The 216,458-nt window shown below is 65.6% G+C and carries 187 protein-coding genes and 1 tRNA gene (1 of these 188 running past the window's edge); 112 read left to right on the forward strand and 76 right to left on the reverse strand.

The features are described from left to right. A protein-coding gene (locus ACQR1H_RS24090; protein WP_315803375.1) for a DUF302 domain-containing protein crosses the window boundary here: on the forward strand, positions 1 to 298 show its 3' portion. The gene continues 116 nt to the left of window position 1, outside the view; 298 of the gene's 414 nt are visible here — the last part of the coding sequence; its start codon lies off the left edge, out of view; the stop codon is at positions 296 to 298. Between the two features lie 11 nt (positions 299 to 309). Further along, the gene (locus ACQR1H_RS24095; RefSeq protein WP_315803376.1) at positions 310 to 639 is read left to right on the forward strand and encodes a hypothetical protein; all 330 of its coding nucleotides are present in this window, start codon (positions 310 to 312) and stop codon (positions 637 to 639) included. 350 nt (positions 640 to 989) lie between these two features. On the opposite strand, the gene ACQR1H_RS24100 is transcribed toward ACQR1H_RS24095, so the two are convergent. Next, positions 990 to 1,688, reverse strand: a complete 699-nt coding sequence (locus tag ACQR1H_RS24100) for a helix-turn-helix domain-containing protein (protein ID WP_316217453.1) — start codon at positions 1,686 to 1,688, stop codon at positions 990 to 992. A gap of 197 nt (positions 1,689 to 1,885) precedes the next feature. Between ACQR1H_RS24100 and ACQR1H_RS24105 the strand changes: the two genes are divergently transcribed. The 11 genes from ACQR1H_RS24105 (at position 1,886) to ACQR1H_RS24155 (ending at position 15,654) form a co-directional block, all read left to right on the forward strand. Beyond that, complete coding sequence (locus ACQR1H_RS24105; protein ID WP_316217452.1) at positions 1,886 to 4,627, forward strand: nitrate/nitrite transporter; 2,742 nt, start codon at positions 1,886 to 1,888, stop codon at positions 4,625 to 4,627. Between the two features lie 11 nt (positions 4,628 to 4,638). Next, positions 4,639 to 8,391 carry a nitrate reductase subunit alpha gene (locus ACQR1H_RS24110; RefSeq protein WP_434908290.1) on the forward strand — a complete coding sequence of 1,251 codons (3,753 nt, stop codon included), beginning with the start codon at positions 4,639 to 4,641 and terminating at the stop codon, positions 8,389 to 8,391. After that, a complete protein-coding gene (narH, locus tag ACQR1H_RS24115) occupies positions 8,388 to 9,908 on the forward strand; it encodes a nitrate reductase subunit beta (RefSeq protein WP_316237557.1) in 1,521 nt (506 codons plus the stop codon). The genes ACQR1H_RS24110 and narH overlap by 4 nt, the downstream gene beginning before the upstream one ends. Next, the gene (narJ, locus tag ACQR1H_RS24120) at positions 9,908 to 10,618 is read left to right on the forward strand and encodes a nitrate reductase molybdenum cofactor assembly chaperone (RefSeq protein ID WP_316182414.1); all 711 of its coding nucleotides are present in this window, start codon (positions 9,908 to 9,910) and stop codon (positions 10,616 to 10,618) included. The genes narH and narJ overlap by 1 nt, the downstream gene beginning before the upstream one ends. An 11-nt stretch (positions 10,619 to 10,629) precedes the next feature. Beyond that, positions 10,630 to 11,352, forward strand: a complete 723-nt coding sequence (gene narI, locus ACQR1H_RS24125) for a respiratory nitrate reductase subunit gamma (RefSeq protein WP_316217448.1) — start codon at positions 10,630 to 10,632, stop codon at positions 11,350 to 11,352. Between the two features lie 15 nt (positions 11,353 to 11,367). Continuing rightward, positions 11,368 to 12,180: a peptidylprolyl isomerase gene (locus ACQR1H_RS24130; RefSeq protein ID WP_434881297.1), complete on the forward strand. Its 813-nt coding sequence runs from the start codon at positions 11,368 to 11,370 to the stop codon at positions 12,178 to 12,180. A gap of 11 nt (positions 12,181 to 12,191) precedes the next feature. Continuing rightward, positions 12,192 to 12,485, forward strand: coding sequence for a hypothetical protein (locus ACQR1H_RS24135; RefSeq protein ID WP_316237555.1), 294 nt, complete (start codon positions 12,192 to 12,194; stop codon positions 12,483 to 12,485). A gap of 45 nt (positions 12,486 to 12,530) precedes the next feature. Next, entirely contained in the window at positions 12,531 to 13,136 is a 606-nt protein-coding gene (locus ACQR1H_RS24140) for a DUF2478 domain-containing protein (protein ID WP_316217446.1), read from the forward strand. A gap of 295 nt (positions 13,137 to 13,431) precedes the next feature. Then, on the forward strand, positions 13,432 to 14,823 hold the full coding sequence (locus ACQR1H_RS24145; RefSeq protein WP_434908291.1) for a hypothetical protein: 1,392 nt from the start codon (positions 13,432 to 13,434) through the stop codon (positions 14,821 to 14,823). A 10-nt stretch (positions 14,824 to 14,833) separates the two neighbouring features. After that, complete coding sequence (locus ACQR1H_RS24150) at positions 14,834 to 15,343, forward strand: DUF2249 domain-containing protein (protein ID WP_434900105.1); 510 nt, start codon at positions 14,834 to 14,836, stop codon at positions 15,341 to 15,343. Further along, on the forward strand, positions 15,340 to 15,654 hold the full coding sequence (locus ACQR1H_RS24155) for a metal-sulfur cluster assembly factor (RefSeq protein ID WP_316182424.1): 315 nt from the start codon (positions 15,340 to 15,342) through the stop codon (positions 15,652 to 15,654). The genes ACQR1H_RS24150 and ACQR1H_RS24155 overlap by 4 nt, the downstream gene beginning before the upstream one ends. A gap of 168 nt (positions 15,655 to 15,822) precedes the next feature. Here ACQR1H_RS24155 and ACQR1H_RS24160 read toward each other — a convergent pair whose 3' ends face one another. Together ACQR1H_RS24160 and ACQR1H_RS24165 are read right to left on the reverse strand one after the other, a co-directional pair. Further along, positions 15,823 to 16,455 (reverse strand): UbiX family flavin prenyltransferase, encoded by a 633-nt coding sequence (locus ACQR1H_RS24160; protein WP_434908292.1) that lies wholly within the window; start codon positions 16,453 to 16,455, stop codon positions 15,823 to 15,825. Beyond that, positions 16,452 to 17,978, reverse strand: coding sequence for a UbiD family decarboxylase (locus ACQR1H_RS24165; protein ID WP_315803389.1), 1,527 nt, complete (start codon positions 17,976 to 17,978; stop codon positions 16,452 to 16,454). Before ACQR1H_RS24165 ends, ACQR1H_RS24160 begins: the two co-directional genes overlap by 4 nt. A gap of 143 nt (positions 17,979 to 18,121) precedes the next feature. Here ACQR1H_RS24165 and ubiT point away from each other — a divergent pair, with 143 nt between their 5' ends. From ubiT to ubiV, 3 genes are read left to right on the forward strand one after another with little or no spacing between them, the layout of a single operon-like run. Beyond that, on the forward strand, positions 18,122 to 18,640 hold the full coding sequence (gene ubiT / locus ACQR1H_RS24170) for a ubiquinone anaerobic biosynthesis accessory factor UbiT (RefSeq protein WP_316217443.1): 519 nt from the start codon (positions 18,122 to 18,124) through the stop codon (positions 18,638 to 18,640). After that, positions 18,631 to 19,608, forward strand: coding sequence for a ubiquinone anaerobic biosynthesis protein UbiU (ubiU, locus tag ACQR1H_RS24175; RefSeq protein WP_316237553.1), 978 nt, complete (start codon positions 18,631 to 18,633; stop codon positions 19,606 to 19,608). The genes ubiT and ubiU overlap by 10 nt, the downstream gene beginning before the upstream one ends. Before the next feature lie 35 nt (positions 19,609 to 19,643). Then, entirely contained in the window at positions 19,644 to 20,534 is an 891-nt protein-coding gene (ubiV, locus tag ACQR1H_RS24180; protein ID WP_316237552.1) for a ubiquinone anaerobic biosynthesis protein UbiV, read from the forward strand. Between the two features lie 240 nt (positions 20,535 to 20,774). Here ubiV and ACQR1H_RS24185 read toward each other — a convergent pair whose 3' ends face one another. Further along, on the reverse strand, positions 20,775 to 21,710 hold the full coding sequence (locus tag ACQR1H_RS24185; protein WP_316237551.1) for a LysR family transcriptional regulator: 936 nt from the start codon (positions 21,708 to 21,710) through the stop codon (positions 20,775 to 20,777). Positions 21,711 to 21,818: 108 nt separating this feature from the next. On the opposite strand from ACQR1H_RS24185, the gene ACQR1H_RS24190 reads away from it, so the two are divergent. Together ACQR1H_RS24190 and ACQR1H_RS24195 are read left to right on the forward strand one after the other, a co-directional pair. Beyond that, the gene (locus ACQR1H_RS24190) at positions 21,819 to 22,232 is read left to right on the forward strand and encodes a hypothetical protein (RefSeq protein WP_316237550.1); all 414 of its coding nucleotides are present in this window, start codon (positions 21,819 to 21,821) and stop codon (positions 22,230 to 22,232) included. A gap of 274 nt (positions 22,233 to 22,506) precedes the next feature. Further along, on the forward strand, positions 22,507 to 22,752 hold the full coding sequence (locus ACQR1H_RS24195) for a hypothetical protein (protein ID WP_316217440.1): 246 nt from the start codon (positions 22,507 to 22,509) through the stop codon (positions 22,750 to 22,752). 138 nt (positions 22,753 to 22,890) lie between these two features. On the opposite strand, the gene ACQR1H_RS24200 is transcribed toward ACQR1H_RS24195, so the two are convergent. Further along, positions 22,891 to 24,228: an MFS transporter gene (locus ACQR1H_RS24200; protein ID WP_315803397.1), complete on the reverse strand. Its 1,338-nt coding sequence runs from the start codon at positions 24,226 to 24,228 to the stop codon at positions 22,891 to 22,893. Positions 24,229 to 24,665: 437 nt separating this feature from the next. Between ACQR1H_RS24200 and ACQR1H_RS24205 the strand changes: the two genes are divergently transcribed. Together ACQR1H_RS24205 and ACQR1H_RS24210 are read left to right on the forward strand one after the other, a co-directional pair. Then, positions 24,666 to 25,691: a histone deacetylase family protein gene (locus ACQR1H_RS24205; protein ID WP_315803398.1), complete on the forward strand. Its 1,026-nt coding sequence runs from the start codon at positions 24,666 to 24,668 to the stop codon at positions 25,689 to 25,691. Positions 25,692 to 25,914: 223 nt separating this feature from the next. Beyond that, a complete protein-coding gene (locus ACQR1H_RS24210) occupies positions 25,915 to 27,348 on the forward strand; it encodes a lysophospholipase (RefSeq protein ID WP_434873867.1) in 1,434 nt (477 codons plus the stop codon). A 13-nt stretch (positions 27,349 to 27,361) separates the two neighbouring features. On the opposite strand, the gene ppsA is transcribed toward ACQR1H_RS24210, so the two are convergent. Further along, a complete protein-coding gene (gene ppsA / locus ACQR1H_RS24215) occupies positions 27,362 to 29,815 on the reverse strand; it encodes a phosphoenolpyruvate synthase (RefSeq protein WP_316217437.1) in 2,454 nt (817 codons plus the stop codon). 174 nt (positions 29,816 to 29,989) lie between these two features. Here ppsA and ACQR1H_RS24220 point away from each other — a divergent pair, with 174 nt between their 5' ends. After that, positions 29,990 to 31,117, forward strand: a complete 1,128-nt coding sequence (locus ACQR1H_RS24220; protein ID WP_315803401.1) for an SbmA/BacA-like family transporter — start codon at positions 29,990 to 29,992, stop codon at positions 31,115 to 31,117. Here the strand turns inward: ACQR1H_RS24220 and ACQR1H_RS24225 are convergent. From ACQR1H_RS24225 to ACQR1H_RS24235, 3 genes are read right to left on the reverse strand one after another with little or no spacing between them, the layout of a single operon-like run. After that, a complete protein-coding gene (locus ACQR1H_RS24225; protein ID WP_315803402.1) occupies positions 31,077 to 32,015 on the reverse strand; it encodes a 1-phosphofructokinase family hexose kinase in 939 nt (312 codons plus the stop codon). The two genes, ACQR1H_RS24220 and ACQR1H_RS24225, sit on opposite strands and share 41 nt — an antisense overlap. Before the next feature lie 6 nt (positions 32,016 to 32,021). Then, positions 32,022 to 33,002: a glucokinase gene (glk, locus tag ACQR1H_RS24230; RefSeq protein ID WP_316217435.1), complete on the reverse strand. Its 981-nt coding sequence runs from the start codon at positions 33,000 to 33,002 to the stop codon at positions 32,022 to 32,024. 2 nt (positions 33,003 to 33,004) lie between these two features. Then, positions 33,005 to 34,357, reverse strand: coding sequence for a GH1 family beta-glucosidase (locus ACQR1H_RS24235; RefSeq protein ID WP_315803500.1), 1,353 nt, complete (start codon positions 34,355 to 34,357; stop codon positions 33,005 to 33,007). Between the two features lie 212 nt (positions 34,358 to 34,569). On the opposite strand from ACQR1H_RS24235, the gene ACQR1H_RS24240 reads away from it, so the two are divergent. From ACQR1H_RS24240 to ACQR1H_RS24260, 5 genes are read left to right on the forward strand one after another with little or no spacing between them, the layout of a single operon-like run. Next, complete coding sequence (locus tag ACQR1H_RS24240; protein ID WP_315803404.1) at positions 34,570 to 35,520, forward strand: ABC transporter permease; 951 nt, start codon at positions 34,570 to 34,572, stop codon at positions 35,518 to 35,520. An 8-nt stretch (positions 35,521 to 35,528) separates the two neighbouring features. Next, positions 35,529 to 36,395 carry an ABC transporter permease gene (locus ACQR1H_RS24245; protein ID WP_315803405.1) on the forward strand — a complete coding sequence of 289 codons (867 nt, stop codon included), beginning with the start codon at positions 35,529 to 35,531 and terminating at the stop codon, positions 36,393 to 36,395. Further along, positions 36,392 to 37,402, forward strand: coding sequence for an ABC transporter ATP-binding protein (locus tag ACQR1H_RS24250; protein WP_316237547.1), 1,011 nt, complete (start codon positions 36,392 to 36,394; stop codon positions 37,400 to 37,402). Before ACQR1H_RS24245 ends, ACQR1H_RS24250 begins: the two co-directional genes overlap by 4 nt. A 14-nt stretch (positions 37,403 to 37,416) precedes the next feature. Next, positions 37,417 to 38,451 (forward strand): ABC transporter ATP-binding protein, encoded by a 1,035-nt coding sequence (locus ACQR1H_RS24255; RefSeq protein WP_434908349.1) that lies wholly within the window; start codon positions 37,417 to 37,419, stop codon positions 38,449 to 38,451. 34 nt (positions 38,452 to 38,485) lie between these two features. Beyond that, positions 38,486 to 39,973, forward strand: coding sequence for an ABC transporter substrate-binding protein (locus ACQR1H_RS24260; protein ID WP_316237546.1), 1,488 nt, complete (start codon positions 38,486 to 38,488; stop codon positions 39,971 to 39,973). A 288-nt stretch (positions 39,974 to 40,261) separates the two neighbouring features. On the opposite strand, the gene ACQR1H_RS24265 is transcribed toward ACQR1H_RS24260, so the two are convergent. Then, positions 40,262 to 40,423, reverse strand: coding sequence for a hypothetical protein (locus tag ACQR1H_RS24265; protein ID WP_315714266.1), 162 nt, complete (start codon positions 40,421 to 40,423; stop codon positions 40,262 to 40,264). Between the two features lie 225 nt (positions 40,424 to 40,648). On the opposite strand from ACQR1H_RS24265, the gene ACQR1H_RS24270 reads away from it, so the two are divergent. Together ACQR1H_RS24270 and ACQR1H_RS24275 are read left to right on the forward strand one after the other, a co-directional pair. Continuing rightward, on the forward strand, positions 40,649 to 41,542 hold the full coding sequence (locus tag ACQR1H_RS24270; protein ID WP_316237545.1) for an NAD(P)/FAD-dependent oxidoreductase: 894 nt from the start codon (positions 40,649 to 40,651) through the stop codon (positions 41,540 to 41,542). Positions 41,543 to 41,651: 109 nt separating this feature from the next. Next, a complete protein-coding gene (locus ACQR1H_RS24275; RefSeq protein ID WP_315803409.1) occupies positions 41,652 to 41,819 on the forward strand; it encodes a hypothetical protein in 168 nt (55 codons plus the stop codon). Between the two features lie 6 nt (positions 41,820 to 41,825). On the opposite strand, the gene ACQR1H_RS24280 is transcribed toward ACQR1H_RS24275, so the two are convergent. Genes ACQR1H_RS24280 through ACQR1H_RS24305 form a run of 6 tightly spaced genes read right to left on the reverse strand, consistent with a single transcriptional unit; the run spans position 41,826 to position 48,085 of the window. Beyond that, on the reverse strand, positions 41,826 to 42,683 hold the full coding sequence (locus ACQR1H_RS24280; RefSeq protein WP_315803410.1) for an ABC transporter permease: 858 nt from the start codon (positions 42,681 to 42,683) through the stop codon (positions 41,826 to 41,828). Beyond that, complete coding sequence (locus ACQR1H_RS24285) at positions 42,680 to 43,609, reverse strand: ABC transporter permease (protein ID WP_316217428.1); 930 nt, start codon at positions 43,607 to 43,609, stop codon at positions 42,680 to 42,682. Before ACQR1H_RS24285 ends, ACQR1H_RS24280 begins: the two co-directional genes overlap by 4 nt. Continuing rightward, positions 43,609 to 44,601 carry an ABC transporter ATP-binding protein gene (locus ACQR1H_RS24290; RefSeq protein ID WP_316237544.1) on the reverse strand — a complete coding sequence of 331 codons (993 nt, stop codon included), beginning with the start codon at positions 44,599 to 44,601 and terminating at the stop codon, positions 43,609 to 43,611. The genes ACQR1H_RS24285 and ACQR1H_RS24290 overlap by 1 nt, the downstream gene beginning before the upstream one ends. Continuing rightward, entirely contained in the window at positions 44,598 to 45,572 is a 975-nt protein-coding gene (locus ACQR1H_RS24295) for an ABC transporter ATP-binding protein (protein ID WP_434908293.1), read from the reverse strand. The genes ACQR1H_RS24290 and ACQR1H_RS24295 overlap by 4 nt, the downstream gene beginning before the upstream one ends. Before the next feature lie 4 nt (positions 45,573 to 45,576). Next, positions 45,577 to 47,214 (reverse strand): ABC transporter substrate-binding protein, encoded by a 1,638-nt coding sequence (locus tag ACQR1H_RS24300; protein ID WP_434908294.1) that lies wholly within the window; start codon positions 47,212 to 47,214, stop codon positions 45,577 to 45,579. Positions 47,215 to 47,263: 49 nt separating this feature from the next. Further along, positions 47,264 to 48,085 (reverse strand): sugar phosphate isomerase/epimerase family protein, encoded by an 822-nt coding sequence (locus ACQR1H_RS24305; RefSeq protein ID WP_434908295.1) that lies wholly within the window; start codon positions 48,083 to 48,085, stop codon positions 47,264 to 47,266. A 215-nt stretch (positions 48,086 to 48,300) separates the two neighbouring features. Between ACQR1H_RS24305 and ACQR1H_RS24310 the strand changes: the two genes are divergently transcribed. Next, positions 48,301 to 49,440, forward strand: a complete 1,140-nt coding sequence (locus ACQR1H_RS24310; protein WP_316237543.1) for a hypothetical protein — start codon at positions 48,301 to 48,303, stop codon at positions 49,438 to 49,440. Positions 49,441 to 49,470: 30 nt separating this feature from the next. Here ACQR1H_RS24310 and ACQR1H_RS24315 read toward each other — a convergent pair whose 3' ends face one another. Together ACQR1H_RS24315 and ACQR1H_RS24320 are read right to left on the reverse strand one after the other, a co-directional pair. Further along, entirely contained in the window at positions 49,471 to 50,115 is a 645-nt protein-coding gene (locus tag ACQR1H_RS24315; RefSeq protein ID WP_434908296.1) for a Vgb family protein, read from the reverse strand. 32 nt (positions 50,116 to 50,147) lie between these two features. Next, a complete protein-coding gene (locus tag ACQR1H_RS24320) occupies positions 50,148 to 51,368 on the reverse strand; it encodes a helix-turn-helix domain-containing protein (protein ID WP_434908297.1) in 1,221 nt (406 codons plus the stop codon). A gap of 87 nt (positions 51,369 to 51,455) precedes the next feature. On the opposite strand from ACQR1H_RS24320, the gene ACQR1H_RS24325 reads away from it, so the two are divergent. Next, complete coding sequence (locus ACQR1H_RS24325; protein WP_434908298.1) at positions 51,456 to 52,217, forward strand: DUF899 domain-containing protein; 762 nt, start codon at positions 51,456 to 51,458, stop codon at positions 52,215 to 52,217. Positions 52,218 to 52,228: 11 nt separating this feature from the next. Next, complete coding sequence (locus ACQR1H_RS24330) at positions 52,229 to 52,495, forward strand: hypothetical protein (RefSeq protein WP_315803420.1); 267 nt, start codon at positions 52,229 to 52,231, stop codon at positions 52,493 to 52,495. A gap of 316 nt (positions 52,496 to 52,811) precedes the next feature. Here the strand turns inward: ACQR1H_RS24330 and ACQR1H_RS24335 are convergent, their stop codons facing one another. The 5 genes from ACQR1H_RS24335 to ACQR1H_RS24355 all read right to left on the reverse strand — a co-directional run bounded on the left by ACQR1H_RS24335 (position 52,812) and on the right by ACQR1H_RS24355 (position 57,783). Beyond that, positions 52,812 to 53,597 (reverse strand): ABC transporter ATP-binding protein, encoded by a 786-nt coding sequence (locus tag ACQR1H_RS24335; protein ID WP_434887207.1) that lies wholly within the window; start codon positions 53,595 to 53,597, stop codon positions 52,812 to 52,814. Beyond that, positions 53,594 to 54,367 (reverse strand): ABC transporter permease, encoded by a 774-nt coding sequence (locus tag ACQR1H_RS24340; protein ID WP_315803502.1) that lies wholly within the window; start codon positions 54,365 to 54,367, stop codon positions 53,594 to 53,596. Before ACQR1H_RS24340 ends, ACQR1H_RS24335 begins: the two co-directional genes overlap by 4 nt. A gap of 251 nt (positions 54,368 to 54,618) precedes the next feature. Beyond that, entirely contained in the window at positions 54,619 to 55,563 is a 945-nt protein-coding gene (locus tag ACQR1H_RS24345) for an ABC transporter substrate-binding protein (RefSeq protein WP_315803422.1), read from the reverse strand. A 127-nt stretch (positions 55,564 to 55,690) separates the two neighbouring features. Then, the gene (gene hutC, locus ACQR1H_RS24350) at positions 55,691 to 56,428 is read right to left on the reverse strand and encodes a histidine utilization repressor (protein WP_315803423.1); all 738 of its coding nucleotides are present in this window, start codon (positions 56,426 to 56,428) and stop codon (positions 55,691 to 55,693) included. Next, positions 56,425 to 57,783, reverse strand: a complete 1,359-nt coding sequence (locus tag ACQR1H_RS24355; RefSeq protein ID WP_434908299.1) for a formimidoylglutamate deiminase — start codon at positions 57,781 to 57,783, stop codon at positions 56,425 to 56,427. The genes hutC and ACQR1H_RS24355 overlap by 4 nt, the downstream gene beginning before the upstream one ends. Before the next feature lie 88 nt (positions 57,784 to 57,871). On the opposite strand from ACQR1H_RS24355, the gene hutI reads away from it, so the two are divergent. From hutI to ACQR1H_RS24405, 10 genes are all read left to right on the forward strand, one after another. Continuing rightward, a complete protein-coding gene (hutI, locus tag ACQR1H_RS24360) occupies positions 57,872 to 59,086 on the forward strand; it encodes an imidazolonepropionase (protein WP_434908300.1) in 1,215 nt (404 codons plus the stop codon). Continuing rightward, positions 59,083 to 60,630 (forward strand): histidine ammonia-lyase, encoded by a 1,548-nt coding sequence (hutH, locus tag ACQR1H_RS24365; protein ID WP_434908301.1) that lies wholly within the window; start codon positions 59,083 to 59,085, stop codon positions 60,628 to 60,630. The genes hutI and hutH overlap by 4 nt, the downstream gene beginning before the upstream one ends. Before the next feature lie 9 nt (positions 60,631 to 60,639). Further along, on the forward strand, positions 60,640 to 62,310 hold the full coding sequence (hutU, locus tag ACQR1H_RS24370; protein WP_434908302.1) for a urocanate hydratase: 1,671 nt from the start codon (positions 60,640 to 60,642) through the stop codon (positions 62,308 to 62,310). Between the two features lie 85 nt (positions 62,311 to 62,395). Further along, a complete protein-coding gene (gene bchI / locus ACQR1H_RS24375; RefSeq protein ID WP_434845583.1) occupies positions 62,396 to 63,442 on the forward strand; it encodes a magnesium chelatase ATPase subunit I in 1,047 nt (348 codons plus the stop codon). Continuing rightward, the gene (locus ACQR1H_RS24380) at positions 63,439 to 65,181 is read left to right on the forward strand and encodes a magnesium chelatase subunit D (protein WP_434908303.1); all 1,743 of its coding nucleotides are present in this window, start codon (positions 63,439 to 63,441) and stop codon (positions 65,179 to 65,181) included. The genes bchI and ACQR1H_RS24380 overlap by 4 nt, the downstream gene beginning before the upstream one ends. A 136-nt stretch (positions 65,182 to 65,317) precedes the next feature. Next, complete coding sequence (locus ACQR1H_RS24385; RefSeq protein WP_434908304.1) at positions 65,318 to 66,286, forward strand: alpha/beta fold hydrolase; 969 nt, start codon at positions 65,318 to 65,320, stop codon at positions 66,284 to 66,286. Positions 66,287 to 66,319: 33 nt separating this feature from the next. Next, positions 66,320 to 67,225, forward strand: coding sequence for an alpha/beta fold hydrolase BchO (bchO, locus tag ACQR1H_RS24390; protein ID WP_434900121.1), 906 nt, complete (start codon positions 66,320 to 66,322; stop codon positions 67,223 to 67,225). Positions 67,226 to 67,277: 52 nt separating this feature from the next. Then, positions 67,278 to 68,816, forward strand: coding sequence for a phytoene desaturase (locus ACQR1H_RS24395; RefSeq protein WP_434908305.1), 1,539 nt, complete (start codon positions 67,278 to 67,280; stop codon positions 68,814 to 68,816). Next, the gene (locus tag ACQR1H_RS24400) at positions 68,813 to 69,853 is read left to right on the forward strand and encodes a phytoene/squalene synthase family protein (RefSeq protein WP_434908306.1); all 1,041 of its coding nucleotides are present in this window, start codon (positions 68,813 to 68,815) and stop codon (positions 69,851 to 69,853) included. The genes ACQR1H_RS24395 and ACQR1H_RS24400 overlap by 4 nt, the downstream gene beginning before the upstream one ends. 117 nt (positions 69,854 to 69,970) lie before the next feature. Beyond that, entirely contained in the window at positions 69,971 to 70,114 is a 144-nt protein-coding gene (locus ACQR1H_RS24405; protein ID WP_315803434.1) for a hypothetical protein, read from the forward strand. Between the two features lie 782 nt (positions 70,115 to 70,896). Here ACQR1H_RS24405 and ACQR1H_RS24410 read toward each other — a convergent pair. Beyond that, the gene (locus tag ACQR1H_RS24410; RefSeq protein WP_434908307.1) at positions 70,897 to 71,736 is read right to left on the reverse strand and encodes a hydratase; all 840 of its coding nucleotides are present in this window, start codon (positions 71,734 to 71,736) and stop codon (positions 70,897 to 70,899) included. Between the two features lie 20 nt (positions 71,737 to 71,756). Then, a complete protein-coding gene (gene crtD / locus ACQR1H_RS24415) occupies positions 71,757 to 73,286 on the reverse strand; it encodes a 1-hydroxycarotenoid 3,4-desaturase CrtD (RefSeq protein WP_434908308.1) in 1,530 nt (509 codons plus the stop codon). Positions 73,287 to 73,408: 122 nt separating this feature from the next. Between crtD and ACQR1H_RS24420 the strand changes: the two genes are divergently transcribed. The 12 genes from ACQR1H_RS24420 (at position 73,409) to ACQR1H_RS24475 (ending at position 84,484) form a co-directional block, all read left to right on the forward strand. Further along, a complete protein-coding gene (locus tag ACQR1H_RS24420) occupies positions 73,409 to 74,278 on the forward strand; it encodes a polyprenyl synthetase family protein (protein ID WP_315803437.1) in 870 nt (289 codons plus the stop codon). A 527-nt stretch (positions 74,279 to 74,805) separates the two neighbouring features. Then, complete coding sequence (locus ACQR1H_RS24425) at positions 74,806 to 75,948, forward strand: methyltransferase (protein ID WP_316183300.1); 1,143 nt, start codon at positions 74,806 to 74,808, stop codon at positions 75,946 to 75,948. 89 nt (positions 75,949 to 76,037) lie between these two features. After that, the gene (bchC, locus tag ACQR1H_RS24430) at positions 76,038 to 76,979 is read left to right on the forward strand and encodes a chlorophyll synthesis pathway protein BchC (protein ID WP_315803439.1); all 942 of its coding nucleotides are present in this window, start codon (positions 76,038 to 76,040) and stop codon (positions 76,977 to 76,979) included. Next, positions 76,976 to 77,986, forward strand: coding sequence for a chlorophyllide a reductase iron protein subunit X (locus ACQR1H_RS24435; RefSeq protein ID WP_315803440.1), 1,011 nt, complete (start codon positions 76,976 to 76,978; stop codon positions 77,984 to 77,986). Before bchC ends, ACQR1H_RS24435 begins: the two co-directional genes overlap by 4 nt. Positions 77,987 to 78,017: 31 nt before the next feature. After that, positions 78,018 to 79,568, forward strand: a complete 1,551-nt coding sequence (bchY, locus tag ACQR1H_RS24440) for a chlorophyllide a reductase subunit Y (RefSeq protein ID WP_434908309.1) — start codon at positions 78,018 to 78,020, stop codon at positions 79,566 to 79,568. After that, positions 79,568 to 81,019 carry a chlorophyllide a reductase subunit Z gene (bchZ, locus tag ACQR1H_RS24445; protein WP_434908310.1) on the forward strand — a complete coding sequence of 484 codons (1,452 nt, stop codon included), beginning with the start codon at positions 79,568 to 79,570 and terminating at the stop codon, positions 81,017 to 81,019. The genes bchY and bchZ overlap by 1 nt, the downstream gene beginning before the upstream one ends. 29 nt (positions 81,020 to 81,048) lie before the next feature. After that, on the forward strand, positions 81,049 to 81,276 hold the full coding sequence (locus ACQR1H_RS24450; RefSeq protein ID WP_315803443.1) for a hypothetical protein: 228 nt from the start codon (positions 81,049 to 81,051) through the stop codon (positions 81,274 to 81,276). 150 nt (positions 81,277 to 81,426) lie between these two features. Then, positions 81,427 to 81,657, forward strand: a complete 231-nt coding sequence (pufB, locus tag ACQR1H_RS24455) for a light-harvesting antenna LH1, beta subunit (RefSeq protein ID WP_315803444.1) — start codon at positions 81,427 to 81,429, stop codon at positions 81,655 to 81,657. 16 nt (positions 81,658 to 81,673) lie between these two features. After that, positions 81,674 to 81,862, forward strand: a complete 189-nt coding sequence (gene pufA, locus ACQR1H_RS24460) for a light-harvesting antenna LH1, alpha subunit (RefSeq protein WP_315803445.1) — start codon at positions 81,674 to 81,676, stop codon at positions 81,860 to 81,862. Positions 81,863 to 81,991: 129 nt separating this feature from the next. Beyond that, positions 81,992 to 82,837 (forward strand): photosynthetic reaction center subunit L, encoded by an 846-nt coding sequence (gene pufL, locus ACQR1H_RS24465; RefSeq protein WP_315803446.1) that lies wholly within the window; start codon positions 81,992 to 81,994, stop codon positions 82,835 to 82,837. A gap of 18 nt (positions 82,838 to 82,855) precedes the next feature. Further along, a complete protein-coding gene (pufM, locus tag ACQR1H_RS24470; RefSeq protein WP_315803447.1) occupies positions 82,856 to 83,782 on the forward strand; it encodes a photosynthetic reaction center subunit M in 927 nt (308 codons plus the stop codon). Between the two features lie 18 nt (positions 83,783 to 83,800). Next, on the forward strand, positions 83,801 to 84,484 hold the full coding sequence (locus tag ACQR1H_RS24475; RefSeq protein ID WP_434887201.1) for a heme oxygenase (biliverdin-producing): 684 nt from the start codon (positions 83,801 to 83,803) through the stop codon (positions 84,482 to 84,484). 434 nt (positions 84,485 to 84,918) lie between these two features. Here the strand turns inward: ACQR1H_RS24475 and ACQR1H_RS24480 are convergent, their stop codons facing one another. After that, entirely contained in the window at positions 84,919 to 87,093 is a 2,175-nt protein-coding gene (locus ACQR1H_RS24480) for a GAF domain-containing protein (protein WP_434908311.1), read from the reverse strand. Continuing rightward, positions 87,094 to 88,464 carry a transcriptional regulator PpsR gene (gene ppsR, locus ACQR1H_RS24485; RefSeq protein WP_434908312.1) on the reverse strand — a complete coding sequence of 457 codons (1,371 nt, stop codon included), beginning with the start codon at positions 88,462 to 88,464 and terminating at the stop codon, positions 87,094 to 87,096. A gap of 331 nt (positions 88,465 to 88,795) precedes the next feature. Here ppsR (ACQR1H_RS24485) and ACQR1H_RS24490 point away from each other — a divergent pair, with 331 nt between their 5' ends. Continuing rightward, positions 88,796 to 89,230 carry a c-type cytochrome gene (locus tag ACQR1H_RS24490; protein ID WP_434908313.1) on the forward strand — a complete coding sequence of 145 codons (435 nt, stop codon included), beginning with the start codon at positions 88,796 to 88,798 and terminating at the stop codon, positions 89,228 to 89,230. Between the two features lie 269 nt (positions 89,231 to 89,499). On the opposite strand, the gene ACQR1H_RS24495 is transcribed toward ACQR1H_RS24490, so the two are convergent. The 6 genes from ACQR1H_RS24495 to ACQR1H_RS24520 all read right to left on the reverse strand — a co-directional run bounded on the left by ACQR1H_RS24495 (position 89,500) and on the right by ACQR1H_RS24520 (position 95,652). Beyond that, positions 89,500 to 89,763 (reverse strand): hypothetical protein, encoded by a 264-nt coding sequence (locus ACQR1H_RS24495; protein ID WP_315803452.1) that lies wholly within the window; start codon positions 89,761 to 89,763, stop codon positions 89,500 to 89,502. A gap of 11 nt (positions 89,764 to 89,774) precedes the next feature. Beyond that, entirely contained in the window at positions 89,775 to 90,986 is a 1,212-nt protein-coding gene (locus tag ACQR1H_RS24500; protein ID WP_434908314.1) for a geranylgeranyl diphosphate reductase, read from the reverse strand. 3 nt (positions 90,987 to 90,989) lie between these two features. Beyond that, positions 90,990 to 92,324 carry a BCD family MFS transporter gene (locus tag ACQR1H_RS24505; protein WP_434908315.1) on the reverse strand — a complete coding sequence of 445 codons (1,335 nt, stop codon included), beginning with the start codon at positions 92,322 to 92,324 and terminating at the stop codon, positions 90,990 to 90,992. Then, a complete protein-coding gene (chlG, locus tag ACQR1H_RS24510; protein ID WP_315803455.1) occupies positions 92,321 to 93,235 on the reverse strand; it encodes a chlorophyll synthase ChlG in 915 nt (304 codons plus the stop codon). The genes ACQR1H_RS24505 and chlG overlap by 4 nt, the downstream gene beginning before the upstream one ends. A gap of 14 nt (positions 93,236 to 93,249) precedes the next feature. Further along, positions 93,250 to 94,677, reverse strand: coding sequence for a transcriptional regulator PpsR (gene ppsR / locus ACQR1H_RS24515; RefSeq protein ID WP_434845567.1), 1,428 nt, complete (start codon positions 94,675 to 94,677; stop codon positions 93,250 to 93,252). Positions 94,678 to 94,755: 78 nt separating this feature from the next. Continuing rightward, positions 94,756 to 95,652 (reverse strand): cobalamin B12-binding domain-containing protein, encoded by an 897-nt coding sequence (locus tag ACQR1H_RS24520; protein WP_434908316.1) that lies wholly within the window; start codon positions 95,650 to 95,652, stop codon positions 94,756 to 94,758. Positions 95,653 to 95,881: 229 nt separating this feature from the next. Between ACQR1H_RS24520 and bchF the strand changes: the two genes are divergently transcribed. From bchF to bchJ, 16 genes are all read left to right on the forward strand, one after another. Further along, the gene (gene bchF / locus ACQR1H_RS24525; RefSeq protein ID WP_316183310.1) at positions 95,882 to 96,475 is read left to right on the forward strand and encodes a 2-vinyl bacteriochlorophyllide hydratase; all 594 of its coding nucleotides are present in this window, start codon (positions 95,882 to 95,884) and stop codon (positions 96,473 to 96,475) included. Next, a complete protein-coding gene (locus ACQR1H_RS24530) occupies positions 96,472 to 97,758 on the forward strand; it encodes a ferredoxin:protochlorophyllide reductase (ATP-dependent) subunit N (RefSeq protein WP_434908317.1) in 1,287 nt (428 codons plus the stop codon). Before bchF ends, ACQR1H_RS24530 begins: the two co-directional genes overlap by 4 nt. Position 97,759: 1 nt before the next feature. Then, on the forward strand, positions 97,760 to 99,316 hold the full coding sequence (bchB, locus tag ACQR1H_RS24535; RefSeq protein WP_434908318.1) for a ferredoxin:protochlorophyllide reductase (ATP-dependent) subunit B: 1,557 nt from the start codon (positions 97,760 to 97,762) through the stop codon (positions 99,314 to 99,316). Beyond that, positions 99,291 to 102,881: a magnesium chelatase subunit H gene (locus ACQR1H_RS24540; RefSeq protein ID WP_434908319.1), complete on the forward strand. Its 3,591-nt coding sequence runs from the start codon at positions 99,291 to 99,293 to the stop codon at positions 102,879 to 102,881. Before bchB ends, ACQR1H_RS24540 begins: the two co-directional genes overlap by 26 nt. Then, the gene (bchL, locus tag ACQR1H_RS24545; protein WP_434908320.1) at positions 102,878 to 103,783 is read left to right on the forward strand and encodes a ferredoxin:protochlorophyllide reductase (ATP-dependent) iron-sulfur ATP-binding protein; all 906 of its coding nucleotides are present in this window, start codon (positions 102,878 to 102,880) and stop codon (positions 103,781 to 103,783) included. Before ACQR1H_RS24540 ends, bchL begins: the two co-directional genes overlap by 4 nt. Before the next feature lie 13 nt (positions 103,784 to 103,796). Further along, positions 103,797 to 104,498, forward strand: a complete 702-nt coding sequence (bchM, locus tag ACQR1H_RS24550) for a magnesium protoporphyrin IX methyltransferase (protein WP_434908321.1) — start codon at positions 103,797 to 103,799, stop codon at positions 104,496 to 104,498. Continuing rightward, positions 104,495 to 105,925 (forward strand): BCD family MFS transporter, encoded by a 1,431-nt coding sequence (locus ACQR1H_RS24555; protein ID WP_434894723.1) that lies wholly within the window; start codon positions 104,495 to 104,497, stop codon positions 105,923 to 105,925. Before bchM ends, ACQR1H_RS24555 begins: the two co-directional genes overlap by 4 nt. 19 nt (positions 105,926 to 105,944) lie before the next feature. After that, positions 105,945 to 106,724, forward strand: coding sequence for a photosynthetic reaction center subunit H (gene puhA, locus ACQR1H_RS24560; RefSeq protein ID WP_434873833.1), 780 nt, complete (start codon positions 105,945 to 105,947; stop codon positions 106,722 to 106,724). Further along, positions 106,721 to 107,374 (forward strand): photosynthetic complex putative assembly protein PuhB, encoded by a 654-nt coding sequence (gene puhB, locus ACQR1H_RS24565; RefSeq protein WP_434908322.1) that lies wholly within the window; start codon positions 106,721 to 106,723, stop codon positions 107,372 to 107,374. Before puhA ends, puhB begins: the two co-directional genes overlap by 4 nt. A 13-nt stretch (positions 107,375 to 107,387) precedes the next feature. Then, entirely contained in the window at positions 107,388 to 107,867 is a 480-nt protein-coding gene (gene puhC / locus ACQR1H_RS24570; protein ID WP_316183318.1) for a photosynthetic complex assembly protein PuhC, read from the forward strand. Next, on the forward strand, positions 107,864 to 108,169 hold the full coding sequence (locus tag ACQR1H_RS24575; RefSeq protein WP_315803468.1) for a hypothetical protein: 306 nt from the start codon (positions 107,864 to 107,866) through the stop codon (positions 108,167 to 108,169). The genes puhC and ACQR1H_RS24575 overlap by 4 nt, the downstream gene beginning before the upstream one ends. Continuing rightward, complete coding sequence (gene acsF, locus ACQR1H_RS24580) at positions 108,166 to 109,227, forward strand: magnesium-protoporphyrin IX monomethyl ester (oxidative) cyclase (RefSeq protein WP_434908323.1); 1,062 nt, start codon at positions 108,166 to 108,168, stop codon at positions 109,225 to 109,227. The genes ACQR1H_RS24575 and acsF overlap by 4 nt, the downstream gene beginning before the upstream one ends. A 13-nt stretch (positions 109,228 to 109,240) precedes the next feature. Beyond that, entirely contained in the window at positions 109,241 to 110,293 is a 1,053-nt protein-coding gene (gene puhE / locus ACQR1H_RS24585) for a putative photosynthetic complex assembly protein PuhE (protein ID WP_434894726.1), read from the forward strand. After that, positions 110,290 to 111,501, forward strand: coding sequence for a 5-aminolevulinate synthase (gene hemA / locus ACQR1H_RS24590; protein ID WP_316183322.1), 1,212 nt, complete (start codon positions 110,290 to 110,292; stop codon positions 111,499 to 111,501). The genes puhE and hemA overlap by 4 nt, the downstream gene beginning before the upstream one ends. A 95-nt stretch (positions 111,502 to 111,596) precedes the next feature. Further along, positions 111,597 to 113,201 carry a magnesium-protoporphyrin IX monomethyl ester anaerobic oxidative cyclase gene (bchE, locus tag ACQR1H_RS24595; protein WP_434840098.1) on the forward strand — a complete coding sequence of 535 codons (1,605 nt, stop codon included), beginning with the start codon at positions 111,597 to 111,599 and terminating at the stop codon, positions 113,199 to 113,201. A 1-nt stretch (position 113,202) separates the two neighbouring features. Then, the gene (bchJ, locus tag ACQR1H_RS24600; protein ID WP_434894727.1) at positions 113,203 to 113,844 is read left to right on the forward strand and encodes a bacteriochlorophyll 4-vinyl reductase; all 642 of its coding nucleotides are present in this window, start codon (positions 113,203 to 113,205) and stop codon (positions 113,842 to 113,844) included. A 48-nt stretch (positions 113,845 to 113,892) separates the two neighbouring features. Here the strand turns inward: bchJ and ACQR1H_RS24605 are convergent, their stop codons facing one another. Then, positions 113,893 to 114,813, reverse strand: coding sequence for a LysR family transcriptional regulator (locus ACQR1H_RS24605; RefSeq protein WP_315803474.1), 921 nt, complete (start codon positions 114,811 to 114,813; stop codon positions 113,893 to 113,895). A 146-nt stretch (positions 114,814 to 114,959) separates the two neighbouring features. Between ACQR1H_RS24605 and ACQR1H_RS24610 the strand changes: the two genes are divergently transcribed. From ACQR1H_RS24610 to ACQR1H_RS24650, 9 genes are all read left to right on the forward strand, one after another. Continuing rightward, complete coding sequence (locus tag ACQR1H_RS24610; RefSeq protein WP_434894728.1) at positions 114,960 to 116,015, forward strand: class 1 fructose-bisphosphatase; 1,056 nt, start codon at positions 114,960 to 114,962, stop codon at positions 116,013 to 116,015. A 35-nt stretch (positions 116,016 to 116,050) separates the two neighbouring features. Then, the gene (locus ACQR1H_RS24615) at positions 116,051 to 116,926 is read left to right on the forward strand and encodes a phosphoribulokinase (protein ID WP_315803476.1); all 876 of its coding nucleotides are present in this window, start codon (positions 116,051 to 116,053) and stop codon (positions 116,924 to 116,926) included. Continuing rightward, entirely contained in the window at positions 116,923 to 118,950 is a 2,028-nt protein-coding gene (gene tkt / locus ACQR1H_RS24620) for a transketolase (protein ID WP_316237516.1), read from the forward strand. The genes ACQR1H_RS24615 and tkt overlap by 4 nt, the downstream gene beginning before the upstream one ends. Positions 118,951 to 118,994: 44 nt before the next feature. Beyond that, a complete protein-coding gene (gene fba / locus ACQR1H_RS24625) occupies positions 118,995 to 120,077 on the forward strand; it encodes a class II fructose-bisphosphate aldolase (RefSeq protein ID WP_315803478.1) in 1,083 nt (360 codons plus the stop codon). Positions 120,078 to 120,112: 35 nt separating this feature from the next. Continuing rightward, positions 120,113 to 121,573: a form I ribulose bisphosphate carboxylase large subunit gene (locus tag ACQR1H_RS24630; RefSeq protein ID WP_434908324.1), complete on the forward strand. Its 1,461-nt coding sequence runs from the start codon at positions 120,113 to 120,115 to the stop codon at positions 121,571 to 121,573. A 75-nt stretch (positions 121,574 to 121,648) separates the two neighbouring features. Next, a complete protein-coding gene (locus ACQR1H_RS24635; protein ID WP_316183328.1) occupies positions 121,649 to 122,068 on the forward strand; it encodes a ribulose bisphosphate carboxylase small subunit in 420 nt (139 codons plus the stop codon). 162 nt (positions 122,069 to 122,230) lie between these two features. Then, entirely contained in the window at positions 122,231 to 123,175 is a 945-nt protein-coding gene (cbbX, locus tag ACQR1H_RS24640) for a CbbX protein (RefSeq protein ID WP_315803503.1), read from the forward strand. Continuing rightward, positions 123,172 to 123,894 carry an HAD-IA family hydrolase gene (locus ACQR1H_RS24645; RefSeq protein ID WP_315803481.1) on the forward strand — a complete coding sequence of 241 codons (723 nt, stop codon included), beginning with the start codon at positions 123,172 to 123,174 and terminating at the stop codon, positions 123,892 to 123,894. The genes cbbX and ACQR1H_RS24645 overlap by 4 nt, the downstream gene beginning before the upstream one ends. A gap of 148 nt (positions 123,895 to 124,042) precedes the next feature. After that, complete coding sequence (locus ACQR1H_RS24650) at positions 124,043 to 124,735, forward strand: TetR/AcrR family transcriptional regulator (protein ID WP_315803482.1); 693 nt, start codon at positions 124,043 to 124,045, stop codon at positions 124,733 to 124,735. Between the two features lie 9 nt (positions 124,736 to 124,744). Here ACQR1H_RS24650 and ACQR1H_RS24655 read toward each other — a convergent pair whose 3' ends face one another. Beyond that, entirely contained in the window at positions 124,745 to 125,332 is a 588-nt protein-coding gene (locus tag ACQR1H_RS24655) for a PepSY domain-containing protein (protein WP_315803483.1), read from the reverse strand. Between the two features lie 591 nt (positions 125,333 to 125,923). Here ACQR1H_RS24655 and ACQR1H_RS24660 point away from each other — a divergent pair. After that, entirely contained in the window at positions 125,924 to 126,739 is an 816-nt protein-coding gene (locus tag ACQR1H_RS24660) for a lytic murein transglycosylase (RefSeq protein ID WP_315803484.1), read from the forward strand. 100 nt (positions 126,740 to 126,839) lie between these two features. Here ACQR1H_RS24660 and katG read toward each other — a convergent pair whose 3' ends face one another. Continuing rightward, complete coding sequence (katG, locus tag ACQR1H_RS24665; RefSeq protein WP_315803485.1) at positions 126,840 to 129,017, reverse strand: catalase/peroxidase HPI; 2,178 nt, start codon at positions 129,015 to 129,017, stop codon at positions 126,840 to 126,842. 228 nt (positions 129,018 to 129,245) lie between these two features. On the opposite strand from katG, the gene ACQR1H_RS24670 reads away from it, so the two are divergent. The 7 genes from ACQR1H_RS24670 to ACQR1H_RS24700 all read left to right on the forward strand — a co-directional run bounded on the left by ACQR1H_RS24670 (position 129,246) and on the right by ACQR1H_RS24700 (position 136,396). Next, on the forward strand, positions 129,246 to 130,175 hold the full coding sequence (locus ACQR1H_RS24670) for a hydrogen peroxide-inducible genes activator (protein WP_315803486.1): 930 nt from the start codon (positions 129,246 to 129,248) through the stop codon (positions 130,173 to 130,175). Between the two features lie 390 nt (positions 130,176 to 130,565). Next, complete coding sequence (locus tag ACQR1H_RS24675; RefSeq protein WP_315803487.1) at positions 130,566 to 130,892, forward strand: hypothetical protein; 327 nt, start codon at positions 130,566 to 130,568, stop codon at positions 130,890 to 130,892. Positions 130,893 to 131,549: 657 nt separating this feature from the next. Next, on the forward strand, positions 131,550 to 132,752 hold the full coding sequence (locus tag ACQR1H_RS24680; RefSeq protein WP_315805367.1) for a C39 family peptidase: 1,203 nt from the start codon (positions 131,550 to 131,552) through the stop codon (positions 132,750 to 132,752). Between the two features lie 20 nt (positions 132,753 to 132,772). Continuing rightward, positions 132,773 to 134,221, forward strand: coding sequence for a radical SAM protein (locus ACQR1H_RS24685; protein WP_434839256.1), 1,449 nt, complete (start codon positions 132,773 to 132,775; stop codon positions 134,219 to 134,221). A gap of 23 nt (positions 134,222 to 134,244) precedes the next feature. Next, positions 134,245 to 134,493, forward strand: a complete 249-nt coding sequence (locus ACQR1H_RS24690) for a hypothetical protein (RefSeq protein WP_315805369.1) — start codon at positions 134,245 to 134,247, stop codon at positions 134,491 to 134,493. A gap of 287 nt (positions 134,494 to 134,780) precedes the next feature. Beyond that, entirely contained in the window at positions 134,781 to 135,347 is a 567-nt protein-coding gene (locus ACQR1H_RS24695) for an HPF/RaiA family ribosome-associated protein (protein ID WP_316177675.1), read from the forward strand. A gap of 56 nt (positions 135,348 to 135,403) precedes the next feature. Beyond that, the gene (locus ACQR1H_RS24700) at positions 135,404 to 136,396 is read left to right on the forward strand and encodes a ribose-phosphate diphosphokinase (protein WP_316217681.1); all 993 of its coding nucleotides are present in this window, start codon (positions 135,404 to 135,406) and stop codon (positions 136,394 to 136,396) included. Between the two features lie 10 nt (positions 136,397 to 136,406). Here ACQR1H_RS24700 and ACQR1H_RS24705 read toward each other — a convergent pair whose 3' ends face one another. Next, complete coding sequence (locus tag ACQR1H_RS24705; RefSeq protein WP_434894732.1) at positions 136,407 to 137,534, reverse strand: hypothetical protein; 1,128 nt, start codon at positions 137,532 to 137,534, stop codon at positions 136,407 to 136,409. A 52-nt stretch (positions 137,535 to 137,586) separates the two neighbouring features. On the opposite strand from ACQR1H_RS24705, the gene ACQR1H_RS24710 reads away from it, so the two are divergent. Beyond that, a complete protein-coding gene (locus tag ACQR1H_RS24710; RefSeq protein WP_316217679.1) occupies positions 137,587 to 138,249 on the forward strand; it encodes a phosphoribosyltransferase in 663 nt (220 codons plus the stop codon). Positions 138,250 to 138,261: 12 nt separating this feature from the next. Here ACQR1H_RS24710 and ACQR1H_RS24715 read toward each other — a convergent pair whose 3' ends face one another. Next, positions 138,262 to 138,624, reverse strand: coding sequence for a ChaB family protein (locus tag ACQR1H_RS24715; RefSeq protein WP_410051442.1), 363 nt, complete (start codon positions 138,622 to 138,624; stop codon positions 138,262 to 138,264). A 20-nt stretch (positions 138,625 to 138,644) separates the two neighbouring features. Between ACQR1H_RS24715 and ACQR1H_RS24720 the strand changes: the two genes are divergently transcribed. The 4 genes from ACQR1H_RS24720 (at position 138,645) to ACQR1H_RS24735 (ending at position 142,687) form a co-directional block, all read left to right on the forward strand. Further along, the gene (locus tag ACQR1H_RS24720; RefSeq protein ID WP_316217678.1) at positions 138,645 to 139,988 is read left to right on the forward strand and encodes a nicotinate phosphoribosyltransferase; all 1,344 of its coding nucleotides are present in this window, start codon (positions 138,645 to 138,647) and stop codon (positions 139,986 to 139,988) included. Between the two features lie 67 nt (positions 139,989 to 140,055). Then, on the forward strand, positions 140,056 to 141,771 hold the full coding sequence (polX, locus tag ACQR1H_RS24725) for a DNA polymerase/3'-5' exonuclease PolX (RefSeq protein WP_434908325.1): 1,716 nt from the start codon (positions 140,056 to 140,058) through the stop codon (positions 141,769 to 141,771). 75 nt (positions 141,772 to 141,846) lie between these two features. After that, on the forward strand, positions 141,847 to 142,176 hold the full coding sequence (locus ACQR1H_RS24730; protein ID WP_315805376.1) for a hypothetical protein: 330 nt from the start codon (positions 141,847 to 141,849) through the stop codon (positions 142,174 to 142,176). 163 nt (positions 142,177 to 142,339) lie between these two features. Beyond that, a complete protein-coding gene (locus tag ACQR1H_RS24735) occupies positions 142,340 to 142,687 on the forward strand; it encodes a c-type cytochrome (RefSeq protein ID WP_315805377.1) in 348 nt (115 codons plus the stop codon). A gap of 167 nt (positions 142,688 to 142,854) precedes the next feature. On the opposite strand, the gene ACQR1H_RS24740 is transcribed toward ACQR1H_RS24735, so the two are convergent. From ACQR1H_RS24740 to mobA, 8 genes are all read right to left on the reverse strand, one after another. Next, positions 142,855 to 143,280 (reverse strand): DUF2267 domain-containing protein, encoded by a 426-nt coding sequence (locus ACQR1H_RS24740; RefSeq protein ID WP_315805378.1) that lies wholly within the window; start codon positions 143,278 to 143,280, stop codon positions 142,855 to 142,857. A gap of 109 nt (positions 143,281 to 143,389) precedes the next feature. After that, a complete protein-coding gene (locus tag ACQR1H_RS24745) occupies positions 143,390 to 144,244 on the reverse strand; it encodes a universal stress protein (protein ID WP_316177687.1) in 855 nt (284 codons plus the stop codon). A gap of 152 nt (positions 144,245 to 144,396) precedes the next feature. Then, a complete protein-coding gene (gene groL / locus ACQR1H_RS24750) occupies positions 144,397 to 146,019 on the reverse strand; it encodes a chaperonin GroEL (protein ID WP_316177688.1) in 1,623 nt (540 codons plus the stop codon). Positions 146,020 to 146,736: 717 nt separating this feature from the next. After that, positions 146,737 to 146,812 (reverse strand) — tRNA-Ile (locus ACQR1H_RS24755). A 175-nt stretch (positions 146,813 to 146,987) separates the two neighbouring features. Next, positions 146,988 to 147,959: a Bug family tripartite tricarboxylate transporter substrate binding protein gene (locus ACQR1H_RS24760; RefSeq protein WP_316217674.1), complete on the reverse strand. Its 972-nt coding sequence runs from the start codon at positions 147,957 to 147,959 to the stop codon at positions 146,988 to 146,990. A gap of 83 nt (positions 147,960 to 148,042) precedes the next feature. Continuing rightward, positions 148,043 to 149,254, reverse strand: a complete 1,212-nt coding sequence (locus ACQR1H_RS24765; RefSeq protein WP_316177696.1) for an ABC transporter substrate-binding protein — start codon at positions 149,252 to 149,254, stop codon at positions 148,043 to 148,045. 186 nt (positions 149,255 to 149,440) lie between these two features. Then, positions 149,441 to 150,031: a cation transporter gene (locus tag ACQR1H_RS24770; RefSeq protein WP_316177697.1), complete on the reverse strand. Its 591-nt coding sequence runs from the start codon at positions 150,029 to 150,031 to the stop codon at positions 149,441 to 149,443. Positions 150,032 to 150,040: 9 nt separating this feature from the next. Further along, on the reverse strand, positions 150,041 to 150,670 hold the full coding sequence (gene mobA / locus ACQR1H_RS24775) for a molybdenum cofactor guanylyltransferase MobA (protein WP_315805411.1): 630 nt from the start codon (positions 150,668 to 150,670) through the stop codon (positions 150,041 to 150,043). 242 nt (positions 150,671 to 150,912) lie between these two features. Here mobA and mobB point away from each other — a divergent pair, with 242 nt between their 5' ends. From mobB to ACQR1H_RS24795, 4 genes are all read left to right on the forward strand, one after another. After that, a complete protein-coding gene (gene mobB / locus ACQR1H_RS24780; protein WP_315805412.1) occupies positions 150,913 to 151,446 on the forward strand; it encodes a molybdopterin-guanine dinucleotide biosynthesis protein B in 534 nt (177 codons plus the stop codon). Between the two features lie 116 nt (positions 151,447 to 151,562). After that, positions 151,563 to 151,802, forward strand: a complete 240-nt coding sequence (locus tag ACQR1H_RS24785; protein WP_434845642.1) for a sulfurtransferase TusA family protein — start codon at positions 151,563 to 151,565, stop codon at positions 151,800 to 151,802. 732 nt (positions 151,803 to 152,534) lie between these two features. Continuing rightward, positions 152,535 to 154,190, forward strand: a complete 1,656-nt coding sequence (locus ACQR1H_RS24790) for an OFA family MFS transporter (RefSeq protein WP_315805413.1) — start codon at positions 152,535 to 152,537, stop codon at positions 154,188 to 154,190. A 173-nt stretch (positions 154,191 to 154,363) separates the two neighbouring features. Next, entirely contained in the window at positions 154,364 to 154,609 is a 246-nt protein-coding gene (locus ACQR1H_RS24795; RefSeq protein WP_316177704.1) for a hypothetical protein, read from the forward strand. Between the two features lie 25 nt (positions 154,610 to 154,634). On the opposite strand, the gene dapA is transcribed toward ACQR1H_RS24795, so the two are convergent. The 4 genes from dapA to ACQR1H_RS24815 all read right to left on the reverse strand — a co-directional run bounded on the left by dapA (position 154,635) and on the right by ACQR1H_RS24815 (position 156,737). Then, entirely contained in the window at positions 154,635 to 155,585 is a 951-nt protein-coding gene (gene dapA / locus ACQR1H_RS24800) for a 4-hydroxy-tetrahydrodipicolinate synthase (RefSeq protein WP_316177706.1), read from the reverse strand. Further along, the gene (locus ACQR1H_RS24805; protein WP_316177708.1) at positions 155,582 to 155,857 is read right to left on the reverse strand and encodes a hypothetical protein; all 276 of its coding nucleotides are present in this window, start codon (positions 155,855 to 155,857) and stop codon (positions 155,582 to 155,584) included. The genes dapA and ACQR1H_RS24805 overlap by 4 nt, the downstream gene beginning before the upstream one ends. Before the next feature lie 136 nt (positions 155,858 to 155,993). Next, complete coding sequence (locus ACQR1H_RS24810; RefSeq protein ID WP_316177710.1) at positions 155,994 to 156,278, reverse strand: hypothetical protein; 285 nt, start codon at positions 156,276 to 156,278, stop codon at positions 155,994 to 155,996. 18 nt (positions 156,279 to 156,296) lie between these two features. Next, positions 156,297 to 156,737, reverse strand: coding sequence for a hypothetical protein (locus ACQR1H_RS24815; protein WP_316177712.1), 441 nt, complete (start codon positions 156,735 to 156,737; stop codon positions 156,297 to 156,299). Between the two features lie 424 nt (positions 156,738 to 157,161). Here ACQR1H_RS24815 and ACQR1H_RS24820 point away from each other — a divergent pair, with 424 nt between their 5' ends. The 7 genes from ACQR1H_RS24820 to ACQR1H_RS24850 all read left to right on the forward strand — a co-directional run bounded on the left by ACQR1H_RS24820 (position 157,162) and on the right by ACQR1H_RS24850 (position 165,677). After that, positions 157,162 to 157,251, forward strand: coding sequence for a K(+)-transporting ATPase subunit F (locus ACQR1H_RS24820; protein ID WP_042340291.1), 90 nt, complete (start codon positions 157,162 to 157,164; stop codon positions 157,249 to 157,251). Between the two features lie 34 nt (positions 157,252 to 157,285). Then, positions 157,286 to 158,989, forward strand: coding sequence for a potassium-transporting ATPase subunit KdpA (gene kdpA, locus ACQR1H_RS24825; RefSeq protein WP_316217673.1), 1,704 nt, complete (start codon positions 157,286 to 157,288; stop codon positions 158,987 to 158,989). 16 nt (positions 158,990 to 159,005) lie between these two features. After that, complete coding sequence (kdpB, locus tag ACQR1H_RS24830; protein ID WP_316217672.1) at positions 159,006 to 161,126, forward strand: potassium-transporting ATPase subunit KdpB; 2,121 nt, start codon at positions 159,006 to 159,008, stop codon at positions 161,124 to 161,126. Positions 161,127 to 161,240: 114 nt separating this feature from the next. Further along, positions 161,241 to 161,843, forward strand: coding sequence for a K(+)-transporting ATPase subunit C (locus ACQR1H_RS24835; RefSeq protein ID WP_315805419.1), 603 nt, complete (start codon positions 161,241 to 161,243; stop codon positions 161,841 to 161,843). Positions 161,844 to 161,898: 55 nt separating this feature from the next. Beyond that, on the forward strand, positions 161,899 to 164,616 hold the full coding sequence (locus tag ACQR1H_RS24840; RefSeq protein WP_434908326.1) for a DUF4118 domain-containing protein: 2,718 nt from the start codon (positions 161,899 to 161,901) through the stop codon (positions 164,614 to 164,616). Further along, complete coding sequence (locus ACQR1H_RS24845; protein WP_316239221.1) at positions 164,613 to 165,302, forward strand: response regulator transcription factor; 690 nt, start codon at positions 164,613 to 164,615, stop codon at positions 165,300 to 165,302. Before ACQR1H_RS24840 ends, ACQR1H_RS24845 begins: the two co-directional genes overlap by 4 nt. An 84-nt stretch (positions 165,303 to 165,386) precedes the next feature. Further along, complete coding sequence (locus tag ACQR1H_RS24850) at positions 165,387 to 165,677, forward strand: DUF6496 domain-containing protein (protein ID WP_315805422.1); 291 nt, start codon at positions 165,387 to 165,389, stop codon at positions 165,675 to 165,677. Positions 165,678 to 165,915: 238 nt separating this feature from the next. Here ACQR1H_RS24850 and ACQR1H_RS24855 read toward each other — a convergent pair whose 3' ends face one another. Further along, positions 165,916 to 166,794 carry a Ku protein gene (locus ACQR1H_RS24855; protein WP_434908327.1) on the reverse strand — a complete coding sequence of 293 codons (879 nt, stop codon included), beginning with the start codon at positions 166,792 to 166,794 and terminating at the stop codon, positions 165,916 to 165,918. 666 nt (positions 166,795 to 167,460) lie between these two features. Here ACQR1H_RS24855 and ligD point away from each other — a divergent pair. After that, positions 167,461 to 170,157 carry a DNA ligase D gene (gene ligD / locus ACQR1H_RS24860; protein ID WP_434908328.1) on the forward strand — a complete coding sequence of 899 codons (2,697 nt, stop codon included), beginning with the start codon at positions 167,461 to 167,463 and terminating at the stop codon, positions 170,155 to 170,157. Between the two features lie 48 nt (positions 170,158 to 170,205). On the opposite strand, the gene ACQR1H_RS24865 is transcribed toward ligD, so the two are convergent. Beyond that, positions 170,206 to 170,370, reverse strand: coding sequence for a DUF3309 family protein (locus ACQR1H_RS24865; protein ID WP_006614022.1), 165 nt, complete (start codon positions 170,368 to 170,370; stop codon positions 170,206 to 170,208). Positions 170,371 to 170,540: 170 nt separating this feature from the next. On the opposite strand from ACQR1H_RS24865, the gene ACQR1H_RS24870 reads away from it, so the two are divergent. Then, positions 170,541 to 170,852 carry a polyhydroxyalkanoic acid system family protein gene (locus ACQR1H_RS24870; RefSeq protein WP_315717996.1) on the forward strand — a complete coding sequence of 104 codons (312 nt, stop codon included), beginning with the start codon at positions 170,541 to 170,543 and terminating at the stop codon, positions 170,850 to 170,852. Here the strand turns inward: ACQR1H_RS24870 and treY are convergent, their stop codons facing one another. The 5 genes from treY to treS are packed head-to-tail and all read right to left on the reverse strand — an operon-like array spanning position 170,853 to position 182,940. After that, on the reverse strand, positions 170,853 to 173,654 hold the full coding sequence (gene treY, locus ACQR1H_RS24875) for a malto-oligosyltrehalose synthase (protein WP_434908329.1): 2,802 nt from the start codon (positions 173,652 to 173,654) through the stop codon (positions 170,853 to 170,855). It lies immediately after the preceding gene. A gap of 2 nt (positions 173,655 to 173,656) precedes the next feature. Further along, complete coding sequence (treZ, locus tag ACQR1H_RS24880; RefSeq protein ID WP_434908330.1) at positions 173,657 to 175,423, reverse strand: malto-oligosyltrehalose trehalohydrolase; 1,767 nt, start codon at positions 175,421 to 175,423, stop codon at positions 173,657 to 173,659. Beyond that, on the reverse strand, positions 175,420 to 177,495 hold the full coding sequence (gene glgX / locus ACQR1H_RS24885; protein WP_316177729.1) for a glycogen debranching protein GlgX: 2,076 nt from the start codon (positions 177,493 to 177,495) through the stop codon (positions 175,420 to 175,422). The genes treZ and glgX overlap by 4 nt, the downstream gene beginning before the upstream one ends. Before the next feature lie 4 nt (positions 177,496 to 177,499). Continuing rightward, a complete protein-coding gene (gene glgB / locus ACQR1H_RS24890) occupies positions 177,500 to 179,638 on the reverse strand; it encodes a 1,4-alpha-glucan branching protein GlgB (protein ID WP_434908331.1) in 2,139 nt (712 codons plus the stop codon). Further along, on the reverse strand, positions 179,635 to 182,940 hold the full coding sequence (gene treS / locus ACQR1H_RS24895; RefSeq protein ID WP_434908332.1) for a maltose alpha-D-glucosyltransferase: 3,306 nt from the start codon (positions 182,938 to 182,940) through the stop codon (positions 179,635 to 179,637). The genes glgB and treS overlap by 4 nt, the downstream gene beginning before the upstream one ends. Before the next feature lie 354 nt (positions 182,941 to 183,294). Here treS and malQ point away from each other — a divergent pair, with 354 nt between their 5' ends. Then, positions 183,295 to 185,247, forward strand: coding sequence for a 4-alpha-glucanotransferase (gene malQ, locus ACQR1H_RS24900; protein WP_434839231.1), 1,953 nt, complete (start codon positions 183,295 to 183,297; stop codon positions 185,245 to 185,247). A 39-nt stretch (positions 185,248 to 185,286) separates the two neighbouring features. Beyond that, entirely contained in the window at positions 185,287 to 187,098 is a 1,812-nt protein-coding gene (locus tag ACQR1H_RS24905; protein ID WP_315805430.1) for a glycoside hydrolase family 15 protein, read from the forward strand. Positions 187,099 to 187,121: 23 nt separating this feature from the next. Here ACQR1H_RS24905 and ACQR1H_RS24910 read toward each other — a convergent pair whose 3' ends face one another. Genes ACQR1H_RS24910 through ACQR1H_RS24935 form a run of 6 tightly spaced genes read right to left on the reverse strand, consistent with a single transcriptional unit; the run spans position 187,122 to position 194,641 of the window. Next, positions 187,122 to 187,934: an HAD family hydrolase gene (locus ACQR1H_RS24910; RefSeq protein WP_434908333.1), complete on the reverse strand. Its 813-nt coding sequence runs from the start codon at positions 187,932 to 187,934 to the stop codon at positions 187,122 to 187,124. A gap of 19 nt (positions 187,935 to 187,953) precedes the next feature. Next, the gene (locus tag ACQR1H_RS24915; protein WP_316177739.1) at positions 187,954 to 188,448 is read right to left on the reverse strand and encodes a gluconokinase; all 495 of its coding nucleotides are present in this window, start codon (positions 188,446 to 188,448) and stop codon (positions 187,954 to 187,956) included. Between the two features lie 22 nt (positions 188,449 to 188,470). Further along, positions 188,471 to 189,220: a 6-phosphogluconolactonase gene (gene pgl / locus ACQR1H_RS24920; protein ID WP_316177740.1), complete on the reverse strand. Its 750-nt coding sequence runs from the start codon at positions 189,218 to 189,220 to the stop codon at positions 188,471 to 188,473. 2 nt (positions 189,221 to 189,222) lie between these two features. Next, a complete protein-coding gene (gene zwf / locus ACQR1H_RS24925; RefSeq protein ID WP_315805434.1) occupies positions 189,223 to 190,746 on the reverse strand; it encodes a glucose-6-phosphate dehydrogenase in 1,524 nt (507 codons plus the stop codon). Beyond that, positions 190,743 to 191,780, reverse strand: coding sequence for a phosphogluconate dehydrogenase (NAD(+)-dependent, decarboxylating) (gene gnd, locus ACQR1H_RS24930; protein WP_434908334.1), 1,038 nt, complete (start codon positions 191,778 to 191,780; stop codon positions 190,743 to 190,745). The genes zwf and gnd overlap by 4 nt, the downstream gene beginning before the upstream one ends. Positions 191,781 to 191,794: 14 nt before the next feature. Beyond that, positions 191,795 to 194,641 (reverse strand): bifunctional transaldolase/phosoglucose isomerase, encoded by a 2,847-nt coding sequence (locus ACQR1H_RS24935; protein ID WP_434908335.1) that lies wholly within the window; start codon positions 194,639 to 194,641, stop codon positions 191,795 to 191,797. Positions 194,642 to 195,834: 1,193 nt separating this feature from the next. Here ACQR1H_RS24935 and ACQR1H_RS24940 point away from each other — a divergent pair. From ACQR1H_RS24940 to ACQR1H_RS24950, 3 genes are all read left to right on the forward strand, one after another. Next, on the forward strand, positions 195,835 to 197,778 hold the full coding sequence (locus tag ACQR1H_RS24940) for a PrkA family serine protein kinase (RefSeq protein WP_315805437.1): 1,944 nt from the start codon (positions 195,835 to 195,837) through the stop codon (positions 197,776 to 197,778). A gap of 224 nt (positions 197,779 to 198,002) precedes the next feature. Beyond that, a complete protein-coding gene (locus ACQR1H_RS24945) occupies positions 198,003 to 199,280 on the forward strand; it encodes a YeaH/YhbH family protein (RefSeq protein WP_315805438.1) in 1,278 nt (425 codons plus the stop codon). Further along, positions 199,277 to 200,815 (forward strand): SpoVR family protein, encoded by a 1,539-nt coding sequence (locus ACQR1H_RS24950; RefSeq protein WP_315805439.1) that lies wholly within the window; start codon positions 199,277 to 199,279, stop codon positions 200,813 to 200,815. The genes ACQR1H_RS24945 and ACQR1H_RS24950 overlap by 4 nt, the downstream gene beginning before the upstream one ends. 29 nt (positions 200,816 to 200,844) lie before the next feature. On the opposite strand, the gene ACQR1H_RS24955 is transcribed toward ACQR1H_RS24950, so the two are convergent. Next, positions 200,845 to 201,255: a VOC family protein gene (locus ACQR1H_RS24955; RefSeq protein WP_434908336.1), complete on the reverse strand. Its 411-nt coding sequence runs from the start codon at positions 201,253 to 201,255 to the stop codon at positions 200,845 to 200,847. A gap of 374 nt (positions 201,256 to 201,629) precedes the next feature. On the opposite strand from ACQR1H_RS24955, the gene ACQR1H_RS24960 reads away from it, so the two are divergent. Further along, positions 201,630 to 202,895, forward strand: coding sequence for a TMEM143 family protein (locus ACQR1H_RS24960; RefSeq protein ID WP_316178439.1), 1,266 nt, complete (start codon positions 201,630 to 201,632; stop codon positions 202,893 to 202,895). Positions 202,896 to 203,102: 207 nt separating this feature from the next. On the opposite strand, the gene ACQR1H_RS24965 is transcribed toward ACQR1H_RS24960, so the two are convergent. The 10 genes from ACQR1H_RS24965 to pqqA all read right to left on the reverse strand — a co-directional run bounded on the left by ACQR1H_RS24965 (position 203,103) and on the right by pqqA (position 213,838). Continuing rightward, positions 203,103 to 204,158 (reverse strand): 2-oxoacid:ferredoxin oxidoreductase subunit beta, encoded by a 1,056-nt coding sequence (locus ACQR1H_RS24965; RefSeq protein WP_434883971.1) that lies wholly within the window; start codon positions 204,156 to 204,158, stop codon positions 203,103 to 203,105. Beyond that, positions 204,155 to 206,005: a 2-oxoacid:acceptor oxidoreductase subunit alpha gene (locus ACQR1H_RS24970; protein ID WP_434908337.1), complete on the reverse strand. Its 1,851-nt coding sequence runs from the start codon at positions 206,003 to 206,005 to the stop codon at positions 204,155 to 204,157. The genes ACQR1H_RS24965 and ACQR1H_RS24970 overlap by 4 nt, the downstream gene beginning before the upstream one ends. Beyond that, on the reverse strand, positions 205,975 to 207,774 hold the full coding sequence (locus tag ACQR1H_RS24975) for an FAD-dependent oxidoreductase (protein ID WP_316177756.1): 1,800 nt from the start codon (positions 207,772 to 207,774) through the stop codon (positions 205,975 to 205,977). Before ACQR1H_RS24975 ends, ACQR1H_RS24970 begins: the two co-directional genes overlap by 31 nt. A 460-nt stretch (positions 207,775 to 208,234) precedes the next feature. Then, positions 208,235 to 208,903: a hypothetical protein gene (locus tag ACQR1H_RS24980; RefSeq protein ID WP_434908338.1), complete on the reverse strand. Its 669-nt coding sequence runs from the start codon at positions 208,901 to 208,903 to the stop codon at positions 208,235 to 208,237. A 151-nt stretch (positions 208,904 to 209,054) separates the two neighbouring features. Continuing rightward, positions 209,055 to 210,044 carry a prolyl aminopeptidase gene (pip, locus tag ACQR1H_RS24985; RefSeq protein WP_315805803.1) on the reverse strand — a complete coding sequence of 330 codons (990 nt, stop codon included), beginning with the start codon at positions 210,042 to 210,044 and terminating at the stop codon, positions 209,055 to 209,057. Then, positions 210,037 to 211,230 carry a pyrroloquinoline quinone biosynthesis protein PqqE gene (gene pqqE, locus ACQR1H_RS24990; protein ID WP_434839228.1) on the reverse strand — a complete coding sequence of 398 codons (1,194 nt, stop codon included), beginning with the start codon at positions 211,228 to 211,230 and terminating at the stop codon, positions 210,037 to 210,039. The genes pip and pqqE overlap by 8 nt, the downstream gene beginning before the upstream one ends. Further along, positions 211,227 to 211,535: a pyrroloquinoline quinone biosynthesis peptide chaperone PqqD gene (gene pqqD, locus ACQR1H_RS24995; protein ID WP_434845515.1), complete on the reverse strand. Its 309-nt coding sequence runs from the start codon at positions 211,533 to 211,535 to the stop codon at positions 211,227 to 211,229. The genes pqqE and pqqD overlap by 4 nt, the downstream gene beginning before the upstream one ends. Before the next feature lie 301 nt (positions 211,536 to 211,836). Continuing rightward, the gene (pqqC, locus tag ACQR1H_RS25000) at positions 211,837 to 212,592 is read right to left on the reverse strand and encodes a pyrroloquinoline-quinone synthase PqqC (protein WP_409998002.1); all 756 of its coding nucleotides are present in this window, start codon (positions 212,590 to 212,592) and stop codon (positions 211,837 to 211,839) included. 20 nt (positions 212,593 to 212,612) lie between these two features. Beyond that, positions 212,613 to 213,542 carry a pyrroloquinoline quinone biosynthesis protein PqqB gene (pqqB, locus tag ACQR1H_RS25005; protein WP_434908339.1) on the reverse strand — a complete coding sequence of 310 codons (930 nt, stop codon included), beginning with the start codon at positions 213,540 to 213,542 and terminating at the stop codon, positions 212,613 to 212,615. A 215-nt stretch (positions 213,543 to 213,757) separates the two neighbouring features. Continuing rightward, positions 213,758 to 213,838: a pyrroloquinoline quinone precursor peptide PqqA gene (gene pqqA / locus ACQR1H_RS25010; protein ID WP_012029362.1), complete on the reverse strand. Its 81-nt coding sequence runs from the start codon at positions 213,836 to 213,838 to the stop codon at positions 213,758 to 213,760. Positions 213,839 to 214,143: 305 nt separating this feature from the next. Here pqqA and ACQR1H_RS25015 point away from each other — a divergent pair, with 305 nt between their 5' ends. Then, a complete protein-coding gene (locus tag ACQR1H_RS25015) occupies positions 214,144 to 214,401 on the forward strand; it encodes a DUF6894 family protein (RefSeq protein WP_172111173.1) in 258 nt (85 codons plus the stop codon). A gap of 54 nt (positions 214,402 to 214,455) precedes the next feature. Here ACQR1H_RS25015 and ACQR1H_RS25020 read toward each other — a convergent pair whose 3' ends face one another. Both ACQR1H_RS25020 and ACQR1H_RS25025 read right to left on the reverse strand, forming a co-directional pair. Further along, positions 214,456 to 214,890, reverse strand: coding sequence for a group III truncated hemoglobin (locus ACQR1H_RS25020; RefSeq protein WP_434908340.1), 435 nt, complete (start codon positions 214,888 to 214,890; stop codon positions 214,456 to 214,458). A 218-nt stretch (positions 214,891 to 215,108) separates the two neighbouring features. After that, entirely contained in the window at positions 215,109 to 216,212 is a 1,104-nt protein-coding gene (locus tag ACQR1H_RS25025; RefSeq protein ID WP_434908341.1) for a lactonase family protein, read from the reverse strand. Positions 216,213 to 216,458: the final 246 nt, after the last annotated feature.

A 216,458-nucleotide genomic window follows, 5' to 3' on the forward strand; every position in this document is an offset into this window, starting at 1 on the left:
TCGGGCCGGCGCCGTCGAGGCGGGCATGACGCTGCGCCCGACCGACCTGCTGATCTTCGGCAGCCCCAAAGGGGGAACGCCGCTGATGCAGGCCGCACAGACCAGCGGCATCGATCTGCCCCTGAAGGTCCTCGTGTGGCAGGACGCCGAGGGCCGCACCTGGTTGTCCTACAATGACCCGGCCTGGCTGCTGGGGCGTCACGGCCGACCGGCGGCGGCCGAGCCGGCCGTGCGGGCCATGACCGGCGCGCTCGAGGCGATTGCCGGAGCCGCGGCGTCCGAAGCGTCGCCGCAATAGGGGCGCATGCCATGCCGCGCATATCCTGGCGTTCGCTGTGGGGAGAGATGGCGTCGGATGCCCGCACCATGGGGGCCGGCGCCTATCTGCTCGTCGCAGCATTGCTGTCGATGCTGGTTGCGGTGATCGTCGTCGCGGTTCTCGGCTGGTCGTCCGCAGAAGGCACCGACGTGCCGTCGTCAGGCTATGCCGCGATGGCCATCGGCGTGCTGTTCTCGCTCGTATGCGGCATCGGGCTGATGGTGCTGGTGTTCTATAGCAGCCGTGCCGGCTATGATGAGCCGCCGACGATCGTGTCGCGGGACGCCGACGATCAGCCAGGTCCGCCGGGCCTGGTCTAGGCGGATGTTGCGGCGTGGCAAGATAGAAGCGGGGCTGATTAACCTCACACTGGACAACGTCCAAGCCCTGGCAGTAGCGCCCGGCGTTGAGCCCGCCGATATGCTGAAGTGGCCTCGTCAAATCTAAAAGCAGTCACGTTTAGAGGAGGGCTGGTGAACCCCTGGCATTGGCAATGCCGATCGCGCAAAACCAGATCACCGACGCAGCGGCCGATCGGTTTCGGGCCGTCTCAGCGACTGCCACGCGGAGTGGGTGTGGCGGCGGAGAAGAACCATATCGACGGCTCCGATTCCGGACTCTGCTGATTGACCGTTCCCAACAGAGGGGCAGGACCGATCGCAAGAGGAGCCTACGAGCCGGGATCGTCGATCAGCGGCTTTGGCCGGGCAAACAGCTCCAACTTCTCCTTGCGGTCGATGACGATCTCTCGTCCGCGGATGCGAACCCCATGGCTCGTAAGTTGGGCAAGACTGCGTGACAGGTTTTCGCGCGTCGTGCCGATGTGGGAGGCCAGCGTGCCGCGGTCGAATGGAATGACGATATTCGCCTGCGCCGGTTCGCGCTGGGCTTCGGCAAGTATCCAGTTGGCGAGGCGCTCGATGCTCGACCGGGCCAGGGTGCCCTTCAGCTTCTTGACAGAAGCGCGATAGGCATACGCCAACTCCTGAGCGACAATCCGTGCGAATGCGATGTCTTCGTCGAAGAGTGCCCTTACATCGCGGGCCGGGATCAGCAGCACCCGCGACTCGGTCAGTGTGCGGGCTGAATTGAGATACGCCTGATCGACCACGACTGCAGCAAGTATGAAGGTCGACACGGGACGAAGCAGCGAGATGCCCCACTCGGCCTCATCCTGCTCGGTGTAGATTTCCACCAATCCGCCAATCAGCACATGCAGGAAGTCGGCCTGATCTCCCTCGCGAGCCAACCGCACTCCGGCCGGAAATTGCTGCAGTAGAGCCGCGCCGAGCAGCCGCTTCAAATTCTCGTCGCTGAGGTCCGCGAACAGCGGCAGCGTCTTCAACTGGGCGAGTTCGTCGGGGCGCAAGCGAAGCTCCAGCGGTTACTCATCTGCTATCGCCCCGAACTGTGACAAAAGTCAATTGCATACGTGCGGTCTGATAATCCGATCTGGAGCATTTGGCAGATTGTGGCCGACCGGGCCGTCCGGTTGATGCATCGCAAAACCTTTCCCGGGTGCCCCGAATAACTGCTGTGGCGTCGAATTCATACGTCGAGGCCACCATGGACGCCGTAGATTCTAGCCCTGAGCACCGAACGCGAGCACTCTGGCTCTCAACAATCTCGTTCACGATCTGCTTCGCGGTGTGGACGATCTTCTCGATCATCGGCATCCGGATCAAGCAAGAGCTCGATCTGAACGAAACCGAGTTCGGCCTCCTGATCGGCACCCCGATCCTGAGCGGCTCGCTGATCCGGCTGATGCTCGGCATCTGGACCGATCAGTATGGCGGACGCCGCGTCTATACCGTCGTGATGCTCGCTGCCGCGGTCGCGACCTATCTTCTGACCTGGGCGCATACCTATCCGCAATTTCTCGTCGCCGCGCTCTTCGTAGGAATCGCCGGTGGCTCGTTCGCGGTCGGTGTCGCCTACGTGTCGCGGTTCTATCCGACGGCCAAGCAGGGCACTGCGCTCGGAATCTTCGGCGCCGGCAATGTGGGCGCCGCCGTCACGAAGTTCGTGGCGCCGTTCGTGCTGGTCGCCTATGGCTGGCAGACCGTGGCCCAGGTCTGGGCGCTCGCGATCGGCGTCATGGGAATCGTCTTCTGGCTGTTCTCCGAGGAGGACCCGGTGGTCCGTTCGCGAAGACAGCGCAACCAGAAGGCCGGCAGCGCCTGGCTCGAGCTCGCGCCGCTCAAGAACATCCAGGTCTGGCGCTTCGCGCTGTACTACTTCTTCGTCTTCGGCGCCTTCGTCGCGTTGTCGCTGTGGCTGCCGCAATACCTGATCAAGGTCTACGGCGTTGGAATCCAGTCGGCCGGCATGATGGCCGCCATGTTCTCGTTTCCGGCCAGCGTATTTCGCGCCTATGGCGGACACCTGTCCGATCGGTTCGGCGCCCGTCGCGTGATGTACTGGACTTTCCTGGTGGGTGTCGCCGCGACCTTCCTCCTGTCCTATCCGCCGACGGACTATGTCGTGACGACGGTGAACGGAAAGGTCGGCTTCCATCTGGAGATGGGGCTGGTCCCGTTCGTCGTCATCGTCTTCGTGCTCGGCTTCTTCATGGCGCTCGGCAAGGCTGCGGTCTACAAGCACATTCCCGTCTACTATCCGAACAATGTCGGGGCCGTCGGCGGCCTGGTCGGCATGATCGGCGGGCTCGGCGGATTCGTGCTGCCGATTGCGTTCGGCGCGCTGGTCGATCTCACCGGTCTGCGAACCAGCTGCTTCATGCTGCTGTTCCTGCTGGTCGCGGTCGCGCTGGTCTGGATGCATCTCTCGATCCGGCAGATGGAGCGCGGCGTCGCCGGCGAAGCGCTGAAGAGGCTGCCGGAGCTGCCGGAAATGGAGGAAATTCACCGGCCCGAGCACATCGGAGCTCTGTCCGGCGCGATCCTCACCGATTGGCGGCCCGAGGACGACACGTTCTGGAGAGAGAAGGGCCGAGCCATCGCGCGACGCAACCTCTGGATCTCCATTCCGGCACTGCTGTTGTCCTTCGCGGTCTGGCAGGTCTGGTCTGTCGTGGTTGCGAAGCTGCCTTCGGTCGGCTTCAAGTTCACGACCGATGAACTGTTCTGGCTGGCGTCGCTGCCTGGGATCTCCGGTGCAGTTCTGCGCATCTTCTATTCCTTCATGGTGCCGATCTTCGGCGGCCGGCTGTGGACCACGCTGGCCACGTGGTCGCTGCTGATACCCGCGATCGGAATCGGCTATGCGGTGCAGAATCCGGCGACGCCCTATCCGGTGTTCCTGATACTGGCTCTGTTGTGCGGCTTCGGCGGCGGCAATTTCGCCTCGTCGATGGCCAACATCTCCTTCTTCTTTCCTCGCGCCGAGAAGGGCAACGCGCTCGCGCTCAATGCCGGCCTCGGCAATCTCGGCGTCAGCGTCGTCCAGTTCGTGGTGCCGATCGTGATCACGGTCGGAGTCTTCGGCTGGTTCGGCGGAGATCCGGCGATGACGAGTGGGTCGCAGCCGACGCCGATCTGGCTGCAGAATGCCGGCTTCGTCTGGGTGCCGTTCATCGTCGCCAGCGCTTTCGCCGCCTGGTTCGGGATGAACGACATCGCCTCCGCGAAAGCGTCCTTCGCCGATCAGGCCGTCATCTTCCAGCGGCGGCACAACTGGATCATGTGCTGGCTCTACACCGGCACGTTCGGCTCGTTCATCGGCTATTCTGCGGGCTTCCCGCTGCTGGCAAAGACCCAGTTCCCGGCCGTCGACGCGTTGCAGTTCGCGTTCCTCGGGCCGCTGGTGGGTGCCTTGTCGCGGTCCGCGACGGGCTGGATGGCCGACAAATGGGGCGGCGGGCGGGTGACCGTCGGGGTGTTCCTGCTGATGATGGCCGGTGTGCTCGGGGTGCTCTACTTCCTCGGCATCAAGGATCAGCCCGGTGCATTCTGGGGCTTCTTCGCGATGTTCCTGCTGCTGTTCTTCGCGACCGGCGTCGGCAATGCATCGACCTTCCAGATGATCCCCAACATCATGCGCCAGGAAATGATCCGGCTCATGCCGACTGCGGACGCGGAGACGCGGCTGCGCCAGGCCGAGAAGGAATCCGCTGCCATCACCGGCTTCACCTCCGCGATCGCCGCCTTCGGCGCATTCTTCATTCCCAAATCCTACGGCACCTCGATTGACCTCACCGGCGGCGTGCAGGCCGCCCTCTGGGGCTTCTTCGGCTTCTACGTCACCTGCGTGCTGATCACCTGGGCCGTCTACACCCGCAAGGGCGGCGTCCTGCACGACGTCGAACGGCGCCGAGCGATCGCGACCGCTGCCCAACCCGCTGAATGAGGACGTAAACGATGAGCCATTTTCTCGATAGGCTGACCTTTTTCACCCGGGCCAAGGAGGAGTTCGCAGACGGACACGGCGTGACGACGACCGAGGACCGTTCCTGGGAGGAGGGCTATCGCAAGCGCTGGCAGCACGACAAGATCGTGCGCTCGACGCATGGCGTGAACTGCACCGGCTCCTGCTCGTGGAAGGTCTACGTCAAGGGCGGCATCGTCACCTGGGAGACCCAGCAGACCGACTACCCCCGGACGCGCCCTGATCTTCCCAATCATGAGCCGCGCGGCTGCGCCCGCGGCGCGAGCTACAGCTGGTACCTCTATTCCGGAAACCGGGTGAAATATCCGCTGGTGCGCTCGCGGCTGCTCAGGCTGTGGCGCGAGGCGCGGGCGCGGATGACGCCGGTCGCGGCCTGGAAGTCGATCGTCGAGAATCCGGACAAGCGCTCGGACTACGTGCAGAAGCGCGGACTGGGCGGCTTCGTGCGGGCGAGCTGGGCCGAGGTCAACGAGCTGATCGCGGCGGCCAATGCCTATACGGTCAGGGCCTATGGTCCGGACCGGGTGTTCGGGTTTTCGCCGATCCCGGCGATGTCCATGGTGAGCTACGCGGCCGGCGCGCGCTATCTGTCGCTGCTCGGCGGCGTCTGCATGTCGTTCTACGATTGGTATTGCGACCTGCCGCCGGCCTCGCCGCAGACCTGGGGCGAGCAGACCGACGTGCCCGAAAGCGCGGACTGGTACAATTCGGGCTTCCTGATGCTGTGGGGCTCCAACGTGCCGCAGACGCGTACGCCGGACGCGCATTTCTATACGGAGGTTCGCTACAAGGGGACCAAGAGCGTCGTTGTCTGCCCGGACTATTCCGAGGCGGCGAAATTCGCCGATCTCTGGCTGTCGCCGAAGCAGGGCACCGACGCCGCGCTCGCGATGGCGATGGGTCACGTGATCCTCAAGGAGTTTCACATCGACCGGCAGACGCCATACTTCAACGACTATGCGCGCCAGTATACGGATATGCCATTTCTGGTGCGGCTGGTGAAATCCGAGGGACGGCTCGTTCCTGAGCGGTTCGTGCGCGCCTCGGATTTCGCCACATCTCTCGACGAGGCCAACAATCCCGAATGGAAGACCGTCGCCTATGACGAGATCAGCGGCGCCATTGTCGTACCCAAGGGATCGGTCGGCTTCCGCTGGGGCGAAAAAGGCAAGTGGAGCCTGGAAGAGAAGAGCTCGGCGAACACCGACACCCGGCTGCGGCTGTCCCTGGCCGGCATCGAGGACGACATCGCGCCGGTGGGATTCCCTTATTTCGGCAACCGTCAGCACGATCACGTCAGCGGCACCAATCATCCGGACGTGCTGACCCGCAACGTGCCGGTGAAGCGACTTCGTCTTGCCGATGGCGAGGCGATCGTGGCCACTGTCTTTGACTTGTTCGCCGCCAATTATGGCGTCGATCGCGGCTTCGGCGGCGACCACATCGGCAAGAGCTACGACGATCTGGAACCGTACACCCCGGCATGGGCCGAGGCGATCTGCGGCGTGCCGCGCGGCGAGATCATCGCGGTGGCCCGCGAGTTTGCCTCGAATGCGTCGAAAACCAGGGGGCGCTCGATGGTCATCGTCGGCGCCGGTCTGAACCACTGGTACCACATGGACATGAACTATCGCGGCATCATCAACATGCTGGTGATGTGCGGCTGTGTCGGCCAATCCGGCGGTGGCTGGTCGCACTATGTGGGCCAGGAAAAGCTGAGGCCGCAGTCGGGCTGGACGCCGCTCGCCTTTGCGCTCGATTGGGGACGCCCGCCCAGGCAGATGAATTCGACTTCGGCGTTCTACGCCCACACCGACCAATGGCGCTACGAGACGGTCAATGTCAGCGAGATTCTCTCACCGACCGCACCGGCCGGTTCTTGGGACGGCGCGCTGATCGACTACAATGTCCGCGCCGAGCGCATGGGATGGCTGCCGTCCGCGCCGCAACTGCAGGCCAATCCAATCGAGGTATCCAAGCGCGCAGCCGCCGCCGGCCTGGAGCCGAAGGACTACGTCGCGAAGGCCTTGAAGTCGGGCGAGCTGAAGCTCTCCTGCGAGGATCCCGATCAACCGAAGAACTGGCCCCGCAACCTGTTCGTCTGGCGCTCGAACCTGCTCGGTGCCTCAGGCAAGGGCCACGAATACTTCCTCAAGCATCTGCTCGGCACCAAGCATGGCGTGCTCGGCAAGGACCTCGGCGATCAGGGCCACAATAGGCCGGTCGAGGTCACCTGGCATGAGGAGGCTCCGGAAGGAAAGCTCGATCTGCTGGTCACGCTCGACTTCCGGATGTCGACCACCTGCATGTATTCGGACGTCGTGCTGCCGACCGCCACGTGGTACGAGAAGAACGACCTCAATACGTCCGACATGCATCCCTTCATCCATCCGCTTTCGGCGGCGATCGATCCGGTGTGGGAATCGCGCAGCGATTGGGACATCTACAAGGGGATCGCCGAGGCGTTCTCCAGGGTCGCGCCCGAAGTGCTGGGACTCGAGAAGGACGTCGTGCTGACGCCGATCATGCACGACAGTCCGGGCGAAATCGCGCAGGCGTTCGACGTCAAGGACTGGAAGCAGGGCGAGATCGATCCGATCCCCGGCAAGACCATGCCGGCGGTGACGGTGGTCGAACGTGACTATCCGAATCTCTACAAGCGCTTCACCTCGCTTGGTCCGCTGATGAACAAGCTCGGCAATGGCGGCAAGGGGATGGCCTGGAACACCGACCATGAGGTCGAGCTCCTGAAGCGCCTCAACGGCGTCGTCGCTGAGGACGGGCCGACCCAGGGGCTGGCTCGCATCGACAGTGCGGTCGACGCCTGCGAGGTGATCCTCAGCCTGGCGCCGGAAACCAATGGCGAGGTCGCGGTCAAGGCGTGGTCGTCGCTGGAGCAATTCACCGGCCGCGACCATGCTCATCTCGCCATTCCCAAGGAGGATGAGAAGATCCGGTTCCGCGACGTCGTCGCGCAGCCGCGCAAGATCATCTCGTCGCCGATCTGGTCGGGGCTCGAGTCCGAGAAGGTCTGCTACAACGCCGGCTACACCAACGTCCACGAGCTGATCCCCTGGCGGACGCTGACCGGCAGGCAGCAGCTCTATCAGGATCACCTGTGGATGAGGGCTTTCGGCGAGGGCTTCTGCGTCTACCGGCCGCCGATCGATACCAAGACCGTCAAGCCGGTGATCGATCGCAAGCCGAACGGCAATGCGTCCGTCGTCCTGAACTTCATCACGCCGCATCAGAAGTGGGGCATCCACTCCACCTATACCGACAACCTCCTGATGCTGACCTTGTCGCGCGGCGGTCCCATCGTGTGGATCAGCGAGATCGACGCAAAGGCTGCCGGCATCGCCGACAATGACTGGATCGAAGCCTACAACACCAATGGTGCGCTGGTTGCGCGCGCAGTGGTCTCGCAGCGGGTCAAGCAGGGCATGTGCATGATGTATCATGCGCAGGAGAAGATCGTGAACGTGCCGGGCTCCGAGCAGACCGGGCAGCGCGGCGGCATCCACAATTCGGTCACGCGTGTCGTTCCGAAGCCGACGCACATGATCGGGGGCTACGCTCAGCAGGCCTATGGCTTCAACTACTACGGCACGGTCGGCGCCAACCGCGACGAGTTCGTCATCGTCCGGAAGATGTCGAAGATTGATTGGCTGGACCAGCCGACTGCTGACCGGTCGGCCACGACCCCCTCGGAGGCTGCAGAATGAAGATCCGTGCTCAAATCGCCATGGTGCTCAATCTCGACAAGTGCATCGGCTGCCACACCTGCAGCGTGACCTGCAAGAACGTCTGGACGAGCCGCGAGGGGATGGAATACGCGTGGTTCAACAACGTCGAGACCAAACCGGGCGTCGGCTATCCCAAGGATTGGGAGAACCAGTCTCGCTGGAAGGGCGGCTGGTCGCGCAATCGCGACGGGTCGATCCAGCCGCGGATCGGCGGCAAGTGGCGGGTTCTGGCGAACATCTTCGCCAACCCTGATCTTCCTGAGATCGATGACTACTACGAGCCGTTCACCTTCGACTATCAGCACCTGCAGAGTGCGCCCGAGGCATCGGCGATGCCGACCGCGCGGCCGCGCTCGCTGGTGTCCGGAGAGCGGATGGAAAAGATCGAGTGGGGGCCGAACTGGGAAGAGATCCTGGGCGGCGAATTCGCCAAGCGCTCTCGGGACATCAATTTCGACGGCGTGCAGAAGGAGATCTACGGCCAGTTCGAAAACACCTTCATGATGTATCTGCCGCGGCTGTGCGAGCACTGCCTCAATCCGGCCTGCGTCGCATCCTGCCCGTCCGGCGCGATCTACAAGCGCGAGGAGGATGGCATCGTCCTGATCGATCAGGACAAGTGCCGCGGCTGGAGAATGTGCGTCTCCGGCTGCCCCTACAAGAAGATCTATTATAACTGGTCCTCGGGGAAATCGGAGAAGTGCATCTTCTGCTATCCCCGGATCGAGGCGGGGCAGCCGACCGTGTGCTCCGAGACCTGTGTCGGGCGCATTCGCTATCTCGGTGTCGTGCTGTATGACGCGGACCGCATCGCCGAGGCCGCGTCCAAGCCCGACGAGGGCGATCTCTACCAGGCCCAGCTCGACGTCTTTCTCGATCCGAACGATCCCAACGTCCTTGCAGAGGCCGAGCGCCAGGGCATTCCGCATGCCTGGCTGGAGGCAGCGATCCGGTCGCCGATCTGGAAGATGGCGATGGAATGGAAGGTCGCCTTCCCCTTGCACCCGGAATACCGGACCTTGCCGATGGTCTGGTACGTGCCGCCGCTGTCGCCGATCACGTCGGCGGCTTCGTCCGGCAAGATCGGGCACGATGGCGAGATGCCCGACGTCAAGTCCTTGCGCATTCCCATGCGGTACCTCGCCAATCTGCTGACTGCGGGCGACGAGAAGCCGGTGACGCTGGCGCTCGAGCGAATGCTGGCCATGCGTGCCTATATGCGGGCCAAGACCATCGATGGCGTGGTCGACGAGGCGATCGCGAGGCGCGTCGGCCTGAGCGGCGCGCAGATCGACGACATGTACCACATCATGGCGATCGCCAACTACGAGGACCGCTTCGTGATCCCGACCGCGCACCGCGAGCTCGGTGGCGACGCGTTTGATATCCGCGGCTCCTGCGGCTTCTCGTTCGGCAACGGCTGCTCCGGGGGCGAGAGCGAAGTCAACCTGTTCGGGTCGCCGCGCAAGACCAAGAATCCGATGGAGGTCGCCTGATGAAGACGTTCAAGGTGCTGTCGGCGTTGCTGAACTATCCGAGCGGGGAATTGATCGCGGCCATCCCGGAGCTCGCGCGGGTGCTCGACCAGGAAGGCCTCGTCCAGCCTGGCATTCGCCGGGAGCTCGACGTGCTGCTGCAGGAGATCGCCACGAGCGACGTCTACGACCTGCAGGAGCGCTACGGCCTGCTGTTCGACCGCAGCAAGACCCTGGCGCTGCATCTGTTCGAGCATGTCCATGGCGAAGGCCGCGACCGCGGCCAGGCCATGGTCGACCTGCGCGCCATGTATGACAAAGCCGACCTCGTCATCGCCGGCAACGAGCTGCCTGATTATCTGCCGCTGTTCCTCGAATTCCTCGCCATCCGGGAGCTTGCGGATGCGCGCGAGTTGCTCGGCCAGACCAGCCACATCATCGCCGCGCTCGCGGAACGATTGGGGCGGCGGCAGTCGAGCTATCGGGCGGTGTTCGACGCGCTGCTCCAGATCGCCGCGGACCAGCCCCGCGCGGAGATCGTCGATGAGCTGCTGAAGGCGGCGGACGTGGATCCGATGGACCTGCACGCGCTCGACGCGGCCTGGGAGGACGAAGAGGTCAGGTTCGGCCCGGGAGGCGGCGACCAGGCAGCCTGTGGGCACGACAATCTGATCGCAAAACTGCGCCACGCCAAACGTGCGGTCAACGCGCCGCCGTCACAGTTGCAATGAGGGGATTGGCCATGCAAACGCTCAATGCCATCGTCTTCGGCTGGTATCCCTATCTCTGCCTGACCGTCTTTCTGATCGGCAGTCTGATTCGATTCGACCGCGAGCAGTACACGTGGCGCTCGGGCTCGAGTCAGCTGCTTCGGCGGCGCCAACTGATCTGGGGCTCGAACCTTTTCCATGTCGGGATCCTTTTCATTTTTGCGGGGCATTTCGTCGGGCTGCTGACGCCGATCTGGGTGTTTGACATGCTCGGCGTGTCGCACGGCTTCAAGCAGATGCTCGCGATCGTCGCCGGTGGCGGCGCCGGACTGATGTGCCTGGTCGGCATTTCGCTCCTCGCGCATCGCAGGCTCTTCGATCCCAGGATCCGCGCGACGTCGTCTTTTGCTGACACGGGTATCCTTCTGGTGCTGTTCGTCCAGCTGCTGCTTGGCTTGGCGACCATCCCCGTGTCGCTCGGTCATCTCGATGGTCACGAGATGGTCAAGTTCATGGCCTGGGCGCAGGGCATTCTCACGTTGCAGCCTGGAATCGCCGCCAACATTGTCGACGTCCATCCGATCTTCAAGGCGCATCTGGTCCTGGGAATGACCATCTTCCTGCTCTTCCCCTTCACCCGCCTGGTCCACATCTGGAGTGCGCCGGTGTGGTATCTCGGCCGCCGCGGCTATCAGGTGGTGCGCAGCCGCGACGGACGCCGTCATCTTGTGCAACCGATTCAGCCTGCGGAGTAACCGATGGACTGTTCATTGGGCGCGGCGCTTCCAAAGCCGAAGATGGTCAGTGTGAACGGGGTCGTGATCGAACGCGACGTCATTGCCCGGGAAGTTCAGAACCATCCGTCGGACAAGCCGATCCTCGCCTGGCAAGCGGCGGCGCGCGCGCTTGCGGTGCGCGAATTGCTGAGACAGGAGGTCAGGAGGCTCGGCGTAACGGCCTCCCCTCTGCGTGATGCCGAAGGTCGCAGCGAAACCGAGGAAGAAGCGGCGATGCGGGCGCTGATCGCGCGCGAGGTTCTGATACACGAGCCGGACGAATCGACGTGCCGTCGCTTCTACGATCAGAACAGGCAACGGTTCCTTGTCGGCGAGCTCTACGAAGCGTCGCACATCCTGCTGATCGCGCCGAGCAGCGATTCGCTGGCTCGATCGGCTGCGCGAGACGAGGGGCGGACGATCATGGAGGCCGTGCGGAGAAGCCCGGAGGTGTTCGAGACCATCGCGCGCGATCGCTCCGACTGCAGGGTCTCGGCGGAGAATGGTGGCAGGCTCGGGCAGCTGTCGCGTGGGCAGACGACCGCCGAGTTCGACGCCGCGCTGGCCCGGATGTCGGTTGGAGAGGTTGGTCTGATTGAGACACGCTTTGGTATCCATGTCGTGCGCCTTGACCGGCGGGCCCCCGGACAAGTCCTGCCGTTCGACATGGCGAGGGCGCGCATTTCGCAATATCTCACCGAGCGTGTCCGGCACCAGGCGCTCGCGAAATATGTCGCCGATCTGGCAGGCCGCGCGGCGATCGTTGGCGTGACTTTGCCGGCGCCGCAATCGGCGCTGCCGCAGTAGAGGGGGCGATCATGCTGCTCGGGGATCTCATTCACGATCTCAGCGACGACGCGAAGTCGAGTGCGGTGTTGCAGGGGTGTGGCGACCTTACGCTCCTGGTGCGCGTCAGCTCTGTCGCGGATCGCCTCGGCGAGGATGTCGGTGAGTATGCGTCGGCTGCTGTCCGGCGCTTTGCAAATCTCGCCAAGAACGAGGATTGGCTCGGGTTGATGAGCGCCATCGACAGAGCCGCCGATCCCGCGATCGTCTGTCTGACGTCCATGATCAAATGGTCGCTGCAGAGGGATGAAATCGATCACTCCTAGGCCGGGTCCGCCACAGGCTATCTGTGCTGGAGGAGTGGGTTGGACATGTCGAAGCATCAAGCTGATGTTGGGATTCGCATGCACGATGAGATGGTAGAGAAGGTCGGTGTTGAGGCCGCGCCGCTCGTGGCGCTCGTCTACGACGACGGGAAATATCCCTACGAGACGTTCGATCACCTCGTGGATCACTCGCGTCGAGTGCGATTGAAGGTCGCCGGCGCACTGCAGCGAAGGCTGTTCCTCGACGAAAATCGCCGGTGCGACGTCCTGCTCGAGGAGATCGACACGGCCAATCAAACCCCGATCTTCGAGGATCGTGGATCGGGAGCGAGAGGTTGCCGGCTGGATGAATCGGCGCTGGCAGAGGTGACGGTTCGAGTCCTCGCCAGCCTGGATGCGCGTCCAAACATCCTGGTGTTGAACAAGTTTGGAAAGGCAGAGTGCGAGGGACGCGGAACGCTTGATCTGATTGCCCGCGCGCTGGACCTCGCGATACCGACGATTGTCGGCGTGCCGCGCAGCAATATCGATGCCTGGAGAGATTTCTCCGGAGATATGGGGATTGAGCTCGAAGCCCGCGGAGACGTGGAGCGGTGGCTGGAAAGTGTTCGGCAGGATCGAACTATAAACTCAGCCAGCCAGCTGCGCTGATCGCGATTGCGAGCAATCGACGGGTCGGGGGACACAGAACTGCCGAGCCGGGCCGCCGAAGATATCTGCCGGCTGACATGGATGTTCCTCGACGCGACAGGGAGTCCGCCGGTCGTGCTGGAGTCGTCATCACGACGCTGATGACGCGAAATGTTGCGCTCCGACAAAGAATGGCCGGTCGGGCCTGACTAGCATCTTTCCGATGGTCGGGAGATTGTATGGCGCAAGCTCATCGTTCGCGCTTCCTTCGGGCGTGAGGGGACTGTGTTCCTCCGGGCGCCACGGCAATTGCCGAATGGCGCAGCGTCGTCGCGAGTGCTGCGTCCGCGATCAAGAACTGGAGCCGCTCATGATTGGAGCGAAAATCTCGCGCTGGACGATGAGCTATTTCGCGGCAGCGCTGGGGTGGCTGCTCGTTGCCTTGGCAATGCTGGTCGGCGGACTCGGTTACCCCGCTGCAGACCTCGGCGCTCCCGATACGCTTGTCGTTGTGCATGCGGTCTGCATCGGTTGGCTCAGTCTCTCGGTATGCGGCGCCTTGTTCCAGTTCGTTCCCGTTCTCGTCGCAAGGCCGCTCCCCTTCGACAAATGGGCCTTGCCGGCCTTGTTCCTCATCAACGTCGGTCTGGTCTGCCTGATATCGGGTTTCCTCTCACTGGCCGGACGAATTGCTCCAGCCGCTTGGCTTCTGCCGGCCGGCAGCGTGGTGCTCGGCGCCGGTCTGGCGATGGTCGCGCTCGATCTGGGCCTGACGCTCTTCGGCCAGCCGAAGGGGTCTGCTCTATTTGTCATCGCCGGACTTGGCTCGTTATGCGCGACTGTCGCGCTCGGCGCCGCGTTCTCGTTTGCTCTCGCCGGATCGGCGGGCACCTTCGGCGCCGCGCTCCTGGCCGCGGCGATTCCGATCCATGCGATTGCCGGGCTGGGAGGCTGGCTGACCCTGACCGCCATGGGGGTGAGCTATCGCCTGCTGGCCATGTTCATGCTCTCGGCGGACCTCGGCGATCGACAGAGCACATCCGCGCTGAAATTTGGTGCGCTCGCGCTATCGGTGGCAGTCGTGGGCGGATTGTTCGCAATCGGCCTCGCAGCCGAGCTCGGAGCCGTGCTCATCCTCGCTGCTGGTCTTGGGGTGATCTCGCTTGCGCTGTATGGACGGGACATCGCGACGATCTATCGCTCCCGCAAACGGCGCCAGCTCGAGCTGAACATGCGGATGGCAACCGTGTCTTTCGCCAATCTGGCGGCGACGGTGGCGCTCGGCACCGTCATCATCGTCACCGGAAAGGTCGGCGTTCATGTCGGCGCGTTCGCGTTCTTGGCCGTGTTCGGCTGGCTGTCTGGTCTCATATTCGCGAAGCTCTACAAGATTGTCGCCTTTCTGACCTGGCTCGAAACCTACGGTCCCGTGATGGGGCGCGGCCCGACGCCACGGGTTCAGGACCTGGCGGTGGAACGCCGGTCCGAGAAGTGGTTCATCATCTATTTTCTAGGCGTCTGGGCGGCGACCATCATGTTGATGATGGGCAAGGACCAGGCGTTTCGCGGCGCCGCGGCGGTCATGGCCGTGGGCAGTATTGGAATCATACACGAGCTTGTGCGAGTCCGACGTCTTTCCGATGTTGCGGGCTCCCGGAGGCTTCCGGCCGGAGCCATCGCGCCAAGCCTGTTGTTCGCCAGAAACTAGGAGGGAAGCCATGATCGCGTACATTGACGTCGACGTCCGACCGATTCTCAGGGCCGGAGGCGAGCCGTTCTCCGTCATCATGGACGCGGTTGGCCGGCTGGCGCCAGGCCAGGGCGTGCGGCTGATCGCGAGCTTCAGGCCGGTTCCGCTGCTCTCCGTCATGGCAAAAAAGGGCTTCGCCCACACCGATCGACCGCTCGACGATGGCGACTGGGAAGTGCTGTTTTCGCCGCTGGCTGCCGAGGACGCCGGTCAGGAAGACGCAGGTGCCAGCCTCGCATTCGAGCGATGGCCAGATCCCGTGGTCACGCTCGACAACCGGGAGCTCGACCCACCCGAGCCGATGGTGCGCATCCTTGCGGCCGCGGAGGAGTTGGCCCCTGGAGAGACCTTGTCGGCACTTCTGGGCCGCGAGCCGGTGTTCCTGTTCCCTGAACTTGAGAAACGTGGCTTTCGCTGGCTCGGCGGGTTTACGCCGGATGGATCGACCTACGAACTGTCGGTGAGGGCTCCGCTATGAGCCGCGATGTCATCGACCGCATCCGCGACGCCATGCGCGTGGTCATCGATCCGGAGCTGGGAGAAAACGTGGTCGATCTCGGCTTCATCTACGACATCACGGCGACGGATGGCGTTGTGCATGTCACGATGACGGCCACGACGCCCGGGTGCCCCGCAACAGGTTTTCTCAAGGAAGGGGTCGCATGCAGCATTGCGGAGATTGCGGGCGTCGAAGCCGTGGACGTGACGATGACATTCGATCCGCCTTGGACCCCATCCAGAATTGATCCGGCCGTTCGTGCTGCGCTGGGTTTCGACAACGTCAATTGACCGAACGAAAGCGAAAAGCTGGTGGCTGCTCGGCCGGGAACAGTCCAGGTTCGCGCGGCAGCACGGAGAGGCGGCGTCTGTACTCCCGCTCGTCGAAGAACACGTCAACCGTCGCAGACGCCTTCGGCTCATCGCCCGAGTGCGTCTGTCGTGTTCTGTCTTCAAGTCCTATCGTCTGTCTTGCTTCGCTACCTCAGCAAGATCGCTTGCTTCGGTCGTCCGGTCCGGAAGCCACTCCCGCGCGTTGGCGCGGAGCCCGGGGACGTCGAGCAGGTTGATCGCGCGGCAGGCGATCTGCTCGATGACGTCATCGAGCGACTGGGGCTTCAGGTAAAACGCCGGCACTGGCGGCGCGATGATCGCGCCGATCTCGGTGGCCTGCGTCATCGCTCGGAGATGACCGAGATGCAGCGGGCTCTCCCGCACCAAGAGGATCAGCCGGCGGCGCTCCTTGAGTTGAACGTCGGCGGCGCGGACCAGGAGGTTGTCGAGCTGGCCCCAGGCGATCGCCGAGAGGGTGCGGATCGAGCAGGGCGCCACGATCATGCCGGCTGCAGAAAACGAGCCGCTGGCGATGCTCGCGCCGATGTCGGCGACATCATGAGCATGCGCCGCCAGATCACGCAGCCGCGCCAGGCTGCCCTGGCCGACCTCCGCGTGCAAGGTGCGCACGGCGGCGTCAGATACCACGAGATGGACCGTGCATTGCGGTTGCTCCGCGAGCCGTTCGACGATGCGCACACCGATCGCGGCGCCCGAGGCGCCGCTGATGCCGACGATGACGTGGTGCCGTCCGCTCATGCCGAGGCCACCCGACCGGCCCCGCCCTCGCCGAGGCCGAGGCTCGGCCACATCGCGTCGATGCGTGCCGCTACGGCGGGGTCCATCGCCAGCACCTCGCCCCAGGCGCGCTCGGTCTCGGCGCCGAGCTTGGTTGTGGCGTCGATGCCGAGCTTGCCGCCGAGGCCGGATTTTGGCGAGGCGAAGTCGAGATAGTCGATCGGCGTGTTGGCAAGCGGCACGAGATCGCGCGAGGAGTCGCTGCGCGTCGCGACGGCCCACATCACCGCGCGCCAGTCGCGGACGTCGATGTCCTGGTCGACCACGATGAGGAGCTTGGTGTAGCTGAACTGCGGCAGCATCGACCACAGGCCGAGCATGATGCGGCGGGCTTGGCCCGGATAGCGCTTCTTGATCGCTACGACGGCGATTCTGTAGGAGCAGGCCTCTGGCGGCAGATGGCAGTCGACCACCTCCGGGAATTGCTGCCGGATCAAAGGGACGAACAGCGTATTCAGCGCCTCGCCAATTCGAGACGGCTCGTCCGGCGCGCGTCCCGTGAACGTCGACAGATAGAGCGGGCTGCGACGCGTGGTGATCGCGGTGACCTGCAGCACCGGAAAGTTCTCGACGGCGTTGTAGTAGCCGGTGTGATCGCCATAGGGCCCCTCCGGCGCGGTTTCGGTGGCCGACACGACGCCCTCGATCACGATCTCGGCGGCCGCCGGCACCGTCAGGGGCACGGTGAGGCATTCGACCAGCTCGGGGCGGTCGCCGCGCAGGATGCCGGCGAAGCGCAGCTCGGAGATGGTCTCGGGCAATGGCAGCACGGCGCTGAGGATGGTGGCGGGATCGGCGCCGATCACGATCGCGATCGGCATGTCGCGCCCCAGCGCCTGCCACTGCTGGTGGTGGCGGGCGCCGCCGCGATGAGCGAGCCAGCGCATGATGGCACGATCGCGGCCGAGCACCTGCATGCGGTAGACGCCGACATTTTCCTGCTCGCCGGTGGATGCGTCCGGCGGGACGGTGATGACGAGCGGCCACGTCAACAGCGGCGCCGGCTCGCCCGGCCAGCAGATCTGGGCCGGCAAGGTGGTCAGGTCGATGTCATCGCCCATGGTGACACATTCATGCACCGGCGCGGCTGATCGCAGCCTCGGCCGGGTCGACAGCGCCGCGCGCGCCAGCGGCAGCTTCTGCAGCGCTTCCCTGATGTCGCGCGGCGGTTGCGGGGCGCGCAGCTCCGCCATCATCTTGCCGAGCTCCGCCAATCGTTCGGGCTGCACGCCCATGCCCCAGGCCACCCGCTCCACGGTGCCGAACAGATTGGTGACGAGCGGCATTGCCGAGAGTGAGCCGCACGCCTTGATCGGCCGTTCGAACAGCAGCGCGGGCCCTTCGGCGGAGATGACGCGGCGATGGATCTCGGTGATTTCGTGGACGACCGAGACGCTGTCGCGAATGCGTCGCAGCTGTCCCCGCTCGTCGAGAAAGCGCAGGAAATCCGACAGCTCGCGGAAGCGAGGGACATCACGTCGCAACGATAGGCTCCGTTCAAAAAACGCCTCGTAGCTGGAACAATCAGTATGATCTTTGTTCCGGGTCAAATACTTCCCCCGCCGATCCGGCCAGAGCTTGTGCCATGAGTTCTCTTCAGGACGCGTCTTCGACCTCACTGCCACTGTTGCCGCCGCTGCTCAGGCAGGCGCTGCGTCCGTTGCCGTTGCTGCCGCTGCAGATTGCGCTCGGCGCTTTCCTGCGCGGGCTTCTGCGCCGACATCCGCATCTGCTCGACCGGCTCGGGTCGCATCGCGGAAAGCGCTTTGGCATCAAGCCGACCGATCTGCCGTTCGCATTCGTGATTCAGGCGGGCCCGCAGCAGCCGCAACTCGTGGCGGTGCGCGAGCTGCCCACCGGCCTCGATGCCTCCATCTCCGCATCGATCGTGAGCCTGCTGGCGCTGGTCGAGGGCCGGCTCGACGGCGATGCGCTGATGTTTTCGCGTCAGCTGGTCATCGAAGGCGATATCGAGGCGGTGCTGGCGCTCCGCAATGCGATCGACGATGCCGGTCTGGATCTGGTCGCTGAGATCGCGACGCTTTCGGGGCCGTTCGGCGTGCCCGCGCAACGCCTGCTCGCGGCCGCGCGCGACTCGCTGCTGAGATTGACGACGAACGAAAGCGGGATGCGACGATGGAGCTGATCTGTCCGGCAGGGACGCCGGCGGCGCTGAAGAGCGCGGTCGAAGCCGGTGCCGATGCCGTCTATTGCGGCTTCGCCGACGAGACCAACGCCCGCAACTTTCCCGGGCTGAATTTCAGCCGCGCGCAGATGCGCGAAGGGATCACGTTCGCGCATCGGCGCGGCGCCAAGGTGCTGGTCGCGATCAACACCTTCCCGCGCGCCGGCGCCGTCGAGCTGTGGCGTCGCGCGGTCGATGATGCCGTCGAGGCCGGGGCTGACGCGCTGATCCTTGCCGATGTCGGGCTGATGGACCATGCCGCGCGGCGCCATCCCGAACAGCGACTGCATGTCTCGGTGCAGGCGGCGGCGGCGAATGTCGACGCGATCGCGTTCTACGTCGAGAATTTCGGCGCCCGCCGCGTGGTGCTGCCGCGCGTGCTGAGCGTGCCCGAGATCGCCGAGATCACCCGTGAGACGGCCTGCGAGACCGAGGTGTTCGTGTTCGGCGGACTTTGTGTGATGGCCGAGGGCCGCTGCTCGCTGTCCTCCTACGCCACCGGCAAGTCACCGAACATGCAGGGCGTGTGCTCGCCGCCCAGTCACGTCGCCTATCAGGAGACGCCACAGGGAACGACCTCGCGGCTCGGCGGCTTCACCATCAACCGCTTCGGCCGCGACGAGCCGGCCGGCTATCCGACGCTGTGCAAGGGCCGCTTCTCGACCACGCAAGGCGCCGGCTACATCTTCGAGGATCCGGTCAGTCTCGATGCCACGACCCTGCTCGAGGGTCTGCGCGAAGCCGGCGTCACCGCGCTCAAGATCGAGGGCCGCCAGCGCGGCCGCGCCTATGTCGACAGCGTGGTGCGGCATTTTCGCAGCGTGCTGGCAGCGCTCGATGCCGGCAGGTCCACCGAGGCGGCCGACCTCACGGCGTTCACCGAAGGGCAGGCCACCACGCAGGGCGCCTACCGCAAGACCTGGCGTTAGACGACATGACAATGGCGGATCAAGGCGTAGAGCGAATGCAACTCACTCTGGGGCCCGTGCTCTACAATTGGCAGCCGGAGCGCTGGCGTGATTTTTACTTTCGCATCGCCGACGAGGCCCCGCTCGACCGGGTCGTGGTCGGCGAGGTCGTCTGCTCGAAGCGCGCGCCGTTCTTCGAACCCCATTTGCCTGAAGTCATCGAGCGGCTTATGGCTGCCGGCAAGCAGGTGCTGCTGGGGTCGCTGGTCCTGGTGTCGTTGCGGCGCGAGCGCCGGCAGACGGCAAGCCTCGCCGAGTTCGGCCACGGTCTGGTGGAGGTCAACGACCTCACCTGCCTCAAATCGATCGCCGGCCGGCCGCATGCCATCGGGCCATTCGTCAACATCTACAACGAGGCCAGCGCCGCGTTTCATGCCGCCCAAGGCGCCACCCGGATCTGCCTGCCGCCGGAGCTGCCGCTGTCCTCGGTTGCCGCCATCGCCGGCGCCGTGCCGGAGGTGGCGATCGAAGTATTCGCCTTCGGCCGTGTGCCGCTCGCGATCTCCGCGCGCTGCTATCACGCCCGCCTGCACAAGCTCGCCAAGGACAATTGCCGCTTCGTGTGCGAGCAGGACCCCGACGGCCTCGTCGTAACGACGCTGGACAACCAGGCGTTCCTCACCATGAACGGCGTGCAGACGCTGTCGCATGGGTGCTCAAACCTGCTCGGCGATCTCGATCGTCTGAAGCAGAGCGGCGTGACATCGCTGCGGCTATCACCTCAGGCCTGCGACATGGTCGCGGTGTCCGAGCATTTCCAGGCGGTCCTGGCGGGGCGCGTGGAAGCCGAAGCCGCAACGGGCCGCCTGCGCGAGATCTATCCGGACGTTCCATTCGCCAACGGCTTCCTGCACGGCGCCCCCGGGGCGTCCTACGTCTCGGGATAGGTACTGCCGCGTCCTTTCGAGGTGAACTCAGATGTGCTCAGTCTGCATGTTGACTGACCACGGATGGACGACGTTGCGAGACGACGCGCAGCCCGTTCTTGCCGGCATGCTGCAGATTGCTGACCGCGCCAAGGCGGAAGCCCAGGAAGCCGGGGAAATCGTGGTCTGTCCCCGATTTCCCCTCCCAAGCCGGCTGACGTCCTACACGCCGACCGCAGAGCCCAGCTGACGGCCGGCGCCTCATCCCGACTTGTCGCTGAACGTGGCGGGAAGCGTCGCGAGGAACGCCATGACGCGCTGCGTGCGCAGGGGCGGCCGGCGGTTGGAGGTGCGCAGCATCCATAGGGGCTCCGCCGGCGCCCGCCAGGGCATAAGCACTTCGACCAGCTGGCCGGTGCGCAGGTCGTCATGGAAGAGCCACGCCGGCCCCCAGCCGATGCCGAACCCATTCGCGATCAAAGCGACCGACGCGTGCGCGTCGTCGCAAATGTGCTTGGGCTTGGGCGCGACGCGAACGAGCTTTTTGCTGCGCGGATCGGTGAAACGCCAGGTCAGGATCTGCCCGCTCGCGGGATTGCGGAAGCCGACGTGGTCATGTTCGGAAAGCTCGTATGGAGTCGCCGGCGCGCCGCGCGCGTTCAGATACGCGGGCGAGGCGCAAGCGATCCAGGAGAACGTGCAAAGCCGCCGCGCCAGATGACCGGGCGCGCGATCGAGGGGGCCTGAGCGGATGGCGATGTCGACGCCTTCCGCCGCGAGATCAAGAATCTCGTTGCGGAACTTGATCTCGATCTCGATTTCCGGCCGCTCCCGCAGGAACGCGGGAAGTCTCGGCAGGATGCAGGCACGCGCGAACGAGGCGGGGGCGGTCACTCGCACCCGTCCGCCATCGTTACGCGTGGCTTCGCCGAGCGCGGATTGGACGCGATCGAGACTTTCGGCCAGCGCGCGTCCCGCCGCCATCAGCCGCTCGCCCTCTTCGGTCAGCGCCAGCGAATGGGTGGTGCGATGCAAAAGCCGTATTCCGCGAGCCTGTTCGAGGCGGGCGACCGCCTTGGACATCGCCGAGGTGGTCGTCCCCGCCCGCCGCGCGGCTTCGGCGAAGGAGCCCGCCTCGACGACGCGGACGAAGGCGAGGAGACGCGAGAGGTCGGGAGGCAAGGCTGTTGTGGACATTCAGTCCACATAGTCATGGCGACGGGGTCGCTACAAGAGGCCGTTCCGATGGGCCAAATGGGGAGCGTCAGCGCGCATGCTGCGCCGCTAGAAACCGCGAGAAGTCCCATGAACGCCATCGAAATCACGCTGCAAGCCCTCGACGCCGCCGAGCGCGCGATTCCCCCCGGCCAGCCGGTCTACATGCTCAATCTGCTGCGCTACCGCGCGTATGCGCGTTACGAGGACGGCTTCGACGCCGCGCCCTGTTCGGGCCGCGAAGCCTTCAACGAACGCTATAGACCGGCCTTCCGGCGTCTCGCAGCCGGTAAGCCGCTGGTGCGGATGTTTTCCGTGCCGGTCCTGGCGAGCCTCGTCGGCCCGCAAGGCGAACGCTGGGACGAAGCGGCGATCAATGAATACGGCGATTTCGCCGCCTTCCGCTCGATCGTCGACACCGAGACCTACCAGCGCGAAGTCGCCCCGCATCGGCACGCGGCGCTCGAGGATTTCCGGTTGTTCGCGCTCGCCAAGGCGATGTGAACGCATCGGGGCGCCGGCCTTCATTTGGCATCTCAGGACGTGGTTGGATCGCGCGCAAATGCGGTATTGGCGGACTATCCAACCGCCGCGAGGCCAGTTGGGCCGTTCGCAGGCAAAGAAGCAGAGCTTCCAAAATAGTGGGTCTCGCGATGTAGCGGACCCCCGCTACCCGCTTTCCTCGCATTTCCCTTGCTGGCGTGATATGCCTCTGCGTCGATCAGCAGGTTGAGATGGTGAGACTGAGTCCGTTTCCACCAGGTCCGGATTGCTCCAGTTGGCTCTGAAAATCTTACTTGCCGGCTTTGCCGTGTTTCCCTTGGTGCTGCTCTGGTTCGGAGGTCCAATTGTCTGGACCGCCCTGCGAACCGGGCGGCTGCTCGCTCGTGGAGCCGTCTACGATCGCGAGGTGCAGCCTAAGATGTACTTTTTTGGGTTGGTATTCTGGTTTTGCATATTTTTCGTTATGGCAGGGATTAGCTCATCCGTGCTCGTGCATGTCGACGACTGGATTCTCAATTAGACGCTATCCTGCGATTCTTCGTTCCTTCCGCCGCGCTGCCGCGCATCGCCCCGGAATGACGGCGAGGCACCGAAAAAAAACGGCGGCCCGGGGGGGGCCGCCGTTGGAGTCGAGACCACGCGAAGCTAAGCGTGGTGCTCAGGAGGCTCGGAGCTGGACGCGCTGGATCTTGCCGACGATCAGCAAGTAGGCGCACGCCGCGACCAGGGCGTTGAGGCCGACGAACACTAGTGCGCCGTTGAAGGAGCCGGTGGCCGACAGGATGTAGCCGATCACGATCGGAGTGGTGATGCTGGAGAGGTTGCCGAAGGTGTTGAACAGGCCGCCGGAGACGCCGCCGGCTTCCTTCGGCGAGGTGTCGGAGACCACAGCCCAGCCGAGCGCGCCGATGCCCTTGCCGAAGAACGCCAGCGCCATCAGGCCGACCACCAGCGCCTGGCCGTCGACATAGTTGCAGCCGATGATTGCCATCGACAGCAGCATGCCGCCGACGATCGGGATCTTGCGGGCGAGCGTCAGCGATCCCGTCTTGCGCAGGATGGCGTCGGAGATGAAACCGCCGAGCACGCCGCCGATGAAGCCGCACAGCGCCGGCAGGGTGGCGACGAAGCCGGCCTGCAGGATCGACAGGCCGCGCTCCTTGACCAGATAGACCGGGAACCAGGTCAGGAAGAAATAGGTCAGCGTGTTGATGCAGTACTGGCCGATATAGACGCCGAGCATCATGCGGTTCGACAGCAACTGTCCGATATGCGACCAGGTCGGACCACCGGAGGTAGCCTTGGCGTCCTTCGCGCCCTCCATGTCGACCAGCGCGCCGCCGTCCTTGATGTAGTCGAGCTCGGCCTGGTTGACGCTCGCGTGCTCCTTCGGTCCGTACATGGTCCTGATCCACATCAGGCCCATGAGGATGCCGAGCGCACCCATCACTGTGAAGACGTGGCGCCAACCGAACGCATGCGCGATCCAGCCCATCAGCGGCGCGAAGATCACGGTCGCGAAATACTGGCCCGAGTTGAAGAAGGCCGACGCCGTGCCGCGCTCGTTGCTCGGAAACCAGGCGGCGACGATGCGGGCATTGGCCGGGAAGCTCGGCGCTTCGGCGAGACCGACCAGGAAGCGCAACGCGAACAGCGCGGTGACCGCGGCGGCGCCGGAAAAGAAGCCGATCCAACCCTGCATCATGGTGAAGATCGACCAGATCACGATGCTGCAGGCATAGACCCAGCGCGAACCGAAGCGGTCGAGCAGCCAGCCGCCCGGCACCTGCGCGAGCACATAGGACCAGCCGAAGGCGGAGAACACATAGCCCATCGCGACGGGATCGAGATGCAGCTCCTTGGACAGCGAAGGTCCTGCGATCGACAAGGTCGCCCGGTCGGCGTAGTTCACGGTCGTGACCAGGAACAGCATGGTCACGATAAACAGCCGCACGCGTGATCGGCGCAATTCGGCCGTGGTTACGATAGCGCTCATGCGCTCCACCTCTCTTGTACGTTCCTCGATGACTGTCCTAGAGGAGAGGGAGGGCCGGGGTCCAAACCGAAGCCTGTATCAATCGATGCAAATTTTGGATCGATCCCCGGGGTCTCCATGCCGGTTGAAGCCTGGGGCTCGTCACCAGCCGCGGCTTGCGATGCATGAGCTGGTCAGGCTTGCGCGCCGAGGTTTTGCAGATTTCGTGGCGCAGTCGACCGCCGTCGCGGCGGATCTCTCCCCACATCCACCGCGCCTCACGCGCCGGATCGCCTGGATCCCGACGCACTCGCTGCCGAGAAGATACGATGCACAGCGTACCGTTCCGCCGGTTGGAAGCTGCCGGCACGGACCGATCGACGTGCGAACCATCCGTGCTTGTATCGGTCGTGACTGCGTGCACAATCGTCGGTGCGAGCGAACAGGAGCCATTGCGCGTGAAGGCCGTCTACACCGAGCTGCATCGCAGCCATGATCCGCAATTCTATCTGGTGCGTGGCGTCGTCAAGCGCACCACCGAGCAGCCCGAGCGGGCGGATCGTTTGCTTGCGGGATTGAAGGCCGGCCATCACGAGTTGGTCGCGCCGCTTCATTTCGGCCAGGAAGCTCGCGCGCGCGTGCACAGTCCGGAATACCTCAATTTCCTGGAAGAGGCGTGGGACGCCTGGGCCGCGCTCGGCGATGCCGGTGCGGAAATGATCCCGAACATTCATCCCGTTCGCAATGCCGCCACCTATCCGACGCACATCGTCGGGCGGCTGGGCTGGCACACGACCGATACCTCAGCGCCGATCGGGCCGGGGACGTGGGAAGGCGCCTGCGCCGCGACCGACGTGGCTGCGACCGCAGCGCAACTGCTGCTCGACGGCGAGGATGCGATGTACGCACTGTGCCGGCCGCCGGGCCACCATGCGTATCGGGACATGGCCTCGGGCTTCTGCTTCATGAACAACTCCGCCATCGCGGCCGCGCATCTGCGTCAGCGCCACGAGCGCGTCGCCATCCTCGACGTCGACGTCCATCACGGCAACGGCACGCAGGGCATCTTCTACGAGCGGCCCGACGTGCTGACCATCTCGATCCACGCCGACCCCACGCATTACTATCCGTTCGTCTGGGGCTATGCGCATGAGCGCGGTGCAGGCGCCGGGCTTGGCGCCAACCTCAACATTCCGCTGCCGCTCAAGAGCGGCGACGACACCTATCTCAAGGCGTTCGAGACCGCGGCCAAGACGATCCATGCGTTCGCGCCCGGTGCGCTCGTGGTGGCGCTCGGCCTCGATGCCTCCGAGCACGATCCGCTCAAGGGGCTCTCCGTGACCACGCCAGGTTTCCGTCGCATCGGCGGCGCGATCGCGCGGCTCGGCCTTCCCACGGTGTTCGTGCAGGAGGGCGGCTATCTCTCGGACATTCTCGGGCAGAACCTGACCGCGGTGCTCGGAGGCTTCGAAGCGGCGCGGTAGGCCTTCATCTCGTCCTCGCGATCTCTTCCTGGTGTGCCTGCAGAACGCCATCGCAAATCATTCGCATGGCGGCGCTTGACGTGCGGAGGCGAGCCGCGACGCGACCACGCGAGGCTCGACAGAGCAGGTGACTGGCGAAACATCCGGCTCCAATTGCTGCACCATTTAGCAAGTGCTAGGCTTTGCGAACTACCCTCGGCTGTAGTCGGCTCGGAGGGACGTGATGAAGCGGCGAATGATCGGCCTGGATACCCTGGTCGGGGGACCCGAAGAGGCATTGGCCCAGCCGACGGCCAAGCTGACCCCGTCGGAGCTCAGCTCCGCAGCCTCGGCCGGCCGGCCATCCCGCCGAAGGCTGCTGGCCTCAGCCGGCCTCGGCCTCGGCGCTGCGGCATTTTCGTTTTCCTCCGGCCCGTCTTTCGCGCAGCCACGTGACGGCGCAAGCCTTGGCCGGCCGGTGCGCGTCAGCAAGGATCGGCTCGATGCGCTCGCAGCGAAGCTTCACGCCGTCTTCAATGAGCAGAATATCTTGCCGCCATTCTCGGCCGACAAGCACGGGGCGCGGGTCGACGTCGAACTGCGCCGGCTGACGACCTACACGCGCATCCCCAGCACCGGTGAGCGCGTCAAGGTCAGCGGCCTGCTCGCGCTGCCCGCCGATCACAAGGGCGCACTGCCGGTCGTGTCGTGGCAGCACGGCACCATCCTGTCGTTCGACCAGGTCCCGTCCAATCTCGTCAAGCTGGCCGATCCGAACTACGAGCCGCGCGACAATGTCGATTCGATCGAGACGCTGTTCAACGTCCAGCGCCTGGTCGGCAACGGCTTTGCGTTGATCGCGGCCGACTATCTCGGCAAGGGACCGTATCGCCAGGGGCGCGGCGAGGCCTATGCGGTGAAGGACGCGACCGTGCAGTGCTGCCTGGACGTGTTGAACGCGGGTCTGCTCGCGCTCGATCACCTCGGCCTGCGAAAGACCGGGCTGTTCCTGAACGGCTGGTCGCAGGGTGCCTTGAACACGCAATGGCTGCGCCAGGAGCTGCAGCGGCGGCGCGTCGCGGTGGCGGCGAGCGCCACGCAAAGTCCGTTCAACAATCTTGCGGATTCGATGCGCTATTGGGTGTCCGCCCAACCGGGCAGCGCGTCGACCGACAGCACCTATCCGAAGCAGCCGATCTGGATCACGCCGTGCGTCATCGTCCTCCTGGGCAGCTATCGCCAGTATTACCGGCTCGGCGACCTGTTCAAGACTGCGATCAAGCCGCAGCACGTCGCGCTGGCCGAGAAATACTGGGCCGAGTACAGCATGGACGAGACGTTCAGCAAGTCGGTGCCGCAGCCCTCGGATCTGCTGGTCGACGGCTTCTTCGAGCGCTTCACCCACGAGACCAACAGCCGCTTCCTCCGCCGCCTGGCCGGCAACAGCTCGACCTATTGGGACTATGACGCCCCGATGCGGTTCTACTACGGCCTTCTCGACGAGGCGCTGCCGCCGAGCCTCGTCAAGATGCCGCTGGCGGCCGACGGCCGCTTTGCGCAAGGCATCGCGGTCGCCGGCGCCAGCCATCGCGGCACGTTCCTGGCAAGCCTCTATGGCGGCGGCGACGTCATCGGCGGCGCTTCGACCGTGCTGGACTTCTTCAAGACCAGTTCCTGAATTTCGGCGATGATCAGCTTGCCAGCGCCTGCGGCCTGTGGGTCGCGAGCTCCCGCTCGGCGGTGCGGACGATCTCCATGGTGCGCACGACGCTCGCCGGATTGACGCTGATCGAATCGATGCCGAGTTCGGCCAGATAGCGCGCGACTTCCGGATAGTTGGCCGGCGCCTCGCCGCAGATGCCGACATGGCGATGGTTGCGGTGCGCGCCCTCGACCGCCATCCGCAGCATCGCCAGCAGGCCGGGATCACGCTCGTCGAAATCGAAGGCGACGATGTCGGAGTCGCGGTCGACGCCGAGCGTGAGCTGGGTGAGATCGTTGGAGCCGATCGAGAAGCCGTCGAAATGTTTGGCGAACTCGTCGATCAGGATGACGTTGTTCGGGATCTCGCACATCATGTAGATCTCGAGCCCGTTTTCGCCTCTCACGAGGCCATGCCCGGCCATCGCCGCAATCACCTTGCGTGCCTCCTCCACGCGGCGGCAGAACGGGATCATGATCTTCAGATTGGAGAGCCCCATCGTGTCGCGCACGCGCTGCAACGCCGCGCATTCCAGCGCGAAACCGGCGGCGTAGGCGGGATGCGCATAGCGCGAGGCGCCGCGGAAGCCGAGCATCGGGTTCTCTTCCTTCGGCTCGAAATCGGAGCCGCCGATCAGGCTGGCATATTCGTTGGTCTTGAAGTCCGAGAGGCGCACGATCACCGGCCGCGGGTAGAATGCCGCGGCGATGGTGCCGACGCCTTCCGACAGCCGCTCGACGAAGAAGTCGGCGGGCTTCTTGTAGCGCGCGGTCAGGCGCTTGATCGTCGCGCGATCTTTTGCCGTGGTTACCTTTGCGGGCGTCGCCAGCGCCATCGGGTGGATGCCGATCGCCTGGTTGATGATGAACTCCATGCGCGCAAGGCCCACGCCATCGTTCGGCAGCAGCGCGGTCTTGAAGGCCAGTTCGGGGTTGCCGAGATTGACCATGATCCCGGTGCGCGGCTTCTCCAGTCTGTCGATCGCCAGGCGCTCGACATCGAACGGCAGTGCGCCGTCGTAGACATGGCCGGCATCGCCCTCCGCGCAGCAGACGGTGACCGTCGTTCCGGTCTTCGCGCGCTTGCTGAAATCCTCCGTGCCAACCACGGCCGGCACGCCGAGCTCCCGAGCGACGATCGCGGCATGGCAGGTGCGGCCGCCATGATCCGTGACGATCGCCGCCGCGGTCTTCATCACCGGCTCCCAGTCCGGACTGGTCGACGCGGCGACCAGCACCTCGCCGGGGCGGAACGCGTTCAGATCCTTGGGATTGCGGATCAAGCGGATCTTGCCGGTGGCGATCTTTTCGCCCACGGCGCGGCCGGTTGCCAGCGTCCTGCCGGTCTTCTTCAGAACGTAGGTCTCGATCGCCTCGGGCCGCCGCTGCGAGGCCACTGTCTCCGGCCGCGCCTGGATGATGTAGAGCGCACCGTCGCGACCGTCCTTGGCCCATTCGATGTCCATAGGTGTCGGCCTGCCGGCCTTCTGCGAGTAGTGCGCCTCCACGACGATGGTGGCCTGCGCCAGCTCCAGCACGTCGGCGTCGCTGATGCAGAATTTCGCCCTGTCGGCCGGCGGCGTCGTCTCGGTGCGCGTCGTGGGGCCGCGGCTTCGTGCGCCGGCCTTTACGCCGGCTTTGGCATAGACCATCCGCTTGTCCTTGGCGCCGAGCCGGCGCGACAGCACGCTGCGGAAGCCGGCCGCGAAGGTCGGCTTGTGGACGTAGAACTCGTCCGGATCGACCGTGCCCTGCACGATGGTCTCGCCGAGGCCATAGACCCCGGTGATGAAGGCGACGTCGCGAAAGCCGCTCTCGGTGTCCAACGAGAACATCACGCCGCTCGCGGCGCGGTCCGAGCGTACCATCTTCATCACCGCCACCGAAAGCGCGACCTTGTCGTGGTCGAAACCGTTGTCGATGCGGTAGGAGATCGCGCGGTCCGTATAGAGCGAGGCGAAGCAGCGGCGGCACGCCTCGAACAGGTCCTTGGCGCCGCGAATGTTGAGAAAGCTCTCGTGCTGGCCTGCGAAGCTCGCATTCGGCAGGTCCTCGGCGGTGGCCGAGCTGCGCACGGCAACCGCGACGCCGCGGCCATACTCCTGCTCCAGCTGCTTGTAGGCCTCTGCGACCTCGTAGCGCAGGTCGTCACGGTCGGTCGCCGCGAAAACGATCGCGCGCGCCTTCGCCGCGCGTTTGGCGAGATCGGCGATGCGGCGCTTGTCGAGGCCTGCGAGCAGCTTGCGCAGCTCGTCGTCAGCGCCGGTCGCGCGCAAGGCATCGCGATAGGCGGCGGCCGTCAGTGCGAAGCCGTTGGGTACGCGCACGCCCTGCGACGCCAGCGCCGAATACAGCTCGCCGAGCGAGGCCGTCTTGCCGCCGACCCCGGGCACGTCCTCGATACGAAGGTCCTTGAACCAGCGGATGTAGCCGGGTGCCGTCATCGGTGATCTCCCGCATCGCAGCGCGAGCTTCAGTTTGTCGCGACGGGCGGCGGCTGCCTTGCGCAAGATCAAGCAGGGCGCTCCGCGAGCCCCTTAAATCGCGAGATGACAACGGTTCCACCATAGGCAAGGATGTTTGGTAAGACGCATCAATCGCACCCATCCGGATCACCAATGATCTCCGACGACGAGAACGAGGACGGCAATCGCGAATGGTCGCGGTTCTGGCTCACGGCGCGGCAATTCTGGCTCGGATCGACGGCATGGCGGGTCTGGCTGCTCTGCGTCGCCCTGATCGTCCTCGTGGTGCTTCAGCTCTACGTGCAGTTTCGGTTCAATTACTGGAACAGGGATTTCTTCGACGCATTGGAAGGCCGCGATCCGACGCGGCTGCGGCAGCAGGCCACTCTGCTCATTCCGCTCTGCCTGGCGAGCGTCGTGCTGGCGATCGTCTCGGTGTGGGGCCGCATGGTGATGCAGCGCAACTGGCGGCAATGGTTGAGCACCAAGGTGATCAACTATTGGGTCGAGAACGATCGCTATGCGCGGCTCGCGACGGTGCAGGGCGATCTGAAGATTCCGGAGTATCGCATTGCCGAGGACATCCGCATCGCCACCGATGCACCGATCGACTTCGTGGTCAGTGTGATCTCCTCGCTGCTGACGGCGGTCGTGTTCGTCCAGGTGCTGTGGCAGGTTGGCGGATCCATCGGTTTTGCCGTAGCCGGGCACCAGTTGTGGATTCCAGGCTATCTGGTGGTCAGCGTCGTCATCTATTCCGGGCTGGTGACCGGGGCGATGCTGTGGGTCGGTTCGCCGCTCACGCGCGTCATCCAGACCAAGAACCAGGCCGAATCGGAGCTGATTACCGCAGCACATCACTTGCGCGACATCGGCGAAGGCATCGCGCCCAAGCAGGAAGAGCGCAGCGTCATTGCTGGGCTGTGGATGGCGCTCGACCGCACGATCCGGCAATGGAAGCGGCTGTGCTGGCAGCTGATGCGCAATACCCTGGTGTCTCATCTCAATTCGCTGCTCGCGCCGATCATCGGTCTCGTGCTGTGTGCGCCGAAGTTCCTCGATGATCAGATGACGCTGGGCGAACTCACCCAGGCTGCCGCCGCGTTTACGCTGGTGCAGGGGTCGTTCAATTGGATGGTGGACAATTTCAACCGCCTCGCCGAGTGGATGTCGTCGCTGGAGCGCGTCGGCGGGTTGCTGCTCTCGCTGGATCGGCTCAACGGTGATACGGCGAGCGATGTCACGCCGTCTCGAGCCGCACATCAGCCAGCAGACGGCTGACGTCGGCGGGATCGGACAGCGCGGTGCCGGTGCGCAGCAGCGCCGCCGCACCTGCGGCGACTGCAAAGCGAAACGCTTCGTCCAGCAGCTCGCCCGCGGCGAGCTTCGCGACCAGCGCGCCGAGAAAACTGTCGCCGGCGCCGACTGCGTTGACCGGCACCATCGTCAGCGGCTGAGCGCGCAGCACGCGGTGGCGGGTGACCAGCAGGGCGCCGAGATGACCCATGGTCAGCGCGACGGCGCCGGCCTTGCCGCTCGCGACCAGCGCGTGGGCGGCTTTCTCCCAGGCCGTTGCATCGGGCAGCGCGCCGCCGACCAGCTCTTGCATCTCGTGCAGCGACGGCTTGATCAGGTCGACCCCGCCGGCAACCGCCGCAGCCAAAGCTGGTCCCGAGGTGTCGAGCACGAATTGCGCGCCGTGTGATCGTGCAAGCGTCGCAACGCGCGCGTAGAAGTCGGCCGGCACGCCACGCGGCAGGCTGCCGCTGCCGACGACGAACCGGGGGAACGGATCCTGGGCCGCGAGCAGGGTAAGGCCGGCCTGCCACTCGGCCTCGGTCAGCGTCGGACCCGGCAGGATGAAGCGATAGGGCTGGCCGCTGACGCGCTCCTGGACGAAGAAATCCTCGCGCGTGTCCTCGGCCGTTGCCCAGGTGTGGCTGGCGACGCCTTCCTTCTCGACGAGTTGCTTCAGCAGCAGGCCGGTCGGGCCGCCGACCGGATAGAGCGCAGTGACGTCGCCGCCGAGTCGGGCGATGACGCGGGCGACGTTGATGCCGCCGCCTCCGGGATCTCGCTGTTGCGTCGTGCCGCGCAGCTTGGCCACCGGCACGATTTTCTCGACGGTCGTCGAGACGTCGACGGCCGGGTTCGGCGTGATCGTGACGATGTCGCTCATTCGATCTCAGTGCGTCGGGGAGCCGCCGCTCGCGGTGATGCCGGCCTCGAAGAACGATTTGAGGCCGAGAAAGCTGATGTCGGGCTTGGTGACGAGATGAACCGGGATCGGACGCAGATAGCTGTCATAGCGCCCCTTGCTCTCGAACTGCCGGCGGAAATCGGATCTGGCAAAGTAGTCCGGAAACCGCGGCGGAATGCCGCCGGCGATGTAGACGCCGCCGCGGGCGCAGAAGGTGAGTGCGAGGTTGCCGGCGACAGCGCCGAGCCAGGCGCAGAACATGTCGAGCGTCGCGCGGCTGGTGGCGCAGCTGCCGTCGAGCGCGGCGTGGGTAATCGCTGCGGCATCGCGCGGCGGCACGTCGACGCCATCCACCGCCGCGACGGCTCGATAGACATTCTCGAGGCCCATGCCGGACAATGCGCGCTCGATCGAGACATGGCCGAAGCGCTCGCGCATCTTCGCCAGCACGGTGGCCTCGCGCGCCGTCGTCGCCGGCAGCGTGGCATGACCGGCCTCGGTCACGGCAACCATGGGGTGGCCGTCGCCCGGCAGATAGCAGGCGGCGCCGAAGCCAGTGCCCGGGCCGATCACCAGCATCGGCGCGCCGTCGACCGCGGCGCTTCCGCCAAGCGAAAACAGGTCGTCGGGATGTAGCGCTGGCAGCGACCAGCCGACCGCCTCGAAATCGTTCAGGAGCTTGGCCGAGCGCAGCTTGAACCGCTCCGCCAGTTCGGCGCCGTCGATCACCCAGGTCGAGTTGGTCAGCATGCCGCGATTGCGTTCGATCGGGCCGGCGACGTCGAGCACGGCCGCGTTGGGCGCTCCGCCGGTTGCTTGGCGCGAGAGGAAGTCGGTGATCGCGTCAGCGATGGTCGGAAAATCCGCGACCTTGAGATGAGCAACCTCGCCGATGGTGCCGCCGTCAAGCAGCGCGAAGCGCGCATTGGTGCCGCCGATGTCGCCCAGAAGAACGCGTTCGCTCATCCTCACTCTTCCGCCCGGTTGTGCCGCCCGGCGGGATCGTCGGATGCCCGGTGAGCCGCAATCATGTTCGAATACCACCGCGCCGACGCCTTGGGAATGCGGCGCTGGGTGGCGCGATCGACATAGACAATGCCGAAGCGCTGCGAATAGCCTGCCCCCCATTCAAAATTATCCAGCAGCGACCAGACGAAATAGCCGCGCACGTCGGCGCCCGCCGCGATCGCCTGTTCCATCGCGGTCGTATACGCCTTGAGATAGCCGATCCTGCCGTCGTCCTGGATGCAGCCGGATGCATCGATGGTGTCATTGGCCGCCGTTCCGTTCTCCAGGACGTAGATCGGAAGCCGGAACCGGCTGTGGATGTCCAGGAGCGTATCGCGGAACGCCTCGGGCACGACAGGCCAGCCGATTGCGCTGCGCGGCACTTCCGCGGGAGGCGGTCCGAAGCTGGCGCCCATCAGGTTGCTGCCCGCCTTGACGTAATGCGGCGAATAGTGATTGAGGCCGAACCAGTCGACGGGGCGAGCGATCTGCGCCATGTCGCCGGCTGCGATATAGGGTGCGACGGCCTCCTGAAGCTCCGGCGGGTAGCAGGCAAAAGCCTGCGGAAACGGGAAGGCATCGTTCCAATAGGCGGCGAGCCGCAAGGCGGCCGCGGCGTCCTCCGCACTGTCGCTCGCAGGGTAGCAGGGCTGCCGATTGTGGATGGCGCCGATCGAGGCGCCGGCCACGTCCCTGCGCAGCACGTCGACGGCGCGGCCATGGCCGAGATTGACGTGATGAATGGCCTTGTGCAGGGCCGCGCCGTCGGCGATCCCCGGCGCGTGCCAGCCGAGGCCGTAGCCGAACAGGGTGAACACGCAGGGCTCGTTGAAGGTCGCGAAGCGCTTGACCCGGTCGCCATAGCGCCGCGCGACCAGCGCGGCATAGTCGGCGAACCAGCCGGCGATGTCGCGGTTCTGCCAGCCGCCGAGCGCCTCCAGCGCCTGCGGCAGGTCCCAGTGGTAGAGACAGAGCCACGGCTCTATCTCAGCGGCAAGCAGGGCGTCGATCAGGCGGTCGTAGAAGGCGAGACCGGCTTCGTTGGCCGCGCCGCGGCCCTGCGGTAGCAGCCGCGGCCAGGCGACCGAGAACCGATAGGCATTGAGGCCGAGATCGCGCATCAGCGCTACGTCCGCAGCGTAGCGATGATAGTGATCGCAGGCGGTCTCGGCGGTGTCGTTGTGGCTCACCCGGCCGGGGGCGCGCAGATAGACATCCCAGATGCTGTCGGCGCGGCCGTCGAGGTGCGCTGCGCCCTCGATCTGGAAGGCCGAGGTCGAGGCGCCCCAGAGAAAGCTCGGACGGATGGTCATGATCGAGATGGGCCCTTGCGTTGTTGCGATCAGCCGCATGATGGCGGTCGCCGGCGCTCCGCCGTTGACCGGGATCAAGCGGGCGATACCCCGGCCGGTGCGGTGTGCGAAGGTGCCTGCGTCGGGCAATGGCAATCATGCAGGCAACGGGCTTGCATCGGAGCCGAAAGCTGTGGAACGTGCGGCCGCCGAAAACTGGAGTCCCGGCGCGAATGAGCGTTTTTCTGCTGCGGCGCTTCCTGACCCTGCTGGCGACCCTCGTCGGCGCGTCGCTGATCATATTCCTGGTGCTCGACGCGCTCCCGGGTAACGCCGCCCAGATGCTGATGGGCGCGGATGCCTCGCCCGATGCGGTGAGGGCGCTGACCGTCAAGCTCGGGCTGGATCAGCCGCTGGCCTGGCGCTACCTGCACTGGATCGGCGGCCTGCTGACCGGCGATCTCGGCAACAGCTACGCCTATGGAACGCCGGTGGCCGAACTGATCCGCGAGCGGCTGGCGATGACCATTCCGCTCGCGATCCTGGCCATGGGACTCACGACCGTGCTGGCGCTCGCGGCCGGCATCTACACGGCCGCCAATCACAACCGCCTCGGCGACGTCGGCGTGATGTCGCTGACCCAGATCGGCATCGCCTTGCCGAACTTCTGGTTCGCGATCCTCCTCATCCTGTTGTTTGCAGTGAAGCTGCAATGGCTGTCGGCCGGCGGCTTCCCCGGCTGGGAGGACGGCATCTGGCCGGGCCTGCGCGCGCTGCTGTTGCCGGCTGTGGCGCTGGCCGTGGTGCAGGCCGCGATCCTGGCGCGGGTGACGCGCTCGGCCGTGCTCGACGTGCTGCGCGAGGATTTCGTGCGCACCGCGCGCGCCAAGGGCCTGACCAAGCGCGAGGTGCTGTGGCAGCACGTGCTGCGCAACGCGATGATCCCGGTGCTCACCGTGATGGGGCTGCAATTCGCCAATCTGCTCGCCGGCACCATCGTGATCGAGAACGTGTTCTATCTGCCCGGCCTGGGGCGCCTCATCTTCCAGTCGATCGCCAACCGCGACCTGATCGTCGTGCGCAACTGCGTGATGCTGCTGGCGGCGATGGTCATCATCGTCAACTTCGTGGTCGATGTGCTGTATGCGGTGATCGATCCGCGCATCAAGGTGCACGAGTTGTGAGTTCTGCCGTGGTCGTTCAAACGGGCGCTGCGCCTGCGTCCAATGCGTTCTGGCGCCGCGCGCTGCGCCATCGCAGCTTCACGGTCGGCGCGCTGCTCTGTCTGCTGGTGCTTGGCGCCGCACTGCTGTCGCTGGTATGGACGCCATGGTCGGCCTATGAGATCGACGTCGCATCCAAATTGCGGCCGCCATCAGCAGCGCATTGGCTGGGCACCGACGTGCTCGGCCGCGACATCGTCTCGTTGTTGCTGGTGGGTGCGCGGGCGACCATTCTGGTCGGCATCATCGCCGTCGGCATCGGTCTCACCTGCGGCGTCTGCCTTGGCCTGATCGCGGCCGCCCGGCGCGGCTGGACCGAGGAGTTGATCATGCGCTTCAGCGACTTCACCTTCGCCTTTCCCGCGGTGCTGTCGGCGATCATGCTGGCGGCGGTGATCGGGCCGGGCATGGCGACGTCGATCGCCGCGATCGGCATCTTCCAGATCCCGGTGTTCGTGCGCGTCACCCGCGGCCAGGCCGGCGCGATCTGGGCGCGCGAGTTCATCCTGGCGGCGCGCGCCGCCGGCAAGGGCCGCTTCCGCATCACCATCGAGCACGTGCTGCCGAACATCCTGTCGATCCTGATCGTGCAGGCGACGATCCAGTTCGCCCTGGCGATCCTGGCTGAGGCGGCGCTCTCCTATCTCGGCTTGGGCACCCAGCCGCCGCAGCCGTCCTGGGGACGGATGCTGAACGATGCGCAGACATTGCTGTTCCAGTCGCCGAGCCTCGCCGTGTATCCGGGCGCCGCCATCGCGCTCGCGGTGCTCGGCCTCAACCTGCTCGGCGACGGCTTGCGCGATCTGCTCGACCCACGGCTGGCGAGGCAGCGATGATGGCGAGCGATCAGCCTCTGCTCGATGTGTCGGGTCTCGGCATTCGGCTCAATACCAGCCGCGGCTCGGCGCAAGCTGTGCGCGAGGTCTCCTTCGCGCTCCGGCGCGGCGAGACGCTCGGCATCGTCGGCGAGTCCGGCTGCGGCAAGTCGATCACCGCGCTCGCTCTGCTTGGGCTTCTGCCCGACAGCGCCGTCGTTAGCGGCAGCATCAAGCTTGATGGCCGAGAGCTGGTCGGTCTCGGTGATGCCGATTATTGCACGCTGCGCGGCAACCGCATCAGCATGATCTTTCAGGAGCCGATGACCGCGCTCAACCCGATGCACACGATCGGCCATCAGGTGGCCGAGCCGCTGCTGCGGCATACCGGCTGCACGACGACCGAGGCGAAGCGCCAGGCGATCGCGCTGCTCGACCGCGTCGGTCTGCCGGACCCCGCCCGACGCTACGACGCCTATCCGCACCAGTTCTCCGGCGGCCAGCGCCAGCGCATCACGATCGCGATGGCGCTTGCCTGCAAGCCCGACGTGCTGATTGCCGACGAGCCGACCACCGCGCTCGACGTCACCATCCAGCGCCAGATCCTCGATCTCATCGCCGATCTGGTCGCCGAGCGCGGCATGGCAATGATCCTGATCTCGCATGATCTCGGCGTGATCGCCGAGAACGTGCAGCGCATGATCGTGATGTATGGCGGCACGGTGGTCGAGAGCGGCACCACGGACGCGGTGTTCTCGCGCATGGGTCATCCCTACACGCAGGGCCTGTTCAGGGCGCGGCCGCGGCTCGGGGCCCGCAAGGGCACGCGCCTCTCGACCATTGCCGGCACGGTGCCGGAGCTGGCCGATCTGCCGGCCGGTTGTCCGTTCGCAGATCGCTGTGGGCTGGTGATCGACGCCTGCCGCACCGCGCTGCCGTCTCTGGGCGAGATCGGCGCCGGGCACGGCGTCCGCTGCATCCGCGCCGATGCCGCGCTCGCGCGTGACCCGGTGGGAGTGGTCGCTTGAGCACCGCCGCGCAGATGTCGGCCGAGACGCCGCTGCTCGAGGTCACGGATCTCGTGCAGCGCTATGCGCTGCCGCGCGAGAGTCTGCTGCGGCCGCCCGGCGAGGTGCTCGCGTTGAACGGCGTGTCGCTGTTTTTGATGGCGGGCAGGAGTCTCGGCATCGTCGGTGAGTCCGGCTCCGGCAAATCGACCTTGGCGCGGCTGATCATGGCGCTGGAGAAGCCGTCATCGGGATCGGTGCTGATGGCCGGACGCGACCTCCACCGCCTTTCGGCGGATGAGTTGCGGCGCGCCCGCCGCGAATTCCAGATGGTGTTCCAAGACCCGTACGGATCGCTCGATCCGCGCCAGACCATTGCGCGCATCGTCGCCGAGCCGCTGACCGCTCTGGAGTCTCCTGATCGCGAAGTCCTGCGCACGCGCGTGGCCACGGTGCTGCGGCAGGTCGGATTGCGCGATGCCGACATGGACAAATATCCGCACGAGTTTTCCGGCGGCCAGCGCCAGCGCATCGCGATCGCGCGGGCGTTGATCACCCAGCCCAGGCTGATCGTCGCCGACGAGCCAGTCAGCGCGCTGGACGTGTCGGTGCAGGCGCAGGTGCTCAACCTGATGCAGGACCTGCAGGAGCAGTACGGCCTCAGCTACGTGCTGATCAGCCATGACCTCGCGGTCGTCGACTATCTCTGCGACGAGGTCGCGGTGATGTATCTCGGCCGCATCGTCGAGCGCGGGCGGCCGGAGGACCTGTTCGGCCAATGCGCGCATCCTTATACGCGCGCGTTGCTCGACGCCGTGCCTCGCGCGCAGGCTGGCGCTGTCAGGCGCCGGCGTACGGACGTTGCGATCGCCTCGCAGTCATCGGGAGCCGCCGGGTGTGCCTATGCGCCGCGCTGTCCGCTCGCCGATGCGCAGTGCCGCACGACGGCCCCCGCATTGCGAACGCTCACGGGAGCGCATTCGGCCGCCTGCCATAAAGCGGAAAGCGTGATGACGCTGCCGGCGCTCGTCGCAACGGAACAGCAGCCACTTGTCTCGAAGCCGCTTTGACGCGTAATTTGGTTTCCTCAGGGAGAAACAAACAATGTTGAAAAGACTATCGATCATCGTCTTGGCCGCGCTCGTTGCGGCCGCAGCGCCGGCTCTCGCGCAGAACAAGAAGGACAGCGTCGTCGTCGGCATGACCTTGGAGCCGCCGGGGCTCGATCCGACCAGCGCGGCCGCGGCGGCCATCGCCGAGGTGACGCTCTACAACGTCTATGAGACGCTGACCAAGATCAACGAGGACGGCTCGGTTTCGCCGCTGCTGGCCTCGAGCTGGCAGGCCTCGTCCGATCTGAAGAGCTACACCTTCAAGCTCGCCAAGGGTGTGAAATTCCAGAACGGCGAGGCGTTCGACTCCGCCGCGGTGAAGTTCTCGTTCGAGCGCGCCGGCGCCGCCAACAGCACCAACAAGGACAAGGCGCTGTTCCAGGCGATGGAGTCCGTGACGGCTCCCGACGCCGAGACCATCGTCGTCAAGCTGAAATATTCTGAGCCCAACCTGCCGTTCCTGCTCGGACAGGCCACCGCATCGATCGTCGAGCCGAAGAGCGCACCGACCAACGCGACGCAGCCGGTCGGCACCGGGCCTTACACGCTGGGCGCCTGGGCCAAGGGCTCATCGCTGACCTTGAACAAATGGCCCGAGTATCGCAACGCCGCAGCCGTGAAGCTGTCCAAGGTGACGATACGCTTCATCTCCGATCCGGCGGCGCAGGTCGCGGCGCTGCTGTCCGGCGACGTGGACGCCTTCCCGCGCGGCACAACGGCGCGCACCTTGCCCCAGTTCAAGTCCGACCCGCGCTTCACCGTGCTGATCGGGGGCTCCAAGGCGAAGACCATCGTCACCATCAACAACAAGAAGAAGCCGCTCGACGACGTCCGCGTCCGCCGCGCGATCCTTGCTGCGATCGATCGCAAGGCGATGATCGAAGGCGCCGTCGACGGTCTGGGGACGCCGATCGGCAGCTTCTACGTGCCGGGCTCGCTCGGCTATGTCGACACCACCGACATCAATCCTTACGACCCGGAGAAGGCCAAGAAGCTGCTCGCCGAAGCCGGCGTGACCACGCCGCTGCAATTGTCGCTGCGGCTGCCGCCGCCGGCCTATGCGCGCCAGGGCGGCGAGGTGCTTGCGGCTCAGTTGGCTAAGGTCGGCATCGTCGCCAAGATCGAGAACCTCGAATGGGCAGCGTGGCTGTCACAAGTGTTCAACGGGCCGCATGATTTCGACCTGACCATCGTCTCGCATGTCGAGCCGTTCGATCTCGTGAAGTTCACCGAGAAGAACTACTATTTCGGCTATCAGTCCGAGGCCTTCGACAAGCTCTATCAGAAGATCGTCGATACCCCTGATGAGACCGGACGTGCCAAGCTGCTCGGCGACGCCCAGCGCATGCTGGCGACCGATGCCGCTGCGGGTTTCCTGTTCCAGCCGCAGTGGATCACGATCATCAACAAGAAGCTCAAGGGGGTCTGGAAGGACGTGCCGCAGTTCGAGAATGATTTCTCGAGCTGGTCGTGGGAATGATTGCTGCCGCTCTTCGTATAACACCGCAGTGAAGCTGCACGATACAGCGCCCTCTCCCCTTGTGGGAGAGGGCATCGCCGGCCTATCCGCGTGCGCGGTGGGGTGAGGGGTATTGCTAGCGGTATTGCTCCGAGTACGGCTCTCGTGGCGAGAGACCCCTCACCCAACCGCGTTTGCCGCTCTTTCCTACTTGTCTCTCCCAAAAGGGGAGAGGGCGCAATAGCAGCCACCGTGCTTTCGCAAATGATTGTCTGGTGGCTTCGATGAGCCACACGATCCTTGTCCAAATCAGTTCGGCCAATCGATCGGCGTGAAGCGCAACTGCCGCCGCCGCATCTCGGCCTGGAGCTCCTGCGCATACTGCTTGGCCCGATCACCGATCAGGCGGTAGGGGCCCCCGATCCGGCTGTCGGCGGCCACCTGCTTTCGGACACTTTCGTAGTACGCCATCAAGCTTTCATCGGTCGAATTTACAAATCGCATCCACGCGCCCTCGCAACAAATCCCCCTCGCTGCCAAGTTTGCACGGCTTTTCCGCCGCGGCAGCGACATAAGTTAACACTCGATGGCCGTGAATGGTTCCATTCTTGTTCCGGCGTCTCCGCCAGTTGACAAGAGGATCAGGAACCGTTCCGCCTCCCGACATTTGGTTCCGTTAGTTGAACGAGAGCGACAATGCACACCGAAGTACTTATCATCGGCGGCGGTCCCGCAGGCCTGATGGCCGCGATCTACCTCGCACGGTTCCGGCGCCGGGTCGTGATCGTCGACAGCGGCGCGTCGCGGGCGGCGCTGATTCCCCGGAGCCATAACCTGCCGGGTTTTCCGAACGGCATGCCTGGAAGCGAGCTGCTCGTACGGATGCAGCGGCAGGTCGAAGAACTTCACGTTCCGATCATCCGGAGCACGGTGAGCGCTCTCGACACGCGCGATGCAGATCTCGTTGCGACTCATGAGCGCGGAACGGTCACCGCAAAGCGCGTCATCCTCGCAACGGGGATTGTCGACAAGCAGCCGCCGTTGGCCGATTGGCGAGCGGCGGTCGGTGACGGCGAGCTGCGCTATTGTCCCGTCTGCGACGGCTTCGAAACCATCGGCCACAAGATTGCGATCGTGGGCGAGCTCGCCGATGCCGCCGGCAAGGCGCTGTTCATGCGCGTCTACAGTTCGGACGTCACCTTGATCCCGATCGATGATGCGCAGGATGCGGCCAAGCGGCAGGAGCTTGCCGCCGCCGGCGTTCGGGTGACGCCGCAGCTTCATGCGTTGCAGCGCCGGGACGGTGCGCTCGAAGCGTCGTTCGTCGATGGCAGCCGCGCGCGGTTCGAGATCGTGTATCCTGCGATGGGGGCCGATGTCCGCTCCGACCTCGCCATCCGGCTCGGCGCGCGGCATACGACTGAGGGCTTTCTCGAGGTCGATGCCAAGCAGCGCTGCGGCGTCGCAGGACTCTATGGCATCGGCGACGTCGTCACCGACCTGCATCAGATCGCGGTAGCGTTCGGCCATGCCGCGGTCGCCGCCTGTCACGCGCATCATTCATTGCCGATGCGCCATGCGGAACCATAGCGGCAAGGCGGCGTGGAATTGATCACAACCTGAAATCGCGATATCCCATGTGAGTGCCGTTTGCGTTGATGTGTCGGACCATGATCTTATGGACAGAAGATCGGCATGCATGACTGCGGCATTGAGTTGTCGCGAGGAGGCCGAACGCGATCCGGCCCGCCGCGATCAGTGGTTGCAGCAGGCGTCGAAATGGATGGCGCTGGCGGGCGAGCAGGCGGGGCATGCCATGATCGTCTGCGAGCATGGTGCCGCGGCTCGTCACGACGCTAGCCGTTGACCATAGCTATTGCAGCGTCGGGTCGAGCCGGTCGCGCAGCCAGTCGCCGATGACGGACACGGCGAGCGTCGTCACAACGATCGTGACCGCTGGCGCCAGCATGATCCACGGCGCGCGCGTCAGATACTCGCGACCATAGCCGACCATGTTGCCGAGGCTCGTCATCGGCGGCTGCACGCCGAGCCCGAGAAAGGACAGGCCGGACTCCAGCAGGATGACTTCCGGAAACACCAGCGTCATCGACACGATCAGAGTCGAGGCGATGTTCGGCAGGATGTGCCTGAGATAGACCCGCTGCGGCGTCGCGCCGAGCTGGCGCACGGCGGCGGCGTAGCCTTGCGCATTGGCGGAGATGGCGAGCCCGCGCGCGATGCGTGCGTAGCGTTCCCAGCCGAACAGGCCCATCAATCCAATCAGCAACGGCAGCGAATTGCCGAAGAAGGCGAGCACGGCGAGCGCCAGGATCAGGAACGGCATGCTGGCCTGGAAGTCCGCCAGCATCAGGACCGCCTGCTCGACGAGGCCGCGGAAATGCGCGGCGAGAAAGCCGAGCGTGGTGCCGGCGATGGCGGAGATCGCGGTGGCGCCGAATGCAATCAGCAGCGAGATCCGGATCGAGACGATCAGCCGTGACAGCACGTCACGGCCGAGCTCGTCGGTGCCGAGCCAATGCGCCGGGTTGCCGGGCAAGGACAGGCGATTGCGCAGATCGAACTTGGTGAAGCCGTATGGCGCGAGCTGATCGGCGAAGATCGCCAGCAACAGCATCGCGACGATCCAGCCGACGGCGATGGTCACGGAGACGGGAATATTCGGCCAGCGCGGCCGCCGCGCGGCGGGCGATTTCAATGCAAGGTCGGTCATGCCTCTGCTCCCTTGCTGCGCAGCCGCGGATCGAGCAGGCCGTAAAGGAAATCGACGATCAGGTTCGACGTGACCATCGTCATCGCCACCAGCAGCAGGATGCATTGCACGACCGCGAGGTCGCGGTTGGCGACGGCGACGACCAGCAGACGGCCGACGCCGGGCCAGGAGAACACGCTCTCGACCACGACAGCGCCTGCGATCAGGCTGCCGACCATGAAGCCGAGAATGGTGACGGTGGGGATCGCCGCGTTGGGCAGCGCGTGATTCGTGATCACCCGGCGCCACGGCACGCCCTTGGCCGACGCCGTTCTGATGTAGGGCTGACCGAGGATTTCCAGCATGGCGCTACGCGTGAACCGCGCCAGCACCGCGGCGCCGCCGAAGCCGAGCGTCACGATCGGCAGGATGGCATGACGCCACGAGTCCTGTCCGCCCGAGGGCAGCCAGCCGAGCTGCACCGCGAAGATCAGCACGAGGATCAGCGCCAGCACGAAGCTCGGCACCGTGAAGCCCGCGACCGCCGTGATCATCACGGCGCGGTCGATCGCCGATCCCCGATGCAGCGCGGCGTAGACGCCAGCGGGAATGCCAAGCAGCACTTTCAACAGGAACGCCGGGGCGGTCAGCGCCAGGGTCGCGGGGATGCGCTCGATGACGAGCTGGATCGCGGGCCGGCCATCACGCATCGAGCGGCCGAGCTCACCCTGGCCGATCGCCCTGAAGTAGTCGAGATATTGCATCCAGATCGGATGATCGAGGCCCCAGGCCTTGCGGAACGCTTCGATGACCTCGGGCGGCGCTTCGGGCCCCATGATCATCAGCGCGGGATCGCCCGACAGCCGGAGCACGATGAAGGCAAAGGTAACGACGAGCGCGATCGTCAGCAGCGCACGCGCCAGGCGGATGGCGAAATAGCGCAGCATCACGCGGCGTCCTGGGTCTGCGATTGCTGCCCCGAGACGAGATGACAGGCCACCTGGCGCTGCTGATCCAGCGCGGTGAGCACGGGCACCTCGTGGGCGCAGCGGGCGGTCGCGTGGCTGCAGCGCGGATGGAAGGCGCAGCCGGCGGGACGCGCCGCCGGATTGGGCGGGTCGCCCGTCAGCACGATGCGGTTGGTGCTGCGGCGTCCCGGAGCAGGGGAGGCTGATACCAGCGCCTGCGTGTAGGGGTGCTGAGGCCGCGCGAACAGATCGTCGGCGTCGCCATACTCGACGATGCGGCCGAGATACATCACCGCCACCTTGCTGCTGATCTGCCTGATGACGCGCAGGTCATGGCTGATGAACAGCATCGTCAATCCGAGCTGGGCCTGCAGGTCGACCAGCAGGTTCACGACCTGCGCCTGGATCGAAACGTCGAGCGCGCTGACCGGCTCGTCGCAGACGAGGAAGTCGGGCTTGGTCGCCAGCGCGCGGGCGAGCACGATGCGCTGACGCTGACCGCCGGACAGGGCGCCGGGATAGCGGGCGCCGTGGCTGTCGTTGAGATCGACCGCCTGGAGCAACTCACGCACGCGCGCGTCGCGCTCGGCTTTGGTGCCGATGTCGTGGATATCGAGCGGCTCGCGGATCTGCAAGGCCACGGGAAGTCGTCGATCGAGCGCGCCGAGCGGATCCTGGAAGATCATCTGCATGCGCGCGCGCTGGGCGCGCCACGCCGCCGAGCCGGGGGCAGCGATCGGCGCGCCGTCGAAGCGCACGCTGCCGCGGTCAGGCGGCTCGAGCCCGAGCACCATGCGGCCGGTGGTGGACTTGCCGGAGCCGGATTCGCCGACAATGCCGAGTGTCTCGCCCTTCTGGATGGAGAAGCTCAGGCCATCGACGGCGTGGACGGATGCGGGACGCCCGAACAGGCCGGACCGCATCCGATAGGTGCGCGAGATCCCGGAGACCTCGACCAGCGGCGCTGTCATTCGGCGGCGAGCTCCACCGGCAGGCGCTGCGGCCGCAGGCAGGCCACCGCGCGGTCTGGCTCCACCGGCGCCAGCGGCGGCACGCCGGCGTGGCAGCCGTCGCCGGCAAACGTGCAGCGCGGCGCGAAGGCGCAGCCGCTCGGCAGCGCGCGCGGATCAGGCACCGTGCCGGGGATCGCCTGCAGCCGCCGCCTGATGCCATCGAGCGGCGGCAGCGCGCCGATCAGGCCCTGCGCATAGGGATGCCAGGGATCGTCGAACAGCCGCGTGGCGGGTGCGCGCTCGACGATGCGGCCGGCATACATCACGCAGACGCGGTCGCAATTCTCGGCGACGACGCCGAGGTCGTGGCTGATCAGGACCATCGCCATGTTGAACTCGCGCCGGATGGCCGACAGCAGATCGAGGATCTGCGCCTGGATGGTGGCGTCGAGCGCAGTGGTCGGCTCGTCGGCGATCAGGAGGTCGGGCTGGCCGGCGAGCGCCATCGCGATCATGATGCGCTGGACCTGGCCGCCGGAGAATTCGTGCGGATAGGCCGACAGCCGCCTGACAGCATCGGGGATGCCGACGAGATCGAGCAGCCTCAGCGCCTCGATGCGCGCGGCCTCGCCGCGCAGGCCGCGATGCAGCGCCAGGCTTTCACACAGCTGGCGCCGGATCGTGAGCACCGGATTGAGCGCGCTGACGGGATCCTGGAAGATCATCGCGATGCGGCGGCCGCGCACCTGGTCGAGCACCTTGCCGTCGGCGCCGAGCAGCTCGCGGCCTTCGAGCCTGGCCGAGCCTGATACTTGCGCTTTGCCGGGCAGGAGACCCAGCGCCGCGAGCCACGTCACCGACTTGCCGGATCCGGACTCGCCGACGAGGCCGATGGCCTCGCCCTTGCCGATGTCGAGATCGATGCCGTGCAGCACAGGCGTGCCGTCGAAGGCGACCTTCAGGCCGGAGATGCTGACCAGCGGCGCCACGGCGTCACGCTCCGTAGTTGCCGGTGCGGAAGTCCATCGCGAAGGCCGGCGAGGCCTTCCATTTGATCGACTTCGGCTTGGCGGTGAAGGTCGCGTTCTGGTGCAGCACCGTATAGGCGGGGTCCTCGCGCTCGGCGATCTCCAGCATGCGGCGGAACGCCTTCTTGCGCGCCTCGCGATCGGTCGAGGTTTCCAGGAACTCCGACAGCCGGTTGAGCTCGTCGTTGCTCCATTCGCCGACCTGCTGCTGCTGGCCGTTGGGGCCGTGCTGGGCGACCAGCGACGACACCGGATCGTTGAAGGCGGCCGAGTTCGACCAGTCGCGCACCGCGCGGGTCGGGCCGCGCTCCAGGATCTGCGACCAGTTCTCCTTGGTCTCGATCTGAACGTTGAGGCCGACCGCCTGCCACATCTCGACCAGCACCTGCGCGGTCGCGACCTGGTTGGTGTAGTAGTTGTTGAGCAGGCGATAGGGGATCGGGTCACCCTTGTAGCCGGCCTGCTTGAGCAGGTCCTGCGCCAGCTTCGGATCGAACGCCGGCACGCTCCAGTCGGCCATGAACATGTCGCCGTAGAACTCCCATTGCAGGCCCTTCGGCACCTGCGTGCGGCCGGCCCACAGGCTGTCGACGATGGCCTGGCGATCGATCGCATGGGTGAAGGCGCGGCGCACCAGGGGATTGGCGAGCTGCGGATGGTTCTTGTCGAACACGGTGAGACGGTGATTGAGGATGGTGCCGCCCTGGACCTCGAACGCCGCGTTCTTCTCGATGCCGGCGATCTGGTCCGGCGGGATGTCGCAGGCGAACTGGTATTCGCCGGACAGCAGGCCGTTGATGCGGCTCGCGACCTCCGGCACTTCCAGGAACCGGATGCGCTTCAGCGGCGGTCGGCCGCCCCAATATTCGTCATGAGCCTCGAGCGTCAGCGACACGTCGGGCTTGAACTCGACGATCTTGTAGGGACCGGTCGTGATCGGCTTGCGCGCCCAGTCGAGATAGCTCGCAGCCTCCTCCCAGCCGCGCCGGCTCATGATGTCGGAGCCGTAGCGCATCAGGCGGCCCTCGATGGTCACATCGGGCGTCGCGTTGACGAAGCGCACGGTGTATTTGTCGACGGCGTCGACGCGGACGAGGTCCGGCCACATCCGGCGCGCCACACCGATCACGTCCGGCGGCAGCTCCTTGCCGGGGCGCGGCGTCGGGATCTTCTCGAACGCCTTGATGGTGGTGCGGCTCTTGGCTTCGCTGTCGCCGAACATGCGCTCGCGGCTGAACGAGAACACGACGTCCTCGGACGTCATCTCGTCGCCATTGTGGAACTTGACGCCCTGGCGCAGCTTCAGCTCGACGGTCTGGTCGTCGATGCGCTTCCACTCGGTCGCAAGGCCGGGGACGGCTTCGAGATTGCCGCGGAAGTTCTTCGAGATCAGGCTTTCCCACAGCGACGAGTAGAACACGCGCTCGCCGACATTGGACTGCTCGCGCAGCACGTCGAGCACGTTCGAGTTGGTCACCTTCTGTACGGCGATGGTGACCGAGGGACGGTTGTCGGCTTGCGCGATCGACACGTGCGGCAGGATGAAGCTGCCGCCGATCGCGGCGCCGGCGCCGAGCAGGCCGCGGCGGGTGAGCTTGGTCATGGCAATCTCTCTGTGGTCTGAGGTCGTCTGAAAGCGCGAACGTGGTGGCTTACTGAGCCAGCTCGAGCGAGGCGAGATACGCCGCGCCGGCCTTGACATGATCGTGGTTGCGCAGCTCGAGGATCAGGCGCGGATTGGAGGTGAGGCGGGCCAGCGCGCGAAACACCGCCACCCAGCGGATGTTGCCTTCACCGGGCGCCCAGTGGCGGTCGGCATAGCCATCAGTGTCCTGGAGATGCACGTGGGTCAGCATGTCGCCGGCGGCGTCGACGTAGTAGTCGACCGGCGGTGCGCCCGTCGAATGATGCGCGTAGTTGGCATGGCCGGTGTCGAGCGAGACGCGCACCTTGCTGCTGCCCAGCGCCTTCGCCAGGCCCACGCGATCGAGCGGATCCTTGTCCTCGATGTTCTCGATCACCAGCTCGCAATTGGCCTGTTCGGCGGAAGCGATCACATCGGAGAGCGTCGCCCTGACACGCTCGATCAGCGCCTCGCGGTTGTCCGGCAGCATGTCGATGTTGTTGTAGTCCCAGGTCGTATAGGGCGAGTGGATCACCATCTGCGTGGCGCCGAGGAACTCGGCGACCTCGAGCCCCTGCAGCAGGCGCTTGGTGACGGCGCGGCGGATCATCGGATCATGGCTGTCGATCTTGAAGCCCCAGAACGGGCCGTGGATGCCGAGCCGGCCGGTGTGGCCCGACAGCATCGACTTGATCTCGTTGGCGGTGCTGCGCCAGTCGCTGTCGAGAAGATCCGCCCGGAAGAAGTCCTGGATTTCGATATCGCGCTGGCGTTCGAGCAGCCAGTCGCGATGCGCGGGAATGGACTTGACGGAGAGGGCGGCGCCGAGCACCGGCAGCGTGGTGGTCATGTCGAGGAAACCTTTGGCCTGCGTGAGACCCGGCAAGCGCTAGCGGAGTTCGATGACGCTCCCATGAAGGGCTGTGGAGGACGACCGCGACATGTTGTGCCTGCGCCTGCACGAAGCCGGTCAGCAGATCAATCCCTGGGGTAGTCGCGCATTCGTCGCTGCTACTTGACGTAGCCGCGGGAATTGCAACAATGCGGCGAAAACGGGGAATTGGGATGACGGTGCGGCGGGCGATCCTTGGAACGGTACTTTCACTTCTGGCGCTGACGGCGATATCTGCGTTGAACGAGACTGCGCATGCGAAGGGGCCCTACGGCTCCGTCTCCGTGGCCGGTTGGTCGGGCGGCGCCTACACCGACGACAACACCGGGAAGTTCTCGAGCTGCATCGCATCCGCCAGCTACAAGAGCGGCATCAATTTCGGCGTTCTCGCGCTGCCGACCTACAACTGGGCTCTCGCCTTCATCCATCCTGGCTGGTCGCTCTCGCAGGGGCAGAAGTTTCCCATCGTGCTCAGCTTCGACGGGCGCAATTCCTACAATGTCGAGGGCTCGGTGTGGTCGGCCAACATGGTCGTCGTGCCGATGCCGAACGACTCCAGCCTGATCAAATCGTTCAGGGCGGCTCGGACGATGTCGGCCTTCGCGCAGGGCAACCTGTTCCAGTTCGATCTGAACGGCACGTCGGTGCTGCTGCCGTCGCTGGCGAATTGCGTGCGCATGATCAATGCCGGCGGATTGGCGGCAGCGACGAATTTCACGGTGCAGCCCGGTGCTCACTCGGCGCAGCGTCAGGCAGCTCCTGCCGGCGCCGCGCCCGCCGCAACCGCTAGCACGCAGCCGTCACGTGCCGCGGAGGATTCTCCCGAGCTGCAGTTGGAAGCGATGCAGATCGCCTCCAACTTCATCCTCAAGGCCTCGCTGTCGCATCCGGCCATTCTGGGCGGAGGCGAGCGGCCGGTGTGGCTGACATCGGGCGGGGTCGCCTGGAAGGCGGACAACGCCACCGGCTTCGTTCGGATCGTGCCGCCACAGCGCAATGTCGACGGCCTGGAAGTCGCTGCCACGATCATCGGCAACGACGCGCGCGACTGCAAGGGCAAGTTCATCTCGGCGCGCAACAGCGAGCTGGTCGACAGCGCCGTGGTGTTCCGCGGCATGTCCTCCTGCGAGGACAGCGAGAAATCGGATATCGCCGAATACTTCATCTTCCCGCGCAAGGCCGGCGGCTTCGTGCTGTTCTCGGTGGTCACGCCCACCAGGCCGGTCGGTGGCGGCGGTGGCCAGCAGCTGCAGACGCGCGAGGAGGCCAACGCCAATTTCCGCAAGGCGGCCTACACCTCGATCGGCAAGTAGGCCACTTCCTGTCGCGGAGCCGTCAGCGGCTCACCCTCGCGCCCGCTTCGGCCGCCTGATCGCGCGCACCTTGCCGCTGTCGCCGCCGCCGCAATACAGGGTCTCTTCGCCGTCGGATTCCATGCCGGAGACGCCGGTGCCGGCGGGCATGTCGAGCTGGTCGAGCACCTCGCCGGTGGCGGGATCGATGCGCCTGATGTCGCTGACGTCGTCCTCCCAGGTGCCGTGCCAGAGCTCGCCGTCGACCCAGGTGACGCCGGTGACGAAGCGCGTGCACGGAATGCTGCGCAGGATCTTTCCGGTCGCAGGGTCGATCTGGTGGATCTTGCGATCGCGATAGGCGCCGACCCAGAGCGATCCCTCGGCCCAGGCGAGCCCGGAATCGCCGCCGCCCGAGGGCGCCGGGATGGTCGCGAGCACGCGGCCATTGTCGGGATCGACCTTGTGAATGCGATCTTCCGCAATCTGATAGAGATGCCGGCCATCGAACGCCGTGCCGGCGTGAGAGGGGAGATCGATGGACGTCCGCACCGTGCCGTCGGCGGGATCGAACGCCTTGATGCTGCTGCCGGTCGCGATCCACACCTGCCGGCCGTCATAGCTGACGCCGTTGACGCGCTCGGCGCCGTCGAAGGGGCCGTACTCGCGAGTGATCTCCGCGGCTGCTCGTGTCATGTCTGCCATCCTCTGCTTCCGATGGACCCACGCTAGTCGAGCGACGACCACGCGGGGAGTAACAACGCCGTCGCGAATTCCGGCACGACCGGACAGGTCCAGCGTTGCGCGCGGCCGCGGCCGAACGACTGCACCTTCCCAGACGATGCGAGTTCGTCGAGGGCACGCTGCACCGTTCGCTGGCTTGCGCCCAGCGCCAGCGCGAGGCCGGAGCTCGACCAGGCCTCGCCATCGGCAAGGCAGGCGAGCACGGTGGCGTTGTCGTCCTCGATCGGCTGCGCCAGCACGACGACCTCGCGATCGTCACACGGCACCAGGGCGAAGCCGTCGCGCGTGGCATGGATCTCGGCGGGGCCTTGGAGCAACTGGCGCAGCCGTCCGATCTCGACGCGCAGGCGCGCGCGGTGCGACTCGTCGGCCTCCTTGCCGCGGAACGCATGCGCGATCAGCTCGGCCCGCGGCACGTCGTCGGGCGCTCCCTGGGCCAGTCGCCGGGCGAGTGCAAACAGCACCGGGCGCCGCGCCAGCGGCACGATCTGGCTCGCCTGGCGTACCGCCAGGCGGCAGGCATCGATGATCAGCCGGTCCGACCGCAACAGCCGCTCGACGTCGTCGAGCTGCAGCAGGCGTTCCTCGCCACGCCGGATCATCCGCGCCGCCGGTGCCGACAGCGCCGACGAGGCCCGCTCGATCTCCGCCCGGAGCTCGGGAATGCGGGCCTGCTGCGCCGACCGCGCGGCGCGTTCGAGCGCCGATCGCGCGGTCTTCGTTTGCAGCCGGCGCAGGGCCAGTCCGGCCACGATCAGTTCGTAGATCGTGCGGGCCGCCGGCAGCAGTGGCGAGGGATCGAGATCGGCGAGGCCACGCTCGGCGTCATCGAGGTGCCCGACCAGGACCATGCGCCTGATCTCGAGGCTGCGCGCATAGGCAGCGTTGGCGCGGTCGCCGTGCTGCTCCAGGGTCTCGCGCGCCGCCGCGAGCGACTTCGTCGGCCAGCCGAGGTCGCGCGCTGCAAGGGCGATCTCGGCCTCGGCGACGGCGCAGCGGGCGCGGGCCAGAACCGCCTTGGGACCGAAGCTTCGCGCGGCCTGCCGGAGCAGCGCCTTCGCGCGCCCGAAATCGCCAAGCCGCGCCATCGCGATGCCGCGCAGCGCCAGCGCCGGGGGATCATCGCGCAACGCGACCCGGTTCAATGCGCCGAGCGGATCGCCCGCGGCGAGCGCCTGCGCCGCCGCCGAGATCAGCGAGTCCATGCAAATCCCGCCATACTTGTCACTCCCGGTCGCTCTCCTGCCGATCCTAGTCTGAGCTGCGGTCAACACGCAAAAAGGATGACGACCATGACCATGCATATCACCGGAACGCGCGAAGATTGGTTGAAGGCCCGGCTCGACCTGCTGCAAGCCGAGAAGGAACTCACCCGCCGCAGCGACGAGGTGGCGGAACGCCGCCAGGCCCTGCCATGGGTGCGCGTCGACAAGGCCTATCGCTTCGACACCGAGGACGGGCCGGCGACGCTGCCAGACCTATTCAAGGGCCGCTCGCAGCTGCTCGTCTATCACTTCATGTTCGGCCCCGACTTCCAGGCGGGCTGCCCGTCGTGCTCGATGATTGCCGATGGCTTCAACGGCTTCCAGGTCCATCTCGCCAATCACGACGTGATGCTGTGGGCGGTGTCGCGCGCACCATTGGCGAAACTGAAAGCCTACAGGGCGCGCATGGGCTGGAGCTTCCCCTGGGCGTCATCGGCGAGCAGCGACTTCAATTTCGACTTCAACGTCGCGATCACCGAGGAGCAGCAGCGCCAGGGCGGCAGCGAGTACAATTATCGCACCAGTCCCCCGCTCGGGGCGTCCGATGTGCCGGCGATGGTGGCGGAGATTGCCGCCGGCGCCGGGACCGACGGCGCGACCTTCATGCGCGACCGGCCGGGCATGAGCGCCTTCGTCCTCGAGGATGGTGTCGTCTATCACACCTATTCGAGCTATGCCCGCGGCCTCGACGGCCTCTGGGGCGCCTATCAATGGCTCGATCGCGCGCCCAAGGGGCGCAACGAGCAGGGCGTCTGGTGGCGGCGCCACGACGAATACGGCACACGCTAAGGAGCAGAGCCATGGCGTTCTTCCCGACCAGGATGCGCGTGATGCCCGACATCGCCAATGGTCTCCGCTACGCTGCGGCGCCGACCTTCGCGCTGATGGCGGTGCTGAACGCCATGGCCCGCGACGGCCGATCAGACGTGATCTGCTCGGCCATGCCGGCGGGTGCGCCGCTCGGCGACATGACCGTGATGTATCTCCTGATGAGCGCGTTCCATCTGGTGCCGTGGTTGAAGCGAATTGGAGGAAGCCTCCATAGGAATCGATGCGATGTGAGCTGATCGTCGACGCAGCAGTGAGCTATGCAGCTAAGAGTGTCCTTGCGGAGAGAGACCCTCACCCAAGCGAGTGTATGGATGAGCCGGCGATGCCCTCTCCCACAAGGGGCGAGGGCACTGCATTGTGCAGTCTTGCCGCGGCCCCAATTGGAACGCGTCGCTCGAGATCGCTTCAAGCGCGGTGGCCACTACTGCGCCCTCCCCTTGTGGGAGAGGGCATGTACGACAGAGCGGCAAACGCGCTTGGGTGGGGGTCTGTCTCCGCGATCCCGCTCGCAGAGGCGGCGCTGAGCGAGGCCACTTAGCTGGCGGCCACTTCTCACGCCTCCGCCGCCACCTTCAGCGCTTCCGCGCGAATTTCTTCCACCAGCCGCTCCTTGAGCGCTACGAATTCCGGCGAGGTCTTGACCTTGTAGGAGCGCGGATGCGGCAGCTCGATCTTGATGTCGGCCTTGATGCGGCCGGGCCGCGCGCTCATCACCAGCACGCGGCTGCCAAGGAAGATCGCCTCCTCGATGTCGTGGGTCACGAACAGCACCGTCTTCTGGTCGCGCTCCCAGATGCCGAGCAGCATCTCCTGCATCAGCACGCGCGTCTGGTTGTCGAGCGCACCGAACGGCTCGTCGAGCAGCAGGATCTTCGGATCATTGGCGAGCGCGCGGGCGATCGCGCAGCGCTGCTGCATGCCGCCGGAGAGCTGCTTGGGCCAGTGGTTCTCAAAACCCTTGAGGCCGATCTGCTGGATGAAGCGGTCGGCGATCGCGTTGCGTTCACTCTCCGGCACGCCGCGTTCGCGCAGGCCAAAGGCGATGTTTTCGCGCACGGTGAGCCAGGGAAACAGCGTGTAGGACTGGAACACCATGCCGCGATCGGCGCCGGGCCCTGTCACTTCACGGCCATCGAGCAGCACCTTGCCGCTGGTCGGATGATCGAGCCCGGCGACGATGCGCAGCAAGGTCGACTTGCCGCAGCCGGAGGGCCCCAGGATCGTGACGAAGTCGTTGTTGCCGATCGTGAGTTCGACCGGCTCCAGCGCGCGCGTCGGCGCATGTCTCTGGCGGGCCGGGAAGATGCGCGTGACGTTGTCGATGACGAGCGTGGTCATGCCAGCTTCCACGGGAACAGCCAGGCGTTGAACGCCTTGAATAGGAAGTCCGAGATCAGCCCGATCAGGCCGATGACGATGATGCCGAAGATGATCTGCCCGGTGTTGAGCAGCGCCTGGCTGTCGGTGATCATGTGGCCGATGCCGGAGGACGAGCCGATCAGCTCGGCGACGATGACGTAGGTCCAGGCCCAGCCCAGCACGAGCCGCAGGATCTCGGCGATCTCAGGGGCCGCTGACGGCAGCAGCACCCGGCCGATGATGCCGCGATCGCTGGCACCGAGCGTATAGGCGGCTTCGACGAGATCGCGCCGCGTGTTGCCGACGGTCACCGTGATCATCAGGATGATCTGGAACACCGAGCCGATGAAGATGATCAGCAGCTTCTGCAGTTCGCCGATGCCGGCCCACAGGATCAGCAGCGGAATGAAGGCCGATGCCGGCAGATAGCGGGCGAACGAGACGAACGGCTCCAGGAACGCCTCGACCGGCTTGTAGGCGCCCATGAGCAGGCCCAGCGGAATGGCGATCACGGCCGCTAGCACGAAGCCGCCGACGACGCGCCAGACCGTCATGCCGATATCGTAGAGGAAGCCGAACTTGACCAGCAGATCCCAGCCCTCGTGCAGCATGGTCAAGGGATCGGCCAGGAAGGTCTTCGGCACGTAGCCGCCGAACGTCGCCAACGCCCACGCCGCGACGAACACGACGAAAAAGGCGAGGCCGAGCGCTGTTCTGGACCGGGCGCTGACGGGATCGAGAGGACGGATCACGGATCGGGCTTTCGGGTTGGATGCGGCCCGCGAGGTGACGCGGGCTGCGGATGGTGACCTCGAATGAGTGGGCTCAGGGGGCGGCGCCAATGCTGCGCACGATGCATCAAGCTCGTCATTGCGAGGAGCGAAGCGACGAAGCAATCCAGGGTCTCACCCTGGGCCCAGGATTGCTTCCGCCTTCGCTCTACGAGCTTCGGCGGACACGTCGCTTCGCTCGCAATGACGAAGTCACCCAGATCGCGCTTCTACTTGATGAAGCTCGCATCATAGAGATCCTCGATCTTCGGGATCTGCTTGATGATGCCGACCTCGAGCAGGAGCTCGGCCGCGTCCTTGTTGAAGGTCTTGAACTCGGTCTCGAAGAACTTCTGGCTCGCAGCCTTGTCCTGCCAGCGCAGATATTTGGCGGAATTGCCGAACTGATCGGCCGTCTGCTTCACATCGGCGCCCATGATCTCATAGGCCTTGGTCTGGTCCTTGGCGATCATGTCGAGCGCCTCGAAATAGCTGTCGGCGAGCGCCTTGGCGGCCTTCGGGTTCTCGGACAGGAATTTCGGCGTGCAGCCGAACGTGTCCATCACCATCGGATAGTCGAGCGTGGTGGCGATGATCTTGCCCTTGTCGGGGGCGGCGCGGACCGTCGAGAGATACGGCTCGTAGGTCATCGCGGCGTCGTTCTGGCCGGCGACGAAAGCCTGCGCGGCCGGGCCCGGCTCCATGTTGACGACGGTGACGTCCTTGATGCTCAGGCCGTTCTTCTTGAGCATCCAGGCCAGCCCGAAATAGGGCGAGGTGCCCGGCGCCGATGCTGCCACCGTCTTGCCCTTCAGGTCCTTGATCGAGGCGATGTCGTTGCGTACGGCCATGCCGTCGGCGCCGTAGCTCTTGTCGAGCTGGAAGATCTGCTTGGTGGCGACCCCGTTGGCGTTCCAGGAGATCCAGGTCTCGACCGTCGTCGCCGCGCACTGCACGTCGCCGGCGGCAATGGCGAGGTGGCGATCCTTCTGCGGGATCTTCTTGATGGTGACGTCGAGCCCGTTCTTCTTGAAGATGCCGGCCTCCTTCGCCAGCGTCAGCGGCGCGAAACCGGTCCAGCCGGAAATGCCGACGCCGACCTTGACGTCGTCGGCGTAGGCGGTCGTCGAGGCCAGGAGCGCGGCCGTTACTGCGAGAAGCCCTAGTCTGCGCATCGTCATCGTCCTTTGCTGTGAGAGGAAGCTTGTCGTGCGGCTCGCAGCCGTGATGGCTGCGATCTCCGCTTGTCTTTGCATGCGTGCTTGCAAATCCCGTGCTCAGATCGGGCGCGCATGAGCCGTCTCATTCGCTGCCCCTGAATCGTGCTACCAGGCGGTGCTGCTCGCCGGGATAGATCAGCCTGACAGCCGTGAGCGGCTGCCCCTTGCGCCAGGTGTGGCGCTCGATCACGAGGCAGGGTGCGCCGGTCGCGATGTCGAGACCTTCGGCAATTGTATCGTCGGCGACGATGGCGCTGATCGCGTGCTCAGCCTCGGTCCAGGGCACGTGATGCAGCAGCCATGAGCCTGGCGGATCGATCTTGAAGTCGGCCTTGGCCGCATCGGGCACCGCGTCGAGATCGATCAGGCGATCCTCGATTGCGAACGGGACGTTGTCGGCGCTGTGCCGGCAGCGGATCGCAATCACCTTGCACGGTTTCTTGACGCCGAGCCGCTCGCGATCGGCAGCATTGGCCGTGCGGCGGGTCGAGGAGATCAACTGATAGCCGTAGGCGCGGCCGAGCGCGCCGATCTCGGCGCGGATGTCGGGGATCTTCAGCACCGCCGACAGGAATTGCGGACGCCGCACGAACGTGCCGGCGCGACGTCGTCGTTCGATCAGGTCGGCCTGGGCGAGCTCTGAGAGCGCCTTGTTCACGGTCATGCGCGAGCAGCCGTAGCGCGCCATGATCTCGTGCTCGAACGGGATACGATGTCCGGGCGGCCATTCGCCGGTGAGGATGCGGCGCTCGATGTCCTGGCGGATCGTCTTGTAGAGCGTGCCGGCGCCCGGCTTGACGCGATCCTCGGCGAGGCTCATGCGAGCAGCCTCCGCACCGCCGTGTTGAAGCCGCGCCGGGCGGCCTCGCGCGAACGATGATGGCCGCCCTGGACGACCTTGGCGCCGCTCGCCCAGACACAGTCGATGGCGTCGTGCGATGTCGCGAAGATCCAGCCGTCGAGCAGCGCATCCTGCGTCCGCCCTGCGAGCGACGGATGCGACAGATCAAACGTGACGATATCGGCACGGCCTCCGACCTGGAGCCCGGCGTTGGATTGCGCCAGCGCCTGAGCGCCGCCGGCGAGAGCGGCATCAAACAGCGTTCGGCCCGTCGACGCATGCGGGCCCGACGTCAGCACGTTGCGCTCGCGATGCGTCAGCCGCTGACCGTATTCGAGCTGGCGCAACTCGTCGCTGACGCCGACCAGCACGTTCGAGTCAGTGCCCACGCCAATGCGCCCGTGCGCGCGCAGATAGTCGCGCGCCGGGAAGATGCCGTCGCCGAGGCTGGCTTCGGTGATCGGGCAAAGGCCGGCCGTCGCGCCGCTCCGCGCGAGCGCCGCCGTTTCGTCGGCCGTCATGTGCGTGGCGTGGATCAGGCACCAGCGCGCATCGACGGTGTGGTGATCGAGCAGCCATTGCACCGGACGCCGGCTCGACCAGGCGAGGCATTCCTCGACCTCTTTGACCTGCTCGGCGGCATGGATGTGGATCGGGCCGCCGTCCGCGAGCGGCAGCAGGGCCATCAACTCATCCGGTGCGACAGCGCGCAGGCTGTGCGGCGCGATGCCGAGATTGGCGCCACGAAGCGAGCTGATGGCCTTGCGCGAGGCCGTCAGCAGCGTGGCAAACTGATCGATATTGCAGATGAAGCGCCGCTGGCCGTCATGCGGCGCCGCGCCGCCGAAGCCGCCATGCGCATAGAAGCTCGGCAGCAGCGTCAGGCCGATTCCGGATGTCTGGGCAGCCGCGGCGATGCGCACCGCCATCTCGGCGATATCGGCGTAAGGCGTGCCGTCGCGATCGTGGTGCAGATAATGGAATTCGCCGACCCGCGTGAAGCCGCGCTCAAGCATCTCGACATAGAGCAGCGTCGCGACCGCCTCGACATCCTCGGGACGCATCGACAGCGCGAAGCGGTACATCGTCTCGCGCCACGTCCAGAACGTGTCGGTGGAATGTCCGCTGACCTCGGCAAGCCCGGCCATGCCGCGCTGGAACGCGTGGCTGTGCAGACTGGCGATGCCGGGGATCGCGACCTCGTGTTGCTCGTCTTCGGAGGTCGGAGGCACGCCCGCCGAGACCTGCGCGATCGCGCCGTTGCTGATGACGACCTGCACGTCCTCGGCCCAACCCGTGGGCAGAAGCGCGGATGCGAAGTGCAGTGACGCCATGTTTGATAAGCCCGCTGGACAGAACGGCGGAAGCGAGTTTATGTATAGACATATCGCCCGTCAAGCTTTCGTGAAGGTGGGAGGCAACATGGCCGAGCGTTTCGACCGGATCTGGCGCAATGCGCGGCTGGCAACGCTGCGCGAGAGCGCGGCTGGTCTTGGCGTGATCGAGCAGGGCGTGGTCGCTGCCCGCGACGGCCGCATCGTCTTTGCTGGTCCGCAATCGGATTTCCCGGCCGACGCTGACGCGCCTGAGCTGATCGAATGCGACGGCCGCTGGATCACGCCGGGCCTCGTCGACTGCCACACGCATCTTATTTACGGCGGCGACCGTGCTCACGAGTTCGAGTTGCGTCTGGCGGGCGCAAGCTATGAGGAGATCGCGCGGGCGGGCGGCGGCATCGTGTCCACCGTGGCCGCCACGCGCGCCGCGAGCGAAGAAGCGCTCATCGCCAGCGCGATGCCGCGGCTCGATGCGCTGATCGCCGAGGGCGTCACCACGATCGAGATCAAGTCCGGCTACGGCCTGGAGACCGCGACCGAGCTGCGGCAATTGTCTGCAGCCCGCGCGCTCGGTGGCAGGCGGCCCGTCTCCGTGCGCACCAGCTTTCTCGGCGCTCATGCGCTGCCGGTCGAAGCGGATGGCGACAGGGATCGCTATATCGATCTCGTCTGCAACGAGATGCTGCCGGCAGTCGCCAAGTCCGGGCTCGCTGATGCCGTCGATGCCTTCATGGAGACCATCGCCTTCTCAGCGGCGCAGGCGACGCGTGTCTTTGCCGCGGCCAAGATGCACGGTCTGCCGGTCAAGCTACATGCCGATCAGCTTTCCAATCTCGGCGGCGCGGCGCTTGCGGCCGAGTTCGGCGCGTTGTCGGCCGATCATCTCGAGCATACCGACGAGGCTGGCGCGGCCGCGATGGCCCGGAGCGGCACTGTCGCCGTGCTGCTGCCCGGCGCGTTCTATTTCATCCGCGAGACGCAGAAGCCGCAGGTCGATCTGTTCCGCAAGCACGGCGCGAAGCTCGCGCTCGCGACCGACTGCAATCCCGGCTCGTCGCCGCTGACATCCTTGTTGCTGGCCATGAACATGGCGGCGACGCTGTTCCGGATGACCGTCGACGAATGCATCGCCGGCGTGACGCGCGAAGGCGCGCGTGCCTTGGGCGTATTGGGCGAGACCGGCACGCTCGAAGCCGGCAAGCGGTGCGATCTGGCGATATGGGACATCGGCCGTCCTGCTGAAATCGTCTATCGCATGGGCTTCAATCCCCTTCATCAGCGCGTCTGGAGAGGGCGATGAGCACGATCGTTGCGGCGCCCGGCCGCGTCAGTCTCGACGACCTCGCGCACGTCTACGCGGGCGGGCCGCTTGCGCTCGATCCATCCTATTGGCCGCGTGTTGACGCTGCCGCGGCCATCGTCGCCAAGGCGGCGCAGGGCGCCGAGCCGGTCTATGGTATCAACACCGGCTTCGGCAAACTCGCCTCGAAACGCATCCCGCCGGAGCAGACCGCACAGCTCCAGCGCAACCTGATCCTGTCGCATTGCTGTGGTGTCGGGCCCGCCACGCCAGAGCCGGTCGTGCGGCTGATGATAGCGCTTAAAATCATCTCGCTCGGCCGCGGCGCCTCTGGCGTGCGCCGCGAGATCATCGAGCAATTGCAGGCGATGCTGGCGCAGGGTGTGTGTCCGTTTGTGCCACAGCAGGGCTCGGTCGGTGCGTCAGGCGATCTCGCGCCGCTCGCGCATATGACGGCGGTCATGATCGGGGAAGGCCAGGCCTTTCTTGACGGCCGGCTGGTGCCCGGGCGCGAGGCGCTCGCGTGTGCCGGACTTGCGCCGCTCACGCTCGGACCGAAGGAAGGGCTCGCGCTCATCAACGGCACGCAGTTCTCGACGGCCTATGCGCTCGCCGGCCTTTTCCGCGCGCATGATCTGCTCGACGCGGCGCTGGTGACGGGCGCGCTGTCGGTTGACGCCGCGATGGCGTCGACCGCGCCGTTCCGTCCTGAGATCCAGGCGCTACGCGGCCATCCCGGGCAGATCGCGGCTGGCCGCGTTCTGACCGTGCTGCTCGACGGCAGCGATATCCGCTTATCGCATCTCGAAGGCGACGAGCGCGTGCAGGATCCGTGTTGCCTGCGGTGCCAGCCGCAGGTCGCCGGCGCGGCGCTCGATCTGCTCACCCAGGCGGCGCGCACGCTCGTCACGGAAGCCAACGCCGTCACCGACAATCCGCTGGTGCTGGTCGAGACCGGCGAGATCATCTCGGGCGGCAATTTCCACGCCGAGCCAGTGGCGTTTGCCGCCGATCAGATCGCGCTGGCGCTGTCCGAGCTCGGCGCGATCAGCGAGCGGCGCATCGCGACGCTGGTCGACCCCGCGCTGAATTTCGGCCTGCCGCCGTTCCTGACGCCGGAGCCCGGACTCAATTCCGGTTTCATGATCGCGGAGGTGACGGCGGCAGCGCTATTTGCCGAGAACAAGCAGCGCGCGCTGCCCTGCTCGATCGACTCCACGCCGACCAGTGCCAATCAGGAAGATCACGTCTCGATGGCCGCGCACGCGGCGCGGCGGCTGCACGACATGGCAGACAATCTCGCTGCGATCATCGGCATCGAGCTGCTCGTCGCCGCCCAAGGCATCGAGCTGCGAGCGCCGCACAGTACCAGCGCGGCGCTGTCTGCTGTCATTGCCGCGCTTCGCGCGCATGTGCCGGCGCTGGAGCACGACCGCTACATGGCCGACGATCTCGCCAAGGCCGCCGCGCTTGTCAGCGGCGGTGTGCTGGCCGGGGTTGCGACGCATGCACTCGGACGCGATCCGTTCCCCAAGCTTGGATGAGAGGGACCCATGAACCGACGCCTGGACAATGAGCGGGTGATCCGCGCGCCCCATGGCAGCGAGATCAGCGCCAAGAGCTGGCTCACCGAAGCGCCGCTGCGCATGCTGATGAACAATCTCGATCCTGACGTGGCCGAGAAGCCCAGCGAACTGATCGTCTATGGCGGCATCGGCCGCGCCGCGCGCGACTGGGACAGCTTTGATCGCATCGTTGCCTCCTTGCGCAAGCTCGAAGCCGATCAGACGCTTGTCGTGCAGTCCGGCAAGCCGGTCGGCATCTTTCGTACGCACCCGGACGCGCCGCGCGTCCTGATCGCCAACTCCAACATCGTGCCGCATTGGGCGACGCTCGATCACTTCAACGCGCTCGATAAAATGGGCCTGATGATGTACGGCCAGATGACGGCGGGGTCCTGGATCTACATCGGCAGCCAGGGCATCGTGCAGGGCACCTACGAGACCTTCGTCGAGGTCGGCCGACGCCACTACAATGGCGATCTCGCCGGCAAATGGATTCTGACCGCTGGCCTCGGGGGCATGGGCGGTGCGCAGCCATTGGCCGCGACGATGGCTGGCGCTTCGATGCTCGCGGTCGAATGCCAGCCGAGCCGCATCGAGATGCGGCTGCGCACCGGCTATCTCGATCGCCAGGCCGCCTCGCTCGACGAGGCCCTGGCGCTCATGGCCGAGGCTGCCAGCACCAAGAAGGCGGTGTCCGTCGGCCTGCTTGGCAACGCCGCCGAGATCTTTCCGGAGCTGGTGCGCCGTGGCGTCCGTCCCGACATCGTCACCGATCAGACCAGCGCGCACGATCCGATCAACGGCTATCTGCCCAAGGGTTGGACGCTCGCCGAATGGGAGGCCAAGCGAGCGTCTGATCCCAAGGCGGTGGAGCTGGCGTCCAAGACGTCGATGGTCGGCCACGTCCAGGCCATGCTGGATTTTCACGCCATGGGCATTCCGACGCTCGACTATGGCAACAACATCCGCCAGATGGCCAAGGACATGGGCCTTGCCAATGCGTTCGACTTTCCGGGCTTCGTGCCGGCCTATATCCGTCCGCTGTTCTGCCGCGGCATCGGCCCGTTCCGCTGGGCGGCTTTGTCCGGCGATCCCGAGGACATCTACAAGACGGACGCCAAGGTGAAGGAGCTGCTGCCCGACAACAAGCATCTGCACAACTGGCTCGACATGGCGAGGCAGCGCATCAAGTTCCAGGGCCTGCCGGCGCGGATCTGCTGGGTCGGGCTCGGCGACCGCCATCGCCTCGGGCTTGCCTTCAACGAGATGGTGGCCCGCGGCGAATTGAAGGCGCCGATCGTGATCGGCCGGGACCATCTCGATTCCGGCTCGGTGGCGAGTCCGAACCGCGAGACTGAGGCGATGAAGGACGGCTCCGACGCCGTGTCGGATTGGCCGCTGCTCAACGCACTGCTCAATTGTGCGAGCGGCGCCACCTGGGTGTCGCTGCATCATGGCGGCGGCGTCGGCATCGGCTATTCGCAGCATGCCGGCATGGTGATCGTCGCCGACGGCACGGCGGACGCGGCGCGGCGGCTGGAGCGCGTGCTGTGGAACGATCCGGCCACCGGCGTGATGCGCCACGCCGATGCCGGCTATGAGGACGCGATCGCCTGCGCCGACGCCAATGGTCTCGATCTGCCGAGCCTCGTCCGTTGAAGCGCTGATGGGTTGAAGAGCGGCCCCTGATTGTGGTCTCATGCTGGCAACGCGGCGGGAACGCGTCGCGGCGCAGGGGACGCTCATGGGAATCGCCTTTCCGTTCTCGGCCATCGTCGGCCAGGACGAGATGAAGCTGGCGCTGATGATCGCTGCCGTCGATCCGAAGGTTGGCGGCGTGCTGGCCTTTGGCGATCGCGGCGCCGGAAAATCCACCGCGGTGCGCGCGCTCGCCGCGCTCTTGCCGCCGATGAGCGCCGTGATCGGCTGTCCCTATCAATGCGATCCGGCCGACGTCGCCGCGCAATGCGCCGCGTGCCGCGCGCGCTCCAAGCCGAGCGGCAAGGCGAAAAAGCCGGCGGCGTTGAAGGCGCATCAGGTGCCGGTTCCGGTCATCGACCTGCCGCTCGGGGCCACCGAGGACCGCGTCGTCGGCGCGCTCGATCTGGAGCGTGCGCTGGCTCATGGCGAGAAATCGTTCGAGCCGGGGTTGCTTGCGCGCGCCAACAGAGGCTTTCTCTATATCGACGAGGTCAATCTGCTGGAGGATCATCTCGTCGATCTTCTGCTCGACGTCGCCGCCTCCGGCGAGAACGTCGTCGAGCGCGATGGCCTCAGCATCCGCCATCCGGCGCGCGTGGTGCTGGTCGGGACCGGTAATCCGGAGGAGGGCGAGCTGCGGCCGCAACTGCTCGATCGCTTCGGTCTCTCGGTCGAGGTCAAGACGCCCGCTGACCTGCCGACGCGCATCGAGGTGATCAAGCGGCGTGACGCGTTCGAGACAAATCCCACGGCGTTCGTCGGGCATTGGGAGAAGGAGGAGGCCAAGCAGCGCAAGCGCATCCTGGCCGCGCGCGAGCACATCGGCTCGGTGAAAGTCGCCGATCGCGAGCTGGAGCAGGCGGCGCGGCTGTGCATGGCGCTCGGCACCGATGGCCTGCGCGGCGAGCTCACCTTGATGCGTGCGGCGCGCGCCGCGGCGGCGCTGGACGGCGTTAAGGCGGTCGATGACGGCCATCTCAAGACGGTGGCGCCGATGGCGCTGCGGCACCGCCTCAGGCGCAATCCGCTCGACGATTCCGGCTCGTCGGTGCGCGTCGAGCGCGCGCTCAATGAGCTGTTCGCATCGTGAGCGACGGCGCCGCGATCTGGGCCGATGCGATGATCGCGGCTGCGCTGGCGGCGATCGATCCGGCGGCTGCGTCGGTGCTGTTGCGTGCGGGCGCCGGCCCGGTGCGCGATCAGTGGCTCGATCTGTTGCACGAATTGATGCCGTCGTCGACGCCTTTGCGCAAGCTGCCGCCGTCGATCTCCGACGATCGCCTGCTTGGCGGCCTCGATCTTGCCGCGACCTTGCAGGCGGGGCGGCCGGTGCTGCAACGTGGGCTGCTCGCCGATGCCGATGGCGGCGGGCTGATCGCCGTGATGGCCGAGCGCATGTCGCAGTCGACGGTCGCACATCTCTGTGTTGCCCTCGACACCGGGGCTATCAGCATCGAGCGCGATGGCATGTCGCTGCGCGCGCCGGCTCGGCTCGGACTGATTGCACTCGACGAGGGCATCGGTGATGAGCGCGTGTCGCCTGCCTTGGCCGACCGCCTGGCCTGCCATCTCGATCTCAGCAAAGTTGCGCGCGTCGATCTCGGCGAGAGCCTGTTCGACTCGTCCGACATCGCAGCAGCGCGTGCGCTGCTGCCGCAGGTCCGTTTGCCGGACGAGGCGATCGCGGCGCTGACGACGACGGCCTGTGCGCTCGGCATCGACTCGCTGCGCGCGCCGTTGCTCGCCTGTCGCGTCGCGCGCATCGCAGCGGCGCTTGATGGCAAGGTCGAAGTCGCAGACTCGCACGTCGCCTGCGCCGCGCGGCTGGTGCTGGCGCCGCGCGCCACCCGGCTGCCTGCAGCGGATGACGAGACCGAGAACAGCGAGGCGCCGGAGCCCGAGAATGAGTCGGCCGAGAGTGAGGACGACGACCGCAGCGAGAACGGTCCGCTCGAGGATCGCGTGCTCGAAGCGGCGCAGGCGGCCATTCCACTCGACCTGCTGAAGCGGCTGCAGGAGGAACGCGCCACCCGTTTCCGCAGCAGCAGCGTCAGCAAGCAGGGCACCGCTCAGAAGGCGCCGAAGCGCGGCCGTCCGATCGGCGCGCGACGCGGCGAATGGCGCGCCGGGGCGCGGCTCAACGTGCTCGAGACCTTGCGCGCGGCAGCGCCGTGGCAGCCGCTGCGGCGGCGGACGCAACGTTCCGGCAAGAGCGGCCGGCTGATCGTGCACAAGGACGACATTCGCATCACCCGCTTCAAGCAGCGCTCGGGCACCACGACGATCTTCGTCGTCGATGCCTCCGGCTCGTCGGCCTTGCAGCGCCTTGCCGAAGTCAAGGGCGCGGTCGAGCTGCTGCTCGCCGAATGCTACATCCGCCGCGACGAGGTCGCGCTGATCGCGTTTCGCGGCAAGGGCGCCGAGCTCTTGCTGCCGCCGACGCGCTCGCTGACGCGCGCCAAGCGCAGTCTCGCGGCGCTGCCCGGCGGCGGCGGCACGCCGCTGTCGGCGGCGATCTTCGCCGCGACCGAGCTCGCGCTCGCCGTGAAGGCCAAGGGCCAGGCGCCGACCATCGTGCTGATGACCGACGGCCGGGCCAATGTCGCGCGCGATGGCGGCGGCCGCAGCGAGGCCGAGGCGGAGGCGCTGGTCGCTGCGAAGCAGCTCGCGCTGACCGGCATTCCGGTCGTGCTGGTCGATTCCTCGCCTCGCCCGCAGGACAAGGCCGCGCAGCTCGCCGGTGCGATGCAAGCGCGTTACGTCGCGCTGCCTCATGCCGATGCCGCACGGTTGTCGCAGGCCGTCATGGCGCAAGCCGGCCGCGGCTGACGGCGCTGGAACCCGCGGCGTCAAGCGGCGTTCCAACGGTGACTGACAAGACGTTCGGTCATCGCTATGCTCGTCCCGGTCGGTCGGCAGTGGTGGACTCTGCTATCCGCAGGAAAAAGCCAGACAGGAGCACGCCATGCAGGTCGCTTCGACCACACAGAGTGATCATGCCTCTGCTCCGGGCGTGGTCACGATGCCCCCGCCGTTGTCCGCGCCGCGCTTCGAACTTACGGATGCGCGCGTCGGACGCATCACCTGCTATGGCGATGGCCCGGCGGCGCCGGGCGATCGACGGCCGCTGTTGCTCATTCACAGCGTCAACGCCGCGGCGACGGCCTACGAGATGAAGCCGCTGTTCGAGCACTACCGCCAGACGCGTCCCGTCTATGCGCTCGATCTGCCGGGCTTCGGCCTGTCCGACCGTGCCGATCGCATCTACACACCGCGCATCATGACCGACGCCATCCTGCTCGCGGCGAACGAGATTCGCCGCCGTCATGGCGACGCCGCGATCGACGCCATCGCGCTGTCGCTCGGCTGCGAGTTCGCCGCGCGCGCCGGCACCGAGGCGCCGAACCTGTTTCGCACCTTGGCGCTGCTCAGCCCGACCGGCTTCGATCGCCGCGCCGAGGCCGCGGCCAAGACGGCTGGCAACAAGGACACGACCCGCGCCATGCCGTGGGTGCGCAACATCCTCAACGTCTCCCTGTGGAAGCACGGATTCTTCACCCTGCTGACCTCGCGCGCCAGCATTCGTTTTTTCCTGCAGAAGACCTTTGGTCGCAAGGACATCGACGAGGGCCTTTTGGAATACGACTACATCACCACGCACCAGCCCGGCGCCGAGAACGCGCCGTATTCGTTCGTCTCCGGCTATCTGTTCAGCACCAATGCCGTGAAGCTCTACCAGGCACTGGCGATGCCGGTCTGGATGGTGCATGGCGTGCGCGGCGATTTCGTCGACTATCACGGCAAGCACGCCGTCGAGGCTCTGCCCAACTGGCGGATCGAGGTGATGCAGACCGGGGCAATGCCGCATTTCGAACAGCTTGATAAAGTCGTTGCCAGCTATGATGATTTCCTGACGCGCGCGGCCGATCGTTGACGGTGCCGGCGGCGTCCAACCGCGTGGGCCGGCATGAGCGACAAGCCGAACTGGAGCGTCGACGGCAGCGACTGGCCCAACCGCGTGGCCAGTCGCTTCGTCGAGGCCGCGGGCCTGCGCTGGCACGTTCAGATCATGGGCGAGGGGCCAGTCGCGCTGCTCGCCCACGGCACCGGTGCCGCGACCCATTCCTGGCGCGATCTCGCGCCGCTGCTCGCCAGGCACTTCACCGTCGTCGCGCCGGATCTCTCCGGCCACGGCTTCACCTCCACGCCGCATTGGCGGCGGCTGTCGCTCGACGGCATGTCGCGCGATCTCGCTGGCCTCTGCGAGAAGCTTGCGATCGCGCCTGAAATCGCGATCGGCCATTCCGCGGGCGCGGCGATCCTGACCCGCATGACGCTCGATGGCCTGATCACGCCGAAGCTGATCGTCAGCCTCAACGGCGCCTTTCTGCCGTTCGGCGGCGCGGCCGCGCAGTTCCTGTCGCCGCTCGCCAAGATGATGGCGCTCAATCCGCTGGTGCCGCGGCTGTTCGCCTGGCGGGGCCGCGATCCGGCGGCGGTGCATCGGCTGCTGAAGGGGACCGGCTCGACGATCGACGCGACAGGCGAGCGGCTGTATCGGCGGCTGGTCGGCAGCCCCGGCCATGTCGGCGCCGCGCTCGAAATGATGGCGAACTGGGACCTGCATCCGCTTGGGCGCGAGCTGCCGCGGTTGAAGACCGCGCTGCTTCTGGTCGCGGCCGCGCATGACCGTGCCATTCCGCCAGACGTCGCGCGTCGCGTCCAGCAATCGGTGCCTCAGGCGCAGCTCGAACTCATTGATGGCCTTGGTCATTTGGCCCATGAGGAGCAGCCGGCGAGGATTGCGGGCCTGATCGTCAACGCCGCCGAGCGCGCCGGCGTGCTCGCGGTGCAGCAGGAAATGTCAAACTAGATTGACATTTTTTGGCTAGCGAAAACGTCAGTTTCAATTTACGCTTTCGCCCATGCTCGACGTCTCCACCATCAAGGCCGCTGTCCCGGCTGCGCTCGGAGACCGGCCGCATGCGGTCGTGATCGGCTCCGGCTTCGGCGGCCTCGCCGCAGCGGTCCGGCTCGGTGCGCGCGGCTATCGCGTCACCGTCTACGAGCAGCTCGACGCGCCCGGCGGCCGCGCCTATGTGCATCGCCAGGACGGCTTCACCTTCGATGCCGGCCCGACCATCGTCACCGCGCCGTTCCTGTTCGAGGAGCTATGGCAGCTGTGCGGTCGGAGGATGTCCGACGACGTCACGCTCAAGCCGATCTCGCCGTTCTATCGCATCCGGTTCGACGACGGCACCGTGTTCGACTGCTCGGGCGACCCGGCCGAGATGCGCGCCGAGGTGGCGCGGCTGTCGCCCGGCGACGTCGACGGCTACGAGCGCTTCATGAAGGCGAGCGAGGCGATCTTCAGAAAGGGCTTCGAGGAGCTTGGCGACGTGCCGTTCCTGTCGTTCATGGACATGGCCAAGATCGCGCCGGCGATGATCAAGCTGCAGAGCTTTCGCTCGGTCTATGGCCTCGTCTCGCACTATGTCCGCGACGAGCGGCTGCGCATCATCCTCAGCTTCCATCCGCTGCTGATCGGCGGCAACCCGTTCACGACCACGTCGATCTACTGCCTGATCGCCTATCTCGAGCGGCGCTGGGGCGTGCACTTTGCGATGGGGGGCACCGGCGCGCTCGTCGAGGGACTCGTCGACCTGATCGAGGGGCAGGGCGGTGCGGTGCGCTGTTCGACCCCCGTCGCGGAGATCACGACCAGGAACGGCGCCGCCACCGGCGTGCGACTCGCCTCCGGCGAGACGATCGCGGCGGACGTCGTGGTGTCCAATGGCTGCGCGGCCTGGACCTACAAGCATCTGCTGCCGAGCGTGTCGCGCCGGCGCTGGACCGATGCGCGCATCGACCGTGCGCGCTATTCGATGAGCCTGTTCGTCTGGTATTTCGGCACGAAGCGCCGCTACGACGACGTTCAGCATCACACCATCCTGCTCGGCCCGCGCTATCACGACCTGCTCGACGACATCTTCCGCCGCAAGGTCCTGGCGGATGATTTCAGCCTCTATCTGCACCGGCCGACCGCGACCGATCCGTCGCTGGCGCCCGATGGCTGCGATGCCTTCTACGTGCTGTCGCCGGTGCCGCATCAGCAGAGCGGCATCGACTGGCGTGCGGCCGCCGAGCCGTTCCGCAAGCGGATCGAGGCCGCGCTGAGCGACACGCTGCTGCCGGACCTTGCCGGCCAGCTCGTCACGTCGCGGCTGCTGACGCCCGATGATTTCGAGCATCGCCTGTCGTCCTATCGCGGCGCGGCGTTCGGGCTCGAGCCGGTGCTGATGCAGAGCGCCTGGTTCCGGCCGCACAACAAGAGCGAAGAGGTCGAGCGGCTCTATCTGGTCGGCGCGGGCACCCATCCCGGCGCCGGCCTGCCGGGCGTGCTGTCCTCGGCGCGTGTGCTCGATGATCTCGTGCCCGCGCCGCATGAGCTGGAGCGGCGATGAGCTGGCAAACGGACATTGCGATCTGTCGGCGGATGTTGCGGGGCGGATCGAAGACGTTCTTTGCCGCCTCGAAAGTGCTGCCCCGCGCGGTCGGCGATCCCGCCGTCGCGCTCTACGCGTTCTGCCGCGAGGCCGATGATGCGATCGACGGGCCCGGCCGCCGCGTCGACGCCGTCGAGCTGCTGCACGAACGGCTCGACCGGATCTATGATGGCACGCCGGACGACAGTCCCGTCGATCGCGCGCTGGCCGGCGTCGTGGCGCATTTCACGATTCCGCGCGCGCTGCCGGAGGCGCTGCTCGAAGGGCTCGCCTGGGACGCCCAGGGCCGCCGCTATGAGACCCTGAGCGACGTGCTCGCCTATGCCGTGCGCGTCGCCGGCACGGTCGGCGTGATGATGTCGCTCTTGATGAACCGGCGCGAGGCCGGGACGATCGGACGCGCCTGCGACCTCGGCATCGCCATGCAGCTCACCAACATTGCCCGCGATGTCGGCGAGGACGCGCACGCTGGCCGGCTCTATCTGCCGCGGCAATGGCTGCGCGAGGCGGGCCTCGATATCGAGACCTGGCGTGCCGCGCCGTTCTTCGACGACCGCATCGGCCGGGTCACCGCGCGACTGCTCGCAGTCGCCGACGTGTTCTATGCGCGCGCTTCCGCAGGCATCGCCGATCTGCCGTGGAGTTGCCGGCCCGGCATCCATGCGGCGCGGCTGATCTATGCCGAGATCGGCCGCGAGGTCGCACGTGCCGAATTCGATTCGCTGTCGCGGCGCGCATTCGTCTCGATGCCGCGCAAGCTGCAGCTTCTCGGCAAGGCCGCGGTGATGTCGCTGCTGCAGGAGCAGCCGTCGCTGGCGCCGCCGCGGCCGGAGGCGCGCATTTTGATCGAGGCGGTCGTCGCGGCGGATGCGCAGCGCCCGCACGCGATCGCGCCGCCGCGCCGGACTGTTCACGATCGCGCGCTGTGGGTGCTCGACCTGTTCGAGCGCCTGGAGCGACGCGATCAGTTGTTGCGCTCGGGGCGGTCGTCGTAGCGAGGCGAGGTCGTCGGCATGACGGTAAGGCGGCCGGCGCGGATTGCAGCGCTCGGAAAGTCGCGCGTGAGACGCTCAGATGCGGAAGGCCAAGGTCAGACCCGCGAGTGACGCGCCATGAGCGAGATGGGGGGCCTGCTCGAATTCGTCGTCGTCGCGATGTGCATCGCCGGCTGGCTCGTGCTCGAATGGCAGGGCCGCCGCCTCGACCGCCAGCGCGCCGAGCGCGAGGCCAGGGAGCGCGAAGCGGAGAAGCGGTAGGGTGGGGGGAGGCGGATTCACGTCTCAAACAGCGATCGACATAGCTTCGCGTTCTCGCGGCAGATGTTGCCCGAGCTTTGCGATCAGGTCGTCCCTCGCGAGAGTGCAGAGGGCGCAGGGAATGCCGGGTGAAGGCCCCACCCATGGCCCGCCTGCAGAAAAAATGCAGGCGGCAGGTACCACAGGCAAAGCCGGTTCAACCGGCATTCCCTGCGCGACGGTCTTCACGCTTATACGCAGTCTCCCTGGTGCGCCGGGCTTGTTGGCCACCATCACCACGCGGCACATCAGCGCCATCGCGGCTTGATACCAGCGTCGGGGTATCAGGACGCTGCGATTTCACGTCCGCAAGCTGCCGTTCGTCCGCGCATCCGAAGACACGCTGCGGCAAAATCGCGGCCATCGCATCCCCACCTCGCGTGTCGTGACGATCGCGCGCTACGCCCCTCTGCAGTGAGGCGGGATGCGCGGAGATAATCATGATTCACGAAAAATCGCAAGAGATTTATTTTTATCGGAAGTCGGCGCCATGTTCTCAGTCGTCGTCCCAGCGAACGCCGGGACCCATACCCCCAGGGAGCGGTTTGAGGCAGGCTGGCTATTGGCATTTTGCCCATCATTAAGGCCGCGGCGTATGGATCCCGGATCGGCGCCGTGACGCGCTGGGGCGCGTCACGGCTTGTCCGGGACGACACCTGTTGGTTTGTCGCGAAAGCACACGCCCTGGGGCGAAGCGTTTGCGTTCTTATCGGCCTCTTGATCAACCTCGTCCTCTCCGGCCCTCACCACCGCGGCATCCGGAACGGCAGCATGGCCTGCACGATCGGCATCTGGAAGCGGTCGAGCGACAGGCTCTCATGCATCACCGCGACATCCTCGCCGTGCAGACGGGCGGCGAGATGGGAGCGCGCGTAGAACGGGGCGTCCTCCAGCGTGTTCACGACGCGCACCGGTGCGTCGGCGTCGGCGCGGGCGCTGCGGTCGACGCGCCACAGCGTCTTGCGCAAAGGCGCCTCCGCGAGCGGCGTGATCGATTCCAGACGGCCCGCGGGGTCGACGTGCAGCGCGAGCGACGCATCGGCGCCGTCGCGTGCGACGGTGTCATAGGAGATCACGGTGCCGGTGCGCGTCGCCGCGCGCGACCATTGCCAGCTCTGGAAGTCGCGCTCCAGCGGCGCATCGCCATGGTTGATGTCGAAATAGCCGTCGCCGCGCCAGCGCAGATCCGGATGATCGAAATCGACCGACACGCGGCAGCATGGCGCGATCGGCTGCCAGCGGTGGCGTCCCTCGGTATCGAGCGTGAACGCGATCTCGTTCAGCGCCGTCGGCACGACGCGGACGCGACCGCGCAGCGGCAGCGGCCAGGGCACGCTGACCTCGCTGATCTCGATGGTGAGCTCGCGGCCGTTCCAGGCGAGGCTGCTCGGACCGAGCCCGAGGCTCGCAGGCTCGCGCGTGATTGCGCCGCGTCCGCGCTCGGTCATGGCCCAGCGCCGCGCGCGCGCGCCATAGAGCGCAACGTTGAGCGCACAGTGATTTTCGGGATCAGCCGCTCCCCGCCGCCGCACCCACGCGTAGTACGGCGAGAACACGCTGCCGACGAAGGCGATGAGCGTCATGCCGAAGCGGCCGTCATCACTCAGCGCGTCGACATACCACCACGCATAGCCGTGGTCCGGGACAATGCGGTCGAAGCAAGGTCCGCGATCGCCCGCGCAGCGGCCATCCGGCCCGACAGCGCCGCCATCGGCACGCCCGGTCCCGGATGCGCGCTGCCCCCCGCCACGTAGAGCCCCGGCAGCCTGGTCGGCGCGCCCGGCCGCTGGAACGATGCCATCCAGCCGTGCGAGCTGCGGCCGTACAGCGCGCCCCCCGTGCCAGGAAACATCCGGTTGAAGTCCGTCGGCGTTGTCACGCGGGTCAATTCCGGCGTCGTCGCGATGCTGAGGCCGCAGCGCTGCAACAGGTCGAAGGTCTGGCGGGCACATTGGCTGATCTCCGAGGGAGCGAAGCGATGATGATCACCTGACGCGGGCGCGTTGATCAGGACGAACAGCGGCTCGTTGCCGCCGGCCTCGCGCGGCTGGTCGTCGCGATCCTGCGCGCAGACATAGACGGTGGGCTCGGCCGGCATCGCGCGGCGGTCGATCAGCTGATCGAACTCGGCGCGGTAGTCGCGCGAGAAGAACACGTTGTGCCGCACCAGCGGAAAGCCGTCGGCCCGCGCGAGGCAGCTCCAGGTCATCGCCGAGAGCGAGCGCGCGGCCTGCGGGATCGCCGGCAGCGCGCGCGCGGCGTCCGCGCCAAACAGCCCCTGCGCCAGCGCGGCGACATCGGCCGTCGCAATCACCGCGTCGGCGGTGATCTGCTCACCGGTCGCGAGCCGTACGCCCGCGGCGCGACTGGCGCTCGTAACGATGCCGGCGACCTCGGCGTCATAGCGGATGCTGACGCCGTGGCGCCGCGCCAGCGCCGCGAGGCACGCGGCGAGCTCATGCATGCCGCCGTCGATCAGCCAGACGCCGGCCTGCTCGACATGGGCGACCAGCATCAGCGTCGCCGGCGCATGGAAGGGCGACGAGCCGCAATAGGTCGCGTAGCGGCCGAACAACTGCTGCAGTCGGGCATCGCGGAAATAGCCCCCGAGCGCCTTCCACAGCGTCTGGAACGGACGGATCGCCGTGAGATCGCGGAAGCCGGCATTGCGCAGCAGATGCGTCATGCTCGGCGCCGGGGTGCGGATGAAGGGATCCCTGAGCACCTCGAAGATGCGGCGAGCATCGCGGCAGAACGCGCGATAGCCCTCGGCCTCGCTGCGCCCGGCGAAATGGCCGATGGCATCGGCCGATCGCTCCTCATCGGCGAACAGATCGAGCCGGCTGCGGTCGGTCCAGGCGTGGCGCGCGAGGATGTCGAGCGGCGTCAACGTGAGATGATCCTCGAGCGCCGTGCCGAGCTCCGCAAACAGCTCGTCGAACACCCAGCGCATCGTGAACACGGTGGGGCCGGAGTCGATCCGGGCAGGGCCGATCGCGATCTGGCGCATCTTGCCGCCAGGCGCGGCGGCGCGCTCGATCACGGTCACCTCGGCGCCACGCGCGGCGAGGGTGAGCGCGGCGCTGAGGCCGGCGATGCCGGCGCCAACCACGATCACGCGGTGATCGGCCATCGCTTGTGCTCCTGTCCGCTCGGCCTGACGCAGGAAATGTCTAGCATGATTTACAGTATGGGTGTAAGTTGAAATTTACATAGGCGAGGACCGGCATGGGCCTCGCGGCAGGGGAGGCTGGCATGGACGTGATGGCCCGGATCGAGAAATCCCTCGTCACAGCGGTCGCCCTGGCCGACCGGCCCGGATGCCCGCCGCGCCTCTCGGCCGCCATGCAGGCCGCGGTGTTTCCCAAGGGGGCGCGGGTTCGTCCGCGGCTCTGTCATGCGGTGGCCAGCGCCTGCGGCGACGACGAGCCGGCCGCGACCGATGCGGCGGGATCCGCGATCGAGCTGCTGCACTGCGCCTCGCTGGTGCATGACGATCTGCCGTGCTTCGACAACGCGGCGCTGCGACGCGGGCGGCCCTCGGTGCATGCCGCGTTCGGCGAGCCGCTCGCGGTGCTCGCGGGCGATGCGCTGATCGTGCTCGCATTCCAGACGCTCGCCAAGTCGCGCTGCTCGCCGCTGCGGCTGGCGCAGCTGATCGCGACCATCGGCGATGCCGTCGGCGTGCCGCATGGCATCTCGGCCGGGCAAGCCTGGGAGTGCGAGCCGCAGATCGACCTGTCGCGCTATCACCGCTCCAAGACGGGCGCGCTGTTTGCGGCGGCCACTGTGTCGGGCGCCGCTGCAGCGGGGCATGAGAATCCGGAGGCGTGGCGCACGCTGGGCGAGACCATCGGCGAGGCCTATCAGGTCGCCGACGACATCCGCGATGCCGCCAGCGATGAAGAGGAGGCGGGCAAGCCCGTCGGCCAGGACGCCGCGCATGGCCGGCCCAACGCTGTACTGATCTATGGGCTCACCGGCGCCGTCAGCTATCTGCACGATCTCGTCGCCGACGGCATCCGCACCATGCCGCCCTGCGCCCACGCGCACGAGCTGCGCATGCTCATGGAGCAGGAAGCCAAGCGCCTGGTGCCGCGCCGCCTGGCGGCGTCGGCGGCGTGATGTTTCGGCCGCGTTGAATGGCAACGCTCGCGCCGCGCGCACAGTGCCCACCCTCCCCTGGAGGGGGAGGGGCGCCGAGCATGCGCGCAGCGGCATGCGCGGCGGGGTGGGGTGACGGACTGTCCGCGCCTGTGGTGCTGATGGCTTCGCGGGCGCCGGTGCCGGCAAACCTGATGTTGCCTCGACCCATCCTCACCTGTTTCCGGGCTCACCCCACCCCACCGCGCGCGTTGCGCGCGGTGACCCTCCCCCTTCAGGGGAGGGCAATCGCATGTGGAAATTCCGGGCTGTCGCGACGAACGATCCTGCAAGTTAGTTACTCCGTCATGCCCGGGCTTGTCCCGGGCATCCACGTCGCTCTCAGCATGCCGGCCGACGTGGATGGCCGGGACAAGCCCGGCCATGACGACGTGGAGAGAGACGAGCACAAAACGGCGATCGCCACATGCGATTGCCCTGTCCTCCAGGGGAGGGTGGGCAGTGGTGCGCGTCGATGCGCTATTGCCCGCCGACTGGAGCATTGATCCGTGTCGACCGTCGTCCGCCACGACACTCCGCCCCCGATCAGCCTCATTGATCGCTGGCGCGGCTGGCGCGACGCGCTGCTCGCGAGTGCGGCGTTCCAGCGCTGGGCGTCGGCGTTTCCGTTGACGCGGCCGATTGCGCGCAGGCGGGCGGCGGAGCTGTTCGACCTGTGCGCAGGGTTCGTCTATTCGCAGACGCTGGCGGCTTGCGTGCAGCTCGATCTGTTCGAGACGTTGCGCGCCGGGCCGTGCGATCTCGCGGCGCTGGCGTCGCGCGCGGTGGTGCCCGAGGCCGCGATGGAGAGCTTGTGCGAGGCGGCGTCCGCGCTTCAGCTGCTCGAGCGCCGCGGTGCGTGCTACGGGCTCGGGCCGCTCGGCGCGGCGCTGCTCGGCAATCCCGGCATCGCCGCCATGGTTCGACATCACGCCGCGCTGTATGCCGATCTCACCGATCCCGTGGCGCTGCTGCGCGGACAGGACCGCGAGCGCCGGCTCGCGCAGTACTGGCCGTATGCGCTGGACAAGACCGGCGATGCGCTGACACGCGACAGCGTCGCGCCCTACACGGCGCTGATGGCGGCGTCGCAGCCGATGATCGCGGACGTCGTCCTCGCAGCCTATCCCTTGAGTGGCCACCGTTGCCTGCTCGATGTCGGCGGTGGCGACGGCAGCTTCCTGACCGCCGCCGCGCGGGCTGCGCCGCAGCTGCAGCTCAAGCTGTTCGATCTGCCGGAGGTCGCCGCGATCGCGCAGGAGCGTCTCGCCAAGGCCGGGCTGGCCGATCGTGTCACGATCACGGCCGGCAGCTTCTACGACGATGCGCTCCCGACCGGAGCGGACGTGATCTCGCTGATTCGGGTCGTGCACGATCACGACGACGAGGCCGTGGCGCGGTTGCTCGCGAAGCTGCGCGCCGCGCTGCCTGACGATGGCGTGCTGCTGCTGGGCGAGCCGATGCGCGAGGCGGCCGGCGGCAGCGATGGCGTCAGCGCCTATTTCGAGATCTATCTGCGCGCGATGGGGCAGGGGCGGCCGCGCAGCCCCGCCCGCTTGCGCGAGCTGCTCCACGCGGCGGGTTTTTCGCAGGTGCGAGTGCTTCGCACCCGGATCCCGCTGATCGCCAGCGTGATTGTCGCGAAAAGCTGACACTCAAACTGTAAATATATATTGACACTCTCCATAGTCGGACTAACCTCACATCCGTAACTAAGCGGGCGTCGCCGGGGAGTTGGGCTATGGACGCGATCGCCGTCGTACTGGGGAGGCCGAGGGAGTTGTCGCTGCAACAGCTGCAGCTGGCGGATGCCCCGGACTGCCTGACCGTCGACATCGAATGGAGCGCGATCAGCACCGGCACCGAGCGGCTGCTGTACGAGGGACGGATGCCGTCCTTCCCGGGCATGGGCTATCCGCTCGTACCGGGCTACGAGGCGGTGGGCCGCGTCGCGCGCGCCGCGCCAAACTCCGGTTTTCGCAAGGGCGAGCGCGTGTTCGTGCCGGGCGCGGCGCGCTGCTTCGGCGAGGTCAGGAGCCTGTTTGGCGCCGCCGCCTCGCGTCTCAACGTTCCCGCACAGCGCCTTGTTGCGATCGATGAGACGACGGGCCAGCGCGGCGTGCTGCTGGCACTGGCGGCCACCGCCTATCATGCATTGCAGATCGGTGGTGACGGCCAGGCCGAATGCGTCGTCGGCCATGGCGTGCTCGGCCGTCTGCTGGCGCGGCTGATCGTGGCGATGGGCGGCGATCCGCCCGTGGTGTGGGAAAGCAATCCGGAGCGCGCCGTTGGTGCGACGGGCTATCGCGTCATCGATCCCTCAGAGGACAGCAGACCCGACTATCGGCTGATCTTCGATGCCAGCGGCGATGCCGGCCTGCTCGACAGCCTCATTGCTCGCCTGGCGCCACGTGGCGAGATCATCCTCGCCGGCTTCTACAGCGCGCCGCTCTCCTTCTCCTACCCGCCGGCCTTCATGCGCGAGGCGGCGATCCGCGTCGCCGCCGAATGGACGCACGAGGATCTGCTCGCGGTGCGCAATCTCATCGACACCGGTCGGCTGTCGCTGGACGGGCTGATCACGCACCACGCCGACGCCTTGTCCGCGGAGAGTGCCTACCAGACCGCGTTCGACGATCCCTCATGTCTCAAGATGGTCCTGGACTGGAGAGCTGCCGCATGAACGCCCCGACCAAGATCACCGCCAATCTTGCCGCGATGACGGATGCCTTGCGTGCCGAGGCCGCGATCGAGCCGGATGCGCCGGTGACGGCTGCGCCGAAGAAGGCCACGCAGATCATCGCGATCTACGGCAAGGGCGGCATCGGCAAGAGCTTCACGCTCGCCAACCTGTCCTACATGATGGCGCAGCAGGGCAAGAAGGTGCTGCTGATCGGCTGCGATCCGAAGAGCGACACCACCTCGCTGCTGTTCGGCGGCCGGGCCTGCCCGACCATCCTCGAGACCTCGTCGAAGAAGAAGCTCGCCGGCGAGGAGGTCAAGATCGGCGACGTCTGCTTCAAGCGCGACGGCGTGTTCGCGATGGAGCTCGGCGGGCCCGAGGTCGGCCGCGGCTGCGGCGGACGCGGCATCATCCATGGCTTCGAGCTGATCGAGAAGCTCGGCTTCCACGATTGGGGCTTCGACTATGTGCTGCTGGACTTCCTCGGCGACGTCGTCTGCGGCGGCTTCGGCCTGCCGATCGCGCGCGACATGTGCCAGAAGGTGATCATCGTCGGCTCCAACGACCTGCAGTCGCTCTACGTCGCCAACAATGTCTGCTCGGCGGTCGAGTATTTCCGCAAGCTCGGTGGCAATGTCGGCGTCGCCGGCATCGTCATCAACAAGGACGACGGCACCGGCGAGGCTGCGGCGTTCGCGGAAGCCGCCGGCATTCCGGTGCTGGCCTCGATCCCGGCCGACGACGACATCCGCCGCAAGAGCGCGAGCTATCAGATCATCGGCCGCCCCGGCACGCCCTGGGCGGCGCTGTTTGAGCACCTCGCCCAGAACGTCGCCGAGGCGCCGCCGCGGCATCCGCATCCGCTGACGCATGACGGTCTTCTCGGGCTGTTCAAGGCCTCGGAGGTCGGGCGCGACGTGGTGCTGGAGCAGGCGACGCTCGAGGACATGTGCGGCAGCACCGCAGTGGCCAAGCCGTCGCTCGAAGTGATCTACGACAGCGTGTGATGGGATCGGTCGGCGAGCGGAATGTAATGCAATGAGCGATCCTGTGGTCCATCAGGCAATCAGCGCGCAGAGCGGCGCAGCGGCAGCTCTTCTGCCGGCGCAGCCCGAGGCGCTCGGCTGCCACGCCGGCAAGGCCGAGCTCAAGCGTGCGGCCGATGCCGCCGGCAAGAGCGAGGTGCTGGCGCGCTACGCGGCCGACTATCCGGCCGGGCCGCACGACCAGCCGCAGAGCATGTGCCCGGCGTTCGGCTCGCTGCGCGTGGGCCTGCGCATGCGGCGCACCGCGACGGTGCTGTCGGGCTCGGCCTGCTGCGTTTATGGCCTCACCTTCACATCGCACTTCTACGGCGCGCGGCGCAGCGTCGGCTACGTCCCGTTCAATTCCGAGACGCTGGTCACCGGCAAGCTGTTCGAGGACATCCGCGAGGCCGTGTTCAAGCTGGCGGACCCCGCCAACTACGACTGCGTCGTCATCATCAATCTCTGCGTGCCCACCGCGTCGGGCGTGCCGCTGCAGATTCTCCCGAAGGAGATCAACGGCGTCCGCGTCATCGGCATCGACGTGCCCGGGTTTGGCGTGCCGACCCATGCCGAGGCCAAGGACGTGCTCGCCGGCGCGATGCTGAGCTACGCGCGCCGCGAGGCGGAGCAGGGTCCGGTGCAGGCGCCACGCGTGCCGCGCGGCGATCGGCCGACCATCGCGCTGTTAGGTGAGATGTTTCCGGCCGATCCCGTCGGCATCGGCATGATGCTGGCGCCGCTTGGTCTCGCCGCGGGTCCCGCGGTGCCGACGCGCGAATGGCGCGAGCTGTATGGCGCGTTGGACTGCGCGGCCGTGGCGGCGATCCATCCGTTCTACACGGCCTCGATCCGTGAGTTCGAGGCGGCGGGCCGCCCGATCATCGGCTCGGCGCCGGTCGGCTGGGATGGCACGGCGGAGTGGCTGGAGGCCGTTGGCGCGGTCTGCGGCGTCGGGCGCGCGCAGATCGATGCGGCCAAGAACGCGGTGCTGCCGGCGATCCGCGGCGCGCTTACGGCGACTCCGATCCGCGGCCGGATCACGCTGTCGGGCTATGAGGGATCGGAGCTGCTGGTCGGGCGTCTGCTGGTCGAGAGCGGCGCCGACCTGCGCTATGCCGGCACGGCCTGTCCGCGCACGCGCTGGTCGGAGGCCGACTGTGCCTGGCTCGAGAGCCGCGGCGTGCGCGTGCAGTACCGCGCCTCGCTGGAGCAGGATCTCGCGGCGGTCGATGAGTTCGCGCCGGATCTTGCGATCGGCACCACGCCGGTCGTGCAGAAGGCCAAGGCGCGCGCGATCCCGTCGCTCTACTTCACCAATCTCATTTCGGCGCGGCCGCTGTTCGGCGTCTCCGGCGCCGGCTCGCTGGCCCAGGTCGTCAATGCGGCCATTGCCGGCAAGGCGCGTTTCGACGAAATGCGCGACTTCTTCGAAGGTGTCGGTGAGGGCGACACCGCGGGCGTGTGGCAGGGCACCCCTGTCGCGCGTCCTGCTTTCCGCGACAAGTACCGCAAGGCGGTCGCGGCGCAGGCCAAGGCGCGCAAGTCCGAGGAGATGGTGTGATGCTGATCCTCGACCACGATCGCGCCGGCGGCTATTGGGGAGCGGTCTACGCGTTCACCGCGATCAAGGGCCTGCAGGTCATCATCGACGGCCCCGTGGGCTGCGAGAACCTGCCGGTGACCTCGGTGTTGCACTACACCGACGGCCTGCCGCCGCATGAGCTGCCGATCGTCGTGACGGGGTTAGGCGAGGACGAGCTCGGCCAGAAGGGCACCGAGCAGGCGATGAAGCGCGCCCGCGCCGCGCTCGATCCCGACCTGCCGGCGGTGGTCGTCACCGGCTCGATCGCCGAGATGATTGGCGGTGGCGTCACGCCCGAAGGCTCCAACATCAAGCGCTTCCTGCCGCGCACCATCGACGAGGACCAGTGGCAGAGCGCCAACCGCGCGTTGAGCTGGCTGTGGAGCGAATACGGCCCACGCCGGATTCCTGAGCGCAAGCCGCGCGCCGACGGCGAGAAGCCCAGGGTCAACATCATCGGTCCGATCTACGGCACCTTCAACATGCCGTCGGATGTCGCCGAGATCCGCCGCCTGGTCGAAGGCATCGGCGCCGAGATCAACATGGTGTTCCCGCTCGGCAGCCACCTCGCCGACGTGCCGAAGCTGGTCAATGCCGACGTCAACATCTGCATGTACCGCGAGTTCGGTCGCCTGCTGTGCGAGACGCTGGAGCGGCCTTATCTGCAGGCGCCGATCGGGCTGCATTCGACGACGAAATTCCTGCGCTCGCTGGGCGAGATGCTCGGCCTCGATCCCGAGCCGTTCATCACCCGGGAGAAGCATACGACGATCAAGCCGCTGTGGGATCTGTGGCGCTCGGTGACGCAGGACTTCTTCGGCACCGCGAGCTTCAGCATCGTCGCCTCGGAGACCTACGCACGCGGCCTGCGCAATTTCCTCGAGACCGAGCTCGGGCTGCCTTGCCACTTCGCGATCTCGCGCTGTGCCGGCGCCAAGACCGATAATGACGCCATCCGCAAGGCCATCCACGAGCGGCCGCCGCTGGTGCTGTTCGGCAGCTATAACGAACGCATGTATGCGGCGGAAGCCGGCAACCGGTCGGTCTACATCCCGGCCTCGTTCCCGGGCACGGTGATCCGGCGCCACACCGGCACGCCGTTCATGGGCTATGCGGGGGCGACCTACGTCGTGCAGGAGGTCTGCAACGCGCTGTTCGATGCGCTGTTCAACATCCTGCCGCTCGCAACCCAGCTCGACCAGATCGCGGCGACGCCGGCGCGGCTCGAGCGTGAGCTGCCATGGGATGACGGGGCCAAGCTCGCGCTCGACCAGATCATCGAGACCCAGCCGGTGCTGGTGCGGATCTCGGCGGCCAAGCGGCTGCGCGACGCCGCCGAGCGCGGTGCGCGCCAGGCTGGACTCGACAAGGTGACGGAGGACGTTCTCGCGCATGCGCGGTCGCAGCTCGCAACGGGCCAGGCCGCGTAGGCGCGGGGATAGCGGAGAGGGAGAGGACGATGTCGTTATACGAACGCATGGATCGTGACGTCGCACCGAGATCGCGCGAGCGCATCGACTATCTCCTGGTCTACGCGATGTGCTTCGCCGTGCTGATGGTCGAGGGCGTGCTGCGCCGGATCGGCTCCATCATCACCGGCCACCGGCCGGCGCCGCTCGGCGCGATCGTCGGTGAAGCGAGGATCAAGGCCGCGAACTGCGCGACCTCGTCCTTCATGGGACTTTGAGTTCGAGAGCGGTCAGTGCGCTCTCCGGATTTGCAAGGAGTTCGTGCGGCTCGCCGCACGGATGTCATCCCGGCGACGGGATGACACTTCGACGCCGCTCATCTCGGTGAGCGGCATCCGGCCGAAAGGCCAACACCAGGAGGTACCACTATGGTGGACGTACCAAACAAGGGAGGCTCTCTGTCGGGGCTGACCGAAGCGGAGGCGAGGGAATTCCATAGCATCTTCATGACGAGCTTTGTGGTCTTCACGGCGGTTGCGATCGTCGCCCACATTCTCGCCTGGATGTGGCGTCCCTGGCTGCCCGGGCCGACTGGCTACAAGGCGGCGATGGATGGGGCAGCCCACTACGCCACTCTCGCGCTCTCCTACCTGACCTGATCGAAAGGAGAAAACTATGTGGCGCTTGTGGTTGTTGTTCGATCCCCGCAGGGTTCTCGTGGCTCTCGGCGTGTTCCTGTTCGGGCTGGCATTGGTGATTCACTTCATCCTGCTCAGCACCAACCGGTTCAACTGGCTGGAGGGGCCGCGTGCAGCGAAGACGTCGTCGATCTCCGATCCGGCAACGCCGGTGAAGCTCAGCTAGCAGCTCGACGACCAGAGGGAAGCGGACGGGCGACGGCGGCAGACCCCGTTCGCCCGCTTCCCAAATCCTCTCGTCCAACGAATTCACGACACGTAGCATATCGCGCGACGGGCAGCGGAGGCAGGACCGATGGCAATGCTCAGCTTTGAACGAAAATACCGCGTCCGCGGCGGCACGTTGATCGGCGGCGACCTCTTCGATTTCTGGGTCGGACCGTTCTACGTCGGCTTCTTCGGCGTGACGACGATCTTCTTCACCTTTGTCGGCGTGGCGCTGATCCTCTACGCCACGGCGCTCGGACCGACGTGGAATCTCTGGCAGATCAGCATCAACCCGCCCGATGCCAAATACGGGCTGTCGTTCGCGCCGCTCACCGAGGGCGGCTTCTGGCAGCTCATCACGGTGTGTGCGCTCGGCGCCTTCGTCTCATGGGCGCTGCGCGAGGTCGAGATCTGCCGCAAGCTCGCGATCGGCTATCACGTGCCGTTCGCCTTCGGCTTTGCGATCTTCGCCTATTTCACGCTGGAGGTGATCCGTCCGGTGCTGATGGGCTCGTGGAGCTACGCCTTCCCCTATGGCATCATCACCCACCTCGATTGGGTGTCGAACACCGGCTATCAGTTCGGCAACTTCCACTACAATCCTGCGCACATGATCGCGATCACGTTCTTCTTCACGACGTGTCTCGCGCTCGCGCTGCACGGCTCGCTGATCCTGTCGGCCGCCAACCCGGGCAAGGGCCAGGAGATGAAGTCGCCGGAGCATGAAAACACCATGTTCCGCGATCTCCTCGGCTACTCCATCGGCACGCTCGGCATCCATCGCCTCGGTCTGTTCCTGGCGCTGTCGGCGGTGTTCTTCAGCGCCGTCTGCATCGTCATCTCCGGTCCCGCCTGGCTGATGCCGGAAGGCAATGCCTGGTCGGACTGGTGGGACTGGTGGCGCCACGTCCCGATCTGGTCGCCGCCGCAATGAGTTCAAGGAGAGGTCGTCATGGCCCAATACCAGAACATCTTCACGCAGATCCAAGTTCGTAGTGCGATCTATCCGGGTATCCCGATCGAGCCCGGCGTCTGGGAGCGCATCGGCAAGGGCAGCTTCAACTATTGGTTCGGCAAGCTCGGCGATGCCCAGGTCGGCCCGGTCTATCTCGGCTTTCTCGGCCTCGCGTCGCTGATGTCGGGCTTCGTTGCGATCGAGATCATCGGTCTCAACATGCTGGCATCGGTGAACTGGAGCCCGCTCGAGTTCATCCGCCAGTTCCCGTGGCTGGCCCTGCAGCCGCCCGCGCCGGAATACGGCCTGCAGATCTTCCCGCCGCTGCAGGAGGGCGGCTGGTGGCTGATGGCCGGCTTCTTCCTGACGACGTCGATCCTGCTGTGGTGGGCGCGCACCTATCGCCGCGCCCGCGCGCTCGGTCTCGGCACGCATGTGTCGTGGGCGTTCGCGTCGGCAATCTGGCTCTATCTGGTGCTCGGCTTCATCCGGCCGATCTTCATGGGGAGCTGGAGCGAGGCGGTGCCGTTCGGCATCTTCCCGCACCTCGACTGGACCAACAACTTCTCCATCACCCACGGCAACCTGTTCTACAATCCGTTCCACATGCTCTCGATCGCCTTCCTGTACGGGTCGGCGCTGCTGTTCGCGATGCATGGCGCGACGGTGCTGGCGATCAGCCGCTACGGCGGCGAGCGTGAGCTCGAGCAGATCGTCGATCGCGGCACGGCCTTCGAGCGTGGTGCGCTGTTCTGGCGCTGGACCATGGGCTTCAATGCGACGGCCGAGTCGATCCATCGCTGGGCGTGGTGGTTCGCCGTGCTTTGCACCTTGACCGGCGGCATCGGTATCCTACTGTCGGGCACCGTGGTCGATAACTGGTTCGACTGGGGCGTGAAACACGGGCTGGCGCCGCCGCGCTGAAGTCCTGCAGGTCGAGGCATGTTGGACAGAGTCGAATTGGATCGGATCGAGATGGCCGGGCGCAGCATGCGTCCGGCCAGTCTTTTGCAGGCGATGCGGGAGCGTACCAAGGCGCTCCACGTCACCGCGGAGCGGACCGGCATCGTGGCCGAGCTGTTGCGGGGGCGCGGTACGCGACAGGCCTACGCGTTGTTGTTGCGCAATCTGCTGCCGGTCTACGAGACGCTCGAAGCGGAGCTGCTCCGCCATCAGGGCACGCCAGTGACGGGCCGCATCGTGCGGCTGGAGCTGCATCGCGGTGCTGCGATCAAGGCCGATCTCGCTGAGCTCGAGGCGCGCAATCTGCCGTTGCTGCCCGAGGCGATCGCCTATGTTCGTGCTATCCACGAGGCAGGCTCCGGCTCCGGCCATCCGCTGCTGGCGCACGCCTATACGCGCTATCTCGGCGATCTCAGCGGCGGCCAGATCATCAAGAAGATCCTGGCGCGCTCGCTCGAACTGGAGCCCGCGGCGCTATCGTTCTACGAGTTTACGGAGATCGCCGATATTCCGCGCTTCAAGGATCACTACAGGGACGCATTGGAGCAGGCCGGTGCGGCGATGGCCGAGCATGATGCGGTCATCGAGGAGGCCGCCACGGCCTTCCAGCTGAACATCGCGCTGTCGCAGGCGCTCCAGCAGGCGGCTGGGCTCGCTGGCTGAGGCCGCCGACGTCCAGCTCAAATCGATCTCGTCCGACAGGGCACTGCGTTGGAGCCGATGTGTTTCCGCCGGCGACGGCCGGCTCCCCTCCCCGCAAGGGCAGGGCCATCGCATATGACCCGGCCCTTGTTAGGGGCCTCATGGTTCGAGACGCGCCGAAGACGGCGCTCCTCACCATGAGGATTGAGAATCCTGCCGCGAAACTGGCCTCGTCCTGAGGAGCCCGCCGGAGGCGGGCGTCTCGAAGGACGGTAGGAGGCGTGCTGGCGGCTACGAGCTTTTCTCATATGCGATAGCCCTGCCCGCAAGGGGGAGGGGAGTAGACCGAGAGCGTGGTGAGATATCGGGCGATATCGTCAAAGTACGAGCTACGTGGTCAAAGCGGGTACGGGACGGCATCCATCAACGACGTACCGCAGACACTCTCCCTCGTCTCACTCCTCGCTCTGCGAGCGATACCACACCAGGTGCTCGAGGATCTCCAGCGTCCGCGTGGTCGAATTGCGGATGCTCTCCAGCATCTCCGGCATGCTGCCGGCCTGTGCACCGTGCGTCACCTCGAGCGCGGCGAGCTGCGCGTTCTCCACCGTAGAGGCGGCGAGCTCCTTGTAGATCAGGCTTGCGCTCTGATCGAGCCGCAGCGTGGGCCGGCGGGCGCCGTCGATTTCTTCCTGGAAGCGCGCCCGGGCCGCCTCGGCGGTCTTGCGCTCGGTCAAGTCCGAGAAGATCAGCACGAAGCCGAGCACGCGATCATACGGCGCGATCACCGGGTCGGCGCGCACCATCAACGGCCGTTGCGGCGAGGCGCCGCCCGTCAGCGTCAGCTCGCCGCGCCAGCTGCGCTTGTTGCGCATGAGGTCGTCGAGATTGGCGCGGAATTCCGCCGGCGCCGTGCAGTAGCTGCCGAGATCGCGCAGATACGGGATGTGCGGATGCGAGGCGCGCAGCTGCTGCTCGAAGGCTTCGTTCATCAGCAGGATGCGGCCCTCGACATCGGCGATGATGACCGGCTGCTCCGAGCGCAGCACCTGGGCGCTGATCGTGGCGAGCTGGTCCTGCGCGATCACCATGCGCACCGAACGCAGCTGCAGCGCCACGTCGGCGACCGTCTCGCTGACGACGCGGGCGGAGGCGAGCTCGGCGCTCGACCAGGGCTCGGACTTGCCTTCGACCAGCTGATGCCATTTCGCAAACGAGCGCCGCGGCGACAGATCCGACGGATCGTCGCCGATGATGACGGCCTTGAGCGGGTCGCCGCCCCAGGTCACCGTCCGCACCTGCTCCGGCCGGAACCACAACAGATACTCGCCCTCGCTCGCCGACAGCGGTGCGGCGATCAGGCCGCTGGCGATCGAGCGGATGTCGGCAAAGGACGGTTCGTCGAGCGTCAGCGAGCTGGTCGCCGTCAAGCCCTCGGGGGCTGCTCCCGGCGTGTTGCGCCGGCGATCGAGCCAGGCGGCGAGATCGCGGATGCGCTGCGTCGACGGGACGTCGCCGGCGGTCGTGACCTGGCCCTCGAACAGCAGCGCCGCGCCGCTCGCACCGAGCGGCTGCAGCAGCGACTGCGAGCCGTCGAACAGCGCCGCCTGCCATTCGCCGTCGCGCGACACCGCTTCGACCAGCCGCTGCTCCAGCCGGCGCACGACCAGCTCGGACTGGCTTTGGGCAAAGCTCTCCAGCGCCGCGATCCGGATCGCGCAGGTCTCGGCCAGCGCCTCGCCTGCCGCGCGAATGTCGAACGGCACGAAGCGCGGCTCATAGTGATGGCAGGCGATTAGTCCCCACAGCCGTCCGCTGACTATCAGCGAGCACACCAGCGTCGCGCCGACGCCCATGTTCTGCAGGTATTTCTGGTGGATCGGCGACATGCTGCGCAGGCAGCTCAGGGACATGTCGAGGTCGCGGCCGTTGAGCGGCGAGATGCGCGGCTGCAGCGGCACTGGCGTGTAGTTGACGTCGACCAGGAGGCGCACACGGTTGCGCTCGTAGAGCCGGCGCGCGATCTGCGGAATGTCGGATGCCGGATAGCGGTTGCCGAGAAAGGCCTCCAGATCCGGCCGCCGCCGCTCCGACAGGACCTCGCCATGGCCGTCCTCGTCGAAGCGATAGACCATGACGCGGTCGTAGCCGGCGATCTCCCTGAAGATGGTCGCCGTCTCGTCGCACAGGCCGAGCAACGATGAGGCCGAGGTGATGCGGTGGAAGGCGCTGTCGAGCGCAGGCGCGATGTTGGTCGTCTTCGTCGCCGGCTCCAGCTCGACGATCAGCCCGCCATTCGAGGGGCGGTGAAGCGTGCAGTCGACCCGGCGCGGCGGCGCCCCGGCGGTGCATCGCAGGGTCATCGGAGCCAGATGGAGCGGGCTGTTGAGATGCGGCAGGATCTGCAGCGCCAGGTCGCCGCCAAGATCGCGCAAGGGACGGCCGACCACGGAGCCGGTGTTGAGGAAGGCGGCCGCATTGGTGCTGGCCTGGATGACGATGTTGTCGGGCTCCTTGACCGCCAGGAGAATGCCGTGCGGCTGGATCGAGCCTGCGAGATGAATCTGTTCACGCTCGCAATCCGCAAGAGTAGCGTGGCCGAAGGCCGGCGTTGTCAGCGGAACGGGCAACTATCTCCCCTTTTCGGTTTCCTCGTCGCTTTCTTCGAGTTGGCTCAGATTATACCGATCGAGCTTGGCGTAAAGACTCTGGCGGCTGAGGCCGAGAATTTCGGCAGCCGACGTCCGGTTCCCGTTGGCGAGCTCGAGCGCAGCGCGGACGTAATGCTGCTCGACGACTTCGACCGTGCTCCTCACCAAGTCGCGCAACGGTGTCTTGCCGACGGATTCATTGAGCCCCGCGAGGGCGACCCGCAGATTGTCATGCTCCGCCGCGGGCGACAACCGCCTGGCGATGTTGCGCAACACCAGGCCGATCCGGCGCTGGCCGTCGAGGCCATGGGCGGCGGCCGAGATCTCGACCTCGGTCTCGGTCCCGAGCTCGCCCTGGATCGTGGTCGACAGCAGCCGGACGGCTCCATGGCGCTCGACGTTGGAGATCAGCACCGAAAGGTCGGCGCCGGGGCGGATCAGCCAGCGGCTCAGCTTCTCGCCGATCAGCGCCTCTTTCGATCCGACCTCGACCAGCTCCAGGAAGGCCCGATTGGCCCGCTTGACGGCACCGGTGCCATCGATGCTGATGACGGCATCGGGAAGATTCTCGATCAGCGCTTCGGGATCGTCGGGAAGAGGGCCGGGCTGCGCGGCCTTGCCGATCGGCGCCATCTGCAGCAGGAACATCGGCGCGGTCTCGCTGGTCATCAGCGATCCCCGGAGCATCCAGGGTGCGGTGTCCTGGCCGAGGTGAATCACGATGCCCGGCGCCTTGCCCTGGTCGCGGACGCGCCTCAGCATCAGCTCTACCAGCTCGCGATCCTTTTGCGGGATCTCCTGCAGGAACTCGCGGCCCACCAGATTGTCCCGGCGCCGGCTTGAAACGCCGAGCGCGGCCGCCGCCGTCCGATTCGCTTCGACGATGCGCAGATCTGACACCTTCGTCAGCAGCACAGCCTCGTTGGAATCCTCGATGACCAGGCGGTAGCGCGTCTCGATCTCGCGCAGCTTCCAGTAGTCGCGCTCGATGGTCTGCTGGGCCGAGATCAGCCGGGCCTGGAGCTCCGCGACCGCCTGCAGATTCTTGCCGATCGCCAGCATGCCGGCCCGGCCGCCGAGCAGCACGGTCGTGAATTCCATCGGCAGCTCGAGACCGCTCGGGAACCGCTGCGTGATCTGCCGGAACGCGGAAATGCCGGTACGCTTGGTGTCCTGCATGATGCGCTCGATCTTCTCGCTCGCATCATCGACGATCTCGGACCAGGGACGGCCGAGCCAGATGTCGACATTCTCGGCTGACATGTTCGGCGACAGCGTCGCCTCACGGATCACGCCGTCCATGTCCAGCAGCAATGTCACGTCGGGTCGTGGACCGTGAAACTCGGCCATGGTCTTTGGCACCCGTTATCTTTGGCACCCTCTTGAGACGCTCGGGGGATCGCGGCCAGTTCATTTGGCGCGCATTTTGAAGGTGTTGCGCCCCATCCCGCTAACGTATTGAGAGTCTTGAGAATGTCGTTAGCCCATGCAGGGCGCTCGCTGTCAAGGCTTATTTCGGAGCATCCCGCTTTCGTTGGTATCCCTGCGCCTATTGCATGTTCGAGCTGCGACTTATTCGCTCACTTTCGCCTGAACCAGGCATGACAAGATCACGTGACACTGTTACCTGTAAGGAGCAAATCACATGAGCTAACAAAAACGACGCATCGGGAGGTCGCATATGCTTCGATCGGGTTTGGTTGCAGCGGTCATGACTGCCATGTCGGCGGGCGCCGCGTTCGCGTTGGACGGCGGGGACGCTGCCAAGGGCGAGCAGGTCTTCAAGCAGTGCATGACGTGCCACCGGATCGGACCGGAGGCGAAGAACGCCGTCGGTCCGGTACTCACCGGCGTCGTCGGCCGGCCCACCGGGACCTATCCGGGCTTTGCCTATTCGGAGCTGAACAAGCATGCCGGCGAGGCGGGGCTCGTCTGGACCGAGGACAATATCTTCGCATACCTCCCGGATCCCAACGCCTTCCTGAAGAAGTTCCTCACCGAAAAGGGCAAGGCGGATCAGGCGACCGGCTCGACCAAGATGGTGTTCAAGCTCGCCAACGAGCAGCAGCGCAAGGACGTCATCGCGTATCTGAAGACGTTCTCTGAGAAGAAGTGAGCGGCGTCGGTACCGCGCTCAGGTTCTGAGCGGTTGCCCGCGCACCATCCGCACGCACCCGTGTCGTCCCGGCGAACGCCGGGACCCATACTGCGTGATCTCCCTTGGGGCATGCTGCGCGTTGAGCCTTCTGTGAAACCGACAGTTGCCGGTCGCTATGGGGCCCCGCTTTCGCGGGGACGACAGCTGTGGGGGCCGTTGGCAGCCGGCTTGCGTCAGCGGGGTTTGCGCGGGCCGAGCGCATGAGTCACCTGAAGAGGCGATATGCCTCAACGCCACCGCTGCCTGAGATCAGCCGCGTTGGCGAGGCCGGAGGCGGCGAGGCAGCCGGCGAGCCAGAACCACGGCGCCCCGGTCAGCGCGCAACGTACAGCCAGCAGCAGGAACACCCCGGCGAGCAGATTGGGCAGCAGCGCCAGCGGGCTGATGCCGCGGCGGTGGCGCTGCCAGATCCACGTCACGGCCGCAAGCTCCACCGCGACCACCGTTAGGATCAGGTCGACCAGATGCGGGCTGTGAAACAGCTCATCCATCGCGCGAGCCGCTACGCCGCCCTCGCGAGCCCGGTGAGGTGCGCGATGTTCTTGAAGAAGATGCGCACATGCGACAGCGGCTTGGCGCGGACCAATTCCTTGTTCATGTACGCGTCCCAGGTCAGCTGCTGGACGTCCTTGTCACGGCAGATCGCGACGAAGCGCTCGCGGCGGGCATCGCTCGTGTACCAGTAGCGCTGCATCAGACCGAGGATGAAGAACACGGCGCCGTGCCTGCGCATGAAGGATTTGCGGGCCGTCGCCAGGGCGGCTGCATCGCCGGTCTTGAGGAACAAGGCAACGGCGTCGGCGGCCGCGCGGCCGCCAGCCATCGCGTAATAGATGCCTTCACCGGAGGCCGGGGCCACCACGCCCGACGCATCGCCGGCCAGCACGACGTCGCGGCCATTGTCCCAGCGCGACAGCGGCTTCAGCGGGATCGGCGCGCCTTCGCGGCGGATGGTGTCGAGATCGTCGAGCGCGGCAGCCTTGCGGAATTCGGCGACTGAGCCCCGCAGCGAAAAGCCTTTATGCGCGCTGCCGGTGCCGATGCTGGTGGTCGGTCCGTGCGGAAACACCCAGCTGTAGAAGTCCGGCGACAGCCGGCCGCGATAGACGACATCGCACCGCGCGGCATCGAACACCGGATGGCTGCGGTCCGGCGAGCGGATGATCTCGTGATACGCGAACACGTAGCGCATCTCGCTGGCTTCGGGGATGCACTGGCGCGCCACGGCCGAGACCGCCCCGTCGGCGCCGATCACGGCGCGCGTCCGCGCGCTGTCCTCGCGCACGCTGCCGTCGTCCATGCGCCGGACGTAGTGCACCACCGACCTGCCGTCGTCGTCGCGCGCGATATGGCTGAAGGTTCCGGTGCGGCGGATCGCGCCGCCTTCCGCCGCGCGTGCGCGCAGCCACTCGTCGTAATGCTCGCGATCGACCATGCCGACGAAGCCGCCGTCGATCGGCATGTCGACGTCCCGGTTGCTCGGCGACACCATGCGGGCGGACGAGATTCGGGCCACCAGCAGATGGTCGGGAATCTCGAACTCGGCGATCAGCCGCGGTGGAATGGCGCCGCCGCACGGCTTGATGCGGCCGGCTCGGTCGAGCAGCAGCACGTGATGGCCGTGACGGGCCAGATCATTCGCGGCCGTTGCGCCGGCCGGTCCGCCGCCGATGATCACGGCGTCGAAGGTCTCCGGGCTGGAGGAGGGGCTCATCGGTCAGGCTCCCTGGTTGGCCGGCTGTGGCTGAAGCGGCGACGTCTGCTCGCGCGGGCGCTTGATCCAGATCGCGAGCCAGGCGGAGAGAACGAACAAGGCGGCTTCGGCGGCGAACACCGCCGCGTAGGCCGAGGCGGTCGACGGCATGAGGTGACGCGCAGCGTCTGCCGCCGCGGTGCCGACGAAGCCGCCGATGCCGAACGAGATCGCCTGCGAGGCGCCCCACAGGCCCATGCGCGTGCCCTCGCGATTGTCGCGGCCTTCGCTGACCATGTTCATCATCGCGCCGATCGCGGCGATGGCGTAGACACCGTTGGTGATGCCGAGCAGCAGCACGGACGCGCGTAGCGGCCAGGCCGGACCCACGGTCGCGGCGGCGACGAGGCTGAGCAGCGCCAGCGCCGAGGCAAGGCAGCCGCCGATGATCCAGGGCTGCGGCCGCGTCCGCCAGTCGGCATGCAGGCTCGCCATCGCCGGCATCAGGATCATGCCGATCAGCGCGCCCATGTGCTGCACCGAGGAGAGCTGTGTGGTCTGGCCCGGCGTCATGCCGAACACGCTGCCGGCGAACGGCTCCAGGATGAGGTCCTGCGCGCTGTAGGCCAGCATCGAGACGAAGATGAAGATCGCGAACCGTCGCGCCTGCGGCTCCCGGCAGATCTCGCGGAAATCCTCCATGAAGCCGGAGCGATTCGCGGCGCCGGAGGTCGTGTGAGGAGACGCGTCGGGCTGCTCGATCCCCCAGACGCCCAGCAAGGTCAGCACCATGGCGATCGCCGACACCGTGCCGGACACCAGCATCAGCCGCTCGCCGGAGAACGGATCGAGCGCCTTGCCGGCGACCGCGGTCGTGATGATGAAGCCGGTGATCATCATGATCCAGGCGATCGAGGCGGCGGCGCTGCGCCGCGCCGGCGCGGTGCGCTTGGCGAGCAACACCAGCAGTGAGGTGCCGGCGGCGCCGACGCCGATGCCGATCATGATGAAGGCGACCACGGCGATCGCGAGACCGAGAGCGAGATGCGTCGCCATCAGCGCGGTAGCGGCGGCGGCCAGCAGGCCGCCGGCGGCGAGCACGGCCATGCCGCCGACGATCCAGGCGAAACGACGCCCGCCGACGTCGGAGCCATGACCGAGCCAGGGCCTGAGCACCTGCATCGCGTAATGGATCGCGACCAGGAGGCCGGGGATCATGGCCGGCAGAGCGAGCTCGATCACCATCACGCGGTTCAAGGTCGAGGTAGTCAGCACCACGACCGCGCCAAGCGCGGTCTGCACCAGGCCCAACCTGACGATGCCGAACCAGGACAGAGGAGCGGGCGCAGCGTTGCTCATGCCGGCAACCCCGCCAGCGCGAAGGCCGTGACCAGCATGCCCAGCACGTAGAGCAGCACGCCGGTCCCGTTGTACCAGGGCGCGAGCTCGCGCGGATTCGTCATCAAGCGCCGCATCAGCACCAGCTGGGCCGCGATCAGCGCTGCGACGATCGTGGCATGGGCCGGTCGGCTCCAGACGATAAGCAGCACGAGCACCGCGACCTGCGCCAGCGCCATCGTGATGCAGGCGAGGCGCGCGGCGCGCTCGGGCCCGAGCAGCACCGGCAGCGAATTGACGCCGCTGACGCGATCGCCATTGATCGACTTGAAGTCGTTCAGGGTCATGATGCCGTGCGCGCCGGCGCTATACAGCAGGGCGATCGAGAGCACCGGCCAGGACGGCGCCTGCGCGCTCATGATCGCCGCCGCGGTGATCCAGGGCAGTCCTTCATAGCAGAGGCCGACGGCGCTGTTGCCCCACCAGCCGTTCTGCTTCAACCGGATCGGCGGCGCGCTGTAGGCCCAGGCGAGCGCAAGGCCGAGCGCCGCCGCGGCAAAGCCCCAGGTGCCGAGCAGGGTGGCGACGCCAAGCGACAGCACCGTCCAGATCAGCGCGATATGGAGACCCCAGCGTCCGGGAATGCGGCCCGACGGGATCGGGCGGTCCGGTTCGTTGAGCGCATCGACATGGCGGTCGAACCAGTCGTTGACGGCCTGGCTGGTGGCGCACACCATCGGCCCGGCGAGCACGAGGCCCGCGATCACGATCGGCCAGCGCGACGCCAGCGGCGCGCCTGACGACACCACACCGCAGCCGAACGCCCAGATCGGCGGAAACCACGTGATCGGCTTCAACAGCTCGAGAACGGCCGAGGGCTGAAGCCTTGATGGAATCCCTGGAGCGAGCGGGACGGGCGCGATCTCGGTCATTGCAACTGTTCCACCTATTCCAACTGACTGTCTTCTTCGCTCGGCTCGGCAAGGCCATAGCGCCGCAGCTTGACGTAGAGGCTCTGTCGGCTGAGGCCGAGCATCTCGGCAGCGGTCGCGCGGTTGTCGCCGGTCAGCTTGAGCGCGGTCTCGATGCACATCCGCTCGATCACGTCGGTGGTCTCGCGCACCAGCTCCTTGAGCGGCACGCGGCCGATCAGCTCGGCGAGCTGCTCACGGGAGCGTGGAATATAGCCGTGGTCGCCGCCGTCGCTGGAGATGCGCGGGCCGACATTGCGGATGGTGAAGCCGAGCCTGGCCTGGCCGGGCGCCCCGACCGTGCTGGCGGAGATCTCGACGTCGACCGGCGAGCCGTGCTCGCCGCGGACGACGCTGGAGAACAGCTTCACGCTGCCATGCTGGCGCAGATTGGTCAGCATGACCGAGAAATCGATCGCCGACTTGCCGATCCAGCGGTCGATCGTCTCGCCCAGGATCTGGTGCATGTTCTCGATCTGCGCGAGCTGCAGGAAGGTGGCGTTGGCGTGCAGCAGGCGGCCGTCCATGTCGGTGATGACGAATCCGTCGGGGGCCGATTCGACGAACTGCACGAGCTGGGTGTTGACGTCGGAGCTCTTCGGGAGTGCAGGCTGCGTGGCCAGCGGCGAGAACCGCAGCAGGAACAGCGACGCGTTGTCCTGCCGGAAGAAGGTGCCGTCGAGCAGATAGTCGCGGCCGCCGTCGAGCCGGATCCTGGCGCGTTCGATCTTGCCCTGCGAGCGGATCGCCAGCGACAGGGATTGCGACATCGCCATGTCGTCGAGCAGCAGCGCATCGGGGAACAGCTTGCCGATCAGATTGGCGGCGCCGTGATCGAGCAGGGCGGCTGCGGCCGGGTTGGCCTCGACGATGCGATGGCTCACCGCATCGACGATGAGGACCGGCTCCGACGTGATCTGGAACAGGATCCGGTAGCGCGATTCGGCGTTGCGCATGCGCGAATAGTCGCGCTCGATGGCAACTTGCGCCTCGATCAGCTTCTGCTGGAGCGCGGCGGTGGCGCGCACGTCGCGGCCGACCGCGATGAAGCGCGCCGCGCCCTTGATCGCCACCACCGCGAACAGGATCGGGATGTCAGGCCCGCGCGCGGCCGGATAACGCACCTCGCGCCAGCGCGACACCTTGCGCTGGGAGGCCTCCGTGAGCAGCAGCTCTGGCTTTGTCTGGCTTTCCTCGGACACTGTTGCTTGCCAGGATCGGCCGATCCACGCGTCTGTGTTTCTCAGTTCAAGCGGCAGGCCGGCTTGTTGAAAAGCCAGGTCCTGAATGTTGCCGTCGGCGTCGAGCGCGAGCGCAATGTCGGACGCTGCGGCCACCAGCATGCCCGCAACATCCGCATTGAGGTCGCCAAGCGACTCTTTCGGAGCTCTGAACGCCCTCACCAACGCCGTTGTCCTCCCAGTCAAGGAGCCTTCGCGCGGCAAGTCTCGTTCCAGCATTCATCTTCACTGCACCCTCAGCTATCGCCGTTCGGTCAGAAGACTGACGACGTGCCGGGCTTGCGAAGCCTCTCTGCTCGGATCGGAGACGACACCGTCGCCACCGACCAGGAGAACGAGTTCAGGCCGTTCAATAAAAGCAGGACCGCAGACCAGCACGCCGACGTCCTGGTTGGAGGACTCGCGCCGGACCATCCTTATGTTTGAGGCGAGATCGTCAAGCTTCCTGTCGCTGGTGGCGAAGAACTCGACGACATTGAACCACTGCGAGCGAAGCGTCTCGACGAAGCCGCGATCGGCCGTGTCGGGCTCGATCCAGGTCTCGAAGCCGTCGCGACGGAAGAACTCGCCCGCCAGCACGAGACCGAACATCATGTGGCCCAGCTCGCGCCTGTCGCCCGGCGCCGTGGTCAGCAGCACGCGCAGTCCTGCGGGCGCGACCGCGAGCTCGGCGCAGAAGGCCGGGCTGAAATGCCGCAGCAGCTGCTGCAGCCGCCACAGCGCGAGCGTGACGTCGGCGAAGTCGCGCTCGTCGTCCGCCCACAGATGGCGCAGATGGTTCGCGGTGGGGACCAGGAGATCGAGATAGATGCGCTCCAGGGTCTCGCCGTGATCGCGATGCGCCTGGATGCAGGCCACCGCGCCAACATCGTCCGCGTCCAGCACGAGTTCGGCGAAATCAGCCGCCTCCTGCGCCGAGGCCGTGATGATTGCCGGGACGCGTTCCAGCGCGGAGGCATGGGCCATCACGAGTCGCGGAATGATCTCGGCTTCGATCGCGTCGTTGAGTTGGGGATGACGTGTGTTGCGCAGCGGCGCGATGATGCGCGGCGATGCCGGCGAACGAAAACCGGGCTGCCCACGCTTCGTCCGAAAGCGGGCTCGCGGAAATCGGGCTGTCTCATTGAGCTCGGTCATAAGCGCCTCCCCTCCATATGAGCGCACGTCACTCGTTGCGTCAATATTATTTGACGTCAATTTTGATTGACACTCTTCCTGCCCAGGTCTAGCGTTTCCCCATCGGGCTCGCACTCGGGGATTTGCGATGCGCCACCTGCGAACTGCACAACGTGACGTTGATCAGACCGAGTGCGGTGCACCACCAATCCCCCTGTGGTTGTCGTCATCGCATCACTGGGCACCGATGTTGTCAAATCATCTTTACACATCGTGTGATGCCCAGTTCACATCCGCCACCGATCCGTCGCTCTGGAGCCAGCTCTGCTTCACGCCTGACCCGGCGTCGCGTGCAAAGCGGCAAGCGCTTTACACGGCTGAGGAAAAGCGCCGGCGCGACGCCACGCCATGGACTCTGGTGCAGGGCATTCTGGCGCCGCTGCAATTTCTCGTCTTCCTGATCAGCCTCGGCCTCGTGGCGCGCTATCTCGCGACCGGCGAGGGGCTGTGGCTCGCGACCGCCTCCGTCGTTCTCAAGACGGCGCTGCTCTACACCATCATGATCACCGGCTCGATCTGGGAGCGGGTCGTGTTCGGACGTTATCTGTTCGCACCGGCCTTCTTCTGGGAGGACGTGTTCTCGATGCTGGTGATCGCGCTGCATACGGCCTATCTGGCTGCGATCATCGGCCATGTCGGCAGCGCCCAGCAGCAGATGCTGCTCGTGCTCGCCGCCTACGCAGCCTACGCGATCAACGCCGCGCAATTCCTGCTCAAGCTGCGCGCGGCGCGGCTGCAGGACGAGGCGATGGCGGCGACGTCCCGTGCGGAGCGCGCGTCATGAATGCTCATGCACAAGCCTGTGCCGTGAAACCACCTGCTTCGCCGGACGGCGTGCTGCGTGAGCGCGGCCAGCGCGAGGTGTTCTGCGGCCTGACCGGCATCGTCTGGCTGCACAGAAAGATTCAGGACGCGTTCTTCCTCGTCGTCGGCTCGCGCACCTGCGCGCATCTGATCCAGTCGGCCGCCGGCGTGATGATCTTCGCGGAGCCGCGCTTCGCCACCGCGATCATGGAGGAGCGCGATCTCGCCGGGCTCGTCGACGCCAATGACGAGCTCGACCGCATCGTCGGTCAGCTGCTGGCGCGCCGTCCCGAGATCAAGCTGCTGTTCCTGGTCGGCTCCTGCCCATCGGAAGTGATCAAGCTCGACCTGTCACGCGCGGCGCTGCGGCTGTCGCAGCGCTTCTCACCTGATGTGCGCGTGCTCAACTACTCCGGCAGTGGCATCGAGACGACGTTTACGCAGGGCGAGGATGCCTGTCTCGCGTCGCTCGTGCCGGTGCTCCCGGCAGCCGATCAGGCTGCGCGGCCATCGCTGCTCGTGGTCGGCGCGCTCGCCGATGTCGTCGAGGATCAGTTCAGGCGGACTTTTGCCGCCCTCGGCATCGACCAGGTTGCGTTCCTGCCGCCGCGGCGCTCGTCGGAGCTGCCGGCGATCGGCCCGGAGACGCGGGTGCTGCTGGCGCAGCCTTTCCTCGGCGACACCGCACGTGCCCTTGAGGAGCGCGGCTGTCGCCGCATCGCTGCGTCATTTCCGCTCGGCGGAGAAGGCACGGCGCTTTGGCTCGCAGCCGCGGCCGACGCCTTCGGCGTGTCGCGCGCCCATGTCGAGCGGACCATCGCGCCGCTGAAGGCGCGGGCCGAGCGCGCGCTGGCGCGCTACCGCGCGCAGCTCGCCGGCAAGCGCGTCTTCCTGTTTCCGGATTCGCAGATCGAGATCCCGCTGGCGCGTTTCCTGGCGCGCGAGATCGGCATGGAGCTGATCGAGGTCGGCACGCCCTATCTGCACCGCGAGCATCTCGCCGCCGAGCTGGCGCTGCTGCCTGATGGCACGCAGCTCAGCGAGGGCCAGGATGTCGAGCGCCAGCTCGATCGTTGCCGCGAAGCCCGGCCCGACCTCGTCGTCTGCGGGCTCGGCCTTGCCAACCCGCTGGAGGCCGAGGGCCTGACGACGAAATGGTCGATCGAGCTGATCTTCACGCCGATCCAGGGTTTTGAGCAGGCCGGCGATCTCGCCGAGCTGTTCGCGCGGCCCTTGCTGCGGCAAACCCGACTGGCGGTGTGAGATGCAGCTGTCGGTCTGGACATATGAGGGTCCCCCGCACATCGGCGCGATGCGCATTGCGACCGCGATGCGCGACGTGCACTACGTGCTGCACGCGCCCCAGGGCGACACCTACGCCGATCTCCTGTTCACGATGATCGAGCGGCGCGACCGCCGCCCGCCGGTCACCTACACCACGTTCCAGGCGCGCGATCTCGGCGGCGATACCGCGGATCTGCTGCAGAGCGCGGCGCGCGCGGCCTATGAGCGTTTCCAGCCGCAGGCGATGCTGGTCGGCGCGTCCTGCACGGCCGAGCTGATTCAGGACGATCCCGGCGGTCTTGCGCTGGCGTTGAAGCTTCCGATTCCGGTGATCCCGCTCGAGCTGCCGGCCTATCAGCGCAAGGAGAATTGGGGCGCTTCGGAAACGTTCTACCGGATTGTACGGGCGTTGGCTGCGTCTTCTGCTGATGGCTCCCCCCGCCGTGAAAGGAAGACAGGCGCCCGTCCAGTCTGCAACCTGCTTGGTCCGACGGCTCTCGGCTTCCGTCATCGCGACGACCTCGCGGAAGTGACCAGGCAGGTTGTGGAGCTCGGCATCGAGATCAACGTGGTCGCGCCGTGGAATGCGACGCCATCAGATCTCGCTCGTCTGCCACAAGCCGATTTCAACATCGTGCTCTATCCCGAGATCGCGCTGACGGCAGCGCAATGGCTGAACCGCCAGTTCGGCCAGCCCTATACGAAGACGATCCCGATCGGCGTTGGTGCCACGCGCGACTTCATCAAAGAGGTCGCCAGTCTTGCCGGTGTCGATGCAGAGTCGGTGCTGGCGCGAGCCGAGAGCCGGCTGCCCTGGTACTCGCGCTCGGTCGACTCGACCTATCTCACTGGCAAGCGCGTCTTCATCTTCGGCGACGCCACCCATGCCGTGGCCGCGGCGCGCGTCGCGACCCAGGAGCTCGGCTTCGAGGTCATCGGCCTCGGCACCTATGCCCGCGAATTCGCCCGCGAGATACGCGAGGCCGCGGCGATCTATGGCGTCGAGCCGCTGATCACCGACGATTATCTCGAGGTCGAGGCCCGCGTCGGCGAGCTACGGCCGGAGCTCGTGCTCGGCACGCAGATGGAGCGCCACATCGCCAAGCGGCTCGGCATTGCCTGCGCTGTGATCTCGGCGCCGTGCCACGTGCAGGATTTCCCGGCGCGCTACTCGCCGCAGATGGGCTTCGAAGGCGCCAACGTGCTGTTCGACACCTGGGTTCATCCGCTGATGATGGGTCTGGAGGAGCATCTGCTCGGCATGTTCCGCGAGGATCACGAATTCGCCGATCACGCGCCGTCGCATCTCGGTGCCGCGCCGGCGGCTCCGCCACAGCAGCCGCACCTGCGAGTCGTTGAAACCGTCGCATCCGTTGAACTCGCCTGGGCCTCCGACGCCGAGCGCGAGCTGACCAAGATTCCCTTCTTCGTGCGCGGCAAGGCGCGCCGCAACACCGAACGGTTCGCGCGCGAGCGCAACGTCAACCTGATCACGCTCGAGACCTTGTACGATGCCAAAGCGCATTTCGGTCGCTGACGTCACACCCATCCGGGTGGTGATCGTGACGATGGACAGCCATCTCGCCTCGGCTGCCGTGCGTGCACGCACGACATTGCAGGCAGAGCTGCCCGGTCTCGATCTCAAGGTTCACGCGGCCGACGAGTGGGGCTGCAATCCGAACGCGCTCGCGCACTGCCTCGACGACATCGCCACCGGCGACATCGTGGTCGCCACCATGCTGTTCATGGAGGACCACATCCAGCCGGTGCTGCCCGCGCTGGCGGCGCGCCGCGACCACTGCGACGCCATGATCGGCTGCCTGTCGGCCGGCGAGGTCGTGCGCCTGACCCGTCTCGGCAAGCTGACGATGTCGGGCTCGGCCACCGGCGTGCTCGGCCTCTTGAAGCGGCTGCGCGGCAGCAACCGCTCAGGCTCTTCCAGCGGCCAGGGCCAGATGAAGATGCTGCAGCGGATGCCGCGGCTGCTGCGCTACATCCCTGGCACCGCGCAGGACCTGCGCGCCTACTTCCTGACGCTGCAATATTGGCTCGCCGGCTCCGAGCAGAATTTTGCGAACATGGTGCGCTTCCTGGTCGGCCGCTACGCCGACGGGCCGCGCGCCTCGCTGCGCGGCAGGCTGAATGCCGCCGAGCCGGTGACCTATCCGGATGTCGGTCTCTACCACCCGCGTCTGCCGCAGCGGATCGTGGAACGCGCCGACGAGCTGCCCACCACATCGAAGGCGGTCGGCCGCGTCGGCGTGATCTTGATGCGCTCCTATCTGCTCGCCGCCAACACCGGGCATTATGATGGTGTGATCGCGGCGCTGGAGGCGCGCGGGCTCGCCGTGGTGCCGGTGTTCGCCAGCGGGCTCGACTCGCGCCCCGCCATCGCGCGTTACTTCCAGAAGGACGGTGTCGCCACGGTCGACGCGGTGATCTCGCTCACCGGCTTCTCGCTGGTCGGCGGTCCCGCCTATAATGACGCGCGTGCGGCCGAGCAGGTCATGGCCGGGCTCGATGTGCCCTTGATCGCGGCGCATCCGCTGGAGTTCCAGACCGTCGAGCAGTGGCACGACGACGCGCGCGGTCTGACGCCGGTCGAAGCCACCATGATGGTCGCGATCCCCGAGCTCGACGGCGCCGTCGGCCCGACCGTGTTCGGCGGCCGGTCGGCGATGGCCGATGCCGGCCGTGACATGGCCTCACTGCCGGAGCGTGCGACGCAACTCGCCGCGCGGGTCGCGAGGCTCGTCGAGCTGCGCCGCTCGGCGCGCGCCGAGCGGAAGCTCGGCGTGGTGTTGTTCAACTTCCCGCCGAACGGCGGCAGCGCCGGCACCGCGGCCTATCTCTCGGTGTTCGAGTCGCTGCACAATGTGATGACATCGCTGCGTGCGGCAGGCTACACGATCGACGTCCCGGATACTGTGGACGCGCTGCGCAACCGTGTGCTCAAAGGCAATGCCGAGCGCTTCGGCACCGTCGCAAATGTCGCGGCGCGCATTCCGGTCGATCAGCATGTCCGGCGCGAACGTCATCTGGCCGAGATCGAGAAGCAGTGGGGCCCGGCGCCCGGCCGTCATCAGACCGATGGCGCGAGCCTCCTGGTGCTCGGCGAGCAGTTTGGCAATCTGTTCGTCGGCCTGCAGCCCGCCTTCGGCTACGAAGGCGATCCGATGCGGTTGCTGTTCGAGCGCAGCTTCGCGCCGACGCATGCGTTCGCAGCGTTCTATCGCTGGCTGCGCGAGGACTTCCGCGCGCATGCCGTGCTGCATTTCGGTACCCATGGCGCGCTCGAATTCATGCCGGGCAAGCAGGCCGGGCTGTCCGCAGAATGCTGGCCGGAGCGGCTGATCGGCGACCTGCCGAACTTCTACATCTACGCGTCCAACAATCCGTCCGAGGGCGCGCTCGCCAAGCGCCGGGGCGGCGCGACCCTGATCAGCTATCTCACGCCCTCGATCACCAGCGCCGGCCTCTACAAGGGTCTCGCCGACCTGAAGTCCTCGCTCGATGCCTGGCGCAATCTGTCGCCTGACGCCACTGATCAATTGAGGGAGGACAGTGCGGCGCTGATCCAGGCTCAGGCGGCGACCGTCGATCTCGCCGCCGCGGAGCCGGCCTGGGGCGATGAGCGCAACGCCAGGATCACCGCGCTGTCGGCCAGCGTGCTGGAGCTGGAATATTCGCTGATCCCGCACGGCCTGCACGTCGTCGGCTCGCCGCCGCCGGCGGAGCAGCGCGCCGAGCTGCTCGATCTCGCAGGGATCACCGACACAGCCAAGCGTACCGAACTCGACCGCTTGCTGGCGACTGACAACGAGACGCCCGCGATCGTGCATGCGCTCGACGGCGGCTACATCCGCCCGGTGCCGGGCGGCGATCTCTTGCGCAACACCGACGTGCTGCCCACGGGGCGCAATCTCCACGGCTTCGATCCGTTCCGCATCCCCAGCGCCTTCGCGCTCAAGGATGCCGAGCGCCAGGTGGCGCGGCTGCTGGCCCGCCATGCCGGCGAGGGTCACACGCTGCCGGAGACGATCGCGCTGGTGCTGTGGGGCACTGACAATCTCAAGACCGAGGGCGGGCCGATCGCGCAGGCAATGTGGCTGATGGGCGCCGAACCGCGCCATGACAGCTATGGCCGTCTCTGCGGCGCCAAGCTGATCCCGCTGGAGCAGCTCGGACGCCCGCGCATCGATGTCGTGATCACACTGTCCGGCATCTTCCGCGATTTGATGCCGCTACAGACCAAGCTGCTGGCCGAAGCCGCGCTGCTCGCGGCATCGGCGGATGAGTCGGCCGAATTCAATTACGTGCGCAAGCATGCGCTGGCGTTCCAGGCCGCGCATGGCGGCGAGATCGCCGATGCCGCGCTGCGCGTGTTCGGCAATGCCGAGGGCGCCTATGGCGCGAACGTCAACCATCTGATCGATTGCGGCGCCTGGACCGACGAGGACGAGCTCGCCGACGTCTATACGCGCCGCAAGGGCTTTGCCTATGGCACCGACGGCCGCCCTGTCAGGCGCGACGCGCTGCTCGGCTATGTGCTCGCCGGCGTCGATGCGGCCTATCAGAACGTCGACTCGGTCGAGCTCGGCGTCACCACCATCGATCATTATTTCGATACGCTCGGCGGCATCAGCCGCGCGGTGAAGCGCGCCAAGGGCGAGGCCGCGCCGGTCTATATCGGCGACCAGACCCGCGGCGAAGGCACGGTGCGCACGCTGTCGGAGCAGGTCGCGCTGGAGACCCGCACCCGCACGCTCAATCCGAAATGGTACGAGGCGCTGCTCGCTCACGGCTATGAGGGCGTGCGCCAGATCGAGTCGCACGTGACCAACACGGTCGGCTGGTCGGCCACCACGGGTCAGGTCGCGCCCTGGGTCTATCAGCAGATCACGACGACCTTCGTGCTCGACCCCGCGATGCGCGAGCGGCTCGCCTCGCTCAATCCGGCGGCGTCGGCGAAGATCGCCAACCGTCTGATCGAGGCGCATGAGCGCAACTACTGGACCCCGGACCCTGAAATGCTCGACGTGCTGCGCAAGGCCGGCGAAGAGCTCGAAGATCGCCTCGAAGGCGTGGGAGTGGCCGCATGAACGTGACCTTGAGACCTCCGCTGACGACGGCGCCGCGGCGCCCCGATGGGGCCGGCAGCGTCCAGGTGCAACTCGACCCGAACGTGGTCATTGACACCGCGAAGGTGTTCTCGGTGTACGGCAAAGGCGGCATCGGCAAGAGTACGACATCGTCGAACCTCTCGGTGGCGCTGTCCAAGCTCGGCAAGCGCGTGCTGCAGATCGGTTGCGATCCGAAGCACGACTCGACCTTCACCCTGACCAAGCGGCTGGTGCCGACGGTCATCGACATCCTCGAGCAGGTCAATTTCCACGCCGAGGAGTTGCGCCCCGAGGACTTCGTCTACCAGGGCTACAATGGCGTGATGTGCGTCGAGGCGGGCGGGCCGCCGGCCGGCACCGGCTGCGGCGGCTATGTCGTCGGCCAGACCGTCAAGCTGCTCAAGGAGCATCACCTGCTCGAGGACACCGACGTGGTGATCTTCGACGTGCTCGGCGACGTCGTCTGCGGCGGCTTCGCCGCGCCCTTGCAGCACGCCGATCGTGCGCTGATCGTGGCTGCGAACGATTTCGACTCGATCTTCGCGATGAACCGCATCGTCGCCGCGATCCAGGCCAAGTCGCGCAACTATCCGGTGCGGCTCGGCGGCGTGATCGCCAACCGCAGCGCCGCCACCGACCAGATCGACAAGTTCAACGAGCGCGCCGGATTGAAGACGGTGGCGCATTTTCCCGATCTCGACGTCATCCGGAAGAGCCGGCTGAAGAAGTGCACGCTGTTCGAGATGGAGCCCTCGCCGGACGTCGAGCGTGCCCAGAACGAATATCTGCGCCTCGCCGCCTCGCTGCTCGCCGGCGTCGAGCCGATGCAGGCGGTGCCGCTCAAGGACCGCGACATCTTCGATCTCCTTGGCTTCGATTGAGTGAGACCGGCACATGACCACAGCCCAATATCTCGCCCGCCGCAGTGAAGTGGAGACCTATTTCGACCGCACCGCGGTCGCCGCCTGGACGCGACTGACCTCTGACGCGCCGGTCAGCCGCATCCGCGCGACCGTCCGCGCCGGCCGTGACGAGATGCGGCGGACGCTGTTGTCATGGCTGCCGCTCGATCTGCGCGGCGCGCGGGTTCTCGACGCCGGCTGCGGCACCGGCAGCTTTTCCATCGAGGCCGCGCGGCGGGGCGCCGAGGTGGTGGCCGTCGACATCTCGCCGACCCTGATCGAGATCGCGCAGCGCCGGTTGCCCGACGACATCAGCCGCAACGCCATCCGTTTCGTCGCCGGCGACATGCTCGATCCCAGGCACGGCGGCTTCAACTTCGTCGTGGCGATGGACTCGTTCATCCACTACCGCGCCGAGGATGCGGTGCGGATCGTGGCGGGTCTCGCCGCGCGGACCTCCGAGTCGATCCTGATGACCTACGCGCCGCGGACGCCGCTGCTCGCAATCATGCATGCCGTCGGCGGCGTCTTCCCGCGTGGCAATCGCGCGCCGTCGATCGAGCCGGTCGCGGAGCAGAAGCTGTATCGTCTCATCGCCGACAATCATGATCTCGCCGACTGGCGCTGCGCGCGCAGCAGCCGCATCGCCAACGGCTTCTACATTTCGCAAGCGCTGGAGCTCCGTCCGTCATGAGCGCGCGCGCACCATCGGTCCTGCAACTGTGGACGCGGCTGTCGTCGCGCTATCTGCCGTTCGCGGATGCCGCCTCGACCGAGCTGCCGCTGTCGCGCCTGATGCGGCTGTCGCTGTTCCAGGTCTCGATCGGCATATCGGTGGTGCTGCTCAACGGCACGCTTAACCGCGTCATGATCGTCGAGCTCGGCGTGCCCAGCTGGCTGGTCGCGACCATGGTGGCGCTGCCGCTGGTGTTCGCGCCGCTTCGGGTGCTGATCGGCTTCAAGTCCGACCATCATCGCTCCGTACTGGGCTGGCGCCGGGTGCCGTACATCTGGATGGGCACCTTGCTGCAGTTCGGCGGCCTCGCCATCATGCCGTTCGCGCTGCTGCTGCTGTCGTCGGGCGACGCGCCGGGCCAGGTGATCGCCGGCCGCATCGGTGCGGGTTTGGCCTTCCTGCTGGTCGGCGCCGGCCTGCATACGACCCAGACCGCCGGCCTGTCGCTTGCCACAGACATTGCCCCTGAGCACTCGCGCCCGCGCGTCGTCGCCTTCCTCTACGTGATGCTGATGTTCGGCATGATGGCGAGCGCGCTGACCTTCGGCGGGCTGCTCGCCGAGTTCAGCGAGATGCGGCTGATCCAGGTCATCCAGGGCGCGGCGCTGACCGAGATGGTGCTCAACGTCATCGCGCTGTGGAAGCAGGAGGCGCGCGATCCCTCGCGCACGTCGGCTGCACGTGAGCGGCCGCGCTTCGGCGATTCCTGGCGGCAGTTCCGCGAGGCCGGCGGCTCGATGCGGGTGCTGGTCGCGGTCGGGCTCGGCACGGCCGGCTTCACGATGCAGGACATCCTGCTCGAGCCGTATGGCGCGGAGATCCTTCACCTCACGGTCGGCGAAACCACGGCGCTGACCGCATTGTTCGCAGCCGGCACGCTCGCAGGCTTCGGCCTGTCGGCGCGCCAGCTGGGCAAGGGCGCCGATCCCTATCGGATCGCAGCGCTCGGCGGACTCGTCGGGCTGTTCGCGTTCTCCGCGGTCATCTTCTCGGCGCCGCTCGCCTCGCCCCTGCTGTTCCGGATCGGCACGACGCTGATCGGATTCGGCGGCGGCCTGTTCGCGGTTGGCACGCTGACGGCGGCGATGGCGCTGGTGCAGAACGGCGAGAGCGGGCTCGCGCTCGGCGCCTGGGGCGCAGTGCAGGCGACGTCAGCGGGTGTAGCCATCGCCGGCGGTGGCGCCATTCGCGATGTGATGTCGCAGCTGGCATTGAATGGAAGCCTCGGCGTCGCGCTCGCCGGGCCGGCGACCGGCTACAGCATCGTCTACCACGTCGAGATCGCGCTGCTGTTCGTCACCCTTGCGGTGATCGGGCCGCTGGTGCGGCGGCGGGCGGCGGAGCCACAGCAGCTTCAGTTCGGAATCGTTGAATTTCCAGGTTAGCCCAGTCGGGGAGGAAGCCATGACGTCTTTCACGAGCTACATCGATGTCGCCCAGGTGGTGCTTTACGGGTTCTGGGTGTTCTTCGCAGGCCTGATCTTCTATCTGCGCACCGAGGACAAGCGCGAAGGCTATCCGCTGCAGTTCGAAGGCCGGGTCGGCCGGCAGACAGCTTCGAGCGGTCACGGCTTCCCGACGCCGCCGTCACCCAAGACCTATCATATGCATGGCGGGCGCACCGCGACGCTGCCGAACTGGGACAACGACCGCGCCAATGCGCCGGTCACGCCGATGTATCCCTGGCCGGGGACGCCTTATCTACCGACCGGCAATCCGATGCTCGACGGCGTCGGCCCGGGCTCCTTCGCCGCGCGCAAGGACGAGCCGGAGCTGACCATGGACAACATCCCGGCGATCGTGCCGCTGCGCGTCGACGGCAGCATCTTCATCGCCTCGGAGGACCCGGATCCGCGCGGCATGCCGGTGATCGGCTGCGACGGCAGGCTCGGCGGCAAGGTCCGCGAGGTCTGGGTCGACCGCGCAGAGATGCTGATCCGCTATCTCGAAGTGGAGGTTGACGGCATCGTCGGCCGCCACGTGCTGCTGCCGATGACCATGTGCGTGGTCGACAAGTCGCGCAAGGCGGTGCTGGTCGATGCCATCCTCGGCTCGCAATTCGCCAGCGTGCCCGGTCTCGCCAGCCCCGATCAGGTCACCAAGCTCGAGGAGGACAAGATCGTCGGCTACTATGGCGGCGGCCATCTCTATGCGACCCCTGCACGCCAGGAGCCGCTGCTGTGAGCACCCGTCGGGACCAGGATCAGCTGATGCTGCCGGCAGGCGAGCGCCTGTTGTGGCAGGGACAGCCCACGGTGAAGGCGCTGCTGCTGCGCGTCTTCCACCTGCGCCTGGTGCTCGTCTACTTCGCCGCGCTGTTCGGCGCCCGCGTGGTGACGGGCACGCTGGATCACCAGCCGCTCGCGGCCTCGCTCGCCGGCGCGTCCTCGCTGGTGACGCCTGTGGCGCTCGCGACGCTGCTGCTCACGGGCCTCGCGGTGCTCTACAGCCGCACCACGCGCTACACCATCACCAGCCGCCGCGTGCTGCTGCAGTTCGGCGCCGTGCTGCCGATGACCTTGAACGTGCCCTTCAAGCAGGTGGCGCGCGCGGACGTGAAGCTGTTCTCCGACGGCTCCGGCGATCTGCCGCTCGGCGTCACCGCCCAGCAGCGGCTGTCCTATCTGCTGCTGTGGCCGCACGCGCGTCCGTGGCGGCTGAACGAGGTCGAGCCGATGCTGCGTGGCGTGCCTGATGCCCGCGAGGCGGCCGAGATCCTCGCAAAGGCGCTGGTCGCGGCCTCGGACGGCGCGGTCGCCGCGCAGCCGATCGTCGCGGGCAACGGACAGCCGCAAGGCGCGTCGCCTGCGGGTGCGGTCGCCAGCGCGGCGTGATCAGGAGGATGTCATGAGCCAAGCCGAGAGCCATGTCGATGTTCACGCCGAACCTGAGATCGTCATTCCGAAGGGCGCGCTGCGCGCGGCCTTCGCACTGGTTGCCTTCACCCTGGTTGCGGCCGGCGTCGGCCGCTGGACGGGTGTAGGCACTGTCCACATCGATCACGCTGTCGCCGTGCAAACGGTGGCGCTGCGGTTCGAGGACCGTCCCGATGGCGGCATCTCCGTGGTGTCGCCCGACAGCGGCAAGGTGGTCGGAGTCGTCGAGGCCGGCGGCGACGGCTTCCTGCGCACGGTCCTGCGCAGCATGGCGTTCGATCGCCAGCGTCACGCGATCGGTTCGGGGCCGGCCTTCACGATCAACCGCTGGTCCGATGGACGCATGAGCCTGGACGATCCGGCGACCGGACGGCGCGTCGATCTCGGGTCGTTCGGCAACGACAACAAGCGCCGGTTCACGGAGCTGATGACGATGGGAGAAACGCGATGAGAGGATTATGGGCCAACGAGCCGCGCCGCTTCGAGATCGGCTGCAGCATCGAGGTCGAGCAGACCTCGGAAACGCTGCACGCGCATGTCACTCTGGACCGCGACGTCGGCATCCGCCCGGGTGACGAGGTCGTCATCCATGGCGAGCCGATCACGGTCAAGTTCGGCGAGCAGCTCAACCTGCGCCGCACCGCCACCGTGGTGCGGGCGGGTCCTCTGAAGCGCATGATGATGCATGTCGCGGGCTATCTCGAGCTCACGGAATTGTACGACGTCAGCTTTTCGGACGGGAGGGTCAGATGATCGCAATGGAAGGCGGATCCGGCAATATCTCCACCAAGATGGCGCTGGAGGACACGATCCTCACGCCACGCTTCTACACCACCGATTTCGCGGCGATGGACCGGCTCAATGTCGATCTGGTGCGCCGCGAATGGGATGCTGTCATGGCCGAGCTGCGCGCCGACCACAACCGCAAGCACTTCGTGCGCACGCCGGAATTCGACAAGGATCTCAACGAGCTGCCGGAGGCGCTTCGCGCCGAGTTCAAGGACTTCCTGGTGTCGTCGCTGACCGCCGAGTTCTCCGGCTGCGTGCTGTATGCCGAGATCAAGAAGCGGATCACCAATCCCGACATCCGCGAGCTGTTCCAGTTCATGAGCCGCGACGAGGCGCGCCATGCCGGCTTCATCAACGAGATCCTCAAGGATCACGGCATCGGCGTCGACCTGAGCTTCCTCACCAAGACGAAGAAGTACACCTACTTCAAGCCGAAGTTCATCTTCTACGCGACCTATCTCTCCGAGAAGATCGGCTATGCCCGCTACATCACCATCTATCGGCAGATGGAGCGGAACCCGGAGCGCCAGTTTCACCCGATCTTCAAGTGGTTCGAGAGGTGGTGCAACGACGAGTTCCGCCACGGCGAGGCGTTCGCGCTGCTGATGCGCGCCGATCCGAAGCTGCTCAGCGGCCTCAACAAGCTGTGGATCAAGTTCTTCCTGCTCGCAGTGTTCGCCACGATGCACGTCCGCGACCACATGCGTCCCGCCTTCTACGAGGCGCTCGGCATGCCCGTGGACGAGTACGACATGCGCGTGTTCCGCATCACCTCGGAGATTTCGCGGCAGGTCTTCCCGGTGATGCTCGACATCGACAATCCGCGCTTCTGGGACGGCCTGAAGCGGCTGCGCGGGATATCGGAGGCGATTGCGGATGCCAAGGCGCAGGGCGGCATCATGGGCACGCTCAAGCGCGCCGTGCTGCCGCTCAAGGCGGCGCTGACCTTCGGCCGGCTCTACATGCTGCCGGCCAAGAGCAACGCGCTGCCACGGGAGATCAGGCTGCAACCCGCCTGGTGACAAGGAGCCGGCCATGGGCGCGACCGCGATTGCCATTCCCTATGTCGTGTTCGTCTGGTGGTTCTCGACCGGCGCCGTGCTGGCGTTGGTCGGGCTCGCCGCCCGCCATCCGGCCGCGTTCAAATGGGGCACGGCCGCGGCGTTCGTCGCGGCCCTGTCGGGCGTCGCGGTGTCGAGCCAGGCCGCCGAGGACGCCAACGCCTATTGCGCCTTCACCTGCGCGATCCTGCTGTGGGGCACGGTGGAGATGTCGCTGCTCGCCGGCTGGATCACCGGCCCACGCCCCGAGCCGTGCCCGCGCGACTGCACGCCGGCCTCGCGCGTCGGCTTCGCGCTGCAGGCGATCGCCTATCACGAGCTGGCGCTGATCGCGACCGCTGGCCTCGTCTTCGCGGTGACATCGGGCGCGCCCAACCGTTTGAGCTGGTGGACCTTCGCCGCGCTGCTGGTGCTCAGGCAGAGCGCGAAGATCAATCTGTTCCTCGGCGTGCGCACCCTGAACGACGAGCTGCTGCCGCAGCAGGTCCGCTTCATGCGCAGCTATTTCGCCAAGAAGTCGACCAACCTGCTGTTCCCATTCTCGATTGCCGCGGCGACCACCGCGACCGTGCTGGTCGCTGCTGCCGCGCTCGGCGCCAAATCCTCTTTCGACGGCGTCGCGCTGTCACTGCTCGCCTCGTTGATCGCGCTCGGCCTGCTCGAGCATGGCTTCATGGCGCTGCCGATGCCGGTGATCAATCTGTGGCGCTGGAGCGCACCAGTCGAGCCGGCGATGGCGACCGTCGCTGCCATCCCGGCACCGGCGCCCGTGATGCCGACGGCGCGCCCGGTGCTGGCCGCCGTGCCGGCCCCGCCTGAGGTGGAGCGCCCCATTCCTGCGCCAAGGACGTCGATGTCGGCGCAGAAGACTGCCGCCGCCCTGGCGCGGCAGCGGCTCGAAGAGCAGTTCCGCCAGGCCTATCGCCAGGCCCGCGCTGACGCGCAGGCGCAAACCATCACGGGACTGGCCGCGGTGTCGGTCACGCCGCCGGTCGATCCGAACACAGCACAGGGGGGAGTACCATGAACTACGAAGACTATTTCCGCCGCCAGCTCGACGGTCTCAGGCGCGAAGGACGCTACCGCGTGTTCGCCGACCTCGAGCGCAAGGCCGGCGCCTTCCCGCGTGCGACCTATCGTGGTCCCCATGGCGAGCGCGATGTCGCGGTGTGGTGCTCCAACGACTATCTCGGCATGGGCCAGCACCCCAAGGTGCTGGAGGTGATGCACGAGGCGCTCGACCGCTGCGGTGCCGGCGCCGGCGGCACCCGCAACATCAGCGGCACCAACCACTATCATGTGCTGCTGGAGGAAGAGCTCGCCGATCTCCACGGCAAGCAGGCCGCGCTGCTGTTCAATTCGGGCTACGTCTCGAACTGGACCTCGCTGTCGACCCTGGCGGCGCGCATGCCCGGATGCGTGATCCTGTCCGACGAGCTCAACCACGCCTCGATGATCGAGGGCATCCGCCACAGCCGCTGCGAGACCCGGATCTGGCGCCACAACGACGTCGCCGATCTCCGCGACAAGCTGTCGGATCTCGATCCCAAGGCGCCGAAGCTGATCGCGTTCGAGAGCGTCTATTCGATGGATGGCGACATCTCGCCGATCTCCGATATCTGCGACGTCGCCGACGAATACAACGCCATGACCTATCTCGACGAGGTCCACGCCGTCGGCCTGTACGGCCCGCGCGGCGGCGGCATCTCCGAGCGCGACGGTGTCGCCGATCGCCTGACCGTGATCGAGGGCACGCTCGCCAAGGCGTTCGGCGTGATCGGCGGCTACATCACGGCGTCCAGCACCGTCTGCGATTTCGTCCGCAGCTTCGCCTCCGGATTCATCTTCTCCAGCTCGCTGCCCCCCGCGGTCGCCGCCGGCGCGCTCACCAGCATCCGGCATCTCAAGGCGAGCAATGTCGAGCGTGCAAGGCATCAAGACCGCGTCGCGCGGCTGCGCCGCCGGCTCGACGAGGCCGGCGTCAGCCATCTCGACAATCCCAGCCACATCGTGCCGGTGATGGTGCGCGACCCCGTGCTGTGCAAGCGGATCAGCGACGTCCTGCTCGACCGCTACGGCATCTATGTGCAGCCGATCAACTATCCGACGGTGCCACGCGGCACCGAGCGGCTGCGCATCACGCCGTCGCCTTATCACTCCGATGCGGACATCGAGCATCTGGTGTCGGCGCTCTCGGAGATATGGGCCGAGATGGGCCTCGCGCTGGCGGCCTGACGGAAGAGGAATCGCACGGCGTTTGAGCCACATCAATTTGTCAACCTAACTTGACGTTATGATTGTTGGACAAATTGATAATCGGGGAGAACGCCGTGCGGATCCTGTTGCTGCATCCGAATTATCACTCCGGCGGCGCCGAGATCGCCGGCAACTGGCCGCCGGCCTGGGCGGCCTACATCTCCGGCGCGCTGAAGGCCGCGGGCTTCACGGACCTTCGCTTCATCGATGCGATGACCAACGATCTCTCCGAGGATCAGGTCCGCGCCATTCTGCGCAGCGAACAGCCTGACGTGATCGGCTGCACCGCGATCACCCCCTCGATCTACAAGGCCGAGCGGCTGCTGGAGATCGCCAGGGAAGAGCATCCCGACGCGCTCACCGTGCTCGGCGGCATCCACGCCACCTTCATGTACCAGCAGGTGCTGACCGAGGCGCCGTGGATCGACGCCATCGTGCGCGGCGAGGGCGAGGAGATCATCGTCGACCTGATGCGCGCCCGCGAGGACGGCCGCTGGGACAACGACCGCCGCAGCATCAGGGGCATCGCCTATCGCGACGGCTCGGAGGTGGTGGCCACGGTGGCGGCGCCGACGGTGAAGAATCTCGATGCGATCACGCCCGACTGGAGCGTGCTCGAATGGAGCAAGTACATCTACATTCCGATGAACAAGCGGGTCGCCATCCCCAACATGGCGCGCGGCTGCCCGTTCACCTGCAGCTTCTGCTCGCAGTGGAAGTTCTGGCGCGACTATCGCATCCGAGACCCGAAGAGGGTGGTCGACGAGATCGAGACACTGATGCGCGAGCACGATGTCGGCTTCTTCATCCTCGCCGACGAGGAGCCGACCATCAACAAGAAGAAATTCGTCGCGTTCTGCGAGGAGCTGATCCGGCGCGACCTCAAGATCCTCTGGGGCATCAACACCCGCGTCACCGACATCCTGCGCGACGAGGCGCTGCTGCCGCTGTATCGCAAGGCCGGCCTGATCCACGTCTCGCTGGGGACGGAAGCCGCCGCACAGATGAAGCTCGACCGCTTCAACAAGGAGACCACGGTCGCGCAGAACAAGAAGGCGATCCAGCTCTTGCGCGACGCCGGCATCGTCGTCGAGGCGCAGTTCATCGTCGGCCTCGAGAACGAGACCCGTGAGACCCTGGAGGAGACCTACCAGATGGCGCGCGACTGGAAGCCGGACCTCGCCAACTGGGCGATGTACACGCCGTGGCCGTTCTCCGACCTGTTCCGCGACCTCGGCGACAAGGTCGAGATCTTCGACTACGAGAAGTACAATTTCGTCACGCCGATCATGAAGCCCGACGCAATGGATCGCGGCGAGCTGCTCGACGGCGTCATGAACAACTACCGCCGCTTCTACATGCACAAGGCGCTGTTCTCGTACCCGTGGGCCGGCTCGGGCGAGCGCAGGCGCTATCTGCTCGGCTGCCTCAAGGCGTTCCTGAAATCCGGCTTCGAGCGGAAATTCTACGATCTTGGCCGCGTCAATTACTGGGGGCCGCAGTCCAAGGGCAAGGTCGATTTCGGCTTCGATACGTCGCGCAAGCGCGCTGATCCCGGCAAGATCGAATGGAAGACGAGCCATAATCGCAAGCTGAGCGGACCGCAGCAGGCCCAGCTGATGGCCTGCGGCGGCGGCACCGAGCAGATGAGCGAAGAGGCCGAGACGAGGGTGCACTGACATGCACGGCACGTGCGCTCAGCCCAATCTGCTACTGCGCGCTGCCGCTGCGTCTGGTCACGCCCCGGGCCGTATCGGCCCCAACGCGATCATCCAGACCGCCGAGGCCCTACGCCTGCTGCGGGGGGAGGACAGTGCGCGCCGCGTGTTCGCGGCCGCGCGGCTCGATTTCTATCTGAGCAGTCCGCCCGCCGAGATGGTCGATGAGGCCGAGGTCATGCGGCTTCATGACGCGCTTCGCACCGTGCTCGATGACGAGACCGCGCGCGCCGTCAGCAGCAGGGCAGGGCAACTGACGGGCGCCTATCTGCTCGCGCATCGGATCCCCTCCGCGGCGCAGCGCGTGCTGCGGCTGCTGCCGGCCCGGCTCGCGAGCCGCGCGCTGACGCGGGCGATATCCGCGCATGCCTGGACGTTTGCCGGGACCGGCACCTTCACCGCACGCCCGGGCCGGCCCACCATCTACCAGATCAGCCATTGTCCGCTGTGCCGCGGCCATCACGGCGATCACGCCATCTGCGACTTCTACGCTGCTACCTTCGAGACGCTGTTCGCAACGCTCGTGCACCCCGACGCCCATGCGCGTGAGATCGCCTGCGAAGCCTGGGGTGACGAGGCCTGCCGGTTCGAGATCGATTGGTGAGACGGCGCCATGCGAGACGCGACGCCGCCTTGGCATCGGGTGCGGCGCTCAGCTCGGCAGAAATCGCGCGCCTTCCTTGCCGAGGAAGTCCAGCATCGCCTGCGCCGGCGGCAGCAGCAGCTTGTCGGCACGCCGCACCGCGTGCCACTGCCGGATGATCGGCAGGCCCGCGACCTTCAACGTGACCAGCCGTCCCTCGCTGAGCTCATGGGCGACCGTGTGCTGCGAGATGAAGGCGATGCCGAGGCCGGCGATGACGGCCTGCTTGATGGTCTCGTTGCTGTCCATCTCCATGCTGGTCTTTGGCTTCAGACCATGCTTCTCGAAGAATGCCTCCATCAGCAGACGGGTGCCTGATCCCGGCTCCCGGGTGATGAACACCTCGCCGGCGAGATCCTCGGCCGCGATCCGCTTGCGGCGCGCCAGCCGGTGGTTGGCGGGGGCGATGATGATGTGCGGGTGCTTGCCGAAGGGCCGCATATCCACGGGAACGTCGGCCGGTGGCCGGCCCATGATGGCAATGTCGAGATCATAGCCGCGCAGCGCCTCGCGCAGGCTGTCGCGGTTGCCGATCCGCAAGGTGACGTCGATCTTGGGGAAGCGCCGCGAAAATTCCGCGATCGCAAACGGCACGAAATATTTTGCGGTGCTGACCGCGCCGATCGCCACGCGGCCACCGCTGCGTCCGGCGAGAATGTCGAGCGCCTGCTCGCAATCCTGCAAGGCGGCCTCGACGCGTTCGGCCAACGCCAGCACGCTGCGCCCGGCCTCGGTCAGGATCATGCCGTCGGTGGTGCGCTGGATCAGCGGTAGCCCGGCGAGCTCCTGAAGATTGCGGATCTGCAGGGTGACGGCAGGCTGAGTGAGGTTCAAACGGCCGGCCGCTGACGTCACCGACCCCGAGTTCTGCACGGCGGCCAGCGCCCGAAGCTGGCGGATGGTGAGATCGCGCGAGAAATGCCGGCTCATGGAACCCTCGATGAGATCGTTCACATAAGGAAAACTTTGGTCTATCCAAAGATATTGAAATTTCCCTAATTAGGCAAATCGAGTGTTGATAGCAGCGCGGCACGACGCATTCGTGCGGCTTCATCAAGTTCCCGGCAGAGGATCTGATGGCGAGGGAGTGGCCCATGGATCACCAAATGGATCATCATCAGACATTGCAGGCACATCTGGCGGCGCAGGGTGCCGACGCCGATTGCGCCGCGGTCATCGCGGCTCTGGCCGGGGCGGCGCGCGAGCTCGCGCGGCAGATCGCGGTGGCGCCGCTGTCCGGCGTCGACGAAGGCGCCGCCACCGTGAACGCCGACGGCGACGTCCAGAAGGCGCTCGACATCGTCGCCGACAACCTGATGCGGGATGCGCTGCGCCGGGCTCCGGTCGCCGGCATCCTGTCCGAAGAGGGCGACCGGCCGGAAACGGTCAATGCTGCTGCCCCACTTTGCGTGGCGATCGATCCGCTCGACGGCTCGTCGAACCTGCAGAACAACATCTCCGTCGGCACCATCTTCTCGATCCGCCCGCGGGGGCGCGACGTGCTCTCCAGCTTCTTCGAGCCAGGCACGGCACAGCTTGCCGCCGGCTTCTTCGTTTATGGACCGCAGACCTGCCTGGTGCTCGCGATCGACCATCGCGTCGATCTCTACGTCCTGCACCCGACCTTGCACGAGTTCATGCTCGCCAAGTCCGGCATCCGCATCCCGCAGGATACGCCGGAGTTCGCCATCAACGCGTCGAACCGCCGGCACTGGAGCGGGGCCGTGCGCAACTATGTCGACGAATGCCTGTCGGGCGCCGCCGGCCCGCGCGGCCGCGACTTCAACATGCGCTGGATCGCCTCGCTGGTCGCCGAGGCCTATCGTATCCTGATGCGCGGCGGCGTGTTCCTCTATCCGGCCGACTCCCGCCCCGGCTATCGCGAGGGCCGGCTGCGGCTGGTCTACGAAGCGCATCCGATGGCGCTGATCATGGAATGGGCCGGCGGCTCGGCCTCGAGCGGCCGTTCGCGCATCCTCGAACTGTCGGCGCGCTCGCCGCATCAGCGCGCGCCGCTGATCATGGGCGACGTCCGCCTTGTCCGCGACGTCGACCAGCTGCATGAGGGCATCGAGCCGCTGTTCGAAACCAGCGATGCGCCCCTGTTCGCGCGGCGCGGCCTGTTCCGCTGAGCCCGCCTGCCGAACGCGCCTTCCGGAGAAAGTTCATGTCACGTCGTCATCCCATCATCTCGATCACCGGCTCGTCGGGCGCCGGCACCACGTCGGTCAAGAAGACCTTCGAGAACATCTTCCGCCGCGAGAACGTCAAGGCGGCCTATATCGAGGGCGATGCCTTCCATCGCTACAATCGCGAGGAGATGCGCCGCAAGATGGTCGAGGAGGCCGAGCTCGGCAACAAGCACTTCAGCCATTTCAGCCCCGACACCAATCTGTTCGAGGAGCTCGAGAAGACCTTCCGCGACTACTCCGAGACCGGCACCGGCATGACGCGCCACTACGTCCACGACGAGGAGGAGGCGCGGCTCTACGACACGAGGCCCGGCAACTTCACCGAGTGGAGCCGGCTGCCGGAGGACTCCGACCTGCTGTTCTACGAAGGCCTGCACGGTGCGGTCGTCACCGAGAAGGTCAACATCGCGCAGCACGCCGATCTGAAGATCGGCGTTGTTCCGGTGATGAACCTGGAGTGGATCCAGAAGCTGCACCGCGACCGCGCGTCGCGCGGCTACACCACCGAGGCGGTCACCGACACCATCCTGCGCCGCATGCCAGACTACGTGAACTACATCATCCCGCAGTTCTCGGAGACCGACATCAACTTCCAGCGCGTGCCAACGGTCGACACCTCGAACCCGTTCGTTGCCCGCTGGATCCCGACGCCCGATGAATCGATGGTCGTGATCCGGCTGAAGAACCCGCGCGGCATCGACTTTCCCTATCTGCTCTCGATGATCCCGCAGAGCTTCATGTCGCGCGCCAATTCGATCGTGATCCACGGCGCCAAGCTCGATCTCGCGATGCAGCTCATTCTCACGCCCATGATCATGCAACTGATGGACCGAAAGAGGCGCACGCTATGACCGCCAACGCCGTGCAGACGCTGGCTCCGAAAGCCGATCCCAGCCATGCCGAGATGGCGAACGCCATCCGCTTCCTCGCGATCGACGCCGTCGAAAAGGCGAAATCGGGTCATCCAGGCATGCCGATGGGCATGGCCGACGTGGCAACCGTCCTTTTCTCGCGCTTCATGAAATTCGATCCCGCCGATCCGGCCTGGCCCGATCGCGACCGCTTCGTGCTGTCGGCCGGTCACGGCTCGATGCTGCTCTATGCGCTGCTGCATCTGACCGGCTACGAGGCCGTCACGATCGATGAGCTGAAGCGGTTCCGGCAATGGGGCGCCAAGACGCCGGGCCATCCGGAGTATGGCCACACGCCCGGCGTCGAGACCACCACCGGTCCGCTCGGGCAGGGCATCGCGACGGCGGTCGGCATGGCGCTCGCCGAGCGCCTGATGAACGCGCGCTATGGCGACGATCTGGTCGATCACTACACCTACGTGATCGCCGGCGACGGCTGCCTGATGGAGGGCATCAGCCACGAGGCGATCTCGCTCGCGGGTCATCTCAAGCTGAATCGCTTGATCGTGTTGTTCGACGACAACGGCATCTCGATCGACGGCTCGACCGATCTCGCCTGCTCGGATGATCAGCTCGGACGCTTCGCCGCGTCGGGCTGGGCGACGTCCCGCATCGACGGCCATGATCCCGAAGCCATCGAGGCTGCGATCGCTGCGGCGCGGCAGAGCAACCGCCCCAGCATGATCGCGTGCCGGACCACGATCGGCTTCGGCTCACCCGGACGGCAGGGCTCGGAGAAGGCGCATGGCGCGCCGCTCGGGTCGGAAGAGGTCGAAAAGACCCGCGCGGCACTGCACTGGCCGCACCGTCCGTTCGAGGTCCCGGCCGACGTGCTGGTGAGCTGGCGCGAGATCGGCGCGCGCGGCCGCAACGTGCGCCAGGCCTGGAAGGAGCGTGCGCGCAGGCTGTGCACCGCGGACCGGTCGCCCTGCCATGACGCGCTGAACAGGAAGCTGCCGGCCGCCTATGCCGAGCGCATGGCGCAGTTCATCGCGCAGCTCACGGCCGAGCGGCCGAAGATCGCCACCCGCCAGGCGTCGCAGAACGTCATCGATGTGATCGCGACGGTGCTGCCGAACCTGCTCGGCGGCTCGGCGGACCTGACCCACTCCAACCTGACCAAAGCGAAGACGCACAAATCCGTCACACCGGCCGCGATGGATGGCAACTACATCCACTATGGTGTGCGCGAACACGCGATGGCTGCGGCCATGAACGGCATCGCGCTGCATGGCGGCTTCATTCCCTATGGCGGCACCTTCCTTGCCTTTGCCGACTACAGCCGGCCGGCGATTCGCCTGGCCGCGCTGATGGGCATCCGCGTCATTCACGTGATGACGCACGATTCCATCGGCCTCGGCGAGGACGGCCCGACGCATCAGCCGGTCGAGCATGTCGCGAGCCTGCGCGCCATTCCGAACCTCCTGGTATTCCGCCCGGCCGACGCGGTCGAGACGGCGGAAGCCTGGGACTGCGCGCTGCGTGCGGAGACCTCGCCGTCGGTGCTGTGCCTGTCGCGGCAGGGGCTGCCGGCGTTCCGTACCGAAGCATCTGATCAAAACAAGGTGGCGCTCGGCGCCTACGTGGTCGTCGAGCCCGAGGCTGGGCGCGACGTGACCTTGATTGCGACCGGCTCGGAGGTGGCGATCGCGCTGGAGGCGGCCAAGCTGCTGGCGGTCGAAGGCGTCCAGGCGGCCGTGGTGTCGGCCCCCTGCTTCGAGCTGTTCCGCAAGCAGTCCGCCGAGTATCGCGCCGAGGTGCTCGGCGCTGCGCCACGCATCGGAGTCGAAGCCGCGATCGAGGGTGACTGGGCGCGCTGGCTCGGCGATGCAGGCGAGTTCGTCGGCATGCACGGCTTCGGCGCCTCGGCGCCGGCCGAGGTGCTGTACCGCGAATTCGGCATCACGCCTGCGGCGGTCGCCGATGCGGCGATGCGCAACATCATCCGGGCGCGGGCGTCCTGAGCCGCGCCACCATACAGAACATCGAAACAGGGACGGAGACCAACATGGCGCGGATCACGCTCAGACAATTGCTGGACCATGCGGCCGAGCGCGGCTACGGCGTGCCGGCGTTCAACATCAACAACATGGAGCAGGGGCTCGCGATCATGGAGGCGGCCGCGGCGGTCGATGCCCCCGTGATCATCCAGGCCTCGCGCGGCGCGCGCACCTATGCCGGCGACATCATGCTGTCGAAGATGATCGACGCGCTGGAGGAGATGTATCCGCAGATCCCGCTCTGCCTGCATCAGGACCACGGCAACGACGAGGCGACCTGCGCCACCGCGATCAAATACGGATTCACGTCCGTGATGATGGACGGCTCGCTCAAGGCCGATGCCAAGACGGCCGCCGACTACGACTACAACGTCGACATCACCCGCCGCGTCACCGACATGGCGCATTGGGTCGGTGCCTCGGTCGAGGGTGAGCTCGGCGTGCTGGGCTCGCTCGAGCATGGCGGCGGCGAGCAGGAGGACGGCCACGGCCTCGAGGGCAAGGTCAGCCGCGACCAACTGCTGACCGATCCCGACCAGGCGGTCGATTTCGTCCGCGCCACCAAGGTCGATGCGCTGGCGATCGCGATGGGCACCTCGCATGGCGCCTACAAGTTCTCGCGCAAGCCGGATGGCGAGATCCTCGCCATGAACGTCATCGAGGAGATCCATCGCCGGCTGCCGAACACGCATCTCGTCATGCACGGCTCGTCCTCGGTGCCGCAGAGCCTGCAGGACATGTTCAACCAGTTCGGCGGCGAGATGCCGCAGACCTGGGGCGTGCCGGTCGAGGAGATCGTGCGTGGCATCCGCCACGGCGTCCGCAAGGTCAACATCGACACCGACTGCCGGCTGGCGATGACCGCGATCTTCCGCAAGGTCGGCGCGTCGTCGAAGGTCGAGTTTGATCCGCGCAAGTTCCTGAAGCCGGCGATGGACTCGATGCGTGATCTCTGCCGCGAGCGGTTCGAGCAGTTCGGCGCCGCCGGCAACGCCTCGAAGATCAAGGTGCTGCCGCTGTCGGAGATGGCCAAGCGCTACCGCTCCGGCGCGCTCGATCCGCGAATTGGGGGAATGACTGAAGCTGCCTGACATCAACGGCGATAATGAACATTCAGGAGGAACACATGAACGACCAATCGATCACCGTCCGCGGCAAGGATCGCTACAAGTCCGGCGTGATGGAATACAAGAAGATGGGCTACTGGGAGCCGTCCTACCAGCCCAAGGACACCGATGTCATCGCGCTGTTCCGCGTCACGCCGCAGGATGGCGTCGACCCGGTCGAGGCGTGCGCTGCCGTCGCCGGTGAATCCTCGACCGCGACCTGGACCGTGGTGTGGACCGACCGCCTGACCGCCGCCGAGAAGTATCGCGCCAAGTGCTACCGGGTCGAGCCGGTGCCGGGCTCGCCGGGCAGCTATTTCGCCTACATCGCCTATGATCTCGACCTGTTCGAGCCGGGCTCGATCGCCAACCTGACGGCCTCGATCATCGGCAACGTGTTCGGCTTCAAGCCGCTGAAGGCGCTGCGGCTCGAAGACATGCGGCTGCCGGTGGCCTATGTGAAGACGTTCCAGGGGCCGGCGACCGGCATCGTCGTCGAGCGCGAGCGGCTCGACAAGTTCGGCCGTCCCTTGCTCGGCGCCACCGTCAAGCCGAAGCTCGGCCTGTCCGGCCGCAACTACGGTCGCGTGGTCTACGAGGCGCTGAAGGGCGGACTCGACTTCACCAAGGACGACGAGAACATCAACTCGCAGCCCTTCATGCATTGGCGCGAGCGCTTCCTGTATTGCATGGAGGCGGTCAACAAGGCGCAGGCGGCGACCGGCGAGATCAAGGGCACCTACCTCAACGTGACAGCGGCGACGATGGAGGACATGTATGAGCGTGCCGAGTTCGCCAAGGAGCTCGGCTCGACGATCATCATGATCGACCTCGTGATCGGCTACACCGCGATCCAGTCGATGGCGAAGTGGGCGCGCCGGAACGACATGATCCTGCATCTGCATCGCGCCGGACACTCGACCTACACGCGGCAGCGCTCGCACGGCGTCTCGTTTCGCGTCATCGCCAAGTGGATGCGGCTCGCGGGCGTGGACCACATCCATGCCGGCACCGTGGTCGGCAAGCTCGAAGGCGATCCCAACACGACCCGCGGCTACTACGACATCTGCCGCGAGGACTTCAACCCGATGCGGCTGGAGCATGGCGTGTTCTTCGACCAGAACTGGGCGAGCCTGAACAAGCTGATGCCCGTGGCCTCCGGCGGCATCCATGCCGGCCAGATGCACCAGTTGCTCGACCTGCTCGGCGAGGACGTCGTGCTGCAGTTCGGCGGCGGCACCATCGGCCATCCCCGCGGCATCGCCGCCGGTGCGACTGCCAACCGCGTCGCGCTGGAGGCGATGATCCTGGCCCGCAATGAGGGCCGCGACTACGTGCATGAAGGTCCTGAGATCCTGGCCAAGGCGGCACAGACCTGCACGCCGCTGCGCGAGGCGCTGGAGATCTGGAAGGACGTCACCTTCAACTACAAATCGACGGACTCGCCGGACTTCGTGCCGACCGTGACCCCCGCCGCTTGAACCACGTTCGATGCGTCGCCGTGCTGCGGGCCGGACACCGGCTCGCCCGGCAGCACAACATCAGGAGATTTCAACATGCGCGTGACCCAGGGTTGCTTTTCTTTCCTGCCCGACCTGACCGACGAGCAGATCACGGCCCAGATCCAGTACTGCCTCGAGAAGAATTGGGCCGTGAACATCGAGTTCACCGACGATCCGCATCCCCGCAACACCTATTGGGAGATGTGGGGCCTGCCGATGTTCGACCTGCGCGACGCCGCCGGCATCATGCGCGAGCTGTCCGAATGCCGGAAGATCTATGGCGACCGCTACATCCGCATCTCGGCCTTCGACTCCAGCCATGGCTGGGAGTCGATCCGGCTGTCCTTCATCGTCAACCGGCCGCAGAACGAGCCGGGCTTCCGGCTCGACCGCCAGGAAACCGTCGGACGCAATCTGCGTTACTCGACGCGGTCCTATGCGGCCGAGCGCCCTGAAGGCGAACGCTACTCATAAGAACACGGCGCTGAAGTCCCATCCCGTCGGGGAGGGGACTTCAGCGCCGGCTCTGCCGCATTGATCAAGTCCGATTCGACGGCGTCCCCTGCTTGCCGGAGTTCGCGGGAGGATCTGCCGCCAGCGTGTGCGAACTTCGGCCAAGCGGAGCACCAGCCCATGATGCAGGCCACGCAGGCGGATGCCGACAAGGCCACGCCGGTCGACACCGTCGACCTGCGCCGCGAGTTCGAGAGCGTCGACATCGCACCCGTGCTGGAGCAGCTCGACCGCGAGCTGGTCGGGCTCACCCCGGTCAAGACGCGAATCCGCGAAATCGCCTCGCTGCTGATGATGGAGCGGATCCGCCGCAAGATGGGGCTGGCGACGACGTTTCCGACCTTGCACATGTCGTTCACCGGCAATCCCGGCACCGGCAAGACCACGGTCGCGCTGCGCATGGCCGGCATCCTGCATCGGCTGGGCTTCGTCCGCCGCGGCCACGTCATCAGCGTGACCCGCGACGATCTCGTCGGCCAATATATCGGCCACACCGCGCCGAAGACCAAGGAGGTGCTGAAGAAGGCGATGGGGGGGGTCCTCTTCATCGACGAGGCCTATTATCTCTACCGTCCCGAGAACGAGCGCGACTACGGCCAGGAGTCGATCGAGATCCTGCTGCAGATCATGGAGTCGCAGCGCGAGGACCTCGTGGTCATTCTTGCCGGCTATGCCGACCGGATGGAGAAGTTCTTCCAGAGCAATCCCGGCTTCCGCTCGCGCATCGCCCACCACATCGACTTCCCCGACTATTCGGAAGCCGAGCTGCTGACGATCTCCGAGATGATGCTGGAGGGGCAGAACTACCGCTTCACGCCGGAGGCCCGCGCCGCCTTCGAGAAGTACATCGCCGTCCGGCGCACCCAGCCCTTGTTCTCCAACGCGCGCTCGATCCGCAACGCGCTGGATCGGATCCGCCTGCGCCAGGCCAACCGGCTGGTGTCGCGGCTCGACCGCGTGCTGACGTCCGATGACGTGATGTCGATCGAAGCCAGCGACGTGCTGGCAAGCCGCGTGTTCGCCAAGGGGGCCGACGCGGGAGACGGCAGGGTGGAGGCGCAATCATGAGTCTGGCTCTGGTGAGGAACGCGCCGCTCGACGACCTCCGGCGCCGCATCGCCGACGCCGGCGCACTGATCTTCGACGTCGACGGCACGATGGCCGAGACCGAGGAGATCCATCGCGAGGCCTTCAATGAGGCGTTCGTCGCGGTGGGCATCGACTGGCACTGGGGCCGCCGCATCTACAAGGAGCTGCTGCGTGTCACCGGTGGCAAGGAGCGCGTCCGTGCGTTCGACCAGATGCGGCGCACGGGTCCGCCGCTCAGCGACGCCGTCGTTGCCCGGCTTCATCGCATCAAGACGGAGCGGTTTGCCGCGCTGATGGCCGACAAGGGCTGCCCGTTGCGCCCGGGCGTTCAAGCCTTGCTGGAGGCTGCCTCGGCCCGCGGGCAGCGGCTCGCGATCGCGACGACGACCACGCGCGGCAATATCGATGCCCTGTTGGCGCCCGTGCTGGGCGCCGATTGGGAGGCAGGATTTGCCGCCGTCGTGGCGGCCGACGATGTCGCGCGCAAGAAGCCCGCACCGGATGTCTACCTGGAGGTCTTGTCGCAGCTCGATCTACCCGCGGCCAGTTGCATCGCGATCGAGGACTCCGGTAACGGGTTGATGGCTGCGACCCGCGCCGGCGTTCCCGTGCTGATCACGCGCAGCCTCTACTTTCATGACGACACGTTCGACGGTGCGCTCGCCGTGCTCGATGACCTCGGGGAGTTTGTTGCCTGAGGTATTTTGAGGTGTTTGTGGTGATACGTTGCCGATTATGTACGCCACCATGCGCATAGCCGCGTGGCGTGGTCGTTCTATTGCCGTCTCGACAAGAACGTGTAATCCCTTGACGACATGTCTTCATGTCGAGTCGAGGTCGTTGAGTATGGCCCGCACGCAGGCCAAATTGAAACGTACGGACGTTGCCCGCACGGAAGCGTTTCGCGGGCGGGTGGGACGGCCGCCGAAGGCGCTCGCTGGAAACATCGAGGAGCGTATTCTGGACGCTGCGCGCGCGGTGTTTCTCGAGCGTGGCTTCGACGGTGCCAGCATCGACGAGATCGCTGAACGTGCTCCCGCCAGCAAGCCGACGATTTATGCCCGATACACCGGCAAGGCCGCATTGTTTGCCGCCGTCGTCGCGCGCTCCATCAACGACGTGATGAATCTGGGATCCTACACGCCGGTGGCCGGCACCGCACAGGAGAAACTGGTCGGACTTGCCATCGCCATCGTCGATCGCGCGCTGAAGGACTCGCTGGGATTGTTACGGGTCACGATCGGGGAGGCTTACCGGTTTCCCGATCTCAGTTGTCAGTTTCATGACGTCTCACGCAAACGGGCCGCCCATGCCGTGGCGGTGCTGCTCGGCGAGACGATCGGCGCCTCGGCCACGACCGCCCGCCGGACGCCGTCGAAGGCGTCGGCCGCCTCTGCCGAGATCTTCATCGATCTGATCGTCATGCCGGTGATCATGCGCTCGCTCATGGGCGAGAGCGAAAGGACGATCCGCAGGGAGCTGCCCGGCTTCGTCCGTGACCGGGTCAAGACGTTCCTGACGCTGCAGCCGAAGGCGTGAGCGGCGCGATCAGCGTCGCCGCAGCGATGACGGTTCGAGCGTCACCTGCTTGAGATCGTTGCCGCTGACGACGACCACGACGAAGGCGAGCTTGCCGTCCTTGTTCATCAGGCCGCCACTGATCGCCCGGCCGGCCGCCGAGCGCTCGGCGATCCGAATCGCATCCGACATCTTGAGCCGGACCGTGGTGAGGGCAGCCAGGCTGTTACGGTCGCTTTCGCTCAGTCCATCCACGGTGGAGAACAGCACGCTGTTGCGCACCTTTGCCGTGGTGCCGTCGATGTCGGATTCCCAGATCCGTCCGCTCTGCAGGGTTCGGACCTTGTAGACGGGGGCGTCGAGCCCACCTTCGAAGCTGATGTCCGCGGTCTTGGAGCCCGGATGAATCCTCTCGGCGATCCGCAGCGCCTGGTGCAGTGACACCTCCGTCCGCCGGAACTTGTCGAGCTCGCGATCGATCGTCTCCTGACTCAGAGCCGGATCGGTGGAGACTTGTGGATCCCTCTCGGTCTGCATGCCGCTGCCGGTCCCGCCGACGGCGTGCGCCAGGGGAGTCCACGACAGCAGGATCACGCTCAAAAGAATGATTCGTTTCATGACGGCCTGCTGTCTCCGATCTCGGTCGGTGCTTGTAGAGCATTCCCTTGGGAAACGGTTGCGATAAAACGAAACTGTATCGTTTTATAATGATGGCCGGAGGACCTGTCAAGGTTGGCTCCCCCGGGAGGTGTCTGGATCCAGAAGGAACCCATTCCTGCGCGGCTCTCAAGGCCGCGGACGAACGGAGCGGAGATCGTCGTCGAGGCCGACGATCTCGACGTTGGTGACGCACCCGTCCATGCGCGAACGCGCCCGCGCGTCTCACGCCGCTCTCGCTAAACGAAACCGTATAATAATGCCGGGCGGGCCGAACTCCGATGCGGCCGCAGCCGGCATCGCGATTTCAGAAGGTGATCGTTGGAACCCGCATGGCGATCGGTTCCGCCAGCGGTGCTGGTGCGCACACAGGCGATGGTCGACGCCCGTTCATCTGCGGCTAATTCCCGCCCGGCTATGATTTTCTTCCATTTCCGATAGGTTGTCGCCGTTGCAAACCGGGGCAGCCGATATGACCGCCGCCAGCGGCGTCCGATGTCCCGCAGGATAATGGTGCGAGCCGCATCGGCGGACGCGACCAGAGGAGTCTGAATGAGCAAACGCCGGGCCATGATCACCTTCACGTTCACCGCCGCGACGCTGCTCGCTGCCTGCGGCGGCGTTGCGCAGGCGGCGCAGTGCGGCTCGTCGCCGGCGGGGTTCGAGGCGTGGAAGCGCGAATTCAGCGAGGAGGCGAGGGCGAAGGGCGTCGGCGGCACCGCGATATCCGCGCTGATGCAGACCAACTACGCCTCGGCGACGATCGCGGCCGATCGTGGCCAGCGCAGCTTCTCGCTGTCGCTCGATCAGTTCCTCGTCAAGCGCGGCGCTGCTGCGATCGTCGCGCGCGGGCGCCAGCTCAAGCAGTCGCAGGCGGCGATGTTCGCCTCGATCGAGCAGCGCTACGGCGTGCCGCCCGGACCGCTGATCGCGATCTGGGGCATGGAGAGCGCGTTTGGCAGCCAGCGCGGCAATCAGCACATGCTGTCCTCGATCGCGACGCTCGCCTATGACTGCCGCCGTCCGGAGTTCTTCACCGACCAGCTCTATGCCGCGCTCAAGCTGGTCGACCGCGGCGTGCTGTCTGGCAACACCCGCGGCTCGATGCATGGCGAGGTCGGGCAGACCCAGTTCATGCCGAAGAACATCCTGGCCTATGGCGTCGGCAATCTCGACGTCGCCGCCAATGCGCTCGCCTCGACGGCGAACTTCCTGCGTGCCAATGGCTGGAAGGCGGGCGCCGGATATCAGCCGGGCGAGCCGAACTTCGCAGCCATCGAGGCCTGGAACGCCGCCGGCGTCTATCAGAAGGCGATCGCGCTGATGGGCCGCCAGATCGACGGCGGCGGCTCGGCCGCGGCGCGCTGACAGGCCCGCGACTGATAAGCCTGTCCTGTCCAATGAAAAAAGCGGCGCTTCATCGCTGAAGCGCCGCTTCTCTGCAAGAGCAGTCAGTCGGCGTCTCGCCTCAGGCCTTCAGCTCGAACCGGTCGAGGTTCATCACCTTGGTCCAGGCGGCGACGAAGTCCTTGACGAACTTCTGCTTGGCATCCGAGCTCGCATAGACCTCGGCCAGCGCGCGCAGTTGCGAGTGCGAGCCGAAGATGAGGTCGGCGCGGGTGGCCGTCCACTTGATCGCGCCGGTCTTGCGGTCGCGGCCCTCGAAGGTGTGCTCGCCCTGATCGACCGGACGCCAGGCCACGCTCATGTCGAGCAGGTTGGCGAAGAAGTCGTTGGAGAGCGTCTCGGTCTGCGCGGTGAACACGCCATGCTTGGAGCCGTTGGCATTGGCGCCGAGCACGCGCAGGCCGCCGACCAGCACGGTCATCTCCGGTGCGGTCAGGGTGAGCAGTTGCGCCTTGTCGACCAGCAGCTCCTCGCCGGACAGCCACTGCTTGCCGCTGAGATAGTTGCGGAAGCCGTCATGGGTCGGTTCGAGCACCGCAAACGATTCGACGTCGGTCTGCTCCTGCGAGGCGTCGGTGCGGCCCGGCGCGAACGGCACCGTCACCTCGACGCCGGCCTTCTTGGCGGCCGCTTCGACACCGGCATTGCCGGCCAGCACGATCAGGTCGGCGAGCGACACCTTCTTGCCGCCGGCCTGCGCGTTGAACTCCTTCTGGATGCCCTCGAGCGTCGAGAGCACCTTGGCAAGCTCGGCCGGGTTGTTGACCGCCCAGTCCTTCTGCGGGGCCAGACGAATGCGCGCGCCATTGGCGCCGCCGCGCTTGTCCGAGCCGCGGAAGGTCGAGGCCGAAGCCCAGGCGGTCGAGACCAGCTGAGAGACCGACAGGCCCGAGGCGAGGATCTTTGCCTTCAGCGACGCGACGTCCTTGTCATCCACGAGCGGATGATCGACGGCCGGCACCGGATCCTGCCAGATCAGGTCTTCCTTCGGCACCAGCGGGCCGAGGTAGCGCACCTTCGGGCCCATGTCGCGATGGGTCAGCTTGAACCAGGCGCGGGCGAAGGCGTCGGCGAACTGATCCGGATTCTCCATGAAGCGGCGCGAGATCTTCTCGTAGTCCGGATCGAAGCGCAGCGCGAGGTCGGTGGTCAGCATCGACGGCGCGTGGCGCTTGGACTTGTCGTGTGCGTCCGGCACCGTGTTGGCGCCGGCGCCGTGCTTCGGCTTCCACTGGTGCGCGCCGGCCGGGCTCTTGGTCAGCTCCCATTCATAGCCGAACAGATTCCAGAAGAAGTTGTTGCTCCACTTGGTCGGCGTCGTCGTCCAGATCACCTCGAGGCCGGAGGTGATGGTGTCGCCGCCCTTGCCCGAGCCGTATTTGCTGGCCCAGCCGAGACCCTGCTGCGCGATGTCGGCGCCCTCAGGCTCCGCCCCGACCAGCGACGCGTCACCCGCGCCGTGGGTCTTGCCGAAGGTATGACCGCCGGCGATCAGCGCCACCGTCTCTTCGTCGTTCATCGCCATGCGGGCGAAGGTCTCGCGGATGTCGCGCGCGGCCGCCAGCGGGTCGGGGTTGCCGTTCGGGCCTTCCGGGTTGACGTAGATGAGGCCCATCTGCACGGCAGCGAGCGAGCCTGCGAGCTGACGGTCGCCGCTGTAGCGCTCGTCGGCGAGCCACTTGCCTTCGGGACCCCAATAGATGTCCTGCTCGGGCTCCCAGGTGTCGGCGCGGCCGCCGCCGAAGCCGAAGGTCTTGAAGCCCATCGATTCCAGCGCGACGTTGCCGGTCAGCACGAACAGGTCGGCCCAGGAGATCTTCTGGCCGTACTTCTGCTTGATCGGCCACAGCAGGCGGCGGGCCTTGTCGAGGTTGGCGTTGTCGGGCCAGCTGTTGAGCGGCGCAAAGCGCTGCTGACCGGTGCCGGCGCCGCCGCGGCCATCGCCGATGCGATAGGTGCCGGCGGCATGCCAGGCCATGCGGATGAAGAGCGGACCGTAGTGACCGAAATCGGCCGGCCACCAATCCTGCGAATCGGTCATCAGCGCATGCAGGTCCTTGACCAGCGCGTCGAGATCGAGGCTCTTGAATTCCTTGGAATAATCGAACGCCTCACCGAGCGGATCGGACAGGTTCGAATGCTGGTGGAGGACGGAGAGGTTGAGCTGGTTCGGCCACCAATCCTTGTTCGAAAATCCCTTCAAGCCGCCCGAAAACGGGCACTTGCTGACGTCATCCATGTTTGCCTCCTGACGTGATCGTCATGGTTCCCCCTGGGGTGGGAGCCGGGACCCTACGCGGCTATTTCGATCAGGGGAAATTGAGATTGATGATCCTAACGATAAGATTATCTGATGAACGCGGTGTGACGCCGTCCAGACGCAGAGCGACGCCGGACCTTGGCGGCGCACCCCAGGATTGTGGTCAGGGAAAATTGACTTCGCGTCGATGAGCGATAAGATAATCTGATGATACATCTGACGATGCGGCAGCTTCGCTATTTCGACGCGCTGGCGCGTCTGGGGCATTTCGGCCGCGCCGCCGAGGCCTGTGCGATCTCGCAGCCGGCGCTGTCGATGCAGATCAAGGAGATGGAGGAGGCGCTCGGCGGCGTGCTGCTGGAGCGCAACGCCCGCCAGGTCGTGCTGACCCGGTTCGGCGAGCAGCTCGCCGAACGCGTCCGCGAGATCCTGCGCTCGGTCGACGAGCTCGGCGACTTCGCCCGCGCCTCGCGCGACAAGCTCACCGGCCGGCTGCGGCTCGGCATGATCCCGACTGTCGCGCCTTATCTGTTGCCCAAGGTGATCGGGAACTTGACGCGCAAGCATCCCGAGATCGACATCCACGTCCGCGAGTCCAAGACGCCGACCCTGATCGAGGAACTGGTCGAGGGCCGCCTCGATGCGGCGATCGTCGCGCTGCCGGTCTCGGAGCCTTCGCTGACCGAGGTCGCGCTGTTCGCGGAGAACTTCCTGCTGGTGCGGCCGCCGGAATATGAAGGCGCTGACGTGCCGAGCAGCGAGATGCTGCGCGAGATGCGGCTGCTGTTGCTGGAGGAGGGGCACTGCTTCCGCGACCAGGCGCTGTCGTTCTGCAACATGCAGGCGCCGCGCGAGATGCTCGATGCCTCCTCGCTGTCGACCCTGGTGCAGATGGTCGGCGCCGGCATGGGCGTGACGTTGATTCCGGAGATGGCGGTCGGCGTCGAGACGCGCTCGGCGTCGGTGTCGCTGGCGCGCTTCGCCGATCCGCAGCCGCAGCGCACGGTCGGCATGGTCTGGCGCAAGACCAGCCCGCTCGCCAAGCAACTGATGCAGATTTCCGAGATCGTCGGCAGCGCGGCCGAGGGTCTGCGCAAGCAGGCCGCGGCAGCGCAGGGCCGCAAGCGGCGCGGCTGAGCGCCGCGCGTGACGACGCCGGCTGACGCCATCCCTGCTGCGTCCCGCCCGCGCCGTGTAGGAACGATCCGTCGTCGTAGCCCGTCACGTCCGGTTTTCCATGGCATAAGTCTTGTATCGATCTTCGCGAGCGGTCGAACGTCCGACGCGCACGCGGGGTGGCGATGCCGCAGGATCGTGATCTCGGTCGGTTGGCTCGCCGCTCGCGCCGCTTGCTGATCGAGGCTGCGCACCTGGAGAACGGTCCATGCCTGAGCCGCTTCGACATGAGGGCCTCCGTCATTGCGGGGAGCGACGCGACGAGGCAACCCAGAGTCCCGCGATGGTTCTGGCTTGCTTCGCTGCGCTCGCAAGGAGAGAGCTCGTTCGGGGATGTGGCGAGGAGGTCGGGTGAAAATTGACGAGCGTGATGATGGCGTCCTGGCCTTTGTCGACACTGACGGCCGCATCTGGGCGCAATGTGCGCGTCCCTCTCAATATGCCGCCGACACCGATTACGTGATTGAAGGCCCGCTGAGCGGCTTTATCTACGAGGAGGGGACGTTCACGCCGGACAGCGAACAGGCGTTTCGCGCCTGGCTCGACGACCGCTTGATCAGCGACGGGATATTCCATGTCAAGGACAAGGAGACGGCGCTGTCCTTGTGTCGGCGGATCGCGGTGGCCGCGCGCGACATCCTGACCGACCGGTCGGCCTCGTCCCGTTGCCCGCGCTGATCGCTTGATCTTCCGGTAATAATAATTCTATTACGTAATTTCAGAAATTGTGCTTATCTGTGCGTACCCCGCCTCGAGCAGAGGGACGTACGCGTCGTCACGATACGTTGAGGTGGGCTGCGATGGACGTGACGGCTGCGCCAGACGAGCGCGGTTGGCACGGACGGCGAAGTCGTGTGGTCCTGGCCTCTCGACGCTGAGGTCAAGTCTGCGGTGGTTGCCTGACGGCACGCGCGGGCGATGGGGGCAAGAAAGCCGATCCCCAGGGAGAGCACGAAGGACACCGTAAAGCCATCGCGCGGGGAAGGCCGGGTCTGTCCGGCTGTACCTGTGGTACCTGCCGCCTGCATTCTTTTGAGCAGGCGGGCCACGGGCCTCAGCCGAGGTCCGGCCTTCCCCGCGCCCTCTCGTTTCAGGGCGACATGACGAATGCATCACCTGGGCGTTGCGCGCCACGGGAGCGTGAGATCGTGTCTCGCCGGAGGATCTGCGTGGCATGATGGATTGTCGACCCATCCGGTCGCGTCCGCCATGAGGCGAATCTGAAACGGCCATCGAGAGCGCAAGGAAATGACGACTCTATTTTGATTTGAATCAAATCATACATTCTACTTGTGATTTCAAATACCCGAGCGGTTGGACGGCGGGGGAGGCGAGATGGCGACCATTCCAGTTGAGCAGGCACGCTCGGTTGCGATGTTCCACGCCGCTTCGAAAAGCGCTCCGGATATCGCCGATCGACAAATGGCGCGGTTTTTCGGCTCGGACCTCGATCCAAACCCGATCATTATTTTTGATCTGACCGGCACGCCGGCATTCTATGATTTCAGCTTCTATCAACAGGCTCTACTCGTCGGCGTCATCAGGTGCACGGCGGACACGAGGCTGCAATCCGCAGCCTGGGCATTCGAGCCGCCGTCGCGGCAGCTGTCCGACACGAACGCACTCAAGATCGCGACGGAAGCGATGAACAAGATCGCGCCGGACGCAACCCTCGTCAGCCATTCCTTCGTCGCATATTCGTACGCAAAGATCGGCGTTCGCGTTTCCTACGTCAAGGATGGTCACCCCGCATCGTTCATCGTCGACTACTATGATCGATCGGTTCTCACACAGACCGATCTCGCTCCGAGTCCGCCGCCGGTCGATTTGCTGGATAGCATCGACGGGCTCATTCCCCACTCGATCTTGGACTCTCAGAAGCTCGGTTTTCTCGACGTGTCGGAGCCAGAGCCGCTACGTGGCCAGAGCGAGCGAGAAATGATTCGCAGCATCGTGTCTGGGATTCTGCCGGAAAGCGGTGATCTGCCGGACATCAAGTTTGACGATTCCGACTATAAGACGCTGCAGGCCTACTTTGCTGCGACGCCGCCGGCGATCGCATCCTCGATCCTGCCGGTTCCTCTCTTTGCGCAGATTACGCCTGTCTATTGCGCGGTCGCATCCGCGCAGATGATCCTGGCGTATTTCGGATTCACGGCGACACCCGAGCAAATTGCCGAACAGATGAAGCCTGGCCCCAAGGGCGCCACCAACAAAGCCCAAGTCTCGGCGTATCAGTTTTTTGCGGGAGGGCGATTGGCGCCGACCTTTGATCAAGCTCCGAGTTTCGATCACGCCCTCGACGCGTTGCAGAAATTCATTCCGTTCAAGAGCGGTCTCCCGGGCCATGCGCGTGTCTGCCGCGGCTGGAAGCAATATTCCTTCGTATCGTCTCTCACCGGAAATGTGACGGGAACTGAGCACTATTTTCTGATCAATGATCCATATCCCGTGGGCGAGGGCAGCATTCGCTGGGAGAACCTCAAGAATCACAACTACGCCAATGCGATCAGCTTCAGCCGAATGGGAGGCACATGATGCCGTGTCCGGATTTGCGCGTGAGCAAGTACTGCATCTGGACGCCTGTGGACGGCGCGGTATTCGGCCTGCATGGCTACACCGGGGGCATGGTCCTCGTTTCGCAGGATCTGTTCGAGTCGTTGACCGAGAGAGGCTCGCTCGACCTGATACGTCAGAGATATCAGGACGAGTTTGATGCCTTATGGCTGCGCGGCTTCATCACGAGCCTTACCCCCTTGGAGGAGCGAGAGGCGGTGGTGGAGATCTCCAGATCCCTGCAGGCACGTCGCCGGCAACTACATTTCGTTATCGCGCCAACCTTTGACTGCAATTTCCGCTGCAGTTACTGTTTTGAGCGGGAGCTGCAGAACGACATCGATCGCCGACCAAACCCGCTTTCGCAGATCGATCGTGCGACCAGCGATCGACCTGGTGCCGACTCGGGCGCTTGTTTCATGGGCCACGGCGACAAGGTGAGCATGTCGCGAGACGATGTCGATGCGGTGTTTGCCGGCATCGATGATCTGATCGAGCAGTCGGAGACCAAACAATGGTCCAGGAATATCACCTTGTTCGGCGGAGAGCCGTTGTGGGTTTCCAATCTTCCGGTCATCGAACGCGCCGTCGAGCTCGGCAGCTCGCGAGGCTTCCGCTTCTCGGCGGTTACCAACGGCTATGACGTCGATCGGTTCATGGACGTCATCGGGGTCGACGCAATCCATTCACTCAACATCTCGGTCGATGGCACGCGGGCGATCCATGACAAGCAACGATTCCTGACCAACGGCGGAGGGACCTTTGACAGGATCGTGGACAATATCGATCTGGTCCTGAGGGAGCGGCCCGGCGTTCGCGTCGTTGTGCGCTTCAATTTCAGCCGCGCCAATTTCCACGAGCTCAGACCGTTGCACGATTTGTTCGGTTCTCGCGGCTTCCTGCAGAATCCGAATTTTGATCTCAATGCAAACATCATCTACGACAAGGCCAATGGTCGGAAGACACTGCGGTCCGATCGCGAGCTATTGGATATCGTGCTGGCGCAGGCGCCGAAAACGAATGTGTCGCTGGATTGCTTCAATGCGGGCGTCGCGGGCCGGATCGTGAGCGCGATCCGGAAGCGGGAAGAATTCCGGTTCTCCGGTTCTTATTGTGCGGCCAATGCGGGAATGTACATCTTCGCACCCGACGGCGGCCTCTACAAATGTTGGGAAGACATTGGCGCAGCTCGCTCGCTGGTCGGCAGCTATCGAGAGCGGCCGGTGGTGCTCAATGGCAGAGACGATCAGTGGAAGGGGCGCCAACTTGAAGGCATGGCAAAATGCCAGTCATGCCGTTTTGCGCTCATCTGTAGCGGCGGGTGCGCCCAGCATGCTCACCAGCAGATGGGAAGCATGAACGATAAATACTGCGACAATTTCGACAAGCGATATGCCGTTTCGGTGGCCAAGGTTGGCGACGAGATTCGTAAACTGGTCGTATGTGCGTAGCAAGGTGGAGAGAGGATCAAGTCATGTCTGACATCAAGATGCCCGAAGACAAGCTGGACGTCTTCAAGCTGATGACGACCCAGCACATCAAGGTTCTGAACCAGAAGGGAGCGAACCTGAAATACGAGAAGCTGACGGTCGGCCAGCTTCTCGAGATGCTCGGCTTCAAGCGACCGGAAGCCGGGGCAGCCGATGCGATCTCGGTCGACGAGGAGCCCGAGGGTTGGCTTTGCGGAGCCGACAGCGTCTGCGGCTTGAACAAGTCCGCGTGAGGGACTCCGGCGAAGCCAATCGTCGGACCGCATGATCGGCAGCCATCACCTCGGCCAGGCGCGCGTCATTGCATCTGGCCGCGGTGTGCTGCGCGAAACACTGGCGGATCCGGAAGAAGTGCGATCGTTGGCGGAAGCTTGGACGGTGACACGGCCCTGCCAATACAGGTGGTCACGCTTGAGCGGTTCTGTGGCCGCAACATTCTTGCTTAAGGCAGGTTGATCTTGCTCAAAGCTGCTCCTCGCGCCCGTGGTCCAATAAGTTTGACACGGGAGAGGAGCCGGAAATGCAAACATCAGTTCAAATTGAATTTGAAGGGATCCGCGTGTCCGCCGAAATCCGGGCTGCCGTCGAGCAACATGTCGCGGAACTGGAGAGTCGCTTTGGCCGGATCACTGCGGCTCGCATCATGGTCAAAGGTCCGGGCGGTCATCACCAAACCGGCGGTCAATATCTGGTGAGCGTTCGGCTGGCGCTGCCTGACGGTCGGGAGGTCCACGTTGGACGTACCCCGAAGCTGGATGAACGGTACGACGACTTGACCTTCGCCGTGGACAACGCATTCAAACGCGCGCGTCGACAACTGCAGGACCGGGCGCGACTGATGCGGGGCGACGTCAAGACGCATGAGCCTCAACCCATCGGAACCGTTGCGCGTATCGATCCAAGCGGCCAGTTCGGCTTTCTGGAAGCCGCGGACGGCCACGAAGTCTATTTCAACTGCAATAGCGTCGTTGAGGGTGGATCAAGCATCGTGCCCGGCGCCCGCGTCAGCTACGTTGAGGAGATCGGAGAGAAGGGACCGCAGGCGAGCACGGTCAGAATGCTCGGGAAACATGGGCTGCGGGCTTAGCTCGGCGGCTGAGTGGGGACGCGGACGACGGGCAGGTTTGACGTTGGAGGTAACCGATGATTGGTGATCGCCTGCGCTTGTTCTGTCTTCATGGCACGGAGGTGCTTGGCGAAAAAGTTGCTCATGCGCTTGGATGCCGTCTCGCCGCTGTCGAAGAACGCAGCTTCGAGGACGGCGAACACAAGGTGCGGCCGCTGGAGGTTGTCGCCGGCTGCGACGTCTACGTTCTGCATAGCCTCCATGGCGGTCCTGACGAGAGTCCGAACGACAAGCTGTGCCGGCTGCTGTTCCTCGTCGGGGCATTGAAGGATGCCGGTGCCGCGCGGGTGACGGCGGTCACACCGTATCTGTGCTATGCGCGAAAAGATCGTCGCACCAAGGCCAATGACCCGGTCACGATCCGTTATCTTGCGACCATGTTCGAGGCGATCGGTGTTGACGCGGTGGTGACCCTCGAAGTTCACAACGAGGCCGCGTTCGAGAACGCGTTCCGTTGCCCATCGGTCGCGTTGAGCACGGCGCCGCTCTTGATCGGCAGGATCAGGGCGATCGCAGCTGATCGGCCGATTGCCGTGGTTTCGCCGGATCTCGGAGGCGGCAAGCGAGCGGACCTGCTTCGCGAGGTTCTTGGGAAGGCGCTCGGCCGTCCGATCGGCAAGGCGTTCGTGGAGAAGCATCGCAGCTCCGGTGTCGTTTCGGGCGATTTGTTCGCCGGGGAGGTGGCGAACTCGCTGTGCGTGATCGTGGACGATCTCATCAGCAGCGGTGGAACCCTGGTGCGGGCGGCGAAGGCGGCCCGTGCCCATGGAGCCGAAGAGGTAATAGCTTGCGTCGCGCACGGCCTGTTCATGCCAGGCGCGGCAACGACGCTGGCCGATCCTGCGATCGACCGCATCATTGCGACCGACAGCGTGCCGCCGTTCAGGCTTCCGCCGGGCGCGGTTCGCGACAAGCTCGAGATCGTCTCGGCGGCGCCCCTTCTCGGAGAGACCATTCGTCGGCTGCACCACAACGAGCCGCTGACGGAGCTGCTTCCGTATCAGGATTGATCCCTGCAATTCAAATTCTGGCTCTCGCCGTGAGCTGCCGCTCGAGCTGCGCTGCGTCCGCCTTGGCAAGTTTGAGATAGGTGCGCGTCAGCCGCGGCCATTTTTCCGGCGTCCGTGGATGGGCGTCGGCGAGATGAGCGATGGATAGCCTGGCGCGGAGCATGGCCCGGCCAATCCGATAGAACAAGAACAGTCCGCTGGCCGGGTCATCATTGAGCTGGACGGCCAGATGCCGCCGAAGCCTCTCAGCGACCCACAGTCCTCCCAATCGGGCGCATTCCAAGTGCAGGAAGGCAATTTCGTCCAGAGCATCCGATGTCCGCAAGCAGGCATTGAACTCCAGGCAATCGATGATGGGGAAGGGAGGGCTCAACCAGATATGTTCCGGCCGCAGATCGCCATGGCCGTCAAGGACGTGCCGGTGATGCACCCGCTGCGCCAGCAGCTCGGTCCGCTGCCGCAGGAAACGGCATTGCAGGTCGGCAATGCGCTCGATGGTGCCGCGGGGCAGGTCGAAGGCCGGCTCGAGCAAACCTCGCCGATCCGCAAGAACTGCCTTTTGCAGGGTCACCATGTAGCTCTCCGGATTGATCATGATCCGGCGCGCATGCGAATAGAAGCGGCTCAAACGACTGGCCAAGCCATCGATCTGGCCCTGGGAGACCTTGCGATCGCGAAGCCCGGCTTCGAGCGTTCGGCCTTCATCGAGCCGGCGCATGACGACGAGCCAATCAACGATGTGTCCGCCGCCTCCGATGGCGTAGCCACCCGGCGCAGCCGTCAGCGGCACCACGCCGTGATAGACATCGGGCGCCAGCCTTCGGTTCAGCGAAACCTCAGCGCGGCAGGCGTCTGCGCGGCGCTCAAGGCTGGAGAAATCGAGATATGGAAAATGAACCGGCTTCTTGAGCTTGTAGACGCGCTCGTCAACCATGAAGACCCAGGACATGTGGGTCTCCCGCGTGATCACGGCGTCGGGCGTCGGGACATAGCTGTCCGGCCGGCTGAGAAACGCCACCTTGCGAGCAAGAGCTGTCGCGCTGCTATTCTCAGCGTCATCGTCCCAGGGTTCATTCTTCCATCCGGGCATATGATGCCTATCGCCAATCGCGGCTGTCGGCAGCTTGATACGGATCAATAGCAGTGGCTGTCCGGCTCATATCCTGCGCCTCTTCCGCGTGAGGTCTGCCATGCTGTTCCAGAACCGAACCGATGCCGGCCGGCAACTCGCCGAGGCGCTGCTCAAATACAAGGGGCGGCACCCGGTCGTTCTTGCGCTGCCACGGGGCGGCGTGCCGGTTGCGGCGGAAGTCGCAGCAGCCCTCGATGCGCCACTCGATCTGCTGCTGGTCCGCAAGATCGGGCTGCCGGGGCAGCCGGAGCTCGCAATGGGTGCCATCGCGGATGGGGAGGGCATGACCACCATTCGTAACCAGGACGTGATCGAGCTGTCCGGCGTCACTTCAGAAGAGTTTGAGGTCGTCTGCAAAAAGGAACGTGCTGAGATCGAACGGCGTCGCGAGCGCTATCTGGGCGATCGGGCTCGTGCCGAAGTCAAGGGGCAGGTCGCGATCATCGTCGATGACGGCGTTGCGACAGGGGCAACCACGCTTGCTGCCATAAAGGCTGTTCGGAAGCAGGAACCGAAAGAGCTCGTGCTTGCGGTCCCGGTCGCGCCGCTGGACACCATCAGGAAATTGCATGCGGAAGTCGATGCGGTCGTCTGTCTGCATGAGCCTCAGGAGTTTGGCGCGATCGGCTATTTCTATCGCGACTTTCATCAGGTCGGCGACGACGAGGTGATTGCCACTTTGAGACAGTTTCCATCAAACAGATCCATGCCCGCTTCCTGACGAGCCGGCGGTCTAATGATCGTGGGGCAGCGGTTCCCAGCGGTCGCCGACCTTCACGTAGGATCGCTTCACCGCCGCCCAGGCTATGCGGTGAGCAATCTCCTCCTGCCGTTCGTCTTCCGCATGGGAGGCAAAGGCGTGGTTGAACGCTTCGCGATAAATGTCCTGCGCGTGCGATGGGAGGTGAGCGCGAACAGGAGGGGGAAGATCGATATTTGTGCGATAGGGCATGGCTGGTGCCTCGGACGTAAACTGCCGCGCCTTGCTCGGGACGCCGCGGCGTTTCCACCAGAAAGGATAGACGCAACTTGCTTCCGCCTCTTGACCGGCGTCAAACAGGAAATGCGTATAAATCGACAGGATGACCGACGTCATGTGAGCGCCGAGGAACATCGATGGACCCGTCACCGAGCGCGCTGCTAACCGATCTGTATCAGATGACCATGATCGAGGCGTATCTTGAATCGGGCCAGACTGATACAGCCGTGTTTGAGTTCTTTGTACGCAAGCTGCCGCCGCAGCGCAGCTTCCTGATGGCGGCCGGACTGGAGCAGGCGCTCGACTTCCTGCAAAACATGCGGTTCTCGCAAGACGAACTCGGCTGGCTTGAGCGAACTGACAGGTTCAGCAAGTCGTTGATCGACTATCTCGCCAATTTCCGCTTCACCGGCGAGGTCCACGCGATGCCGGAAGGCACCGTGTTCTTTGGCAATGAACCGATCCTTAGGGTTACAGCTCCTTTGCCGGAGGCGCAGCTTGTCGAGACGCGCCTGATCAACATCCTGCATTTTCAGACACTGATTGCCTCCAAGGCCGCGCGCATGGTCTTACTCGCGCCAGACAAGCTCCTGATCGACTTCGGCTTGCGTCGCGCCCATGGTGCCGAGGCAGGGCTGCTGGCTGCCCGCGCGAGCTATGTCGCGGGATTTTCCGGCACGGCAACCCTCCTGGCCGAGAAGTCATTCGGCATTCCGACCTATGGAACCATGGCGCATTCGTTCGTTCAATCCTTTGATGACGAAGCTGCAGCATTCGAAGCGTTTGCGCGCGCCCGGCCGAAGAATCTCGTCCTGCTGATCGACACTTATGACACCGAGGCGGCCGCGAGGAAGGTCGTCATGCTGGCGCCCCGATTGAAGGAGCTTGGAATTGCCGTCAGCGCCGTGCGGATTGACAGCGGGGATCTGTCTGCGCTCGCCAGGAACGTGCGCTGCATTCTGGATGCCGGCGGACTCCATGACACCGGCATCTTTGTCAGTGGCGGAATAGAGGAGGGCACCCTGATTGCCTTCGCTCGGGACGCGGCGCCGATCGACGGTATCGGCATCGGCACGGGCCTCGTCACGTCGTCCGATGCGCCGGCACTCGACTGTGCCTATAAGCTGCAGGAGTATGCGGGCTTGCCGCGCCGCAAGCGCTCGACGGGAAAGGCCACCTGGCCCGGCCGCAAGCAGGTTTGGCGCCGGTATGACAGCGATGGCCGTATGCTCGCCGACATTCTTTCGACCGAGGAGGACCAACAGGAGGGGGAAGCGCTGATCCAAGCTGTGATGCTCGGCGGACGCCCTGTCGGCTCTCGACCATCACTTCACGACATCCGGGCTCACGCGCGCCGGCAACTGGATCAACTGCCTCCGGAGCTGAAAGCCTCCAAATCGGTTGCGCCCTATCCGGTTCAGATTTCAAGCCGTCTTGAACAGCTGGCAGCTGTCGCCGACCGGATAGGCTCGCGTCCCTGAATTCTGATCTGCATCAAGGGAAACAGCTCGATCCGTCTCTAGCCTGTCGAGCGACGGAGGTGCATCGATGCCGGTACAGAATGCCGAAATTGCAGAGATGTTCGACCAGACCGCCGAACTTCTCGAGATCAAGGGCGGCAATCCGTTTCGTTCGCGGGCCTATCGCAATGCTGCGCGGGTGATCGAGCGCCTTCCCAAGAGCATCACCAACCTCTTGAAGGCGGGCGAGGATCTTTCCGAGCTGCCAGGTATCGGCAAGGATCTGGCAGGAAAGATCGAAACGATCGTCGCGACCCATCATTTCGATGTGCTGGACAAACTCAAGCGTGAACTGCCCGGCGATCTCGGTGAGATCGCGGCGCTCCCGGGCTTGGGTCCGAAGCGCGTCAAACTGCTCTACGACAAGCTGGGCGTGCGGTCACTCGAGGACCTCAGGCGCGCGGTGAAGTCGGGTCGGCTGAGAGAGCTTCGAGGCTTCGGTGCCAAGAGCGAGGAAAAGCTCGCCGCGGCGCTGGCCAAGCCTCGCGCCGAGAGGCGCTTCAGATTATCCGAGGCCGAAGCCGAAGCGGAAGCACTCCTCAGCCATCTGAGGCCGAACGCGAGCAACGGACGGGTGATCGTCGCCGGAAGCTACCGCCGCAGGCGCGACACCGTCGGCGATCTTGATATCCTGATGGTGGCGCGTGACGGCCACGCCGCCGGCGAGAGACTCTCTCGATATGACAATGTCGCTGATGTGCTTGCTCATGGCGATACGCGGACGGCGGTGGTGCTGCGCTCCGGGCTGCACGTCGACCTGCGCGTTGTTCCTGAGGCAAGCTACGGCGCCGCGCTGATGTATTTCACCGGATCCAAGGCGCACAACATCTCCTTGCGCGGACTCGCTAACGACCACGGCTGGAAGCTGAACGAATACGGCCTCTTCGCCGGTAAACGGCGCATCGCCGGAGCAACCGAGGAGGAGATCTACGGCAAGCTCCGGCTGCCCCTGATTCCGCCCGAGATGCGCGAGGATCGCGGCGAGATCGCGCTCGCAAAGGCAAAAAAGCTCCCGAAACTGATTACGCTGTCCGATATTCGAGGCGACCTGCACGTCCATTCCAAATGGACCGACGGCACCGCCGCGATCGCCGAGATGGCGGCTGCCGCCAAGGCAAGGGGCTATGCCTATATGGCTCTGACCGACCATAGCCAACACGTCACTGTCGCCCATGGTCTCGATGCCGGACGTCTGTCGCGTCAGATCGACGAGATCGATCGTTTGAACGACCGGCTGGATGGCTTTACGGTGCTGAAAGGTGCTGAAGTCGATATTCTGGCGGATGGACGGCTTGATCTGCCCGACAAGATCCTATCGCGGCTCGATCTGGTCGTTGCTTCCGTTCACTACAAGTTCGAGCTCTCGCGCAAGATGCAGACCGAGCGCATCATCCGGGCGATGGACAATCGCCATGTCTCGATTATCGGTCATCCGACCGGACGGTTGATCGGGGACCGCGAGCCTTACGAGATCGACATGGAAGCCGTCATTGCGGCGGCGCGCGAGCGCGACTGTCATCTCGAACTCAACGCCGACCCGGACCGGCTCGATCTCAACGATATCCATGCTCATGCCGCCAAGTCCGCGGGCGTCAAGCTGGCAATCTCGACGGACGCACATTCGACGGCTGGATTCGCCAACATGCGTTTCGGCGTCGATCAGGCGCGCCGAGGCTGGCTCGAAGCAGCGGACGTCATCAACACCCAACCCTTGTCGCGGGCGAAGAAGATGCTGAAGCGCTAGCCGCATTGTTTGATCCTTCGCAACGTTGCGCACGCGATGTTGCGTTCTGTTAGGTAACAGCGCAGGAGGAATGAAATGAGCTTCGAGAAGAAGATTGGCACGGTTGCGACCGCGGCTGTCCTGACCCTTGCGCTGCTTGCACCCACGGGGGCCGACGCTCGCAACGGGCGAGTTGCCGCAGGAATCGTCGGCGGCCTGGCTGCCGGCGCACTGTTCGGCGCGGCCCTCAGCGGCGGCTATTGGGGGCCGTATCCCTATTACGGCTATCCGGGGCCAGTCTATTACGACCCACCGGCACCGTATTGGGGGCCAGGTCCGTTTTGGGGACCGTACGGATACGGCGACTGCCATGTCCGGGCGGTCCGGCACAGGCGGCACGTGCACTACGTGCGGGTCTGCTATTGAATTCGCTTGCACTCGAGCAACGTGCAGGGCTGTCATGTTGCTGCGTCTCATGCGGACGAAGGACACGTGATTGGCTGTCGCGTGCTGGATGACGTGCAACGGGCGACGGTATGCGGATCGGTCAAGCCGGGCCGGTGCCGATCACTTGCGGAGAGTCGGACGCATGTCAGGGCGTTTCAAGGTTCGGGCTCTGGGCCTCCTGGTCGGGCTGCTCTCGTGTTGGCCGACAAACGTGGACGCCGCGAACCTCAGCAAGGCAGCGCAACGAGGCAGGGCCATCCTGCAGGAAAAATGCGGGCGCTGTCATGCGATCAGATCGGTTGGCGAAAGCCCGCTCGAGAATGCTCCGCCGATGCGCGATATCTACGCCCGGTTCAATCGGCGCGAGTTGCAGGCGGAGCTGTCGGAAGGCATGGTGTCGAGGCACAGGGATATGCCGCAAATTGAATTTTCCGACGAGGACGTTTACGCGATCATGAGCTACCTCTACGTTCTTGCAGTCAGGAAATGAATGCTCGTTGCCCAGGAAAGTGCTGATCCCTGCACATCGAAGTTCACGGGCTGCGTGGGTCCATTCGACGGTCTGACGGCATCGCCACTGGTCTGGCGGCACGCAGCTGGACCGGTATGAAGGCTTCCCGTCGGTGGGCGCTCGGCGGACGTGGCCAGATGCCCGGATTATGATTTCAATTCGCGGATCTGCGCCGGCAGATGGTGCATCAGTTTCTCAAATTCACCGGGATCGAGCTTCTCCCACGCGATCTCGAACACCCCGCGAATGACGCTCAGCGGTTCGATGGGAAATTGCTGGGGCAGCTCCATTGCGACGTGATCAGCAAAGTCGCTGGCATGTCGCTCCTTGGTCGGCGTTCCCGCCGCATGCCAGTTCTCGTAGTAAATCCCGCGCAGGAGGATCGGCAGCTGGGCGCCAAGCTTGGTCGCCACCTCCGGAGGTACGCGATCGCGCAACGCATGCAGAACAGCCCGGAGCGCGTTGTAGGCCTGTTGACGGCTACCGAGTTCCAGCTGCTCCTCGATCGCCTTGAGCCAGAGATTCGTCTCCTGAATGGTGTGATCCAGCGCGGTAACACCTGTTACGCCCATGATGCGTTCTCCTAGATTGGCACATCAGAATAGCGGCATCCCGGATCGACGGCGTCATCGAAATCACGTCCATTGTCATGATCCGGTGAGCACGGATGCCGGCCTCGATTCAATGCGACAGCAGGGTCGGGATCGTCATTGTCTTCAGCATTTCACGGGTGACGCCGCCGAAAATGCCTTCCTGCAGGCGGGAATGCCCATATGCCCCCATCACCAGCATGTCGAGACTTTCGTCGGCGGCCAGGGACAGGATGGACGGCTGAACCTCGGAATGCTCCGCCGTCAGCTCAAGCAGCGTTGTCGTAAGTCCGGCACGAGCCATGTGTTCGGTCAATTTTCGCGCTGAAGCCTCGGTGGGAGCAACCTGCGCCTCATTGATCGAAATCGTGACCAGCGCTTCTGCCCGAGAGAGAAACGGTGTTGCGTCCTTGAAAGCACGGGCGGCAAGGCGGCTTCCATCCCAGCAGATGCCGATACGGTTGGCCTTGAAAGTGCCGCGGAAAATATGCGGCACGAACAGGACGGGTCCGCCCGCCTGGAGCAGGATCTCGGTCGCAGTCCTATTGTCGTGACTGTCCTGTGTTGCGTCCGTCTGCAGGACCACCGTCAGCTCATAGAGCCTGGCCGCAGCGCCGAGCGCGGACGCGGCTTCACCGGGCAGGTCCTCGACCGAGCGGCTTGCGTGAGAGATGTTTGCATTCCGGGCTTCCGTCTCGAAAATGGCGAGTGCGGCCGCGCTGCGTTGGGCGGCGCGTTGCCGCTCCATTTCGAAGATCTCTGAAGAGACGACCGCTGCGCCCGCGCCTCCATCGACCACATACGCGCTACTGGGCGGGATGTATCCGACTGCAATCGCATCGAGATGGGCGTCGAACCGGGCAGCCAACGAGACTGCGGCAGAAACGACAGGCTGCGGTGGCTGCTCGGTCGGAATGTAGACGAGAATGTCGTTGATCTTGATCATGACGACCTCACTCCGGGACCAAATCCATACTCTCAGTCGGATGAAGCGGCATGTTGACTTGAATCAACAGTCAATGACCGGCCGTCACCCAGCGGGCCCCCGCAAAGTTGTTGCTCCGCTCGGGGGCACAGCCCCGTCTTCATGGTTCAGCGTCACGCCGGCATTTCCGATTCCGCTAGCCGTTCGCGCTTTGGCTCCGCGATTTCGGTCATCGTCGCCTCGGTGAGCAGGAGGATGCCGGCAACCGACACCGCGTTCTCGAGGGCTGTCCGAACGACCTTCGCGGGATCGACAATGCCGGCCTCGACCAGGTCGACATATTGCTTGCGCGCGGCGTCAAACCCGAAATTGCCGACGCCACTCAGCATGCGCGCGACGACCACGCCGCCATCCGTTGCCGAGTTCTCAGCAATTTGGCGAGCGGGGGCCTCGAGCGCGCGCTTCAAGATCTGTACACCGGTCCTTTCGTCGCCATCGCAGAGTGCTTCCTCCTTGCCGACGGCTTCGACGCATCGAAGCAAGGCAAGCCCGCCGCCTGGCACGATACCTTCTGCAACGGCCGCCTTTGTCGAACTGATGGCGTCGTCGAGCGCCTCTTTTCGTGATTTCATCTCGGCTTCAGTCGGCGCTCCGACACGGATAACGGCAACCCCGCCCGACAGCTTGGCGAGCCGCTCCTCAAGCTTCTCCTTGTCGTACTCGCTGGTCGTTTTCTCGATCTCGCGGCGAAGTTGTTGCGTCCGCGCATCGATCTGGCTGCGTTCGCCTTTGCTGCCGATCAGCGTGGTGTTTTCCTTGTCGGCAACCACACGGGCGACATGCCCCAGCTGCTGCAAAGTAGCGTTTTCAAGCTTCGAACCAAGATCGTCGGAGACGACCTGGGCGCCAGTGAGGATTGCAATATCCTGCAACATGGCCTTGCGTCGCTCACCAAAGCCGGGCGCCTTGACGGCGCAGCCTTTCAGCACGCCGCGAAGTTGATTAACGATGAGCGTGGCCAACGCCTCGCCTTCGATGTCTTCGGCGATGATCAGGAGCGGTTGTGCCGATTTTGCGATCTGTTCGAGCAGCGGGATAATGTCGCGCAGAGCGCTGATCTTGTGGTCGCACAACAGGATGAGCGGCTCTTCGAGAACCGCTTCCATGCGATCGGCATCGGTCACGAAGTAGGGCGACAGGAAGCCGCGGTCGAATTTCATCCCTTCGACCACGTCGAGCGACGTTTCGATGGTCTTGGATTCCTCCACCGAGATCACTCCATCGCTTCCGACTTTCTCGAGCGCATCGGCGACCAGCGCGCCAATGGACGGATCATTATGAGCCGAGATGGTGGCGACCTGAGCTCTTTCCGCCTTTGTCCTGACGGGTCGCGCCATTGCATGGAGGGCCGCTATCGTCGCGCGGGCAGCGCGGTCGAGGCCCCGTTTCAGATCGATGGCACTGGCGCCGGCGACGACGTTCCTGACGCCGTCGGCAAGAATCGCATGTGCCAGGATCGTGGAGGTGCTTGTTCCGTCGCCAACGAGATCGCCGGTCTTCTCCGCGGCCTGACGCAGCACCTGCGCTCCGAGATTCTCCTCCGGATCCTTGAGGTCGAATTCCTTGGCGATCGTGACGCCATCGTTGCATACGATCGGGGTGCCCCAGCTCTTCTGGATCAGTACTGATTTTGATTTCGGGCCGAGCGTCACCCGCACTGCGTCCGCAAGCAGCGAGGCTCCGCGCAGGATCTTCTCGCGGGCCGCGGAATGAAACAGCACCTGCTTGTGAGGCATCAATCGCTCCTCAGAAGGACGGCTTTCATCAGACCAAAATAGAAGTGACGCCGTTTTGAACGCTTGATCCTGATCAAGGAGGAGGCACTGGTACGCCGATCGATCAGGCGCTAGGGTCGCAATGCTCGATTGAAGAGCCTTCGCAGAGGCAAAGCGCTCGGAGCACGGGATTGCGCCGAGATGGCGGACGTCCCGTTGGCGTCTGTGATCATATCCGTTTCTTGCTCGGCCTGCGCCGGAGCGGCCGTTCGGCGGTTCGAGGCAATTCTTGCTTGCGCCTGCGGCATCTTGGTGTCTCAAAGAATCCGCTGCATTGCTGATCAGTCTCCCATCCAAGGAATGCACCGAGGCGTCCGACGACTGGCTCCGAGAACCGCTTCGAGACGGCTCGGCACGTCATACATGCAGCCGCCGCCGCACGATCACAGCAGGTCCGGTGCCGACACTCGGACGACTCTTGGCGCACATGTGGTGCTGGGGTCGCGGCGTCGCGCGTTCTCACTTTGCGGAATGGAACGGCCAGCCGGTCAAATCCGTGATGACCGGGCTCGCGACGGCCTGCCGGCCGTCAGGGCTCCCGCTGAAGGAGGGGAAGATCTCGCCGCACCCGCTGCGCCACATGGCGGCGACGTGCTCATACAGCGGCGCGCGATCCGTGGGAGGCCTCAGGCTTTCTCGGAATGTCGGTCAGCATACCCGCTAAGCCGTTGAGCTCATTGGTGGGCCCGGCAGGACTCGAACCTGCAACCAGACCGTTATGAGCGGTCGGCTCTAACCATTGAGCTACAGGCCCCCGCGACGCTGAGGTCTTGCCGGCGGCGGGCAGGAGCGGGCCTGTCCGGCGCGGCATCGGAACCCCAACGACGGCTCGGGCTCCGTTTACAGCCTGGCCAGCAATCCGGCAATGCCGCTGCCCGATTGTTTTGGCGCGGCTCCGTCGCACGGTCCCGTCCAGGCCCGCCGCGACGCTAGTCCACCGAAACCCCGGCGAATTCCACCACCTTGCGCCACTTCTCGGTCTCGTCGACGACCAGCTTGCCGAACTCCGCCGGTGTCATCGCGCGCGGGATGCCGCCGGTCTCGGTGAGCCGCGCCACCAGCTTGGGGTCCTTCAGCGCCTCGCCGACCGCCTTGTTGAGGATCTCGACGATCTCGGGCGGCGTGCCCTTGGGCGCCGAGATGCCGTAGAAGCCGACCGATTCGTAGCCCGGCACGGTCTCGGCGATCGCCGGCACGTCCGGCACCGTCGGCCAGCGCTGCGGCGAGGTGACGCCGAGCGCGCGGACGCTGCCGCCGCGCGACTGTTCCAGCGCCGTCGGCAGGTTGTCGAAGATCAACTGCACCTTGTTGGAGATGATGTCGGGAAAGGCCAGCGCCGAGCCGCGATAGGGCACGTGCAGCATGTCGCATTTGGTCATCGCCTTGAACAGCTCGGCCGCCATGTGCACCGAGGTGCCGTTGCCTGAGGAGGCGAAGGCGATCTTGCCCGGGTTGGCCTTGCAGTAGTCGATGAATTCCTTGACGGTCTTGGCCGGCACGTCGTTGCTCACCACCAGCATGTTGGTGAGCTGCATGATGCTGGCGACCGGCACGGTGTCGCGGATGAAGTCATAAGGCAGCTTCTTGTAGAGCGAGGTGCTGATCGCGTTGTTGGGCGCGACGAACAGCAGCGTGTAGCCGTCGGGCGGCGAGTTGATCGCGGCGGCGGCCGCGATGTTGCCGCCCGAGCCGGTGCGGTTCTCGACCACGACCTGCTGGCCCAGGTGGTCGGACAGCCACTGCGCCATGATGCGGGCGACGATGTCGACCGGCCCGCCGGGGGCAAAGCCGATCAGCCAGCGGATGGGACGGTCCGGATAGGCGGCGAGCGCCGGTCCCGGTTTGGCGGCGAGTCCCGCCGCGACGATCAGCCCGAACAGCAGCGCGCGCGCCAGCTTCATGCCCGTCTTCCCCCATTGATTGTTGTCGTTCAGCTCGCATGCGGCGGCCCGGTCGCCCCGGCCGCCGATCGTTCAGTGCGCCGTCACTTCTTGATCAGCGGGCACGCGGGATCGGGCGGGCCGAACGCGTCATCGCCTTTGATGGTCGCGAGGATCTTGTAGTAGTCCCAGGGATATTTGCTCTCCTCCGGCGATTTGACCTGCGCCAGCACGAGATCATGCACCATCAGATTGTCGGCGCGCAGCTTGCCGTTGCGGGCGAAGAAGTCTTCGACCGGCGTCTCACGCATCTTCGCGGCCACCGCGAGCGGATCGTCGCTGCCCGCCGCCTTGATGGCGTTGAGATAGTGCATGACGGCGGAATAGACGCCGGCCTGCCACATCGTCGGCATCCGGTTCATCTTGGCGAAATAGCGCTTCGACCATTCGCGCGTCTTGTCGTCCATGTCCCAGTAGAACGAGGTGGTGAGCAGGAGCCCTTGCGCGGCCGGCAGGCCGAGCGAATGGATGTCGGTGACCAGCGCGAGCAGCGCCGCCATCTGCTGTCCGCCCTTGAGCAGGCCGAACTCGGATGCGGTCTTGATCTCGTTCATGTTGTTGGGGGGACCTGCGGCAATGCCGATGATCTTGGCCTTGGAGGCCTGCGCCTGCAGGATGAAGGACGACAGATCGGGCGTCGCGAATGGCGGCCGCACCGCGCCCACGACCTTGCCGCCATTGGCGGTGACGACGCTCGAGGCGTCGCGCTCCAGCGAATGGCCGAAGGCGTAGTCGTCGGTGATGAAGAACCAGCTGTCGCCGCCGCGCTTGACGACCTCCTTCGCCGTGCCGGTGGCGAGCGCGCGGGTGTCGAACACCCACTGCATCGCGTAGGGCGAGCAGAACTTGCCGTGGAAATCGGCGGCGCCGGTCGACTGGGTGATGAACAGCTTCTTCTTCTCGGTGGCGATGGTCTGCACGGCGAGGCCCACCGCGGAGACCGGCACGTCGACGATGAGATCGACCTGCTCGGTGTCGTACCAGCGGCGCGCGATCGCGGCGCCGATGTCGGGCTTGAGCTGATGATCGCCGACGATGACGCTGATCGGCTTGTCCAGCACCTTGCCGCCGAAATCATCGACCGCCATCTGCGCCGCGGTGACGGATCCTTGTCCGGTCGGCGTCGAGGCCGGGCCGTTCATGTCGCTGAGCACGCCGATCTTGACGACGTTGTCGGAGATCTCGGCCTGCGCGGCGGTCGTGACCAGCAGCGCGGCTGCGGCCCACGCCGCCCGCTTCAAACAGCTGAGTTGCAATCAGTCCTCCACCGGTACCGGCGTGACGCCGTTGTTTGTTCCGGCTCTGCCGGCCGGTCCGCCTATCTGCAATCAATCCAGGGCGGCCGTCAATCATGCCGGACGGCGGAGCGGTGGAGCGGTCCTGTGCGCTGCAATGCCGCAAGGAGTGAGGTCGTCGCGCACGCGCGCGGGATGCTCGGCCGTTCAGGCCTTGGCGGTCTTTTGCTCCTCGTGCGCAGCCTCCCACACCTCGCGCGCGGCGTCCGCATTCATGAGCGCGATACCGACACCCACGATCAGGTCCGGCCAGATCGAGGGCCACACAAAGGCGGTCACGAGACCGACCGCGATGATCGCGATGTTGGCGAAGGCGTCGTTGCGTGCGGACAGGAAGGCGGCGCGGGTGAGGCTGCCCTGGTGGTCCCTGACCCGCGCCAGGATCAACGCGCAGCCGAGATTGACGATCAGCGCGCCGAGGCCGGTCACGGTGAGCGGCAGCGGTGCGGGTGCGATCGGCGTGAAGAACTTCTCGCCGGCGGTCCACAGTCCGGCGACCGCGGGCGCCAGCAGGATCAGCGCCAGCGCCTTGCCGAGCAGCGCCCGCTGCGGCGCGCTCCAGCGCAGCGCCAGCGCAATCAGGATGTTGACCGAGGCATCCTCCAGAAAGTCGACGCTGTCGGCAAACAGCGACACCGAGCCGATCGCCAGCGCCACGGCGAACTCGATGCCGAAATAGCCGAGATTGAGCGCGGCAACGACAAGCACGGCGCGGCGAACGATGGTTGTCGCGTCCATCAGGCGTCCTCAATCATCGAGAGCCGCGAGCCGCTCCGCCTCGGCGAGGTCGAGCGCGGTATTGGCATTGAAGAACGGATCCAGCGGAACCGACGGCCAGCTCACGGTCGCGACCTTGTAGCGCGCCGTGAAGCGGGTGACCTTCCGGATGTCCTCCGCGACCAGGGCGTGCCGGAGATCCTCGCGCAGCCCGACCGGCCACAGCCCGATCACCGGATGGGTCTGTCCGCCGGACGCCGCCACCGCCAGTTCGGCCTGCTCCGCCGCCCGCGCTGTCGCCAGCCGCGCGACCAGATCGCGCGGCAGGAAGGGGCAGTCGCCGGCGGCGCTCAGCATCCAACGTGCCTCCGGCATATGCGCCGCAACCCAGTCGAGCCCGGCGAGAATGCCGGCGAGCGGGCCCGGGAAGCCGGCGACGCCATCCGGCACGACGGCCAGGCCGTTGCCCGCGAAGCGCGCGGGGTCGCCGTTGGCATTGAGGATCAGCCGGCTGCACTGCGGCGCCAGCCGCGCGATCACGCGCTCCAGGATGGTGCGGCCGTCGACCATGCGCAACGGCTTGTCGCCGCCGCCCATCCGCTGCGCGCGACCGCCGGCGAGCAGCACGCCGGGGATCGAAGTCGAGGTCATGGCTGTCATCGCGGGCTCGTTACCACGACTGCTGCCAGGGCGTCAGCGTCGGCCCGCGCGCGATCCACCATTTGCGCCTGCGCGGCGGCCGTACCGGCATGCCCCTCGCTGACGAGCCCTTGCCTGGTCCGCGCGGCTGCTGGCATGACATCGCCAAGAGTGGACATGGCGTTCCACGGGGCCTTCGGGCCATCGATCGATCCCGCGCTCCTGGCTGTGCAAGAGCGCCGGGAGCCTTTCTGGAGACCGCGATGAAAGTCATCGGCCTCGCCGGCTGGAGCGGCGCCGGCAAGACCACGCTGCTGACGCGGCTGATTCCTCATCTCAGGGGGCAGGGACTGCGCGTCTCGGTGATCAAGCACGCCCATCACAAGTTCGACGTCGACGTCCCGGGCAAGGATTCGTGGCGGCATCGCGAGGCCGGGGCCGAGGAGGTTCTCGTCGCGTCGGGCACGCGCTGGGCGCTGATGCACGAGCTGCGCGGCGCAAGGGAGCCGGCCCTCGCGGAGCTGCTGGCGAGATTGTCTCCCGTCGATCTGGTCGTCATCGAAGGGTACAAGGCCGGCCCGCATCGCCGCATCGAGGTGCATCGCACAGCCAATGGCAAGCCGCTGCTGTTTCCCGACGATCCGGGCATTGTCGGGCTCGTCAGCGACGGCGATGCCGAGACGGCGTTGCCGCGCGCGCATCTCGACGATATCCCGGCGGTCGCGGCACTCGTCCAACATCTGGCGATGCCGCGGGCGGACGTTCTCGCGCTGGGCGACAAACCTGGTGTTCCATGATGGAACTCGCGAGTTCGCACCCGCATCTTCTGGCATTCATGGAACCCAGTTCCGGGTTCCATGGGATGATGCGGCCCCGGTTGACGTGCCGGAACCGCTTCTCCATGGTCGCGCGCATGATGATGACGAGGCTGGATCTGACGGGCCTGAAGTGCCCATTGCCGGTGCTGAAGACCCGGAAGGCGCTGCAGACGCTCAAGGCGGGAGAGCGGCTCGAAGTGTGCTGTACCGACCCGCTCGCGGTGATCGACATCCCGAACCTGGTGCGGGAGACCGGGGATCGGGTCGAGAGCGTCGATCGCACCGAGCGCGGCATTCTGTTTCGGATCGAGAAGGCCGCGGAACCGGCCGGATGATCCGCGCGGCGACGACATCCTCTGCTGCTGGTTGCTCGAACTACGTAGTTCGCGCGATGTCTCGGCGCGTCGATGTGTCAAGGGATCGTGCTGCTTCCTATCGTCGCAGGGGCGCCAACCCGAGCTCACAACAATGCCGCGTTCTCAGTCCAGGCTTGCGATGCTGTTGCCAGGCAAGGACAAGTTGTTCCTTCTTCACGTTTCCGCGAGCGCGCGCATGCGGCGTCGAGCCGTGTCCGTCGCTGATGGTCCGCACATCTCATTAGTTGATTCCATCAGGGATGGCCGTGACGCGTCGGGAAAGTAATCGAGAGCAACATGACTACAGCCGTGAGTGGCGGTCGCGTTCGTTGCACGTGAATTTGTGTGTTTGTTAGCAACACATTCGCGCTGCAGTGCGATCAATCCACCAAGATTGACCGATTATTACCATTTTACTATCGACAATTTGCCTCGGTTCTGCACCAATTGGGGCGCTTCCGCGGAGGTTGCGGGGGGCGAGTCATGCCCGCTGGGGAGCGGGCCAGGCAGAACAGCGGCACAAGCAAGAATGGTGACGGCATAACGTCTCGGGTGGGGTGTTATGCGCATCGAGGCAGTGATGAGCGTTTGTGCGTTGCAGGACTGCTCTGGTACGCGATAGCGGGCGGGGTGAGTGGGCGTATTGATTCTGATCAAGGGGACAGAACATGACGTTGTTGCGTTGGGCGAGAGTCCGTAGGGGAGGAATGCATGGCTACCATTGAAAGCGCGGGCACGCTCCCGGGCGCGCAGGCGGGAATCTTCGATCGTGAGCACACGGTCGCCAAGGCCGGGTTCAACCGCTGGCTGGTTCCTCCGGCTGCGCTGTGCATCCATCTGTGCATCGGCATGGCCTATGGCTTCTCGGTGTTCTGGCTGCCGCTGTCACGCGCGATCGGCGTGACCAAGACCCAGGCCTGTCCGGACATGTCCCTGGTGCAGGAGCTGTTCACGACGAGCTGCGACTGGAAGGTCGCGAGCCTCGGCTGGATGTACACCCTGTTCTTCGTGCTGCTCGGCGCCTCCGCGGCGATCTGGGGCGGCTGGCTCGAACGGGCCGGACCGCGCAAGGCGGGCGCCGTCGCGGCCTGCTGCTGGGGCGGCGGCCTGCTGTTCGCAGCGCTCGGCATCTACGTGCATCAGCTCTGGATGATGTGGCTCGGTGCCGGCGTCATCGGCGGCATCGGCCTCGGCCTCGGCTACATCTCGCCGGTGTCGACCCTGGTGAAATGGTTCCCGGACCGGCGCGGCATGGCGACCGGCATGGCGATCATGGGCTTCGGCGGCGGCGCGATGATCGGCGCCCCGCTCGCCAACCTGCTGATGAACTACTTCAAGACCCCGACCTCGGTCGGTGTCTGGGAGACCTTCGTCACGATGGGCGTGATCTATTTCGTGTTCATGATGATCGGCGCCTTCGCCTATCGCGTCGCTCCGGTCGGCTGGCAGCCCGAGGGCTGGACGCCGCCGGCAGTGAAGAAGGCGATGATCTCGGAGCACCATGTGCATCTCGACAACGCGCACAAGACTCCGCAGTTCTGGCTGGTCTGGTGGGTGCTCTGCTTGAACGTGTCGGCAGGCATCGGCGTGATCGGCATGGCCTCGCCGATGCTGCAGGAGATCTTCGCCGGCAAGCTGATCGGTTTGCCCGACGTCAGCTTCAACCAGCTCGACGCCACCCAGAAGGCGGCGATTGCGGGCATCGCGGCAGGCTTTGCCGGCCTGCTGTCGCTGTTCAACATTGGCGGCAGGTTCTTCTGGGCGTCGCTGTCGGACCACATCGGCCGCAAGAACACCTATTACTGCTTCTTCCTGATCGGCATCGTGCTCTATGCGCTGGCGCCGACCTTCGCAGCGATGGGTTCGAAGCTGCTGTTCGTGGCGGCCTTCGCCATCATCCTCTCGATGTATGGTGGCGGCTTCGCGACGGTCCCGGCCTATCTGGCCGACCTGTTCGGCACCCAGTTCGTGGGCGCCATCCACGGCCGTCTGCTGACGGCCTGGGCCACGGCCGGCATCATCGGTCCGGTGGTCGTCAACTACATCCGCGAGTTCCAGCTCGCCGCCGGCGTGCCGCGCGACCAGCTGTACAACACGACGATGTATATTCTCTGCGCCATGCTCCTGGCCGGCCTGATCTGCAACTTCCTGATCAAGCCCGTCGATGACAAGTGGAACATGAGCGCGGACGACGTCGCGAAGTACCAGGCGGAGCTCGCCAAGAACGAGTCGGCGATCCAGCACGGGTCGTTCGGCATCGGCAAGGGTGGCCTCGACGTCAAGGCCGGCTTGTTCTGGGCCTTCGTCGGCGTGCCGCTGGCATGGGGTGTCTGGAAGACGCTGGAAAGCGCGGTCAAGATCTTCTGATCCGAACCGGATCGGAGCGTGCGGGGCGGCCGGTTCGGCCGCCCCGTTTTTTTTGGGCGACTTATGCTTTTCCTATGAGAGATGAAGTCAGCCCGTCTCGCATTCCTACGGCGAGGGGCTCCATCTTCCGCTTTGCCGGCCGGATGTCGCGCCGGCCTTGGCGGAGAATGAACATGAGCTCGGTCGAACCGTTTCGCGACGTCCGTGGCGCTTACGTCGCCTGGGCCCTGCGGCCTTCGCGCCTGATCAAGACGCTGCGCAAGACTGTCAGGGCCATCCGTGCGGCGATTGCCGTAGCCAAGCTCCGGCGCCTGCGCAACGAGTTGCTCTTCCGGCGCGGCTCTGGAGCGACGATCGAACTCGACGCCAGGCATCGGCCGCAAGCGCCTTTGCTTCTCGGCGACAAATGGGACTTCTGAGGCCTTCGGCCTGCGGATCGCCCTCTCAAAGCTGTGCTGCGTGCTTCGGAGACGTCGCGGCAGACGAGGCGCTCAGCCGCGCCATCGCTTGTCCGATCATTGTCTTCGCCGCCCCGTCAAGCTCGGTCAACGGCAAGCGCACACCGGCCGCAACAAGGCCCTGCAGGCTCAGGGCATATTTCAATGCCGCCGGCGCATCGCGATTGAACGCCTCGATCAGCGGCAGCAACCTGCCGTGCAGCCGTCGTGCCGCGCGCCAGCGCGCGCGCTGGCAGGTGGCGAACAGCACGTTGCAGAGCTCCGGCGCGACGTTGGCCGCCAGCGAGAAGCAGCCATCGCCACCAGCGGCCGCGAACGGCACCGCCGCCATATCGTCGCCCGACAACAGGCGAAAGCCGGGTGGCGTCAGTGATCGCAGATGAACGGCGCGCGCGGTATCACCGGTGCTGTCGCGCAAGCCGACGAATTGCGCCCATCGCGACAGGCGGATCAGCGTCTCGTCCGGCAGCGCGCGCCCCGTGCGCGAGGGGCAATCATGCAGGATGACCGGCAGTGTGGTTGAGTCTCCGACCGCGCGGAAGTGCGCGTAGATGCCCTCTGCCGTAGGCCGGTTGTAGTAGGGGACCACCGACATGATCGCATCGGCGCCCGCGGCCGCCGCCTGCCGGGTGTTTTGCACGGCCTGGAGCGTCGCGTTGGAGCCCGCGCCGGCAATGACGCGAACCCGATTGCAGGCCGCGGTCACAGCCGCGCGAATGACCGCTTCGCGCTCCGCTGCCGTCAGCGTGGACGCTTCACCCGCGGTCTCGCAGACCAGGATCGCACTGGCGCCGGCTTCGATCTGCCGCTCGCACAATCGGGCGAGTGCGGCGATGTCGACTGCGCCGGTCGCATCGAACGGCGTCGGAATGTCTGCGATCGTGCCGGTCAGCCATCGTGCGGCAGGTCCACGCGGCGGCGTCGGGGCGGCACTCATGCGATCGGCCGCCGGCTGCTGCCAAACAACAGTCCGACGGGCGCGAAGCGTCCGTTGGTGTCGAGCTCGATCGTGCGCGACAGCTCGACGATCGTCTCCGGATGATGGCCATTCTCGAACAGTGCATATTTCATCGCTTCGGCGCGGCTGACGAACAGGCCGCCATAGAGGCCGTTCTGCTCCTGGGCAACCCATTGGCCGCAGCTATTCCGACCGATGAGGACGAGGGCGGCAGCAGGCTTGTGACACGACGGAGGTTCGACGAGCTTCATGGACGTGGTCCTTCTGGTTCAAGCGCGCATCTCGTGAGATGACGTTGCGTTGGTTCATCGAATATCGCGGTGTACGGATAGGAATTCGAGGCGGCCGAGCGGTCGACGTCATAGGCGCCGCGTAGGCACGCGCCGGTCAGGATTCCGAGAGCTGGTTGAGTGCCATGACGCCGCAGTAGAGCGAGAGATAGCCGACCATCTCGTCCCAATGATTGAGGCTTGCGTTGAAGACGCGCTCACGGCGCAGCGTGGCGAGCACGGCACATAGGATGACGGTCATCCAGAGCAGGGCAGCGAGGCTGCGCCCGAAGCCGATGCTGCCGAACGTCGCGAACAGAACGAGGATCGCGGTTCGCAGCCCGAAGCGAAGCAATACTCTGGCCGGGGACAGCTCCACGGGCTCGCCGGCCGGGAGGATCATCGCCGCGCTCTCGTCCTCTCAGAAATTGTCGCAGCAGAGCAGGGTTGCGAGCACGGGCTCGGCGGAGCGTTCTCCGGAGACGGGCAGCGTCGGCTCGAGGCGACGCGCCTCGGCGGCTGCGTGGAGAATGGCGAGGGCGAGATCGGTGTGTCTGGCCTCGGCGCAATGGTCGAGCCAGTCCGGCAACTCGCGTCGTTGTGAGAGCGCGCAGTGCCATTCGCCGTCATCATAGGCGAGGCGGCGAAGCGACCATCGCGGCAATTGCAGCGCGATCAGCTCCAGCGCGGCATCGATCCGGGCCTCCGCCTGCATCATCCGGCCGATCCGGATCCGGCGCCGTCCGCGCGCCGACAGCGGCGAGACGCCATCGTCCTCGCCGAGAAGGTCGGTCAGCAGCGCGGCTGTTTCCTGCGCGGCCTGCCGTGGCTCGGCGAAATCTCGGGGTGTCGTGACCGGCATGATGATGCTCCGTCGTGATTGAGCGACGGCCCGCACCGGGCCGTGCCAACAATCTGGCGGCAGCGGCCGTAGGAATGCGAGACGGGCGAGGCCAGGAAGAAATAAGCGGCGCATAAGCGTGCGGCGCCACCGTGGGCGCTCCCTATGCAGCGGCGCTCATCGTCGGCCGGCTTCGGCCGCGGAATGCCGCGATCTTTATGAGATTCCTATAACTTTGCCGGCGGCGCGGTCTCGAAAACCTATGGTTCCGAATGCCATCTGTGCCGATGCAACGGACCGCGGGGCGCAGACCCTACGCGTTGCGCGCCTCGCGCGCATGAGGAGCACACCATGCTGGACATCCTGATGCTGGCGCTGGCCGCCGGCTTATTCGCCCTGGCGATCGGCTACACCTACGCCTGCGAGCGGCTCTAGGAGACGAGCCATGATCTTCGACTATTCGCTCGCCGGCGCGGTGTCGCTCGGCCTTCTGATCTACCTCACCTACGCGCTGTTGCGGCCCGAGCGGTTCTGACCGCCACCGTCGCACCTTCAAGGACAACATCCCCATGACCGTGATCGGCTGGATCCAGATCCTGCTCTACTGCGCCGTCATCGTCGCGCTCGCCAAGCCGCTCGGCTGGTACATGACGCGCGTCTTCAATGGCGAGCGCACCTTGCTGTCGCCGGTGCTGCGGCCGGTGGAGGCCGCGATCTACTGGATCGGCGGCGTCGACGAGCGCCGCGAGCAGCATTGGCTGACCTACACGGTCGCAATGCTGCTGTTCCATGTCGGCGGCTTCCTGATCATCTACAGCGTGATGCGGCTGCAGGCCGTGCTGCCGTTCAATCCCGCCGGACAGTCCGCGGTTGCCGAGGATCTCTCCTTCAACACCGCGATCAGCTTCCTGACCAACACCAACTGGCAGAACTACGGTGGCGAGAGCACGCTCTCTTATCTCGTCCAGATGCTCGGGCTCACGCACCAGAACTTCCTGTCGGCCGCGACGGGCATCGTGCTCGCGATCGCGCTGATCCGCGGCTTTTCACGGGCCTCGGCGCGGACCGTCGGCAATTTCTGGGTGGACGTCACGCGCTGTACCCTCTACGTGCTGCTGCCGCTCTGTATCATCTACACGCTGTTCCTGGTGTCCCAGGGCATGCCGCAGACGCTCGGGCCCTATGTCGAGGCGACCACGCTGGAAGGGGCGAAGCAGACCATCGCGGTCGGCCCGGTGGCCTCGCAGGTCGCGATCAAGATGCTCGGCACCAATGGCGGCGGCTTCTTCAATGCCAACGCCGCGCATCCGTTCGAGAACCCGACCGCGCTGTCGAACTTCATCCAGATGCTCTCGATCTTCGCGCTCGGCGCCGCCCTGACCAACGTATTCGGCCGCATGGTCGGCAACCAGCGCCAGGGCTGGGCGCTCCTCGCCGTGATGGGCGCGCTGTTCATCGCCGGCGTCGCCATCACCTACTGGGCCGAGGCCAACGGTACGACCACGCTGAACGCGCTGGGACTGACCGGCGGCAACATGGAAGGCAAGGAGGTCCGCTTCGGCATCGTCGCGTCGTCACTGTTCGCGGTGATCACGACGGCCGCCTCCTGCGGCGCGGTCAATGCCATGCATGACAGCTTCACCGCGCTTGGCGGCATGATCCCGCTGGTGAACATCGAGCTTGGCGAAATCATCGTCGGCGGTGTCGGCGCAGGCATGTACGGCATGCTGCTGTTCGTCGTGCTCGCGATCTTCGTCGCGGGCCTGATGGTCGGTCGCACGCCGGAATACGTCGGCAAGAAGATCGAGGCCCGCGAGGTCAAGATGGCGATGCTGGCGATCCTGATCCTGCCGCTGATGATCCTGGGTTGGACCGCGGTCGCCGTGGTGCTGCCCTCCGCCGTGGCGTCGATGGCCAATGCCGGCCCGCACGGCTTCACCGAGGTGCTCTATGCCTACACCTCGGCCACCGGCAACAACGGCTCGGCGTTCGCAGGCCTGACCGGCAACACCTTCTTCTACAATCTGACGCTCGCCTCTTCGATGTTCGTCGGCCGCTTCTTCATGATCATCCCGGCGATGGCGATCGCCGGCTCGCTCGCGCAGAAGAAGTCGATCCCGCCCTCGGCCGGCACGTTCCCGACCACCGGCGGCCTGTTCGTCGGCCTCGTCGTCGTCGTCATCCTGATCATCGGCGGCCTCACCTTCTTCCCGGCTCTCGCCCTCGGTCCGATCGTCGAGCATCTCGCGATGACCGCCGGCACCGTGTTCTGATTTCGGAGCGACCTCCATGGACACCATCAAACTGCAGAAGCGCTCGTCGATGTCGACGATGCTCGACCCGAAGATCGTGCTGCCGGCCATCAAGGCCGCGGTGGTCAAGCTCGACCCGCGGCTGATGATCAGGAACCCCGTGATGTTCGTGGTCGAGGTCGTCGCGGCGCTCACCACGGTGATCTTCCTGCGCGACGTCGCGACCGGCGGCGCGAATCTCGGCTTCACCTTCCAGATCATTCTCTGGCTGTGGTTCACCGTGCTGTTCGCCAATTTCGCCGAAGCCGTCGCCGAAGGCCGCGGCAAGGCGCAGGCGGATTCGCTGCGTAAGACGCGCACCGAGAGCCAGGCCAAGCTGCTGACGGGCACGAACCCGGCCGACCACACCTACAAGCTCGTGCCCGGAACCAGCCTGAAGGTCGGCGACCTCGTGCTGGTCGAGGCCGGCGACACGATCCCTTCCGATGGCGAGGTGATCGAGGGCGTCGCCTCGGTCAACGAGGCTGCGATCACCGGCGAGTCGGCCCCCGTCATCCGCGAATCCGGCGGCGACCGCTCGGCGGTGACCGGCGGCACGCAGGTGCTGTCGGACTGGATCCGCGTCAGGATCACCGCGGCCCAGGGCTCGACCTTCATCGACCGCATGATCAAGCTGGTCGAGGGAGCCGAGCGACAGAAGACGCCGAACGAGATCGCGCTCAACATCCTGCTCGCCGGCCTCACCATCATCTTCGTGTTCGCGACGGTGACGATCCCGAGCTACGCGGCCTATGCCGGCGGCTCGATTTCGGTGGTGGTGCTGGTGGCGCTGTTCGTGACCTTGATCCCGACCACGATCGGCGCGCTGCTGTCGGCGATCGGCATCGCCGGCATGGACCGCCTGGTGCGCTTCAACGTGCTGGCGATGTCCGGCCGCGCGGTCGAGGCCGCCGGCGACGTCGATACGCTGCTGCTCGACAAGACCGGCACCATCACGCTTGGCAATCGCCAGGCGACTGCGTTCCGTCCCGTTCGGGGCGTCAGCGAGCAGGAGCTGGCTGACGCGGCGCAGCTCGCCTCGCTCGCCGACGAGACGCCCGAGGGACGTTCCATCGTGGTGCTGGCAAAGGAGAAGTATGGCATCCGCGGCCGCGACATGGCCGAGCTCGGCGCCACCTTCGTGCCGTTCACGGCGCAGACCCGCATGAGCGGCGTCGATGCCGGCGGTTCCTCGGTGCGCAAGGGCGCGGTCGACGCCATCCTCAACTCCATCGGCGGCGGCGGCCCGACCCAGCCCGTCTCCGGCAACACGGCGCGCGCGGTCCAGCCGGTCGAGAGCGAGCTTGTCCGCGAGATCCGTGCAATCTCCGACGACATCGCCAAATCCGGCGGCACGCCGCTCGCGGTCGCCAGGGACGGGCGCCTGCTCGGCGTCATCCAGCTCAAGGATATCGTCAAGGGCGGCATCCGCGAACGTTTCGCCGAGCTGCGCCGGATGGGCATCCGCACCATCATGATCACCGGCGACAACCCGATGACCGCGGCGGCGATCGCCGCCGAAGCCGGCGTCGACGATTTCCTGGCGCAGGCGACCCCCGAGGACAAGCTCAAGCTGATCCGCGACGAGCAGGCCAAGGGCAAGCTGGTCGCCATGTGCGGCGACGGCACCAACGACGCGCCGGCGCTGGCGCAAGCCGATGTCGGCGTCGCCATGAACACCGGCACGCAGGCCGCGCGCGAGGCCGGCAACATGGTCGATCTCGATTCCAACCCGACCAAGCTGATCGAGGTGGTGGAGATCGGCAAGCAGCTCTTGATGACGCGCGGCGCGCTGACGACGTTCTCGATCGCCAACGACGTCGCCAAATATTTCGCGATCATCCCGGCGATGTTCCTGGCGTTCTACCCGCAGCTCAACGTGCTGAACGTCATGAACCTCGCGAGCCCGCAGAGCGCGATCCTGTCGGCGATCATCTTCAACGCGCTCGTCATCATCGCGCTGATCCCGCTGGCGCTGAAGGGCGTCGCCTACCGCGCCATCGGCGCCGGCGCGCTGCTCGGCCGCAACCTGATGATCTATGGCTTGGGCGGCATCATCATCCCCTTCATCGGCATCAAGGCAATCGACCTGATCGTGACCGCCTTGCACCTGGCTTGAACCACCACCGGCGTCATTGCGAGCGAAGCGACGCAATCCAGAGTCCCGTACACAGCCCTGGATTGCTTCGTCGCTTCGCTCCTCGCAATGACGCCGCGACACAGGAGATCTCCCATGCTCAAAGAAATCCGTCCCGCCATCCTGGTCCTGCTCGCGCTGACCTTGATCACCGGGCTGCTGTATCCGCTCGCCATGACCGTCGTCGCCGGCACCATCTTCCCGGCGCAGGCCGAAGGCAGTCTGATCACGCGCAACGGCCAGGTGATCGGCTCGGCGCTGATCGGGCAGGAATTCAAGGACGACAAATATTTCCACGGCCGTCCGTCGGCGACCTCGGCCGCCGATCCGAACGATGCGACCAAGACGGTGCCGGCGCCCTATAACGCCGCCAACTCCTCCGGCTCCAATCTCGGCCCGACCAGCAAGGCGCTGGCCGACCGCGTCAAGGAGGATGTTGACAGGCTGAAGGCGGAGAATCCTGGGCAGGCCGTGCCGGTCGATCTGGTGACGACCTCGGCGAGCGGGCTCGATCCGGACATCTCGCCGGAGGCGGCGCTGTTCCAGGTGCCGCGGGTGGCCAAGGCGCGTGGCTTGCCGGAGGCCAGCGTTCAGGGCCTGATCGCCCAGCAGACTAAGGGCCGTCTGCTCGGACTGCTCGGCGAACCCCGCGTTAACGTGCTTGCGCTCAATCTGGCGCTCGACGCTGCCAAGCCGTAGTGAGGCCTTAGAGGTCCCGGCCTTGGCGCCGAAGCTCCTCCGTCTATAATGCCGCATGGCCAGTCAACGCCGCGATCCTGATCAACGTCCCTCGCCGGAAGCCCTGCTCGAAGCGGCCCGGCGGGAGGACAGTCCTGCCGGCAAGCTCAAGATCTTCGTCGGCGCCGCCCCCGGCGTCGGCAAGACCTATGAAATGCTGTCGAGCGCGCATGCCAAGCTGAAGGCCGGCGTCGATGTCGTCATCGGCTTCGTCGAGACGCATGGCCGCGCCGAGACCGAGGCGCTGGTCCGCGGCCTGGAGGTCGTCCCGCGCAAACGTATTTCCTACAAGGACCAGATCGTCGAAGAGATGGATCTGGATGCCGTGATTGCGCGCCGTCCCAAGCTCGCCATCGTCGACGAGCTCGCGCACACCAATGCTGTCGGCAGCCGCCACCCCAAGCGCTATCTCGACGTCGAGGAGCTGCTGTCGCACGGCATCGATGTCTACACGGCGGTCAACGTCCAGCACATCGAGAGCCTCAACGACGTCGTCGCCCAGATCACCCATGTGCGCGTGCGCGAGACCGTGCCGGATTCGATCCTCGACCGCGCCGACGCCATCGAGCTGATCGACCTTACGCCCGACGACCTGATCCAGCGCCTGAAGGAGGGCAAGGTCTATGTGCCCAAGCAGGCGGAGCGGGCGCTGGAGCATTATTTCTCGCCCGGCAACCTGACCGCGCTGCGCGAACTCGCGCTGCGTCGGACGGCCGAGCGCGTCGACGAGCAACTGCTCACTCACATGCAGGCCAACGCCATTGCGGGGCCCTGGGCGGCCGGCGAGCGGATCCTCGTCTGCGTGTCGGAGGATCCGCGGGCGACAGGGCTGGTGCGCTACACCAAGCGGCTCGCCGACCGTGTCCATGCGCCGTGGACCGCCGTGACCATCGAGACCCGGCGCAATCTGCAGCTCAGTGACAGGCAGCGCGACCGGCTCGCCGATACGCTGCGGTTGGCCGAGACCCTCGGCGGCGAGGCGCTGACGATTCCGGGCGTCGGCCGGCGTATCGCCGATGACCTCATCGGCTTCGCGCAGGCCAACAACGTCACCCAGATCATCATCGGCAAGTCGAGCCGCTCGCGCCTGTTCGAGATCATCAGGGGCTCGGTGGTGCATGACCTGGTCAGGCGCGCCGGCAACATCAGCATCCACGTCATCGCCGGCGAGGAGGCGCCCGACACCGCGGATAGCTCGGTGCAGACGCGGCCGCGCAGCGAGCCGCTGCAGCCGAAGCCCTATGTGATGGCGCTGCTGATCACGGCTGTCGGCCTTGGCCTCGCCGAGCTGATCCAGCCCGTCTTCGGCATCGAGAACGTCGATCTCGTGTTCCTCACGGCGGTGGTCGGCGTCGCCGCACGCTACGGCCTGGGACCGTCGCTGCTGGCGAGCCTCGCCGCCTCGCTCTGCTACAACTTCTTCTTCCTCCCGCCGCTGTATACGTTCACGATCACCGATCCGACCAACATCGGCGCGTTCTTCTTCTTCATGCTGATCGCGATCCTGGTGTCCAACGTCGCCGCGCGCGTTCGCGTTCAGGCTGACGCCGCCACCCACCGCGTCCGGACCACCGAGCAGCTCTATGCCTTCAGCCGCAAGCTTGCGGGCACCGCGACCCTCGATGACGTGCTGTGGGCCACGGCCTATCAGGCGGCGTTGATGCTGAAGGTGCGGGTCGTGCTGCTGCTGCCGCAGGACGGCAAGCTCACGGTCATGACTGGCTACCCGCCGGAGGATCAGCTCGACGACGCCGACCTCGCCGCCGCGAGCTGGGCCTGGAGCAACGACCGCGCCGCCGGCCGCGGCTCCGACACGCTGCCGGGAGCCAAGCGGCTGTTCCTGCCGATGCGCACCGGCCGCGGCCTGATCGGCGTCATCGGCATCGACGACGACCGCACCGGGCCGCTGCTGACCCCCGACCAGCGCCGGCTGCTCGACGCCCTGGTCGACCAGGGCGCGCTGGCGATCGAGCGCGTTCTGCTGGTCGAGGACATGGACAAGGTCAAGCGCACCATGGAGCAGGACCGGCTGCGTTCGGCGCTGCTCACCTCGATCTCGCATGATCTGAAGACGCCGCTCGCCTCGGTGCTCGGCGCGGCCTCGACGATGCGCGATCTCGCGGCCAGGCTGTCCGACAAGGAGAAGCTCGACCTGCTCACCACCGTGATCGACGAGTCCGAGCGGCTGAATCGATTCATCGCCAACCTCCTGGACATGACCAAGCTGGAATCCGGCGCGATCGTGCCGAACGCCGCCCTCCACGACGTCGGCGAGATCGTCGGCAGCGCGCTGCGGCGTGCCGGCAAGATCCTCGCCGGTCATCATGTCTCGCTGGTACTGGCGCCCGATCTGCCGATGGTCGAGGTCGACGCGGTGCTGTTCGAGCAGGTGCTGTTCAATCTGCTCGACAACGCCGCCAAATATGCGCCTCCCGAGACCTCGATTGCGATCCGTGCGGCCCGCGACAGCAACTGGATCGTGCTCGAGATCCGTGACGAAGGCGACGGCATTCCCGCCGCGGAGGTCGAGCACGTGTTCGACAAGTTCTATCGCGTGCAGAAGGGCGACCAGGTGCGGCCCGGCACCGGACTTGGGCTTGCGATCTCGCGTGGCTTCATCGAGGCGATGCATGGCCGCATCTTCGCCGGCAACCGTACCGATCGGCGCGGTGCGGTCCTCACCATCCGCCTGCCGGTGCCGGCGCAGGCCAGACCGCTGGATACGGCCGCATGACCGGCGCTCCGATCAAGGTGCTCGTGATCGACGACGAGCCGCCGATCCGCAAGCTGCTGCGGATGGGCCTGACCACGCAGGGCTACGACATTCTCGAGGCCTCCAACGGCAGGAACGCGCTGGAGCTGCTGAGCCAGGAGCCGGCGCTGATCATTCTCGACCTTGGCCTCCCCGACATCGACGGACTCGAGCTGCTGCGAACCATCCGTGGCCGCAACGAGGCCGTGCCGGTCGTGGTGCTGTCCAGCCGCGGCGACGAGGCGGGCAAGGTCCAGGCGCTCGATCTCGGCGCCGACGACTACATCACCAAGCCGTTCGGCATGGATGAATTGCTGGCGCGCCTGCGCGCGGCGCTGCGGCACCAGCTGCAGGTGCAGGGAGAGCGGCCGGTGTTTCGCACCGGCGATCTCTCGGTCGATCTCGTCCGCCGCATCGTCAAGGTCGGCGAGCGCGAGGTCAAGCTGTCGCCGAAGGAGTACGATCTGCTGCGCGTGCTCGTGCAGCACGCCGGCAAGGTGCTGACGCATCGCTTCCTGCTCAAGGAGCTGTGGGACGAATTGACCGACGCGCAATATCTGCGCGTCTATGTGCGCCAGCTCAGGCAGAAGATCGAGGCCGATCCTGAGCGCCCGCAATTCGTGTTGACCGAGACCGGCATCGGCTATCGCTTGCGTGCGCCGGATTAGCGCTTCTTCATGTGAGCCAGTCCCTCAAAGCGGAACCATCGCTCACCCTCGTGATTTCTGTGATATCACAGGGAGACCATGTTGATGGCACGCAAAACACGCAAATATTCCAAGGGCGCGTCCAAGGACGTCGAGCGCGCGATGAAGAAGCGCAAGGCAGGAACGTTGAAGAGCGGCGGCTCGGGCCGCAAGGTCAAGAGCCGCAAGCAGGCGATCGCGATCGGTCTGTCGGAGGCGCGCCGCGAAGGCAAGAAGGTGCCGCCGAAGAAGAGCGCCAAGTCATCGGCGAAGAAGTCCGCCAAGAAGGCGAGCAAGAAAAGCACGAAGAAGACTACCAAGAAAACGACGAAGAAGAAGTCGAAGAAGAAGAGCTGACGAGGCGATCATTCGGGCTACGATCATCGCGCACGCCATGACCCGCAGCCGTCGCAAAATTCTCCGCTGTCGTCCCGGCGAACGCCGGGACCCATAACCCCAGGGAGATGTTATTGCGCGGGATGTTGGACGAGTCTTGTCTTACAATACCCGCCGCAGAGTATGGGTCCCGGCGTTCGCCGGGACGACGGGGCGGTGGTGTGGAGGCCGCTTGCGCCACGCAGGCAGCTGCTGGCCTTCACCCCGCCTTCCTCTGCCGCGCCGCCGACCGATGCGCCTTCTTCGCGGGGCGTCGATGCGCGCTCGTCCGCCGTGACGCCGCACGCGCTGTCTTTTTTCCGCCCTTGCCCAGGCTCTGTTTCAGCGCGTCCATCAGGCTGACGACGTTGTCGGGCCGCTCCGCCGGCTCCGGCAGCTTGATCGGCTTGCCCGAGGCCTTGCGCTTGACCAGCGCCTTCAGCGCCGTCTCGTACTGGTCCTTGAACTCCGACGGCTTGAAGTGCGCGGCCTTGGTCTGCAGGATGTGGCCGGCGAGCTCCACCATGTCCTTGGTAATCTTCGGCGACTTGATGTCGTCGAAGAACTCGGCCTCGTCGCGCAGCTCGTAGGGAAAGCGCAGTGTGGTGCCGAGCATGCCCTTGCCCATCGGCTCGATGGCGATGACGTGCTCGCGGTTGGTCAGCACGATCCGCGCCAGCGCGACGCGATCCTGCTCCTTCATCGCGTCGCGAATGACCGCGAAGGCGTCGACCGCCGCCTTGCCGTCGGGAGCGATGTAATAGGGATGGTTGAGATAGCGCTGGTCGATCTCCTCGCGCGGCACGAAGCTGTCGATATCGATCGTATGGTTACTCTCGATCTGGACCGCCTCCAGCTCCTCCGGCTCCATCTCGACATACTGCCCCTTGGAGAGCTCGTAGCCGCGGCCCTTCTGCTCGCCTTCGACGATGTCGCCGGTCTCAGAGTCGACCATCTGCTGCTTGAGCCGGTTGCCGGTCTCGCGGTTGATCAGATGGAAGCGCGTCTTCTCGACCGAGGTCGACGCCGGATAGAGGACGACGGGGCAACTGACGAGCGAGAGTTTGAGCGAGCCTTTCCAGTAGGCGCGGGGGGCCATCGTGGTCTCCTTGGACAATCCGGACGAGGCTGCAACGGGCAAGCATCGGTGTGGGTTCCATGGGCCCCGGCGAGGGTCGCTTCGGGAAAAAATAATTCGCTTGACGACTTCGTAAAATCAGCATTATGGTCCGACCCATTCCGTTGCGTCGGAGGGGACGTATCGCGGTCGTCACGGACGTCGGCAGCGGAATGCGATGGGCGTGTCGGGTTGCAGCGTGATTGACGTTGCGCCGACGAACGATCTGGCACGCACGGTCAAGTCGCGCGGTCCTGGCCTCCCGACGCTGAGGTCAAGTTTGCGAGGATGCTTTGTGCATCGCGCGGATGACGGTGGCCAACAAGCCCGGCGCACCGGGGAGAACGCGAAGCAGCTGTTAAAACCGTCGCGCAGGGAGGGCCGGGATGACTCGGCTGCACCTGTGGTACCTGCCGCCTGCATTTCTTTCGCAGGCGGGCCATGGGGGCGGCGAGCTCCCGGCCTTCCCTGCGCCCTCTCATCGGCAGAGGGTGGACCATCGCAACACCCGGGCTTTCCTCAGCCGCGGGAACGCGGAACTTTGCCCGGTGTTATCAGGTGGATGCGAGCCGCGCCGGCGCCAGCGGCGGAGCCGGTTCCACGACCCTGCCGGCTTTGCTACGCTACCACTCAACACGAGGGATCACCGTGGCGCTCAGGAAGCTTTCCACCTATCGCAAGAAGCGCGATTTCGACAAGACGGCAGAGCCGTCCGGCGACGCCAAGGTCGCGCGTGCGGCGCGGCCGCGCTTCGTCATCCAGAAGCACGACGCGACGCGGCTGCACTACGATCTCAGGCTGGAGTTCGGCGGCGTGTTCAAGTCGTGGGCCGTGACCAAGGGGCCGTCGCTCGATCCGCACGACAAGCGGCTCGCGGTCGAGGTCGAGGACCACCCGCTCGACTATGGCGATTTCGAAGGTACGATCCCGGAAGGCGAGTATGGCGGCGGCACCGTCATGCTGTGGGATCGCGGCCATTGGGACAGCGAGGACCCGGAGCGCGGCTTCAAGAAGGGCGACCTCAAGTTCACCCTTGAAGGCGAGAAGCTGCATGGCAGCTGGGTGCTGGTACGGATGCGTCATGATCGCACGGGCGGCAAGCGCACCAATTGGCTGCTGATCAAGCACCGCGACGAGTTCGCCCGGGAAGGCGAGGCCAACGACATCCTGGAGGCGGACAAGTCGGTCGCCTCGGGCCGCACGATGGAGCAGATCGCGGCCGGCAAGGGCAAAGCGCCGAAGCCGTTCATGCTCGCCAAGACGCAGCGCATGAATGCCGACGCGGTGTGGCACTCCAACCGCGGCGACGGCAGTGCCTCTCCAGAGAAGGCGTCTCCCAAGAAGACGCCGAAGTCCAAGGCCGCGAAAGCGGCCGCTGCTCCGAAGACGGTCGCACCGCGAACCGTGTCGTCGCTGCCGGACTTCGTGCCGCCCGAGCTCTGTACTTCGGTCGCCCAGCCGCCGAGCGGTGAGGGCTGGGCGCATGAGATCAAGTTCGACGGCTACCGCGTGCAGATCAGGGTGGAGGACGGGAAGGCGACTTTGAAGACGCGCAAGGGCCTGGACTGGACGGCCAAGTTCGGTGCCATCGCCGAGGAAGCGGCTGAATTGCCGGACGCGATCATCGACGGCGAGATCGTCGCGCTCGACAAGGACGGCAATCCGAATTTCTCGGCGCTGCAGGCGGCGATTTCGGCGGGCGAAACCGACGAGCTGATCTTCTTTGCCTTCGACCTGATGTTCGCGGAGGAGTTCGACCTGCGCCGCCAGCCTTTGCGCGAGCGCAAGGCGCGGCTGGCGAAGCTGCTGAAGGCGCACATCAAGGGCAAGGCGCCGCGCATCCGCTATGTCGAGCACTTCGAGAGCGACGGCGAGGCCGTGCTGGAGTCGGCGCGCAAGCTGTCATTGGAGGGCATCGTCTCCAAGAAGCTGGACTCGGCCTATCATTCGGGACGGACGGAGAGCTGGACCAAAGCCAAGACCAGGCCCGGCCACGAGGTCGTCATCGGTGGCTGGAAGACCACCAACGGCAAATTCCGCTCGTTGATGGTCGGCGTCAACAAGGACGATCATCTCGCCTATGTCGGGATCGTCGGCACCGGCTTCGGCCAGGACACGGTGAAGGAGATCATGCCGGCGCTGAAGGCGGCGGCCTCCGACGAGAGCCCGTTCGGCGGCAAGAACGCGCCGCGCAAGACGCGTGAGGTGCATTGGCTCAAGCCGGAGCTAGTCGCCGAGATCGAGTTTGCCGGCTGGACCGCGGACAACAATGTCAGACAGGCCTCGTTCAAGGGACTGCGCCAGGACAAGCCGGCCGGCGAGGTCGTTGCCGAGCCGCCGGTGGTGACGACGAAGGTTGCCCGGCCGGTGGCGCGGGCCGCGGCGAGCGTCGCGACCGTCGGCACCACGCTGCACAAGACGCCGTCACGCACGAAGGGCGCGGCGACCGTGATGGGCGTTGCGATCTCCAAGCCCGACAAGGCGCTGTGGCCGGACGCCGGCGACGGCGAGCCCGTCACCAAGCTCGATCTCGCCAACTATCTGGAAGCCGTCGGCAACTGGATGATCGATCATCTGAAGGGACGGCCGTGCTCGATCGTACGTGCGCCTGATGGCATCGGTGGCGAAAAATTCTTCCAGCGGCACGGCATGCAGGGCATGTCGGACCTGCTCGAGCTGGTCAAGGTCTCGGGCGACCGCAAACCGTATCTGCAGATCGACCGCGTCGAGGGATTGATCGCGGTCGCCCAGGTCGCCGCCGTCGAGCTGCATCCATGGAATTGCGCACCCGACGCCTATGACGTTCCGGGCCGGCTGGTGTTCGATCTCGATCCGGCGCCGAACGTCGCCTTCGAGGAGGTGATCGCGGCCGCCAAGGAGATGCGCCAGCGCCTGAAGAGCCTCGGTCTCGAGAGCTTCTGCAAGACCACGGGCGGCAAGGGTCTGCACGTGGTGACGCCGTTGCTGCACGGCGCGCGCGACAGAGTGAGCTGGCCCGAAGCGAAGGCGTTTGCGCAGGGTGTGTGCCTATGGATGGCGAACGACAGCCCGGAGCAATACCTGCTCAACATGTCGAAGAAGCTGCGCGGGGGAAAGATCTTCCTCGACTATCTGCGCAACGACCGGATGTCGACGGCCGTCGCCGTGCTGTCGCCGCGCGCCCGCGAAGGCGCCACCGTGTCCATGCCGCTGACCTGGACGCAGGTGAAGAACGGGCTCGAACCCAAGCGCTACACCATCCGCACCGTACCGGCGCTGCTGGCCAAGACCAGGGCGTGGGATGGTTATGAAGATGCCGCGGGCTCGATCAAGGCGGCCATCAAGAAGCTCGCAGAGACGTCGTAGTCGCTCGGGCAGACGTGGTGTCTGCCCGAGCCGATCGCCTCAGAAGGATCAGATACGTCCGAGCAGGACGAGGATCAGCACGATGACGATGATCAGGCCGAGACCGCCGCCGCCATAATAGCCGGTGCCGTAGAACGGACCGCCGCCAATGCCGGAAAAGCCGCCGAGCAGGGCGATGATGAGAATGATCAGGATGATAGTTCCGATGGACATGTGCTTCCTCCAGTGCCCGGCAGCGGGGCGACAACGTGCTCTGCCTTCGCCGAGGAAACTGGTCGGAACTTCGAAAGTTCCGTGCGGGAAACAGGTAAAATTCGGAGCGTGTCTTTGCGGTCGTAACCAGCAATGACTACCTGAAGGCAGTTGTTAGTCAGGAGATCGCGATGTCAAGACCGCTTGTCGTTTCCATTCCGCATCGCCTCGGCAAGGACGAGGCCGTGCGCCGGCTCCAGGCCGGTCTCAGCCGCGCCGCGACCAGCGTTCCGGTCCTGAAGGTCGACGAAGAGCGCTGGGAGGGCGACAAGATGATCTTTCGCGTTCGCGCTCTGGGTCAAGCGGCGTCGGGCCATGTCGACGTCGCCGACGATCACGTGCGTGTCGAGGTCGTGCTGCCCTGGCTGTTGCAGCGCTTTGCCGAGGCGGCGCAGTCCGCGATCCGCAGCCGCGGCCAGCTGCTGTTGACGAAAAAGAGCTGATCAGCCCGGCGTCGATGCTGTCTGACGTCGACCAGCCGGGTGGGTTGCCGCATCGGTCCGTGCTGGGATCACTGCTGCAGGCAAATGTGTGAAGACGGAGGACACCGCAAGGATGCCGTCCTGTATGTCCGCAGATGTGTAGCCGCGGGCATGAACCTCGGCTTCGAAACCATCTGGGTGGGGCCACACCCGGCCACCGTCGGTGAAGGGCGCAAAGTTGCGCACAGTGACGACGACGACGGCGTCCCGCCCATGCCGCCGTGCGAAGGCAATGATGTGATCGGCATGACGTCCGCTCACCTCGAGCGGCTCATGGGAACCGTCGGTGAAGACCGAGGGCATCTCGTTGCGCAGCCGGAGCAGCCGCCGTGTCCAAGCGAGCTTGATGCGGCCATCCGGCCAGTGGTCCGCCAGGCGGGCCCAGTCGGGACGCTCGCACTCGCGCAGCGCCCGTTCGCGCGCGGCGAAGTCCACCGGGCGGCGATTGTCGGGATCGACCATCGAGAGGTCCCAGAACTCGGTGCCCTGATAGATATCCGGCACGCCGGGCATCGTCGCCTTCAGCGTGAGCTGTGTCAGCGAGTTCAGCGCGCCGAGCAAAGCGGTCCGCCTGGAAAGCGTCTCCAACGACTGCAGGAACTCGGGCGAGCGGTCGCGATCCAGGATGCGGTCGATGAAGCTGCGCAGGCCGTTCTCATAGGCCTCGTTTGGATTGAGCCAGCTGGTCTCCTCCTTGCCCTCCCGCGCCGCCTTCAGCGCATAGGCCTGCAACCGCTCCGCAAGGCTCGGGTCGGCGCCAGTTGCGGGCCAGATGCCGACGAGCGTCTGGTACAGCATGTATTCGAACGCCGCCGAGGGCGCGCGCATCTTGCCATCGGTGATGACGTGCGGCGCGTTCAAGGTCTTCCAGCGCGCCATCGCGGACGTCCAATCGTTGGGCAACTCGGTGATGGCGGCCAGCCGCGTGCGGGCATCCTCGCCGCGCTTGGTGTCGTGGGTAGCGGTGGCGGTCATGCCGTGCGGCCAGTGCCTGGCGCGATCGTGCATCAGCTTGTGGAAGTCGGCGATCGTCAGAGCATGCGCCGCCGGATCGCCGCCGACCTCGTTGAGCGCGAGCAGCCGGTGGAAGCGATAGAAGCCGGTATCCTCCAGCGACTTCGCCATCATCGGGCCGGTGAACTGCTGCACCTTCAGCGCGAAGCGGCGCACACGTGGGACGCTGTGGCTGGTGCTGCGGTCGCGCTTGATCAGATCCATGGTGAGCGTATCGCGCAGGAAGTCGAAGATCGAGCCGTCGGAGGCGAACCATTCGGCGCGGGCGCCGGCTATGGCGTGATCGATCAGCTTGCGATCGGCCTCGGTCGCCCCGGCCGCGGTGAGATAGGTGCGATAGACCGGGAAGTGAAGAACATACAGTTCGAGCGCCTGGCGCAGGCTGTCTTCCGAATAGTCGCGCGTCGAGTAGTGGCCGTTGGCGATGCGCGCCAGGAGGCGTGTCAGCACGGTGAACTCGCTGGTCAGCAGCGTTTCCAGCACGCGCCGCTTGGCCTCCTTGATGACGGGCGCCAGCTTCGGCGGCTTGTTGCTGATCTGGCGCCAGATCTCGTCCAAGGGCTCCAGGCCGTTGCCGTCGATGAGCAGCTGGGTGATGACGTTCATCCACTCGTAGCCGGTGGTGCCGTGCACGCCGGCAAAGCTCGGCAGCTTCTCGTGCTCGCAGAGAATCTTCTCGATGACGACGTAGAATGGCCCGGCTGCGGGTCCCCGAGCGTCGCGGATCAGCCGCCGCAGCCGCTGGAAATATTGTGCGGGATCGCGCAGGCCGTCGATATGGTCGAGCCGCAGACCCTGCAGCTGGCCATCCGCGATCAGCTTCTTGACCAGCCGGTGGATCGCTTCGAACGTGCCAGCATCCTCGACGCGCAGGCCGGCCAGCGTGTTGACGTCGAAGAAGCGGCGGTAGTTGATGTCGCTGGACGCAAGCCGCCAATGCCCGAGTTTGTAATTCTGCCGTTCAAGCAGATGGTGCAGGGCCAGCGTCTGCGTCGGTCGGCCCTCGCCGGCCTGATACGCCGAGAGGCCTCGCGCGATAATGTCGCCAGCCCCGGGAATGGCCTTGAGTGCAGCCTTGAACGCCGGGGCTTCCTTGCGGTTCGGATGGCGCAGGCCGCGATAGCGCGACGCCAGGTCGAGGATCGCCTTGCCGGCCTCGCTGCTTTCCTCACCGGCCTCCTTTACGATGATGCGCAGCACCTCGCCATAGCGCTCCGGCGCGATCGGCAGGCGATGCTCGAAGTACCAGCAGGAGAACGAGCCTTCGTCCGGGTCGTAGCGCAGCTCGATCTCACCATGTTCGAGCGCATGGCCGTAGGACGTCCCGATGATCGGCAGCAGCACGCCGCCCCGGGCGCGATACGGCAATTGGTCCCAGTCGATGTCGAACGAGGCTGCATGCGGCGACGCCTGGCCCCATTCGAGCACATCGAGCCACCATGGATTGTCGTCGAAATGGACGCCGACATGGTTCGGAACGAAATCGAGGATGAGCCCGAGATCGTGCGCCTTCAGCGCGGCGCTCAGCTTGGCGAAGCCGTCCTGACCGCCGAGCTCAGGATTGAGCTTGGTGTGATCCGTGATGTCGTAGCCATGCGTCGAGCCCTTGCGCGCCGTCATGAACGGCGAGGCGTAGACATGGCTGATACCGAGCGCCTTCAGATACGGCACGACGCGCGCCGCTGCTTCGAAATTGAAGTCGGCGGTGAGCTGCAGGCGGTAGGTCGCGAGCGGAATGGCAGGAGGCATGATTATCCTCCGATGCTCCAGAACACCGACCAGGGTGGCAGGCGATCGCCGGGCGTGCCGCCCCAGATCGGCGTGCCCGCCGAGCCGCTGCGCGGCGCGGGCACCTCGTTGTCCGAAACGTTGGCGAGCAACCGCAGCGTCGCGCCGTCGCCCATCGTCCAGTGCGCAGTCAGGCAGCCATCCTCCGTCGCGTCGGCCTTGCCGAAGGATGCGCCCGGCAGCCGCGGTGCCACCTCCCTGTGGCGCACGGCGAGGAGCCCGCGCACCAGCGTCAATCGCTCGCGTCCCGGCGATGCGTTGCGGGCGTCCCAATCGATGATCGCGGATCTGAACGTCTCGATGTCCAGCGGGTCCGGGACCTCGTCGCCATACTTGGCGTATGCCCACTCATATTCCTTGCGGCGCCCCTTGCGCACGGCGTGCGCGAGATCGCCCTGGAAATCGCAGAAGAACGGGAAGGGCTGCTTCGAGCCCCATTCCTCGCCCATGTACAGCATCGGCACGGTCGGTGCGAGCAAGGTGACGGCCAGCGCAGCTGCGATCCCTTCCGGCGGCGCCAGCGATTCCAGCCGGTCGCCGAACACGCGGTTGCCGATCTGGTCGTGGTTCTGCAGGAAGTTGACGAACGCCGCGGGGGCCAGATGACCGCTTGGTTCACCCCGGGCCATGCCACCCCAAAAGGCGGCCTGCTCGCCTTGATAGACAAAGCCCGAGGCGAGCGCGCGAGCAAGCCCGCGCCGCGGCGATTGTTGGTAGTCGCCGTAGTAGCCGCCGGTCTCGCCGGTCATCATCACATGCCAGACGTGGTGATAATCATCGTTCCATTGCGCGCGAAACTTGCCCCGCGGCGGATCTTCTGCCGCGTCGAGCATGCTGGCCCGGTTATCACCGTTCTCGAGCACGAGATGGATGTGACGCCCTGTCTGCTCGACAAGCCTGCCGACGGCGGCGCTGAGATCATGCAGCATCGGGATCTCACCCTCGTTGGCGAGGATGTGGTTGACGGCATCGAAACGCAGCCCGTCGAAGCGATAGTCCGTCAGCCAATGCAGCGCGTTCTCGATCGCGAAGGCGCGCACTTCGGGGTGCCGGAAGTCGATCGCGCTGCCCCACGGCGTGTGAGCGTCCGTGAAGAAGGTCGGTGCATACAGGCCGATGTAGTTTCCTTCGGGGCCGAAATGGTTGTAGACGACGTCGAGGAAGACCATCAGCCCGCGCAGATGCGCCTCGTCGATCAGCGCGCGCAGATCATCGGGACGCCCATAGACGCTGTCCGGCGCGTAGAGCAGGACGCCGTCATAGCCCCAGTTGCGGGAGCCGGCGAAGTCCGCCAGCGGCATCAGCTCGAGCGCGGTGATGCCGGTTTCGACGAGATGATCGAGCTTGTCGATCATCGCGCCGTAGGTGCCTTCCGTCGTGAAGGTGCCGACATGGCTTTCGAGAAACACGGCGTCCTGCCATGGACGGCCGCGCCATTTTTCGGAGCGCCAGGTGTAGGCGCGGTGGTCGATGATTTCGCTCGGGCCGGAGACATCCTCTGGCTGGAAATCCGAGCCGGGATCTGGAACGTCGAGCTCATCATCAATACGAAACTTGTACCGCGTGCCGGCGCCGACCCCGGCGACGTCGAGCGAATACCAACCACCATCCCCGCGCTGCATCTCATGCTTGACGTCGAGGATCAGATCGACGCGCTTGGCGGCGGGCGCCCACAGCCGGAACGTCGTGCCGTCCTGCGTGAGCCGAGGTCCGAATTGACGGCCGTTCATGACTGGCCCGCATACGCCAGCACGGAGCGGGGCGGGGCCTTGAGGTCCGTGCCCGACGCGAAGTCGATCGGCGTCTGCTGGGCTTCGGTGGTGTTCAGGACCTGTTGCCACGTCTTGTATTCGGCGAGCTTGGGCAATTTGAATCCGATCTCTTCGGGAGCCGCGTTCAGAACGATAAGGATCGGAGCCTGCTCCTGTTCCACCGGAGCGAGCACATAGGCGAGAAATCGTCCGTCAGGAAAGGTCCAGTCGGTTTGCGTCATCTCCTCCGCCGAAGGCGTCAGCCACAGCACGCCGAAGCTTCCGTCCGACCGGCGGCCGTCGAGCCAGCGGCGCGCGCGAATCTGGCCGAAGCGGCGGCGCAGCTCGGTCATGTGCGCGATGAAGTCGATGAGATCATCGCCCTCGCGGCCCATGCCGCTCCAGTCCACCCAGCCGACCTCGTTGTCCTGGCAATAGGCGTTGTTGTTGCCATGCTGCGAGTTGCCGACCTCGTCGCCTGCGAGCAGCAGCGGCAGGCCCTGCGCGAGCAACAGACAGGCGAGCTGGTTCTTGCGCGACTGCCGCCGCAGCGCTGTGATCGCCACGTCGTTGGTCGGCCCCTCATGACCGAAATTGTTGCTGAGGTTGTCGTTGGAGCCGTCGCGATTGTCCTCGCCGTTCGCCTCATTGTGCTTGCTGTTGTAGCTGAAGAGATCGGCCAGCGTGAACCCGTCATGGACGGTGACGTGATTGACGCTGGCGCGCTGGGTGCGGCCGTCATGGTTGAAGATGTCGGAAGAGCCGGTCATGCGGCTCGACACCTCACCGATCAGGCTGCCTTCGCCGCTCCAGTAGCGACGCATGGCGCTACGATAGCGGTCGTTCCATTCGGACCATTGCGAGGGGAATGCGCCGACCTGGTAGCCGCCGAGACCGACGTCCCATGGCTCTGCCACCAGTTTGACGCTCGCCAGCACCGGGTCCTGGCGGATCGCGGTCAGGAAGCCGCTGCGCCGGTCGAAGCCGTGCTTTTCGCGCGCGAGCGTGGTGGCGAGATCGAAGCGGAAGCCGTCGACGTGGCAGACTTCGACCCAGTAGCGCAGCGAGTCCATCACCATCTGCAGCACGCGCGGATGGGTCAGGTTCACCGACGAGCCGCAGCCGGTGAAGTCGTCATAGAAGCGTGGATTGTCCGGCTGCAGCCAGTAGTAGGATGCGTTGTCGATGCCGCGGTAGCACAGCGTCGGGCCGAGATGATTGCCCTCGGCGGTGTGATTGTAGACGACGTCGAGCATGACCTCGATGCCGGCATCGTGCAGCCTTGCCACCGTCGTCCGGAAGGCATCGAGCGGATTGTCCTGCGCGTAGCGCGGCTCCGGCGCGAAGAACGAGATGGTGTTGTAGCCCCAGTAGTTGACCAGCTTCTTCTCGACCAGCATGCGGTCGTCGATGAAGGCGTGGATCGGCAAGAGCTCGATTGTGGTGACGCCGAGCCGCTTCAGATGCTTGATCATCGCCGGCGACGACAGACCGCCATAGGTGCCGCGCAGGTTGGGCGGCACGTCGTCGCGCTTGTTGGTCAGGCCCTTGACGTGAGCCTCGTAGATGATCGTGTCCTCCCACGGGATCTGCGGCCGCATCTCGCGCCGGCCCCAGTTGAAGGTCTCGTCGATGACGACCGCCTTGGGCATGCCGCGGGCGTTGTCGCGCCGGTCGAACGAGAGGTCCTCGCGCGGCGAGCCGGCGCGGTAGGCGAAATGGGCATCGCTCCAGACCAGCCGGCCGGCGAGCCGCTTGGCATAGGGGTCGAGCAGCAGCTTGTTGGCATTGAAGCGGTGGCCGCGCTCCGGCTCGTACGGGCCGTAGACGCGGTAGCCATAGAGCTGCCCTGGCGAGACGTCGTTGAGATAGCCGTGCCAGACATCCTCCGTCCGCTCCGGCAATTCGATCCGCTCGATCTCGCGCCGGCCCTGGCTGTCGAACAGGCAGAGCTCGACCTTCTCGGCATTGGCGGAGAACAACGCAAAGTTGGTCCCCCGTCCGTCCCAGGTTGCTCCGAGACGGGCGTGGCTCCCAGCGGCCAGGCGCATTGCGTCAGGCTTCCGGGAGGAGAAATACCGCTGCCATGGGCGGGAGGATGAGGTTGAGCTGGTGTTCTTCAGAGGCATGGACCTGGCCGACATTGCCGACATTGCTGCCGCCATAATGCAGGGAGTCGGAATTGAAAGCTTCCCTCCATCTGCCGCCGAACGGCACGCGGACCCGATAATTGTAATACACGTTGGGCGAAAAGTTCACGACCACGACGCAGCGCGCGTGCTCATCGAAGCCCTTGCGCACCCAGGCGAAGACGTTGCGGTCGGAGTCGTCGGTGATCAGCCACTCGAAGCCGTCCGGCTCGCAGTCCCGCTCATGCAGCGCCGGCACGTTGCGGTAGAGGTGGTTGAGGTCGCGGATCAGGGCCTGGATGCCGGCATATTTGGCGTCGCCGAGCAGGTGCCAGTCGAGCGAGGTATCGTGATTCCACTCGCGCTCCTGGGCGAGCTCGCAGCCCATGAACAGGAGCTTCTTGCCGGGATGCCCGAACATGAAGCTGTAATACGCACGCAGGTTGGCAAAACGCTGCCAGTCGTCGCCGGGCATCCGGCCGAGGATGGAGCGCTTGCCGTGCACCACCTCGTCATGCGACAGCGGCAGGATGAAGTTTTCCGAAAAGGCGTAGTGCAGGCCGAACAGGATCTCGCCGTGGTGATATTTGCGGTGGATCGGGTCCTTGCTGATGTAGCGCAAGGTGTCGTGCATCCAGCCCATGTTCCACTTGTAGCCGAAACCGAGCCCGCCGATGTCGACCGGGCGGGACACCTGCGGCCACGCCGTGGATTCCTCGGCAGCCGTAGTTGCCTGCGGGAAATGGCCGAACACCTCGATATTGGTCCGGCGCAGAAACTCGATGGCCTCGAGGTTCTCGCGCCCGCCATATTTGTTCGGAATCCAGCCGCCGGAGGGACGGCTGTAGTCGAGATAGAGCATCGAGGCGACGGCATCGACGCGCAGGCCGTCGACGCCGTAGCGCTCCAGCCAGAACAGCGCGTTTGAGCGCAGGAAATTGGCGACTTCGGTGCGGCCGAAATTGTAGATCAGCGTGCCCCAGTCGAGATGCCGGCCCTGCATCGGGTTGGCGTGCTCGTAGAGCGCGGTGCCGTCGAAATGGCCGAGGCCGTGCGGATCATCCGGGAAATGGCCGGGCACCCAGTCGAGCCACACCGCGAGGCCCTCGCGGTGGCACGCATCGACGAGCGCACAGAAGTCCTCAGGACTGCCGAAGCGGCTGGTCGGCGCGAACAGGCCGGTCGGCTGATAACCCCAGGAGCCATCGAACGGATGCTCGCTCACGGGGAGGAATTCGATGTGCGTGAAGCCCATGTCGCGTGCATAGGCCGGCAGCTGCTCGGCGAGCTCGCGATAGGTCAGCCATTGATTGTTGTCCTTGCGCCGCCAGGATCCGAGGTGCACCTCATAGATCGAGACGGGCCTGTTCAGCTTGTTGATGTCATGCGGCGCTGGCCGAGGGCGCGGCAGGCTGGTCTCGTCGACCACGATCGACGCGGTCTTGGGACGCATCTCGGCCGCGAAGGCCATCGGGTCGGATTTCAGCGGCAGGTGCTCGCCCTGCGGACCGATGATGTCGAATTTGTAGTGGTCGCCGGCCCTGGCGCGGGGAATGAACAGCTCCCAATAGCCGTTGCCGCGCACGCGCATCGGGTGGCGCCGCGCATTCCAGAAGTTGAAGTCGCCGACCACGCTGACGCGGCGCGCGTTCGGCGCGAGCACGACGAAGCCGACGCCATCGACGCCGTCGATCACCATGGGATGCGCGCCGAGCTTGTCGTAGAGCCGCTCGTGGTTGCCTTCGCCGAGCAGGTGCAGGTCGAAGTCGCTCAGGATCGGCAGGAAGCGATAGGGGTCCTCGAGGTCGGTGACGTGGTCGCCGAATGTCGCCCGAAAGCGATAGCGCTGCAGCGATGGCATGGTCCCGGTGAACAGGCCGGCATCATGGATGCGCGTCAGCGGGGCGACGTCGCCGTGCTCGCCGACCACTTCGACGCGGGACGCCTCGGGCAGGAAGGCGCGCACGACAGCGCGCCCGTCGACATTGTGCTGACCGAGATAGCGAAACGGGTCGGCGTGCCGGCCCTCGATGATCGCAAACGCCTCGGGAGAAAGATGGGTCATGAGGACTCGCTGACTGATGCTGGCTCGGACAGGACGCAAAGCAGGTTGCTCAAAGCGATGCGCAACCAGTCCGGCCGGTGAGCCAGATCATATTCGAGCGCTCCGAGGGCTTTTTCCAGCATGAAAAAGTTAAGGAGCGCCTCCGCCGTATGCGGATCGTCCGGCCAGAGGCGCTGATTGGCCTTGATCTCGCGATAGCCGGCCAAAAAGGCCGTCGCGGCCTGGTCGCGCCATTCCGACAGCGCCGCGGCGATACGGCCGTGATCGTCCGGGCCCGCCCTCAGAGCGCGCTCCTGGGCGACGCGGACCGAGCAATCGATCGAGCGCAGGAAGCCTGCGATGTCGCGCGCCGGCGGCGCCTTGCGCCGACGCTCGGCGAGCGGCTGCTCCTCGTCCCCGTCGAAATCGATGATGAAGATATCGTCCTTGACGATGAGGATCTGGCCGAGATGGAAATCGCCATGCAGCCGGATGTCGCAGCCGCCGATCTGGTGCGGGATCAGGCTGCTCAGGCGCTCCGATATCTCACCACGCCTCGCGAGCACCTGATCGGCCAGCCCTCGTTCCGGGTCCTTGAGGCGATCGCGGCGCTCGCTCAGGCCCGTCAGGACTCGGCTTGCCTGGTCGCGCAGCCGGTCGATCCAGTGATCGAGATGATCTGCGGTGGTCGGCTCCGGCGCAAAATCGGCGATGTCGTTGCGTGAGGCCAGGGCCGCATGCAGCTCTCCGGCCCGCCGTCCGGCTTGCGTCATGTAGCGCAGATAGGGCGGCAGCTCCTCGCTCTGGCGCGCGTCGCCGCTCGCGGCGAACACGCGCTGATCGTCGATGTAGCGGTCGAGATAGGCGGCGGTCACGGTCCAGCCGTCACCCTGGTTCTCGACAAAGCCATGGACGCAGCCGATCGTCTGCCGCTCGCCGTCCTGGATCACCTCGACGCTGCCGAGCAGCGGCGGCACGTTGGCGAAGCCGACGGTCTCGGTCAGGAAGCGACCGACGTCGATCTCCGGATGCGATCCGGCCTCGAGCTCGCGATGGAGCTTGATGAAGAACTCGTTGTTGACGACAGCCTTGCTGCTGCAACGGTCGGTCTCGATGATGCGCACTTGTTCCGACTCGCGGATCGGCTTGTCGGGAAATCGCGACGTCGGACGGAATTCCAGTCGTATCCCGTTCTCTTCGACCACAAGTGACTGTGCAAGGTTGCGCAGCAGCAGCGCCAGAAAGATGGGATTGGTGGCGGCATCCAGCAGGGTGCCCTCGCGGGCGCCCTGGCGCACGGCGGCGAATGCCTGCGGATTATAGCGCTCGCGGTCGAAGCGGACCCACTCGATCTGCATCGGCAGCAGGTAGCGCTGCTCGTCCTTGCGCTCGGCCGACTTGAAGAAGATCAGCCACGGCCTGTTGTCGCCGATGTCACAGAACGGGATCGCGGAGGTCAACGTCGGATGGATCGCCTCAGGCGAGCGTTCGGGATACCAGCGCGTGCGCGCGAGGTGGCCGGGAAGCACGTCGCGCTCGAACAGGCTGCGGGTGCGCGCCAGCGACACCCAGGTCGAGCCGAGCGGGACGACCAGCGTCTCGAATTCCGGCACGGCGCGCTGAACGACCGGCTCGGACTTGTCGCGCTCCTTGAGCTGGAACCAGTAGAAGCCGTAGGGCGCGAGCGTGATCATGTAGGGCAGCTCGCCGATCGCGGGAAAGCGCGACCGGCCGAGCATCTCGATCGGCACGCGATCCTTGAACGGCGAGAGATCGAGCTCGGTCGCCTGTGCCGAACGCGACAGGTTGGCGACGCAGAGGATCACCTCGTCCTTGTATTGCCGCACATAGGCCAGCACCGACCGGTTGGCCGGGCGGATGAAGCTCATGGTGCCCCTGCCGAAGGCCAGCGTCGACTTGCGCACCGAGATCAGCTTCTTGGTGGCATTCAGCAGCGACGACAGGCTGCGCGACTGCGCTTCGACGTTGACCGCCTCGTAGCCGTAGACCGGGTCCATGATCATCGGTGCGTAGAGCCGTGCGGGGTCGGCACGCGAGAAGCCGCCATTGCGGTCGGGCGTCCATTGCATCGGCGTACGCACGCCGTTGCGATCGCCGAGATAGATGTTGTCGCCCATGCCGATCTCGTCGCCGTAATAGATGATCGGCGTGCCCGGGAACGACATCAGCAGCGAGTTCATCAGCTCGATCTTGCGCCGGTCATTGTCCATCAGCGGCGCGAGGCGGCGGCGAATGCCGACATTGATGCGCGCGCGCGGATCGTTGGCATAGGTCGACCACAGATAGTCGCGCTCGACATCGGTCACCATTTCGAGCGTCAGCTCGTCATGGTTGCGCAGGAACAGCGCCCATTGGCAGGTCGAGGGGATATCGGGCGTCTGGCGCAGGATGTCGGTGATCGGGAAGCGGTCTTCCTGGGCGATCGCCATGTAGAAGCGCGGCATCAGCGGGAAGTGATAGGCCATGTGGCACTCGTCGCCCTGGCCGAAATACTCCTGCACATCCTCGGGCCACTGGTTGGCCTCGGCCAGCAGCAGCTTATCCTTGGCGTAATTGTCGAGCTCGACACGCAGGCGCTTGATGATCGCATGCGTCTCCGGCAAGTTCTCGTTGTTGGTGCCGTCGCGCTCGCAGAGATAGGGAATGGCGTCGAGCCGGAAGCCGTCGACGCCGGCATCGAGCCAGCGCTTCATCACCTGGACGATCGCGTTGACCACGCGCGGATTGTCGAAGTTGAGATCCGGCTGGTGCGAGAAGAAGCGGTGCCAGTAGAACTGGCCGGCCTCGGGATCCCAGGTCCAGTTGGACTTCTCGGTATCGGTGAAGATGATTCGCGTGCCGAGATATTTCTGGTCGGTGTCGCTCCAGACGTACCAGTCGCGGGCGCTGGAGCCGGGCGGACTGCGCCGGGCGCGCTTGAACCAGTGATGCTGGTCGGAGGTGTGGTTGACCACGAGCTCGGTGATCACCCGCAAGCCGCGCCGCTTGGCCTCCTGGATGAAGCGCTTGAACTCCTTCATGGTCCCGAAATCGGGATTGATGCTGCCGTAGTCGGCGATGTCGTAGCCGTCGTCGCGGCCGGGCGAGGGGTAGAACGGCAGCAGCCACAGTGTGGTGACGCCGAGGTCCTGCAGATAATCCAGCTTGTCCGTGAGGCCGGCGAAGTCGCCGACGCCGTCATTGTTGCTGTCGGCGAACGCCTTCACGTGCAGCTGGTAGATGATCGCGTCCTTGTACCAGAGACCGTCGCCGTCGGTCTCGGTCTGCAGGCTCGGCGTATCCAGGGATGACATCAGGTTCATGAGGCCCTCACCTAGGAGAGAGGATGATGATGCGGCTGCGATCGGAGGCGTCTCGAAAGATGTCTCGGCCTCGACAGATGCGGCTCTCCTCAAAAGAGGGCAGAATAGGGGAGAAAGCGTCTTTGAGGGCGACGCTCTCGAACGTGCGCGCAAATTTGTTCACGGTGATGCCATTGACAAGAAAACGGCGTCCCGGTTCGCTAGAAACCGAGACGACCCCCTTACAAAGCTGCAAGGCTCGTTTTGTTCCCCGGGGAACGACGGCCTTGGCGCGGCGTTAGAGGCTTATCCTCTTGCTGTCCCACAACAATTTTACGACGTACGACTTGCCGTTACGTCCAGATCGCGTGCCGAATGGATCTCTACAGCGAAGCCCATAGTCTCGGAATCCTGACAGAATTCTACGATGGTCAGGGGCAGCGTCGCGTCACTGACGAAGCGGCACTCAAGATCATCGTGGAGGCCTTTCCCAGGCCCACGCCGCACCGGCTGCTGAGCGGTGCGATCGTGATTCGGTCCGGCCAGCCGGCGCGAAGCCGCCTGAACGACGCGGCGAAGCTGCCGGTCAGGTGGACCATCAGGCGTGGCGACACCGAGATCGCAAAGGGAGACGCCGGCGAGGCCCTGGTCGAGTGGCCGGGTGATCTGCCGGTCGGCAGCTACCGCCTCGAGCTGGTGGATGCGTCATCCTACCGCGAGGAGCTGCCGCTGCTGGTCGCGCCGGCGAAGGCCTTCGCCGGCGATTTCGACCGCGTCTGGCTGCTGGCGGTCCAACTCTATGGCATCCGCTCGGCCCGCAACTGGGGCATGGGCGACTTCACCGACCTTGCCAATCTCATCACGCTTTGCGCCAAGCTCGGCGCCGATGGTGTCGGGCTCAATCCGCTGCACGCGTTGTTCGACGACCGGCCGGGTGACTTCAGCCCCTATGCACCGAACAGCCGGCTGTTCCTGAATGCGCTCTATGTCGATGTGGAGCAGGCGCCGGGCTTTGCGAAGGGGCCCGGCAGCAAGGTGCTGGAGCCGCTGCGACAAGCCGAGCTGGTGGACTACAAGGGTGTGGCGGCGTTGAAATGGCCGGCCCTGCGCGCCGCCTTCGACGCCTTCATGGCCGCGCCCGACGCCGCGGCCGCTGCGGAGTTCAAGGCCTATCGGGCCGAGCGCGGCGAGCTGCTGGCGCGCTTCTCCTGCTTCGAGGTGTTGCGGCATCGCTTCCAGAAGCCCTGGTGGGACTGGCCTGAGGAGTGGCGGCGGCCCGATGCCGCGCGCTGCGCGGCGCTGCTCAGCGGCCCCGACCGGAGGGAGGCCGAGTTCATCGCCTATGTGCAGTGGCTCGCCGAGCGACAATTGCGCCATTGCCGGGATCTCGCGCATCGGCTGGGAATGAAGGTCGGCTTGTATCTCGACGTCGCAGTCGGCGTTCAATCCGACGGCTTCGATGCCTGGAACGAGCAGGGCGCCATCTCGCGCACGCTGTCGGTCGGAGCGCCGCCCGATCCGTTGAACACGGTCGGGCAGAACTGGGGATTGGCCGGCTTCAACGCGCCGGGGCTGGCGCTGAGGAATTTCGAGCCGTTCCGGGAGATGATCAGGGCGTCGATGCGCCATGCCGGCGCGATCCGGCTCGATCACGTGCTCGGTTTGAAGCGGCTCTATCTGGTGCCGCACGGATTTCCGGCCAAGCAGGGCGCGTATGTGCAGATGCCGTTCGATGCGCTGCTCGCCGCGACCGTCATCGAGAGCGTGGCCAACGACTGCATCGTCATCGGCGAGGATCTCGGCACCGTGCCGGAAGGCTTTCGCGAGCAGATGGCCGATTGGGGACTGTGGTCCTACAAGGTGATGATCTTCGAACGCGACGACAACGGCCGCTTTCGCGACGTTGACTTCTATCCGCCGAATGCGCTGGTGACGCTGAACACCCACGACCTCTCGACCTATGCCGGCTGGCGCTCGTTCGGCGATCTCAAGACCAAACGCGGGCTGGGCATCGATCCCGGCGAAAGCGACCAGGATCGCTGGGACGCCTTGGGGCTGTGGGACGAGGTGCTGCGCCACAACGGCATTCAGGCCAACGACGTCCACTCGGCGATCGCCTTCCTGTCGCGGACGCGGTCGCGGCTGCTGGTGATTTCCCTGGAGGATCTGCTGCAGGTGGTCGATCAGCCCAATATTCCCGGCACGATCGACGAGCATCCGAACTGGCGCCGCAAGATGCCGGTCAAGCTCGAGGACATCACGGGTGCGACCAGCGTCGCGGCGTTGAAGGCGGCGACCGCCGAACGGATCAGCCCGGCCGGCGTTTAGAATGCGGGGATCGAGGGGGCAATTGCACGCGGATGCCGAATGTCCTGCAGGATCGAAGATTACGCGCTGATCGGTGATTGTGAGACGGCTGCCCTCGTAAGCCGAAACGGTTCGATCGACTGGCTGTGCTGGCCGGCGTTCGATTCCGACGCCTGTTTCGCTTCCCTGCTGGGCGATCGCAGCCATGGTCGCTGGCTGATCGCGCCACGCGGCGATATCCGCTCGACGTCCCGCCGCTATCGTGGCGACAGCCTCATCCTCGAGACGCGGTACGAAACCGCGACCGGCACCGTCGAGCTGGTCGATTTCATGCCGCCGCGGGGCAGCGCCTCCGACGTCGTCCGGCTGGTCCGCGGCGTCGCCGGCCGGGTCGCCATGCGGATGGAGCTGATCATCCGTTTCGGCTTCGGCATCGAGATTCCCTGGGTCAAGCGCTCCGAGGATCGCTCCGCGCTGCTTGCCATCTGCGGCCAGGACATGGCGGTGCTGCATACGCCGATCGCCACCCGCGGCGAGGACATGACCACGGTTGCGGAGTTCGAGGTCGCGGCCGGCGACACCGTGCCGTTCGTGCTGACCTACGGTCCCTCGCATCTACCGGTGCCCAAGGCGATCGATCCGCTTCAGGCGCTTGATGACACCGAGACCTTCTGGGCCGACTGGTCGCGCCGCTGCACCTATCAGGGCGAGCACCGCGAACTCGTGATGCGCTCGCTGATCACCCTGAAGGCGCTCACCTATGCGCCGACCGGCGGCATCGTCGCGGCGCCGACCACGTCGCTGCCGGAGAAGCTCGGCGGCCGGCGCAACTGGGACTATCGTTTCTGCTGGCTGCGTGACGCGACGTTCACGCTGCTCGCGCTGATGAACTCGGGCTACACCGAGGAAGCGCTGGCCTGGCACAACTGGCTGCTGCGCGCCGCCGCCGGCGCACCGGCCTATATGCAGATCATGTACGGCATCATGGGCCAGCGGCGGCTGATGGAGTGGGAGGCCGAGTGGCTGCCCGGCTACGAAGGCGCCCGGCCGGTGCGGATCGGCAACGCCGCGCACGCCCAGCTCCAGCTCGACGTCTACGGCGAGCTGATGGACGCCTTCCACCAGGCCCGCATGACCAGGCTCAAGCTGGAAGACGGCACATGGGACCTGGAATGCGCGGTGCTCGATCATCTCACCGACGTCTGGGACCAGCCCGACCACGGCATATGGGAACGCCGCGGCGACGGCCGTCACTACGTGTTTTCCAAGGTGATGACCTGGGTGGCGTTCGATCGCGCGATCAAGAGCGCGGAGAAATTCGGGTTCAAGGCGCCGCTGGAGCGCTGGCGGCGGCTGCGCGAGACCATTCATCGCGACGTCTGCGCCAAGGGTTATGACGAAAGCCTCGGCAGCTTCGTCGAGTCCTATGGCTCGCGGTTGCTCGATGCCAGCCTGCTGCTGTTGCCGGCGGTCGGCTTCCTCCCCAGCTCCGATTCGCGCATTCGCGGCACGGTGGACGCGATCGAACAGCATTTACTACGGGACGGCTTCGTGCTCCGGCACGATCCGCGCGATGTCCCTCCGGACGAGCAGCAGCCGATCGAAGGCGCGTTCCTTGCCTGCACGCTGTGGCTGGCCGACGCCCATGTCCTGGCGGGCGATACGGAAAAGGCCGAGACGCTGTTCCGCCGCGTGGTGAACATCGCCAACGATGTCGGACTGCTGGCCGAGGAGTACGACAGCGAGGCCCGGCGGCAGACCGGCAATTTTCCCCAGGCGCTGACGCATATCGCGCTGATCAACACGGCGCAGAATCTGAGCAGCGCCAGGAAGGCCAGCGACAAACCCGCAAGGCAGCGGTCGGAGGCCTGAGCTCCCGCACGTCAGCTTGCGGATCAGCCTTGCGCGTTTTCCGCCAGGATCATCTCCATGGCATTGGCAAAGCCTTCGTCCTGATTGGACGTGGTGATGCGCTTGGCTTTGCTCTTCACCTCGTCACTGGCATTGCCCATGGCGATCGACAATCCGCTCACCTCGAACATCGCGACATCATTGTGCATGTCGCCGATGGTCGCGACTTGGTCGAGCGGGATACCGAGCCGCTGAGCCATCGCGCTGACGAAGGTGCCCTTGTCATGTCCGGGCGGAGTGATGTCGAGATAGTAGCTCTGCGAGCGCACCGCTGTCGCTTCCGCGCCCAATGCCTGCTGCATCTGGCTCTCGCAGCCCGCCAGCAGCGCGAAATCGCTGCTCGCGCCGACGATCTTGCAGGCGTTCGCCAGATAGGGCGAGAAATCGCCGACGATCGTCGGCTCCGCGCGTATCGCGCGCCGCTCGTTCGGGACGTACTCACCGTCCGGATTGCGCGTCACCCAGGCGTCGTTGGTGAAGACCCAGATGTCGACGCCGGCTTGATGCAGCAGGTCGACGCAGCGTGCGGCGGCCGCGGGCGGGATCAGGCTCTGCTCGAGCGGGCGCATGGCGGCGTCGAAGATTGAGCTGCCGTTGAACGGCCCCACCGGAAGGCTGATCTGCAGCGGCTCGATCAGAAAGCGCATTCCGATCGCGGGGCGGCTCGAGGTGAGCGTGAAGCCAACGCCGGATTCGTGCAGCCGCCGCGCCGCCTTCGCGGCCCGTTCGGTCAGAACCTTGTCCTTGGTCAGCAGCGTGCCGTCGACGTCGGATACGACGAGAGCGATGCGGGTCATGAGCCCTTCCTGTTTGCGGTCAGGCTCGTCCCTGACCGCTGTGAAGCTGTTGCAGGATGTCGTCCACGATCGCCGCGACCGGCGCGTCGACCGAGACCGTGATGGGATGCTCGGGGGTGCCAGGCGGTTCCAGGGTGGCGAACTGGCTGGTGAGCAGGCCCGGCGGCATGAAGTGCCCGGCGCGATGCTTCATCCGCTCGCCGATCAGCTCCTGAGTGCCTTGGAGATAGACCATGCGGACATCGTCGCGGCCGCCGACCAGGATATCGCGATAGGCCTTCTTGAGCGCCGAGCAGGCGATGATGATGTGCTGGCCCGCGCTGCGGCATTGCGCGATCTCCGTGGCAATGGCATGCAGCCAGGGCCAGCGATCCTCGTCGGTGAGCGGGTGGCCCGCGCTCATCTTGGCGACGTTCGCGGGCGGGTGAAAGCTGTCGCCATCCTCGAAGCGCCAGCCGAGGCGTTGGCCCAATGCTTGCCCGATCGTGCTCTTGCCGGAGCCGGAGACGCCCATGATAATGAGCGCATGGGGCAGGTCAGATGTCGCCACTTTGCCTCTCCGGCCAGGCCTCGCTGTCGATCAGCAGGATCGTCTCCCGAATCGAGCGGGCGCGATTGGCGGGCAGGTCTTCGCCGGCCAGCACGCGCGTCATGATCGCGCGCTTGTCGGCGCCGGCGACCTCGAACAGCATGGTTCGGCAGGAGGCGAGCGCAGGCAAGGTCAGGCTGATCCGCGGCACGAAGGGTGCGACGTGAGCCTTGTCGACGCCGACAACCCAGCGATCGGCGATATCAACAGCGGGAAAGCCGGGGAATAGCGACGCGACATGGCCGTCGGAACCGATTCCGAGCAGCACGAGGTCGAACAGCGGCCGCGCAGAGTCGAGCCGCGCGGCGCCGTAGAACGCTTCCAGCGCGCGCTGATAGTCGCAGGCACTGGCCTCCGGGTCCGATCTATCGGTCGCGATCGGGTGGATGTTGGCGGCCGGCGCGCAGGCATCGAGGAACGCGTGGCACGCCATGGTCATGTTGTGCAGGGGATCGCCGGGCGGAACATATCGTTCGTCACCGATGAACCAGTGCACGCGCGTCCAGGGAATCCGCTCGCGATACGCGTCCGTCGCCAGCAGCTGATAGAGCTGCTTCGGGCTCGATCCCCCGGTGAGGCAAACGGCTATCGTCGCCGGATTGGCATCGATCCGGGCCAGGAGATGTTCGGCCGCGACCCTCGCCATCGTCGCCCGGTCGGCGACGCGCACGAGGTTGCAGTCCTGCGGTCCGACCACGGCTAAACCAGCTTGCGCCAGCTGCGGCCGTCGCGGGCCAGCAGATCGGCCGCCGCTTCAGGTCCCTCGCTGCCGGCCGCGTAGGAATGCAGGCCATCGCGGCCGGCCTTCTTCCAGGCCTCGATGAATGGCTCGACGGCCTTCCAGCCGGCCTCGACGCTGTCGGCGCGCTGAAACAGGATGTTGTCGCCGATCATGCAGTCATAGATCAGCGTCTCGTAGCCGGTGGCGGGCTCGGCCTGGAAATAGTCCTTGTAGTTGAACTTCATCTGCACGCCGTCGGTGCGGATGGTCGGCCCCGGGATCTTGGTGTTGAACTGCAAGGTGATGCTCTGGGTCGGCTCGATGCCGATGACGAGATAGTTCTCGGCCAGGGTCTCGATCGGGGTGCAGCTGAACATCGCGAACGGCGCCTGGCGGAACTTGATCGCGACCTCGGTGCGCTTGGCGCCGAGCGCCTTGCCGGTGCGCAGATAAAACGGTACGCCGGCCCAGCGCCAATTATCGATGGTGAGCTTGAAGGCCGCGTAGGTCTCGGTGGTGCTGTCGGGGCGAACGTCCTTGCTCCTCACATAATCCGGCAGCTCGGCGTCGCCAATCATGCCGGCCGTGTACTGGCCGCGCACCGAGTTGAGCAGCGCCTCCCGTTCGCTCAATGGCTGGATCGCCGACAGCACCTCCGCCTTCTCGGAGCGGACGGTATGCGCATCGAACCGCGCCGGCGGCTCCATCGCCACCAGCGAGAGCAACTGGAAGAGATGGTTGGGGACCATGTCGCGCAGCGCGCCGGTCGCGTCGTAGAAGCTGCCGCGTGTGCCGACGCCGAGCTTCTCCTCGACGGTGATCTGCACGTGGTCGATGTGATGCCTGTTCCAGATCGGCTCGAACATGCCGTTGGCGAAGCGCAGCACCAGGATGTTCTGCACCGTCTCCTTGCCGAGGTAATGATCGATCCGGTAGATCTGGTGCTCGGTTACGAGCTGCAGCAGCGTGTCGTTCAGTTTCTTGGCCGAGGCGAGATCGGTGCCGAACGGCTTCTCCACCACGAGGCGGCGCCAGGCCTTGCCGTCCTCGCGAAGCAGCCCGACGCGCCCGAGCTGTTGCGCGATCGGCGCAAAGGCGCTCGGCGGCGTCGCCAGGTAGAACAGCCGGTTGCCGTGGGTCTCGCGCGCGGCCTCGAGCTTTTCCAGTCGCTCCTTCAACTGATCGAAGCTCTCCGGCTCCTTCGGATCGGCCTCGATCGCGGTCACGCATTGCAGGAGGCGCTGGGCGATCTCGTCCTCGATCGGACGCGTCGCATATTTGCGCAGGCCCTCCATCAGGTTGTCGCGCAGTTGCTCGCTCGACATGCCCTTGCGGGCAATGCCGACGATGCAGAACCTGTCAGGCAGCAGATGATTGGCCGCGAGATTGTAAAGCGATGGCAGAACGAGCCGATGGGTCAGATCGCCGGTCACACCGAAGATCACGAAGGCGCAGGCGTCAGGCTTCTGATGTCGCGGCTGGTGCGGATACAGCGGGGTCACGCGCGGTCGTCCCTGGGCTTGACGATCCCAGGCGCGCTCTGGCGCGCCGGATCTGGGTGCTGTTCGGGCTCCTTGTGCCCGCCGAAGCCTTCGCGCATCGCCGAGAGAATCTTCTCAGCAAAGGTGTGCTCCTGGCGCGAGCGGAAACGCGCGAACAAAGCGGCCGTCAGCACCTCGGCCGGCACGGCCTCGTCGATCGCCGCGTTCACGGTCCAGCGGCCTTCGCCGGAATCCTCGACATAGCCGGAATATTTCTCCAGGCCGGGCTGCCGCGCCAGCGCGCTGGCGGTGAGGTCGAGCAGCCAGGACGGAATGACGCTGCCGCGGCGCCACACCTCGGCGACGTCAGCGAGATCGAAGTCGAAGCGATGTGCCTCGGGCAGCGCCTCGCTGTTCGCGTTCCTGAGGATGTCGAAGCCCTCGGCATAGGCCTGCATCAGGCCATATTCGATGCCGTTGTGGATCATCTTGACGAAGTGGCCGGCGCCAGTCGGCCCGGCATGGATGTAGCCCTGCTCGACGCGCGGGTCGCGGCCGTCACGGCCCGGTGTGCGCGGGATGTCGCCGAAGCCTGGCGCCAGCGTCGCGAAGATCGGATCGAGCCGGTCGACGACCGGCTTGTCGCCGCCGATCATCATGCAGTAGCCCCGGTCAAGGCCCCAGACTCCGCCGGAGGTGCCGACGTCGACATAGTGCAGACCGCGCTCCCTCAGCGCCTTGCCGCGGCGGACGTCGTCCTGCCAGAAACTGTTGCCGCCGTCGATGACGACGTCGTCTTGGCTCATCAGCTTGGTGAGCTGCTCGACGGTGGCTTCCGTGATCTTGCCGGCCGGCAGCATGATCCAGGCGTGCCGCGGGGGAGCGAGCTTGCCGACGAATTCCTCAAGGCTCGCGGCGCCCACCGCACCCTCGGAGACCAGCGCAGCGACCGCCTTTGCGTCGCGATCATAGACCACGCAGGCGTGTCCCGCGCGCATCAGGCGGCGCACGATGTTGCCGCCCATCCGCCCGAGACCGATCATTCCCAATTGCATCGACGACGCCCTTCCTAGCTCAGCGCTTCACTGATCGCGCTGTCGAGCATCTTCAGGCCCGATTTCAGATTGCCCTTGAGATGGACCCGAAGAGCCCGGCGCCCGCGCTCGGTGAGCACGTCGAAATCGCCGCGCGCCTGCGCCGCCTTGATCACGCCGAAGCTCGCCTTCTGCCCGGGGATGGGCAGATCCTCGGCGTCGTCAGCCGTGATCTGGAGAAACACGCCGCTGTCCGGACCGCCCTTGTAGGCCTGGCCGGTCGAGTGCAGGAAGCGCGGACCAAACTCGGCGCAGGTGGCAAGGTGCTTGGCATCGCGCAGCCTCAGCCGGATCCGCTGTAGCGTGTCGATATTGCCGGCGTTGCGGTCGACATAGCCGAGCAGGGCGATGTAGTCGCCGGCGCCGGCGCGGCCAAGATGCGCCTTCAGCCAGGACGCGAGCGTGCCGTCGGCGCCATGCTCGCGCAGGCTCTCGGCGTTCTGAGCATCGGTGTAGAGCTCGCAGCCCTTGATCGATGCAACCGGCTGCTCCTCCGGCAGCGCGCCGCTCTGCTCGAACGCCGCCGTCAGCTCGCGGGTCTTGATCTTGGCGGCTTCGACGTCGGGCTGGTCGAACGGGTTGATGCCGAGCACGGCGCCGGCGACGGCGGTCGCCATCTCGAAGCGGAAGAATTCCTGCCCGAGCTGGTCGATCGACGTCATGACGATGCGCACGACCGGATGGCCGGCCTCCTCGAGCGCGGCGAGCTTCGCATCATGGCCGGTCACGTCGTCGCCGTCGACCTTGATATCGATGAAGAAGCGGTCGCTGCCATAAAGCTCAGGCGACGCCACCGGTTCGCCCTCGATCGGGACCAGGCCCTTGCCCTCCTTGCCCGTGGACTCCGCGATCAACTGCTCGGCCCAGGCGCCGAAATCGGCGATCTTGGGCGAGGCGAAGATCGTCACCTTGTCGCGGCCTTCGAGGCCGGCAAGACCCATTGCCAGACCGAGCTGCACGCCCGGGTTCTGGAGCGGCGGCACGTCGGGCCCGCAGGAGCGCACCATCGACAGCGCCTGCGTGATCAGCTTGCGCACGTCGATGCCCGCGGTCGCGGCCGGCACCAGGCCGAACGGCGACAGCACTGAATAGCGGCCGCCGATGCTCGGCTCGCCATGGAAGATGCGGGCGAAGCCTTGCGCCTTGGCCGCCTTCTCCAGCGACGAGCCGGGATCGGTCACGGCAATGAAGCGGTGGCCGGCCTTGTTCGGCCCGATCGCCTCGGACACACGCGCGAAGAAATAGTCCTTCATCGCGTTCGGCTCGGTGGTGCCGCCCGACTTCGAGGAGACGATGAACACCGTCCTGGTGATGTCGATCGCCTTCTCCATCGCGCGCACCTGCGCGGGATCGGTGGAGTCGAGCACGTGCAGCCTGGGGAAGCCGGCCTTGCGCGGAAAGGTCTCGGCCAGCACCTCCGGCCCGAGGCTGGAGCCGCCCATGCCGAGGACCACGGCGTCGGAAAACTTCTGTCCCTTCACCCGCTGCGCATAGTCCTCATAATCGGCGATATCGGCCTTGTCAGCGCTGGTCAGCCAGCCCAGCCATTTGTGCTCGTCATGGCCGGTCCAGACCGTCGCATCCTTGTGCCAGAGCCGGCGGATCCTGGCGTCCTTGCGCCAGTCCTCGGTAGCGGAGGCGACCTTCTTCTCCAGATCAGCAGCAATGGCGATCGTCTGCTGCCCAAGTCCTGCTCCCAGCACGACGGCGCGCTTGTGCGCAACCGCGCCGTAGAGCTTGTCGGCGGCGTCCGCGAACTGCTTGACGCCGTCGACCACGAGATCCGCGGTGATGTCGTCGAGGGATATGCCGGTCTTCGCCAGATCCTCCAGGGCGGCCCGGGCGGCGTCGACGTCTTCCTCCAGACTGTCGCGCACCTCTCCGTGATCGCGGAAGGCATCCAGCGTGGCCGGCGGCACTGTGTTGACGGTGTTCGGTCCGATCAGCTCCTCGACATAGAGGACGTCGCGGTAATCCTTGTTCTTGGTGCCGGTGGAGGCCCAGAGCAGTCGTTGCGGCTTGGCGCCGTGCGCGGCCAGCCGCTCCCAGCGCGCGCCGGCGAACAGCCGCTTGTAGTCCTGATACGCCATCTTGGCGTTGGCGATGGCGATCCTGCCCTTGAGCGCGGCCAGCCGCTCCTTCTCCGAGGGATCGTTGGCCTGGGCGATCTTCGCGTCGAGCTGCTTGTCGACCACGCTGTCGATGCGGCTGACGAAGAACGACGCCACGCTGGCGACATGCGACGGATCACCGCCGGCGGCGACATAGGCTTCGAGGCCGGCAATGTAGGCTTCGGCGACCTGGCGGTAGACTTCTTGCGAAAACAGCAAGGTGATGTTGACGCTGATGCCCTTGGCGATCAGGTGCTGGATGGCCGGCAGGCAGGCGTCGGTCGCCGGCACCTTGATCATCAGATTCCTGCGGTCGACCGCCTTCCAGAGCTGCTCTGCCTCGGAAATGGTGCCCTTGCTGTCCATCGCCAGATAGGGCGAGACTTCGAGGCTGACGAAGCCGTCATTGCCATCGAAGCGGTCGTAGACAGGCCGCAACACGTCGGCGGCATTCTGGATGTCCTCGACGGCGACGGCCTCGAACAGCTGCGTGGGCGATCGATCGCCGTTCTTCAGCGCCGCGGCGATCGGCGCGTCATATTCATCGGAGCTGCCGATCGCCTTCTCGAAAATCGCGGGATTCGAGGTGACGCCCTTGACGCCATCCTCATCGATCAGCCGCTTGAGGTCGCCCCTGGCGACGAAGCCGCGTGCGAGGAAATCGAGCCAGACCGCCTGGCCGTGTTCTTCGAGAGCTTTGACCGGATTCATGATGCCTATCTATGTGCGTCGGCTTGCTTTTTCGGGTTCCCGCCTGGCGGCCTGCCAGGTCGTGGACCTCACATGAACAACTATGCGCCAGCCCACAGGAGAACGCCATTCATAATGGATTGATCCCTCTGGAATCCCAAGAGCTTCGTACCGGGTGCGACGTGCCGGCGGCGTGCGCTCGGCGGGAGACTTGCAGGCACTCTGAAGCAGGCACTCTGAAGCAGGCACTCTGAAGCAGGCACTCTGAAGCAGGCAGTCTGAAGCCTGCGGCCGGCCGTTCGACCAAGGCGGGGGAAAGGCCCGCCAAGCGCGGCCGGTGTTCGGCTCGCGTCGGTCTATGCGGCTCCCGCGCCGGAGGTCTCCCATCGTGGGCGAGCAAATGCCGCCGATCAAACCTTCTCCGCCTTGCAATGCTGGAAAGGGGCCACATGTGTTCTGGGTAATGGTGCCTCACGTCACAGATCAAGGCGAGCGTGTTGCGATTGTCGCCTCGGCTGCGCCTCGTGATTGGCGGATAACCCATGATGCTTTCTGCTTGCAGACATTCGGTGGCGAGCCGCACCCTGATCATGGCAATGATCAGCATCGAGTGATCCGTCCGGCTTCGGCGGTGCGTTGCGTCACGACATTCGGTTCTAGCGGTGAACATGTGTGCGGATGGCGCTGTGAGATGCGCGCGTTCATCGCTCGCCGGGTCATGATGACATCGTATGAGCGCCGGCCGACGCGCTCGCAGCTTGGCTGTGTCTGTTTGACCAGCCGTGGCTGGCGCGCATCACGTCGCGCCACGAATGAGACATTCGCTGCCCGGCGCAGATGCGCGACGATTGGCGTTCACTCGCGGTTCACTTCCGGAAGGGAGACTGATTGCGGAGCTGTCACGCCACCAGTTCACGTGGCTTCACAACACCTTGTGCGGCGCAGGAAGACTACGGTGCCGGGGTATTGCGGATGTTGCGAAGCAGAGACAATGAGGTACAAATGGGGAGAGTCGGCCGGCTTTTGCCGAACTATTGAGCGAAGTGCATGTTGATAGGGCATATGCTGCATGCACTTTGCGTTGCGGAAAAGGACGAAGACGGTGCCCAATGGGGGCTAGCGCGCTTCACTCTGAGTCGGTTCGGGATCAGCAGGAACGTACTTAGATCTCGGCCCGTTGCAGCAGTGCGGCGGAACCTACGTGGAGAGGGATCATGTACAACGATTCGTTGTTCAACGCGTTCGCAAGGTCGTTCGAGGCACGCAGCCAGACCGACATGTCGATGCAGGAATATCTAGAATCGTGTCGAACCGACCCGATGCGATACGCGAACGCCGCTGAACGACTACTAGCTGCGATCGGTGAGCCTCAGATGATCGACACGGCCAAGGACCCACGCCTTGGCCGTATTTTTTTGAACCGGACGGTTCGGCTGTATCCCGCGTTCGCCGGCTTCTATGGCATGGAAGACACGATCGAGCGCATCGTCGGCTTCTTCCGCCACGCCGCGCAAGGTCTCGAAGAGCGCAAGCAGATCCTCTATCTGCTCGGACCGGTCGGCGGCGGCAAGTCGTCGCTCGCCGAACGGCTGAAGCAGTTGATGGAAGCTCATCCGATCTACGTGCTCAAGGCCGGTGATGAGCTGAGCCCGGTCTTCGAATCGCCGCTCGGCCTGTTCGATCCCGACACGCTGGGCCCGATGCTCGAGGAGAAATACGGCATTCCGCGCCGCCGTCTATCCGGTTTGATGAGCCCGTGGTGCTACAAGCGACTCGAGGCCTTCGGCGGCGACATCTCGCAGTTCCGCGTCGCCAAGATCCAGCCGTCGCGGCTGCGGCAGATCGCGATCGCCAAGACCGAACCGGGCGACGAGAACAACCAGGACATCTCCTCGCTGGTCGGCAAGGTCGATATCCGCAAGCTCGAAACCTACGCCCAGAACGATCCCGACGCCTACTCCTATTCGGGCGGCCTCAACCGCGCCAACCAGGGCATCCTCGAATTCGTCGAGATGTTCAAGGCGCCGATCAAGATGCTGCATCCGCTGCTGACGGCGACGCAGGAGGGCAACTATATCGGCACCGAGAACATCGGCGCCATTCCCTACAACGGCGTGATCCTCGCCCACTCCAACGAGGCGGAGTGGCAGAGCTTCAAGACCAACAAGAACAACGAAGCCTTCATCGACCGCATCTGCGTCATCAAGGTGCCGTACTGCCTGCGCGTCACCGAGGAGCGCAAGATCTACGAGAAGCTGATCCAGGGCTCCGAGCTCGCCACCGCGCCCTGCGCGCCGGCGACCCTGGACACCCTGGCCCGCTTCTCGGTGATGTCGCGCCTGCGCAAGCACGAGAACTCGACCTTGTACGCCAAGATGCGGGTCTATGACGGCGAGAGCCTGAAGGAGTCCGATCCGAAGGCGCGCAGCGTGCAGGAATATCGCGACGCCGCCGGCGTCGACGAGGGCATGGACGGCATTTCCACCCGCTTTGCCTTCAAGGTCCTGGCCGCGACCTACAATCACGACACGGCGGAAGTGTCCGCCGATGCCGTGCATCTGATGTACGTGCTGGAACAGTCGATCAAGCGCGAGCAACTGCCCGAGGAGGTCGAGAAGCGCTACCTCGAATTCATCAAGGCGGATCTCGCGCCGCGCTACGCCGAGTTCATCGGTCACGAGATCCAGAAGGCGTATCTGGAATCCTACTCCGATTACGGCCAGAACCTGTTCGACCGCTACGTCGACTACGCCGACGCCTGGATCGAGGATCAGGACTTCAAGGATCCCGATACGGGACAGCTGCTCAATCGCGAGCTGTTGAACCAGGAGCTGACCAAGATCGAGAAGCCGGCCGGGATCGCCAACCCGAAGGACTTCCGCAACGAGGTTGTCAAGTTCTCGCTGCGCTCCCGGGCCCAGAACGGCGGAAAAAATCCGTCCTGGACCTCCTACGAAAAGATCCGCGAGGTCATCGAAAAGAGGATATTCTCGCAGGTCGAGGATCTGCTTCCGGTGATCTCGTTCGGGACCAAGAAGGACGGCGAGACCGAGAAGAAGCACGACGACTTCGTCGCGCGCATGGTCGAGCGCGGCTACACCGAGCGGCAGGTCCGCCGGCTGGTCGAGTGGTACATGCGGGTGAAGCAGGCGGGTTGATCGTGGTCCGGCGCCGATGTTCACTGCATGTGCTGCAGGCCATCGGCGGATGTTGGCGCCGGGACAACGAGGCGAGCGGAACGTTCGACGCTGAACTTTGATGGGACGCGTCGGGCAGCGAATGATGCGGGTCCGGTATCGGGTCTGATACTGCACCGCGGCATCGCGGCGGGGGAGAGCAGGAGTCGAAACCGCTGCAGCAGGAGGCGTATGGAAACGTGGTCATGCATATCATTGATCGGCGCCTGAATCCGGGCGGCAAAAGTCTCGAAAACCGTCAGCGATTTTTGCGCCGAGCCAAGGCGTTGGTTCAAGGAGCCGTGAAGAAGACGTCGCAGGACCGCGACATCAAGGACGTGCTCGAGGGTGGTGAGGTCTCCATCCCGCTCGATGGCATGGACGAGCCGCGCTTCCGCCGTGAGGGCGGCACCCGCGACATGGTGCTGCCCGGCAACAAGAAGTTCGTCGAGGGCGATATCCTGCCGCGCTCCGGTGACGGCAGCGGCCGCAAGTCGGCGCCGGGGCAGGGCGACAGCGAGGACGCCTTCCGCTTCGTGCTGAGCAAGGAGGAGTTCGTCAACCTGTTCCTCGACGATCTCGAGCTGCCCGATCTCGCCAAGCGCAAATTCGCCGAGGCCGAGAGCGAAGGGTTGGTGCGCGCGGGCTATTCGACGTCGGGTTCGCCAGCCAATATCTCGATCAGCCGCACCGTCACCCGCGCCTTGGCCCGCCGCGTCGCGCTGCGCCGGCCGCGGCCGGAGGCGATTGCCGAGCTCGAAGCCCAGCTGGAGCAGGAGACCGACGACGACAAGCGCGCCGCGCTGCTGGCCGAGCTCGAAGCGCTGAAGGCGAAGGCCAAGCGCATCCCCTTCATCGATCCGATCGACATCCGCTACCGCCGCTTCGAAGCGGTGCCGAAGCCGATCGCGCAGGCCGTGATGTTCTGCCTGATGGACGTGTCCGGCTCGATGTCGGAGCACATGAAGGACCTCGCCAAGCGGTTCTACATGCTGCTCTACGTGTTCCTGACCCGGCGCTACCGCCATGTCGAGATCGTGTTCATCCGCCATACCGATCGTGCCGAGGAGGTCGACGAGCAGACCTTCTTCTACGGACCGGCATCCGGCGGCACCCTGGTGTCGAGCGCCCTGCAATGCATGCACGACATCGTCCGCTCGCGCTTCCGGCCCTCGGACTGGAACATCTACGCGGCGCAGGCCTCCGACGGCGACAACGCGACCTCGGATTCCGAGAATGTCGCGCGGCTCCTGACCGACAACATCCTGCCGGTGTCGCAGTTCTTCGCCTATCTCGAGGTCGGCGAGTCCGGCACCTATTCGTTCGAGATGCCGGACTCCGCGCTGTGGTCGCTGTATGAGCGGCTGCGCGCCAATGGCGAGCCGCTATCGATGCGCAAGGTGCGCGACCGGAGCGAGATCTTCCCGGTGTTCCACGACCTGTTTCAGCGTCGCGGCACCACGCAGGAGAGGGCGGCGTCATGAGCGGACTGCTGTTCGAGGGCGCCGACTGGAATTTCCTCACCTTGCAGCGCATTCACGATACCTGCGAGAGGGTGGCGCACAAGGAGCTCGGGCTCGACACCTATCCCAACCAGATCGAGGTGATCACGGCCGAGCAGATGCTCGACGCCTATTCCTCGGTCGGCATGCCCCTGTTCTACAAGCACTGGTCGTTCGGCAAGCACTTCGCCTATCACGAGGCCTCGTACCGCAAAGGGCTGATGGGCCTCGCCTATGAGATCGTGATCAACTCCTCGCCCTGCATCTCCTATCTGATGGAGGAGAACACGGCGACGATGCAGACCCTGGTGATCGCGCATGCCGCGTTCGGTCACAATCACTTCTTCAAGAACAACTACCTGTTCAAGCAGTGGACCGACGCCGACGGCATCCTCGACTATCTCGACTTCGCCCGCGGCTACATCGCGCAATGCGAGGAACGTTATGGCCGGCTCGCGGTCGAGCATACGCTCGATGCCGCCCATGCGCTGATGTCGCATGGCGTCGACCGCTATCCCGGCAAGAAGAAGCTCGACTTCCGCGAGGAGGAGAAGCGCGCCGGCAAGCGCAGGCTCTATGAGGAGGGCCAGTTCAACGATCTCTGGCGCACGGTGCCGACCGGCCCGGTCAAGACCAATGCGATGCTGAACGTCGAGCGGCGCCGCGCGCTGCTCGGCCTGCCGCAGGAGAACCTGCTTTATTTCCTGGAGAAGACCGCGCCGCGGCTGGCGCCCTGGCAGCGCGAGCTGCTGCGCATCGTCCGCCACATCGCGCAGTATTTCTATCCGCAGGGCCAGACCAAGGTCATGAACGAGGGCACGGCGACCTACGTGCATTATCGCATCATGAACCGTCTGCACCAGGAAGGACGACTCACCGACGGCAATTTCCTGGAGTTCCTGCAGTCGCACACCAATGTCGTGTTCCAGCCGGAGTTCGACGATCCGCGCTACTCCGGCTTCAACCCCTATGCCCTTGGCTTTGCGATGATGCAGGACATCGAGCGCATCGTGAAGGATCCGACCGACGAGGATCGCGAATGGTTTCCGGACATCGCCGGCACCGGCGACGAAATGGCGGTGCTGCGTGACGTCTGGGCGAACTATCGCGACGAGAGCTTCATCAGCCAGTTCCTCAGCCCCAACCTGATCCGGCAGCTCAGACTGTTCCACCTGCATGACGATCCGGCCGAGCGCGCCGGCATTCTTGTCGATGCCATCCATGACGAGCGCGGCTATCGCCGCATCCGCCGCGAGCTGTCCAAGCAGTACGACGTCGGCTACATCGACCCCAACATCGAGGTGGTCGATGTCGATCTCGCCGGCGATCGCCGCCTGATGCTGCGGCATACGGTGGTCAAGGGCGCCCAGCTCAACGAGACCGACACCAAGCGCGTGCTGCAGCATCTCGCCGATCTCTGGAGCTACGACGTGTCGCTGGTCGAAGTCGATGCCGCCACCGACAAGGTGCTGAAGGAGTACGTGCTCAATCCCCGGATACAACCGGCGGCCGCCTAGCGCGGCCGCCAAGCCTTAGATATCAGCTGTTAGATCTCCGCGTACACTTCGAGCAGATTGCCGTCCGGGTCCCTGAAGAACAGGGTCCGGTGCCCGAAGGGCTGGTCCGTCGGCGGCTCCATGAGAGCGACGCCCTTGCTGGTCAATTCTGCCGCGCAGCGGTCGACATCGTTACGGCCCGCCTTGAACGCGAGCTGCAGCGAGGCGGCGCCTCGGGGCGTCAGCTGGTCCGATGCGAGCCGCTTCGGTTGCGCCAGCGCCAATGTATTGGCGCCGATCCGGTATTCGATCCAGCCCTGCGACAGCTCGCGCGCGATCGGGAAGCCCAGCACGTTCTCATAGAAGCCGCGCATCGCCGTCGAATCTCGGACGAGGATGATCGTATAGTCGATGGCGCGAATGGCGTTGAAGGCGGACTTGATCTCCGGGGTGCCGGTCATCGGGTTCTCCCTCTCTGTCAGCCCACTCTAGACCATGAAGATGATGTGCGTGTCCAAACCTCGCTTCGTCATAGCCGGGCTTGACCCGCCTGCGCGGCCGTAGCCGCTTCGGCGCGGCGAAGGCCCGGCCATCCATCTCTTCGCCAAGTGCATGGATGCCCGGGTCAAGCCCGGGCATGACGAGCGCGAGAACAGCAACCGCCGTCGACTTGGCGTTATGCATACGGGCATCGTCTTGCGTCACTGAGGAGCGCGCGCAATCCGGTCCCCGGCGAGTAGCGCAAGTCGGCTGAGCTCGCTATGTTACGGGGGAGCCGCCCGGCAGCAGCAGCGGGATCGGCTGTTGAGAACGTGGCAAGTCGGGCGTGACACGCGTGGTTGGACCAGGGGAGACGACGAGCCGGCGGGACCGGTTCATTCCGATACGCAAGTCCGAGGTCCTCGACGCCGTGATTTCGCACGGTGGACTGGACGACACGCAATCGGCCGACCTGCGCCGGCTCGCCCAGATGCTCGGTGCCATCCTGCATCACGAGTATTTCGACGAGCTCGATCGCCTGCGCGACGCCTATTTCGACTTCGATCCCGAAGTGCCGGTCGGGCGCCATCGATCGCCCGAGGAGCTCGACGCGGCCTATCGCAGCCTCGCCGACGAAGTCGTGCAGGTGCTCGGCGAGGCCAATTTCATCGAGATCAGCCATGCCGAGATCGAGCGCGCGTTTGCCGAGCATGCGCTTGTCAGGGTCAAGCTGAAGGCGTCGATCTCGGACTACCGCGCCGTCCGCATGTTCCGGCGCGGCCAGCATCAGGAGACGATCGAGGTCCCCATGTTGTATGGGCTGCGCCGGCGCAAGCATGAGATCGAGGTCTATGACGACATCATCCTGATGGTCGCGACCAGGCCCGACGAGCCGACCCGGACGAAGCGCAAGACTGCCGCCTGGCGCGGCCGCAACAAGATCCGCGGCGGGGCGGTGCTGTTCAAATATTTCCGTCACATCGCGCGCTTCGATCTCGAGGCGCTGCTGCCGAACGTCCGTGTCGTCATGGGGCTGCGCGAGCAACTGACGCTGGGCGTGCCGGCGCTGGTCGGCGGCGTGCCGATTCTGCTCAAGCTGGCCTCGACGCTCACCGTGCTGTTCATCGTCGCCGGCTTCTATCTCGGCCTCAGCGGCACCGTGCACGACAACGATACCGAGCAGGCGCTGGCGGCGCTGTCGGGCCTGTTCGCGCTCGGCGCCTTCATTCTCAGGCAATGGGGCAACTTCCATCGCCGGTCGCTGATCCATCAGAAGCAGGTCACCGACAACATCTACTTCCGTAACGTCAACAACAATTCCGGCATCTTCAACTACCTGATCGGCGAGGCCGAGGACCAGGACTGGAAGGAGGCCGTGCTGGCCTATGGCGGCCTGCTGCTGGCGTCGGTGCCGCTCTCGCGGGCTGCATTGGGCAGTCATGTCGAGGAGTTGCTGCAGCAGATGTTCGGGCTGGGTCGGGCGTTCAATATCGATGAGGCGCTGATCAGGTTGCGCGAGTTCGGCCTTATCAGCGGCGGTGATGATGCGCTGTCGGCGCTGCCGTTGCCCGATGCGATTGTGCAGCTCGAACGGGTGTGGGCGAATGCGCTGCGGTCATGAGATCGGGGCCTCATGGTTCGAGACGCGCCGTCAGTCCGGCTGTTGACGATGGCGCGACCGGTGGCGCGGCGCTTCTCACCATGAGGGGGGACGGCGAGGCGCCCTTGAAGGAGGGGCGCCACACATTCAGACCTCGTCCTGAGGAGCCCGCCGAAGGCGGGCGTCTCGAAGGACGGCTATGGGGAAGCTGTCAACGTAGCGATCAGCCTAGCGCAGGCTCGCGTTGATCTTGTCAAGCGCCGCCTGTCCCGGGCAGAGATCCGCGGCCTCCAGCCGGTTCAGTGGCCGCTCCACCGTATTGAGGTGGCTGTGCAGGTCGTCGGCCTCGGGGTCGACATAGAGCAACCCGGTCACGATCTGGCCTTGCGCGGCATGCTTCTGCAGGAAGGTCATGGCGCCGAGCCGGTCGTGCGGGTCGTAGTCGGCGTCGATCTTGCGCAGCGCCAGCCGCGAGCCGTCGTGCTGTTCGACGATCTGCACCGTGCCCGGATCCTGGTCGATCTCGATCGGATCGCGCCCGGTCAGCACGTCCAGCCGGTTCACGGCGTCATTGTGCTCGCGGACATAGTCGAAGCTCTTGGTCGAGCCGGCGTGATTGTTGAAGGCGATGCACGGGCTGATCACGTCGATGAACGCCGCGCCCTTGTGCTGGATGGCGCCGGCGATGATCGGCACCAGCTGCTTCTTGTCGCCGGAGAACGAGCGCGCGACATAGGTCGCCCCGAGCTGCAGCGCGATGCCGACGAGGTCGATCGGGTTGTCGGTGTTGGTGACGCCCTTCTTGGACTTCGAGCCGCGGTCGGCGGTCGCCGAGAACTGACCCTTGGTCAGGCCGTAGACGCCGTTGTTCTCGACGATATAGGTCATGTTGACGCCGCGCCGGATCGCGTGGGCGAACTGACCGAAGCCGATCGAGGCAGAATCGCCGTCGCCGGAGACGCCGAGATAGATCAGCTCGCGGTTGGCGAGGTTGGCGCCGGTCAGCACCGACGGCATGCGGCCATGCACGGTGTTGAAGCCGTGCGAATTGCCGAGGAAATAGTCCGGCGTCTTCGACGAGCAGCCGATGCCCGAGATTTTTGCCACCCGATGGGGCTCGATCGACAGATCGAAGCACGCCTCGATGATCGAGGCCGTGATCGAATCGTGACCGCAGCCGGCGCACAGGGTCGAGATCTTGCCCTCGTAGTCGCGATGGCTGTAGCCGAGCGCGTTCTTCTTGATGCCGGGATGCTGGAATTTCGGCTTTGCGATGTAGGTCATGATACGGCCTTGCGCAGCGGGGTGACCTTGATCTGGTCCTGATGGGCCCCGATCGCATCCGCGATGAAGCGCGCGGTGATCGGGGTGCCGTCATAGTGCAGGATCGGCACCAGACGGACCGGATCGATGCCGTTCTCGGTGACGATCAACTGGCGCAGCTGGGCGTCGCGGTTCTGCTCGACCACGTAGACGAAGTCGTGCTCGGCGATGAAGCTCGCCACGCTCGAATGGAACGGGAAGGCGCGGATGCGCAGCCGGTCGAGCTGGTGGCCGCGGGCCTCCAGCAATTCGATCGCCTCGTCCATCGCCGGCGCGGTCGAGCCGAAATAGATCACGCCGTATTTGGTCGGCTTGGCCGCGTTGGCCTGCAGCGGCCGCGGCACCATGTCCTCCGCGGTCTGGAATTTGCGCAGCAGGCGCTGCACGTTGTCGGCATAGACGGCGCCTTCCTCGGAATAGCGCGCGTAGCGGTCACGTGACGTGCCGCGGGTGAAGTAGGAGCCCTCCGTCGGATGCGTGCCGGGGTAGGTGCGGAACGGAATGCCGTCGCCATCGACGTCGAGATAGCGGCCGAAGTCGCGGCCTTCGTCGAGCATCTCGGCCGTCATCACCTTGCCGCGGTCATACTGCTTGGCATCGTCCCACTTCAGCGGCCGGCACAGCCGCTGGTTCATGCCGATGTCGAGGTCGAGCATCAGGAAGATCGTGGTCTGCAGCCGCTCGGCAAGATCGAACGCCGCCGCCGCGAATTCGAACGCCTCCGCCGGATCCTCGGGGAACAGCATCACGTGCTTGGTATCGCCATGCGAGGCGTATCCGCAGGCGATCAGGTCGCACTGCTGGGTGCGGGTCGGCATGCCCGTGGAAGGGCCGGCGCGCTGCACGTTCATGATCACGGCCGGAATCTCGGCGAAGTAGGACAGGCCGATGAACTCGGTCATCAGCGACACGCCGGGGCCCGATGTCGTGGTGAAGGCGCGGGCGCCGTTCCAGGAGGCGCCCACCACCATGCCGATCGAGGCGAGCTCGTCCTCGGCCTGCACGATCGCGTATTTGGCCTGCCCGGTTTCCGAATCGTGCCGCAGTTTCTTGCAGTGGTTGCTGAACGCCTCGGCCAGCGACGACGACGGCGTGATCGGGTACCAGGCGCAGACAGTCGCGCCGCCATAGACGGCGCCGAGCGCGGCGGCGTTGTTGCCCTCGATGAAGATGCGGTCGCCGACCTTGTCGGCCTTCCTGATGCGCAGGCCGATCGGGCATTTCAAATTCTGCAGCGCCCAGTCGCGGCCGAGATGCAGCGCGTGGACGTTGGAGGAGAGCAGCTTCTCCTTGCCCCTGTACTGCTCGCCGATCAGTTGCTCGATCAGCTTCGGGTCCATGTCGAGGAGGGCGGAGAGCGCGCCGAGATAGATGATGTTCTTGAACAGCTGGCGCTGGCGTGGATCGGAGTAGGTCGAGTTGGTGATCGCCGTCAGCGGCACGCCGATCACGTTGATATCGTCGCGGAACTTGCTCGACGGCATCGGCTTGGTCGAATCGTAGAACAGATAACCGCCGGCCACGATGCCGGCGACGTCCTTGTCCCAGGTCTGCGGGTTCATCGCGACCATCAGGTCGGTTCCGCCGCCGCGCGCGCCGAGATGGCCCGCTTCGGTGACGCGCACCTCGTACCAGGTCGGCAGGCCCTGGATGTTCGACGGGAAGATGTTGCGGGGGCTGACCGGCACACCGTGACGCAGCACGGCGCGCGCGAAGAGCTCGTTGGCGCTGGCCGAGCCGGAGCCGTTGACGTTGGCGAAGCGGACGACGAAGTCGTTTACGCTGCTGAGCGGCGCTTGCTGGGACATGCGTTACCTGCGTGGGTCGTCTCGATGAAATATTTCTGCATGTCCCACGCACCAGTGGGACAGCGCTCGGCGCACAGGCCGCAATGGAGGCAGACGTCCTCGTCCTTCACCATCACGCGCCCGGTCTTCAGATCCGACGACACGTAGAGGCTCTGGTCGGGATGAACAGACGGCGCCTTCAGCCGCGCGCGCAGATCGGCCTCCTCGCCATTGTCGGTGAAGGTGATGCAGTCCATCGGGCAGATGTCGGCGCAGGCGTCGCATTCGATGCACAGCGTGTCGGAGAACACCGTCTGCACGTCGCAGTTCAGGCAGCGATGCGCCTCGCCGAGCGCGAGCTTGACGTCGTAGCCGAGCTCGACCTCGGCGCGGATGTCCTTCAGCGCGACCACCTTGTCGCGGTGCGGCACCTTGAAGCGCTTCTCCGGCGAGACGTCGTTGTCATAGCTCCATTCATGGATGCCCATCTTCTGCGAGGAGACGTGCACCTCGGGCAGCGGCCGCTCGGTGATGTCCTCGCCGGAGAGCAGGCGGTGGATCGACAGCGCCGCCTCGTGGCCTTGCGCGACAGCCCAGATGATGTTCTTGGGGCCGAATGCGGCATCGCCGCCGAAGAACACCTTCGGGTTGGTCGAAACGAAGGTGGCCGGGTCGACCTTCGGCATGTGCCATTTGTCGAACTCCACGCCGCAATCGGCCTCGATCCAGGGGAAGGCATTCTCCTGGCCGACGGCGACCAGCACGTCGTCGCACTCATAGGTCACGTCGGGCTCGCCGGAGGGCACCAGCGAGCGCCGGCCCTTGTCGTCATATTCGGCTTTCACCTTCTGGAAGGTGACGCCGGTCAGCCTGCCATTGTCGTGAGTGAACGCGACCGGCACGAGATAATTGAGGATCGGAATGTCCTCGTGCAGCGCGTCCTCCTTCTCCCAGGGAGAGGCCTTCATCTCCTCGAAGCCGGAGCGCACGATGACCTTGACGTCCTCGCCGCCAAGCCGCCGAGCGGTCCGGCAGCAGTCCATCGCGGTGTTGCCGCCGCCGAGCACGATCACGCGCCTGCCGATCTTGTCGGTATGGCCGAACGACACGCTGGACAGCCAGTCGATGCCGAGATGGATGTTCGCGGCGGCTTCCTTGCGGCCTGGGATGTTCAACTCGCGGCCGCGCGGCGCGCCGGAGCCGATGAAGATGGCATCGTAGTTCTCGGCGAGCAGCGTTTTGAGGCTGTCGACGCGATGGCCGGCCTTGTAATCGACGCCGAGGCTGAGCACGTAGCCCGTCTCCTCGTCGATGACGCTGTCGGGCAGGCGGAACTTGGGAATCTGCGAGCGCATCATGCCGCCGGGCTTGGGATCGGCGTCGAACACGGTGCAGTGATAGCCGAGCGGCGCGAGGTCGCGTGCGACGGTCAGCGAGGCCGGGCCGCCGCCCACCAGCGCGATGCGCCGGCCGTTCTTCGGCGCCGGGCGCGGCATGCGCTGGTGCACGTCGTCCTTGAAGTCCGCCGCGACGCGCTTCAGGCGGCAGATCGCGACCGGGCTTTCCTCGACGCGCCCGCGTCGGCAGGCGGGCTCGCAGGGGCGATCGCAGGTGCGACCGAGAATGCCCGGGAATACATTCGATTTCCAATTGATCATGTAGGCGTCGCTGTAGCGACCCTCGGCGATCAGGCGGATGTATTCGGGGACCGGCGTGTGGGCGGGACAAGCCCATTGGCAATCGACCACTTTGTGAAAGTAGTCGGGAGCCGAGATATCAGTCGCTCTCATTCATACCCTGTCCGCGCGGCGAACCATGAGCGCGCGGCCTTCCTGACGTGAGGACGACTGTTTGTTCAGGATCGGCTGGGGATCGATGTGGGTCCGGAGCAGGTCCTGTTCGTCGCCCTTCTGCTTTTTGAATGGCTCAATTGAATAGTCTTATCAGACTAGAGCCATTCCAAGGCGCACACAAAGGCAAATTTGCAACGCTGCCCCTCATGCACAGTGTGCGCTGCCGCATTGCAGGCGCGATGCCGCCGCGTGCTGCGATGCGGGAGGTGGTGCGACAAACGATGACGGACTGGTGACGATGGTGGCTTTTACAGAACGAATGAGCGGACACGCGAGTTGCTCCGCACTCGGTCGTCATGCCCGGGCTTGACCCGGGCATCCACCTTTCCAAGATCTCCGAAGAGGATGGATGGCCGGGTCAAGCCCGGCCATGACGGCGGGGAATCAGACTGGCCAACTAACGCGCCGCAATATCAGCGCGGCTGAGGTCCCACATCAGGCGATAGATCCCGGCGGAAATCTGCGTCGCCAGCGGGCCGTCGACAGCCGCAAAACGCGTCGTCATCAAGGTCGCGATGGCGTGGCTGTCGGTGCCGTCGATCAGGATGAACCAGTCGGCGTCGCGCGAACTCGCTGGAACGCCAGCGGCGGGGCCGGACAGATCGGCATCGCCTTCGAGCAGGTGCATCGAGATCACGCCCTTGAGGTCGTACGGGTCGAGCTCGATCTGCAATGCCTCGCGCAACGCCTTGTCCTGCTCCGGCTTCGGGCGCAGCCGGATGATGCCCAGCACGGCGCCGCGGCCGGCCCCTTTCGAGATCGTGATGCGTGCGACGCTGCGGATCATGTTCTTGAAGCGCGCCATGACAGTCTTCGACCACTCCGTCGGCGCCTCGAGCCGAGCGCGATAGGCGTCGCTGTCGAGCACGTCGATCGTCTCGGTGGAGTACAGGCACAGATATTTCGGGCTGCCCTGCTCGGCGACATAGCGTCGCGCCTCGACGAAGCCGGGGATGGCCACGCGCTCTTCGAGATGCTCGCTGTCGTACCAATGGTTCAAATCGGCTTCATGCTCGGCATCGATGTTCATCGACGTCAACAGCATGCCTTTCCCGGCGATGGGCATCTTGAGCCTCCTGGTGCGTGTGGCTGATCCTCATGCTGAGGAGGCCGCCAAAGGCGGCCGTCTCGAAGCATGAGGCCCGAAGCATCGCGGGCCTCATGCTTCGACACGGCGCTGGCGCGCCTCCTCAGCATGAGGGGAATGAGTGATGTGTTTAAGGCGCTGTCGTGCGCGTCGCCAGATCGCAGATGGCTTTCATGACCGCATCGCGGATGCCGGGGTCATAAAGATTGTGACCTGCGGCTTCGACGACACGGATTTCGGCGTCGCGCCAGATGTCCGCGAGCCTTGCCGAGGTGGAGGGCGGACAGAGCAGGTCGTAGCGGCCCTGCACGATGATTCCGGGAATCCCGCTGAGCCTGCTCGCATCACGCAGCAACTGGTCTTTCGCCATGAAGCTGTCCTGAGAGAAGTAATGCGCCTCCATGAACGGCGTCGCCGGCAGCGCGCTGCCGGAGCGGATGGCGAGCCGATCCAGATGGGCGCGCGCCGGTTTGATCTCGGACAGCGCCCGCTCGGTGTCGTGCCAGGCGCGCGCGGCCGGACCGTGGATCGCCGGATCGGGATCGAGGATGCGGCGGAAATAGGCTTCGCAGGGGTTGGCGCGCTCGTTCTCCGGTAGCATCTCCAGGAAGTCGCGATGCAGGGCAGGGTGAAAGCGCGCCAGCGTCTCGCCGAACGCCGTCTCCACCTCCGCGCGGGTGCCGAGAAAGGTCGCGCGCAGCACCAGGCCGCTCACGCGCGCGGGATGCGCCTGGGCGTAGGCCAGCGCCAAGGTCGCGCCCCAGGAGCCACCGGCGACGATCCATTTCTCAAAGCCGAATTTCGTGCGGATCGCCTCCATGTCGGCGATCAAATCGTGCAGAGTGTTGTTGTCGCGGCTGCGCGCGGGACGCGAGCGGCCGGCGCCGCGCTGGTCGAACAGCACGGCGTGGAAGCGCTCGGGATCGAACAGCCGGCGGTGATCCGGCTGGCAGCCGGAGCCGGGCCCACCGTGCAGGTAGACGGCGGGTAGGCCGCCGACTCGCCCGGCGCTCTCGACATAGATCTGATGGCCGCCGGAGACGTCGAGCCATTCCGACGTCAGCGGCGCGAACGGATCGCTGCGGCGCGCGGAGGCGCGGCCGGCTTCGGCGTCAGGCATCATTGCTCTCAGGCGTGCCGCCGGCGAAGTTGCGATACAGGAAGCGGTCCTGGCCGGAGGCGGCATCGCGCTCGGCCTGCTTGAAGATGCTCTCGTGCAGCGGCGACAGCGTGCAGGCCGGATCGGTGTTGGCGGCGTCGCCGGTCAGCGCAAAGGCCTGGCAGCGGCAGCCGCCGAAATCGATCTCGCGGAACTCGCAGGATTTGCACGGCTCCTTCATCCAGCCGGTGCCGCGATAGCGGTTGAAGGCCTCCGAGTTCTGCCAGATCCAGGCGATCGAATGGTTCGAGCGCACCGACATGAAGTCGAGCCCGGTGATGCTCTCGGCGGCGTGGCACGGCAGGATCTTGCCCGACGGCGAGATGTTGAAGAACTGCCGGCCCCAGCCGCCCATGCACTTCTTCGGCCGCAGCGCGTAGTAGTCCGGGACGACGTAGTCGATGGTCAGCGTGCCCTTCAGCCGCTCGCGCGCCTCCTCGACCAGGCGGTCGGTCTCCTCCAACTGGGCGTAGGTCGGCATCAGGCTGGCGCGGTTCTTCAGCGCCCAGCCGTAATATTGCACGTTGGCGACCTCGAGCCGGTCGGCATCGAGATCGACCGCCATCTGGATGATGTCGGGCAGCTGATGCAGGTTCTGCCGGTGCATCACGGCGTTCACCGTCAGCGGCAGGTCGAGCTCGCGGGTCCAGCGCGCCACCTCGAGCTTCTTGGCGTGGCCGCCCTTGTAGCCGCCGACGCGGTCGGCGACATCAGGCTCATTGCCCTGGAAGCTGATCTGGACATGGGACAGCCCGGCATCGGCCAGCTCCTTCAGCCGCTCGCGCGTCAGCAGCACGGCCGAGGTGATCAGGTTGGTGTAGAGTCCGACGTCGTTGGCATGCTGCACCAGCTCGACCAGGTCCTTGCGCGCCGTCGGCTCGCCGCCGGAGAAGTGGATCTGCAGCACGCCGATCTCGGCGAGCTCGGACAGCACCTTCTTCCACTCTGCCGTGGTCAATTCCTGGCCGGCGCGGTCGAGCTCCAGCGGGTTGGAGCAATAGGGGCATTGCAGCGGGCAGCGATGCGTGAGCTCGGCCAGCACGGCGAGCGGAATGCCGAAGGTTTCGGCCACGGAGCCGCGCCGCTCCAGCACGGCGAGGCCGTCATTGCTGTCGCTGGGCGGTGAGGTGTCGGTCAGCTCGGTCATGATGTCGTCTCCCGAACCTCGGTCAGGAATCCCTTGTCGGCGAGATCCTGCAGCATGGCGACGACGTCGATCGCGATCACGTCACGCGGCGCGGCGTATTTCGCCGCCATCTCGTCGATGATGGCCGCGACGCTGCGCGTACCGTCGCATAGCTTGAGCACCTCGACCGCGATCTCGTCCGGCGCCAGCACCCGCTCGGGGGCGAGGATCACCCAGACCTGGCGCGTCTCGTCGAACTTCAACTTCGTATGCCGCGGCAGCACCACGCGGCTGGTCTCGGTGACTTGGATGTGACGCGGGGCCATGGTGGGGTTCTCTAGCAGCAGCTGTGATCAAACGGCGAGATCGCGCAGATTTGGAGTTCGGAGCCGCCGCCGCGCCTGCCAGCGTCCTTCGAGACGCCCGCCTGCGGCGGGCTCCTCAGGACGAGGGCGGAACTTGCGGCGATATCCTGAACCCTCTCCATGAACACGCTAACAGCGTGTTCATGGTCCCGTATGCAGCGGCCGCTCCGCCGCTTGCCCCTCATGGTGAGGAGCGCCGCTTGCGGCGCGTCTCGAACCATGAGGCCCCCCGGACCAGGCGGCGTTGCTCCGATGCAACCACTCACCCCTCCTTCGGCACGAACGCACCCGGCGGAATGTGTCCCTCGACATACGCATGATACAGCGCGTCGAGCTGCACCCACAGCACGTTGGTCTTGAAGATCAGCGCGTTGCAGACCGCGGCGCGCTGCTCCGGCGTGGTGGCGTGCTCCTTGACGTAATGCAGCGCGAAATTGGCATCGCGCGGCGCCTGGGTGAGACGCCGCTTGAAGTAGCTCATGGTGTCGTTGTTGACGAAATCGTAGTGCTCGAGCATGCCCGAGATGCGCTCTTCATGGATGCTCGGCGCGAACAATTCGGTCAGCGACGAGGCGATCGCCTCCAGCGGCGAGCGGTCGCGGCAGAAATGCACATAGGCTTCGACCGCAAAGCGCGTGGCCGGCAGGATGCCTTCGGTGGATTCCACGTAGGCGGTGTCGAGGCCGAGGCCTTCGGTCAGCTTGATCCAGCGCTCGATGCCGCCCTCGCTGCCGACATCGCCGTCATGATCCTCGATGCGGTGCCGCCATTCCAGCCGCGTGGCGCGGTCGCGGAAGCGCGTCATCACCATCGCGTCCTTCAGCGGGATCGTCGACTGGTAGTAGTAGCGGTTCAGCGCCCAGGCCTGCACTTGGCCCTTGTTGAGCTTGCCGCCGTGCAGCAGCTTATGAAACGGGTGGTGGTTGTGATAGCGCGTCGCCCCGATGTGGCGCAGCGCCGCTTCCAATTCGCTCGCATTGTTCAGCGTTACGCCGCTGCCGATCGACAGCGCCGTCATTCCGCTCAGATTGACCTCACTCACAGTACGATCTCCATCCCTTCAGCGGGGATTTCCCATCCCTCGCGTTCCAACGTTTGCCGCTCGGGTGAGGCGTGCAGCCACGCCGGATTGGAGTTGTTGATGTGCAGGAAGACCTTCCTGCCGATCGCGAGGTCCGCCAGCTGCTTGATCGCACCGCTTTCTCCGGACATCGCGATATGTCCCATGCTCTGCCCGGTCTTGTTGCCGAGTCCGGCCAGGATCATCTCGTCGTCGCGCCACACCGTGCCGTCGAACAGCACCAAGGGCGCGCCCCTCAATCTCGTTCTCAGATCATCGTCCACGACCGCACAGGCGGCGATGACGTAGCAATATTGCCCGCCTTCGAGATCGGCGATCTTCAGGCCCAGCGTGTCGCCGGTCGAGGAGCTGCCGCCGGGATGCTGCTTGTCGCGCAGATACCACGCGCTCGTTCCCGAGACGGCGAAGGCCGTGATCTCCAGGCCCGAGGGCCTGCCGTCCTGCAGCAGCGGCCGGAACGGCACGTCGATCACGATCGGCACGCGCTTGACGGTCTCGTCCTTCAGCACATCGAAGATGTTGTTCGAGCGGAGGATCGCAAGCACCTTGGGGTGCGCATGGATCGAAAATGGCGAGCTCTCGCGCATCGACAAGAGGCCGGTCACCGCATCGATCTCGCCATTGGTCAGGATCACGCCGGCGATCGGACTGTGGCGCAGGGCGCCTGGCTTCGGATGCAGCTGCGGCGTGCGGGTGACCTGCTGACGCAGATCGGGCGAGGCGTTGATCAGGAACCAGTTGGCGCCATCTGCGCTGACCGCAACCGAGGCCTGACTGTTGTGGATCTCGGGATGTGAGGTGCGCACGGCACGACACACGGCGCAGCCGCAATTCCACTGCGGCACTCCACCGCCCGCGGCGGCGCCCAGGACGACGAGGCGAAGCATGAGCCGTCTCCTGGAATTCAGCTGTGGTGGCGCACGCGATTACCAGCGGCAGGATCACCGACGGACAGGCTGACCGACGGTCAGGATCGCCCGCAGGGAAGGTGACGAGGGTGGGACATCCGACCAGCGCACGGGCTGGCACATACGCGGTCGCTGATCCCCACCCTCAAGCGTCGACGTCCTGATCGCCGAGACCTGGACGTCACACCCGCGAATTATTTGCGGGCCGCGCAGGCGTACATGTTGATTTCCATGCCGACCGGCACTTCAACGATCTTCGGTGCTTTCCAGGCCATTGTCCTCTCCTTCAAGACGGGACGGTTATCGTCCTCAGCAATAAACTACCGTGCTACGAAAAGTTCGCCAGTGGAATCTTTTTGTTTGAGCCTCTCAGGCCTGTTTATTGCAGTGCGAAGTTGCAGATGCGAGTTGCTGCCGTTTTCGTCGGATTGAGCCGTGAAAACAACGAATTCGTGATCGATGGCTTCGCAACGCCGTACAATTCAGCCCCTAGCTTGAGGGGCTGAGCTGGCCGGATAAAGCAGTCGTGAGATGTTCGAGACTTCAAAACCCCAGCGCGCGACCCCATTGGAAGCTGATGATGCCTAGATATTTCTTCAACACACGGATCGGCGAGGAACTGGTCTCCGACACCGACGGCGAGGTGCTGCGCAATCCCGACCGCGCCTGGGAAGTCGCGCGCGACATGATCAAGGAACTGCTGCGCACCGAAGGTGGCAACGCGGCGCTGATGACGGCCGTCATCGAGGTCACCGACGAGGACGGCGAGATCGTGCTCGAGTTCCCGTTCTCCGAAGCGATCTTCAACATGCCGGCGCAGTCGATGACGCGCCATTGAGCGCAGGACGACCGCATCGCCGCTTCCCGAACGCCGGCTTGCTTGCGGCCGAGGTCAGACCGAATGGCGCGGGCGCGCGATGTCGCCGCGCGTGCTGGCGATGCCCATCTCGAAACTGTCGGCGATGCGGCGGGCGCGGACGATGAAGAGCTCCGCGAGCTCGGGCGCGAACAGGTCCTTCGCCGTCGTCTCGAACAGCCGCAGCCAGCGGTCGAAATGCCCGCCTTGCAACTCCAGCAGCAGATGCGGCCGCATCGGCGCGCCGCTGTAGCGGCCCGTCTTCAGGAACATCGACGACCAGAAATCACTGATCCTGCCGATATGTTCGTCCCAATCCTCCACCGTACGGTTGAAGATCGGGCCGATCAGCTCGTCCTCCCGTGCGCGGCCGTAGAAGGTCTCGACCAGCAGGCGGATCGAGGCGTCGTCGAGTTCCGGATGTTGAACGGCGAGGGGATGGCGGTCGGGCTGGGCGGCAGGCAGGGTCATGGCGTTGGATATAAGCACTCGCAGCGCCGATGGAAACGCCGGAGCCATCCGGGCCTCATGGTTCGAGACGCCCGCCCCCGGCGGCCTCCTCACCATGAGGGGAGGCATCACAACGCGCGGAAGAATTCCTGCGGCACCCTCAGCCCCTCATCCTGAGGAGCCCGCCGGAGGCGGGCGTCTCGAAGGATGGCCGCAACAGCGGTGTTGCAGCCCGCCGGTCACGGCAGGCTGACGAACTCCACCCAGTTCGGCTTCTTGCCGACCGCGTACGACTTCGTCTTCTCCAGCACGCCGCTGGCCGGGTCGATCCGATACACCATCATCCCATTCGACACTTCGCCGACAGCGGCGAGGTAGCGCCCGGTGGGATCGATGGCAAAGCCGCGCGGCTGGGTTTCGGTCGGCACGCTGCCGATCGCCGTCAGGCGCCCGCTGGCCGCATCGACCTTGAAGCCGGCAATCGTGTTCGAGCCGCGCTCCGAGGCGTAGAGGAACTTGCCATCGGGCGTCGCATGAAGATCCGCCGCCCAGGGCTTGCCGGTGAAGCCCGAGGGCAGGGCGGTCGTGCGCTGCTGCTCGCTCCAGGTGCCTTTCTCGGCATCATAGGCGTAGACGGCGAGATCGGCGTTGAGCTCGTGCAGAAGGTAGATGAACTTGCCGTTCGGGTGGAAGATGAAGTGCCGCGGCCCGGACTTCTCCGGCGTCTTCACCGTCAGCGCCTCCTTGGCCGTCAGCGTGCCCGTCGCGGCGTCGAAGGCGAAGCCGAGCACCTGGTCGGAGCCGAGATTGGTCGCGAACACGAAGCGGTTGTCGGGCGAGGGCAGGAAGGCATGCGCGTTCAGCCCGGTCGGGATCACCTGGCCAGGTGCGGCGACGACGCCGTTCGCCTGCACCGGGTTCACCGCCACCTTGTTGCCGCCATAGGAGGCGCTGAACAGCACCTTGCCGGTGCGGTCGAAGGTGATGTTGGCCATGCTGTCGGCGAGCGGCCCGTTGCCGATGTGGCTGAGCCGCCCGGTCTTGGCGTCGATGGCGAAGCTCTCGGCGACGAATGGCTGCGAGCGGACGCCGGCGATCAGCACCCGCTTGTCCGGGCTGACCGCGAGCGGGGTCGACGAGCCCGGCTTCTCCACGCCCACGAAGGCCGCCGTCTGCACCGGGGTCATCTCGCCCGAGGCGGCGTCGAACTTGAACACGCTGATGTCGTTGCTGTCGGCGTTGCCGACATAGGCGTAGGTCTCGGCCTGGCCGGCGCGCGGCGCCAGCGTTGCTGCAGCGGCGAGAACGAAGGTTGCGGCCATGATGGTGCCCGGTCTGATCATCTGTTTCCCCCTTTGTGATGTTGTTGCTTCAGCTCTTAAAGTCGAATGTGAAGCTTGACCAAGCCTGATTCCGGATCGATCGATGCAGGTTGGGTATTGATCGGGGTGGCTCAAGGTCGCGAAGCTTGCCCTAGATCGTGCTGCTGGATGCGGCGCCATTTTGTTTCTCCGTCATGCCCGGGCTTGACCCACGGCTGTCCGGTTCAGCTTCCGCATATTGCGAGGCTCAACTGTTGTGGGTTTTTG

The organism is Bradyrhizobium sp. HKCCYLRH2015 (assembly GCF_051168215.1).
In the GTDB taxonomy this organism is placed as follows: Bacteria; Pseudomonadota; Alphaproteobacteria; order Rhizobiales; family Xanthobacteraceae; genus Bradyrhizobium.

Coding starts and splice junctions, on each gene's coding strand:
- ACQR1H_RS24095 (WP_315803376.1), top strand. CDS start 310: ATGCCGCGCATATCCTGGCGTTCGCTGTGGGGAGAGATGGCGTCGGAT.
- ACQR1H_RS24105 (WP_316217452.1), top strand. CDS start 1,886: ATGGACGCCGTAGATTCTAGCCCTGAGCACCGAACGCGAGCACTCTGG.
- ACQR1H_RS24110 (WP_434908290.1), top strand. CDS start 4,639: ATGAGCCATTTTCTCGATAGGCTGACCTTTTTCACCCGGGCCAAGGAG.
- narH (WP_316237557.1), top strand. CDS start 8,388: ATGAAGATCCGTGCTCAAATCGCCATGGTGCTCAATCTCGACAAGTGC.
- narJ (WP_316182414.1), top strand. CDS start 9,908: ATGAAGACGTTCAAGGTGCTGTCGGCGTTGCTGAACTATCCGAGCGGG.
- narI (WP_316217448.1), top strand. CDS start 10,630: ATGCAAACGCTCAATGCCATCGTCTTCGGCTGGTATCCCTATCTCTGC.
- ACQR1H_RS24135 (WP_316237555.1), top strand. CDS start 12,192: ATGCTGCTCGGGGATCTCATTCACGATCTCAGCGACGACGCGAAGTCG.
- ACQR1H_RS24140 (WP_316217446.1), top strand. CDS start 12,531: ATGTCGAAGCATCAAGCTGATGTTGGGATTCGCATGCACGATGAGATG.
- ACQR1H_RS24145 (WP_434908291.1), top strand. CDS start 13,432: ATGGCGCAGCGTCGTCGCGAGTGCTGCGTCCGCGATCAAGAACTGGAG.
- ACQR1H_RS24150 (WP_434900105.1), top strand. CDS start 14,834: ATGATCGCGTACATTGACGTCGACGTCCGACCGATTCTCAGGGCCGGA.
- ACQR1H_RS24155 (WP_316182424.1), top strand. CDS start 15,340: ATGAGCCGCGATGTCATCGACCGCATCCGCGACGCCATGCGCGTGGTC.
- ACQR1H_RS24160 (WP_434908292.1), bottom strand. CDS start 16,455: ATGAGCGGACGGCACCACGTCATCGTCGGCATCAGCGGCGCCTCGGGC.
- ubiU (WP_316237553.1), top strand. CDS start 18,631: ATGGAGCTGATCTGTCCGGCAGGGACGCCGGCGGCGCTGAAGAGCGCG.
- ubiV (WP_316237552.1), top strand. CDS start 19,644: ATGCAACTCACTCTGGGGCCCGTGCTCTACAATTGGCAGCCGGAGCGC.
- ACQR1H_RS24185 (WP_316237551.1), bottom strand. CDS start 21,710: ATGTCCACAACAGCCTTGCCTCCCGACCTCTCGCGTCTCCTCGCCTTC.
- ACQR1H_RS24190 (WP_316237550.1), top strand. CDS start 21,819: ATGAACGCCATCGAAATCACGCTGCAAGCCCTCGACGCCGCCGAGCGC.
- ACQR1H_RS24200 (WP_315803397.1), bottom strand. CDS start 24,228: ATGAGCGCTATCGTAACCACGGCCGAATTGCGCCGATCACGCGTGCGG.
- ACQR1H_RS24210 (WP_434873867.1), top strand. CDS start 25,915: ATGAAGCGGCGAATGATCGGCCTGGATACCCTGGTCGGGGGACCCGAA.
- ppsA (WP_316217437.1), bottom strand. CDS start 29,815: ATGACGGCACCCGGCTACATCCGCTGGTTCAAGGACCTTCGTATCGAG.
- ACQR1H_RS24220 (WP_315803401.1), top strand. CDS start 29,990: ATGATCTCCGACGACGAGAACGAGGACGGCAATCGCGAATGGTCGCGG.
- ACQR1H_RS24225 (WP_315803402.1), bottom strand. CDS start 32,015: ATGAGCGACATCGTCACGATCACGCCGAACCCGGCCGTCGACGTCTCG.
- glk (WP_316217435.1), bottom strand. CDS start 33,002: ATGAGCGAACGCGTTCTTCTGGGCGACATCGGCGGCACCAATGCGCGC.
- ACQR1H_RS24235 (WP_315803500.1), bottom strand. CDS start 34,357: ATGACCATCCGTCCGAGCTTTCTCTGGGGCGCCTCGACCTCGGCCTTC.
- ACQR1H_RS24240 (WP_315803404.1), top strand. CDS start 34,570: ATGAGCGTTTTTCTGCTGCGGCGCTTCCTGACCCTGCTGGCGACCCTC.
- ACQR1H_RS24250 (WP_316237547.1), top strand. CDS start 36,392: ATGATGGCGAGCGATCAGCCTCTGCTCGATGTGTCGGGTCTCGGCATT.
- ACQR1H_RS24255 (WP_434908349.1), top strand. CDS start 37,417: ATGTCGGCCGAGACGCCGCTGCTCGAGGTCACGGATCTCGTGCAGCGC.
- ACQR1H_RS24260 (WP_316237546.1), top strand. CDS start 38,486: ATGTTGAAAAGACTATCGATCATCGTCTTGGCCGCGCTCGTTGCGGCC.
- ACQR1H_RS24265 (WP_315714266.1), bottom strand. CDS start 40,423: ATGGCGTACTACGAAAGTGTCCGAAAGCAGGTGGCCGCCGACAGCCGG.
- ACQR1H_RS24270 (WP_316237545.1), top strand. CDS start 40,649: ATGCACACCGAAGTACTTATCATCGGCGGCGGTCCCGCAGGCCTGATG.
- ACQR1H_RS24275 (WP_315803409.1), top strand. CDS start 41,652: ATGACTGCGGCATTGAGTTGTCGCGAGGAGGCCGAACGCGATCCGGCC.
- ACQR1H_RS24280 (WP_315803410.1), bottom strand. CDS start 42,683: ATGACCGACCTTGCATTGAAATCGCCCGCCGCGCGGCGGCCGCGCTGG.
- ACQR1H_RS24285 (WP_316217428.1), bottom strand. CDS start 43,609: ATGCTGCGCTATTTCGCCATCCGCCTGGCGCGTGCGCTGCTGACGATC.
- ACQR1H_RS24290 (WP_316237544.1), bottom strand. CDS start 44,601: ATGACAGCGCCGCTGGTCGAGGTCTCCGGGATCTCGCGCACCTATCGG.
- ACQR1H_RS24300 (WP_434908294.1), bottom strand. CDS start 47,214: ATGACCAAGCTCACCCGCCGCGGCCTGCTCGGCGCCGGCGCCGCGATC.
- ACQR1H_RS24305 (WP_434908295.1), bottom strand. CDS start 48,085: ATGACCACCACGCTGCCGGTGCTCGGCGCCGCCCTCTCCGTCAAGTCC.
- ACQR1H_RS24310 (WP_316237543.1), top strand. CDS start 48,301: ATGACGGTGCGGCGGGCGATCCTTGGAACGGTACTTTCACTTCTGGCG.
- ACQR1H_RS24315 (WP_434908296.1), bottom strand. CDS start 50,115: ATGACACGAGCAGCCGCGGAGATCACTCGCGAGTACGGCCCCTTCGAC.
- ACQR1H_RS24320 (WP_434908297.1), bottom strand. CDS start 51,368: ATGGACTCGCTGATCTCGGCGGCGGCGCAGGCGCTCGCCGCGGGCGAT.
- ACQR1H_RS24325 (WP_434908298.1), top strand. CDS start 51,456: ATGACCATGCATATCACCGGAACGCGCGAAGATTGGTTGAAGGCCCGG.
- ACQR1H_RS24330 (WP_315803420.1), top strand. CDS start 52,229: ATGGCGTTCTTCCCGACCAGGATGCGCGTGATGCCCGACATCGCCAAT.
- ACQR1H_RS24335 (WP_434887207.1), bottom strand. CDS start 53,597: ATGACCACGCTCGTCATCGACAACGTCACGCGCATCTTCCCGGCCCGC.
- ACQR1H_RS24345 (WP_315803422.1), bottom strand. CDS start 55,563: ATGCGCAGACTAGGGCTTCTCGCAGTAACGGCCGCGCTCCTGGCCTCG.
- hutC (WP_315803423.1), bottom strand. CDS start 56,428: ATGAGCCTCGCCGAGGATCGCGTCAAGCCGGGCGCCGGCACGCTCTAC.
- ACQR1H_RS24355 (WP_434908299.1), bottom strand. CDS start 57,783: ATGGCGTCACTGCACTTCGCATCCGCGCTTCTGCCCACGGGTTGGGCC.
- hutI (WP_434908300.1), top strand. CDS start 57,872: ATGGCCGAGCGTTTCGACCGGATCTGGCGCAATGCGCGGCTGGCAACG.
- hutH (WP_434908301.1), top strand. CDS start 59,083: ATGAGCACGATCGTTGCGGCGCCCGGCCGCGTCAGTCTCGACGACCTC.
- hutU (WP_434908302.1), top strand. CDS start 60,640: ATGAACCGACGCCTGGACAATGAGCGGGTGATCCGCGCGCCCCATGGC.
- bchI (WP_434845583.1), top strand. CDS start 62,396: ATGGGAATCGCCTTTCCGTTCTCGGCCATCGTCGGCCAGGACGAGATG.
- ACQR1H_RS24385 (WP_434908304.1), top strand. CDS start 65,318: ATGCAGGTCGCTTCGACCACACAGAGTGATCATGCCTCTGCTCCGGGC.
- bchO (WP_434900121.1), top strand. CDS start 66,320: ATGAGCGACAAGCCGAACTGGAGCGTCGACGGCAGCGACTGGCCCAAC.
- ACQR1H_RS24395 (WP_434908305.1), top strand. CDS start 67,278: ATGCTCGACGTCTCCACCATCAAGGCCGCTGTCCCGGCTGCGCTCGGA.
- ACQR1H_RS24400 (WP_434908306.1), top strand. CDS start 68,813: ATGAGCTGGCAAACGGACATTGCGATCTGTCGGCGGATGTTGCGGGGC.
- ACQR1H_RS24405 (WP_315803434.1), top strand. CDS start 69,971: ATGAGCGAGATGGGGGGCCTGCTCGAATTCGTCGTCGTCGCGATGTGC.
- ACQR1H_RS24410 (WP_434908307.1), bottom strand. CDS start 71,736: ATGACGCTCATCGCCTTCGTCGGCAGCGTGTTCTCGCCGTACTACGCG.
- crtD (WP_434908308.1), bottom strand. CDS start 73,286: ATGGCCGATCACCGCGTGATCGTGGTTGGCGCCGGCATCGCCGGCCTC.
- ACQR1H_RS24420 (WP_315803437.1), top strand. CDS start 73,409: ATGGACGTGATGGCCCGGATCGAGAAATCCCTCGTCACAGCGGTCGCC.
- bchC (WP_315803439.1), top strand. CDS start 76,038: ATGGACGCGATCGCCGTCGTACTGGGGAGGCCGAGGGAGTTGTCGCTG.
- ACQR1H_RS24435 (WP_315803440.1), top strand. CDS start 76,976: ATGAACGCCCCGACCAAGATCACCGCCAATCTTGCCGCGATGACGGAT.
- bchY (WP_434908309.1), top strand. CDS start 78,018: ATGAGCGATCCTGTGGTCCATCAGGCAATCAGCGCGCAGAGCGGCGCA.
- bchZ (WP_434908310.1), top strand. CDS start 79,568: ATGCTGATCCTCGACCACGATCGCGCCGGCGGCTATTGGGGAGCGGTC.
- ACQR1H_RS24450 (WP_315803443.1), top strand. CDS start 81,049: ATGTCGTTATACGAACGCATGGATCGTGACGTCGCACCGAGATCGCGC.
- pufB (WP_315803444.1), top strand. CDS start 81,427: ATGGTGGACGTACCAAACAAGGGAGGCTCTCTGTCGGGGCTGACCGAA.
- pufA (WP_315803445.1), top strand. CDS start 81,674: ATGTGGCGCTTGTGGTTGTTGTTCGATCCCCGCAGGGTTCTCGTGGCT.
- pufL (WP_315803446.1), top strand. CDS start 81,992: ATGGCAATGCTCAGCTTTGAACGAAAATACCGCGTCCGCGGCGGCACG.
- pufM (WP_315803447.1), top strand. CDS start 82,856: ATGGCCCAATACCAGAACATCTTCACGCAGATCCAAGTTCGTAGTGCG.
- ACQR1H_RS24475 (WP_434887201.1), top strand. CDS start 83,801: ATGTTGGACAGAGTCGAATTGGATCGGATCGAGATGGCCGGGCGCAGC.
- ppsR (WP_434908312.1), bottom strand. CDS start 88,464: ATGGCCGAGTTTCACGGTCCACGACCCGACGTGACATTGCTGCTGGAC.
- ACQR1H_RS24490 (WP_434908313.1), top strand. CDS start 88,796: ATGCTTCGATCGGGTTTGGTTGCAGCGGTCATGACTGCCATGTCGGCG.
- ACQR1H_RS24495 (WP_315803452.1), bottom strand. CDS start 89,763: ATGGATGAGCTGTTTCACAGCCCGCATCTGGTCGACCTGATCCTAACG.
- ACQR1H_RS24500 (WP_434908314.1), bottom strand. CDS start 90,986: ATGAGCCCCTCCTCCAGCCCGGAGACCTTCGACGCCGTGATCATCGGC.
- ACQR1H_RS24505 (WP_434908315.1), bottom strand. CDS start 92,324: ATGAGCAACGCTGCGCCCGCTCCTCTGTCCTGGTTCGGCATCGTCAGG.
- chlG (WP_315803455.1), bottom strand. CDS start 93,235: ATGACCGAGATCGCGCCCGTCCCGCTCGCTCCAGGGATTCCATCAAGG.
- ACQR1H_RS24520 (WP_434908316.1), bottom strand. CDS start 95,652: ATGACCGAGCTCAATGAGACAGCCCGATTTCCGCGAGCCCGCTTTCGG.
- ACQR1H_RS24530 (WP_434908317.1), top strand. CDS start 96,472: ATGAATGCTCATGCACAAGCCTGTGCCGTGAAACCACCTGCTTCGCCG.
- bchB (WP_434908318.1), top strand. CDS start 97,760: ATGCAGCTGTCGGTCTGGACATATGAGGGTCCCCCGCACATCGGCGCG.
- ACQR1H_RS24540 (WP_434908319.1), top strand. CDS start 99,291: ATGCCAAAGCGCATTTCGGTCGCTGACGTCACACCCATCCGGGTGGTG.
- bchL (WP_434908320.1), top strand. CDS start 102,878: ATGAACGTGACCTTGAGACCTCCGCTGACGACGGCGCCGCGGCGCCCC.
- bchM (WP_434908321.1), top strand. CDS start 103,797: ATGACCACAGCCCAATATCTCGCCCGCCGCAGTGAAGTGGAGACCTAT.
- ACQR1H_RS24555 (WP_434894723.1), top strand. CDS start 104,495: ATGAGCGCGCGCGCACCATCGGTCCTGCAACTGTGGACGCGGCTGTCG.
- puhA (WP_434873833.1), top strand. CDS start 105,945: ATGACGTCTTTCACGAGCTACATCGATGTCGCCCAGGTGGTGCTTTAC.
- puhC (WP_316183318.1), top strand. CDS start 107,388: ATGAGCCAAGCCGAGAGCCATGTCGATGTTCACGCCGAACCTGAGATC.
- ACQR1H_RS24575 (WP_315803468.1), top strand. CDS start 107,864: ATGAGAGGATTATGGGCCAACGAGCCGCGCCGCTTCGAGATCGGCTGC.
- acsF (WP_434908323.1), top strand. CDS start 108,166: ATGATCGCAATGGAAGGCGGATCCGGCAATATCTCCACCAAGATGGCG.
- puhE (WP_434894726.1), top strand. CDS start 109,241: ATGGGCGCGACCGCGATTGCCATTCCCTATGTCGTGTTCGTCTGGTGG.
- hemA (WP_316183322.1), top strand. CDS start 110,290: ATGAACTACGAAGACTATTTCCGCCGCCAGCTCGACGGTCTCAGGCGC.
- bchJ (WP_434894727.1), top strand. CDS start 113,203: ATGCACGGCACGTGCGCTCAGCCCAATCTGCTACTGCGCGCTGCCGCT.
- ACQR1H_RS24605 (WP_315803474.1), bottom strand. CDS start 114,813: ATGAGCCGGCATTTCTCGCGCGATCTCACCATCCGCCAGCTTCGGGCG.
- ACQR1H_RS24610 (WP_434894728.1), top strand. CDS start 114,960: ATGGCGAGGGAGTGGCCCATGGATCACCAAATGGATCATCATCAGACA.
- ACQR1H_RS24615 (WP_315803476.1), top strand. CDS start 116,051: ATGTCACGTCGTCATCCCATCATCTCGATCACCGGCTCGTCGGGCGCC.
- tkt (WP_316237516.1), top strand. CDS start 116,923: ATGACCGCCAACGCCGTGCAGACGCTGGCTCCGAAAGCCGATCCCAGC.
- fba (WP_315803478.1), top strand. CDS start 118,995: ATGGCGCGGATCACGCTCAGACAATTGCTGGACCATGCGGCCGAGCGC.
- ACQR1H_RS24630 (WP_434908324.1), top strand. CDS start 120,113: ATGAACGACCAATCGATCACCGTCCGCGGCAAGGATCGCTACAAGTCC.
- ACQR1H_RS24635 (WP_316183328.1), top strand. CDS start 121,649: ATGCGCGTGACCCAGGGTTGCTTTTCTTTCCTGCCCGACCTGACCGAC.
- cbbX (WP_315803503.1), top strand. CDS start 122,231: ATGCAGGCCACGCAGGCGGATGCCGACAAGGCCACGCCGGTCGACACC.
- ACQR1H_RS24645 (WP_315803481.1), top strand. CDS start 123,172: ATGAGTCTGGCTCTGGTGAGGAACGCGCCGCTCGACGACCTCCGGCGC.
- ACQR1H_RS24650 (WP_315803482.1), top strand. CDS start 124,043: ATGGCCCGCACGCAGGCCAAATTGAAACGTACGGACGTTGCCCGCACG.
- ACQR1H_RS24655 (WP_315803483.1), bottom strand. CDS start 125,332: ATGAAACGAATCATTCTTTTGAGCGTGATCCTGCTGTCGTGGACTCCC.
- ACQR1H_RS24660 (WP_315803484.1), top strand. CDS start 125,924: ATGAGCAAACGCCGGGCCATGATCACCTTCACGTTCACCGCCGCGACG.
- katG (WP_315803485.1), bottom strand. CDS start 129,017: ATGGATGACGTCAGCAAGTGCCCGTTTTCGGGCGGCTTGAAGGGATTT.
- ACQR1H_RS24670 (WP_315803486.1), top strand. CDS start 129,246: ATGATACATCTGACGATGCGGCAGCTTCGCTATTTCGACGCGCTGGCG.
- ACQR1H_RS24680 (WP_315805367.1), top strand. CDS start 131,550: ATGGCGACCATTCCAGTTGAGCAGGCACGCTCGGTTGCGATGTTCCAC.
- ACQR1H_RS24690 (WP_315805369.1), top strand. CDS start 134,245: ATGTCTGACATCAAGATGCCCGAAGACAAGCTGGACGTCTTCAAGCTG.
- ACQR1H_RS24695 (WP_316177675.1), top strand. CDS start 134,781: ATGCAAACATCAGTTCAAATTGAATTTGAAGGGATCCGCGTGTCCGCC.
- ACQR1H_RS24700 (WP_316217681.1), top strand. CDS start 135,404: ATGATTGGTGATCGCCTGCGCTTGTTCTGTCTTCATGGCACGGAGGTG.
- ACQR1H_RS24710 (WP_316217679.1), top strand. CDS start 137,587: ATGCTGTTCCAGAACCGAACCGATGCCGGCCGGCAACTCGCCGAGGCG.
- ACQR1H_RS24715 (WP_410051442.1), bottom strand. CDS start 138,624: ATGACGTCGGTCATCCTGTCGATTTATACGCATTTCCTGTTTGACGCC.
- ACQR1H_RS24720 (WP_316217678.1), top strand. CDS start 138,645: ATGGACCCGTCACCGAGCGCGCTGCTAACCGATCTGTATCAGATGACC.
- polX (WP_434908325.1), top strand. CDS start 140,056: ATGCCGGTACAGAATGCCGAAATTGCAGAGATGTTCGACCAGACCGCC.
- ACQR1H_RS24730 (WP_315805376.1), top strand. CDS start 141,847: ATGAGCTTCGAGAAGAAGATTGGCACGGTTGCGACCGCGGCTGTCCTG.
- ACQR1H_RS24735 (WP_315805377.1), top strand. CDS start 142,340: ATGTCAGGGCGTTTCAAGGTTCGGGCTCTGGGCCTCCTGGTCGGGCTG.
- ACQR1H_RS24740 (WP_315805378.1), bottom strand. CDS start 143,280: ATGGGCGTAACAGGTGTTACCGCGCTGGATCACACCATTCAGGAGACG.
- ACQR1H_RS24745 (WP_316177687.1), bottom strand. CDS start 144,244: ATGATCAAGATCAACGACATTCTCGTCTACATTCCGACCGAGCAGCCA.
- groL (WP_316177688.1), bottom strand. CDS start 146,019: ATGCCTCACAAGCAGGTGCTGTTTCATTCCGCGGCCCGCGAGAAGATC.
- ACQR1H_RS24760 (WP_316217674.1), bottom strand. CDS start 147,959: ATGAAGCTGGCGCGCGCGCTGCTGTTCGGGCTGATCGTCGCGGCGGGA.
- ACQR1H_RS24770 (WP_316177697.1), bottom strand. CDS start 150,031: ATGGACGCGACAACCATCGTTCGCCGCGCCGTGCTTGTCGTTGCCGCG.
- mobA (WP_315805411.1), bottom strand. CDS start 150,670: ATGACAGCCATGACCTCGACTTCGATCCCCGGCGTGCTGCTCGCCGGC.
- mobB (WP_315805412.1), top strand. CDS start 150,913: ATGAAAGTCATCGGCCTCGCCGGCTGGAGCGGCGCCGGCAAGACCACG.
- ACQR1H_RS24785 (WP_434845642.1), top strand. CDS start 151,563: ATGATGATGACGAGGCTGGATCTGACGGGCCTGAAGTGCCCATTGCCG.
- ACQR1H_RS24790 (WP_315805413.1), top strand. CDS start 152,535: ATGGCTACCATTGAAAGCGCGGGCACGCTCCCGGGCGCGCAGGCGGGA.
- ACQR1H_RS24795 (WP_316177704.1), top strand. CDS start 154,364: ATGAGCTCGGTCGAACCGTTTCGCGACGTCCGTGGCGCTTACGTCGCC.
- dapA (WP_316177706.1), bottom strand. CDS start 155,585: ATGAGTGCCGCCCCGACGCCGCCGCGTGGACCTGCCGCACGATGGCTG.
- ACQR1H_RS24805 (WP_316177708.1), bottom strand. CDS start 155,857: ATGAAGCTCGTCGAACCTCCGTCGTGTCACAAGCCTGCTGCCGCCCTC.
- ACQR1H_RS24810 (WP_316177710.1), bottom strand. CDS start 156,278: ATGATCCTCCCGGCCGGCGAGCCCGTGGAGCTGTCCCCGGCCAGAGTA.
- ACQR1H_RS24815 (WP_316177712.1), bottom strand. CDS start 156,737: ATGCCGGTCACGACACCCCGAGATTTCGCCGAGCCACGGCAGGCCGCG.
- ACQR1H_RS24820 (WP_042340291.1), top strand. CDS start 157,162: ATGATCTTCGACTATTCGCTCGCCGGCGCGGTGTCGCTCGGCCTTCTG.
- kdpA (WP_316217673.1), top strand. CDS start 157,286: ATGACCGTGATCGGCTGGATCCAGATCCTGCTCTACTGCGCCGTCATC.
- kdpB (WP_316217672.1), top strand. CDS start 159,006: ATGGACACCATCAAACTGCAGAAGCGCTCGTCGATGTCGACGATGCTC.
- ACQR1H_RS24835 (WP_315805419.1), top strand. CDS start 161,241: ATGCTCAAAGAAATCCGTCCCGCCATCCTGGTCCTGCTCGCGCTGACC.
- ACQR1H_RS24840 (WP_434908326.1), top strand. CDS start 161,899: ATGGCCAGTCAACGCCGCGATCCTGATCAACGTCCCTCGCCGGAAGCC.
- ACQR1H_RS24845 (WP_316239221.1), top strand. CDS start 164,613: ATGACCGGCGCTCCGATCAAGGTGCTCGTGATCGACGACGAGCCGCCG.
- ACQR1H_RS24850 (WP_315805422.1), top strand. CDS start 165,387: ATGGCACGCAAAACACGCAAATATTCCAAGGGCGCGTCCAAGGACGTC.
- ACQR1H_RS24855 (WP_434908327.1), bottom strand. CDS start 166,794: ATGGCCCCCCGCGCCTACTGGAAAGGCTCGCTCAAACTCTCGCTCGTC.
- ACQR1H_RS24865 (WP_006614022.1), bottom strand. CDS start 170,370: ATGTCCATCGGAACTATCATCCTGATCATTCTCATCATCGCCCTGCTC.
- ACQR1H_RS24870 (WP_315717996.1), top strand. CDS start 170,541: ATGTCAAGACCGCTTGTCGTTTCCATTCCGCATCGCCTCGGCAAGGAC.
- treY (WP_434908329.1), bottom strand. CDS start 173,654: ATGCCTCCTGCCATTCCGCTCGCGACCTACCGCCTGCAGCTCACCGCC.
- treZ (WP_434908330.1), bottom strand. CDS start 175,423: ATGAACGGCCGTCAATTCGGACCTCGGCTCACGCAGGACGGCACGACG.
- glgX (WP_316177729.1), bottom strand. CDS start 177,495: ATGCGCCTGGCCGCTGGGAGCCACGCCCGTCTCGGAGCAACCTGGGAC.
- glgB (WP_434908331.1), bottom strand. CDS start 179,638: ATGACCCATCTTTCTCCCGAGGCGTTTGCGATCATCGAGGGCCGGCAC.
- treS (WP_434908332.1), bottom strand. CDS start 182,940: ATGAACCTGATGTCATCCCTGGATACGCCGAGCCTGCAGACCGAGACC.
- malQ (WP_434839231.1), top strand. CDS start 183,295: ATGGATCTCTACAGCGAAGCCCATAGTCTCGGAATCCTGACAGAATTC.
- ACQR1H_RS24905 (WP_315805430.1), top strand. CDS start 185,287: ATGTCCTGCAGGATCGAAGATTACGCGCTGATCGGTGATTGTGAGACG.
- ACQR1H_RS24910 (WP_434908333.1), bottom strand. CDS start 187,934: ATGACCCGCATCGCTCTCGTCGTATCCGACGTCGACGGCACGCTGCTG.
- ACQR1H_RS24915 (WP_316177739.1), bottom strand. CDS start 188,448: ATGGGCGTCTCCGGCTCCGGCAAGAGCACGATCGGGCAAGCATTGGGC.
- gnd (WP_434908334.1), bottom strand. CDS start 191,780: ATGCAATTGGGAATGATCGGTCTCGGGCGGATGGGCGGCAACATCGTG.
- ACQR1H_RS24935 (WP_434908335.1), bottom strand. CDS start 194,641: ATGAATCCGGTCAAAGCTCTCGAAGAACACGGCCAGGCGGTCTGGCTC.
- ACQR1H_RS24940 (WP_315805437.1), top strand. CDS start 195,835: ATGTACAACGATTCGTTGTTCAACGCGTTCGCAAGGTCGTTCGAGGCA.
- ACQR1H_RS24945 (WP_315805438.1), top strand. CDS start 198,003: ATGCATATCATTGATCGGCGCCTGAATCCGGGCGGCAAAAGTCTCGAA.
- ACQR1H_RS24950 (WP_315805439.1), top strand. CDS start 199,277: ATGAGCGGACTGCTGTTCGAGGGCGCCGACTGGAATTTCCTCACCTTG.
- ACQR1H_RS24955 (WP_434908336.1), bottom strand. CDS start 201,255: ATGACCGGCACCCCGGAGATCAAGTCCGCCTTCAACGCCATTCGCGCC.
- ACQR1H_RS24965 (WP_434883971.1), bottom strand. CDS start 204,158: ATGACCTACATCGCAAAGCCGAAATTCCAGCATCCCGGCATCAAGAAG.
- ACQR1H_RS24970 (WP_434908337.1), bottom strand. CDS start 206,005: ATGTCCCAGCAAGCGCCGCTCAGCAGCGTAAACGACTTCGTCGTCCGC.
- ACQR1H_RS24975 (WP_316177756.1), bottom strand. CDS start 207,774: ATGAGAGCGACTGATATCTCGGCTCCCGACTACTTTCACAAAGTGGTC.
- ACQR1H_RS24980 (WP_434908338.1), bottom strand. CDS start 208,903: ATGCCCATCGCCGGGAAAGGCATGCTGTTGACGTCGATGAACATCGAT.
- pip (WP_315805803.1), bottom strand. CDS start 210,044: ATGCCTGACGCCGAAGCCGGCCGCGCCTCCGCGCGCCGCAGCGATCCG.
- pqqE (WP_434839228.1), bottom strand. CDS start 211,230: ATGACCGAGCTGACCGACACCTCACCGCCCAGCGACAGCAATGACGGC.
- pqqD (WP_434845515.1), bottom strand. CDS start 211,535: ATGGCCCCGCGTCACATCCAAGTCACCGAGACCAGCCGCGTGGTGCTG.
- pqqC (WP_409998002.1), bottom strand. CDS start 212,592: ATGACGGCGCTGTCGATCGGCAGCGGCGTAACGCTGAACAATGCGAGC.
- pqqB (WP_434908339.1), bottom strand. CDS start 213,542: ATGCTTCGCCTCGTCGTCCTGGGCGCCGCCGCGGGCGGTGGAGTGCCG.
- pqqA (WP_012029362.1), bottom strand. CDS start 213,838: ATGGCCTGGAAAGCACCGAAGATCGTTGAAGTGCCGGTCGGCATGGAA.
- ACQR1H_RS25015 (WP_172111173.1), top strand. CDS start 214,144: ATGCCTAGATATTTCTTCAACACACGGATCGGCGAGGAACTGGTCTCC.
- ACQR1H_RS25020 (WP_434908340.1), bottom strand. CDS start 214,890: ATGACCCTGCCTGCCGCCCAGCCCGACCGCCATCCCCTCGCCGTTCAA.
- ACQR1H_RS25025 (WP_434908341.1), bottom strand. CDS start 216,212: ATGATCAGACCGGGCACCATCATGGCCGCAACCTTCGTTCTCGCCGCT.